We start from the raw sequence: 165,583 nt of genomic DNA on the forward strand, positions 1-165,583 counted from the left end.
CTGCCGCATCGCTGGCAGCCTGTCTCGACCGCCGCCTAAACTCGCTCGTCAAGATGCGTTGGCTGGCCGCTTACGACCGTTCGGCAACGTGAGCTGGAAGGGCGGTTTCCGCGTGCACGTCGTTTGACGCAGCGCTGCACCGTCTGGTCGAACAGAGAGATTCATCGCTGGATGGCCGACCCGTTGACTTACCGCTCTGCCGATGTGGCGGGCGACGTGACGGAGGGCGCGTAATGGCGAATACCGTGGACGTTACGAGCATGCGCGTTGCCGCGCGCGAAACCAAGAAGCAAGCAGATGCGGCCTTTTATGAAAGCGAGTTGGAGCGCCAGCGCGAGCGATTTGCCGAAGCGCACGCGTGCTGCGTGGACGAAGGTCGACGCGAGGCTGCTTGTTGGATCGCGGCGGCGGCCACCGTATTCGAGCGCGACGCCGAACGTATGCCGACGCGTGCCAAGCGCGCGGTCGAACTCCTCAAGCACGCGGTTTTCATGCTCGATCCAAAGGCTCCGGCATGACGTCGTGCCAAAGTCACTTTGCCGTGGTGGCTGGCCCGGTGAGTCGGCCGCGTTACGCCGCTGTGCTGGTCCGTCCCTTCCTCGATTTGCGCATCCTGGCGGTGCGCAGTATCCTGTGCGTGTCGCTGAGACAACAGCGGCCCGGGGTGACAGCCGGAATAGTTCCAAGGCGGACAACCGCCTTCGCGCGGTTTTTTTACGTCCGTACACCTTGTGCCTTCTATGGTCGGGCCTTGGTGGGGGTGCGTTCGCGCACGCCGGTTCCCTTGGACGCCGGTCTGTCAACCCTGCCATGTGCCCGGCCACCCCGATTGACAGCGGGGACCGGGTTCGTCAACCCGTCCAAGGAGGTCGCACCCAATGCGCCAGTCGCCGCACGCCCGTACCGGGCAGCAATCCCACCTCATTCAATCCATCGTTCGCGCAGCACTGCGCGACGCAGCAACCGCCGGCACGTATCAAGACGCGCTCGATGCGACCGGTGCAGCACTGGCCGCGATCGCAGCGCTCGTCCGTGCGGAGGTGCGTCATGGCTGAGCTGCGCTGCAAGATTGGCGATCTGGCGATCGTCACGAAGTGCGACGCTCGCGCTCGCATCGGTATGCTGGTTGAGGTGGCATCGGCTCGTCCGACGCCCGATCACGATTGGCGCGTGCGGATCTTGGGCGGCCCCGTCACGGGACGCAGCGTCTACGACCGGCGATTCGGCGAGTTCACGCATGCAGCCGTCCAGGACTGGAACCTCACGCCGATTCGCGGCGAAGCGGAGCTGGATTGCACGATTGATGTCGGGCAACTCCTCGCGTCGATTCTGGAGGTGCGCCATGTCTAAATTCCGCCTGCCGAACGAAGTCACGATGATCGCAATGTGTGCGGCCCATCAGTTCGCCCAGCTAGAAGCGCTGTTCGATGCTGTCCGCTCGCATCTTCCGGAGGGCACCTACGAGCGCGCGCTCGTCGACATGGGGCAAGGCGTCGCGAGCCGGTACTCGGCCGAAATGCGCCGTACCGCGCAACCGGAGGCGTGCCATGACTGACCAGCGCATCCGAACCGCGGTTATCAATGGCTTCGACAATGCGCCGCCGCTGGATACGGGCGCACCGATCGAGCTGCAATTCGCCGTCGACCTGGGCGCGGTCTGCGCCGACGCATGGCTCGACCTGAAAGGCGACGTGCGGCTGCATGACTATGCGGCGCATCAAGCGGCTGCGTTCGCGCGCGGCATGGAAGCCGCCATGCAGGACGCGGGCGACGTCGACGCGCACCGCGTGACGATCAGCCGCCAAGCATTCGCGGCCGGGCTGATGGGCCGCGTACAACAGCACCTGTTTGCGGCGCTCGGCCTCGTTACGCGCGAACCGCGCACGACGCACTGAGGGGCGGTCATGGCAAAGACGAACAAGAATGCCGTGCAACCGCTCGCGTCGCACTTCGTGGCCGAGGTGAACCGCCCCGATCTCAACCGTATCGGGACGCGGATCAGCGATGCAATGGAGCTGCTCGACAGCCTGCATTGGGCGGCCGATAAGGCCATGTCCGATGACGACTACTGGCTTGTGCTGAGCCTGTTCCGCGCGTCCCTGCCGTCGATCGGCGCGGCACTGGAGGCGGCCAACGACGCCCTTGGCGAGTCGCGGCTCGGCCGCTACGTCTACAGCAACGACGTCACGGCCGGCGGGGCCGTTCTGTCGGTGCCTCGCGCGGCAGGCTGACGGTCCGCCGCTAGGCATCGCATCTTCAATTCTTCGCGCGTCGGGTAGCTGCTTGCCCGATATGGACTACTAATCGGAAGCCGACCGACGCGCGTCCAGTGGGAACCTATGAGTAACGCACCCATGTCCGAATTCGAGCGGGCGAGAGTCGCACTCGGCTATGTTCCGCCCGACGACCGCGACACGTGGAGTCAGGTGGGGATGGCGCTTAAGGCCGAGTTTGGCGAGGAGGGCTTCGCCCTCTGGAACGAATGGAGCCAAGGCGCGCAAAACTACAACGGCAAGGACGCGCGCGATGTGTGGAAGTCGTTCAAGGGCGGCAAGATCACCATCAACACGCTGTTCCACCTTGCCAAACACGGCGGCTTCGATCCGCGTGCGCATCGAGCCAAGCCCGTCGATCCAGCGGAGCGCGAGCGGCAGAAGGCCGAGCGCGCGGCCCGCGAAGCGGCCAAGCTGGCCGAACTGAACGAGAAGCAGCAAGCCGCGTCGACGCTCGCGGAATCGATCTGGTCGGCGGCCGAGCCAGCGCCGGCCGATCACCCGTACCTCGTTCGCAAGCGCATCCCGGTCGACGCGCTGCGCATCTATCGCGGCGGCTTGTGCATCGGCACGGCCGCATGCGACGGCGCCCTCGTCATCCCGGCGCGTGACGCGGACGGCAAGCTGTGGACGCTGGAGTTCGTCCTGACGGACGGCCAGAAACGCTATCTGCCGAACGGCCGCAAGGCGGGCTGCTTTTCGTTGATCGGCGGTCCGCTATCTTCCTCGCCGTCCACGCTGCTGATTGGCGAGGGTTACGCCACGTGCGCGACGCTCGCGGCCGCGACCGGCTATCCGGCCGCCGTCGCGTTTGACGCCGGCAACCTGCACGCGGTCGCGACGGCGCTGCGCGGCCAGTATCCGGACGCCCGCATCGTCGTGTGCGCCGACGACGACCACACGACGAAGGGCAATCCGGGCTTGACGAAGGCTCGCGCGGCGGCCGAGGCCGTCGCCGGCATCGTCGCCGTGCCCGACTTCGGTTCGAACCGCCCGGCGAACGGGACGGACTTCAACGACCTGGCTGCGCACCTCGGCCCGGATTCGGTGGCTGCTGCCGTGCGTGCTGCGCTCGCGCCGGCCGGCTCGTCGGATACCGGCAAGGGCAAGGCCGCACCGCCCGCCGCGAAGCCCGCCAAGCGTCCGAAAACGGCCCGCGCGCAGGACGGCAAGTCGCGGTTCGTCGTCGACGACAAGGGCGTGTGGTTTCACGGCTTCAACAATCAGGGCGATCCGCTCCCGCCGCATTGGGTCAGTACGCGCATTGACGTGATTGCCGAGACCCGGAACGAGATGAACAGCGAGTGGGGCTACCTGCTCGAATTCACTGATCGCGATGGCATCCTGAAACGGTGGGCGGTGCCGGCTGGCCTCTTTGCCGGCGACGGTACGGAGCTGCGTCGCATGCTGCTCGATATGGGCGTGAAGCTCGGCGTGACGCAGATCGCCCGCACGCAGATCGCGAACTATGTGCAGATGGCGCAGCCGGACGAGCGCGTGCGCTGCGTGCCGCGCGTCGGCTGGCATCACGGCGCGTTCGTGCTGCCCGATCGCGTCATCGGCACCGGCAAAGAGGCGTTGATCTATCAGGCCGACACGCCGATCCAGAGCCAGTTCAAGGAGCGCGGCACGCTGGACGACTGGCAACGCGAGGTCGCGGCCTACTGCGTCGGCAATAGCCGCCTGCTGTTCTGCGTCGCTACCGCCTTCGCTGGTCCGCTGCTGCACTTCTCCGGGCTTCAGTCGGGCGGCTTTCACTTGCTCGGCACGACGTCCAAGGGCAAGTCGACGGGCGGCGTCATCGCCGCGTCCGTATTCGGCTCGCCGGACTATGTGCGGAGCTGGAAGGCGACCGACAACGCGCTCGAAGCCGTCGCCACGCAGCATAGCGACGCGCTGCTGATCCTCGATGAAATCGGGCAGGTCGAGCCGCGCTTGGTTGGAGACGTGATCTACATGCTCGCGAACGAGTCGGGCAAGGCCCGCGCCTCGCGTAGCGGCTCGGCCAAACCCGTCCTCACGTGGCGGCTGCTGTTCCTGTCGAATGGGGAAAAGAGCGTGTCCGCGCTGATGGCCGAGGGTAACAAGCCAATGAAAGGCGGTATTGAGGTGCGCTTGCCCGCGATCCCGGCCGAGGTCGGCGAAATGGGCGTCGTGGAGAAGCTGCACGGCTTTCCGACGCCGGCCGCGCTGATCGAGCATCTAGAGCGGCACGCCGGCATGCACTACGGCACGGCCGGCCCCGCGTTCATCGAGTGGGCCTCGTCGCAGGCCGGCGAGCTGGCCGAGCATCTGCGTGTGCGCGTCGACGAGCTGGTCGGGCAATGGGTGCCGGACGGCTCGCATTCGCAGGTCGCTCGCGTCGCGAAGCGGTTCTGCCTCGTTGCGGTGGCCGGCGAGCTGGCCACCGCGCACGGGCTGACTGGCTGGCCGCAGGGCGAAGCGGTCGAGGCCGCGCGTCGCTGCTTCGAAGGCTGGCTCGAACTGCGCGGCGGGACGGGCAATTCGGACGAGGCCGAAGCCGTGCGGCAGGTACAGCATTTCCTCGCCGCACACGGCGACAACCGTTTCGTATGGATGAACCGGGCGCAGGACGACCATCGGCCGAACGTGCCGCATCGAGCGGGCTTCAAGCAGCATGTGAAGCGCGACGAGCGACGCACGCCCATCGCATCCGATCGCGAGTATTACGCCGAGTTCGGTGGCAAGATGAGCGCCGACGATGCCGAAAGCGTCGAGACGGAATACCTGATCGAAGCGGCCGTGTTCCGCAAGGACGTGTGCGCCGGCTTCGATCACAAGATCGTCGCCAAGGCACTGATGAAGCGGGGCGTGCTGATGCCGCGCAGCGACGGCTACCCGTACCGGCAGGAATACATCCCCGGTCACGGCAAGTTCATGGTCTATCGCGTGCTTCCGTCCATCTTCACACTCGAACTGTGAAAGACGCCGCCGCCGTCCGGGAGGGCGGTGGCGGGCATTCGTTTGCGCGGCCATTTTGGCCCGCGCGTCAAAGTTACTTTGAGCGATCCGCTCCAGACGGAACCGGGCCGACGGTTGCCGCGAATCTTTCCGCCACCGTAACAATCCGGGCTGGTTTATCTCCAGTATCTCCAGCGTTCTCCAAATCGTTTGGAGACACGCGAAGCCTTACCCCATAAGGCTTTGCGGCCGATTCAGGCGTTTATCTCCAAATCTCCAACTCGTTTTGCACTGAGTGGACAGGCGTCGACTGTCTGCGTCGACGGCAAAGCCAGACGGGGCGCGGCTCTCCGGGATTCGAAGGGTGTCAACAACGTGTTTTCAAGGGGGTGTCCGCAATGCGCCCCGAACGGGCATTGTTACGGCGGCCGCAAGTGTCGGGGCGGCCGGAAAGCGGGGGACCCTGCGTCTAGGGCAACGACGCGGGGGCTCACACCCGCGTGTTTTTTCTACTCCCAGCGCGCCTAAGGGGGGTCATATTCATACCGAAATGCAGGGGGGGCGGTAGTGCGGAGGCAACTCTGAAAAATCGGTGGGAGGTGCGCGGCAAGGGGGGCATAAGGGGCTGGTAGCGCCAGATCGTCTGACTCATATTGGCGATAAAGTGTCGTTTCACTCGGGCATGGGGCTGACGTTCGGGTATCGGTTTCGTATCAGTCAGCGGCTGCTCGCGTGGCATCATATGAAATGCCGATAACTGCACCAGTGAAGACAGGATCCTGAACGAATGAAATTCATCGCTTGTCACCTTATTGTCGGAGGGGCCGTCAAATGGGAGGACCTCGGTCCTATGGGTGGCGCATATACCGAGGACGGAATAACGATTAGTTTGCCCATTTTTCATAGAGCGACTACCAAGGAAGCAAGCAAAATTATTGCAGAGGTGCTCGCGGAAAATTCGGTCGAGTGGCTTCGTCTCGACAGGGGGGCTTGGTTGTTCCGTTCGGACAAGTTCAAAGACTTCTTCCCCGGTTACGAAACTGAAAGTTGGTTGAGTGGGGATTTCGAGCTCGAAATGGACCACGACATCCGGCGGGAGCGTGTGTTTGATCGAGAAGAGGATCGGACGTACGTTAAGTTCGTGATTACGCCGGAAATTGTGAGGGAAAAAATGGAAAGAAAAATTTTCCTGAGTCACAAGGGTGTCGATAAGCCCGTGATTCGGAGATTCAAGGCAGCATTGGAGGTGGTTGGGTTTGAGCCATGGCTGGACGAGGAGGCCATGGTCGCGGGTGCTGAGCTTGAACGGGCACTGTCGGCAGGTTTCAAGAGTTCCTGCGCTGCGGTTTTCTTCGTAACGCCAAACTATGTGGATAGCGGATATCTTGCTACCGAGGTCAACTATGCAATCCAGGAGAAGCGGCGGAAGGGGGATCGATTCTCTATCGTTACGTTGGTTCTCGCGGACAGTGAGGGAAAGGTCGGTGCGGTGCCGGAGCTCTTGAAGTCGTATGTGTGGAAGTCGCCCGCGACGGAATTGGAAGCGTTTATTGAGATCGTTAAGGCGCTCCCCTTGCAACTGGGGCCGACAGTCTGGAAGAAATGAAGCGACGGCCGCCGTTTAGGGCGTACTTCAATATTACGGCCGAGGGTCGATCACGGCCCTCGATGACGTGACGGCCAAGCGATCTCGGACCTGATCTGACGCTGACTCATACGTGTGGCGGCAAGGCTCTATCTTGCCGCCGCGATCGGGATGATTTCCGCACCGGCTTTGAGTTTGTCGAGGTGATCTCCCCACACTTGCATCATGCGCCTGCGCTCCGGCAGATATTCAGCGTGGACGTACGCCGCCGTCACTTGATTGCGTTCGGCGTGTGCCATCTGGCGCTCTACAACGTCGCGGCCGAAGCCGAACTCGCGCAGAGCCGTAGCTGCCAGCCCGCGAAAGCCGTGTCCCGTCATCCGCGACTTGTAGCCCATGCGATAGAGCGCGTAGAGCATGGTGTTGTTCGAAATGTGGCTCCGGCCTTGCACGCTGTAGAACACGAATCGATGCTGTCCGTTGAGCGCGCGGAGCTGGGCGAGCACGTCGAGTGCCTGCCGCGATAGCGGCACGATGTGCGGATCGCGCATCTTCATGCGTTCAGGAGGCACGCGCCATTCTGCGGCGGCTTCGTCAAACTCTGACCATTCCGCTCGGATCATTTCTGTTGTCCGCACGAAGGTCAGCGCCATCAGGCGGAGCGCGAGCCGGGTGACTAGGTCGCCTTGGTAAGCGTCGATGTCTCGCATGAGCTGCGGAATCTCCGTCGCCTTGACGCGGGCCATGTGCTGCACGCCGGGACCCTTCTTCAAGACCGTCTGCGCATCGATGTCGGCCGCCGGATTCCTGGAGCATCGCCCGGTCATGATCCCGTACTGGAAGACCGCGCGAGAGCGCTGGAGGATCCGCTTCGCCGTCTCGCGCACGCCGCGTGCCTCGACTTCGCGAACGATGCTGAGCATCTGCGGTGAGTCGATCTCCGCGATCGGGCGAGGACCGATCTTCGGGAACACGTCGACCTCAAGCGAATTCAGCACCTTCCCCGCGTAGCCGTCGCTCCAGCCCGGACGCTGGGAGTCGAACCACTCGCGCGCTACCGCTTCGAACGAGTTTGCCGCCGCGATTTCGGCGGCCCGTTTCGCATCCTTCTTCGCCTCGCCCGGATCGACGCCGGCCGCGATCTGCTCGCGGGCCTCGTCGCGTTTTTTCCGTGCCGTCGCGAGCGTGACGGCCGGATAGACGCCGAGGGCGAGCGTCTTCTGCTTGCCAAGGAAGCGGTATGAGAAGCGCCAGTACTTCGCGCCGTTCGGTTGGACGAGCAAGAACATTCCGTTGCCGTCCGTGAGTTTGTACGGAGCCGCGCTGGCCTTCGCGTTCCGTACCTGCACGTCAGTGAGAGGCATTGTTGGTATCTGTGTTGTTGGTATCGGCTGATACCAACAAAAATACCAACACTTTCTCCGGCTGTCACTGAGCAACCTTGGGTAACGATGTGAGCTAGAGGTCCGACAGACGGGCTTGAGCGGGGGATTTCTTGTGAATCTTGGGGATGGTTTGGGGCTTGGCTGGTCCCCCCGACAGGAATCGAACCTGTATCTAGCGCTTAGGAGGCGCTTGTTCTATCCATTGAACTACGGGGAGAGCCATGTCCGCGATTCCGCGTGCAAAAGACGCGATCGGGACGGCGAAGTGGACAGCGCGCAGAGTATAGCAAACGCGCGGCGCATCGGCGGACGGAATGCGCACCGATGCGTGGCGCGCGTGCTCGGTCGTGTCCGGAAACCGGAATCAGAAATCGACGACGACGAAATCTTCCTTGCCCACGTCGCACAGCGGGCAGCGCCAGTCGGCGGGAATGTCGGCGAAACGGGTGCCGGCGGGGATGCCCTCGTCGGGCAGGCCTTCCGCTTCGTTGTAGACCCACCCGCAAATCAGGCAGACCCAGCTCTGGTATTCGATTACTTCGCTCATGTGGCGCTCGGGATGATGAAAGTCGGCAATGTCGCCCGCGGCGTGGCCGGCGGACGAAAGGCGCAATGTTACCGGAATTTCGCCGAACGCCTGCGCAACGTCGTTTTAAATGTACGCATCGCGAACAACGGCCGTCATCGCGCGTGCCGGGCATGCAGTGTATGCTTCGTGGGCCTTTCATCTGAAGGAGAAAACGATGCTCAACAAGAAGTGGATCGCGGGTGCGGTGTGTGTCGCGGCACTGGCCGTGTCGACGCTCGCGCGTGCGGAGGCGCGCGTGTTCTTCGTCGAGCCGAAGGACGGCGCGACGGTATCGAGCCCCGTGCACGTGAAGTTCGGTCTCGAAGGCATGGGCCTCAAGCCAGCCGGCGACATGACGCCGGACACCGGCCACCATCACCTGCTGATCGACGGCAAGCCGGTGCCGAAGAGCGACGTGATCCCCGCCACCGACCATTCGCTGCACTTCGGCAAGGCCCAGACCGAAACCGACGTGAAGCTGCCGCCCGGCCAGCACACGCTGACGCTGCAGCTCGGCGACGGTGCGCACCGTTCGTACGGTCCCGACCTGAACTCGACGATCACGGTCAACGTGAAGTAATCGCTCCTCGCACATGCGGGCGCCCGGCCGGGAAGCTGCGGCCGGATGCCCGTCGCCCCGGCGCTCTGCAACGCCGAAGCACGCCATGCCGGCCCATCCGTCGGGTGCGCGCCGACATGCCGCCACGGCACAAAAAGAACCGCGCATCAGCCTAGTCCATCCGGCCATCCCGGCGCAGGCGTCCGCCACCGGTACAATGGGCGCTTCCGATTTCTCTCTTCGCCGTCTCCCCATGTCGCTTTATTCCATTACCGGCGCGCAACTCGCGTTCGGTCACGTCGCGTTGCTCGATCACGCGGACTTCTCGCTGGAGGCCGGCGAGCGCGTCGGCCTGATCGGCCGCAACGGCGCGGGCAAGTCGTCGCTGCTGAAGATCGTCGCCGCGCTCGCGAAACCCGATGACGGGCTGATCACGCGCCAGCAGGAGCTCGTGACCGTCTACGTGCCGCAGGAGCCCGAATTCGAACCCGGCGCGACCGTGTTCGACGCCGTGGCATCGGGGCTCACGCACACGCGCGAAGTGCTCGAGGAATACGATTCGATCGCGCACCGCCTCGCGGAAACACCGGAAGGCGCCGAGCACGACGCGCTGCTCGCGCGGATGAACGCGCTGCAGTCGTCGCTCGACGCGCACGACGCGTGGAACTGGCGCACGCGCGTGTCGATGACGCTCGCGCAGATCGGCCTGACGGACGGCGACGCGCGCGTCGACGCGCTGTCGGGCGGGATGCAGAAGCGTGTCGCATTGGCGCGTGCGCTGGTTCTGCAGCCCGACGTGCTGCTGCTCGACGAACCGACCAACCACCTCGACTTCGACGGCATCCGCTGGCTGGAAGAACTGCTGGTCGCGCAGCGCGCGGGCCTGCTGTTCATCACCCACGATCGCGCGTTCCTCGACCGCGTCGCGACGCGCATCGTCGAGCTCGATCGCGGCCGGCTGTTGTCGTACCCGGGCAATTTCTCGGCCTACCAGACGCGCAAGGCGCAGCAGCTCGAAGTCGAGCGCGTCGAAAACGAGAAGTTCGACAAGCTGCTCGCGCAGGAAGAGGTCTGGATCCGCAAGGGCGTCGAGGCGCGCCGCACGCGCAGCGTCGGGCGCATCGCGCGGCTCGTGCAGATGCGCAACGAGCGCGCGGAGCGCCGCAATTCGCAGGGCAACGTGAAACTCGACGTCGCGCAGGGCGAGAAGTCGGGCAAGATCGTCGCGGAGCTGACGGACGTGACGAAGCGCTACGGCGATCGCACGGTCGTCGACACCTTCTCGACGACGGTCATGCGCGGCGACAAGATCGGTTTCGTCGGCCCGAACGGCGCCGGCAAGACCACGCTGCTCAAGCTGATCCTGGGCGAGCTGAAGCTCGACGCGGGCACGGTGCGCACCGGCACGAACCTGCAGGTCGCGTATTTCGACCAGATGCGCGCGCAGCTCGACCAGGAAAAGAGCCTGGCCGACACCATCAGCCCCGGTAGCGAATGGGTCGAGATCGGCGGCGTGCGCAAGCACGTGATGAGCTATCTCGGCGACTTCCTGTTCGCGCCGGAACGCGCGCGCTCGCCGGTTAAGTCGCTGTCGGGCGGCGAGCGCAACCGGCTGCTGCTCGCGCGCCTGTTCGCGCGTCCAGCCAACGTGCTGGTGCTCGACGAACCGACCAACGACCTCGACATCCCGACGCTCGAACTGCTCGAAGAGCTGCTGGCCGACTACGACGGCACGGTGCTGCTCGTCAGCCACGATCGCGCGTTCCTCGATAACGTCGTCACGTCGGTGATCGCGGCCGAGGGCGACGGCAAGTGGCGCGAATACGTCGGCGGCTTCACCGACTGGCAGATCCAGAGCGAGCGTTCGCAGCAGCTCGCGCAGCAGGAAGCGGCGAAGCGCGCGGTGAAGGAAGCGGCGCCGGTCAAGGAAGATGCGGCGAAGAGCGCGGCCGGCCGCAACGCGCAGCGCACGGTGAAGCTGTCGTTCAACGAGCAGCGCGAACTCGATGCGCTGCCGGAGAAGATCGCGGCGCTCGAGGACGAACAGAAGACGATCAACGCGCGGCTCGAGGACGGCTCGATCTTTGCGAAGGATCCGCAGGAAGGCACGCGCCTGACCGAGCGGTTCGCGGCGATCGACGACGAGCTCCTTGCCGCGCTCGAGCGGTGGGAGACGCTCGAGGCGAAGCGCAAGCCGGTCTGACGCACCGCGCGTGGTGCGAATGATCTTGCAACGGCGCGTCACGCGGAACCAGTAAAATACCGCGCGTCCCGGGCCGCGCGGCGCATGCCGCGCGCCCGCTTTCGGAGCAGTCCAAGCACACCGTTGTTTCGATTCGCTTTTTTACGGAACTCAACGTTTTGTCCACGACGTTATCCACACGAGGTGTGGACAACGTCCCGATGAATGACGAAATTCAGCGCCTATGTCAACGAAGAAGCCCAGCGCGGCCTATAGCGAAGCATCGATCAAGGTGCTCAAGGGCCTCGAGCCGGTCAAGCAGCGGCCCGGCATGTACACCCGTACCGAAAATCCGCTGCACATCATCCAGGAAGTCATCGACAACGCGTCCGACGAGGCGCTCGGCGGCTACGGCAAGCAGATCACGGTCACGCTGCACGCCGATCAGTCGGTGTCGGTCGAGGACGACGGCCGCGGCATCCCGTTCGGCATGCACCCCGAGGAAGGCGTGCCGGTCGTCGAGATCGTGTTCACGCGCCTGCACGCGGGCGGCAAGTTCGACAAGGCCGCCGGCGGCGCGTACACGTTCTCGGGCGGCCTGCACGGCGTCGGCGTATCGGTGACGAACGCACTCGCGACGCGTCTCGACGTGACGGTCTGGCGCGACGGCAAGATCGCCGAGCTCGGCTTCGCCGACGGTGATGTCGTGAAACCGCTCGCGACGCAGGGCGCGGGCCGCGGCGAGAAGAAGTCCGGCACGCGCGTGCAGGTGTGGCCGAATCCGAAGTATTTCGATTCGCCGAACCTGCCGCTCGGCGAGCTGCAGCGCCTGCTGCGCTCGAAGGCCGTGCTGCTGCCGGGCGTCGAGGTCGTGCTCGTCAACGAGAAGACCGGCGAGCGCCAGGTGTGGAAGTACGAGGACGGCCTGCGCGGCTATCTGCTCGACGAGATGAACGGCAGCGAGCTGCTGATCCCGCTGTTCGAGGGCGAGCGCTTCGCCGATGCGCGTTCGACCGACGAAACCTTCGCCGAGGGCGAGGGCGCGTCGTGGGTTGTCGCATGGAGCGAGGAAGGTTCGCTCGTGCGCGAGTCGTACGTGAACCTGATCCCGACGCCGGCCGGCGGCACGCACGAGTCGGGCCTGCGCGACGGTCTCTACCAGGCGGTGAAGAGCTTCGTCGAACTGCACAACCTGCAGCCGAAGGGCGTGAAGCTCCTCGCGGAAGACGTGTTCGCGCGCGTGTCGTTCGTGCTGTCCGCGAAGGTGCTCGATCCGCAGTTCCAGGGACAGATCAAGGAACGCCTGAACAGCCGCGATGCGGTGAAGCTCGTGTCGTCGTTCTCGCGTCCGGCGCTCGAACTGTGGCTGAACCAGCACGTCGAGCTCGGCAAGAAGCTCGCCGAACTCGTGATCAAGCAGGCGCAGGCGCGCACGCGCGCGGGCCAGAAGGTCGAGAAGCGCAAGAGCTCGGGCGTCGCGGTGCTGCCCGGCAAGCTGACCGATTGCGAGACGGAAGATATCGCGCGCAACGAACTGTTCCTCGTCGAGGGCGATTCGGCGGGCGGTTCCGCGAAGATGGGCCGCGACAAGGAGTACCAGGCGATCCTGCCGCTGCGCGGCAAGGTGCTGAACACGTGGGAAACCGAGCGCGACCGCCTGTTCGCGAACAACGAGGTGCACGACATCTCGGTCGCGATCGGTGTCGATCCGCACAGCCCGGATGAAAGCGTCGACCTGTCGAACCTGCGCTACGGCAAGATCTGCATCCTGTCGGACGCGGACGTCGACGGCTCGCACATCCAGGTGCTGCTGCTCACGCTGTTCTTCAAGCATTTCCCGCAACTGATCGAGCGCGGCCATGTGTGCGTCGCGCGGCCGCCGCTGTTCCGCGTCGACGCGCCGGCGCGCGGCAAGAAGGCCGCGCAGAAGCTCTATGCGCTCGACGACGGCGAGCTGGAAGCGATCCTCGACAAGCTGCGCAAGGACGGCGTGCGCGAGACCCAGTGGAGCATCAGCCGCTTCAAGGGCCTCGGCGAAATGAGCGCGGAGCAGCTGTGGGACACGACGATGAACCCCGACACGCGCCGCCTGATGCCGGTGAAGCTCGGCGAGCTCGACTACGAGGCGACCGTCGCGCGCATGACGATGCTGATGGGCAAGGGCGAGGCAGCCGCGCGGCGCGGCTGGCTCGAGGAAAAGGGCAACGACGTCGAAGCGGACATCTAAGCCGGGAACCCGCGCGGCCGGGCATGACGCCCGGCCCGGCCTCACGCCACTTACGAATACGGAATTCAGATGGACGACAACACTTCCGATCTCTTTGCCAGCCCCGACGCGCCCGAGAGCGACGCGCTGACGCTCGGCAACTACGCGGAGCAGGCGTACCTCAGCTACGCGGTCAGCGTCGTGAAGAGCCGCGCGCTGCCCGACGTGTGCGACGGCCAGAAGCCGGTGCAGCGCCGGATCCTGTTCGCGATGAACGAAATGGGCCTCGGCCCGGACGCGAAGCCGGTGAAGTCGGCGCGCGTGGTCGGCGACGTGCTCGGTAAATACCACCCGCACGGCGACCAGTCGGCGTACGACGCGCTCGTGCGTCTCGCACAGGATTTCTCGTTGCGCTATCCGCTGATCGACGGGCAGGGTAACTTCGGCTCGCGCGACGGCGACGGCGCGGCGGCGATGCGATACACCGAAGCGCGGCTCACGCCGATCTCGAAGCTGCTGCTCGACGAGATCGACCAGGGCACGGTCGACTTCATGCCGAACTACGACGGCTCGTTCGAGGAACCGAAGACGCTGCCGAGCCGCATGCCGTTCGTGCTGCTGAACGGTGCGTCGGGCATCGCGGTCGGTCTCGCCACCGAAATCCCGTCGCACAACCTGCGCGAGGTCGCGGCGGCGGCGGTCGCCTTGATCCGCAATCCGAAGCTCTCGCACGCGGAGCTGGTGAGCCTGATCCCGGGCCCGGACTTCCCCGGCGGCGGCCAGATCATCTCGAGCGACACCGAGATCGCGGCGGCCTATGAGACCGGCCGCGGCAGCCTGAAGGTGCGCGCGCGCTGGAAGATCGAGGATCTCGCGCGCGGCCAGTGGCAACTGGTCGTCACCGAGCTTCCGCCGAACACGTCGGGCCAGAAGGTGCTCGAGGAAATCGAGGAGCTCACCAACCCGAAGCTCAAGCTCGGCAAGAAGACGCTGACGCCCGAACAGCTCAATACCAAGAAGGCGATGCTCGACCTGCTCGACGCGGTGCGCGACGAGTCGGGCAAGGAAGCGGCGGTGCGGCTCGTGTTCGAGCCGAAGTCGCGCACGATCGACCAGACGGAATTCGTGAACACGCTGCTCGCGTACACGAGCCTCGAGTCGAACGCGACGCTGAACCTCGTGATGATCGGCGCCGACGGCCGGCCGGGCCAGAAGGGCCTGCTGACGATCCTCGACGAATGGGTGAAGTTCCGCCAGCTGACGATGACGCGCCGGTGCCGCCATCGCCTCGCGAAGGTCGACGACCGCATCCACATCCTCGAAGGGCGGATGATCGTCTTCCTGAACATCGACGAGGTGATCCGCATCATCCGCGAGGCGGACGAGCCGAAGGCCGCGCTGATGAGCGCGTTCGGCCTCACCGACCGCCAGGCGGAAGACATCCTCGAAATCCGCCTGCGTCAGCTCGCGCGGCTCGAGAAGATCAAGATCGAGAAGGAACTCGACGCGCTGCGCGACGAGAAGGCGAAGCTCGAGGAACTGCTCGCGAACGAAAGCGCGATGAAGCGGCTGATGATCAAGGAGATCGAGGCCGACGCGAAGCAGTACGGCGACGATCGCCGCACGCTGATCCAGCAGGAAAAGCGCGCGACGTTCGAGGCGAAGGTCGTCGACGAGCCGGTGACGGTCGTCGTGTCGCAGAAGGGCTGGGTGCGTGCGCTGAAGGGCCACGGGCTCGACCCGGCCGGCTTCACGTTCAAGGCCGGCGACCACCTGTACGCGGCGTTCCAGTGCCGCACGCCGGATCGCCTGATCGCGTGGGGCAGCAGCGGCCGCGTGTACTCGGTCGACGTGTCGGTGCTGCCGGGCGGGCGCGGCGACGGCGTGCCGGTGACGTCGCTGATCGAGCTCGAATCGGGCTCGCACCTGATGCACTACTACGCGGCGCCGGCCGACCAGCAACTGCTGCTCGCGTCGAGCAACGGCTTCGGCTTCCTCGCGAAGGTCGGCGACATGGTGAGCCGCGTGAAGGCCGGCAAGGCGTTCATGACGATCGATGCGGGCGCAGCTACGGGCGCGGTGCCGCTCGCGCCGATGCCCGTGCTGCCGAACGCGACGCAGGTCGCCTGTCTGTCGAGCGGCGGCCGGCTGCTGGTGTTCGGGATGGACGAGATGAAGACGCTGTCCGGCGGCGGCCGCGGCGTGATCCTGATGGCGCTCGACGACAAGGAAACGCTCGTGCAGGCGCTCGCGATCGATCCGGCCGGCGTCGTGCTGACCGGCACCGGCCGCGGCGGCAAGGTGCAGGACGAGACGCTGTCGTATGCGGGGCTCGCGCCGCACGTCGGCAAGCGCGCACGCAAGGGCCGCGCACCGGAGACGAAGCTCAAGGTCGTCAACGAACTGCGTCCGCTGCTCGGCTGACGTCGCGTCCGGTCGCCGGGGCGACCGCCATCGCAGGCCGCCCCTCCGCTTCGGCGGGAGGGGCGGCCTGTTCTTTTTGGGGCGACGCATTCAGGTAAGCGAGCGTGGCGCCGTCACACGGAACTTGCAAAATATTGTGAAATGCCGCCAGGGGCCTGAACCGAGCGGCGGTCCGCCGGTCGAACGTCGCTCGAGACCGCGCGTGACGCGGCTGTTCGTTGCATTCAACCCATAACAGGATTGCCGCCATGTCCCACGCTGTTGCCGTCGCGCTGTTTCTTCATCTGCTGGCCGTCGCCGTGTGGGTGGGCGGGATGGTCTTCGCGAACTTCTGCCTGCGTCCGGCGCTGTCCGACCTGACGCCGCAGCTCCGGCTGCCGCTGATCGAGGGTGTGTTCGGCCGTTTCTTCAACTGGGTGTCGGGCTCGGTGATCGTGATCCTGCTGTCCGGCGGGTTCCTGCTGATGGAATTCGGCGGCGCGCACGCGACGTGGACGCTGCATGCGATGGCGGGGCTCGGCGTCGTGATGATGCTGATCTTCGGCCATATCCGCTTCGCGCTGTTCCCGCGCATCCGCCGTGCGGTGCAGGCGCAGAACTGGCCCGATGGCGCGCGCGCCGTGAACGCGGTGCGCCTGCTCGTCGTCGTCAACCTCGTGCTCGGCGTCGTGACGATCGGCGCGGCCGTGCTGTCGCGCGGCCTGTGATCACGCATCGCTGACCTTGCGGCGCCGGCCGGCGCCCGCGGCAGGCGCGGTGTCGCGCGCCGCTAGGCGGCCAGCATCGCGTCGAGCAGCCACGCGCCAGCCGGGCCGAGCGGCCGGTTGCGCGACCAGACCGCATCGACCCTGACGCGGCGCGGCCAGCCGCGCGAGCGCAGCTCGCACAGCCGGTCGCGCGCGAAGTGCTCGACCATCCAGCGCGGCAGCTCGGCCCAGCCGAACCCCAGCACGGCCATCTCCAGCAGCATCAGATAGCTCGGCGCGAGCCAGCGCTGCGTGCCGACGACGATCCGGTCGTCGGCGCCGCGATCCTCCGGTTTCACGTACGTGTTGAGCCGCAGCTCGCGCGCGTCGCGCAACGCGGCATGCGGCACGTCGGCGTCGCCGTACGCCGCCAGCGCGTGCGTGCGCCCGACGAACAGACCGATCTCCGATTCCTCCGCCACCGTCGCCGCGCCGATATCGGGCGGGTAGACGGCGCGCGCGGCCATCAACCCGAGCTGGGCGCGGCCCTGCTGGATCAGGTCGAGCACGTCCTCGTGCTCGGCGATCTGGCATTCGAGTTCGAGCGCCGGAAAGCGCCCCTCGAGCGCCATCAACGTTTCCTCGTAACGCTTCGACTGATACGTATCGGACACGACGAGCGTCAGCCGCGCTTCCTCGCCCTGCGCGAGCCGCGCGGCGGTGCGGTCGATCGCCGCGCCGGCCTCCAGCGCGCGCTGCACCTGAGGCAGCAGCGCGCGGCCGGCATCGGTCAGCGTCGGCGTGCGCGTCGAGCGGTCGAACAGCTGCACGCCGAGGTCGATCTCGAGGTTCGCGATCGCTTCGGACACCGTCGACTGGCGTTTGCCGAGCTTGCGCGCGGCGGCCGTGAACGAGCCGAGCAGCGCGGCTTCGGCGAAGGCGAGCAGGGCTTCGGGGGCGTGGCGCACGCGGCGGACCTCATGGTGTTATATCGGTAAAACCGATGATAACAAACTGGATTCGTACGGTCTTGCCGATCAAAATGGCCGGCATGAGCTGGACAAACGCATCGGAGGGAATCATGAAACATACGAACAAAACGGTGGCGGAACGCCTCGTTCACGCGCTGACGTTCGAGCTGGTGGCGATCGCGCTTTGCGCGCCGATCGGCGCGTGGCTGCTCGACATGCCGGTGTCGCACGTCGGCGTGCTGACGGTGATGGTGTCGCTGATCGCGATGGCCTGGAACATGACGTTCAACACGCTGTTCGACCGTTTCGAGCGGCGCGCGGGCCTCACGCGCACGCTCGGCATGCGGATCGCGCATGCGCTCGCGTTCGAGCTCGGCCTCGTCGCGATGGTGGTGCCCGTCGCCGCGTGGTGGCTGGACGTGAGCCTCGTCGAGGCGCTGCTGCTCGACCTCGGCATCGTGCTGTTCTTCCTGCCTTACACGTTCTGCTTCAACCTCGCGTACGACGCGCTGCGGGCACGCTGGGCCGCACGCCGCGTCGCGGTGCAGGCGGGCTGAGCGGCAAGCGGCCGGCGATGGCCGCGATCGGGGCCGGGGCCGGTCGTCAGTGCGCGGCCGCCCACAGCCATACGCCGCACGCGATCGCGACCGCACCGTAGACGGCATACACGGGCACCTTGAAGCGCGCGAAGCACAGCGTCGCAAAGGCGCCCGTGACCCAATAGACGGCATCGGCCGGTTCGCGATGCAGGATCTTCACGACGGCGACGACGAGAAAGCCCGTGGTCGCCGCACGCAGCAGGCGCATTCCGTGCTCGAAGCGCGAATGGCGCTTGAGCCGGAGCAGGTGGTTGTGCGCAAACACGACGAGGCATCCCGACGGAATGAACAGCGCGGCGGTCGCGAGCAGCGCGCCGACCCAGCCGTCGGTCAGGTAGCCGAGAAACGGCACGACGTTCAGCAGCGGTCCGGGCGACACCGGCGACAGCGCGAACGCGAGCGTGAAGTCGTGATCGGAGATGCCGGTTGCCGGCGACACGAACAGCGTCTTGAGCACGGGCAGCGCGGAGAAGCCGCCGCCGAACAGCGTCATGCCGGCGCCGGCGAGCCGCGGCCACAGCAGCGTCATCTGGTAGTCGCCGGGCAGCGGCAACGCGAACAGCGCGACGAGAATCGCCAGCAGCACGAGCAGGTTGCGGTCACGCTTCGATAGCGTGAAATCGACCGTGTCGTCCTGCGGCGGCCCCGTGAGCCAGCCGGCTGCAAACGCAGCGAACAGAATCCCGACGAAAGCGGCCGGACTATGCGCGAAAGCAAGCAGAATCGTCGATAGCGCGGCAATCAGCTGTTCGAGCCGCGTGCGCGCGAGCGTGCGCAGCTGCCTGAGCCACGTGACGCCGATCAGCGCGGCAAGCACCATCCCGAAGTGATTGATCAGCATCGGCGCGGCGAGCGAGCGCACGAGCGGCGTGCGGTAGAAGATCGCGAACAGCGTCATCAGGATGGAGAACGGCAGCACGCTCGCGATGCCGGCAACCCACGCGCCGGTGCGGCCGTGCAGCGTCTGGCCGACCTGTACCGCGACATTGCAGCCGACGGGGCCCGGCACGAGCCACGCGAGTGCGACGAGATCGGCGAAGACGTGCGGTTCGATGCGCTGGAACCGGTCGACGTAATGGCGTTCGAGCTGCGCCATCATCGAGAGCCCGCCCCACGAGACGGCGGAAATGCCGGCGATGACCTTGAACAAGGTCCACAGGGATGCCTGTGCCTGTTCGACACGTTCGGCCGCTTCGACTTCGACGGTGGTCATGATTGTGCAGTTGGTGCTGGGCCTGGTCTCACGCATGGGGGGATGTGCCGGCGGCCCGCCGACGCGATGGCCCTCCCGATTGTCCACCGGGCATCGTGACACTGCCATGCGCGAAAACGCTAGTAAACGAACTAAACAACCGGATTGGAAGCCGAAACAATCGGTGTGCCGCGCAACACGTGCGGTGCGTGTTGCGGGCTCAGGCGCCCGTGCTGCCGGTTGCGCGGTGCGTGAGGACGTTCGGCCGGTCGCCGCGCACGCCGAAGCGCGCGATCAGCGCGGGGATCGCGTCGGCCGGCACGGGGCGCGAGAACAGGAAGCCCTGGGCTTCGATCTCGCCGAGCGCGGACAGCCACGCGACCTGCTCCTCGGTTTCGGTGCCTTCGACGACCACCGTCAGGCCGAGCGAGCGCGCGAGATGCACGATCGACGACACCATCACGCACACGCTGCGATCGTTCGGGATCGCCTGCACGAACGAGCGGTCGACCTTCAGCGTATCGACGGAGAACCGATGCAGGTACGACAGCGACGAATAGCCGGTGCCGAAATCGTCGAGGGCGATCCGGATGCCGAGCTTCTTCAGCGCGACGATCTTCTCGGACACGAGCTCCGGATATTCCATCATCGCGGTCTCGGTGATCTCGAGTTCGAGGCGGTTCGCGTCGATGCCGGTGTCCTGCAGCGCCTGCGAAATCGTCTCGATCAGGTCGCCGCGCCAGAACTGCACCGGCGAGATGTTGATCGCGAGCGTCAGCGTGTCGTGGCCGTCGTCGCGCCAGCGCGCGATCTGCGCGCACGCGGTGCGGATCACGAAGTCGCCGATCGGCACGATCAGGCCCGTCGATTCGGCGATCGAAATGAATTCGTTCGCGGAGATGATCCCGTGCTCGGGGTGGTCCCAGCGTGCGAGCGCCTCGAAGCCGGTGATCGTGCGGTGCGTCAGGTCGATCTTCGGCTGGTACGCGAGAAACAGCTGCCCTTCGGCGAGCGCGACGCGCAATTGCTGTTCCCAGCGCATCAGGTGGTCCGCGCGGTGCGACAGGTGCGGCGCGTAGAACTGATAGCAGTTCTTGCCGGCGTCCTTCGCGCTGTACATCGCGAGGTCGGCCTTCTTCAGCAGATCGATCTCGCTTTCGTTCGCAACGGTGTGCAGCGCGATGCCGATGCTCGCGTGCAGCACGAACGAACTGCCGCGCACGTCGAACGGCGCGCCGAACATCCGGATGATCGCTTCCGCGAGCCGCACCGCGCGCCGTTCCACGTCGTCGCCCTTCATCACGACCACGAACTCGTCGCCGCCGATGCGCGCGAGCGATCCTTCGTCGCCGACGGCATCCGACAGGCGCGACGCGGTCATCTGCAGCACGATGTCGCCCGCGTTGTGGCCGAGCGTGTCGTTGACGGTCTTGAAATTGTCGAGGTCGATGAACAGCAGGCCGAGCCGCGACAGGCTGGCCGGCATCGCCACGTCGTTGCGCAGCCCGCGCAGCGTCGCGTAGCGGTTCGCGAGGCCGGTGAGCAGGTCGTATTCGGCGAGCTGGGTCATCTCGCGCTCGCGGCCGAGCAGCTTGCCGATCAGCCCCGTCGCGACGCTGAAGAACGCGAGCATCGCGAGCGTGATGAAGCTCGTCATCAGCAGGTAGACGTTGCGCGTGTGGTAGTAGTCCGCGAATTCCTCGGTCTGCGACAGCCCGACCATCACCGCGAGCGGGTAGCCGTCGAGGTGGCGGTACGACACGATGCGCGTCACGCCGTCGATCGGGTCGATGATCGTGCCCGTCACGCGCTCGGCGATCGGGTAGACGCCCGATGCGGAGAACGCACCCGGTGCGTTGTTGAGCGAGCCGGTGCGCCGCGCGAGCACGGCACCCGTGTCCGACACGACGGAGATCACGCCTTCCTTGCCGATCGCCGCGTTGTTGTAGAAGTCGTTCGTGAAGTAGCTCGGGTCTTCCGACACGACGACGATGCCCGCGAAGCTGCCGTCCGGGTTGTTCAGGCGCCGCGTCATCTGCAGCGTCCAGTGGCTCGACACGCGGCCGAGCACGGGCTTGCTGATGTACAGGCGGTCGTCGTTGTGCGCGAGGTGGACCTTGAAGTGCTCGCGGTCGGCCAGGTTGATCGGATGCGGATGGCGTTCGGCCGTGTTCGCGAACAGGATGCCCTTCGCGTTGACGAGCGAGACCTGGATCAGCGTGTCGCTCGGCACGACGCCTTTTTCGACCGTGCTCGCGAGGTTGAAGCGCGCAGGCGATTTCTCGAATTCGAACTTGACGAAGCGGGTGATCTGGTCGACCTGGTGGATCGCCTTGACCGTGTGCTGTTCGAGCGCGGACGACAGGATCGCCGCGGATGCCGCCGCTTCCTTGTACGCGCTGTCCTTTTCGACCGACAGCCGCGCGATGATCACCGCCCACAGCAGCGCGAGCGCCAGCATCCCGAGCAGCGGGATCGCGAACAGCGCGCGGCGGCGCGACTTGCGCGGCGCGCGTAGCGGTCGGTTCGGCGGCGTGTGGTTTGACCGGGCGGAGCTCATCGAAGAGGGCGGCGTCCTGCTCGCGTGCGCCACCCTCTCAGGATGGGCGGCTGTGGTTGGGGTCGCACCGGCGTCTGTTCGTTCGCGGGATGCGCAACCATGGACAGACCCGCCGAAGCGACGGATTAGGCCCGATATTACTGGCTGGAACGTTTTTGCGATAGCCGGGGGAACCGTAGGGCGCCGGCCGGGCCGGCGCCATCGCACATGGCGAAACGTCAGACGGGTGCCTGGAACGTGCCGTCCACGATCGTCACGACGTGGCCGCCGATCCAGATCGTGCCGTCGTCGTCATAGCGGACGGCAATGCGGCCGTCGCGGCCGATCGCCGTGCCCTGGCGGGCCGTATAGGACGTGCCGGGGCGGCGCTGCTGGCGGCTCAGCAGCCCGGCCAGCGCGGCGTTCGCGCTGCCGGTGACGGGATCCTCGCCGGTGCCGAAACCGCCGCCCGTCATCAGGCAGCGAATTTCGAACGTCGCGGGGCCGCCGTCGGGGTGGGGCGCGTACGCCGCGAGACCGTGCGCGCCGTAGCGGTGGGTGATGGCCTCGAGCGCGGCCGGATCGGGTGCGAGGCCGAGGCAGGCCTCGGCCGACGCGAGCCGCACGACGAGCCACGGCGCGCCGTTGTCGACCGCGCACGGTTCGGCATCCGGATCGATCGCGTCGCTGCGCAACGCGGCCGCCAGCGCCGGGTAGTCCGAACGGTCGAGCGGCGTGAACCGCGCCGGCGGCGCGGCAAATGCCCAGCCATCGGCCTGATCGCGCAGTTCGACCCGGCCGACCCCGCATTGCTGGATCAGCCGGCCCGGCGTGCGCGGCCGCGCGCCGCTTTCCAGGAACGCGTGCGCGGTGCCGAGCGTCGGGTGGCCGGCGAACGGCAGTTCGCCGCCCGGCGTGAAGATCCGGACGCGGTAATCGGCCTGCGGATCGGTCGGCGTGCACACGAACGTCGTTTCCGACAGGTTCGTCCAGCGGGCGATCGCGAGCATGTCGTCGTCGCCGAGCGAGTCGGCGTCGAACACGACGGCGAGCGGGTTGCCCTTGAACGGCACCGACGTGAAGACGTCGACCTGCTTGAAGCGGACGCGGCGGCGGGTCATCGTGACGGTCGTGTTACGCGACTCACGCGACTTCGGCGATCAGCTCGATCTCGACGCACGCGCCGAGCGGAATCTGCGCGACGCCGAACGCCGAACGCGCGTGCTTGCCTGCGTCGCCGAACACGTCGGCGATCAGTTCCGACGCGCCGTTCGTGACGATGTGCTGTTCCGTGAAGTCGAGCGTCGAGTTGACGAGGCTCATCAGCTTCACGATGCGCGTGACCTTGTTCAGGTCGCCGGTGTGCGCGTGCAGCGTCGCGAGCAGGTCGATCGCGATCGAGCGCGCGGCCGCCTTGCCGTCTTCCGTCTGCAGGTCGGCGCCGAGCTTGCCGGCCCAGACCTTGCCGTCCTTCTTCGCGATGTGGCCCGACAGGTAGACCGTGTTGCCGCTTTGCGCGCTCATCACGTAGGCGGCGGCCGGTGCGCCGGCGGTCGGGAGCTCGATGCCAAGCGACTTCAGCTTGTCGTAGACGTTAGCCATGTGTTCGATTCCTCGTAGAGAGTCGTGACAGGGAAAAAGGGGATCAGAGACGCTCGCGCAGCAGCTTGCCGAGGCGTGCGACGCCTTCCTCGATCTTCTCCGGCGGCACCGTCACGAACGACAGGCGCAGCGTGTTCTGCTGCGGGTCGTTCGCGAAGAACGGCGCGCCCGGCACGAAGGCGACATGGTTGGCGACCGCGGCCTCGAGCAGCTTCATGCTGTCGATCTGCGCGGGCAGGTTCACCCAGATGAACATCCCGCCGTCCGGGCGGTTCCACGTGACGCCTTCCGGCATGTGACGCGCGAGCGACGCGAGCATCGCTTCGCATTGCGCGCCGTACAGCTGGCGGATGGTCGGGATGTGCTCGTCGAGGAAGCCGTCCTTGATCACTTCGTGCGCGATGCGCTGCGTGAGCGTCGGCGTGTGCAGGTCGGTGGCCTGCTTGGCCTGCACGAGCTTGAAATGGAGTTCCTCGGGCGCAATGATGTAGCCGATCCGCAGGCCCGGCGCGAGCACCTTCGAGAACGTGCCAAGGTGCACGACGTGGTCCGGCGCCATCGACAGCATCGTCGGCAGCGGCTCGCCCTGGTAGTTCAGCGCGCCGTACGGGTCGTCTTCCAGCACCGGGAACGGGCTCGTCTGCGCGAACGCGGCGAGTGCGCGGCGGCGCTCGACGGGCAGGCGGCGGCCGGTCGGGTTCTGGAAGTTCGGCTGCGCGTACAGCAGGCGCGCGCCTTGCGTGAGGTCGGGCGTGAGGCCTTCGGGCAGCAGGCCCTGCTCGTCGGTCGGCACCTGCACGTAGCGCGGCTCGTACAGCGAGAACGACTGCAGCGCGCCGAGGTAGGTCGGGGTTTCGACGAGGATCGGGCTGTCCGGGTCGATCAGCGCCTTGCCGAGCAGGTCGAGCGCCTGCTGCGAGCCGGTCGTGATCAGCACCTGCGACACGCGCACGCTGTAGCGCTCGGCGATCCATTCGCGCAGCGGCAGGTAGCCTTCGGTCGCGCTGTACTGGAGTGCGGCGGCGGGCGCATCGCGCAGCACGCGGTCGGCCGCGTCGCGCATGCGTTCGGCCGGGAACGTCGAGGGAGCGGGCAGGCCGCCTGCGAACGAGATGACCTCGGGGCGTTCCGTGACCTTCAGGATCTCGCGGATCGCCGAGCTCGTCAGCTTGCGGGCGCGTTCGGAAAGCTGCCAGTGCGGCGGATGCAGGTCGCTCGGATTCATAGTCTCCTCGTTCGGATATCGTGGTCAGTCAAGAAAGGTCGGTCAGGCAGATCGCGTCGACGCGGCCGGGTGGGCATGCGGGAGCGCGATCGGGCCGTCGCGGCCGGATGGGCAAAACCGTTCAGGCAAGACGATCATTATGGCGCACCTCATCAACCGGCGCGAGCGGGACGCGGGGCCGTGGCCACCGCCGAGCGCCGGCCGAGCATCACGGTCGCGATCACGGCGGCCGCGAACAGCCACGTCGACGGCGTCACCGTTTCGCCGAACAGCAGCGCGGAAAAGGCGATCGTGAAGAAGATCTGCAGCAGCTGCACCTGGCCGACGCGCGCGATGCCGCCCATGGCGAGCCCCGCGTACCACGCGAAAAAGCCGATGAATTGTGAAAAGAGGGTCACGTACCCGAAAGCGAGCCACGTGCGCAGCGCGAGCGGGGCCGGGTGCGCGACGTGCTGTATCCACGCGAGCCAGCCGACCGGCAGCACGAGGAACGGCGCCGACACGACGAGCGCCCAGCAGATCACCTGCCAGCCGCCGATCTGGCGCGCGAGGCGCGCGCCTTCCGCATAGCCGAGCGCGCCGATGCCGACCGCGACGAGCATCAGCGCATCGCCGGCCTGCACGGTGCCGCCGCCGTCGCGCAGCGCGAACGCGATCACGAGCGCGCTGCCCGCCAGCGCGCTGGCCCAGAACGCCTTCGACGGCCGTTCGTGCGACAGCCACGCCGCGTACAGCGCGACGAACAGCGGCTGCAGCCCGTTTACGACCGCGCCGTGCGACGCCGGCACGGTTTTCATCGCCCATGCGGAGAACACCGGGTACGCGATGATCACGCCGGCCGATACGACCGCGAGGCTTTTCAGCTGCGCGCGCGTCGGCAGCCGTTCGCGGCGCCACCACAGCAGCAGGCCGGCCGGCACCGCCGCGGCGAGCGCGCGGCCGAGCCCGTTGAGCAGCGGATTGAGTTCGGAGACGACGATCCGCGTCATCGGCAGCGTCAGGCTGAAGATCATCACGCCGATGAGGCCGAGCAGCATGCCCCGGGTTTCGCGCGAATTCATGGACTGGGTGTCTCCGTATTGCAGGGTTCGTGTAATCGAGGGGGGGCCGGGCGGTCAGCGCAGCGTGCGTGCCCCGTGCGGCGTGTCGAATTCTGCGACGAGCGCGGGCGGGCCGTCGCCGGTTTCGAGGTCGAGCAGATGGCCGGCGCCGAGCCAGTCGAGCTGCTCGCGGACCGTATCCGCACGCGGGTGGATGCCCTTGAGCGTCTTCAGTGCGACGCCGTCATTGCGCAGCGATTCGGCTGGATGGCGCGGGCTGTCCCACTGGATCAGCGACGGCACGAGGCCGTCGCCGGCGCCTTGCCACGCGGGGAACGCGCCGTCGTCGGGCACCGTGAGGCCCCAGCTCAGGTCGCCGCGCCGCATCGCGACGACCGGCGCGATGCGGTTCGGGTACTGGCTCCGCCACAGCGCAAGCTGGCGCGGGCGGTTGACGCGCGCGACCCAGTGTGCGAGGAACGGGCCCTGCGCGAGGCGTGCGTGCATCGCCGGGTCGTCGAGGGCAAACAGCCGCGCGCGCGGCGGTGCGGCATCGTCGCCGGTGGCGGGGGCGTCGGGATCGATCGCGATCACTTCGAGGTACAGGCCGCCCCACGCGCCGAACAGCGCGTTATGGGTGCGCATCAGCGGGTGGCGGCCGCCGCCGGCCGGTTCGATGCCGAGCGCGTCGGCGACATGGCGCACGCCGTCGTCGAGCGTGCGCGCGGCGATCACGAGATGGTCGAGGGTCAGGGAGCGGGCTGGCATGAACGTCGGTCGGGAAGCGCAAGTGTCATGGTGGGCGGGCGAAGCGCCGGGCCGTTGCGCGGCCGGCCGGTGCCCGGGCCGCGATGCACGCCCGGCGGTGCCGCCCCGCGTGCGGCAGGGCCGGAACGGCGGCCGCACGATCGCCATTGCGGTCAACTGTAATCGTCGGCACCGGCACAGTAACGGTACAATCGGCGCGATAGCCTTCGGTACAGTTCGAGCCGCCACCCATGTCCACCGTCCCTCTCGCCCAGATTCCCGCGCCGCACGATACGGCCACGCTCACGCTCGTCGACCAGCTCGTCCAGTGGGCGCGGCGCCGCATCGACGAACGCGTGTTCCGGCCCGGCATGCGGATGCCGTCGATCCGCAAGCTCGCGCTCGACAAGAGCGTGTCCCGCTTCACCGTGGTCGAGGCGTACGAACGGCTCGTCGCGCAGGGCTACCTCGACTCGCGGCGCGGCTCGGGCTTCTACGTGCGCGAGCGCACGGCCGCCGGCCCGCAACCGGCCGACAACGTGGTGCGCGTGGCCGAGGCCGCGCCGGTGCACAACACGATCGACGTCGTCTGGCTGCTGCGCAACATGCTGCACACCGTCAGTCCGGAAAAAGGGCCGGGTCTCGGCTACCTGCCGGGCCGCTGGCTCGACGGCGAGCTGATCACCGGCGCGCTGCGTGCGCTCGGGCGCCAGTCCGGCGCGCAGATGCTCGGTTTCGGCACGGCGCAGGGCTTCCTGCCGCTGCGCCAGCAATTGCAGACGCGGCTCGCGGAAGTCGAGATCGGCGCGAAGCCCGAGCAGCTCGTGCTGGTGTCGGGCATCACGCAGGCGATCGACCTGATCTCGCGGATCTACGTGCAGCCCGGCGATGCGGTGATCGTCGGCGATCCCGCGTGGTTCCAGATGTTCGGCCGCTTCGCGTCGCAGGGCGCGCAGCTCGTCGGCATGCCGTATACGCCCGACGGCCCCGATCTCGACGCGCTGGAAACGCTCGTGCAGATGTGGCGGCCGAAGATGCTCGTGATCAATTCGGTGCTGCAGAACCCGACCGGCACGTCGCTGTCGGCCGCGCAGGCGTTCCGGATCCTGAAGCTCGCGGAGGCGTACGACTTCCTCGTCGTCGAGGACGACGTGTACGGCGACCTGTGCCCGCCGAGCTATCCGGCGACGCGACTCGCGAGCCTCGACCAGTTGAAGCGCGTGATCTACCTCGGCAGCTATTCGAAGACGCTCGCGGCGAATTTGCGGGTCGGCTATGTCGCCTGCGCGCCGGAGATCGCGAAGGCGATCACCGACCAGAAGATGCTGGTCGGGATGACGACGCCGGAGCTCAACGAGCGCGTGCTTTACAAGATCCTGACCGAAGGGCATTACCGGCGCCACGTCGAGCGGCTGCGCGCGCGGCTCGACGGCGTGCGCGACAAGACCGCGCGGATGCTCGAGCGCACCGGGCTGCGGCTCTTCACGATGCCGGCGGCCGGGATGTTCCTGTGGGCCGACACGGGCGTCGATTCGGACGCGCTCGCGGCCGCCGCGCACGAGGAAGGGTTCCTGCTGACGCCGGGGAGCCTGTTCTCGCCGCAACAGTCGTCGTCGACGTGGACGCGCTTCAACGTCGCGAACTGCGGCGATCCGGCGCTGCCGGGCTTTCTCGCGCGCTATATCGAGTCGGCGGCGCGGCGCGCGTCGTGATGGGGCGGCACGCCGCCCCTTGAAATCCGGCCGCCCGTCCCCAGATACCGGCGCAAACCGCTTGCGCCAGGCGGTCGTCCTTGACGGGCCCGCCGGCATCGCGCGCCGGGCGCCCGCGCCACACCATTCAAGTTCAAGTAAGAGGAAACAGCATCCATGGCACACGAAACGATGAGCTTTCAGGCAGAGGTCAAGCAACTCCTCCACCTGATGATTCATTCGCTCTACAGCAACAAGGAAATCTTCCTGCGCGAACTGGTGTCGAACGCGTCCGACGCGGCCGACAAGCTGCGTTTCGAAGGGCTCGCGGACAACGCGCTGTACGAAAGCGATCCGAACCTGCGCATCCGCATCGGCTTCGACAAGGCCGCACGCACGATCACGATCGACGACAACGGCATCGGCATGAGCCGCGACGAGGCGATCGCGAACCTCGGCACGATCGCGCGTTCGGGCACCAAGGAATTCTTCACGAAGCTGTCCGGCGACCAGCAGAAGGATGCGGCGCTGATCGGCCAGTTCGGCGTCGGTTTCTACTCGGGCTTCATCGTCGCCGACAAGATCACCGTCGAGACGCGCCGCGCCGGCTTGCCGGCGAACGAAGCCGTGCGCTGGGAAAGCGCGGGCGAGGGCGATTTCACGATCGACGCGATCGAGCGCGCGCAGCGCGGCACGACGATCACGCTGCACCTGCGCGAAGGCGAGGATGAACTGCTGTCGTCGCATCGCCTGAAGTCGATCATCCAGAAGTATTCCGATCACATCGCGCTGCCGATCCTGATGCAGAAGGAAGAGTGGGATCAGGAAAAGGGCGAGATGGTCCTGAAGGACGAGGACGAGACCGTCAACCAGGCGAGCGCGCTGTGGACGCGTTCGAAGAGCGACGTCACCGACGAGCAGTACACGCAGTTCTACCAGCACATCGCGCACGACCACCAGGATCCGCTCACGTGGACGCACAATCGCGTCGAGGGCCGCAGCGAATACACGCAGCTGCTGTTCGTGCCGGCGCACGCGCCGTTCGACCTGTGGAACCGCGACTACCGCGGCGGCCTGAAGCTGTACGTGAAGCGTGTGTTCATCATGGACGACGCCGAGCAACTGCTGCCGCAATACCTGCGCTTCGTGAAGGGTGTCGTCGATTCGGCCGACCTGCCGCTGAACGTGTCGCGTGAAATCCTGCAGGAAAGCCGCGACGTGAAGGCGATCCGCGAAGGCGTGACGAAGCGCGCGCTGTCGATGCTCGAGGAACTCGCGAACGCGCAAGAGGATGCCGGCAAGGAGAAGTACAAGACGTTCTGGAGCGCGTTCGGCCAGGTGCTGAAGGAAGGCCTCGGCGAGGATCACGCGAACCGCGAGCGCATCGCGAAGCTGCTGCGCTTCGCATCGACGCACGGCGACACCGACGCGCAGGACGTGTCGCTCGCCGACTACGTGTCGCGCATGAAGCCCGAGCAGAGCAAGATCTACTACGTGACCGCCGATACGTGGCAGGCCGCGAAGAACAGCCCGCACCTGGAAGTGTTCCGCAAGAAGGGTGTCGAGGTGCTGCTGCTGACCGATCGCGTCGACGAATGGATGCTGTCGTTCCTGCATGAATTCGACGGCAAGCCGCTCGCGAGCGTCGCCCGCGGCGATCTCGACCTCGGCGAGCTGAACGACGAGGAAAAGAAGGCGCAGGAGCAGGCGGGCGAGGCGATCAAGCCGGTTGTCGAGAAGATGAAGGAAGCGCTTGGCGACAAGGTGAAGGAAGTGCGCGTCACGTTCCGGCTGACCGATTCGCCGTCGTGTCTCGTCGCGGACGATAACGACATGAGCGGCTACCTGCAGCGGATGCTGAAGGCGGCTGGCCAGAACGCGCCGGCGATGCAGCCGATCCTCGAGATCAACCCGGAGCACGCGCTCGTGAAGCAGCTGAACGCCGACGGCGCCAATTTCGGCGACTGGTGCCACCTGCTGTTCGACCAGGCGTTGCTGGCCGAAGGCGGGATGCTGGATGATCCGGCGAGCTTCGTGAAGCGGACCAACGCGCTGCTACTGTCGCGCACCGCGTGAACGCGCGGATGCGATTCGACGGTGCGCAGGCGGGCTGGCGCGAGACGCCCCGGCCCGGCTGCACGCTCGACCAACGCGACTGGCTGACGCGCGGCGGTTCGCTGACCGCGCATCTCGCGCGGCTCGGCAGCGTGAACGTGCGCGTGACGCGCGAGGCCGTCGACTGTCCGTGGTTCGACGAGCCGGACGCGCTCGACACTGCGCCGCGCGCGCCGATGTGGGTGCGCGAGGTGATCCTGTCGGTGGACGGCACGCCGTACGTCACCGCGCACAGCATCGCGCCGCTCGCGGCCAGCAAGGGCGTATGGCAGGCGATGCGGCGGTTGCGCACGCGGCCGCTCGCGGAGCTGCTGTACAGCGATCCGCAGGTCGAGCGCTCGGCGCTCGTCAGCCGGCGCGTGATCGCCGGTCATCCGCTGTATACGCTCGCGAGCCATGCGTTGCAGGGTGCGCGGGCGCCCCATGCGTTCGCCGCGCGGCGCTCGGTGTTCCAGCGGCACGGCAAGCCGCTGATGGTCACCGAGTGCATGCTGCCGGCGCTGTGGCGGCATCTCGATGCGCACGGCGACGGGCCGGGGTCCGCCGTGCCGCGCGGAGCCGTGTGATGCTGCAAGGCTTTCCGCCGGTCGTCGCGCCGCATACGCACACGATGATCCTCGGCAGCTTTCCGGGCGAGGCGTCGCTCGATGCCGCGCAGTACTACGCGCATCCGCGCAATCAGTTCTGGCGGTTGCTCGGCGCGGTGCTCGGCGAGCCCGGGCTGCACGAGCTGGCTTATGAAGTGCGCCTCGAGCGCGTGTTAAAGCACGGCATCGGCATCTGGGATGTCCTCGATGCGTGCCATCGCCAGGGCAGTCTGGATTCGGCAATCCGCAACGCGAAGCCGAACGACTTCGCGTCGTTGCGCGAGCATGCGCCGTTGCTGAAGAAGGTGTGCTTCAACGGCAAGACGGCGGGGCGCTTTGCCGACGTGATCGGCCAGGCCGGGTACGAGACGCTCGTGCTGCCGTCATCGAGCCCGGCGAATGCGATGCTTTCTTTCGATCAGAAGCTCGTCGTTTGGCAGGGAATCCGCCGCTGACCGCGGCGGCGAATCCTCATTCCAGGATCGGTAGCACCGCGATCGACTCGGTTGAATCGCGCGTGGGCAGTGCGGCGCAGCCGCACCGTGCCTGTCTTACTTTTGCAACTCGGGCGCCTTTGCCAGCGCGGATTGCAGTTTGGACACCGCATCGGCCGTGGCAAGCTGCCCGGCAAGGCCGAAGTTGCGTTTGAATTCGCTGAACTCCGCGTGGCCGGTACCGGTCACGTCCGCGGTGACCACGGTCTGACCGCCCGGGTCCGCGACGGTGCAGGCGAGCGAGACCGAGAAATCCGTGGGTGGCCACGTGAACGGGCTGGGGGACGACGACGTCGTCTTGATCGTCGGCGTGATCACGTAATCGAGATGCTTGGCCTGAATCGTTGCTGCGTCGGGCGCACTCTTGAGCTTGGTCACATTCTTGAATACGTGGCCGAGACCGATGTAAATCGGCAATTCAAGGTCGTGGTATGGGCGATAGCTCACCTTGTCACCTCCCCCGCCGGGCGTAATCACTTCCCGCGACAACTGATCATCCGTGATGACAAGACCCACCGTCTTGTCGAGTGGCGGTGCCGACAGGGCCGGAATCTTGTTCGCGTCGCCGGTCAGCGAAATTTCGTGCGCGCAGCCGGATAATGCCGCGACCACGGTTGCGGCTGCAATCATTCGAATCAATGCCATTGTGCTGGGTCTCTCGTAGCGTGGTGGGTAACGTTATTGAATTGCCTCGAGGAAGGCGGGATCGGCGTATAGCTCGCCGAGCAACTTCTGTACGGCGAGCGGATATTCTTCGCGTGCTTTCGGTACGGCAATCATTGCCGCGAACGCCGAATCCCATTGCGTGCGCGCGGATTTGACCTTGTCGTAGCGCACGGCGCCGGCGCGCATCACGATAAAGCGCGCCGACAGTCTCGCGGCGCCGGTTGCCATGCCGACGTCGATGTCGTTTTCCAATAGCGTCGCCTTGATCTCGACATCGCTTTGCGGCGAGAGCTTGCCGGCCAACAGCAATTCCTTCGTCATGGCGTCGGCAAGATAGGCGCCGAACGAATCCCCAACCGGGGATTTCATCAGGTTGGCGCGCAACGGGACCGGGTACCGATTGGTGGTATCCGCATGGGATTCGAACGTGCCGATTTTCGCGTGTGCCGTAGCGGCGTTCTTGAGCGACTGGATATTGTCGACAGCGGGGGAATACGGCGGAGCAACCATCGAGCAAGCGGCCAATAGCACAATTGGCGTGACCAGGCCGACTGTACGGACAACGTTGCGCATATTTGAACTACCTCTGATTATTAAAATCGGCTTACACGGGGACTGTAAAACAATGCGGCCCGATGCGCGATCGGCGGATGGGCACCTGAGGTCTTGTCTGGTGGAATTCGATTTTGGCCTCCGTTCGGGAATATCGGCACGGAACCGCGAATCTTGAATGAACGGAAACGACGCACCGGGTCCGGGGCGCGCAGGCGAGCCGAGGCGGTTCCGGTTCGAAGTCGAATCGGCCGGATCATCAATCCGTTCGGGCGGTTGCTCGGCGCGGTGCTTGGCGAGCCGGGGCTGCACGCGCTCGCGTATGACGCGCGGCTCGCGAGCCCGGCGAATGCGATGCTGTCGTTCGAGCAGAAGCTGGTGCAGTGGCGGGCGATTCGCGATCGACACCCTGCCACGCGACCAGCAACCCCATCCCCATCTGTAGCGCGTCGCCGGAAACCAGACAGTTTTGTCGTTCGGGGCCATGTGGCGCCACGTCGTCAGTGGTAGTCGCTTTCTCGTTGGTGGCGCACTGCGAGGATCGTCACCGTGCGACTGTCATCGATCTCGAACAATGCGACGTAGCCGGATGCCCCGAATGGAATGATCAACGCCCGCAGAAACGGCATGGACGGATGGACTTTACGGCAGGTGAACGGAGACGATTCGAGCGTGGCGATTCCTGAAACGATGGCCGCCAGTGCACGTTCGGCCCGTTCGACCTCCGCATCGTCGCGGTCGACGACGAAAGCATAAAGCCGGTCCAGGTCGTCCGATGCCGCGGACGTAAAGCGAACCGTATAGGTCATCGAGTCTGCCGCTTCCTGTCACGCAGCGTATCGAGTCGTCGACCCAGTCTCTCCAGCACTTCGGCCGACGACACATACTCGCCGGTGCGTCGAGCCTCGTCGCGCGACGCCATACCGCGCGCAATGAATTCGCTTTGGAGACGTCGACGTTCGATGCCTTCGCGAATCGACTGCTCGACGAAGCTCGACAGCGTTTCGCCTTCTTCAAGGACATTCTCGGCGGCATCGCGCAATTCCGGTTCGACCCGGACAGACGGAAAAGTCGCAGTTTTCATCGTGGCCTCTTTTGCATCGCAATTGCGATGCATTATCCCGTATGCCCGAATCGCATGCAAGTCGACCGAATGGCCGGCCGATCTGCCGTGCGCTCGCCCGGCGGCCGCCATCCCCCACCAATGCTATCCTCTCGTCCGCTCATCCAGCATCACCCAGCGAGATTCAACATGACCCGACTGATCAAGCGCGCGTCCGCCGAGGCGCGCGCATTCAAAAAACGCAAGCCGTCCGCCTACAACGGTTCCGAAAAGCTCCAGCCGCCGCGCGTGAAGCGCCGCCCGGAGATCGACGAACACGACGACGTGCCCGTCCTCGATGCGCCGCGCAAGCCGCGCTTCGCGCCCGTCACGTTCTCGGAGGAGCGCGGCGTGCGCTTCCTGCACTTCGGTACCGAATGGGTGCAGGGCGCGATGCGGATTTCCAAGCCGCTTCACATCGAGCTCGAATACGCGCAGCAGATGATGGCGTGGCTGCTGTTCCTCGAAACGCCCGAGCGAATCGTCCAGCTCGGGCTCGGCACCGGCGCGCTGACCAAGTTCTCGCACCGCTTCCTGCCGCACGCGAAGGTCGAGGCGGTCGAACTGAACCCGGCCGTGATCGTCGCGGCGCGCACGATGTTCGCGCTGCCGCCCGACGACACGCGCCTCGTCGTGCACGAAGCCGACGCATGGGATTTCGTGAACGACCCGGCCAATCGCGGCACGACGGGCGCGCTGCAGATCGACCTGTACGATGCAACCGCACGCGGCCCGGTGCTCGACAGCGTCGCGTTCTACCGCGCGGTGCGCGGCTGCCTCGCCGACGCGGGCATCGCGACGATCAACCTGTTCGGCGACCATCCGAGCTTCGTGCGCAACATGAAGCACCTGAACGCGGCGTTCGATCATCGCGTGATCGCGCTGCCGGAAGTGCACGACGGCAACCGGATCGCGATCGCGTTCTCGGGCCCCGCGCTCGACGTGTCGTTCGCGCAGCTGGAAGCACGCGCGAAGCTGATCGAGGACACGCTGAAGCTGCCCGCGCGCAAGTGGGTGAAAGCCTTGAAAGAAACGACGGGCGCACGCGAATCCTCGTTCGCGATCTGACGTGTCATGCACCGGCGGCATGCCGGTGCAACCACGCGACAAGGGGCGGATCACCTCGGGTTCGCCCCCGCTTGACCGCGTGCTCGCGGCTCCTATACTGGCGCGAAGCCAGGGGAGCCGCAGCCTACCCGTTTTGTGCTCCTCTCGGTGCCGTACCCGCTCAACAAGATCGATAACCGGGATAGATGAGGAGACGTCATGGCTCACGATGCCGACGCCAACCGGGCCGCCAAGCGCTGGCTCTGGCTGCTGGTGCTGCCGCTGATCGCGATGGTGTGGGTACCGTCGTACAGCAAGATCGAACCGCAATGGTTCGGATTTCCGTTTTTCTACTGGTACCAGCTGCTTTGGGTCTTCATCAGCGCGGTGATTACCGCGTTTGTATATTTCAAGACCAAGAACGCGTGGAAGGCGAGCGGCCCGCAAGGAGGTGCGCGATGAATCTCGGCGCAACCGTCGTCTTCGTCCTGCTGTTCATCGGTGTCACGATCATCGGTTTCCTGGCCGCGAACTGGCGGCGCGGCGATCTCGCCCACCTCGACGAATGGGGCCTCGGCGGCCGCCGCTTCGGCACGATCGTCACGTGGTTCCTGCTCGGCGGCGACCTCTACACGGCCTATACGTTCGTCGCGGTGCCCGCGCTCGTGTTCGGTGCCGGCGCGATGGGCTTCTTCGCGCTGCCGTACACGATCCTGATCTACCCGTTCGCGTTCATCGTGTTCCCGAAGCTGTGGAGCATCGCGAAGCGCCACGGCTACGTGACGGCCGCCGACTTCGTGAACGCGCGCTACGGCAGCCGCATGCTCGCGCTCGCGATCGCGGTGACGGGCATCCTCGCGACGATGCCGTACATCGCGCTGCAGCTCGTCGGCATCGAAGTGGTGATCGGCGCGCTCGGTTTCGACACGACGGGCTTCGTCGGCGACCTGCCGCTCATCATCGCGTTCGCGATCCTCGCCGCGTACACGTACACATCGGGGCTGCGCGCGCCCGCGATGATCGCGATCGTGAAGGACATCCTGATCTACGTCACGATCGCCGCGGCGGTCATCGTGATCCCCGCGAAGCTCGGCGGCTTCGGCCACATCTTCGCGTCGGTGCCGCCGGCGAAGCTGCTGCTGAAGGCGCCCGACGCGACGAGCCTGAACGGCTACAGCGCGTACGTGACGCTCGCGATCGGCTCGGCGCTCGCGCTGTTCCTGTATCCGCACTCGGTCACGGCGATCCTGTCGTCGTCGTCGGGCAACTCGATCCGCCGCAACATGGCGATGCTGCCCGCGTACTCGTTCGTGCTCGGCCTGCTCGCGCTGCTCGGCTACATGGCGCTCGCGGCGGGCGTGAAGGACATGCCGCAGTACGCGCCGTACTTCAAGGCGTTCGGCCCGAACTTCGCGGTGCCCGCGCTGTTCCTCGAGTATTTCCCGTCGTGGTTCGTCGGCGTCGCGTTCGCGGCGATCGGCATCGGCGCGCTGGTGCCGGCGGCGATTATGTCGATCGCGGCCGCGAACCTCTATACGCGCAACATCCACCGCGAGTTCGTGAACCGCAACATGACGCACGACCAGGAGACGCACGTCGCGAAGCTCACTTCGCTGATCGTGAAGGTCGGCGCGGTCGCGTTCATCCTCGGGCTGCCGCTGACCTATGCAATCCAGCTGCAGCTGCTAGGCGGGATCTGGATCATCCAGACGCTGCCCGCGATCGTGCTCGGCCTGTACACGCGGCTGCTCGACCATCGCGGCCTGCTGATCGGCTGGGCGGCCGGCATCGTGTGCGGCACGTGGATGGCGGTCTCGCTGAAGCTGGCGAGCTCGATCTTCACGATCCACCTGTTCGGATTCGCGATTCCCGGCTACGCGGCCGTGTGGTCGCTGGTCGTGAACCTGGTGGTGGCGGTGGCGGTGAGCGTGCTGGTGCGCGTGATGGGCATGGCGCATGCGGAGGACCGCACGCGGCCGGAGGACTATCTCGACGTCGTCGAGGGGTGATACGGACGGCGCGGCCGCGGGCCGCGCGTCGTGCGGGAAGCGACAACGACGCCCGCCGCTGCGAAGCGGCGGGCGTTGTCGCTGGCGTCAGCCCTGTGCGCGTTTCGCGAGATCCTCGCGCTGCGACAGGTCCTCGACGTTGACCATCCAGTGCACGCCGAAACGATCCTTCGCCATCCCGAAGCCGAGCGCCCAGAACGTCTTGCCGAACGGCATCGTCACTTCGCCGCCGTCGGCGAGCGCATTGAACAGCTTCTGGCCTTCCTCGACCGTCGCCGGATTCAGCGACAGCGAATAGCCGGCGTGCGTGCCGCCGCCCGGCTGGCTGCAGTCGCCGTCCGAGCACATGATCATCGAGTCGCCGATCGTGAAGCTCGCATGCATTACCTTGTCGGCCATCTCCGGTGCCATCGGGTGATCGGGATTCGGCGGCGCATCCTTGAAGTGCATCTTGAACATCGTCTTCGCGCCGAGCGCCTTTTCATAGAACTGCAGGGCTTCTTCCGCGCGGCCGTAGAACGTCAGATACGGTTGGACTTGCATCGTTGTCTCCTGTTGACCGGGCCGGCGTGTCGGTGCCGGCGCGGGTACTGCCAAGATTGACCGGGACGAGCACGCCGGGATGCGGCCGGCGCACTCGTGACGTGGATTGTAGTGCGCGCGCCTGACGATGGAATGAAAATAAAAACGGCCGCGAACACGAGGTTCGCGGCCGTTCGCGGCGCGTGCTGACGGCTGTTGTCAGGCCTGCTGACAGTTCAACTGACCGCGATGACGTGCCGTGCGGCTCAGCGCAGCGCGTCGATCAGCTTCTCGAGCTTCACCGCGTCGGCGGCGAACACGCGGATGCCTTCGGACAGTTTTTCCGTCGCCATCGCTTCGTCGTTCAGCTGGAAGCGGAACGAAGCCTCGTCGATCGCGACGCGCTCGGTCGGCTTGTCGTGCAGCGCGTCCGGCGACAGCTTGCGCTCGACCGTGTCGTTGCTGTCTTGCAGCGTCTGCAGCAAATCGGGGCTGATCGTCAGCAGGTCGCAGCCCGCGAGCTCGGTGATCTGGCTCGTCGTGCGGAAGCTCGCGCCCATCACTTCGGTGTTGTAGCCGAACGTCTTGTAGTACGTGTAGATGCGGCGCACCGACTGCACGCCCGGGTCGTTCGCGCCGCCGTTCTTCGTTTCATCCCAGTCGGCGCCGGCCTGCTTCTTGTACCAGTCGTAGATGCGTCCGACGAACGGCGAGATCAGTTGCGCGCCGGCTTCCGCGCACGCGGCGGCCTGAACCAGCGAGAAAAGCAGGGTCATGTTGCACTTGATCCCTTCCTTCTGCAGCACCTCGGCGGCGCGAATCCCTTCCCACGTCGACGCGAGCTTGATCAGGATGCGCTCGCGGCCGATGCCGGCGGCTTCGTACAGCTTGATCAGTTCGTGTGCCTTGTCGATCGAGCGCGTCGCGTCGAACGACAGGCGCGCATCGACCTCGGTCGACACGCGGCCCGGGATCAGCTTCAGGATCTCGGTGCCGAATGCGATCAGCAGGCGGTCGATGATGAAATCGGTGGGTTCGTTGCGGTGATCGCGGACGGTTTTCTCGAGGATCGGCTTGTAAGCGTCCTTCTGGACGGCCTTCAGGATCAGCGACGGGTTCGTGGTCGCATCCTGCGGCTTGTATTGCGCAAGCTGCTGGAAATCGCCCGTGTCGGCGACGACGGTCGTGTACTGCTTCAGCTGGTCGAGTGCGGTAGTCATGGCGATTCGGGAGGAGGGCGCGGGGCGCCGGGGTTCTCACGGGCCGCGCGAGCGCGGCAGCGAAGCGAGGCGGCGCCGGGCACCGCCTCCGAGCGGCTATTTTAGGCCCGATTCGCGTCGCGCACGTTTTGGCGTGCCGTTTGCAGTGCGCTCCCCGTCACACGGCGCTACGCGGGGCGCCGCGCGTTCAGGATCACCTGCGTGACGATCCCCGCGACGAGTCCCCAGAACGCCGAGCCGATCGACAGCAGCGTGAGGCCCGACGCGGTGACCATGAACGTGACGAGCGCGGCTTCGCGCTGCTTCACGTCCTGCATCGCGTTCGCGAGCCCGCTCATGATCGAGCCGAACAGTGCGAGCGCGGCGACCGACACGACGAGCGCCTTCGGCAGCGCAGCGAACAGCGCGGCGATCGTCGCGCCGAAGATCCCGGCGATCAGGTAGAACACGCCGCACCACACGGCGGCCGTGTAGCGCTTCGCGTGATCCTCGTGCGCTTCGGGGCCCGTGCAGATCGCCGCGGTGATCGCCGCGAGATTCACGCCGTGCGAGCCGAACGGCGCGAGCAGCAGCGAGGCGAGGCCGGTGGTCGCGATCAGCGGCGATGACGGTGTCGGGTAGCCGTCCGCGCGCAGCACCGCGATGCCCGGCACGTTCTGCGACGCCATCGCGACGACGAACAGCGGGATGCCGATGCTGACGATCGATGCGATCGAGAGCGCGGGCATCGTGAACACCGGTTGCGCGAGCGAGATGTGGAAGCGGCTGAAGTCGAGCAGGCCGAGGCCGCCGGCCACCGCGGTGCCGACGATCAGCGTCGTGACGATCGCATAGCGCGGCGCGAGCCGCTTGACGATCAGGTAGGTGAAGAACATCGCGAGCACGAGCGCGGTCTGGAACTGCGCGGCGCGGAAGATCTCGATGCCGATCTCGAACAGGATGCCCGCGAGCAAGGCGGCCGCGATGCCGGCCGGAATGCGCCGCATCAGCGTGTCGAACAGCCCGCTCACGCCGACCGCGGTCAGCAGCAGCGCGCACACGACGAACGCGCCGATCGCCTCCGGATACGGCACGCCGGGCAGCGACGCGATCAGCAGCGCGGCGCCGGGCGTCGACCACGCGACCACGACGGGTGCACGAAAGCGCAGCGACAGGCCGATCGTCGTCAAGGCCATGCCGATCGACAGTGCCCAGATCCACGACGAGATCTGCGCGTCGGTCAGGTGCGCGGCGCGGCCGGCCTGGAACATCAGCACGAGCGAGCTCGTGTAGCCCGTCATCATCGCGACGAAGCCGGCGACGAGCGCGGAGACGGACGTATCGGTGAAAAAGCGGCGGCCGCCGGCGCCGCCAGCGCTCGCGGTGGGCGAAGGGTTCATGCTATCTCCGGGGGGAGGCCGCGCGGACGCGGCCTTCGTGTCTGCAGGGTGGGTGCGTTACTTGCTGAGTGCGCGCATCGCGGTTTCGAGGCCCGCGAGCGTGAGCGGATACATGCGCTGGCCGAGCAGGTCGCGGATCACCGCGACCGATTGCCGGTATTCCCATAGCCGCTCGGGCTCGGGGTTCAGCCATGCATGGTGGGGGAACTGGTCGGCGAGGCGGCGCAGCCAGACGGCGCCGGCTTCCGGGTTGTTGTATTCGACCGAGCCGCCGGGCTGCAGCACTTCGTACGGGCTCATCGTCGCGTCGCCGACGAAGATCAGCTTGTAGTCGGGCGTGAACTTGTGCAGCACGTCCCACGTCGCGGTGCGCTCCGAGTGACGGCGGCGGTTGTTCTTCCACAGGTGGTCGTACACGCAATTGTGGAAGTAGTAGAACTCCAGGTGCTTGAACTCGGCCTTCGCGGCCGAGAACAGTTCCTCGGTGCGCTTGATGTGGTCGTCCATCGAGCCGCCGACGTCGAGCAGCATCAGCACCTTCACGTTGTTGTGGCGCTCGGGCACCATCCGCAGGTCGAGCCAGCCGGCGTTCGCGGCCGTGCTGCGGATCGTGCCGGGCAGGTCGAGTTCCTCGGCCGCGCCTTCGCGCGCGAAGCGGCGCAGGCGCCGCAACGCGACCTTGATGTTGCGCGTGCCGATCTCGACCGAGTCGTCGTAGTCGCGGTACGCGCGCGCCTCCCACACCTTGACCGCGGTGCGGTTGCCGTTCGACGGGCCGCCGATGCGCATGCCCTCGGGGTTGTAGCCGCCGTGCCCGAACGGCGACGTGCCGCCGGTGCCGATCCACTTGTTGCCGCCTTCGTGGCGTTCCTTCTGCTCGTCGAGCAGTGCCTTCAGGCGCTCCATCAGCTTGTCGAGGCCGCCCATCGCCTCGATCTGCGCCTTTTCCTCCGGCGACAGCTCGCGCTCGAGACGCTTCTCGAGCCAGTCGAGCGGAAGGTCGAACGCGTCGGACGGCAGCGCGGACACGCCGTGGAAATACGCGCCGAACGCCTGGTCGAACTTGTCGAAATACTGCTCGTCCTTGACGAGCGTCATGCGTGCGAGGAAGTAGAACGCGTCGATCGACGGCGAGATCAGCCCGGCCCTCAGCGATTCGAGCAGCGTCAGGTATTCCTTCACCGAGACGGGCAGCCTGGCTGCGCGCAGCGCGTAGAAGAAATTGAGCAGCATGGCCGGGCCTTCGCGGGGGGTTACCGGCTGTGCCGGTTCATGTAGACGAGCCGCTCGAGCAGGCTCAGGTCCTGCTCGTTCTTCAGCAGCGCGCCCGCGAGCGGCGGCACGATCTGCTTCGCGTCGGCGCCGCGCAGCGCGTCGGCCGGGATGTTCTCGGCGAGCAGCAGCTTCAGCCAGTCGAGCAGCTCGGACGTCGACGGCTTCTTCTTCAGCCCCGACACGCCGCGCAACTCGAAGAAACCCTGGAGCGCCGCGTGCAGCAGTTCCTCGCGGATGTTCGGGAAGTGGACCGCGACGATCTTCTGCATCGTCGACGCGTCGGGAAACTGGATGTAGTGGAAGAAGCAGCGGCGCAGGAACGCGTCGGGCAGCTCCTTCTCGTTGTTCGACGTGATGATGACGAGCGGGCGGTGCTTCGCGCGCACCGTCTCGCGCGTCTCGTACACGTGGAATTCCATCCGGTCGAGCTCGCGCAGCAGGTCGTTCGGGAATTCGATGTCGGCCTTGTCGATCTCGTCGATCAGCAGCACGCTCGGGTGCTCGGCGTCGAACGCCTGCCACAGCACGCCCTTCACGATGTAGTTCGAGATGTCCTTCACGCGCGCGTCGCCGAGCTGCGAGTCGCGCAGCCGCGATACCGCGTCGTATTCGTAGAGGCCCTGCTGCGCCTTGGTCGTCGACTTGATGTGCCATTGCAGCAGCGGCATGTCGAGCGCGGCGGCCACTTCCTCGGCGAGCATGGTCTTGCCGGTGCCGGGCTCGCCCTTGATCAGCAGCGGGCGTTGCAGGGTCAGCGCGGCGTTGACCGCGAGCTTCAGGTCGTCGGTGGCGACGTAGTGCGAGGATCCATCGAAACGCATGGCGGCGCTCTTTCCTGATCGCAAAAAAACCCAGTATAAGTCAGAAGGGCTGTCCGGTTGGGCCGGGGCCGCGTATCGTTGCGGGGCTGCGGCGGGGCGGGCCGGGGCGCCATATGGACGCGTTCCCCGCCGACGCGGTACAATCTGGCCGTTTTTTTTGGCCTGCGTGGCGATCCGATCAGCAAAACGGCGCGGGCCGTTGCCGCTTCGGCGCCAGTTTCCCCTCAAGCTAGGTTACAAGAGCTATGAACAAATTCGTCGGCAAACACGTCGTTGTCGCAGCGCTCGTGGCGCTCGCGGGCAGCGCGCAGGCGGCCGGTGTGGTCGGCAACCCGAAGGACGGGGCAGGCAAGGCCGCCATGTGCATCGGTTGCCACGGCATCCAGGATTACCGCGCGGCGTACCCGGAGGTCTACCGGGTGCCCGTCATCGGCGGCCAGAACCAGCAATACCTCGAGAACGCGCTGAAGGCCTACCGCAAGAAGGATCGTCACTTCCCGTCGATGAACGCGATCGCCGGTTCGCTGACGGACCAGGACATCGCGGATCTGGCGGCCTACTACGCCGCCCAGAAGGCCGACACGAAGGACAATCCCTACAAGTAAAGCGCGCGCCGCCGATCTGACCGGCGGGACAGGAGCATTCATGAACAACGCATTCAAGACGGCGGCGGTTGCACTGGCGGCCGGCCTCGCGATCGGTACCGCGCATGCGGCGGACACCACGAAGGGCAAGGAGCTGGTCGAGTCGCACAACTGCGCGGCCTGCCACGGCGCGCAGCTGAACAAGCCGATCAACGCCGAGTATCCGCGCCTCGCGGGCCAGCACGCCGACTACCTCGTGTGGGCGATGCGCCAGTACCAGATGGGGCTGACGAACCCGCTGCTCGGTCGCAACAACGCGATCATGCAGGCGCAGGTCCAGAACCTGTCGGTCAGCGACATGAAGGACATCGCGGCCTACATCGAGTCGCTGAAAGAGACCGATCTCGTCTTCAAGAAGTAAGCGCGCCCGGCCTTCCCGGTCCGTGCAGCAAGCATACCCCGCCGCGGCGGGGTATTTTTTTGCCCGCGCCGCTCAGTCGCGCGACGCGCGGCGCAGGATGCGCTGCAGGTACGCGTCCGTATCGGGCGGTGTGCCGGTGCGCTGCGCTTCCCAGATCGTCTCGCCGAGGCACTCCATGATCATGTGCTGCGCCTCGTGGGCCGAGTCGAGCTTCGCGGCCAGCTTGTCGTGCGCGGCGCGGATGCCGGGCGGCTGGTCGATCGACAGCTGCTCGCTGATCGCGAGGTGCATCGACAGGTGCAGGAACGGGTTCGTGCGGCCTTCCTCGGGCGTGTAGTCGCGCGCGGCGGCGCCGTCGGCGTCCGCGAGGTCGTCGTGGTATTCGGGGTGCTCGACGATCCAGTCGGCTGCCATCGCTTCCAGCGGCGTCAGGATCTCGCCGGCGCGCTGCTTGCGCCAGGTCTCGGTGAAAAAGCGACGGACTTCGTCGCGACTCGGATTGAACATGGTGGGGAAACGTCGTGATTCGGGCGGCGTCATGCCGCGTCGCGCATTGTACGCCGGGTCGGCGCACGGTGCTGGCGGCGGGTGGCGCGCGAGCGGGGCAGGCCCCGTGGCGCACCGCGGGCCGCGCCGGCCGGCGCCAGCCGCCGCGGCCGCGGCGCAACGCAACGGGTAAGCGCGGGGCTAGGCTGCCGGCCGGCGCGCCGCTACACTCCGACGATTCCCGTCGTCGCGCTCGCACCGTTCATCATGTCCGCCACCTCCCGCTCATCGTCCGCCGCGCTGCAGGGCGCGCTCTATGTCGCGCTGTCCGCCGCCGCATTCGGCGCGATGGCGATCTTCGGCCGTTATGCGTATGCGGCCGGCGTCGACGTGCTCGGGCTGCTGATCGTGCGTTTCGCGATCGGCGGCGCGATCCTCGCCGCGATCGCCCGGCACCGCCGCGTCGCATGGCCGCGCGGCCGCACGCTCGCGCCGCTCGTGGCGATGGGCGCGCTCGGCTACGTCGGGCAGTCGTTCTGCTATTTCAGCGCGCTCCAGCATGCGCAGGCGAGCCTCGTCGCACTGCTGCTGTACCTGTATCCGGCCTTCGTCACGCTGCTGGCCGCGTGGTGGCTCGGCGAGCGCCTCACGCGCGCGAAGGCGGTCGCGCTCGTGCTCTGTGTCGCCGGCTCCGCGCTGATGGTCGGCGGCGGCCACGGCGAGCCGCTCGGCATCGCGCTCGCGCTGGCCGCGGCGGTGATCTATTCGCTGTACATCGTCGGCGGCACGAAGGCGACGCGCGGCGTCGATCCGCTCGCCACCACCGCGATCATCTGCCTGTCGGCAACCGCGACGCTCGTGGCGATCGCAGTCGTGCGAACCGCGGCGTTCGGCGCGCCGCCGCGCTGGCCGGCAACGGCCGCCGGCTGGGCGTCGATGCTCGCGATCGCGCTGGTGTCGACGGTCGCCGCGATGCTCGCGTTCTTCGCCGGGCTCGAGCGGCTCGGGGCCGCGCGCACGTCGATGCTGTCGACGCTCGAACCGGTCGTGACGGTCGCGCTCGCGGCGCTGCTGTTCGGCGAGGCGCTGTCGCCGCTGCAGTGGGCTGGCGGCGTCGCGATCCTCGCGGCCGTGCTGGCGCTCGTGCGCGCGGGCGGCGCGGCGGCCGACGACGCGACGGCGACGTCCAACGCATAGCAGGGAAGGGGAAAGCCGCCGGCGCCGCAATGGCGCCCATGGGCGGTACCGCACCCGGTTCGGTCGGCCGCGTGCGGTGCGTCAGCCGCAGCCGGCGCTCACTCGTTCGGCGGCGGCGTTTTTGGCCGGAATTCGCACAGCGGCTCGATCGCGCAGTGCCAGCATTCGGGCTTGCGCGCCTTGCACACGTAGCGTCCGTGCAGGATCAGCCAGTGATGCGCATCCTGCAGGAATTCCTTCGGCGTGAACTTCTCGAGTGCGGCCTCGACGGCCCGCACGTCCTTGCCCGGCGCGAGTCCCGTGCGGTTCGCGACGCGGAAGATGTGCGTGTCGACCGCGATCGTCGGCTGGCCGAACGCGGTGTTCAGCACGACGTTCGCGGTCTTGCGGCCGACGCCCGGCAGGCTCTCGAGCGCTTCGCGATCGGCCGGCACCTCGCCGTCGTAGCGCGCGAGCAGGAGGTTGCACGTCGCGATCACGTTCTTCGCCTTGGTGCGGTACAGGCCGATCGTCTTGATGTAGTCGGCGACGCCTTCCTCGCCGAGCGCGACGATTTGTCGCGGGGTGTTCGCGACCGGAAACATCTTCCGCATCGCCTTGTTGACCGACACGTCGGTCGCCTGCGCGGACAGCATCACCGCGATCAGCAACTCGAACGGCGTCGTGTATTCGAGCTCGGTGGTCGGGTGCGGATTGAGGCTTTGCAGCGTTTCGTAGATCGCGCGTCGTTTGGTGGCGTTCATGGACGGTTCTTGTCGGGCGGCGCGCACGGGCCGTTCCGGTCGGCGTTGTTGTCTGGATCGTCGCTGTCGTCACCGGCCGCCGCGGCCTCGGCATCGCGCTGCGCCTGCTGTTCGGCGAGCCGCTTGCGGCGGGCTTCGGCCGCGTCGATCTGCGCCTGCACGGCCGCGCTCACGCCTTCGGTGTTCTTCGGCCCGGCGCCTTGCTCGGAGAGTTCGTCCTTCTTCTTGCGTGCGCGTTCGAGCGCGGCGGCGATGATCGCGCGTTTCTTCGCGTCGGCGTCGTCGGCCGGGGCGGCGCCCGGCGTGCCCGGCTGCGTGCCGGGCTCTCCCGCGGCCGGCGCCGCCTTGGCCGCGCCGGCGCTGGCGCTGGCCGCGCGGCGGGCGGCGGCGCGCGCTTCCGCGGCCTCGCGTTCGCGGCGCTGGCGCGCGAGCCGGCGGTCGTGGCGTTCGCGCGCGGCGTCCGCCTGTTCCTGCGACCACGCGTCCCAGCCGGTGCGCTCGCCGGTCACGGGGACCATCGCGATGCAGTCGACCGGGCAGGGCGGCACGCACAGGTCGCAGCCCGTGCACAGCGATTCGATGATCGTGTGCATCTGTTTCGGCGCGCCGGCGATCGCATCGACCGGGCACGCCTGCATGCACAGCGTGCAGCCGATGCACAGGCTTTCGTCGATGAACGCGACGGCGCGCGGATGCTCGGTGCCGTTGACGGGGTTCAGCGGGATCACGGGCTTGCCGAGCAGGTTCGCGAGGCGTGCGATGCCTTCGGCGCCGCCGGGTGGGCACTGGTTGTAGTTCGCGTTGCCGGCGGCGATCGCGTCGGCGTACGGACGGCAGCCGTTATAGCCGCACTTCGTGCATTGCGTCTGGGGAAGCAGATCTTCGATGCGATCCGCGAGGGTCTTGGAATCGGTCACGGTGACAACGGGCGCAGCAGCGCCGAATGGCTCTCGGCCGCGTCGGGCGCGGCCGGAAAGGTTTGCCAAACCTTGATTATCGCCGATTTCCCGCATTGCGCTGGAGGCCGTCTGTGCGCATAATCGAACCGCTTTTTTGCAGGGGCTCAGCAGGAGGGCGGCCGCATGCGGCGCGCCCGTTCCAGGGCAGCCGGCGCCGAGGCGGTGGGGGTGCCGGTCCGGATCACGCGGCTCACATAGCAAAACGCCACCATGAATCAGCCAAAAATCAAAAGAGATCCTGAAGGTACACGCCGCCGCATCCTGATGGCGGCAGCCGAGGAGTTCGCGAGTGGAGGGCTGTTCGGCGCACGCGTCGATCAGATCGCGCGCCGGGCCGAAACCAACGAGCGCATGCTCTATTACTACTTCGGCAGCAAGGAGCAGCTGTTTACGGCCGTGCTCGAACACGCGTTCTCCGCGCTGACCGAGGCCGAGCGTGTGCTCGATCTCGATGGCGTCGCGCCCGTCGAAGCCGTCACGCGGCTCGCGCATTTCGTGTGGGACTACTACCGCGACCATCCGGAACTGCTGCGGCTCATCAACAACGAGAACCTGCACGAAGCGCGCTACCTGCACAAGTCGACGCGGATCCGCGAGATGATGTCGCCGATCGTCGCGAAGCTCGGCAACGTGCTGATACGCGGCCAGAAGGCCGGGCTGTTCCGCGGCGACGTCGATCCGCTGCACTTCTACGTGACGCTGTCGGGGCTCGGCTACTACATCGTGTCGAACCGCTTCACGCTCGCCGCGACGCTCGGCCGCGACTTCAGCGAAGCCGACGAGCGCGCGGAGATGGTCAGGATGAATACCGAGGTGCTGCTCGCGTATCTGCTGCGACGCTGAGCCGATGCGCCGATAGCGGCCCACCCGCGGCCGCCGGATGGAAAAACGCCGCCGTGCGCAAGCAACGGCGGCGTTTTTGCGTCGGAACGCGGGACGTCAGGCGGCCTTGCGCGCGCGAACGGGCTTGGCGCGCGTGCTGCCCGCGCGCTTCGCGGCCGGTGCGGCCTTCGCGATTGCCGTCTTGGCGGGCGCGACCGTCGCGGCCGGTGCCTTCGCGCGCGTGCGCTTCGCGGTGACGGTGCGCGCCGTCGCTTCAGGCTGCGGCTTGGCGGCAGGCACGGCGCCGATCGTCGTCGCGTCCTGTGCATCGGGGGGCAACTTCGTCGCGCCGTTCTTCGGTTCCGGCGCATGCTCGCGGATGAAGTCGCGCAGTTGCGGGTAGATGATCGTGCGCCAGCGGCGGCCCGAGAAGATCCCGTAGTGACCGCACTTCTCGGCGGTCAGGCTGCGGCGGTCGTCCTGCGGGATGCCCGTGCACAGCTCGTGCGCGACGTGCGTCTGGCCGCTGCCCGAGATGTCGTCGAGTTCGCCCTCGATCGTCATCAGCGCGGTGTGCTTGATGTCCTGCGGACGCACGCGCTCGCCTGCGACATCCCACGTGCCTTCCGCGAGCCGGAATTCCTGGAACACGACGCGGATCGTCTCGAGGTAGTACTCGGCGGCCATGTCGAGCACCGCGTTGTACTCGTCGTAGAAGCGGCGGTGCGCCTCGGCGTCGTCCTCGTCGCCGCGCAGCAGGCTCTGGTAGAAGTCCCAGTGCGATTGCGCGTGGCGTTCCGGGTTCATCGCGACGAAGCCCGTGTGCTGCAGGAAGCCCGGATACACGTGGCGGCCTTCGCCCGGATAGTTCGCGGGCACCGTGTGGATCACGTTGTTCTCGAACCACGCGGTCGAGTGCTGCGTCGCGAGCGAGTTCACCGACGTCGGGCTGCGGCGCGCGTCGATCGGGCCGCCCATCATCGTCATCGTGAGCGGCGTGTCCTCGCCGCGGCTCGCCATCAGCGAGATCGCCGCGAGCACCGGCACCGTCGGCTGGCACACGGAGATCACGTGCAGGTTGCGCGCGCCGATGTGACGGATGAATTCCTGGATGTACGCGATGTAGTCGTGCAGGTGGAACGGGCCGACCTCGACCGGCACCATCCGCGCGTCGATCCAGTCGGTGATGTACACCTTGTGATCCTGCAGCAGCGTGCGCACGGTGTCGCGCAGCAGCGTCGAGTGGTGGCCCGACAGCGGCGCGCAGACCAGCACGACCGGCTCGTCCTTCAGCTGCGTGACGGCGTCGGCGTCGTCCGAATAGCGCTTGAAACGCAGCAGCCGGCAGAACGGCTTCTCGACGATCGTCTGCTCGACGATCGGGATGTTGTGGCCGTCCTTGACGATCTGATGAATGTTGAATTCGGGCTTCTCGTAATCCTTGCCGAGCCGGTACATCAGTTCGTAGGCGGCGGCCATCCGCGTCGCGCCAGGCACCAGCGAGAACGGGCTGGACGGATTGGCGAACGACTTGGAAGCGGCCTGGGCCCAGGCCGTGAGCGGGCTCAGCATGGCCCGCTGGAATTCGTGCAGTTGGTAAAGCATGCAGACTACTCCCGCTTGGGGGACGGTGCTGGGCGGCGTGGGGCGTCGCGGCGTGCCGTGTGGGTCAGCGACCGGCCATGGTGCAGTGCGGCCGGACAATCGAGTCGATCATATCGGACAACGATGAATGTTGCAATGCAACATTTCCTCGATTTTTCATCAAAGTTTTGCGAATTGACGATCTCTGACCAAGCTCGCCCCGCCGCCGGTCAGCGCCCCGTCGCCATGGCCGGCGCGGGCTGGCCCGCCGCGCGCGCCATTGCCTCTTCGTGGTGCATCAGGTTCATCGCGGTATGCACCAGCGCCACGTGCGAGAACGCCTGCGGGAAATTGCCGACGAGCCGGCCTTCCACCGGGTCGTATTCCTCGGCGAGCAGCCCGAGGTCGTTGGACAGCGCGAGCAGCCGGCTGAACAGCCGGTGCGCGTCGTCGATCCGGCCGAGCAGCGCGTAGTTGTCGACCAGCCAGAAGCTGCACGCGAGAAACGTGCCTTCGCCGGGCGGCAAACCGTCGTCGTACTCGGTCGTGCGGTAGCGCATCACGAGCCCGTCGTGCAGCAACTCCCGCTCGACCGCGTCGACCGTGCCGACGATGCGCGGGTCTTCCGGCGGCAGGAAGCCGAGCAGCGGCATCAGCAGCACGCTCGCGTCGAGCTCGTCGCTGCCGTAGCTCTGCGCGAACGCCTGCTTGCCTTCGTGCCAGGCGTTGTCGCACACGTCCGCGTGGATGCGGTCGCGCAGCGCGCGCCAGCGGTCGAGCGACGCGGGCAGCCGGAACATCTCCGCCGACTTGATCGCGCGGTCGAACGCGACCCACGCCATCACCTTCGAGAACGTGAAATGACGGCGGCCGCCGCGCGTCTCCCAGATGCCCTCGTCGGGCTCCTGCCAGATCTTCTCGAGATGGTCGAGCAGCGCGCACTGCACGGACCATACCGTGTCGTCGGCCTGCAGGCCGCCCACGCGCGCGAGGTGCAGCGCGGCCATCACTTCGCCGAACACGTCGAGCTGGAGCTGGTTCGCGGCGCCGTTGCCCACGCGCACCGGTTTCGAATCCTGGTAGCCGGGCAGCCAGTCGAGTTCCATTTCCGGTAGCCGGCGCTCGCCCGCGATCCCGTACATGATCTGGATCTGCTCGGGCGAGCCGGCCATCACGCGGCCGAGCCACGTGCGCCACGCGCGCGCCTCGTCGTAGTAGCCGCCGCGCATCAGCGCGAGCAGCGTGATCGTCGCGTCGCGCAGCCAGCAGTAGCGGTAGTCCCAGTTGCGGTTGCCACCGATCTTCTCGGGCAGCGACGTGGTCGGCGCCGCGACGATGCCGCCGGTCGGCTCGTACGCGAGCGCCTTCAGCGTGATCAGCGAACGGCGCACGGCCGCCGCGTAGCGGCCCTGCACCTGGCAGCGGCCCGACCATTCGAGCCAGTAGTTCTCGGCGCGTGCGAGCAACGACAGCGGATCGCGCGCGGGCGGCAGCCGCAGGTGCGATGCCGCGTAGCTGAGCGAGAACGGCACGCGCTCGTCGGTGCTCACCGTGAATTCCGCGAGCGTATGGAGGTTCTTGCCGGTGAGCGCGACCGGCGTGCGCAGCACGACCGTATCCGGACCGGCGATTGCTTTCACCCCGTCCTCGCGCGACAGCTGCGTGACCCACGGAATCGAGAAACCGTAGTCGAAGCGCAACACCAGCTCCATGCGCATCTTCATCGTGCCGCGCCGGCCGACGACGATCCGCACGAGTTCCGACCAGCCATTGCCCGGCGGCATGAAGTCGATCACGGTGACGGCGCCGCCGGCGCTTTCGTAATCGGTTTCAAGGATCAGCGTGTCGCCGCGGTAGCGGCGTGTCGTGTGCGTGATCGCGGCGTCGGCGGCCGGCGCGAGCAGCCAGCGGCCGTGCTCGGGGGTGCCGACCAGCGCCGCGAAACAGGCGCCCGAATCGAAGCGGGGCCAGCACAGCCAGTCGACGGAGCCGTCTTTCGAGATCAGCGCGGCGGTGTGGCCGTCGCCGACGAGGGCGTAGTCTTCGATCAGGGCAGGCATGGGCAAGCGGTCCTTGGGTTATTCGAGTTCACGATGCAGGCTGCGGCGCCCGGGCTTCACGCGTCGGCGTCGCGCCCCGTATACTCGGCCGGGCGGCGGAGCGCATGAACGGCCGGCGTTTCGTCCTATCTCAACACTTGAAGCGACTCGATGCAAGGAGGATTCAATGCCCAACCGTTTACGCGAGCATGACGCACGCGCTTCGACACGACGGTTCCCGCTTAGGCTCGCTCACTGGATGAAAGGTTTCGCGATCGTGCTTTCCCTGTCCGCGACCCACGCTTTCGCACAACAATCGCCGGCACCGGCCGACGGCGTCTACAACCTGCTCGTCGGCACCTATACGGGGCACGGCAGCGACGGGATCTATGTGTACCGCTTCGATACGAAAACGGGCAGCGTCGCGCCCGTGTCGTCGGCGAAGACCGTGAACCCGTCCTATCTGTTGCCGAGCCGCGACGGTCGCACCGTCTATGCGGTCAACGAACTGCCCGGCGACAATGGGCCGGCGGCGCAGCGCGGCGGCGTCAGCGCGTTCGGCTTCGATCCGAAGACGGGCACGCTCACGTTCATCGACCGCGTATCGTCGGAAGGGAACGATCCTTGCTATCTCGCGCTGTCGCCGGACGGCAAGTACCTTGTCACGGCCAACTACTCGGTCGCGGCCGATCCGGGCGGCAGCTTCGCGGTGTTCCCGGTCCGCGACGGCGGCGCGGTCGGCCCGGCCGTGCTGACGGCGCATCACGAAGGCACGGGGCCCGTGAAGGGGCGCCAGGACGGCGCGCACGTGCACTCGACGGTGTTCTCCCCGGATGGCCGCTACCTGTTCGTGCAGGATCTCGGCGCGGACAAGCTCTACGGCTACCGCTACACGGTGGACGGCAGCCGCGGGCTGATCAGCCCGACCGACACGCGCTACACGCCCGTGAAGGCCGGCTCCGGCCCGCGTCACCTGGTGTTCAGCGCCGACGGCCGGTTCGCGTACGTGACGAGCGAACTCAACGCCTCGGTCGAGGTGTTCGGTTACCACGACGGCAAGCTGACGCCGCTCGAGACGCTGCCGATGACGGTGCCGGGCTTCAAGGGCAAGGTCGGCGGCGGCGCGCTCCACCTGTCGCCGGACGGCCGCTTCCTGTACGCGAGCAACCGCGGCGACGTGAACGACATCGTGATCTACGCGGTGAACAAGGCCGACGGCCGGCTGAAGACCGTCGGCCGCCAGTCGAGCCTCGGCAAGACGCCGCGCGAATTCCTGATCGATCCGACCGGCAAGTGGCTGATCGTCGGCAACCAGGACAGCGACACGTTCTACGTGTTCAGCCGCGATGTCGAAACGGGGCAGCTCGGCCCGAATCCGCAGAAGGTGGCGCTCGGCAGCCCGGTCGACTTCAAGCTGGTGCCGGTCGCGCAGTAAATCGCGGTCCATGCAAGAAGGGCGCTGCCTCGGCAGCGCCCCCTTGGCGTTCGGGCGGCCGCTTGCGCGGCGCGCCCGTATCGGTCGGCGGCCGTGCGGCCGCCATGCTCAGTCGGCCGCGGCCGGCACGAGCACCTCGCGGCTGCCGTTGATGCCCATCGGCGACACGAGGCCGGCCGCTTCCATCTGCTCGACGAGGCGCGCGGCGCGGTTGTAGCCGATGCGCAGCTGGCGCTGCACCGACGAGATCGACGCGCGCCGCGTGCGCACGACGAACGCGACCGCTTCGTCGTACAGCGGATCGGCTTCCGCGTCCGGTGCGTCGCCGAACAGGTCCTGCGTCGCACCGTCGGCCGCCGGGCCGTCGAGAATCCCTTCCTCGTACTGCGGCTCGCCGAACTGCTTCAGGTATTCGACGATCCGGTGCACTTCCTCGTCCGCGACGAACGCGCCGTGCACGCGCTGCGGGTAGCCCGTGCCCGGCGGCAGGAACAGCATGTCGCCCTGGCCGAGCAGCGATTCGGCGCCCATCTGGTCGAGGATCGTGCGCGAGTCGATCTTCGACGACACCTGGAACGCGACGCGCGTCGGGATGTTCGCCTTGATGAGGCCGGTGATGACGTCGACGGACGGGCGCTGCGTCGCGAGGATCAGGTGGATGCCGGCCGCGCGCGCCTTCTGCGCGAGGCGGGCGATCAGCTCCTCGATCTTCTTGCCGGCGACCATCATCAGGTCGGCCAGCTCGTCGATCACGACGACGATCAGCGGCAGCTTCGACAGCGGCTCGGGATCCTCGGGCGTCAGCGAGAACGGGTTGCCGATCTTCTTTTCCTTCGCCTCCGCGTCGCGGAGCTTCTGGTTGAAGCCCGCGAGGTTGCGCACGCCGACGGCCGACATCAGCCGGTAGCGCTTCTCCATTTCGCCGACGCACCAGTTCAGCGCGTTCGCCGCGAGCTTCATGTCGGTGACGACCGGCGCGAGCAGGTGCGGGATGCCTTCGTAGACCGACAGCTCGAGCATCTTCGGGTCGATCATGATCAGGCGCACCTCCTCGGGCGTCGCCTTGTACAGCAGCGACAGGATCATCGCGTTGATCGCGACCGACTTGCCCGAGCCCGTCGTGCCGGCGACCAGCATGTGCGGCGCCTTCGCGAGATCGGTGACGACCGGGTGGCCGGTGATGTCCTTGCCCATCGCGATGGTCAGCTGCGACGCCGAATGCTGGTACTGGCGCGATTCGAGGATTTCCGACAGTCGAATCATCTGGCGTTTCGCGTTCGGCAGCTCGAGGCCCATGCAGGTCTTGCCGGGAATCGTCTCGACGACGCGGATCGACGTGAGGCCCAGGCCGCGCGACAGGTCCTTCATCAGGCCGACGATCTGGCTGCCGCGCACGCCGAGCGCGGGTTCGATCTCGAAGCGCGTGATCACCGGGCCTGCCGATGCGCCGACCACCGTCACCGGCACCTTGAACTCCTGCAGGCGCTGTTCGATCACCTGAGCCGTTTGCGCGAGGTGTTCCTCGGTGATCGTTTCGACGTCGCCGGAGGCGGGCTCGAGAAGATCGAGCGTCGGCAGTTCGACGTTGAATGACGCGGGCGCGTGGAATTCGAACGCGTTCGGGCGCGGCGGGCGCACCGCTGCGGCCGACGTGTCGGGGGCCGGGGCGCTCGATTCCGCGGGCGCGGCGGTATCGGCTGCAGTCGGCAGGGTGGCCGCGGGAAACGTTGTGGCCGGGAGCGGCGCGGTCGGGACGGGCGTGCCGGTCGTCGCGGGCGTTGCGCCGGCGCCGGCGCCGGGCATGGCCCAGCTCGCCGGCGAAGCGGCGGGAGCCAGCGGGGTGGCGAACGGCTGGGCCTGCGCCGGGGCGGACACGACGGCTTGCGACGGTGTCGCCGCGTCGACGGCTGCGCTAGGCGCGGAGAGGGTCGGCAATGCCGGCGCCGACGGGGGCGCCGCGGCCGGGCTCGTCGGGGCGAGTGCGCCGGAAGACGATGCCGGAACGGCGGCGGCAGGCGCGATGCCGGTTGCCGTTAGCGCTGCGCCAGTCGGCATGGACGGTTGACCGATCGCCGAAGGCGTGGCCGATGCGGCCGGCGTTGCGGTAAAGGGGCTACCCGACGCAGCGGAAGACCCGGCGGCAGGCGGCACCGGCGTGCTTGGCGCCGGTTGCGATGCGATTGCGCCGAAGGACGTGCCGGCCGATGCCGGGGCCGGGGTGGCCGCTGCGGTCGGAGCTGTCGCGACAGTCTGCGCGGTGGTCGTGCCTGAGGCGCCTGTCGCAGACGTCGCGGCCGCTGCGAACGGCGCGGATACGGGAGGCAGCGCCGTGATCGGGCTGGACGCGCCCACGGCGGACATCGGGACGGATGCCGCCCCTGCCGCGGTCGGTGTGGACCCGAAAGGCTGCGCGGCGGCCGATCCGGAAGCGCTGGTTGCCGACGCCGGGACGGAAGCCGCAGCCGCGCTTGGCGCGGCGGCGAAAGGCTGTGCGGCGGCCGGACCAGAGGTGCCGGTCACCGGTGTCGGGACAGCCGCCGCCGCGGGGGCGGACGGCTGCGTGGAGGGCAGGGCGGAGGCGCCCGTCGAAGGCTTCTCGGCCAGCGTCGTCGGTGCGGGCACTGGCGTCACCGTGCCGGATGCCGGGCCCGCAGCGCCGATCGCCGACGATGCAGCCGCCGGCGTACGATCGCTGGAAGCGTGGGTGGTGTCCGTCATACCCGCCGGCGTGGACGGCGCAACCGAGGCAACGGGTGCTGCCGATGCGGCCGGTTGCGACAGCGAACCGGACGCCGTGTTCGTTACGCCGGCAAACGAACGTGTGGCGGTGACAGGCGTGCTGTCCGAGATGTTCGCCGGTGCCGGCGCAGCAGAACCGGGCGCGGTGCCGACAGGCGACGACGCGCCAGCTGCCGAGGCCGTCTGCGCTGCCGCGAAGGGTTCCGCGGGCAACGGCTTCGACCACGACACGGGCGCAGTGCCATTCGCGCAAGCCGGTTCAGTGCTCGAGGAGGTCGACGCCGCAGGCGTCGGCGGCGTCGCACGTTGCGTGTCTGCGGGCAACGGCGCGGCTTCGCCGGCCTGCTGTTCCGCTGCGTTCCAGACCGTTCCCGTCACGGCGTCGGCCGGTGCGGGATTCGAAGCGGCCAAGGACGCCGTCGTTGCCGCTGCGACGGGCATCGCGTCGGCCAGCGGACGCGCCGGCGTTGCAGCGCCCGACGACGCGGGGAGGCGCGTGATCGGCGCAACCTGCTGGACGGGCTTCACGCCGTCGGGGGTTGCGGTTGCGTCTTGTTTCGCGTCGACCGCTACGGCGGTATCGGCAGGATGCGCGGATTGCGATTGGAACTGGCCGACGATCCCGGCGGCCGTTGCCGCATCCCTCGCATCGACGGGGTGACCCGTGTCGCTTGCCGTCGGTGCGACGACGGCCGCAGGCGCTTCGACGGCCGCGGGTGCCGTCACCGGCTCGCCCGTGCCCGACAGCGGTGCGGCAACCGGGCTTGGGTGCAACGCGCCGAATCCGGAAACCGGCTGGCTGACGATGTCTTCCCATGGCGCGAAGTCGATCGGCGCATCGAATACCGGCGCGGCAGCGACATCGGCGTCATGCCGATGCTCGCCGTCCGCATGACGCGTCGGCGCATTGGCCTCGCTGCCGAGATCAGACATGGCATGCCGCGCCGTCTCACCGAACGCCGGGGTGCCGGTATCGACTGCATCAACAGCAGGCGCGCGCAGGCTCGACTCGGCCGGCATGAACGCATCCAGCACGATCGGTGGGTCGTCGTCGTATGCCGCCGGCGCGGCGGCGAGCGCGTCCGGACGGCCTGCGTCGTGGGGGGCGACCTGATGCGCATCCGGAACGACCGCGGCCGGTACGGCCGTCGATGCCGACGCGGCCACGCTGCCTGCCGCGGCAACCGAGCCGGCCTCGGTCGCTGCGGCGGCCGGCGCCGGCGACGCATCGGCCGACCGTACACCGTCCAGCGCCGCCCACTGCGCGGTGCTGGCCTCGATGGAGCGTAGCGTGTCGTGAACGCTCGGCGCCGGCGTGATCGGCTCCGCGGGCTGTTGCACCCACGCGTAGAGCGGCGCGCGTGCCGGTGTCGGCGGCGCGGGGCGGCGTCGTGCCGCATCCGGCGACTGGCCGGCGGCGCCGGCTCCCGTTGCCGGGGTGACTGGGCGCGCGGGCGTGCGCGGCGGTGTCGCGCCGACCGGGCGCGGCGTGACCGCGGTGCGCGGCGCGGCCGGCTGCTTCAGCGCGGCCGCGGCCGGTCGCGCGGTGGCCGGTTGCGGCCGAACCGGCTCGAACCCGGCCGGAAGCGGGGCCGGGTTGGGGCGCGCTACCTGTGCGTTCGCGGCGGCGCGCGCGAGGCTGGCGGTGCTGCCGGTCGTCGGGGGCGGCATCGCACTCGTCGTGCCCGGTGCGGGCGGCGCGGGCATGCGACTGGCCGGCGTCGGCTTCAGCCAGCCCGACGGCGCGACCGGCTCCGCGAGCGGACGCGGCGCGGCCTTGCTGCGCGGCGTCGGCCGGGCCTGCGGATCGGGTTTCCAAAGCGTCGGGCGCGAATACCGGCCGTTCTGCCGCGGCGCCATCGAGTTGACGGTATGGGCGGTGGTCGGCTGCACGATGTCGTCGTCGCGGTGCAGCGCGCTGCGCGGCAGGTCGGCGACGCCGCGCACATCGTCGTCGTCGACGTCACGCGCGAGCTTCACGCCGAACGACGTGTCGACCCACGCGGCGAACTGCCGCCAGCCGATGCCGGTCAGCCAGGGCAGGCCCGCGAACAACAGCACGACCATCGCGACCGGCGTGCCGATCGGGCCGAGCAGATGCGCGAAGCCGTTCGAGAACGCGTGGCCGAGCGCATTCGTGTCGGGGCCCGACAACGGGCTCGTCAGCGCGCAGCTTGCGACGAACACGGCCGCGAAGCCGAGCCACAGGCGAATCGAGCCGCGCCCGGCGAGTCCGCCGCCGCCGGGCAGCATCGCCTGAACGAGACGCCAGAAGAGAAGGAGGAACCAGACGGCGGAGATGCCGAACCAGCCGAAGACAACCGTGTGCATGCTTTGATGAAACAGGAAGAGGGCGGGAGCGCGGTGCGCGACCCGCCGAGTTTAACCGGCCGGCGAACAGGACTCTAAGGCAGCATGAAGGCGTCGATGCGCTTTCATGCGGCGGGACGCATGCGTCCGGGATCCGCGCGTGGCGAAGGCGGCCGGGCGGCCTTCGCCCGCGCGCTGCATCAGGGGCTCCGGCGCGTGAAGGTCAGCGTCGCGCCGGCTTCGGTCACGATCTGCAATTGCTGCGGCTCGCGCATCTGCACGCCGGTCTTCCCGATGTGCGCGAGCGCATCGAGGTACGCGTGCTCGAGCTGGCCGCCGAGCGCGTTCGGGCATGCCATGCGCGTGCCGGCGAGCGGCCCGAAGCTCAGCAGGCCGTTCTTGAGCGCATAGGTACCCATGTAGCGGTTGCAGCCCGAAAAGCCGCTGGCGCGCCGGACGCCCGATTCAGTGGACAGCGCGAGCTTGATCGGCTCGCCGTTGTCGCCGTGCGGAATCGTGCGCGGCGTGCCGTCGGCGTTCAGCCAGCTCGTGAGCTCCCAGCTCGTGTCGTCGAGCAGCTGGACGGCGGCGGGGTTGTACGGGTCGGGTGCGGGGGCGGCGGAATCGGGGTGGGTCGGCATCGCGCAGGCGGCGAGAAGCGTGGCAAGCGTCAGCGTGCAGAGCGGCGCGCGCAACGGGCGAAGCAGGCCGGTGCGTGCGCGTGCGGCTGCGGACAGGTGGGACATGAGCCTCGTTCCTCATCGGATTCTGATCAAGGCGTAAGAGTAACGCACCCGCCCCGCGCGAGGCGAGCCGACACTTCGCGCGTGAAAACGTTCGCAGCCCGCCCGCGGGCCGCGCGCGGCGGGGCAGCGGCGCGACGAAACCGGCCGAACCGGTGCGGGTGCGCGTGGGGTGCGCGTGTTAACATCGAAGCCGTTTTCGTCCTCCAACAGAACCAGCGGGAAATCACATGCAGATCGGTCAGCGGCTCGGTACGCCGCTTTCTCCCTCGGCCACGCGCGTCATGCTGCTCGGCGCGGGCGAACTCGGCAAGGAAGTCATCATCGCGTTGCAGCGGCTCGGCGTCGAAGTCATCGCGGTCGACCGCTACCCGGACGCGCCGGGCCACCAGGTCGCGCATCGTGCGCACGTGATTGACATGACCGACGCCGCCGCGCTGCGCGCGGTCGTCGAGGCCGAGCGTCCGCACCTGATCGTGCCGGAGATCGAGGCGATCGCGACCGACGCGCTCGCGGCGATCGAGGCGGCCGGCCTGGCCGAGGTGATCCCGACCGCACGCGCGACGCAGCTCACGATGAACCGCGAAGGCATCCGCCGGCTCGCGGCCGAGGAGCTCGGGCTGGCAACTTCGCCGTACGCGTTCGCGGAGTCGTTCGACGCGTTCAGCGCGGCCGTCGCGCAGATCGGCATGCCGTGCGTCGTGAAGCCGGTGATGTCGTCGTCGGGCAAGGGGCAGTCGGTCGTGCGGACCGAAGCCGACGTGAAGCCCGCGTGGGACTACGCGATGGCGGGTGGCCGCGTGAACCACGGCCGCGTGATCGTCGAGGGCTTCATCGATTTCGACTACGAGATCACGCAGCTGACGGTGCGTGCGATCGACCCGGCGACGCTCGAGACGTGCACCTACTTCTGCGAGCCGGTCGGCCACGTGCAGGTGGCGGGCGACTACGTCGAATCGTGGCAGCCGCAGCCGATGAGCGCGCTCGCGCTGGAAAAGTCGCGCGAGATCGCGCACCGGGTGACCGAGGCGCTCGGCGGGCGCGGGATGTTCGGCGTCGAGCTGTTCGTGCGCGGCGACGACGTCTGGTTCTCCGAGGTGAGCCCGCGGCCGCACGATACCGGCCTCGTCACGCTCGCGTCGCAACGCCAGTCGGAGTTCGAACTGCACGCGCGCGCGATTCTCGGGCTGCCGGTCGATCCGACACTCGGTTCGCCGGCCGCGTCGGCGGTGATCTACGGCGGGCTCGACGAGCGCGGCATCGCGTTCGAGGGCGTGCGCGACGCGCTGGCCGTGCCGGGCGCCGACCTGCGCCTGTTCGGCAAGCCGGAAAGCTTTGCGAAGCGGCGCATGGGCGTCGCGCTCGCGACCGGCGCGACCGTCGACGAAGCCCGCGAACGCGCGAAGCGCGCCGCGGCGGCCGTGCGGCCCGTGTCGGCGTGCTGACCGGACCAGGAGAGAAAGATGGCGTCGGCATTGCGGCGGATCGGACGTATCGGGAAGCTCGGCGCCGCGCTGGCGCTGGTCGCGAGTCTCGCGGGGTGCGGCCTCGCGGCCGCGCCGTGCCGGGTCGTGTCGGCCGGGCTGAAGATCGTGCCGGTCGTCGGCCATGTGGCGGCCGCGCCGACCGACGCGTGCGCCGACGTCATCGATCCCTGAGCGACCAACCATCGACACATGACCAACGATGACAGCGCGCCCCGCGAGGGCGCGCTGTCACCCGTCCCGTGAGAGGACCTGCATGATTCGCCAAACCGTCACCGCGCTCGCGCTGGCCGGCACCGCCGTTTCCGTCGCGCATGCCGCGCAACTGACCGTCGAGGAAATCGACGCCGATGCGCGCCAGCAGACCGTCTATCAGTGCGCGAACCAGAAGCAGCCGGTACGCGTGTCGTACTGGCGCGCGGGCAACGGCCAGAGCTTCGCGCTGGTGCCGGTCAACGGGCAGCAGCTGTTGTTCGTCGACACCGTTTCGGCATCGGGCGTGCGCTACCAGGCCGGACGCTATACATGGTGGACGAAGGGCAAGGAAGGGACGCTGCGCGACGAGATCGCCGACCCGCATGCGGCACCGCTGCTTGGCGACTGCGTGCAGGTCGAGAAGAAGAAAAAGAACCAGGGCTGAGCGCTGCGCGCGATCGGATGCGTCATGCGAGCGTGCCGATCGCCGCAACCGGCGCGGCCAGCCGGGTAGGGTCCCGAACCCGACGGTGGCTCGGGCCGCGTCCCGGACTCGCTGGCCGCCTGGTGATTGTTCGATCGACGTGACCGGGATTTGACCCCGAATACCGGCCGTCGGCCGATGGGGATAGTCCGACTGCCCAACGCATCGCCCGCGCCCAGCCTGCCGGCGCATGCCGCGAACCGCCATCGGGGCTGTTCGCGGTGTTGTCACGGACAGATGGCCGCGCAGTGCTACAATACGCCCCTTTCCGCCGGCATTCGCGCCGAACGGAGTCCGCACGGCCTGTGGCGCCCGCTGTTCGAATCGAACCGGTCCCAAGCGCCAGAGCGGCGCCGCGCGGCGCGCCGCGGCTCCGTCTACTTCCGAAATGAGATGAGCGCAGGCCCGGCCGGCCTGACGCACGATGTCCCCGCCGCGCCTTTTGAGCGAAACGCCACCATGTCCGATTCTGTCGCCAAGCCAGCCGACGCAACCTTCGATCAATTCGGCCTCGCCGCCGATATCCTGAAAGCCATTGCGGAGCAGGGCTATACGACGCCGACGCCGATCCAGGCGCAGGCCATTCCGGTCGTGCTCGCCGGCCGCGACGTCATGGGCGCCGCGCAAACGGGTACCGGCAAGACCGCGAGCTTCTCGCTGCCGATCATCCAGCGGCTGCTGCCGCAGGCCAACACGAGCGCGTCCCCGGCGCGCCACCCGGTGCGCGCGCTGATCCTCACGCCGACCCGCGAACTCGCCGACCAGGTCGCCGCGAACGTGCACGCGTACGCGAAGCACACGCCGCTGCGCAGCGCGGTCGTGTTCGGCGGCGTCGACATGAATCCGCAGATGGCCGAGCTGCGCCGCGGCGTCGAGATCCTGATCGCGACGCCGGGCCGCCTGCTCGACCACGTGCAGCAAAAGACCGCGAACCTCGGCCAGGTCCAGATCCTCGTGCTCGACGAAGCCGACCGGATGCTCGACATGGGCTTCCTGCCCGACCTGCAGCGCATCCTGAACCTGCTGCCGAAGGAGCGCCAGACGTTGCTGTTCTCGGCGACGTTCTCGGGCGAAATCAAGAAGCTCGCGTCGACCTACCTGCGCAGCCCGCAGACGATCGAGGTCGCGCGCAGCAACTCGACCAACGCGAACGTCACGCAGATCGTCTACGACGTCGCCGAAGGCGACAAGCAGGCCGCCGTCGTGCAACTGCTGCGCGATCGCGGGCTCAAGCAGGTGATCGTGTTCTGCAACAGCAAGATCGGCGCGAGCCGGCTGGCCCGCAACCTCGAGCGCGACGGCGTGGTCGCATCGGCGATCCACGGCGACAAGACGCAGATCGAGCGGATGCAGGCACTCGACGCGTTCAAGCGCGGCGAGATCGAGGCGCTGGTCGCGACCGACGTGGCCGCGCGCGGTCTCGACATCGCCGAACTGCCGGCCGTGATCAACTTCGACCTGCCGTTCAACGCGGAAGACTACGTGCACCGGATCGGCCGCACGGGCCGCGCGGGCGCGACGGGCGATGCGCTGTCGCTGTGCAGCCCGAACGAGCGCAAGCAGCTCGCCGATATTGAAAATCTGATCAAGCGTCCGCTCGACGTGCAGACGCTCGCGCTCGACAAGCCGGCGCGTCATCGTCAAGACGACCGTGGCGGCGAGCGCAGTGAGCGCGGTGAGCGTAGCGAGCGCGGTGAGCGTAGCGGCGATCGCGGCGGCCGGCGCGAGCGCGACGAGCATCGCGGTGCGTCGGGGCGTCGTTCGGGCGGTTCCGAGCGCGGCCATCACCGTCGCCACGAGGCGCCGGTCGACGATTTCTTCCTGAAGCCGTACGAACCGTCGGCACCGGCGACGCAGCCGGAAGAGACGAAGTCCGCGCAGCAGCCCGAGAAGAAGGGGCCGAAGCGTCAGGTCGCCGCGCTGCTCGGCGGGTTCGGGATGCCGCGCAAGCCGTCGGCGTAAGCGGGCGGTTCAGGCGGTCGGTGCGGCGCGCGAGCGCTGCCGCACAAGCGGGTGCATGCGATGAGCATGTGCCCGTTTTTCATTGGGCGAGACGATGGCGAAGGGGCGAGAGGCGGCCTGCGGGCGATTCAACCGGCGCGCGGCCCGAAGCGCCGTGCCCACGCATCGGTCGCGGCCGCGTAGAACGCATCCAGCGTATCGCCCGGTGGGTCGCCATCGGCCGCAAGGCCGAGATGCGCGGCGGCCGCCCGCAGCGCCGGCAGCGGATCGTCGCGTTCGAGCGCGATCGCACCCGTCTGCTTGCTGAGCTTTTCGCCGTTCGCATCGACGACGACGGGCACATGCAGGTAGTCGGGCGTCGGCACGCCGAGACAGCGCTGCAGATAGATCTGGCGCGCGGTCGAATCGAGCAGGTCGGCGCCGCGCACGACGTGCGTGATGCCAGCGTCGGCATCGTCGACCACGACCGCGAGCTGATACGCCCATTGGCCGTCCGCACGCTTCAGCACGAAATCGCCGACGTCGGTCGCGAGGTTCTGCGCTTGCATGTGCTGCCAGCGGTCGTCGAACGTGACGATCGCATCGGCGCCGTCCGGCACGCGCAGCCGCCATGCACGCGCGGGCTTGCCGTGCAGGCCGGAGCGGCAGGTGCCCGGGTACGCGAGCGTCGTGTGGCGCTCGTGCGCGGCGCGCAGCGAATCGGCGATTTCCCTGCGCGTGCAGCCGCACGGGTAGACGAGCCCCGCGGCGACGAGCCGTTCGAGCGCGGCCGCATAGGCGGCATCGCGCGTGCTTTGCCAGACGGGCGGCTCGTCGGGCGTCATGCCGAAATGCGCGAGCGTCGCGAGGATGTCGTCGGCGGCACCGGGCACCGTGCGCGGGCCGTCGATGTCCTCGATGCGCACGAGCCACGCGCCGCCGTGTGCACGCGCGTCGAGCCAGCTCGCGAGCGCACCGACCAGCGAGCCGAAATGCAGCGGGCCGGTGGGCGACGGCGCGAAGCGGCCGCGGTAGCCGTTCATCGGGGCGCGGAGCGACGCGCGCTTACGCGGCGGCGCTGGCTGCCTGCGCGCAGGCCGGGCACGACTTGCCGGGCACGTAGCTCGGCGATTGCTGGGCTTCCGGCGTGACGACCGCGCGGCACGCGAAGCACGTGACGTTCTCGGTCGGCTGCAGCTGCGGGTTCAGCGCGGTGCGGTAGTCGAACACGAAGCAGTCGCCGTGATAGTGCGCGCCGCCGACTTCCTCGAAATACTTCAGGATTCCGCCCTCGAGCTGGTACACGTTCTCGATGCCGATTTCCTTCATGTGGATCGCCGCCTTCTCGCAGCGGATCCCGCCGGTGCAGAACGACACGACCGTCTTGCCCTCGAGATCGGCGCGGTTCGTGTCGATCACTTCCGGGAACTCGCTGAACTTGTCGATCCGGTAGTCGAGCGCGTCGTCGAACGTGCCGACGTCCACTTCGAATGCATTGCGCGTGTCGAGCATCACGACCGGGCGGCCGGCATCGTCGTGGCCGCGGTCGAGCCACGCCTTCAGCGTGCGCGCGTCGACCGACGGCGCGCGGCCGAGCTCGGGCTGGATCGCCGGCTTCTTCATCGTGATGATCTCGCGCTTCAGGCGCACGAGCATCCGCCGGAACGGCTGCGAATCGGACAGGCTCTCCTTGAACTGCAGCGTCGCGAACTTGCCTTCGAACAGCGGATCGTGGCGGATGTAGTCGATGAACGCATCGGCCGCTTCGCGCGGGCCGGCGATGAACAGGTTGATGCCTTCCGGCGCGAGCAGGATCGTGCCGCGCAGGCCGAGTTCGTTGCAGCGCGCGGTGACGAGCGGGCGCCATTGCTCGGTCGCGTCGAGCGACACGAAGTGGTAGGCGGCGAGGTTGACGATGGTCATGATGGTCCGACGGAAAACGGCCGCGGCCGTGCGGCGGGCGCACGGCGGCCCCGCAAAAAAGGGTGCGAAGCCGGGGCGATGATTCGAAAACCCGTATTATCCCGCAAACTGCGCATGCGCCGGCACCTGAGCGTTCGGCCGACGTCGCGGGCATCGGCCGAACGGCCGGGCGCGGGGATTTTTTGGGCAGCCTGCGCGACGACGCGGCTACAATAACGCCCATGTCAGATCCCCGCTTCGTCCATCTTCGCGTTCACTCCGAATTCTCGATTGCCGACGGCATCGTGCGTCTCGACGACATCGTCCAGGCGGCGGCCGCAGACGGCCAGGGCGCGCTCGCCCTCACCGATCTTGGCAACGCATTCGGCCTCGTCCGTTTCTACCAGGAAGCCCGCGGCAAGGGCATCAAGCCGATCGCCGGCTGCGACGTCTGGATCACCAATCCGGACGATCGCGACAAACCGTCGCGCCTGCTGCTGCTGGTGAAGGACAAGGTCGGCTACCTGAACCTGTGCGAGCTGCTGTCGAAGGCGTGGCTCACGAACCAGTACCGCGGCCGCGCGGAACTCGACGCGAGCTGGCTCGACGGCGAACTGTCGCAAGGGCTGCTCGCGCTGTCGGGCGCGCAGCAGGGCGATATCGGGCTCGCGTTCGCGGCCGGCAACGAGGAAGCCGCGCGCCGTCATGCCGAGCGCTGGGCGAAGGTGTTCCCGGGCGGTTTCTACATCGAGCTGCAGCGTTACGGCCAGCCGGGCGCCGAGGCGTACATCCAGCAGGCTGCGACGCTCGCCGCGTCGCTGAAGCTGCCGGTCGTCGCGACGCATCCGACGCAGTTCATGACCGACGACGATTTCACCGCGCACGAAGCGCGCGTGTGCATCTCGGAAGGCGACATGCTCGCGAATCCGCGGCGCCAGAAGCGCTTCACGACCGACCAGTACTTCCGCACGCAGGACGACATGGCCGCGCTGTTCGCCGACCTGCCGTCGGCGATCGCGAACACGGTCGAGATCGCGAAGCGCTGCAACCTGAAGCTCGAGCTCGGCAAGCCGAAGCTGCCGCTGTTCCCGACGCCGGACGGCATGTCGCTCGACGACTACCTGGTCCAGCTGTCGAAGGAAGGGCTCGAGAAGCGCCTCGAACAGCTGTATCCGGATGCCGCGGAGCGTGACGCGCAGCGCGACACGTACTACAAGCGGCTCGAATTCGAGTGCGGGACCATCACGAAGATGGGCTTCCCGGGCTACTTCCTGATCGTTGCCGACTTCATCAACTGGGCGAAGAACAACGGCGTGCCGGTCGGCCCGGGCCGCGGCTCGGGTGCCGGTTCGCTGGTCGCGTACGCGCTCGGCATCACCGATCTGGACCCGCTGCGCTACAACCTGCTGTTCGAGCGATTCCTGAATCCGGAGCGCGTGTCGATGCCCGACTTCGACATCGACTTCTGCCAGCACGGCCGCGATCGCGTGATCCAGTACGTGAAGGAGAAATACGGCGCGGACGCCGTGTCGCAGATCGCCACCTTCGGCACGATGGCCGCGAAGGCGGCCGTGCGCGACATCGGCCGCGTGCTCGATCTCGGCTACATGTTCACCGACGGCGTCGCGAAGCTGATCCCGTTCAAGCCGGGCAAGCACGTGACGATCGCCGACGCGATGAAGGAAGAGCCGCAACTGCAGGAGCGCTACGACCACGAGGACGAAGTGCACCAGCTGCTCGACCTCGCGCAGCGCGTCGAGGGCCTGACACGCAACGTCGGGATGCACGCGGGCGGCGTGCTGATCGCGCCCGGCAAGCTGACCGATTTCTGTCCGCTGTACACGCAGGGCGACGACGGCGGCGTCGTCAGCCAGTACGACAAGGACGACGTCGAAGCCGTCGGCCTCGTGAAGTTCGACTTTCTGGGTCTCACGACCCTGACGATCCTCGACTGGGCCGAGCGCTACATCCGGCGCCTCGATGCGTCGAAGGCCGACTGGTCGCTCGCGCAGGTGCCGCTCGACGATCCGGCATCGTTCCAGATCCTGAAGAAGGCCAACACGGTCGCCGTGTTCCAGCTGGAAAGCCGCGGGATGCAGGGCATGCTGAAGGACGCGCAGCCCGACCGCTTCGAGGACATCATCGCGCTCGTGTCGTTGTACCGTCCGGGCCCGATGGACCTGATCCCGAGCTTCTGCGCACGGAAGCACGGCCGCGAGAAGGTCGACTATCCGGATCCGCGCGTCGAACCCGTCCTGAAAGAGACCTACGGCATCATGGTCTATCAGGAGCAGGTGATGCAGATGGCGCAGATCATCGGCGGCTACTCGCTCGGCGGCGCCGACTTGCTGCGTCGCGCGATGGGCAAGAAGAAGCCCGAGGAGATGGCCAAGCACCGCGAGATCTTCGCCGAGGGTGCGGCGAAGAACGGCCTCACGCGCGAGAAGTCCGACGAGATCTTCGACTTGATGGAGAAGTTCGCGGGCTACGGCTTCAACAAGTCGCACGCGGCGGCCTACGCACTGCTCGCGTATTTCACCGCGTGGCTGAAGGCGCACCATCCGGCCGAATTCATGGCGGCCAACATGACGCTCGCGATGGACGACACCGACAAGGTGAAGATCCTGTTCGACGACTGCGTCGTGAACAACCTCGCGGTGCTGCCGCCGGACATCAACCAGTCGCATTACCGGTTCGAGCCGGTCGCCGAAGCCGACGGCAAGCGCTCGCGCACGATCCGCTACGGCCTCGGCGCAGTGAAGGGCAGCGGCCAGAACGCGATCGAGGAAATCCTGCGTGCGCGCGAGGAAAAGCCGTTCAGCGACCTGTTCGACTTCTGTGAGCGGATCGACCGGCGCGTCGTCAACCGCCGCACGGTCGAGGCGCTGATCCGCGCCGGCGCGTTCGATTCGCTGAACGCGAACCGCGCGCAGATGCTCGCGTCGGTGCCGCTCGCGATGGAAGCGGCCGAGCAGGCCGCGGCGAACGCGATGCAGGCTGGCCTGTTCGACATGGGGGCCGAGTCGCCGCACGCGCATGCGCTCGTCGACGAACCCGCGTGGGACGACAAGCGCCGCCTGCAGGAAGAGAAGGGCGCGCTCGGCTTCTACCTGTCAGGCCACCTGTTCGACGCGTATCGCGACGAAGTGCGCCGGTTCGTGCGGCAGAAGGTCGGGGACCTGAAGGAAGGGCGCGACAAGCTCGTCGCGGGCATCATCGCGTCGCTGCGCACGCAGATGACCCAACGCGGCAAGATGCTGATCGCATTGCTCGACGACGGTTCGGGCCAGTGCGAGATCACGATCTTCAACGAGCAGTTCGAGGCGAACAAGGCGCTGTTCAAGGAAGACGAGCTGCTGATCGTGCAGGGGCAGGCGCGCAACGACGCGTTCACCGGCGGCATCCGCTTCACGGCCGACACGGTGATGGATCTCGAGCGCGCGCGCAGCCGCTACGCGCAGGCGGTGCGGCTCACGATGAACGGTAATGCCGATGCGGCGGCGCTGCGCCGCGTGCTCGAGCCGCACGTGTCGAAGGACGATCCGGCGGCCGCGCCCGCGGTCGAGGCGCCCGCGCCGCGCGGCGGCGGGCGCGACGGCGGCCGTCGCCCGCAGGCACCGCTGCCGAACGGGCTCGCGGTCCAGGTTCACTACCGCAATGCGCGCGCGCAGGGCGAAATGCGTCTTGGCGACGCGTGGCGCGTGAAGCCGAGCGACACGCTGCTCGCGGAGCTGCGCGCGACATTCGACGGCAGCGTCGTCGAAATCACGTACTGACCGCGTCCCCACCTGACGGTGTCGCATCCGCGGCCCGTCGCATCGCCATCGTGCGGTGCGGCGGGCCGTTTTCATTTTGGCGGATGCTTGGGACTGTCATCCGGACGCTATACAATCCGTCGCGCACGACGCAGATGCGGCGCCGTCCGCGGGCCAGGCGGCATCGCGCGCTTGAAAACGGGGATGGTTCCACGCGGCGCGCCATGCAGCGCGGTGCCGCGAGCGACCACGCGACATGGCCGGCACGGACGGGGGCGCCAGGATGCCGGTCGGTACGCGACGATAAAAATGCCGATAGCTGGACCAAGACAATGGCCAACGGGAAACCGACGCGGCGGATCCTCGTGATCCGGATTGATTTTCTGGGCGACATGCTGTGCACGACCGCTTTCCTCGGCGCGCTGAAACAGCGCTGGCCGGACGCGGAACTGCACGTGGTCGCGAACCGCTACAACGCGGCCGCGCTGGCCGGCAACCCGGACGTGCACACGGTCCACACGTATGTGTACAGCCGTCAGTGCGAGCGCAACGACCGCCCCGGACGGATGCGCGCATTTTTCGACCGGCTGCGGCTCGTGCGCCGGCTGCGCCGCCTGCGGTTCGATCTCGTGGTCGTGCCGAACGGCGGCATGCATTGCAGCAGCATCCAGTTCGCGCGGCAGCTCGGCGTGAAGGATTGCCGCTGGCACGATGCCGATTCCGAATTCGACGATCGCCAGCCCGAACATGTCGCGTCGCGGCCGATATGCCATGAAGCGCTGTCGGGATTCCGGCTCGTGCCCGAACTCGGCCGCACCGGTCTCGACGGTCTCGCGCTGTCCGTCCACCCGGACCGCGCGCTGCAGGACACGTGGTATCGGCTGCTCGGGCCGCGCACGAAACCGCGCGTCGGGCTGTTCGTCTCGAACAAGGCGGCCGAGCGGCGCTGGCCGGCCGATCGCTGGCGCGACCTCGGCCGGCGGCTCGCGCCGGTCGCCGATGTGATCGTGTTCCGCGACCCCGCCGTGTCGGCCGGTGCCGACACCGACGGCGACGCGTGGCGGGACGTGAACGCCCGGCACGTCACGCCATCGTCGGTGGTCGAACTGGTGGCCGCCGCGAGCCTGCTCGACGCGATCGTGTCGGCCGACAGCGCCCCCGTGCATCTCGCGTCGGCGCTCGGCGTGCCGGTCGCCGGGCTGTTCGAGGACCGTCCCGAGAAATACCTGCGCTGGCATCCGCTCGGCGTGCCGCACGTGATCCTGCGGGCCGGCGCGACGGTCGATGCGATCGGCGTCGACGCGCTCGAGCGCGCGGTGCTGCATCTGTTGACGCCGGCCGGGCAGGCCGGCGACGCGACGAGCGCCGCGATGCCGCTGCCGGGTATCACGCTCGCGGCACCCGGGGTTGGCGCGATCGTTTCGTAGCGGCCCGGAACGCGGGCGGCGCCGGCATTGCCGGCACTGCCATTGGACGGGCAAGCGGGAGCAAACGCGCGCAAGGAGAAGCAGAGGCCGCAGGCCGCGTCGCGAGCGTCGCGTCGTTGCCGCGTTGCCGCAAAGGGCGGCACCGGCTACCGGCCGCCGCCGAGACGTGCCACCCACACCCGAAGCCCGCGCCCCGGCGCCACGCCATCGGCCGCAAAATCCTGTACATTGCGAGCCTTGTCCAGCCAGCTAGACGGAACGATCGCCGTGGCCCTGTTTTCTTCCGCCCGCCCGCCCAGAACCATCCTCGTCGCCGCACCGCGCCGCATCGGCGACGTGCTGCTGACGACGCCGCTCGTGCGTTCGCTGAAGGCGCGCTGGCCCGATGCACAGATCGACATGCTGGTGTTTCGCGGCACCGAGGGCGTGCTGGAGCACAACCCCGACGTGCGGCGCGTGATCGTCGTCGCGCAGCGCGCCGGGTTCCCGGAGCGGCTGCGCGATGCGCTGTCGATGTGGCGCCGCTACGATCTCGCGTGCGCGGCACTGAGCTCCGACCGGCCGCGCTTCTATAGCTGGTTCGCCGGCCGCAAGCGTGTCGGCCTCGTCGATCCGAACCGTGTCACGCTGCTTACGCGGATGATGCTGAACGGCATTGCGATCAATCACCACGAGTCCGCGCATACGGTCGTCAGCACGCTGGCGCTCGCGCCGGTGATCGGCATCGAGCCGGTGTCCGAGGTCGTCGCGCCGGGCATCGGCGACGATCCCGCGCGGCGCGCGCGATTCGACGCGTGGCTCGCGGAGTCGCCGGCCATCCGCGACGGCAAGCCGCTCGTCGTGCTGCATCCGTATCCGATGTTCCGCTACAAGCAATGGCGGCTTGAAGGCTGGGTCGAGATGATCGAATGGCTGCGCGCGCAGGGGTTCGCGATCGCGCTGTCGGGCGGCCCGGCCGATCGCGAGTGCGAGTACGCGGAGCAGGTCGCGGCCGAGGCGGGCGGCGACGTGCTGAACCTGGTCGGCCGTCTGACGTTTGGCGAAAGTGCGGAGCTGGTGCGGCGCGCGCGGCTGTTCATCGGGCCCGATACGGGCGCGACGCACGTCGCGGCCGCGACGGGCACCGACACGATCGCGCTGTTCGGTCCGTCCGACCCGGTGCGCTGGGGGCCGTGGCCGCAGCACTGGCCGCCGACCGAAAACCCGTGGGCGCTGCGCGGCTCCGCGCGGCACGGCAACGTGTGGCTGCTGCAGGGTGAGGGCGATTGCGTGCCGTGCCGGCACGAGGGCTGCGAGCGCCACGTCGACAGCCATAGCGACTGCCTCGTCAATCTTGGCACGCAGCGTGTGAAGGCGGCGGCGGCGGAGATGCTCGGGCTGAATCCGCCGGGCGCCGCCGACACGGTCGTCGACACGTCGCGGCTGCATCGCGCGCGCTCGGACTGACGCGCGAAAGCCGGCGTTTCCTGATTAGACAAGCGGAGCGTGGCGACGCGTCGCGTCGATGGCGCGCGGCCGCGCGTGTGTCGCCATCGAGCCGATCCGGCCGCGCCCCGCGCCGGTCCGGTGCGAGGCGGAGCGGGTTACGCGCTGCGCCGGATCGCCGACGTCTCGCGCGGCAGCGCTTCGCCGCGCTCGGCGCAGCCGAGCAGGATGCCGGCGAGCAGCACCAGCAGGTGACCTTCGGCGAAATCGAGCAGCAGCGAATTCGCAAGGCTGCCGATCGCGAAGATCGCGAGCCACGCGAGCAGCAAGTGCTGCGAACGCGGGTCGAGCGTGCGGCTGCCGCGCGCGATCTGCACGATCAGGTTCAGGAACAGCAGTACGCCGAGCGTGCCGAGCTGTACGGCCATCAGCAGGTATTCGTTATGCGGGTTCGACGTGAGTTGACCTTCGGCGGCCGTCTTGCCCGCCGTGAGCTTCTGGAACTCGAACTCGAGACCGCCCGAGCCGTAGCCGATCACGGGGCGCTGGCGGTACAGCTCGAGCCCCTTCTTGTACCACTCGAGACGCAGCCCGGTCGACGTGGCCGCATCGGTCTGCCGATACTGCTGCACTTCCGTCACGACCTTCACGAGGCGGCCGTCGTGCACCGTGCACGCGGCGACGACGAGCGCGACGCCGGCCAGGACCAGCGCTCCGGCGGCGAGCCCCGCGCGCAATGCCGACCGGCGGCGCAGCAGCAGCACGAAACGCACCGCGACGACGAGGATCAGCAGCAGCGCGATGAGCTGTCCGGTGCGCCCCTGCAGCATCACGAACACGTTGATCAGCGACCACGCGGCGACGGCTGCATACGCGGCGCGCGACAGCGCTGTGCGGGCCGACAGCGCGAGGTCGGCGGCCTGATAGAACAGCAGCGCGCCGAACATGCCGGCCGCGATGTGGTTCTTGAACACCCACGCGCGCGACAGCGGCAGATCGGTCGCATGCGCGGGCCCGATCGCGGTCAGGCCGAGATAGTTGGTGGTCGACAGCAGCAGGATCACGCACAGCGTGCCGAACCACGCGCGCCGCACGATCGGCGCCCAGTTCGAATGGCGGAAGGCGAGTACGGCAAACGGCAGCAGCAGCAGCTTGTCGTACTTGGCGACCCAGTTCCACGCCTTCGGGTGCGGCGCGACCGTATAGGCGACGCTCGCGGCCAGCGCCGCGAGGATCAGCAGCGCGGCGAGCGATGCCGGTTCGGTGACGAACGAGCGCAGGTCGCGCCAGAATTCGGGGGAGATCACGAGCGCGGCCGCGAACAGCCCGCAGAACACGTTGGTCAGCGCGGTCGAGACGGGCACCATGCAGAGCGCGATGACGGCGAAGGCGCGGGCGGCGGTCAGGCGCCGCGTGGCGGGAGCGGAAAACGAAAGCATCGGAACCTGTCGAATGGACGAATGCGGCATGCGGGCACCGTGCTGCGCGCCGCGCGCCCCGCGGCGGCAGTGCCCGGGACGAAGCGCGCAGTATACGCGAAGCGGCGTCCGTTTCCGCGTCGTTTCCGGGGTCTGATCAGCTGAATGCGCGCTTGATCCGCGAGCGCAGCAGCGCGCGCTTCAGGCGCCCTTCGACGGCCGGCGTGTCGAGCGCGACGCGCGAGCCGGCCGGTTCGCCGCGATGCAGGTAATAGCGGTCGAACGTGGCCTGCGTCATGCCCCATTTGTTGAGGAACTGGCGGCGGCCGTCGTTCTTGACGATCTTGCCGGTGCTCTTCTGCTGGAAGTGGTAGACGAGGCTGTCGCCGACGCCAAGGAAGATCCGGCAGCCGGCGTCCCAGAATTTCATCGAGAAGTCGTTGTCGCTGCTCATCCCCGGCGACAGCTCGCTGCTGTAGCCGCCGATGCGGTTCCACCAGTCGCGGTGCACGAGCGTCGGCGGCCAGGTCGAGCCGAGCCAGTCCGCGCGCGCGAGCCGCGGCGTGGCCGCGACGAGGCCGGCCGCGTCGAACTGTTCGGCGTCGCGGCCGAAATTGCTGACGACGACGCAGGGGTTGCGCGTGTCGACCGGCTCGACCATCGTGCCGGACAGCATGAACAGGTCGGTCGGCATCTGCTCGATGCGCCGCGCGAGCGCCGCGTCCCAGCCGGGGCAGCAGTACATGTCGTCGTTCATGTAGACGACGTAGTCGCGCGTCGCGCGCGCGGCGGCCAGGTTCACCGCGTGGCAGATGCCGATGTTGGCCGGCGACGCGGTGTGCTCGATGCCTTCGCTGCGCACCCAGTCGAGCGTGCCGTCCGAGCCGTCGTTCACGTGCACGATGATCTGGTGGTCGTACGCCGAATGACGGCGCAGGCTGTCGACGACGAGCTTGAGGTACGGCAGGTTGTTCCAGGTCGGGATGATGATGGAGAACATGGCGGTCGGATTCGGTGGTCGTCGTGTCGGTGGCGCGTGGCGCGGCGCCGCGCTCGGGCGCGCATGGCACGCGGGCAGCCCGGCATTGTAACGCCGGGCCGGCCGCATGCCGGCGGCGTCAGGGGGGAGGCAGGGCGGGGCGTGCTCAGCGGGCCGCTTCGTGGCCGAGCTTCAGGAACCGGTAGTACACCGTTTCCGCGTTGAACACGGCGATCATGAAGCCCGCCCGGCCGTCGAGAAACCCGCGTCGCAGCACGTAGGTCCTGACGAACGCCCATGCGCCGCGCGCGAGCGCCTTGCCGAAGCCGCCGTGCTGGCCGGCCGCGCGGCGCTGGCGCGCGCCGGCCGTCGAATATGCATCGAGCTTGCGCACGACGGTTTCGAAATCCTCGTACGAATAATGCATCAGCTTGCCCGGCAGCCGCTGCGCGGGCGTGTCGAACACGAGCCGTTCGTGCACCAGGTCGTCGGAAAAGCGCGCGCTGCCGCGCCGGAACAGGCGTGGCACCCAGTCCGGATACCAGCCGCTGTGGCGGATCCACTGGCCGCAGAAGCTCGACAGCCGGTCGAGCGCGTAGACCTGCGCGGCCGGCGTGCGGATGGCCGCGCGGATCGACTGCGCGAGTTCCGGGCTGACCACCTCGTCGGTGTCGAGCGACAGGATCCAGTCGGTGTCGAGCGCGTCGAGCGCGCGGTTCTTCTGCGGGCCGAAGCCGGGCCAGTCGCGCTCGACGATCACGCGGGCGCCGTGCGCGCGGGCGATCGCGACGGTATCGTCGGTGCTGCCGCCGTCGATCACGACGACGTCGTTGGCGAAGGTCAGCGCGTCGAGGCACTGCGCGAGCCGCGCGGCCGCGTTGAGGGCGATGAGGGCGACGCCGAGGGTGGGTTCTGCCATGAAATCGTCGAAAAGGCGGAGAAAACGGTGAGCGGCAGTATACCCGCGCGCCGGCCGGCGGCCGCTTCGGCAACGGCCGTGCCGGCGGGGGCGGTGCAGCTATAATGTTGGGCCTTTTTCGGCACCCGCCGGACGGGGCGCATCCCGGGCAGCCATGCCCCGGGCGCCGCGTCGCGGCTCAAGAAGGATTGCCTTGGAAACCCAGAACACTCTTCGCAAACCGATGGACGGCACCGGTACGTCGCCGGTCACGGTCCTCAAGCGCCTGTGGCCGTATATCCGGCCGCTCATCGGCATCGTGCTGCTCGCCGTGATGACGATGGGCGTCGTCGCGGCCACGGAAGCCGGGATTCCTGCGCTGCTCAAGCCGCTGCTCGACCACGGCTTCGGCTCGCACGGCAGCGACCGCGCGAAATGGTACGTGCCGATCGCGGTGATCGGCCTCGCGCTCGTGCGCGGCGTGTCGCAGTACACGTCCAACTACCTGCTCAACTACGTGTCGAACCGCATCCTGCTGCAGCTGCGGCTCGAGATGTTCCAGCGGATGCTCCACACGGGCGCGTCGTTCTTCCAGCGCGAGACCGCGAGCACCGTGATCAACGCGATCGTGTTCGAGGTCAACCAGATCCTGTCGGTGCTCACGGGCGTGATGGTCACGCTCGTGCGCGACTCGCTGACCGTCGTGTTCCTGCTCGGCTACCTGTTCTACCTGAACTGGCGGCTCACGCTGATCGTCGCGGTGATCCTGCCGGGCATCGGCTGGCTCGTCAGCAAGATCAGCCGCCGCCTGCGCCGCCTGAACCGCGAGCACCAGACGCTGACGAACGAGCTGTCGTACATCGTCGAGGAGACGGTCGGCGGCTACAAGGTCGTCAAGGTGCACAACGGCGAGGCGTACGAGATGGACCGCTTCACGACGATGAGCAAGCGCCTGCGCGGCTACGCGATGCGCATGACGATCTCGGGCGGGCTCGCGCAGCCGCTCACGCAGTTCCTCGCGTCGATCGCGCTCGCGGTCGTGATCACGATCGCGGTCGTGCAGTCGTCCAACGACCAGACGACGGTCGGCGGCTTCGTCGCATTCGTCACGTCGATGCTGCTGGTGATTTCGCCGCTCAAGCACCTGATCGACGTCAACCAGCCGCTGCAGCGCGGGATGACGGCCGCCGAACTGATCTTCGGGCTGATCGACGAGCCGGCCGAGCCGCAGGGCGGCGGCCGCGCGCTGCCGCACGCGCGCGGCGAGATCGAATTCCGCGACGTGTCGTTCGACTACGGCGCATCCGAGCGGCCGACGCTCGACCGCATTTCGTTCAAGGTCGCGCCGGGCGAGATGATCGCGCTCGCGGGGCCGTCGGGCAGCGGCAAGACGACCCTCGTGAACCTCCTGCCGCGCTTCTTCGATCCGACGGGCGGCGCGATCCTGGTCGACGGCGTGCCGGTGGCCGACTACGACATCCACGCGCTGCGCGGCCAGATGGCGATGGTCAGCCAGGACGTCGTGCTGTTCAACGACACGATCGCCGCGAACGTCGCGTACGGCCAGACGCCCGATCGCGCACGCGTGCAGGCGGCGCTCGAGGCCGCGAACCTCGCCGACGCGGTCGCCGCGATGCCAGACGGGCTCGACACGCTGGTCGGCGGCAACGGGATGCGTCTGTCGGGCGGCCAGCGGCAGCGGCTCGCGATCGCGCGCGCGATCTACAAGGACGCGCCGATCCTGATCCTCGACGAGGCGACCTCCGCGCTCGATTCGGAATCCGAGCGCCACGTGCAGGCCGCGCTCGAGCGGCTGATGGAAGGGCGCACGACGCTCGTGATCGCGCACCGGCTGTCGACGATCGAGCGTGCGGACCGGATCCTCGTCCTCGAGGCCGGCAAGATCGTCGAAACGGGCAGCCACGACGAACTGCTGCGCCATGGCGGACTGTACGCGCACCTGCACCGGATCCAGTACCAGCAGCAGGCGGCGTGACGGCGGGTCGTGCGGGTGTGCTAGTCTTGACCGGGCAGGTCCAGTTGTTTCCGATTCGACGTGACGACACGGAGGAAAGAACGATGAGGAAGATGCACGGGATGATGCTGGCCGCGCTGATCGCGGCGGGTGTCGCGGCACCTGCCGCGATGGCGCAGGGGCACGGCAACGACGACAACCACGGCAATCACGGTGACCGCGGCATGCAGCGCGGCCACGGCCCGAAGCACATGCCGCCCGGCCAGGCGATGCATCGCGACGACGACGTACCGTCGCGCTGGGCCGATCAGCCGCGTCGCGACTGGCACAAGGGCGACCGGCTCCCGAACGAATTCCGCGATCGCCAGTACGTGGTCGACGACTGGCGCGGCTATCACCTGAGCCCGCCGCCGCGCGGCTATCACTGGATCGGCGTCGGCGGCGACTATCTGCTCGTGCAGATCGGCTCGGGCATCGTGCTGCGGGTCGGCCCGTAGCGTTTCCCGCCGATCATCGATTCATCCGGCTGCCGGGGCCGTGCGTCCCGGCAGCCGCGTCACTTCTTCTGGTCCGCCGCCCGGCGGAACCAGCGCCGCTCGATCCGCGACATCGCCCAGCACACGGCCAGCGCGCAGACGGTGCCGAGCGCAACTTCCCCGAGCCGCATCAGCGGAATGTCCCATAGCGGGCCGTTGCCCGGAAACAGCAGCACGATCGTCGCGGTCACGCCGCCGAGCCGTGCCGCGCTGCCGACGTTCAGGCACCAGCAGCCGACGATCGTGATCGCGACCGCAAGCGCATAGGCGACGAGGCGGTCGCCGCCGAGCGCTGCGCCCGCGAAGCCGACCAGGCCGCCGATCATCGCGCCGATGAACTGGTCGCGCGACAGCGACATCGTGTCCGAATAGTTGTGCTGCGTGACGGCGATCGCGGTGATCGCCGCCCACACCGCCTGCTCGGTGTGCAGCGCACGGCCGATCGCGTACGCGAGGCACGCGCCGCAGACGGCCTGCAGCGCCATCAACGTGCCTTGCGTGAGCCGTTCACCGAAGGTCAGCCCCTTGAACAGATCGAAGATCGACTGCTGGATCTGCTGGCGGGCCTCGTTGAGTGTCCTGATCGTATCCATCGTGTCGGGCCTGGAATCGGGTGCGGTGCGAGCGCGTCAGTGCGCCTGTTCGGACGATGCGGCGGCCGGCTCGCCGGTGGTCGCATCGCCGTTTTCGACGCGCGTCTCGGGCATCGCGAGCCAGACCAGCAGCGCCGCGAGCGCGCCGGCCGCGGCGAGCCCGAAGAAGCTGATCGCGTTGCCGAAGTGATCGGCGACATAGCCGGCCACGGCCGTGCTGAGTGTCGCGCCGATCCCGGCCGCGAGCCCGAACAGCCCGATGCACAGGTTGTAGCGGCCCTTGCCGCCCGCGACGTCAGCCGCGATCAGCGGCAGCATCACGCCGAACACGGCCGCGCTGATGCCGTCGAGCATCTGCACCGGTACCAGCAGGTACGGGCTGCTCACGCCGGCGAACAGCAGCGCGCGCACCGGCAGCGCGGAGAAGCCGAGCAGCAGGATCGGCCGGCGTCCCCAGCGTTGCGCGGAGCGGCCGACCCACGGCGACAGCATCGCGACGATGGCCTGCGGCACGATGATGCACGCGGCGATCACGAGCTGCACGTTCTCGCCCATCCCGGCCGTCACTTCGCCCGCCGCGAGGTTGAGCATCGCCGCGTTCGACAGGTGGAACAACACCACGCATGCCGCGAAGATCAGCATCCGGCGATCGCGCAGCAGCTCGAGCAGCGTCTCGCGCTCCTCGCCTTCGTCGTGATCGTCGGGCGTCGACGCATGCGGGATCACCTCGTGCGTCGGCTGGATCATCGCGAGCGCGAACAGCGCGGGCAACGCCAGCACCGCGGTCAGCCAGAACACCGCGCGCGCGGAGAAATACTCGCCGGTGAGCCCCATCAGGCCCGCCGCGACCGCGCTGCCGATCGACGCCCAGCGCGCATTGCGGCCGAGCCGGTCGCCGAGGTCGGCGCGGCCGACCAGCGAGAACGAGATCGCGGCCATCGCTGGCACGAGCATGCAGCTCGCGAAGCCGTGGAACACTTCGGCCGCGATCACCGGCACGATCGTCGGGCTCGACGCGAGCAGCACCGCGGACAGGATGATGGCCGCGATCGCCCATGCGGCCGCGCCTTTCTTGTTCTTCAGCGCGTCGACGGCGGCGCCGCCCGGCACCTGGCTGACCATCGCGCTGATCGTGCCGATCGACAGCACCATGCCGATCTCGCCCTGCGTCCATTTGTGCGACGCGAGGTAGGACGCGATGAACGGACCGAACCCGGTTTGAACGTTTGCAACGAAAAAGTTGAGCCAGTCGAGGGCCCGGAGACTGCGAACGCTGACGGAATGCTTGATCGTCATCGGGCGGCACTCGCAGACGAAGCCGGCGCGGCGGCAGTGGCCGGCGGCGAGACCGCGACGATCGGCTTGTCGGCCGCGTAGGGCGGCGACGCCTTGATCTGCGCATCGTTCAGGTCGAGCTGCGGATGCAGCGCCTTGTCGCGCGTGACGAAGCGCAGCGCGCCCCAACTCGCGGCGATCGAGCGGCGGTCGGTGTTCACGAGCCCGCCGAGATCGAGCACGACGGCTTGTGGCTGCGCGGCGCGATCGATCAGCACGTCGACGACGCGCCCGATCTTCGTGCCGTTCGGGCGCTCGACGTCGCTGTCGAGCATCGGCAGCCGCGTGGCGGGCGACGCCGCGGCCGACCCCGACAGCGGCACGGCCTTGGGCCGCGCGGCAGGCGGCAGGTCGCCCGACGGCACGTCGAGCACGATCGGCTCCTGCTTGCCGCCCGGCGTGAAGCGGAACACGCTCCACGGGAAGATGACCTTGCGGTCGCCGACGCCCATGAAGCCCTGCAGGTTGACGATCATCTCGCGCGGCTTGCCGCTCGCGTCGGCCACCATGTCGACCGCGCGGCCGATCACCTTGCCGTTGCGGCGCGCGACTTCGCTGTCGAGCAGTGCATGGATCTGGGTGCGCTCGAGCGTGCGGGTCGCGACGAGCGGGGCCGGCGGCGGAGGCGGCGGCGTCGGCGATTCGGGGCGCTGCACCGGCTTCGGCCGTGTCACCTCGCGGTGCGGCTTTTTCGGCGCTTCCGGTTCCTCCGGCTGCACGAGCGGCGGCACGGGCGGCATCGTCAGCGGTTCGCCGGCGGTTTCCTCGACGGGCTCGACGAGCGCCTCGCTGATCGGTGCGGGCGGATTCTGGGTCGGCAGCAGCCCGCAGCCGGACAGCAGCGCGGCGGCTGCGAGAATGAGGAAGACCGTCGAGGACGGGAACGACATGCGGGATGCGGGAAACGGAAGTCCGCCGCTCATTGACACTCACTCCATGGGTCGGGGGCGGGCCCGGAGGCTCGCGGCTGGCGATGGATGGCGGGTGCGGGCGGCGCACCACGCGAGGTGAGAGTTTAACGTGTCTTCCTTTCAGGACCGATTTCCGCGGAGGGATCGGGAGCGGGATGGCGGGGAAAGTGCGGCGATCGGTCGCGGGGCGGGCGGCATCGGGTGCCGCAACGCGCGCGGCGCCCGACCGTCGACGACGGGACGGGCGCCGCACGGGTGGCCGGCGTGGCGTTACTTGGCCAGCGCGCCGAGCGTCGTCGTCACCGGAGCGAGCAGGCCGCCGCCGGTCTTCGACAGCGCGCCGGTGCCGCTGCCGCCCGTCAGGCCGCCGACCGCCGACGTGAGCGCGCCTGCCGGGTTGCTGCCGCCCGTCGTGCCGCCGAGCGCACCCGTCGACAGGAGCCCCGTCACCGGTGCGAGCGGATTCGTCGCGGCGCCGCCGCCGCCGAGCAGCGCCGTGCCCGCGGTCGCGACCGTGTTGCCGGTCGCGGTCACGACGTTGCCGACGCCGGTCGTGACCGGATTGCCGCCGGTCTTCGCGAGCGTCGTGCCGGCGTTCGCGACGCCGTTGCCGACGGTCGTCACGAGGTTCGTCAGCGGCGCGCCGAGCGGCGTGCTCGCCGCGACCGTCTGCGTGACCGAACCGACCGTCGTCGTGATCGGCGTGATCGCCGAGCTGGCCGCGCCCGTCACCTGGGCGACCGGGCCGGTCGACAGTTGCGTGCCGAGCGTCGCACCGGCGCCCGCGATCGTGTTGCCGAGCGACGTCACGGCGCCGCCGACGGGCGACGTGACGGGCGCGAGCGGCGCCAGCGCCGAACCGCTGGCGCCGAGGCTCGACACGACCTCGCCCGTCGCGGCGACGGCTTCGCCGAGATTCGCAACCACGCCCCCCGTGCTCGCGACCGTCGTGCCGACCGGATTCGACGTCGCGCCGAGCTGGCCGAGGCCCGAGCCGAGGCCGGTGCCGAGCGTCGTGACGGCCGCGCCGACATCCTGCACGACCGCGCCGAGCCCCTGTGTCGTCGCGGGGTTCGTGCCGGGCAGCGACTGCGCCGCGATCGTCGTGCCGACGCCCGATATGGCGCCGCCGCCGGCCGTCACGATGTTGCTCGACGCAGCCGTTGTCTGACCGACGCCATTGGCCGATGTGCCGTCGGCGCCGTTGCCGGTGCCGACGGTCGACGCCGTCGTGTCGCCGGACCCCGATCCGGAGCCGCCGGTGCCCTGGCTCAGCGTGCCCGAGCCGCCGCACGCGGACAGCGACATCAGCGCCGCAACGCCTGCCGCGATCATGATCATTCGGAGTCCTGCCTGATGAAAGGTGGGCGTGTTCATGTCGTCCTCGTCTCGATTATGGAAATGGATCAGGCGGCCTTCGTGTGCGCCGACGTGTCGTCGCTGCGGAAGTGAAGCGGCGGGCGCGTCGTTGTCGTCTCCCTGATTGACCTGTCGCCGTGTCGCGTCTTCGCCTGAGTCGGAACCCGGAGCGCATGCAGGACGAATCGTTTGCATTCTTTCGTCTTGCTTGCCGATCGTGCCGGAAATCACCGGATTCGTGCGATCAGAGTAGGTCCGTCGACGCGAGACGTCTTTTAATGATCGTTAAATTGAAGTAAGCGTCCGATTCACGGCCGGAGTCGGGGTAATCACGATCGACGCGATGCGCGTCGTGTGATTGGTGCGGAAGGGAAGGCGGAAGGGCGGGGGCGTGCAGGGGGCCGGCGGCGTCTGCCTGGCCCGCCATCACGGCGGGCCAGGCGCGGGTGCTGCCCGAGGGGCGGAGCAGTCCGAGCGTCAGGCGTCCGGATACCACGCGTCGCTGAATTCGCTGACCTCGACGTCGGTCAGTTCCGGACGGGCGGCGAGCCATGCGCGCACGTTCTCGCGGTCGGCATCGGTCGTCGTGCCGCGCGGCGCGCCGGAGATCACGTACGCGCCGATCCCTTCGTCGGCGGACGCGACGGTCAGCAGCCCGTTCGCTTCGACGAAATCGATGAACGCATCGATCAGCTGGCCGCGCTCGAGGTCGGACAGTTCGCCGCGGTAGTGCGCGGTCGCGTTGAACGCGAGTTCCTGGAACTCGGCGATGTGGAGTTTCTTGCGCTGACGGCGGTTGTGGCGTTGGCTCATGGTGTGTGACGAGTGAATGAGAGGTGGGACAGGATAGCGCGGCGGCGGGTGCGGGCACGATGTCGACGTGCCGTGCGGCCCGGGCCCGCGCGAAAAAGTGATGCGTTGCGCCGTCGCGATATCGGGTTGTCGCGCGGTCGATCAGGAAACCGTTGTTAAACAATGGATCGACTTGGCTTTCGCGGTGCGGCTTGGCCCGGCGGCTGATTGCACGCATGACCGAATGATACAGGGATGGCGAGCCTCTTCGGCTTTGCCGAGGTCGGCGACTAGTCGAACAACAACGAGGGCCGTAGGTTGGACGAATCGCCATGCGTGCAATGGGCGTGTCGATCTCACGCCGGGAGATCTGGTTTTCCGGGTCCCGGTCGATAAGATTCAGACGCGCATCGAACATCTCCTCCTTGGCATCAGGCTTGACCGCGCTCGTCGGCTTTCCCCGTTTTGAGCGGCGGGATACGAACAAACGAATCGGCGAAATGCAAAAAGCCCGCTTGCTGTCGCAAAGCGGGCTTCGATATTGGTTGCGGGGATAGGATTTGAACCTATGACCTTCGGGTTATGAGCCCGACGAGCTGCCAGACTGCTCCACCCCGCGGCGCGAATTGTACTGGCACTGCTGCGGTGCGTCAAACGGTCAGTGAGCCACGTTGGACTCAAGCGACCGTGCTTCGCCCGCCAAGGGGTGTTCGCTTACGTTGATCGAGCCTTCGAAGATCGGCGCGATGACTGATATTTTTGCGCGACGCCCGCGGCAAGGGTTGGCGGCGATCTCCCTGTTCGGAGATCGCCACGGATTACCCTACATCAGCACGATATCGTACTGCTCCTGGCTCAGGTTCGACTCGACCTGCAGCGACACCGGCTTGCCGATGAAGTCGATCAGCATCGCGAGATGCTGCGACTCCTCGTCGAGGAACAGGTCGATTACCTGCTGCGCGGCGATCACGCGGAATTCGCGCGGGTTGAACTGGCGCGACTCGCGCAGGATCTCGCGCAGGACGTCGTAGCACACGGTGCGCGACGTCTTCACCTGGCCCTTGCCCTGGCAGGTCGGGCACGGTTCGCACAGCACGTGCGCGAGCGATTCGCGCGTGCGCTTGCGCGTCATCTCGACGAGCCCGAGCTGCGAGAAGCCGTTGACCGTCACGCGCGTGCGGTCGCGCGACAGCGCCTTCTTCAGCTCCGACAGCACCGCGTCGCGATGCTCGGCGTTCTCCATGTCGATGAAGTCGATGATGATGATCCCGCCGAGGTTGCGCAGCCGCAGCTGTCGCGCGATCGTATGCGCGGCCTCGAGGTTGGTCTTGAAGATCGTGTCGTCGAAGTTGCGCGCACCGACGTAGCCGCCGGTGTTCACGTCGATCGTCGTCATCGCCTCGGTCTGGTCGATCATCAGGTAGCCGCCCGACTTCAGGTCGACGCGGCGCGACAGCGCGCGCTGGATCTCCGTCTCGATGTTGTACAGGTCGAACAGCGGCCGCTCGCCGGTGTAGTGATGCAGTTTCGGGCTCACCGCCGGCGTGAACTCGGCCGCGAATTCCGCGAGGCGCTGGTACGTCTCGCGCGAATCGACCTGGATGCGCGTCGTGTCGTCGTTCGCGAAATCGCGCAGCACGCGCTGCGCGAGATCGAGATCCTGGTACAGCAGGCTCGTCGCCGGCAGCCGCTGCGCTTGCGCGACGATGGTCGCCCAGGTCTTGCGCAGGTAGGCGACGTCGCCGGCCAGTTCGTCGGAGGTCGCGTCCTCGGCGATCGTGCGCACGATGTAGCCGCCTTTCTCGTCCGGCGGGATCACGGCGGTCAGCCGCGCGCGCACGGCCTCGCGCTCGGCCTCGCTCTCGATCTTCTGCGAGATGCCGATGTGCGGCTCCTGCGGCAGGTAGACCAGCGTGCGGCCCGCAATGCTGACCTGCGTCGACAGCCGCGCGCCCTTCGTGCCGATCGGATCCTTGATCACCTGGACCATCAGCGTCTGGCCTTCGAACACGATCTTCTCGATCGGTTGGTGCGGCGTGCCCGACTGCGGCTCGCCGGCGAGGCGCGGATGCCAGATGTCCGCGACGTGCAGGAACGCCGCGCGCTCGAGACCGATGTCGATGAACGCGGACTGCATGCCGGGCAGCACCCGCACGACCTTGCCGAGGTAGATGTTGCCGACCCGCCCGCGCGACAGCGTGCGCTCGACGTGAAGCTCCTGCACCGCGCCTTGCTGGACGAGTGCGACCCGCGTTTCCTGCGGCGTGAGGTTGATCAGGATTTCTTCGTTCATGGTGGGATTCAGAAGGCGACGCGCGCGGTGCGCAGCAGCGCAGCAGTCTCAAAAAGGGGCAGACCCATGATACCTGAATGGGAACCGTCGATTCGCTCGATGAATTCGGCCGCGCGTCCCTGGATCGCGTATGCGCCCGCCTTGCCGAACGGCTCGCGGGTTTCGATGTAACGCTCGAACGCGTCGCGCGGCGCGGCCGCGAAGCGCACCGACGAACGCGACAGCGCGGGCGGCAGCAGTTCGCCGTCGGCGCCGATCACGGCGACGGCGGTCAGCACCTCGTGTGCGCGGCCTGCGAGGCGGGTCAGCATCGCGAGCGCGTCGTCGGCATCGGCCGGCTTGCCGAGGATCGCACCGTCGATCGTCACGGTGGTGTCCGCAACGAGCACCGGCGCGGCCGGCTTGCCGCTCGCGACGAGGCGCGCACGCGCGGCCTCGGCCTTCGCGACGGTCACGCGCTGCACGTACGCGTCGGCGGCTTCGCCGGGCAGTTCGGCTTCGAGCGCCTCGGCGTCCTCGTCGGCGCGCGGCAGCAGCAATTCGAAGCGCACGCCGATCTGCTGCAGCAGCTCCTGGCGGCGCGGGCTTTGCGAAGCGAGATAAAGGGTCGGGAAAAGGGCGGGGGACGTGCTGGACGGCATGGTGTCGTTATCTCGTTGAGCGCGCGCGGCGCGCGTCCCGAGGACGACACGTCATGCGCGGTGATAGGGATGATTCTGCGTGATGCTCCACGCCCGGTAAAGCTGTTCGGCAAGCAGCACGCGCACCATCCCGTGCGGCAGCGTCATGCTCGAGATGCGCAGCAGCAGGTCGGCGCGCGCCTTGAGTTCCGGATCGAGCCCGTCGGCGCCGCCGATCACGAACGCGACGTCACGGCCGTCCTGCTGCCAGCCCGGCAGCGCCTGCGCGAGCTGCATCGTGGTCCAGTCGCGGCCGCGCTCGTCGAGCGCGACGATGCGCGCGCCCTTCGGCAGCGCGGCCTCGATCTTCTGCCGCTCGGCCGCCATCACGCTTTCCGCGCTGCGGCCGCCCGAACGCAGTTCGGGCTTGATCTCGCGCAGTTCGATGCGCAGTTCCGGCGGCATCCGCTTCGTGTATTCGTCGAAGCCGGACGCGATCCAGCCAGGCATCTTGTGGCCGACCGCGAGGATGAAAAGCTTCATCGGGACGACTCGCCGCGACTCAGCGGCGGCGGGCGGCCGTCTTGCGCGCCGGAGCCGGGCGTGCGGGCGCTTCTTCCTCGTCGTCCTCGTCCTCGCTGGCCGTCGCGAAACCGTTCGGGCCCTTGCTGCCGCCGAGCTTCATCCGCACGGGCTTGTCGCCCCAGATCTCCTCGAGGTTGTAGTACTGGCGCAGCGCCGGTTGCAGGATGTGCACGATTGCGTCGCCGCAGTCGACCAGCACCCATTCGCCGGTGTCTTCGCCCTCGGAGCTGACGATGTCGCCGCCGGCTTCCTTGACCTTGTCGCGCACGCTCGACGCGAGCGCCTTGGTCTGGCGGTTCGACGTGCCGGACGCGACGATCACGCGGTCGAACAGTTCGGTCAGGTGGCTGGTGTTGAACACCTTGATGTCTTGCGCCTTGATGTCTTCGAGAGCGTCGACGATCACGCGCTGCAGTTTGCGGATATCCATGGAATCAGGAATGGTAGAGACGGTGTTGAAGAATATAGGCCCAGACGGCGGCCGGCACATGCTCGGCCGACGCATCGGGCATTTGCGCGTGACGCGCGATGCATTCGCGCAGGTGCGCACGGATGTCGGTTGCGGCGATATCGAACGCCAGCGTCGTGTCGATCAGCAGGCGGCCGGCCGGCGTCGCCTTCAGCACGTCGGCGCCGGCCTGCCGCCGCGCGATTTCCTGCGCGACGTCCGGCGGCGCCGCGCCGAGGTCGAAGCCCGGGCGCGTCGACGCACAGATGTGCGCATGGTCGAACAGCTTGCGCCAGTCGCGCCAGGTGTCGAGCCGCACCAGCTGGTCGGCGCCGATCAGCAGCGACAGCGACGCATCGGGGCCGATCCGCTCGCGCCAGCGCGCGAGCGTCTCGACCGTATAGGTCGGCCCCGCGTGCTCGATCTCGTCGGTCGCGACGGTGACCGTCACGCCGGGCAGCGACAGCGAGCCGGCAGCGGCGCGCGTCATCGCGAGCCGATGCTCGGCGGCCGACACATCGCGCTTCTGGTACGGCTGCCCGGCGGGCAGCAGCGCGAGCTCGGTCAGGCCGAGCACCTCGGCGAACCGGCGCGCGAGCGCGAGGTGGCCGTCGTGGATCGGGTCGAACGTGCCGCCCAGCAGGCCGATGCGACGTAACGGCGGGCGCGGCTGCGGGGTGGGGCGGGCGATGGTGTCCAGAAAAACGTGTCCTGTTCTTGGGGCGGTGGTGCGCGGCGGGTCAGACCCAGTCGCGCGGCACGAGGAAGTCGCTCAGGCGTGCCTCCGGCGAGCCCGGCTCGGGCTGCCAGTTGTAGCGCCAGTTCGCGACCGGCGGCATCGACATCAGGATCGATTCGGTCCGGCCGCCGCTTTGCAGGCCGAACAGCGTGCCGCGGTCGAACACCAGGTTGAATTCGACGTAGCGGCCGCGCCGGTAAGCCTGGAACTCGCGCTCGCGCTCGCCGTACGGCAGCTCGGCACGGCGCTCGACGATCGGCAGGTACGCGTTCAGGAACGCGTCGCCGACGCTCTGCATCATCTCAAACGAGCGTTCGAATCCGGGTTCGGCGAAATCGTCGAAGAAGATCCCGCCGATCCCGCGCGTCTCGTTGCGGTGCTTCAGGAAGAAATACTCGTCGCACCACGTCTTGAAACGCGGGTAGAGCTCGGCGCCGAACGGGGCGAGCGCGTCCTTGCAGGTCTGGTGGAAATGCCGCGCGTCGTCCTCGAACGGATAAAACGGTGTCAGATCCATCCCGCCGCCGAACCAGAAGATCGGCGCCTCGCCCGGCTTCGTCGCGATCAGCATCCGCACGTTCATGTGCACGGTCGGACAGTACGGGTTGCGCGGGTGCAGCACGAGCGACACGCCGAGCGCCTCGAAGCCGCGGCCGGCCAGCTGCGGGCGCGCGGCGCTCGCCGACGGCGGCAGCGCGTCGCCCGCGACGTCGGAAAAACCGATCCCCGCGCGCTCGAACACGCGGCCGCCTTCGAGAATCCGCGTGCAGCCGCCGCCGCGCAGGCGCTCTTCAGGCCCGCGCTGCCATGCGTCGGTCGCAAGCGGCGTGCCGTCGAGCGCGCCGAGCGCGTCGGCGATGCGTGTCTGCAGGCCCTGGAGGTACGTGCGCACGCGCGCCACGTCGTAGGTCGAATCGGTCATGTCTGGACTGGGTGCCCCCGCACGAAGCGGGGGCCTTGAAATAGGCATCTGCCGGGCATTCTATCGAACCCCGGCAGCAGGAACAGGCCCCGCGCGCTGCGCCCGCGCGGGCAGGGCGGCGCTCAGGGCGTCACGCGCTCTTGCGGCTCAGCGCGCGGAAGCCGATGTCGCGGCGGTACTGCATGCCTTCGAAATTGATCTGGTTGATCGTCTCGTATGCATGCTGCTGCGCTTCGCGCACCGAATCGGCGAGGCCGACCACGCACAGCACGCGGCCGCCCGACGTGACGAGCTTGTCGCCTTCGGCGAGCGTCGTGCCCGCATGGAACGTCATGGCCTGTTCGGTCTCGGCCGGGATCCCATTGATGCGGTCGCCCTTGCGCGGCGCGTCCGGATAGCCGTGCGCGGCCAGCACGACGCCGAGCGCGGTGCGGCGGTCCCAGTCGAGCTCGACCGTGTCGAGCGTGCCCGCGATCGCCTGTTCGACGACCTTCGAGAAATCGCTCTTCAGGCGCGCCATGATCGGCTGCGTCTCGGGGTCGCCCATCCGGCAGTTGAACTCGAGCGTGCGCGGATTGCCTTCCTTGTCGATCATCAGGCCCGCATACAGGAAGCCCGTGAAGCGGATGCCGTCCTTCTCCATCCCGCGTACCGTCGGCATGATGATCTCGCGCATCACGCGTGCGTGCATCTGCGGCGTGACGATCGGCGCGGGCGAATAGGCGCCCATGCCGCCCGTGTTCGGGCCGCGGTCCTCGTCGAGCAGGCGCTTGTGGTCCTGGCTCGACGCCAGCGCCAGCGCGTGCTTGCCGTCGACCATCACGATGAAGCTCGCTTCCTCGCCGTCGAGGAATTCCTCGATCACGACGCGCGCGCCGGCGTCTCCCAGCTTGTTGCCCGACAGCATCATGTCGACCGCGGCATGCGCTTCTTCCAGCGTCATCGCGACGACGACGCCCTTGCCGGCCGCGAGGCCGTCGGCCTTCACGACGATCGGCGCACCCTTCGCGTCGATGTAAGCGTGCGCGGCAGCCACGTCGGAGAAGGTTTCGTACTCGGCGGTCGGAATGCCGTGGCGCTTCATGAACGCCTTCGCGAAATCCTTCGAGCTTTCGAGCTGCGCGGCTTCGCGAGTCGGGCCGAACACCTTCAGGCCGCGTGCGCGGAACAGGTTGACGATGCCGGCCGCGAGCGGCGCTTCCGGCCCGACGAGCGTGAACGCGACGCCTTCGCGTTCCGCGAAATCGGCGAGTTCGTCGAGCGCCGTGATGTCGACGTTTTTCAGACGCTCGTCCTGCGCCGTGCCGCCATTGCCGGGCGCGACGTAGACCATCTGGACGCGCGGCGACTGCGCGAGCTTCCACGCGAGCGCATGTTCGCGACCGCCGGAACCGACGACGAGTAATTTCATGGGATTCCCCGCAGACTAGAAAACAGGGCGGCCGGCACGCTCAGGCGCGCCGGCCGCGAAATCGGTCGGGCCGCCGCCGCGACGATGCGCACGGCGGCCGGCATGTCATTCCTCGACAATGACGGCGTTCGTATACACCTCCTGCACGTCGTCGAGGTTCTCGAGCGCGTCCAGGAGCTTCTGCATCTTCGCCGCATCGTCGCCGGTGAATTCGACTTCGTTCTGCGGCTTCATCGTCACTTCGGCGAGTTCGGCCTTGAAGCCCGCGGCTTCGAGCGCGTCCTTCACCGCCGAGAACGCCTGCCAGTCGCACAGCACCTCGATCGAGCCGTCGTCGTTCGTGCTGACGTCGTCCGCGCCGGCTTCCAGCGCCGCTTCCATCAGCGCGTCTTCCGACGTGCCGGGCGCGAACAGGAACTGGCCGACGTGATCGAACATGAACGCGACCGAACCGTCGGTGCCCATGTTGCCGCCGAACTTCGAGAATGCGTGACGGACTTCCGCGACCGTGCGGGTGCGGTTGTCGGTCAGCGTGTCGACGATGATCGCCGCGCCGCTGATGCCATAGCCTTCGTAACGGATTTCCTCGTAGTTCGCGCCGTCCGCGCCGCCGACGCCGCGGTCGATCGCGCGCTTGACGTTGTCCTTCGGCATGTTCGCGTCGGCCGCCTTGTCGACCGCGAGACGCAGGCGCGGGTTCGAGTTCGCGTCGCCGCCGCCGAGGCGCGCCGCGACCTGGATTTCCTTGATCAGGCGGGTCCAGATCTTGCCGCGCTTCGCGTCGGCCGCTGCCTTCTTATGCTTGATGTTGGCCCATTTCGAATGACCAGCCATACCTTTCTCCGTGCCCGGGCGCGCTGCGCGGGCGATTGTGCCAATGTGTCGTTGAATCGGCGGCCGTTCCGGCGGGCGTGATGCCGCGGGGCCGCGCGTGTCGAGTGGAACGTGATTTTATCACGCGGCGACCGTCGCTTCGGGGCCGCCGCGCATGGCCGAACGGCCGGTGCGGCCGTCGCGGCGCGTCAGTTCTTGGTGCCGAACAGGCGGTCGCCCGCGTCGCCGAGGCCCGGCACGATGTACGCGTGCTCGTTCAGGTGCGAGTCGAGCGACGCGACGAACAGCTTCACGTCCGGATGCGCGTCCTGGAATACCTGCACGCCCTCGGGCGCGGCGACCAGCGCGACGAACGTGATGTTCGCGGCCGGCACGTTGCGGCGCTTGAGCACGTCGACCGCGTGCACGGCCGAGTAGCCGGTCGCGACCATCGGGTCGCACAGGATGAAGATGCGATCCTCGAGATCGGGCAGGCGCACCAGGTATTCGACCGGGCGGTGATCTTCGGCGCGGTACACGCCAATGTGGCCGACCCGCGCGGACGGGACCAGGTCGAGCAGGCCGTCCGACATCCCGATGCCGGCACGCAGCACGGGCACGATCGCGAGCTTCTTGCCCGCGATCACCGGTGCGTCGACCGCCACCAGCGGGGTTTCGACCCGCTTGGTCGTGATCGGCAGGTTGCGGGTGATCTCATAGCCCATCAGCAGCGTGATCTCGCGCAGCAGTTCGCGGAAGGTGCGCGTCGACGTGTCCTTGTCGCGCATGTGCGTGAGCTTGTGCTGGATCAGCGGGTGATCGGTGATGAAGAGATTCGGGAAACGGCTGTCCTGTTTCATGACGGGGGCGCCTTGGCGGCAAAAGGGGATCGGACGCGGCGATGGCGCCAAGCCGGCCGCCGCTTATGGCCGCAATTTTACCAAGGCGCGCCGCGCGATCCGGATATTATCGACGTCTCACGACAATCCGCGCGTCGTGTTTGCCTGTCCGTTCGCGACCGTTCGCCGGTCCGGCGACTCGGCCGGGCCGCGCCGGCGCGCGCGCCACCAAGGAATCGACGATGGATCTCGGCATCGCAGGAAAGACCGCGCTCGTGTGCGCGGCGAGCAAGGGGCTCGGGCGCGGCTGCGCGGAAGCGCTGGCCGCCGAGGGCGTGAATCTCGTGATCGTCGCCCGCACGCGCGACACGCTGGAGGAAACCGCGGAGGAGATCCGCGCCGAGTCGAACGTATCGATCACCGCGGTCGCCTGCGACATCACGACGCCCGACGGGCGCGCGGCCGCGCTCGCCGCCTGCCCGCAGCCCGACATTCTCGTGACGAATGCCGGCGGCCCGCCGCCCGGCGACTTCCGCGATTTCTCGCACGACGACTGGATCCGCGCGCTCGAGTCGAACATGCTGACGCCGATCGAGCTGATCCGCGCGACGCTCGACGGGATGATCGGCCGCGGCTTCGGCCGGATCGTCAACATCACGAGTTCGGCCGTGAAGGCGCCGATCGACGTGCTCGCGCTGTCGAATGGCGCGCGCTCGGGGCTGACCGGCTTCGTCGCGGGGCTGTCGCGCAAGGTCGCGGGGCAGGGCGTGACGATCAACAACCTGCTGCCGGGGCTGTTCGACACCGACCGGATCGCGACGACGCTCGCCGCATCGGCGAAGGCGCAGGGCGTGACGGTCGACGAGCTGCGCGCGCGGCGCACGAAGGAGATCCCGGCCGGGCGCCTCGGCACGCGTGCCGAATTCGGCGCGGCGTGCGCGTTCCTCTGCAGCGTGCATGCCGGCTATATCACCGGGCAGAACTGGCTGCTCGACGGCGGCGCGTATCCGGGCACGTTCTGACGCGCGCACCGCCATTCAACGACGACAACCACTGAACGACGAAGGAACCGGAGATGAGCAAACCCCGCATCGCATTGATCGCGCACGACGCGAAGAAGGACGAGATCGTCGCGCTCGCGGGCCAGTACCGCGAGACGCTTGCGCAATGCCGGCTGGTCGCGACGGGCACGACGGGCGGCCGCATCGCCGCCGCGCACGGGCTCGAGGTCGAGCGCAAGCTGTCGGGGCCGCTCGGCGGCGACCTGCAGATCGGGGCGGAACTGGCCGACGGCCGTGTCGACGTCGTCGTGTTCCTGCGCGACCCGATGACCGCGCAGCCGCACGATCCGGACATCACCGCACTGGTGCGCGCGTGCGACGTGCACGACGTGCCGGTCGCGACCAACGTCGCGACCGCGCGAATGCTGCTCGACGATCTGGCGCGGAACATGCAGGACGTCTGCTAGGCGGCGCCGGCCCGATTGCCCCTGCTGCCGGCAGGGCCATGCACGCCCGGCGGCGACGCGCGAGAATCGGGCGTCGTGACGCGCATCGGCCGCCGGCGCCCGCCTGCACCGGTCGGCGTCGGCCGGCGCGTCGGCGACCCGAATATCCCCCTGACCGATTCAGAAACGAGGAGCGAAACGATGCCGAAAGCAATCCGATACGACCAGCCGGGCGGCCCGGACGTGATGAAGTGGGTCGATGTCGAGGTCGGCGAGCCGAAGGCGGGCGAAGTCCGCATTCGCCAGCACGCGGTCGGGCTCAACTACATCGACGTGTATTTCCGCACGGGCCTCTATCCGCAGCCGCTGCCCGGCGGCCTCGGGATGGAGGCGGCGGGCGAGGTGACGGCCGTCGGCGACGGCGTGACCGCGCTCGAGGTCGGCGACCGCGTCGCCTATGTCGGGCAGCCGCCGGGTGCGTATGCGCAGGAGCGCGTGATGCCGGCCGAGCGGCTCGTGAAGCTGCCTGACGGGATCAGCTACGACGACGCGGCATCGGTGATGCTGCAGGGGCTGACCGCGCACTACCTGCTGCGCCGCACGTACCCGGTGAAGGCCGGCGACACGATCCTGATCCACGCGGCGGCCGGCGGCGTCGGGCTGCTCGTGTGCCAGTGGGCGAAGGCGCTCGGCGCGACCGTGATCGGGACGGTCGGATCCGACGAGAAGGCCGCGCTCGCGAAGGCGCACGGCTGCGATCATCCGGTCGTCTATACGCGCGAGAACTTCTCGCAGCGCGTGAAGGAGATCACGAACGGCGCGGGCGTGCCGGTCGTCTACGATTCGATCGGCAAGGACACCTACATCGGTTCGCTGGACTGCCTCGCGCCGCTCGGCTACTTCGTCAGCTTCGGCAGTGCGTCGGGCCCGCTGCCGCCGATCGACTCGAAGGAGTTCTCGTCGCGCGGCTCGCTGTTCTTCACGCGCCCGACGCTGTTCTCGTACATCGCGAAGCGCGCCGATCTCGAATCCGCGGCCGCCGAGCTGTTCGACGTGATCCTGTCGGGCAAGGTGAAGACGAGCATCAACCAGCGCTATCCGCTCGCGGAAGTCGGCCGCGCGCATGCGGACCTCGAGTCGCGCAGGACGACCGGCTCGACGATCCTCGTTCCCTGACGCATTCCCTTCGTGCCGGCACCACGCCGGCACGCGCCCTTGCGGGCGGCGCCGGCCGTCGCCCGTCCTGTCTCCCGTCCCGCCTGCCGTTCCCTGCCGCACGCGTTTACGCGTTTTTTATACCGTCCCGATCACCTTTGACCCGTCCTTTACGTGCGTTCCCATAAGGTTCTAGTCGTCCGATTTCGACGACGGAGAACACAAAAATGGATGGGGTTTTCATCGGCGCACTGGTGCTGTTCACAGCGCTGATCCTCGGTTTGCTTGCCGGTTGCGAGAAGCTCGCGCAATACGGTCGCGGGGGGCGGGCATGACCTGGATGCTTTGGCTGGCGGGCGCCTCGACGGCCCTGCTGTTCGCGTATCTCGTCTTTGCGCTGCTGCGCGCGGAGGACATCGAATGAACGCGAACAATTTCTTTCAGGTGCTGCTCTTCATCGTCGTCCTGCTGGCGGCGGCGGTACCGGTTGCGCGCTACCTGGGCGCCGTGATGGACGGCAGCTCGCGCGTCGTGCGCGTGTTCGGGCCGCTCGAGCGCGCGCTGTACCGCATCGCCGGCGTCGACGCCGGCAGCGAGATGAACTGGAAGCAGTACGCGCTTGCGACGATCGCGTTCAACGCGCTCGGCGCGCTGTTCCTCTACGGCCTGCTGCGCCTGCAGGGCTTCCTGCCCGGCAACCCGCAGCAATTCGGCGCGATGACGGCCGACGGTGCGTTCAACACGGCCGTCAGCTTCGTCACCAACACGAACTGGCAGGACTACGCACCCGAGCAGACGGTCAGCTACCTGACGCAGATGCTCGGCCTGACCGTGCAGAACTTCCTGTCGGCCGCGACCGGCATCGTCGTCGTGATCGCGCTGATCCGCGGCTTCGCGCGTCACACCGCGCAGACGATCGGCAACTTCTGGGTCGATCTCACGCGCGTGACGTTGTACGTGCTCGTGCCGATGGCCGCGATCATCGCCGCGCTGCTGATGAGCCAGGGCGTGATCCAGAACATGAAGGCGTACCAGGACGTGCCGGTGCTGCAGACGAGCACCTACGCCGCGCCGAAGCTCGACGCGCAGGGCAGCCCGGTCAAGGACGACAAGGGCAACCCGGTCACGGTGCCGACCGCGCTCACGAAGCAGACGCTCGCGATGGGCCCGGTCGCGTCGCAGGAAGCGATCAAGATGCTCGGCACCAACGGCGGCGGCTTCTTCAACGCGAACTCCGCGCACCCGTACGAAAACCCGACACCGTTCGCGAACTTCCTGCAGATCTTCTCGATCCTGATCATCCCGGCCGCGCTGTGCCTGGTGTTCGGCCGCGTGATCGGCGACCGCCGGCAGGGAATCGCCGTGCTCGCGGCGATGACGGTCGCGTTCGTGCTCGCGATCGGCGTCGAGGTGAGTGCCGAGCAGGCCGGCAACCCGACGCTCGCGGCGCTACACGTCGACCAGTCGACGAACGCGCTGCAGCCGGGCGGCAACATGGAAGGCAAGGAAACGCGCTTCGGGATCGCGCAGACCGGCATCTTCACGGTCGCGACGACGGCCGCGTCGTGCGGCGCGGTCGACACGATGCACGATTCGCTGACCCCGCTCGGCGGCCTCGTGCCGATGCTGCTGATGCAGCTCGGCGAGGTGGTCTACGGCGGTGTCGGCTCCGGCCTCTACGGGATGCTCGTGTTCGCGCTGCTCGCGGTGTTCGTCGCCGGCCTGATGATCGGCCGCACGCCCGAATACGTCGGCAAGAAGATCGAGTCGTACGAGATGAAGATGGTGTCGATCGTCGTGCTGCTCACGCCGCTGCTGGTGCTGCTCGGCACGTCGATCGCGGTGCTGGCGGACGCGGGCAAGGCCGGCATCGCGAACCCGGGCCCGCACGGCTTCTCGGAAATCCTGTACGCGTTCAGCTCGGCCGCGAACAACAACGGCAGCGCGTTCGCGGGCCTCACGGTCGGCACGCCGTTCTACAACTGGATGACCGCGATCGCGATGTGGTTCGGCCGCTTCGGCACGATCGTGCCGGTGCTGGCGATCGCCGGCTCGCTCGCCGCGAAGAAGCGCATCGCGGTGACGAGCGGCACGCTGCCGACGCACGGTCCGCTGTTCGTCGTGCTGCTGCTCGGCACCGTGCTGCTGGTGGGCGCGCTGACCTATGTGCCGGCGCTCGCGCTCGGCCCGGGCGTCGAGCACCTGATGATGTGGCTGGGCGCGTGACGCGCGCCCGCATGGCGACACATTGAAAAGACTGAAGAGCTTGAAGAGATCGCAATGACTCAACATTCCGCAACACGGTCCATGTTCGATCCGGCGCTGCTGCGTCCGGCGATCGTGGATTCGTTCAAGAAACTCACGCCGCGCACGCAGTTCCGCAACCCGGTGATGTTCTGCGTGTACGTCGGCAGCATCCTGACCACGATCCTGTGGATCGCGGCGCTCGCCGGCCAGGCCGAGGCGCCGGCAGGCTTCATCCTCGCGATCGCGCTGTGGCTGTGGTTCACCGTGCTGTTCGCGAACTTCGCCGAGGCGCTCGCCGAAGGGCGCTCGAAGGCGCAGGCCGCGTCGCTGCGCAGCGCGAAGAAGGACGTGATGGCGAAGAAGCTGAACGAGCCGCATCCGAAGTCGCCGATCCGCATCACGACCGCGTCCGACCTGCGCAAAGGCGACGTCGTGCTGGTCGAGGCCGGCGACGTGATCCCGGCCGACGGCGAAGTCGTCGAAGGTGTCGCATCGGTCGACGAATCGGCGATCACCGGCGAATCCGCACCGGTGATCCGCGAGTCGGGTGGCGACTTCTCGTCGGTGACGGGCGGCACGCGCGTGCTGTCCGACTGGATCGTCGTGACGGTCACCGCGAACCCCGGCGAGGCGTTCCTCGACCGGATGATCGCGATGGTCGAAGGCGCGAAGCGCAAGAAGACGCCGAACGAGGTCGCGCTGACGATCCTGCTCGTCGCGCTGACGATCGTGATGCTGCTCGCGACCGCGACGCTGCTGCCGTTCTCGATGTTCTCGGTCGAAGCGATGAAGGCCGGCCACGTGGTGACGATCACCGTGCTCGTCGCGCTGCTGGTGTGCCTGATCCCGACGACGATCGGCGGCCTGCTGTCCGCGATCGGCGTGGCCGGGATGAGCCGGATGATGCAGGCGAACGTGATCGCGACGTCGGGCCGCGCGGTGGAAGCGGCCGGCGACGTCGACGTGCTGCTGCTCGACAAGACCGGCACGATCACGCTCGGCAATCGCCAGGCGTCGATGTTCGTGCCGGCGCCGGGCGTGACCGAGGAAGCGCTGGCCGACGCCGCGCAACTGTCGTCGCTCGCCGACGAAACGCCGGAAGGGCGCAGCATCGTCGTGCTCGCGAAGGAACGCTTCAACATCCGCCAGCGCGACATGGCGCAACTGCACGCGACGTTCCTCGGCTTTTCCGCGCAGACGCGGATGAGCGGCGTCGATCTATCCCCCAACGGGACTTCCTCCGGGGTGCCCGGTCGCGAGATCCGCAAGGGCGCCGCCGACGCGATTCGCCGCTACGTCGAGAGCCACGGCAGCCGCTTCCCGGAAGAAGTGCGCCGCGCGGTCGACGACGTCGCGCGCCGCGGCAGCACGCCGCTCGTCGTGGCCGACCTGCACGACGGCGTGGCGCGCGTGCTGGGCGTGATCGAACTGAAGGACATCGTGAAGGGCGGCATCAAGGAGCGCTTCGCCGAATTGCGCAAGATGGGCATCAAGACCGTGATGGTGACGGGCGACAACCGGCTGACGGCCGCGGCGATCGCGGCGGAAGCGGGCGTCGACGACTTCCTCGCGGAAGCGACGCCGGAAACCAAGCTCGCGACGATTCGCGAGCACCAGGCGGCCGGCCGGCTCGTCGCGATGACGGGCGACGGCACCAACGACGCGCCGGCGCTCGCCCAGGCCGACGTGGCGGTGGCGATGAACACCGGCACGCAGGCGGCGAAGGAAGCCGGCAACATGGTCGACCTCGACTCGAACCCGACGAAGCTGATCGAGATCGTCGAGATCGGCAAGCAGATGCTGATGACGCGCGGCTCGCTGACGACGTTCTCGATCGCGAACGACATCGCGAAGTATTTCGCGATCATCCCGGCCGCGTTCGTGACGACGTATCCGCAGCTGCGCGTGCTCGACATCATGCATTTGACGTCACCCGCATCCGCGATCCTGTCGGCGGTGATCTTCAACGCGCTGATCATCGTCGCGCTGATCCCGCTCGCGCTGAAGGGCGTCACCTACCGGCCGCTCGGCGCCGCGTCGCTCTTGCGCCGCAACCTGCTGGTGTACGGCCTCGGCGGCGTGCTGCTGCCGTTCCCGTTCATCAAGCTGATCGACATGACGCTCGCCGCGCTCGGCTGGGCCTGATGCGCCGTACCTGAAGGAACCCTCATGAAAACGTTGATTCGCCCGCTCGCCGTGATCTTTGTCGTACTGACCGTCGTGACGGGGCTCGCTTACCCGGCCGTGATGACCGTGTTCGGCCAGGCCGTGTTCCCGTCGCAGGCGAACGGCAGCCTGATCGAGAAGGACGGCCGCGCGGTCGGCTCCGCGCTGATCGGCCAGCCGTTCGACGCGCCGAAGTACTTCTGGGGCCGGCTGTCGGCCACGTCGCCGATGCCGTACAACGCGAGCGGCTCCGGCGGCTCGAACCTCGGTCCGCTGAATCCATCGCTCGCCGACCAGGTGAAGGCGCGCATCGCCGCGCTGCGCGACGCGGGCACCGACATGTCGCAGCCCGTGCCCGTCGACCTCGTGACGGCGTCGGCGAGCGGCCTCGACCCGGAGATCACGCCGGCCGCCGCCGCGTATCAGGTCGAGCGTGTCGCGAAGGCGCGCAACCTGACGGCGGACGCGGTGGCGCAGCTCGTCGCCGCGAACACGACGGGCCGCCAGTTCGGTGTGCTCGGCGAGCCGCGCGTGAACGTGCTGAAGCTGAACCTCGCGCTCGACGCGGCGCAGGCCGCGCACTGAGCGCGGATCCGGACGCCCCGGCGCGACTTGCGGCGCGCCGGGGCAGACTTTTCCGACGGCGCATGCGCCGTCTTTGCCTTTTGCGGCGATTTGGAACAACAATGCCTGTACTCGCGCGCAATCCGGCGCTTCGCCTTCCTCACGCATGAACCGCCCCGATCCCGACCAACTCCTCGACAAGCTGCAGCGCGACGAAGAAAAGCAGCGGCGCGGCCAGCTCAAGATCTTCTTCGGCGCGTCCGCCGGCGTCGGCAAGACCTACGCGATGCTGCAGGCCGCGCGCCAGCGCCGGCAGGACGGTGTCGACGTCGTCGTCGGCATCGTCGAGACCCACGGCCGCGGCGAAACCGCCGCGCTGCTCGACGGCCTCGACGTGCTGCCGCTCGCGCGCCTCGCGTATCGCGGCCGCACGCTTGCCGAATTCGATCTCGACGGCGCGCTCGCGCGTGCACCGCAGCTGATCCTCGTCGACGAACTCGCGCATTCGAACGTGCAGGGCGCGCGCCACCTGAAGCGCTGGCAGGACGTCTACGAACTGCTCGACGCGGGCATCGACGTGTACACCACCGTCAACGTCCAGCACCTCGAAAGCCTGAACGACGTGGTCGGCGCGATCACCGGCATCCGCGTGTGGGAGACCGTGCCCGACCGCGTGTTCGACGCGGCCGACGAGGTCACGCTGGTCGACCTGCCGGCCGAGGAGCTGCTCGAGCGGATGCGCGACGGCAAGGTGTATCTCGCGCAGCAGGCCGAGCGCGCGGTGCGCAACTTCTTCCGCAAGGGCAACCTGATCGCGCTGCGCGAACTGGCGCTGCGCCGCACGGCCGACCGCGTCGACGCGCAGATGCGCGAGTACCGGGCCGACCGTTCGATCCAGCGCATCTGGCAGGCGCGTGAGCGGCTGCTCGTGTGCATCGGGCCCGGCCCCGAGGCGCCGACGCTGGTGCGCGCGGCCGCGCGCCTCGCCGCGAGCGTGAGGGCCGACTGGATCGCCGTGTACGTCGAGACGCCGCGGCTGCAGCGGCTGCCCGACGCGCGGCGGCAGCGCACGCTCGATGCGCTGAAGCTCGCGGCCGAGCTCGGCGCGGAGACGGCGACGCTCGCTGGCGACGACGCGGTCGCCGCGCTGATCGGCTATGCGCAGGTGCGCAACGTGTCGAAGATCGTCGCGGGCGGCTCGCCGAAGGTCGGCCTCGCGCGCCGCTTCGCGCGGCCGTTCGGCGAAAAGCTCGCCGAACGCGCGGGCGACGTCGACCTGATGCTGCTCCGCGCGTCGGCGAGCGACGAAGTGCGCGCGGCGCCGCTCGACGCGCGCGCACGCGACTGGCGCGATGCGTTCGCGCAATTCGGCATGCGGCGTTCGCCGCCGCGTCACTACCTGTTTGCGGCCGCGATCTGCGCGGCGATCACCGGTGTCGCGACCATCGTGTCCGCGCGGCTCGACCTCACGAACCTCGTGATGCTGTACCTGCTCGGCGTCGTGTTCTCGGCCGTGCGGCTCGGACGCGGCCCGGGCGTGCTGCAGTCGTTCCTGTCGGTCGCCGCGTTCGACTTCTTCTTCGTGCCGCCGCGCATGTCGTTCTCGGTCAGCGACACGCAATACCTGCTGACCTTCTTCGGGATGCTGCTCACGTCGCTCGTGATCAGCCACCTGACGTCGACGCTCACGCGCCAGGCAAGCATCGCGCAGCGCCGCGAGCGCCGCACCGGCGCGATCTACGCGATGGCGCGCGAACTCGGCGCGGCGCTGACGACCGAGCAGATCGTCGAGATCGGCAGCCGCCACGTGGGCGAGGTGTTCCGCGCGCGCGTCGCGTTCCTGCTGCCCGACAGCGCGGATCAGGTGCGGCAGAAGATCGAGGAGCCCGACGCGGTCGTCACGCTGACGGGCGCCGATCTCGACTGCGACGTCGGCCAGTGGGTGTACGACCAGCAGAAGCCGGCCGGCCGCGGTACCGACACGCTGCCCGCGACCGCCGCGCTGTACCTGCCGCTGAAGGCGCCGATGCGCACGCGCGGCGTGCTCGCGGTGGCATCGCGCGATCCGCGCGAGCTCGAGGTGCCCGAGCAACTGCGCATGCTCGATGCGTTCGCCGCGCAGATCGCGCTCGCGCTCGAGCGCGTGCACTACGTCGAGATCGCGCGCGACGCGCTCGTCAACATGGAGTCCGAGCGGCTGCGCAACTCGCTGCTGTCGGCAATCTCGCACGACCTGCGCACGCCGCTCACGACGATCGTCGGCTTTTCGTCGATGCTCGCGAACGCGCGCGCGGCCGCGCCGCCCACACCGGCGGCCGAACGGTCCGCGCAGCGCGAAGCCGAGCTCGTCGACGCGATCCACGACGAGGCGCTGCGGATGACGGGCATCGTCACGAACCTGCTCGACATGGCGCGGTTGCAGGCCGGCAGCCTGCAGCTCAAGCGCCAGTGGTCGCTGCTCGAGGAAACCGTCGGCGCCGCGCTCGCCGCGTGCAAGCGCGTGCTCGCGCGCCATCCCGCGCACGTGTCGCTGCCGGCCGACCTGCCGCTGTTGCAGATGGACGCGGTGCTGATGGAGCGGCTGTTCACCAACCTGTTCGAGAATGCGGCGAAGTACACGCCGGCCGACACGTCGATCGAGATCGGTGCGGAACGCGTGACCGACGACGGACACCCGTTCGTGCGCGTGCACGTCGACGACCACGGCCCGGGCCTGCCGGCCGGGATGGAAACGCGGATCTTCGACAAGTTCACGCGCGGCGAGAAGGAATCGGCGACGCCGGGCATCGGGCTCGGCCTCGCGATCTGTCGCGCGATCGTCGAGGCGCATGGCGGTAGAATCGGCGCGCTCAACCGTACCGGGCCCGACGGCCGCGTGACGGGTGCGCGCTTCTGGTTCACGCTGCCGGTCGACACGCCGCCGGCCGTGCCTGTCGTACCCGACGACGAAATCGACGTGCCCGGCGCATCGTCTCCCTCCGAGCCATTGCCAGACCATGAGTGAACCGAGCCTGACCGTCGTCCTGATCGAGGACGAAAAACAGATCCGCCGTTTCGTGCGCGCCGCGCTCGAGGAGGAGGACATCGCCGTGTTCGAGGCTCAGACGGGCAAGCAGGGGCTGATCGACGCGGCGACCCGCAAGCCCGATCTCGTGATCGTCGACCTCGGCCTGCCCGACACCGACGGCCTCGACGTGATCCGCGAGCTGCGCGGCTGGTCCGAGGTGCCGGTGATCGTGCTGTCGGCGCGCACGCAGGAAGAGGAGAAGGTCGCCGCGCTCGACGCGGGCGCCGACGACTACCTGACCAAGCCGTTCGGCGTGTCCGAGCTGCGCGCGCGGATCCGCGCGCAACTGCGCCGGCGCAACCAGGGCGGCGCGAACGAGTCGCCGAAGGTGAGCTTCGGCGGCGTGACCGTCGATCTCGCGCTGCGCCAGGTGTGGCGAGACGGCGAGATCGTGCACCTGACGCCGCTCGAGTACCGGCTGCTCGCGACGCTCGTCCGGCACGCGGGACGCGTGCTCACGCATCGCCAGCTGCTGCGCGACGTGTGGGGGCCGACGCACGTCGAGAGCCATCACTACCTGCGCATCTACATGGCGCACCTGCGCCAGAAGCTCGAGCGCGATCCCGCGCAGCCCGAGCACATCGTCACCGAAACAGGTGTCGGCTACCGGCTCGTCGGCGCCGCTTGATGCCCGCCGCGTGATGCGGCCGGAATGCAAGGCAGCACGCCGGTGAAGTTGCATCGGCGCGACATTGCCGCCGCATGCGCCGGCCGCGCACACCGGCCACGCATTCCCCGCTATGCTGACCGTTCCGCGAACGAAATCGAGGAGCGTGCAATGTCCGTCCGTCTCGTCGTCATCTGTGCGCTGGCGCTCGCTGCGCCCGGCGCGTTCGCGCAGCCGCTGCCGCCCGGGCAGCAGCCTTCGGCGCCGCAAGCGGCGCTCGCCAATCCCGCGTCGGTCAACTGCGAGAAGCTCGGCGGCCGCCACGTGATCCGCAACCTGCCGCGCGGGCAGGTCGGGATGTGCGTGTTCAAGGACGGCCGCGTGTGCGACGAGTGGGCGCTGTATCGCGACGACCGCTGCGTCGGCGACGTGGGCGCCAAGCGCGTGTCGAACTGAGCGCGGCGGGGCGGGCGCGGCCGGACCATGCTCCGGCCCGATGCTCCATGTGCCCCCGGCCGCCCGATTCGGCACACCTGTAAGCATCTTGTTATACTCGGCGCCGCCCGGGGACGACCCCGGGTCATTCGCTTCAACGGGGACGGCCCCATCCGAGACGGAGTACGTCGAGATGGCGTGGGTATGGTTGTCGATCGCCGGCTTGCTGGAGGTGGCCTGGGCGGCCGGCATGAAATCGTCAGAGGGTTTCACGAGACTCGGGCCATCGGTGTTTACGATCGTGACGGCGCTCGCCAGCTTCGGGCTGCTCGCGGCCGCGATGCGCCAGTTGCCGCTCGGCACCGCGTATGCGGTATGGACGGGCATCGGCGCGGTCGGCGCGTTCGTGTTCGGCATCGTGATGATGGGCGAGGCGCTGACCGTCGCCCGCGTCGCGAGTGCGTCGCTGATCGTGCTCGGGCTGATCGGCCTGAAACTGTCGTCGGCTGCCTGAAGCCGGCCCGCCGGGCGCCGGCCCGCGTCCGCGCCCGGCCGTGACGCGCGGCGGAATTGCGCCGGCCCGCCAGCCAGCCTGTCTATAATGGAACGCATTCGGGCCTGAATGCCGTTGCGCCGTTCGCGGCCGGCGGCACCGGTCGCCACGCGCCGCGCGGCCGGTCATACCGGCTCGATCCGATCAATCGGCAAAGCGCACGGAAAGTGCAAGGAGAGGGCCATGATCGAAGCCATTTCGCTCGGCGCGGGGCTCGCGTGGGCGAGCGGGCTGCGCCTTTACCTGACCGTGCTGATCGCCGGCGTGCTCGCGCGGGTCGGCTGGCTCCATCTGCCGGACACGCTGGCGGTCCTGACGTCGCCGTGGGTGATCGGCGCCGCCGCCGTGCTCGCCGTCACCGAATTCCTTGCCGACAAGATTCCCGCGTTCGATTCGCTGTGGGACGCCGTGCACACGTTCATCCGCATCCCGGCCGGCGCGGTGCTGGCCGCCGGTGCGCTCGGCCATGCCGACCCGACCGTGCTCGCGGTCGCCGGGCTGGCCGGCGGTTCGCTTGCCGGTGCCGCGCACGTCGCGAAGGCCGGTACGCGCGCGCTGATCAACCTGTCTCCGGAGCCGATCTCGAACTGGGTCGCATCGTCCACCGAGGACGGGCTCGTGTTCGGCGGCCTCGCGCTCGCATTCTTCGTCCCGCTCGCGTTCCTCGTGCTGCTCGCGGCGTTCATCGCGGCGTCCGCCTGGGCGCTGCCGCGTCTGTGGCGCGGCGTGTCCGGCGGGTTCCGCGGGATGGCGAACCATATGGTGACGCGGCTCAACTCGATCGGGGGCAAGCGCGATTGAAGGCGCCGTCACCCGCCGAGCGGCAGCACGCTGACCCGTCGCAGTCCGGGCGTCCCGGCCATGCCGGCCGCTTCGGCTGGCACGATCTGATCCACCAGGCCGCGCGGATGACCGCGCGCGACTGGCGTGCCGGCGAGCTGACGCTGCTCGTGCTGGCGCTGGTGCTCGCGGTCGCGGCGCTGACGAGCGTCGGTTTTCTCGCCGACCGGCTGCGCCAGGGGCTCGAGCGCGACGCGCGCCAGATGCTCGGCGCCGATTTCGTCGTGCGTGCCGACCGTCCCGTCGATCCGTCGTTCGATCGCGAGGCGCGCGCACTCGGGCTGCGTACCGCGACCACCGCGATTTTCCCGAGCATGATCGCGTCGGCAGCAGGCGGGCAGGCGAGCGGCGCGGCGCCCGCGCGGCTCGCGGCCGTGAAGGCCGTATCGCCCGGCTATCCGCTGCGCGGCGCGGTCGAGATCGTGCCGGCCGGCGCGACCGCCGCGCACAAGGCGGCCGCGATTCCCGCGCCCGGCACCGTGTGGGCCGATCCGGCGCTGCTCGATGCGTTGCATCTGAAGGCGGGAAACACCGTGCGCGTCGGGCTGCGCACGTTCACGGTCGCCGCGTCGATCTCCCGCGAGCTCGATCGCGGCTTCTCGTTCGTCAATTTCTCGCCGCGGCTGATGATGCGCGCGGATGAACTCGCCGCGACCGGGCTCACGGGCTACGGCAGCCGCGTCACGTACCGGCTGCTGGTCGCCGGCGACACGCCGGCCGTCGCGCGCTTCGAGGCCTACGCGCACGGGCGCGTCGATGGCGGCAAGCTGCGCGGCGCCGGCCTCGAGTCGCTGCAGGAAGGCCAGCCGCAGGTGCGCCAGACGCTCGATCGTGCGCGCCATTTCCTGACGCTCGTCGCGCTCCTGACCGCGCTGCTCGCGGCGGTCGCGATTGCGATGGCCGCGCGGCGCTACATGCGGCGCCATCTCGACGGCTGCGCGACGATGCGCTGCCTCGGCGTGAGCCGCCGCACGCTCGGGGCGCTGTTCACGCTCGAATTCGCCGGCATCGGCATCGTAGCGGGCATCGCGGGCGCGGCGCTCGGCTATGGCGGCCACTGGGCGCTGCTGGCCGCGCTCGGCAGCCTGATCGACGTCGTGCTGCCGCCGCCTACGCCTTGGCCCGCGCTCGTCGGGATCGGCACCGCGCTCGTGCTGCTGCTCGGTTTCGCGCTGCCGCCGCTCGTGCCGCTCACCCGCGTGCCGCCGGTGCGCGTGCTGCGGCGCGACTGGGGCGACGCGTCGCGCATCGCGTGGGCTGCATATGCGATCGGCGTCGTGCTGTTCGCGGGGCTGCTCATCGTCGCGGCGGGCGACCTCAAGCTCGGGCTGATCGTCGCGGGCGGGTTTGCCGGCGCCCTGGTCGGTTTCTCGCTGATCGCGCGGCTCGCGCTGTACGCGGCGGCGCGCGCGGTGCGCAATGCGCGCGTGGCCGCGGGCATCGGCTGGCGCTACGCGCTCGCGTCGCTGCACCGGCGGGGCACGGCCAGCGCGCTGCAGATCACCGCGCTCGCGCTGGGCCTGATGTGCCTGCTGCTGATCGCGATCACGCGCAACGACCTCGTCGCCGGCTGGCGGCAGTCGACGCCGCCTGATGCGCCGAACCAGTTCCTGATCGACATCCAGCCCGACCAGCGCGACGACGTCGCGGCGTGGCTCGCCGCGCACGGCGCGCGCGATGCGGTGCCCGCGCCGATGGTGCGCGGCCGGCTCGTCGCGATCAACGGCAAGCCGGTGAATCCCGACGCGTATCCGTCCGACGACGCGCGCCGGCTCGTCGACCGCGAGTTCAACCTGTCGTATACGACCGAGCTGCCGTCCGACAACCGGATCGTCGCGGGCGACTGGTTCGGCACGTCGGCGACGCCGCAGATCTCGATCGAGGCCGGGCTCGCGAAGACGCTGAACGTGAAGCCGGGCGACACGCTGCGCTTCGACGTGACGGGGCTGACGGTCGATGCGCCGATCACCAGCGTGCGCAAGCTCGACTGGGGCTCGTTCCGCGTCAACTTCTTCGTGCTGATGCCGCCGCCCGTGCTGAAGGATTTCCCGGCCGTCTACCTGACGAGCTTCCATCTGCCGGCCGAGCAGGCGGCGCTGCTCGATCCGCTGATCGCGCGCTACCCGAACCTGACCGCGATCGACGTCGCACCGATCCTCGCGCAACTGCAGCGGATGATGCTGCAGGTGGTCGGCGCGGTGCAGTTCCTGTTTGCGTTCACGCTCGCGGCCGGCGTGCTCGTGCTGTACACGGCGCTGGCCGGCTCGCGCGACGAGCGCGTGCGCGAGGCTGCGCTGCTGCGCGCGCTCGGCGCGTCGCGCGCGCAGGTCAATGCGGTGCAGCGCGCGGAATTCATCGTCGTCGGCGCGCTGGCCGGCGCGCTCGCGTCGGCGGGGGCGATCGCGGTCGGCTGGGTGCTCGCGTCGCGCGTGTTCGACTTCCAGCTCGCCGTCGATCCGTGGCTCGTGCCGGCCGGCATCGCGGCCGGCGTCGCGTGCGCCGGTGCGGCCGGCTGGCTGAGCCTGCATAATGTGTTGCGGCGCCCGGCGCTGCAGTCGCTGCGCGACGCATGAGCGTCGCCGGCGGCCCCAAATATCCCGTTTCCGATTATCCGTATGACCGATGTGAATGATGATGCGCCGTCGCAGCCGACGGCGTTCGAACTCGTGGGCGGTGAAGCCCGCGTGCGCGAAATGGTGGACCGTTTCTACGACCTGATGGACCTCGAGCCCGAGTTCGCGGAGATTCGCGCGCTGCATCCGGCATCGCTCGACGGCTCGCGCGACAAGCTGTTCTGGTTCCTGTGCGGCTGGCTCGGCGGCCCCGACCACTACATCAGCCGGTTCGGCCATCCGCGGCTGGGTGCACGGCACCTGCCGTTCCCGATCGCGTCGGTCGAGCGCGATCAGTGGCTGCGCTGCATGGCGTGGTCGATGGAGGACATCGGGATGCCCGAGCCGCTGCGCGAGCGGCTCATGCACTCGTTCTACGACACGGCCGACTGGATGCGCAACCGGCCCGGTTGATCGACCGGTACGCCGCCGTCCGGACGCCGGGCGATCTGCGTCTGGGCGCCGGTCCGGCGCGGCGCGACACTGCCCGTTTCCCTATCGATACGAGGTTCGCGCGATGACGACCCAGGCCCTGTTTCGCGAAGACGCCTATCTGACGCACTGCGAGGCCGTCGTCGCGGCCGTCGGCGCTGACGGCATCCGGCTCGACCGCACCGTGTTCTATCCGCTCGGCGGCGGGCAGGCCAGCGACAGCGGCACGCTGACGCTGCCCGACGGCAGCACGATCGCGATCGCCGACACGCGCAAGGCGAAGTTCGACGGCGCAACGCCCGACGACGTGGTGCACGTGCCCGCGGCGGGCCAGGAAGCGCGCGTCGCGGCGCTCGCGCCCGGCGCGCGCGTGGTCGCGGACATCGACTGGCTGCGCCGCTACCGGCACATGCGGCTGCATACGGCCGCGCACCTGATGTGCGCGGTGCTGCCGTACCCGGTCGACGGCTGCAGCGTGACCGCCGACTACGTGCGGCTCGATTTCGCGACGTCCGACGCGATCGACCGCGTCGACGTCGAGCGCTGTCTCGCGGGGCTGGTCCATGGCGCGCATGCGGTCACGACCGAATGGATCACCGACGCGGAAATGGCCGAGCGCCCCGATCTCGTGCGCACGATGAGCGTGAAACCGCCGATGGGGCTGGGCCGTGTGCGGCTGCTGCGCATCGCCGGCATCGACCTGCAGCCGTGCGGCGGCACGCACGTGCGCAACACGTCGGAAATTGGCGACCTGCGGGTCGCCAGGCTTGAAAAGAAGAGCGCGCGGACACGGCGCCTCGTACTGGAGTTTGCATGACGATCGACAACCTGACGGACAGCGCCGCGGCGCTCGATCCGCAAGCGCGCGAGATTCTCGATTTCTGGTTCGGCGAGCCGGGTTCGGCGGAGTTCGGCCACGCGCGCAAGGCATGGTTCAACGGCGGCGCGGCGTTCGACGACGTGCTGCGCACGCGCTACGGTGCGTTGCTCGACGCCGCGTGCGACGGCGCCTGCGATCGCTGGGCCGGCACGCCGCTCGGCGCGCTTGCGCTGATCGTGGTCCTCGACCAGTTCTCGCGCAACATTCATCGCGGTACGCCGCGTGCCTTCGCGGCCGATCCGAAGGCGCTGGCGCTCGCGCGGCGCGTCGTCGCGGCAGGGTGGGACGCGCAACTGCCGAGCGGCCATCACCGCGCGTTCGCGTACCTGCCGTTCGAACATGACGAGTCGGAAGAGAGCCAGCGCGAGGCCGTGCGGCTGTGCGCAGGCATTCGCGGCGAGGCCGGGTGCGAGAGTTACCACGACTTCGCGTTGCGCCATGCGGCCGTGGTCGGGCGCTTCGGTCGTTTCCCGCACCGGAACGCGATTCTCGGCCGACCGTCGACGGTCGAAGAGGCGGCATTCCTGCGCGAGCCCGGTTCATCGTTTTGAGGTGCGGGGCGGCTGCGCGGCGGGCGTGAAGCCGCGCTCGCGCGCCGCTTGCGCCGCGTGCCGGAGAGGGCGACGGCACGCGGCGCGGCACCGCCTTGCGTCACGGCGCCTGGTGCGCTTGCGGCGTGCGCACGTAGACGCGCAGCAGTTCCTCGTTGTCGCCCGGGCGCGCGCCGGTCCAGAACAGTTTCCATTCGCTGCCGGGCGCCGGATCGACGGCCCGCACGCCCTGGACGATCATCCACGTGCAGCGGGTCGTGTTCGCGTCGTCGATCGGCGTGTGCTGGATCCCGGAGAAGTAGTACAGCATCGGCGCTTCCGATTCGCCGAGCCCGTGCAGGCTCGCCATGCAGTCGCCGTCGCGCCATTCGAGCGCGAGCTGCGCGTTCAGGTCGTCGAACACCGACCGGTAGCTCTTGGCGACGTCGAGCCACGGCAGCAGCAGCGTATACACGAGGCCCCACGCGACCAGCGCGCCCGCGCCCCACGACAGCGCGCCGCGCCACCGGCCGGTCGCGCGCAGCTTCGGCAGCAGCCACAGCCAGCCGACCGTCAGCACCAGCGCGCCGATCACGAGTCCGGGCACGATCGGCATCGTCCAGTCGAGCGGCAGCCAGCGGCCGAGCCGCGCGAGGCTCGCCCGCGATGCGCCCGGATCGGCCATCGTCGCCCAGATCACCCACGCGAGCGCGACGACGGTGCCGAACAGCAGGCGGCTCAGGTAATCCCAGGCGAGATGCAGCCCGCGCGGCAGGCGGTCGATCGCCTGTGCGGCGACCAGCGCGAGCGGCGCGAAGAACGGCAGGATGTAGAGCTGGCGCGAGGTCGCGGACACTTGCAGCACCGCGAGGCCGATGCCGGCGAACAGCACCGGCAGCGCGATGCGCGGCGTGCGCCACTCGCGCCATGCACCGCGCGCCAGCGCGGCGATCGCGAGCGGCGCGACCGGGAAGCCGAGCAGCAGGAACGCACGCACGATGAAGAACGGCTTGTCGTTTTCCGCACCGAGCTCGGGTACCGAGAAGCCGAAGAAGCGGCCGACGTTGTTGTCCCAGAACCAGGTCATGAACAGCGTTTCGGAGCGCAGGAACAGCGCGATCGGCCAGATGAGCGCGAACGGCGCGAACACGAGCGCGGCGACGCCGAGCGCACGCGCGAACGCGCGCGTACGGCAGGCGGGGTAGAGCACCAGCGCCCCCGTGAGCGTGGCCGCGAACACGAGCGGCACGAACAGCCCCTTCGCCATCAGCGCGATGCCGACGCCCGCGCCGAAGATCGGCGCGGCCCAGCGGGCGGACGGCTGCACCGGCAGCCCGTGGCGCATCTGCCGGGCGTGCGCGACGTGCTGCATCACGAGTTCGAGCAGGCCGCAGAAGCCCATCGCGGTGCCGGCGAACAGCGCGACGTCCGTCATCATGTCGTGCACATGCTTGATGACGACGAGCGTGCCTGCGCTCAGCACGACAGGGCCGATCACGCGCAGGTCGAGCCAGCTGTCGGCCCGGTTGGCACTGCGTGCCGCGCGTGCGACGAAGCCGAAGGCCAGCGCCGCGAACAGCGCGCTCGCGAGCCGCGCGGCGTCGTGCAGCGGCATCACGCGCTGCAGCAGCCACGCGAGGCTCGTCGCGACCCACGCGTAGAGCGGCGGCTTTTCCATGAACGGCAGGCCGGCGTTGGTCGGTACGACGAAGTCGCCCGTCTCGAGCATGTGCTGGACGATGCCGAACGTATAGGTTTCGTCCTGCTTCCACGGATCGTGGCCGAGCACGCCCGGCAGCGTATACGCGCAGACCAGCGCGGCGATCAGCAGCCAGACGCGCCAGCCGAGCCGCAGGACCCGGTCACGGGGGGCGTTCGTCGCGGCGGCGCCGGCCACGGCGGACGTGCCGGCGGCATTGAGCGTCGCGCTGAGGTCGGGATCGGCGGCTGATCGGGCGTGCGTGGCCGAAGCGGGCACGGAGGACGTGCGTCGCCGGCCGGGCGCTGCGGTTCCAGGCATGGAAAAGATCTCGGTCGGGTCAAGCCGGTCCGGCGACATGGGCCGGGCCAATAAGGGGCGCATCAAGGCGAAATGACAGCTGGATGACCGGCTGTTTTGGCTTGGCGCTAGTAAAGCACGGAACTGTTACGGATGTTTACTGAAACGGTCACGATATTGTGGAGATTTGTGGTGTCGTGACCGCGGACTGTTTCAGCCTGTCCGTCTTGCCGCCTTCTGGTGCGCGATTAGCGTCCGCCGCCGACGTCGAGCAGGGCGCCCGTCGTGTATGACGCCGCATCGCCGAGCAGCCAGACGATCGCTTCGGCGATCTCCGCCGCTTCGCCAGCGCGGCCGAGCGGCGTTTGAGCGCCGAGGCGCGCTGCGCGACCCGGCTGGCCGCCGCTCGCATGGATTTCCGTCTCGATCAGGCCGGGGCGTACCGCGTTGACGCGCACGCCGTGCGGGCCGAGTTCCTTCGCGAGGCCGATCGTCAGCGAATCGACCGCGCCCTTCGAGCCTGCGTAGTCGACGTATTCGTTCGGCGAGCCGAGCCGAGACGCGATCGACGACACGTTGACGATGGCGCCGCCGCGCCCGCCGCGATCGGTGGACAGCCGGCGCGCCGCTTCGCGCGCGCACAGGTAAGCGCCGAGTACGTTGGTGTCGAACATCCGCCGCAGCCGGTCGAGCGGCATGTCGGCGAGCGGCATCGACGGCGCGACGATCCCCGCATTGTTGACGAGCGCGTCGAGGCGGCCGAACGCTGCCGTGACCGTATCGAACATGGCGATGACGTCCGCCTCGTTCCCGACGTCGCCGGCGACGACGCACGCGCGTGCGCCGGCGTCGCGAACGGCTTGTGCGGTCAGTTCGGCTGCCGCCGCGTCGCGCGCGTAGTTGATGCCGACGTCCCAGCCGCGCTCGGCCGCGAGCACGGCGGTCGCGCGGCCGATGCCGCGGCTCGCGCCGGTGATGAGGACGGCCTTGCGATCGGACGGTGCGGGCATTGCGCGAGGCTCCCGGTGAGCGTTACTTGGCCGCGTCGGGCGCCCACTTGTCGCGGGCGGGCGGCTGGTAGCGGCGCAGCTGGTCGATCAGCGCGACCGGTTCGGAGTCGACGCACAGCGCGTCGAAGTAGGCCGGACGCATGAAGCCTTCCTCGACCGTATGGCGCAGCAGCGCGATCAGCGGATCGTAGAACGAATCGATGTTGTACAGCGCGACGGCCTTGCGGTGATAGCCGAGCTGCGCCCACGTATACACCTCGAACAGCTCTTCGAGCGTGCCGGCGCCGCCGGGCATCGCGACGAACGCGTCGGAGAGGTCGGCCATCATCTTCTTGCGATGGTGCATGTCGGGCACGACGTGCAGTTCGGACAACCCGGTATGGCCGACTTCCTTGTCGACGAGCAGCTCGGGGATCACGCCGACCGCACGGCCGCCGGCGGCCATCACTTCATCGGCGATCACACCCATCAGGCCGACACGGCCGCCGCCGTAGACGAGCGTGAGGCCCGCATCGACGAGTGCGCGGCCGAACGCGCGCGCGGCGTCCGCATAGACGGGCCGCACGCCGGACGACGAGCCGCAGTAAACGCAGACTGCCTTCATTGTTTCGTATCCTTCGCGGCGGGCCTGGCGGCGACCGGGCTGCCCGCGGGCCGCGGCGAACCATCGCGCGGCGGCAGGTAGTCGGTGAACTGGCGCTTGGGCAGCTTGCCGGAGACGAGATCGTCGAACAGCTGGCGCGAACGGCCGCGCAGGTACGGGGCCATCACCGAGATCACGTGCATGCTCACCTGGTGCAGTTCTTCGCGGATCGCGTCCTGGTCGTTGTACTTGCGCGGATGCATCACGTACTGATACGACAGCCAGTAGGTCGAGATCACGGCCATGTTGGTGGCGATCACTTCGATCTCGGCGGGCGTCGCGACCATTTCGGCGTCGGACACGAGCAGTTCGCACATGTCGTGCGCGAAGCGCACCTTGTGGCTGATGATCTGCTTGAAGTGCGTCTCGAGCGTGCGGTTGCGCGCGAGCAGGTCGTTGAGGTCGCGATACAGGAACCGGTAGGTCCACATGAAGTCGGCCATGTACTGCAGGTACGACCAGGTCTCGTCGATCGTCGGACGGTGATCTTCGGGGAAGCGCAGCCGCCGTTCGATCTGCTGCTCGAACTGCGCGAAGATGCTGTTGATGATGTCGTCCTTGTTGCGGAAATGGTAGTACAGGTTGCCTGGACTGATTTCCATTTCCTCGGCGATCGTCGTGGTGGTGACGTTCGGCTCGCCGATCTCGTTGAAGAGTTTCAACGACAACTCGAGAATCCGTTCGCGCGTGCGGCGGGGAGGTTTCGCTTCCATGTCGTCCGGCCCTGTGTGTGCCGGACTGGCGGGCGCTGCAATCGATGCTGCGAGATTCGTCCGGCGCGGGTTGCTGTTCTAAGTCTGGCGGACGATTATAAACCGCTGTTTCCTTACAACGGGCGCATTTCGTGATCGCGATGCGTTCCGCGCATGGTGCGCCGCCGCATGCGGGCGCTGCGGACGGTGCCGCTAGAAGCCGAGCCAGCGCGCGACGACCGGCCCGAGCACGAAGCCCCACGTCGTCACGCACGCGAACAGCGCGACCGTGACCGCCGCGCTGCCGAGGTCCTTCGCGCGCTTCGACAGTTCGTGGCGCTCGAGCGAGATGCGGTCGATCGCGGCCTCGACGCTCGAGTTCAGCAGCTCGACGATCAGCACCAGCAGCACCGACGCGATCAGCAGCGCGCGCGATGCGGCCGGGACCGGTGAGAACGCAGCGATCGGCAGCATCAGCGCGGCGAGCGTGAGCTCCTGGCGGAACGCGCTTTCCTCGCGGATCGCGACGCGAAACCCGTTCAGCGAATGCTTGAGCGCGTACCACGCGCGCGTGATGCCGCGGTGGCGCTTGTACGGGTTCGGCGGCAGCGGCGCCAGACGATCGTCGGGGCCGAGCGGTTCGTGCGGGTGCACGTCCGCGTCGGCGTGCGGCTCTTCTTCGTCGAACGGACGATGCGGTTGCGCCGTCGCGGCAGGGGGCGGGGTCTTGTCGTTCAGGTCTCGTTTCAAACGGCGGCACCTTCGGCGGGCGAGTACGCGGTCTTCGGCAGCGGCTTCAGATGCGACGCGAACTGCTCGGATGCCGCGCGCCACGAAAAGCGTTCGGCCCACGCGCGGGCAGTCTCGCGTTCGATCTTCAGCGCCTCGAGGCAGGCTTCCTGCAGGTCTTCGTGCATCGCGCCGGCATTGCCCCCGCCGAGCACGTCGATCGGGCCCGTCACGGGGTACGCGGCGACCGGCGTGCCGCATGCGAGCGCCTCCAGCAGCACGAGGCCGAACGTGTCGGTGCGACTCGGGAACACGAACACGTCGGCCGCAGCATACACCTTGGCGAGCTCGGCTTGCGACAGTACGCCGAGATAGTTCGCTTCCGGATAGCGCGATTTCAGCTCGGCCAGCGCCGGGCCCTCGCCCGCGACCCACTTCGAGCCGGGCAGGTCGAGGCGCAGGAATGCCTCGACGTTCTTCTCGATCGCGACACGGCCCACGTACAGGAAGATCGGCCGCGCGGTATTGAGCACCTTCGACTCCATCGGCCGGAAGATGTCGAGATCGACGCCGCGCGTCCACAGCACGACGTTCGTGAAGCCGAACTTCTCGAGATCCTGCTTGACGACCGGGGTCGGCGCCATCACCGCGAGCGACGGCCCGTGGAACCAGTGCAGGAACTTGTAGGTCGCCGACAGTGGGATGCCGAAGCGTGCCTGCACGTATTCCGGAAAGCGCGTGTGATACGCGGTCGTGTACGGCAGCTTGCGCGCGCGCGCATAGCGGCGCGCGGCGAGGCCGAGCGGGCCTTCGGTCGCGATGTGCAGCGCGTCCGGTGCGAACGCATCGATGCGGGCGCGCAGCTTGCGGTACGGCAGGATCGACAGGCGGATCTCGGGGTAGGTCGGGCACGGCACCGTGCGGAATTCCAGCGGCGTCAGCATTTCGACCCGGTGGCCGAGCGCGGTGAGTTCGCGGGAGGTGCTCTTCAGCGTGCGCACGACGCCGTTGACCTGCGGTTCCCACGCATCGGTGACGATCATGATCTTCATCGCGGCATGTGTCCTGTAAGTGGAGTTGTGTCAGGCGGTGGCCTTGGCCTTGCGCGACGGGGCTGCTGACGGCGCGGTGCGCATCGCCGTCCAGTAGACGATCTTCAGTTCGCCTTCCATCGTTTCGACGAGCGCGGACAGGCTCTCGACCCAGTCGCCGTCGTTGCAGTACAGCACGCCGTCGATGTCGCGGATCTCCGCCTTGTGGATATGTCCGCACACGACGCCGTCACAGCCGCGGCGGCGCGCTTCGTCGGTCATCACGGTCTCGAACTGCGAGATGAAGTTCACCGCGTTCTTCACCTGGTGCTTCAGGTACTGCGACAGCGACCAGTACTGGAAGCCCAGCCGGCTGCGGATCCGGTTGAACCAGCGGTTCAGCACGAGGATCAGCGTGTAGAGCGTGTCGCCGAGATACGCGAGCCATTTCGCGTGCTGGATCACGCCGTCGAACAGGTCGCCGTGCACGATCCACAAACGTTTGCCCGCGAGCGTCGTGTGAAACGCCTCGCCGCGCACCTGGATGTCGCCGAACGCGAGGTCGCAGAACTGCCGCGCGCCTTCGTCGTGGTTGCCGGGGATGTAGACCACCTGCGTGCCCTTGCGCGCCTTGCGCAGGACCTTCTGCACGACGTCGTTGTGTGCCTGCGGCCAGTACCAGCCCTTCTTCAGCTGCCAGCCGTCGATGATGTCGCCGACGAGGTACAGGTACTCCGAATCGTTGTGACGCAGGAAGTCGAGCAGGTACGGCGCCTGGCAGCCGCTGGAGCCGAGATGGATGTCGGACAGCCAGATCGTGCGGTAGCGATGCGTGGACGGTTCGTGATCGTCATGCTGCGTGGCGTGCGCGGCCGTCGGCTCGTGCGGCGAAAGGGCATCGGTTGCGGCCGAGCCGGACAGGAAGGCGGTGACGGCGCGGGCGCCGAGCGGTTGACGGAACAGGGAGGTCGCGGACGTTTTCTGGCCCATGCATGACTCGCGCCGGTTGACATTACCGGCATTGCGCCATGCGGGCGTGACCATGCCGTGACAGTCACGAGACGTTCTTATTACTGTCGTTGCGGCGTGTTTAGCAGTGAATGCCGGGAGGTTGGGCAACCTGCCGAACCGACTGGTCTGTCACGATCGGGCAGGCCGCGCGGGGCGGCCATGCGGGCGTTTTCGAGGGGTTTCGTCTGACGGATGCGCGGATGTGCGGAGCCGGGGCCGGGGCCGCGGTTGCGGTTGCGCGGACTGCGCGGGCGCGTCAGCGCGGAATCGCGACGACGCGCGTGCGCGCGAGGCGGTCGTGCGGGAACTGGCGATCGGCGTGCAGGCGGGCGGCGCCGGCCCATGCGACGATCCAGGCGGCGCCGAGCGCGAGCGTGACGGGCACCGACAGGCCGAGCAGCGGATGCAGCGCGAGCGGCGGCAGGAACCACAGCCAGCCGAGCGCATAGCGGACGAGCGCATGCGCGGCGTTCAGCGGGCGGCCGCTCGACGATTCGAGCCGCAGCCGCCAGGTTTTCATCGGCAGCGTCTGGCCGCCGTGGGTCCAGAACCAGACGAAGTACGCGCCGACGACGAGCGCGATCCACGCGGCGAGGAGATTGTGATGGACGAGGCCGTTGCGTTGCTGCGTCGCGAGGCTGAAGGCGAGGCCCGCGAAGAACACGACGCCGAACAGCAGCACGGCTTCGTACAGCATCGCCGCGAGGCGCCGCCGCACGGACGGCGCGGCGACGGCCGCGGCCTGGGGGGCGGGGGCGCTCGCCACGGCCGCTCAGGAGCCCTTGAACATCGACGGCGCGTCGGCCGGCGACACGGGCGTGACGGTCGCAGGCGCGGGCGCGGGGCCGGACGTGGATGACGCCGCCACCGGCGGCGCGCCCGCACCGGCCGATGCGGGCAACGGCGCCGGCGCGGGGCTGCTTGCCGGATGCTCGTGCGAATTGACGAGGCGGCGCACGTCGCGGTCGGCGGCGACCGTCGGCGGCGCGCTGACGACGCTCGGCCGGCGGCGGCGCTCGGTCGCGGCGAGGCGCTGCTTCTGTTCTTCGGGCAATTGCTGGTAGGCCTTCCACGCGCGCTCGCGCGCCTGCGCGGACAGTTCCTTCGCGCTCTGGTAGTTTTCGCGCGCGACCCGGCGCTGCTCGGGCGTCATCCGCGCCCACTCGGACATCCTGTCCTGCAGATGTTTCTGCTCGTCAGGCGTCAATTTCGCGAAACGCGATGCGATCTTCAGCCATTTGCGCTTGCGTGCATCGCTGAAGCCGTCCCACTGGTCGGCGAACGGCGCGAGCGCCGCGTGTTGCGCGGGCGTCAAGCGTGCCCACGACAGCGGGCCGTTGGCGGCCGGCAGCGGCAGCGGGGCGAGTTCGGTGGTCAGCCCGGCGGCGGTCGAGGTCGGCGCGGGCGCGCTGCTGGCCGCGGCGGAGACCGCCGCGGGGGGCGGGTTGAATCGGGAATAGGTGGCGACATAGGAAACGGCGATCGCGATCACGCATCCGAAAAATACGGCCAGGCCGCGCTTCTGACTCACCCGTGCGATCCCCTCGTTATTGTCTGTTAGCGTGCGTGCGAAAGATACGCGTTGAACCCGTGATCGAGATACGCGTTGAGCGGCAAGTCGTCGCTGAGCATCGCCGCGTCGATGTCGGCGAGCTCGGCGGTGCGCTGCATGTCTTCCCAGTAGGCGATGCCGACGAGCCCCGCGAGCAGCAGCGCGAGCGGCCAGGCGCGCAGCAGGCGGCGCGCGAACGACGTCTGCGGGCGGCTCGCGGGCGGTGTGCCGTAGGTGCCGGCCGCACCGGCGAAGGCGGGCACGAACACCGGCGCGGTCGCGGCTTCCGGCTTCTTGCGCGCGAGCGCGGCCCGGCGCGCGACGGCCAGGCGATCGGTGGTCGCGGCAGGCAGTGCCGCGGCACGTTCGTCCAGCGCGCGGCGGACCTTCAGCGCGAATTCGTGTTCTCGATTTACGGGAGTGGAGCTCATAGCGTGATTCCTTTGGCCTTGAGCGCTTGCGCCAGGGTGTGGGTGGCTCGCGAGCAGTGCGTCTTGACGCTGCCTTCGGAGCACCCCATTGCGGCGGCAGTCTCGGCGACATCCATATCTTCCCAATAACGCATCAGGAAGGCTTCCCGTTGACGTGTCGGAAGTTTCTGGATTTCTTCGTCGATCAGGGCCAGAACCTGCTCCCGCTCGAGGCGGTGCTCGGTGCTCTCGACACCCGCATTGTCGTCCGCGGATTCGAGCGTTTCCAGCGGATCGAAGTCTTCGTCGTCCGTGTTGTTGAGCGACGAGAAGAGCGTGACCCAGGTATTGCGGACCTTCTGCCGGCGGAACCAGTCGTGGATCGCGTTCTGCAGGATCCGCTGGAACAGCAGCGGCAGCTCGGCCGCCGGCCGGTCGCCGTATTTCTCCGCCAGCTTGATCATCGCGTCCTGCACGATGTCGAGCGACGCATCGTCGTCACGCACGGCGTACGCAGCCTGCTTGAACGCGCGCCTTTCGACGCCCGCCAGAAAGTCGGCGAGTTCCTTGTCTGATGCCATTCCGTAAAGGTATGCGCTGCGGACTGCGGCGTGTGAAAGGTCGAAAAATTTCGTAAAACCCGCGGATGCTAACAAATTTTCGCGCGACTTGGCACCGGTTGCGGCGTGCTACGTTGCGCGCGAGCCGCGTCCGCGGGCCGCCGGGCGGGGGCCATGATGCGCTGCGGGATATTTTGCTTGACGACCCAATCATGACCCGCTATCGTCAGCGATTCGCAACATGAAGTGATGGTCTCATTTGAGGCTGGCCCAAGAAGCCCGCCCTTCAAACTGGACGCGCCGCTTGAACCCGAGCCACAAGCCCGGCAGAGAGCACCCGATCAATTTTTTGCCGAAAATTCGAAAGGTCAAAATGAACATGCCCAGCGCGGAATTCTCCACGTCGGAACCCCTTTCCCCTCCCGATAGCGACTCCATCGGCGCCACCGTGCTCATGAAGGCACTGGCCGACGAGAACGTCGAATTCATCTGGGGCTACCCCGGCGGCTCGGTACTCTACATCTACGACGAGCTTTACAAGCAGGACAAGATTCAGCACGTGCTGGTGCGCCACGAACAGGCGGCCGTGCACGCAGCCGATGCGTATGCGCGTTCCACCGGCAACGTCGGCGTCTGTCTCGTGACGTCCGGCCCCGGTGTCACCAATGCGGTGACCGGCATCGCGACGGCCTACATGGATTCGATCCCGATGGTCGTGATCAGCGGCCAGGTGCCGACTGCCGCGATCGGCCAGGACGCCTTCCAGGAATGCGATACGGTCGGCATCACGCGTCCGTGCGTGAAGCACAACTTCCTCGTGAAGGACGTGCGCGACCTCGCGGAAACCGTCAAGAAGGCGTTCTACATCGCCCGCACCGGCCGTCCGGGCCCGGTGCTGATCGACATCCCGAAGGACATCTCGAAGACGCCGTGCCAGTACGAGCCGGTCAAGAGCGTGTCGCTGCGGTCGTACAACCCCGTCACGAAGGGCCATTCGGGCCAGATCCGCAAGGCCGTGTCGCTGCTGCTGTCGGCGAAGCGTCCCTATATCTACACGGGTGGCGGCATCATCCTCGCCGACGCGGCGCGCGAACTGAACCAGTTCGCCGACCTGCTCGGCTACCCGGTCACGAACACGCTGATGGGCCTCGGCGGCTATCGCGCGTCGGACAGGAAATTCCTCGGCATGCTCGGCATGCACGGCACCTACGAAGCGAACATGGCGATGCAGCACTGTGACGTGCTGATCGCGATCGGCGCCCGCTTCGACGACCGCGTGATCGGCGACCCGGCGCACTTCGCGTCGCGTCCGCGCAAGATCATCCACATCGACATCGACCCGTCGTCGATCTCGAAGCGCGTGAAGGTCGACATCCCGATCGTCGGCGACGTGAAGGAAGTGCTGAAGGAGCTGATCGAACAACTGCAGACGGCCGAGCATGGCCCCGACACCGACGCGCTCGCGCAATGGTGGAAGGACATCGAGGACTGGCGCGCGAAGGACTGCCTGAAGTTCGACCGCGAAAGCGAGATCATCAAGCCGCAGTACGTGGTCGAGAAGGCGTGGGAGCTGACGGACGGCAACGCGTTCGTATGCTCGGACGTCGGCCAGCACCAGATGTGGGCCGCGCAGTTCTACCGTTTCAACAAGCCGCGTCGCTGGATCAACTCCGGCGGCCTCGGCACGATGGGCTTCGGCCTGCCGGCGGCGATGGGCGTCAAGATGGCGCACCCGGACGACGACGTGCTGTGCATCACGGGCGAAGGCTCGATCCAGATGTGCATCCAGGAACTGTCGACCTGCCTGCAGTACGACACGCCCGTGAAGATCATTTCGCTGAACAACCGCTATCTCGGCATGGTCCGCCAGTGGCAGCAGATCGAATACAGCAAGCGCTATTCGCATTCGTACATGGATGCGCTGCCCGACTTCGTGAAGCTTGCCGAAGCGTACGGCCATGTCGGCATGCGGATCGAAAAGACCTCGGATGTGGAGCCGGCGCTGAAGGAAGCGCTGCGCCTGAAGGACCGCACCGTGTTTCTCGACTTCCAGACCGATCCGACCGAAAACGTCTGGCCGATGGTACAGGCCGGCAAGGGCATCACCGAGATGCTGCTCGGATCGGAAGATCTGTAACGGCGCGACGCGCGCCTGGACCGGAAGCGGCCGCCTTCACGAAGGGCGGTGCGGCACCGGGCGGCGCGCGGCGCGAGTGAATCGACACGGCACATTCTGGAAGAAGCGAACATGAGACACATCATTTCCGTCCTGCTGGAGAACGAACCGGGCGCGCTGTCGCGCGTGGTCGGTCTGTTTTCCGCACGCGGCTACAACATCGAAACCTTGACGGTGGCGCCGACCGAAGACCAATCGCTGTCGCGGCTCACCATCGTTTCCATTGGCTCGGACGACGTGATCGAACAGATCACGAAGCATCTGAACCGCCTGATCGAGGTGGTGAAAGTGGTGGACCTGACCGACGGTGCACACATCGAACGCGAGCTGATGCTGATCAAGGTACGTGCAGTGGGCAAGGAGCGCGAAGAAATGAAGCGGATGTCGGACATTTTCCGCGGCCGCATCATCGACGTGACCGAAAAGACCTACACGATCGAATTGACGGGCGCGAGCGACAAGCTCGACGCATTCATCCAGGGGCTGGACGCCAGCGCGATCCTCGAGACCGTGCGTACCGGCAGCTCCGGCATCGGACGCGGCGAGCGCATCCTGAAGGTGTGATGCCAGACAGGCACGCCGGGTGCGCCGTCATGTCCCGGCTCGCAGTACTCCATCTGAACGAATTGTTGAATTTTTGAATTTGAGAAGGAACCATCATGAACGTTTTCTACGACAAAGACGCTGACCTCTCCCTCATCAAGGGCAAGCAAGTCACGATCATCGGCTACGGCTCGCAAGGCCATGCACATGCACTGAACCTGAAGGACAGCGGCGTGAACGTGACGGTCGGCCTTCGCAAGGGCGGCGCGTCGTGGAGCAAGGCCGAGAACGCAGGCCTGACGGTCAAGGAAGTCGCGGAAGCGGTGAAGGGCGCGGACGTCGTCATGATGCTGCTGCCGGACGAGCAGATCGCCGACGTGTACGCGCAGGAAGTGCACGCGAACATCAAGCAGGGCGCCGCGCTGGCATTCGCACACGGCTTCAACGTCCACTACGGCGCGGTGATCCCGCGCGCCGACCTCGACGTGATCATGATCGCGCCGAAGGCACCGGGCCACACCGTGCGCGGCACGTACTCGCAAGGTGGCGGCGTGCCGCACCTGATCGCGGTTGCGCAGAACAAGTCGGGCGCGGCACGCGACATCGCGCTGTCGTACGCGGCAGCGAACGGCGGCGGCCGTGCCGGCATCATCGAGACGAACTTCCGTGAAGAGACCGAAACCGACCTGTTCGGCGAGCAGGCCGTGCTGTGCGGCGGTACGGTCGAGCTGATCAAGGCAGGTTTCGAGACGCTGGTCGAAGCCGGCTACGCGCCCGAAATGGCGTACTTCGAGTGCCTGCACGAGCTGAAGCTGATCGTCGACCTGATCTACGAAGGCGGCATCGCGAACATGAACTACTCGATCTCGAACAACGCCGAGTACGGCGAGTACGTGACGGGCCCGCGCATCGTCACGGAAGAGACGAAGAAGGCGATGAAGCAGTGCCTGACCGACATCCAGACGGGCGAGTACGCGAAGAGCTTCATCCTCGAGAACAAGGCTGGCGCTCCGACGCTGCAGTCGCGCCGCCGCCTGACGGCCGAGCACCAGATCGAGCAGGTCGGCGCGAAGCTGCGCGCGATGATGCCGTGGATCGCGAAGAACAAGCTCGTCGACCAGACGAAGAACTAAGCACGGATCGAGCAAAACGTGCTGTTCCGGCCCTTCGAGTGGAGGGTCGGTATCAAAAAGCCGCCCGAAGGCAGTAGTGCCCCGGGCGGCTTTTGCTATCCTACGGGCTTTGCAATTCACCGAACACAGAACGAATCCATGAACTATCCTCATCCGATCATCGCGCGCGAAGGCTGGCCGTTCATCGCGATTGCAGCCGTCGTCGCGTTGTTGATCCACGCCGTCGGGGGCTTCGGCTTCGCGTGGCCGTTCTGGCTGCTGCTCGTCTTCGTCGTCCAGTTCTTCCGCGATCCGCAGCGCCCCATCCCGGCGCAGCCGAACGCGGTGCTGTGTCCGGCGGACGGCCGCATCGTCGCGGTCGAGACCACGCAGGATCCGTACGCGAACCGCGAAGCGCTGAAGATCAGCGTGTTCATGAATGTCTTCAACGTCCATTCGCAGCGTTCGCCGGTCGACGGTGCGATCTCCAAGGTCGAGTACTTCCCGGGCGCGTTCCTGAACGCGGCGATCGACAAGGCGTCGACCGAGAACGAGCGCAATGCGGTCGTGATCCAGACGGCGAGCGGCAAGACCGTCACCGCCGTGCAGATCGCCGGTCTCGTCGCCCGCCGGATCCTCTGCTACGTGCGCGCCGGCGAGCCGCTGTCGCGCGGCCAGCGCTACGGTTTCATCCGCTTCGGTTCGCGCGTCGACGTGTACCTGCCGCTCGGCAGCCGCGCGAAGGTGTCGATCGGCGAGAAGGTCTACGCGTCGTCGACGATCCTCGCCGAGCTCGAACAGTAAGCGGCGGAACGCACGATGGCCGCATTCAAACCGCGCCGGCCGCGCAACGGCTCCAGCCAGACGCCGCGCCCGTTCCGCCGCAACAAGGGGATGGCGCCCGATCCGGCGCCCATCGAGAGCCGCCGCGCCGCGCGCCAGCGCTTCCTGAAGACGCGCGGCATCTACCTGCTGCCGAACGCGTTCACGACCGCCGCGCTGTTCTGCGGGTTCTTCGCGGTCGTGCAGGCGATGAACGTGCGCTTCGAGATCGCCGCGATCGCGATCTTCGTCGCGATGGTGCTCGACGGGATGGACGGGCGCGTCGCGCGGATGACGCATACGCAAAGCGCGTTCGGCGAACAGTTCGACAGCCTGTCGGACATGGTGTCGTTCGGCGTTGCGCCCGCGCTCGTGATGTACGAGTGGGTGCTGAAGGATCTCGGCCGCTGGGGCTGGCTTGCCGCGTTCGTCTACTGCTCGGGCGCCGCGCTGCGCCTCGCGCGCTTCAACACGAACATCGGCGTCGTCGACAAGCGCTTCTTCCAGGGGCTGCCGAGCCCGGCCGCCGCCGCGCTGATTGCCGGCTTCGTCTGGCTCGCGACCGACAACCGCGTGCCGATGAAGCTCGGCTGGCTGCCGTGGGTCGCGTTCGCGCTGACGATCTACGCGGGCGTGACAATGGTGTCGAACGCGCCGTTCTACAGCGGCAAGGCGCTCGACGTGCGGCACCGCGTGCCGTTCGCGGCGATCCTGCTGGTCGTCGTCGCGTTCGTGCTCGTGTCGTCGGATCCGCCGCTGATGCTGTTCTGCCTGTTCGTCCTGTACGGGCTGTCGGGCTATGTGTTCTGGGCCTACATGGCCGTCCGGGGACGGTCGAATCCCGCACGCTCGTCGCAGCGCGATCACTGAAGCGCAACCTGCCCGGAAACGGCGGCCTCGGATGTGATTCCGGGCCGCCGTTTCCATTTGCCCCTTTTAGCATCGCGCGGCCCCGGCATCCCGGGTGCCGTCCGATTGCGCACCCAGCGGAATGCCGCTATAGTCTTCGGCATGACTGCATTTTCCCGCCTCTCCCTCCTTCTAGCCGGTGCGCCGCTACGCGCGCTAGCTTTGGCGCGCCTGCCGCGCTGACCGTTCTCGCCCTCCGTCAAGCCTCGTCTGTTGTTGAGCGTCGCCAGCGGTGGCGCGATCTCATTACGTTTGATTTCCGTATAAAGAGCCCTGGAGCCCCCCATGACAGACAAGCTGATCATTTTCGATACGACGTTGCGTGACGGTGAACAATCGCCCGGCGCGTCGATGACGAAGGAAGAGAAAATCCGCATCGCGAAGCATCTCGAGCGGATGAAGGTCGACGTGATCGAAGCCGGCTTCGCGGCCAGCTCGAACGGCGACTTCGACGCGATCCACACGATCGCCGGTCTCGTGAAGGACAGCACGATCTGTTCGCTGGCGCGCGCCAACGACAAGGACATCCAGCGCGCCGCCGACGCGCTGAAGCCGGCCAACAGCGCGCGGATCCACACGTTCATCGCGACGTCGCCGCTGCACATGGAGAAGAAGCTGCGGATGACGCCGGACCAGGTGTTCGAGCAGGCGCGCCTCGCGGTGCGCTTCGCACGCCAGTTCACCGACAACGTCGAATTCTCGCCGGAAGACGGCAGCCGTTCGGATCTCGACTTCCTGTGCCGCGTGCTGGAAGCCGTGATCGCCGAAGGGGCGACCACGATCAACATCGCCGACACGGTCGGCTACGGCGTGCCGGAACTCTACGGCAACCTCGTGAAGACGCTGCGCGAACGCATTCCGAACTCGGACAAGGCGATCTTCTCCGTGCATTGCCACAACGACCTCGGGATGGCGGTGGCGAACTCGCTCGCGGGCGTGAAGATCGGCGGTGCGCGGCAGGTCGAGTGCACGATCAACGGTCTCGGCGAGCGCGCGGGCAACACGTCGCTCGAGGAAATCGTGATGGCCGTGAAGACCCGCAAGGACTACTTCGGCCTCGACGTCGGCATCGACACCACGCAGATCGTGCCGACGTCGAAGCTCGTGTCGCAGATCACCGGTTTCGTCGTGCAGCCGAACAAGGCCGTGGTCGGCGCGAACGCATTCGCGCACGCGTCGGGCATCCACCAGGACGGCGTGCTCAAGGCGCGCGATACGTACGAGATCATGCGCGCGGAAGACGTGGGCTGGACCGCGAACAAGATCGTGCTCGGCAAGCTGTCGGGCCGCAATGCGTTCAAGCAGCGCCTGCAGGAGCTCGGCGTGTCGCTCGACAGCGAAGCCGAACTGAACGCCGCGTTCATGCGCTTCAAGGACCTCGCCGACCGCAAGGCCGACATCTTCGACGAAGACATCATCGCGATCGTCTCCGAGGAGTCGGCGTTCGCGCACGAGCAGGAGCACTTCAAGTTCGTGTCGCTGTCGCAGCACTCGGAAACGGGCGAGCAGCCGCAGGCCAAGGTCGTGTTCGCGGTCGAGGGCAAGGAAGTGACCGGCGAGGCGCGGGGCAACGGCCCCGTCGACGCGACGCTGAATGCGATCGAAAGCGAAGTCGGCAGCGGTTCCGAGCTGCTGCTGTACTCGGTGAACGCGATCACGACCGGCACGCAGGCGCAAGGCGAAGTGACGGTCCGGCTGTCGAGGAGCGGGCGGATCGTGAACGGCGTCGGCACCGATCCGGACATCGTCGCGGCGTCCGCGAAGGCGTACATTGCCGCGCTGAACAAGCTGCACTCGAAGGACGACAAGCTCAACCCGCAGCGCGCGTAAGCGCTGCGCGTCGAGCGTTCGACACGCCCCGTGCGGCCTTGTGCCGCCCGGGGCGTTTTTTCATGCGCCGCTCATTCGGCGGCAGGCGCGCGGAACATCCAGCGGCGCGCGGCCGGGCGGGGCGCCGGGCTGCGACGGCGGAATTCGACCGTGATCCCGCGCCGCGGCGCATCGGCGACGAACCCATCGAGCAGTTCGAGCACGTCGTGATCGATGTAGTCGGCGCGCGTCGCGTCGATGATCACGGCCGCACGGTCCGGAATGTGCCGCAGGTGATGCTTGACCTGCACCTTGCCGAGAAACGACACGTCCTTGCGGAACGACAGCAGGAAGTGATCGTCGTGCTGCGCGAGCGTGACGGGGCTCTTCAGGTTCGCCACCGCGACCGCCAGCACGCTGCACGCGAGGCCGATCGCGATGCCGAACAGCAGGTCGACCGCCAGCACGCCCGCGATGGTCGCGGCGAACGGCACGAACGCGGCCGGACCCTGCTTCAGCACCGAGCGGAACAGGGCCGGTTTCGCGAGCTTGAAGCCGGTGTGGATCAGGATCGCCGCGAGGCTCGCGAGCGGGATCAGGTTGATCAGTCCGGTGAGCGCGAACACGCTGGCGAGCAGCAGGATCCCGTGCACGATCGCCGACATCCGGCTTTGCGCACCCGCGTTCACGTTGACCGAGCTGCGCACGATCACCGACGTGATCGGCAGCCCGCCGACCGCGCCCGCGACGAGATTGCCGACGCCCTGCGCCTTCAGCTCGCGGTCCGGCTGGGTCGGCCGGCGTTTCGGATCGATCTGCTCGACCGCCTCCAGGCTCAGCAGCGTCTCGAGGCTCGCGACGACCGCGAGCGTGATCGCGACGCGCCACACGTCCGGATTGACGAGCTGCGCGAAGTTCGGGCCGAGCTCGGCATGCTTGAGCGACGCGGCGAAGGCCGCGAACGACCCGAGCTCGGGCAGCGTGACGCGATGCGCGGCGCCCGGCGCGACCGACGGCACGAGCGCGCCGAGCACCAGCGTTGCACCGATGCCGAACACGACGACCGCGAGCGGCGCGGGTATCGAGCGCACCCAGGCGAAGCGCTTGAGCGCCGGCGCGTCCCAGGCGAGCAGCAGCGCGAGCGAGACGAGCGCGATGGCCGTCGCGGCCCATGCGGTCGGCAGGCCCGGCCATGATGCAAACGATTGCGCCGCCGCGCCGCCGATGCCGAATGCGAACGGAATCTGCTTCACGATCAGCAGCAGGCCGATCGCCGCGAGCATGCCCTTGATGACGGGCGACGGCACGTAGGCGGCGAAGCGGCCGGCGCGCAGCATGCCGAAGCCGAACTGCAGCACGCCGGACAGCAGCACCGCGAGCAGGAACGCGGAGAAGCTGCCGAGTTGCGCGATCCCTTCGACGACGATCACGACCAGGCCGGCGGCCGGCCCGCTGACCGACAGCGACGAGCCGCTCAGCAGCGCGACGACGATGCCGCCGACGATGCCGGACACGAGCCCGGCGAACGGCTCGACGCCGGACGCATTGGCGATGCCGAGACACAGCGGCAGCGCGACGAGGAAAACGACGATGCCGGCGACGATATCGCGCGGCAGGGTGGACAGGCGCTCATTCAGTTTCATGGTTGGCTATTTCATTGGCGTAGGGGAGGGCGAGGGTCAGGCGAGTGCGGCGGCCGTGGCGGCACGCTCCGGTTCGGCTTCGGCCGGCGGCGCCGTGTAGCCGGAGTCGAGTTCCTTCAGGCGGCCGTCGGCGAGCGAAAAGATCCAGCCGTGCACGAGCGGCGGCCGCTGCCGGCCATGCACGATCGGCGACGCCCGCAGCAGCCGTACCTGTTCGAGCACGTTCAGCTCGGCCAGGCGGTCGGCGGCGGCCGTTTCGTCGAGCCCGTCGAGCGTGTCGCGGTGGCGCCGCGCGAGCGCGCAGAGCGGCGCGATGCGGCGCGCGACATGCGGCAGGTCGGCGGGCGGCGGCAGCAGCGACGCGCGCACGCCACCGCACCCGTAGTGGCCGCACACGATCACGTGGTCGACTTCGAGCACGCGCACGGCATACTCGAGCACGCTCGCGGAATTGTCGTCGTCGGGATGGAACAGGTTCGCGATGTTGCGATGGACGAACAGCTCGCCGGGCACGCAGTGCGTGATGGTTTCGGCCGGCACGCGGCTGTCGGCGCAGCCGATCCACAGCACGCGCGGGTTCTGGCCGCGCGCGAGCGCGTCGAAGAAGCCGGGTGTGTGTTCGCGCGTTTCGCGGGCCCAGGCGATGTTGGCAACCAGCATGCTCTTGGGGCGATTCATGAGGACTCCTTTCTGATAAAGGCAAACGGATACCGGACGAAGTGGGGCAATAAGATACTTTCTAAATTGAAAGGTTCAATTTCGACTGATATTAGGGGTATGCCCTAACGGCCGGTGCCACTGATACAAATTGTTTCAACTGGATCTGGCGAGGTGCATCGAATGCACCAATGCAACGCATGACATGCATCGTATCTGCCTGTTTCCTGCAGACGGCCGCGTGGCATGGGTCTCGGCGTAATAGCCTCCGGAGCGTCTTCAATCGGAAAGGATTGCCGCGTCGAAATCGAAATTAATCAATATGACGGAAAAAATGAAATGGCCATTCACGCAGTGATTCGTGAATGGCCATTGCGAAAATTGTGCGTCAAGGCGCAATCGATCCACTCAGAACAGGTTGCGGCGGTCGGGATCGTGCAGCGGGTCCGGCGTTTTCTGCGTGGTGCGCAGGATGCCCTGCGGGTCGAAGTAGAAGCTGTACATCATGTACCAGACGTTGTCCTCGAGATAGCGATAGGTCCACACCTCGCGTTTCATCAGCGGGAAGTAGGACGTCTCGACCGGGCGGCCGAAATTGACGAGCACGTCGGTCTTGGTCCACTTGCCGATTTCCGCGCGATAGAACTCGCTCGGCTGCAGCACCTGGCGTACGTTGACGATCCGGTGGGCCGCGTCGACGTCGGCCGCGACGGTGATCTCGCCCATCGGCTGGGTCGGCCACATCAGGCGCTTGCCGCCGCCGGGCAGGTCGTAGATCTCGCGCGGCGGGCCCATGCGCGCGACGATCGCCGACTCGTCCTGGCCGGCCTGGTATTGCTGCCACGGTTGCGCGCAGCCGGCGAGCAGTGCCGCCGCGCAGGCGGCCAGCACCGGCAGGCGCGCGGGAATGCGAATGCGCATGGGATTCTCCAGAACTCACTGACCGTTCAGTTGTATCACGGACGGCGCGCGCCGGCGTATCGTGCCGAAAAAATCGGTGCGGATCGCCGGCGGTGTGCCGTCGGGGTTCGGTGTCGTGCCGCGCTTGCGGCCAGGCGCGCCCGCGGCCTATGATCCGCGCTTCTCGGGCAGATTGAAGGGCAGGTAGCCGATGCAGCTGTGGAAACGGTGCGCGCTCGCATTGAGCGCCGGGTGGATGCTGGCGTCGTCCGCGTTCGCGGCGGGCGAGCCGGTGCGGATCGCGCTGATCGAAGGGATGTCGGGTCCGTTCGCGAATGCGGGCGCGGCGGTCGAGCGCAACCTGCGCTTCGGCGTCGAACGGGTCAATGCGGCAGGCGGCGTGAAACTGCGCGACGGCGCGCATCCGCTCGAACTCGCCGTGCTCGACAGCAAGGGCAGCCCGGAAGAGGCGCTCGTGCAATTGCGCGCGGCGGCGGACCGGCACATCGGTTTCGTCGCGCAGGGCAACAGTTCGGCGGTCGCGGCCGCGCTCGTCGCGGCGCTCGACAAGCTGAACGCACGCAATCCGGACAGCCGGATGCTGTTCCTCAACTATTCGGCCGACGACCCTGCGCTGACCGGCGCGCGCTGCAGCTTCTGGCATTTCCGCTTCGACGCGCACGCGGGGCTGCGGATGGCCGCGCTGGCGGACGTGATGGCGCGCGACCGCGCGCTGCGCAAGGTCTACCTGCTGAACCAGGACTACAGCTTCGGCCACGACGTCAGTGCGCTGGCAAGGCAGGCGCTGGCCGAGCGGCGCCCCGACATCGCGATCGCCGGCGACGAGTTCCATCCGATCGGCCGTATCAAGGATTTCTCGCCGTACATCGCGAAGATCCGGGCGAGCGGCGCGGACGCCGTCGTGACCGGCAACTGGGGCAACGATCTCACGCTGCTCGTGAAGGCGGCGCGCGAGCAGGGGCTGAACGCGAAGTTCTACACGTTCTACGGCAACAGCCTCGGCGCGCCGGCGGCACTGGGCGACGCGGGCGTCGGGCGGGTGATCGCCGTCGCGGACTGGCATCCGAACGCGGGCGGCGCGAAGTCCGACGCGTTCTATCGTGCGTTCCGAACCCGTTTCCCGGCGGCCCAGGACGACTATCCGGTGCGGCGCATGAGCCTGATGATCGAGATGCTCGCGGCGGCGATGAATCGGGCCGGCTCGGCCGACCCTGTCGCGGTGGCGCGCGCGCTGGAGGGGCTGTCGTTCGACGACGGCTTCCACGCGTCGACGATGCGCGCACAGGATCACCAGTTGATCCAGCCCCTTTACGTGATGGCAATGGACAAGGCCGGCACGCCAAGCGTGCGCTTCGACAACGAGGGCTCGGGCTACGGCTTCCGGACGGTCCTCGCGGTGCCCGCGCAGCGCACGCAGATGCCGTCGACATGCTCGATGACGCGCCCGTGACAGGAGGCGGTAGGAACGGCGTGCAGTTGTGCTACAATGCCCGCCGGTTGTAAGTCACGGCACGGCCTTTCTTCCGTGTCCGCCTGTTCAGTTAGCAAGTAGGAAACCAAGGAAATCACATGTCTGTTGCAGATATCAAGAAGTCGGAAGTCGTTGCTCAGTTCGCCCGCGGTACCAACGACACGGGTTCGCCCGAAGTCCAGGTCGCACTGCTGACCGCACGTATCGTCGAACTGACGGGTCACTTCAAGACCCACGCGAAGGACCACCACAGCCGCCGCGGCCTGCTGCGCATGGTGAGCCGCCGCCGCAAGCTGCTCGACTACCTCAAGGGCAAGGATGCCGACCGTTACCGCGCGCTGATCGAGAAGCTGGGTCTGCGTAAGTAATCGAGGCGATTGCCGCCAGCAAGATGCCTGTGTCAGTCCGCTGATGCAGGCATTTTGTTTTTGCGCGGTGCGTAGCGTCACGCGCACCGCAGGTTGTCCGGCACGTGGATGCCGGGCTGCCGGAACGGCTGATGCCGGGGTCGGGATTTGTGTCATTCCAGCGCGCCGCTCGACGAGCGCCGCGCTGGAATGGCATAAAAAACACACCTTGCTCCGGGTGATTCGGTCGGGACGCCGCCGCGCGGGATGGCCCGGGCGGCGAATGAAATGAATGAGTTCAAAGGAGCAACCATGTCCATGTTCAACAAGGTCGTGAAGGAATTCCAGTGGGGCCAGCACAAGGTGCGCCTCGAAACCGGTGAAGTCGCCCGCCAGGCGAGCGGTGCCGTGATCGTCGACGTGGAAGACACCGTCGTGCTGGCAACCGTCGTCGGCGCGAAGTCGGCGAAGCCGGGCCAGGATTTCTTCCCGCTGACCGTCGACTACCTCGAAAAGACCTACTCGGCCGGCAAGATCCCGGGCGGCTTCTTCCGTCGCGAAGGCCGTCCGTCGGAACACGAGACGCTGACGTCGCGCCTGATCGACCGTCCGCTGCGTCCGCTGTTCCCGGAAGGCTTCTACAACGAAGTGCAGGTCGTGATCCACGTGCTGTCCGTGAACCCGGAAATCCCGGCGGACATCCCCGCGCTGATCGGCGCGTCGGCCGCGCTCGCCGTGTCGGGCCTGCCGTTCAACGGCCCGGTCGGTGCCGCGCGCGTTGCGTACATCGACAATGCCTACGTGCTGAACCCGACGCGTGACCAGATCAAGGCATCGAGCCTCGACCTCGTCGTCGCCGGTACGGAGCGTGCCGTGCTGATGGTCGAGTCGGAAGCCGACCAGCTGACGGAAGACGTGATGCTGGGCGCCGTGGTGTTCGGCCACGAGCAGATGCAGACGGCGATCGACGCGATCCACGAACTCGTGCGCGAAGGCGGCAAGCCCGAGTGGGACTGGCAGCCGGCGCCGAAGAACGAAGCGCTGATCGCGCGCGTGACCGAACTGGCACAGAACGAACTGCTCGCTGCTTACCAGCTCCGCGACAAGCAGGCGCGCTCGACGAAGCTGAAGGAAGTCTACGCGGCGACCTCGGCGAAGCTCGAGGAAGACGCGCTGGCGGCCGGCACGGTCGCGGCCGACAAGGCCACCGTCGGCAACGTCCTGTTCGACATCGAAGCGAAGATCGTCCGTTCGCAGATCCTGAACGGCGAGCCGCGCATCGACGGTCGCGACACGCGCACCGTGCGTCCGATCGAGATCCGTACCGGCGTGCTGCCGCGCACCCACGGTTCGGCGCTGTTCACGCGTGGCGAAACGCAGGCGCTCGTCGTCGCGACGCTCGGCACGAAGGGTGACGAGCAGATCATCGACGCGCTCGAAGGCGAATACCGCGAGCGCTTCATGCTCCACTACAACATGCCCCCGTTCGCGACGGGCGAAACGGGCCGCGTCGGCTCGCCGAAGCGCCGCGAAATCGGTCACGGCCGCCTCGCGAAGCGTGCACTGGTCAAGTGCCTGCCGAGCGCCGACGAATTCGGCTACTCGATCCGCGTCGTGTCGGAAATCACCGAATCGAACGGTTCGTCGTCGATGGCATCGGTGTGCGGCGGCTGCCTCGCGCTGATGGACGCCGGCGTGCCGATGAAGGCGCACGTCGCGGGCATCGCGATGGGCCTGATCCTCGAAGGCAACAAGTTCGCGGTGCTGACCGACATCCTCGGCGACGAGGATCACCTCGGCGACATGGACTTCAAGGTGGCCGGCACGGAGCAAGGCGTGACGGCGCTGCAGATGGACATCAAGATCCAGGGCATCACGAAGGAAATCATGCAGGTCGCGCTCGCGCAGGCGAAGGAAGGCCGCATGCACATCCTCGGCAAGATGACGTCGGCGGTCTCGGGTGCGAACACGCAGCTGTCGGAATTCGCGCCGCGCATGATCACGATCAAGATCAACCCGGAAAAGATCCGCGACGTGATCGGCAAGGGCGGTTCGGTGATCCGCGCGCTGACGGAAGAAACCGGCACGACCATCGACATCTCGGATGACGGCGTCGTGACGATCGCGAGCACGAGCAGCGAAGGCATGGCCGAAGCGAAGAAGCGCATCGAGAACATCACGGCCGAGATCGAAGTCGGCCAGGTGTACGAAGGCACGGTTCTGAAGCTGCTCGATTTCGGCGCGATCGTGAACCTGCTGCCGGGCAAGGACGGCCTGCTGCACATCTCGGAAATCGTCAACGAGCGTGTGAAGGACATCAACGACTACCTGAAGGAAGGCCAGCAAGTGAAGGTCAAGGTCATCCAGACGGACGAAAAGGGTCGCGTGCGTCTGTCGGCGAAGGCGCTGCTGAATGAAGCAGCGGCGGCGTCGCAGTCGGATACGCCGCCGCAGCAGTAAGCGGGCAGGTGTGAGAACGGCCGGCAGTGCGAAAGCGCGCCGGCCGTTTTTTCTGTAGCATCGTTGTGCGGCGCAGCAGCGCCGGCGAGGCGCCCGTGCCGCATCAGGGCGCGTCCCCGATTCCGATCCTGGAGCGACCACCATGAAAGCCATCGAAATCACCGAATTCGGCGCCCCTGACGTGCTGAAGCTCGCGGAGCGTCCGCGCCCCGACCCGAAGCGCGGCGAAGTGCTGATCAAGGTGGCGGCTTCCGGCGTGAACCGGCCGGACGTCTTCCAGCGCAAGGGCGCGTATGCGCCGCCGCCGGGCGCGTCGGATCTGCCGGGCCTCGAGGTCGCGGGCGAGATCGTCGGCGGCGACCTGTCGGATGCCGCGCTGAACCCGTTCGGCCTGAAGCTCGGCGATCGCGTCTGCGCGCTGCTCGCGGGCGGTGGCTACGCCGAGTATGCGGTTGCGCCGCTGCCGCAATGCCTGCCGGTGCCCGACGGGCTGACCGACATCGAAGCCGCGTCGTTGCCCGAAACGTTCTTCACCGTGTGGAGCAACGTGTTCGACCGCGCGCTGCTCGGTGCGGGCGAGGGCGGCGAGCAGGAAACCCTGCTCGTGCAGGGCGGCTCGAGCGGGATCGGCGTGACGGCGATCCAGATCGCGCACGCACTCGGCTTTCGCGTGTTCGCGACGGCCGGGAACGCCGACAAATGCCGCGCATGCGAGGCACTCGGTGCCGAGCGTGCGATCAACTACAAGACCGAGGACTTCGTCGAGGTCGTCAAGTCGCTGACGCACGATCGCGGCGTCGACGTGATCCTCGACATGGTCGCGGGCGCGTACGTGCCGCGCGAACTGTCCGCCCTCGCGGATGGCGGCCGCCTCGTGCTGATCGCGCTGCTCGGCGGCGCGAAGGCCGAGGTCAACCTGAACGAGATCCTGCGCCGCCGGCTGACGGTGACGGGCTCGACGCTGCGTCCGCGTCCGGTCGAGTTCAAGGCGCGCATCGCCGCGCAGCTGAAGGCGCGCGTGTGGCCGCTGCTCGCGGAAGGCCGCATCAAGCCCGTCATCTACCGCGTGCTGCCGGCCGGCGACGCCGCTCAGGCGCATGCGCTGATGGAAAGCGGCGAGCACATCGGCAAGATCGTGCTCGATTGGGGTACGACCGCCTGACGGTCCGTGCGGCCGGACTTGACATGTGTGGTTTGACCGGTTCAAGCCGTGCGCAGTAAAATCGCGGGTTTGCTTCGCCAGATCCAACCTGACGGCCGGTTTCCGGCACGTCGATGACGAGACAGACACGATGTCGAAACAACGAACAAAGCGAGTGATCGGCAACTGGAAGATGCACGGCCGGCTGGCCGGCAACCAGGCGTTGCTGAACGAAGTGGTGCAGGGCGCGGGCGCGGTGCCGGCCGAAACGTCGGTCGGCGTGTGCGTGCCGTTCCCGTACCTCGCGCAGGTTCAGGCGCAGCTCGCCGGCGGCCGCGTCGCGTTCGGCGCGCAGGACGTGTCCGCGCACGAGCAGGGCGCGTTCACCGGTGAGGTCGCGGCCGCGATGGTGGCGGAGTTCGGCGCGCATTATACGATCGTCGGTCACTCGGAGCGTCGCGCGTATCACGGCGAACGCAACGAGACCGTCGCTGCGAAGACGCAGCGCGCGCTCGCGGCAGGCCTCACGCCCGTCGTGTGCGTCGGCGAAACGCTCGACGAGCGTGAAGCGGGCTCGACCGAGCAGGTGGTCGGTGCGCAGCTCGACGCCGTGCTGGCCGTGCTGACGGTTGACGAAGCGGCGCGCATCGTCGTCGCGTACGAGCCGGTCTGGGCGATCGGCACGGGCAAGAGCGCGACGTCGGCGCAGGCGCAGGATGTCCATGCGTTCCTGCGTGCGCGTCTCGCGGCGAAGGGGGCGGCGGACGTGTCGGTGCTGTACGGCGGCAGCGTGAAGCCGGACAACGCGGAAGAGCTGTTCGCGCAGCCGGACATCGACGGCGGCCTGATTGGCGGCGCGTCGCTGAAGGCGGAAGATTTCCTGGCGATCTGCCGGGCCGCGCGTTGAGCGGTCCGGGATCGAATTGAACCATGACGGCGGCCGGTCGGTCCGGTCGCCTGATCCAATCGGGTGGGTGTGATGCTGTTATTCAAGACGCTGATTATTGTCGTGCAGGTGCTGTCTGCACTCGGTGTGATCGGGCTCGTGCTGCTGCAGCACGGCAAGGGTGCCGACATGGGCGCCGCCTTCGGCAGCGGCGCGTCGGGCAGCCTGTTCGGCGCGACGGGCTCGGCGAACTTCCTGTCGCGCACGACGGGCATTCTCGCGACGATCTTCTTCGTCGCGACGCTCGCGCTGACGTACCTCGGCTCGTACAAGTCGACGCCGTCGGCAGGCGTGCTCGGCGCGGCAGCGACCGCGCCGGCATCGGCGCCCGCGGCGTCGGCTCCGGCCGTCGCGGCGTCCGCTGCCGCGGGTTCGGCCGCGAGTGCGCCGGGCCAGGATGTCCCGAAATAAAAAGCCCAATTTTTTGCGTTTGTGCGTTGAACAAATCTGGAACTCGGGTTAGAATTTAATTCTTGAAGCGATTCGCGGGAAACGAGCAGTACAACCCGAGTTGCATGCAGTGCCGACGTGGTGAAATTGGTAGACACGCTATCTTGAGGGGGTAGTGGCGAAAGCTGTGCGAGTTCGAGTCTCGCCGTCGGCACCAAAGTTACTCAATGCCAGCCGCTTCTAGTGGCTGGCATTTTTCATTTGTGGGGTCCGCTTGCGATTGTCTTGCGATCGCCTGCACTCCGAAATGATTCCTTCCGCCGGAAGTGGTATTCTCCGGACGCTCAGAACCAACCGATAGAGGATTGCCTTGAACCTCGCAGCCTATTACCCCGTCTTGTTGTTCCTCCTCGTGGGCACTGGTTTAGGTATAGCGCTGGTCAGCATCGGCAAGCTCCTTGGTCCCAACAAGCCGGACGTCGAGAAGAATGCACCGTACGAGTGCGGCTTCGAAGCCTTTGAAGACGCCCGGATGAAATTCGACGTCCGGTACTACCTCGTCGCCATCCTGTTCATCATCTTCGATCTCGAGACCGCATTCCTGTTTCCGTGGGGCGTCGCGCTCCGGGACATCGGCTGGCCGGGTTTCATCGCAATGATGATTTTTCTGCTCGAATTCCTGCTGGGCTTTGCCTATATCTGGAAGAAAGGCGGCCTCGACTGGGAGTGATGGGTTAATCGCCGGTTTGCATGGGCGGCCACGCTGGGCCGCTCGTCTGGAGTGGAAAGCAAATGAGTATCGAAGGGGTCTTGAAGGAAGGGTTTGTCACCACGACGGCTGACAAGCTGATCAACTGGACGCGTACCGGCTCGCTGTGGCCGATGACGTTCGGGCTCGCGTGTTGCGCCGTCGAGATGATGCATGCGGGCGCGGCCCGTTATGACCTGGACCGGTTCGGGGTCGTGTTCCGTCCGAGCCCGCGTCAATCGGACGTGATGATCGTCGCCGGCACGCTGTGCAACAAGATGGCGCCCGCGCTGCGCCGCGTGTACGACCAGATGGCCGAGCCGCGCTGGGTGATCTCGATGGGGTCGTGCGCGAACGGTGGTGGCTACTACCATTACTCGTACTCGGTGGTCCGCGGTTGCGACCGGATCGTGCCGGTCGACGTCTACGTGCCGGGCTGTCCGCCCACGGCCGAGGCGCTGGTCTACGGCGTGATCCAGCTTCAGGCGAAGATCCGCCGCACCAATACCATCGCCCGTCAATAAAGCCCCCGAGCGTCCCCTCAATATGGCAAGCAAAATCGAGACCCTCAAGGCAAACCTCGAAGCCGCGCTCGGCGCGCGCGTGGTGAGCCTCACCGAAGCGATCGGTGAACTGACGCTCGTCGTGAAGGCGAGCGATTACCTCGAAGTCGCAAAGACGCTGCGCGACGATCCGAAGCTCCGTTTCGAGCAGCTGATCGACCTCTGCGGCGTCGACTACCAGACCTACGGCGACGGTGCCTACGACGGCCCGCGTTTCGCGGCCGTGTCGCAGCTGCTGTCGGTCACGAACAACTGGCGCCTGCGCCTGCGCGTGTTCGCGCCGGACGACGATCTGCCGATCGTGGCGTCGCTCGTCGACATCTGGACTTCCGCAAACTGGTACGAGCGCGAAGCGTTCGACCTGTACGGCCTCGTGTTCGAGGGTCACCCCGACCTGCGCCGCATCCTCACCGACTACGGCTTCATCGGCCACCCGTTCCGCAAGGACTTCCCGGTGTCGGGCTATGTCGAAATGCGTTACGACCCGGAAGAGAAGCGGGTCGTCTACCAGCCGGTGACGATCGAGCCGCGCGAAATCACGCCGCGCGTGATCCGCGAGGATCGCTATGGCGGTCTGAAACATTAAGGGGGCGTCATGGCAGAAATCAAGAACTACACCCTCAACTTCGGCCCGCAGCACCCGGCAGCGCACGGCGTGCTGCGCCTGGTGCTCGAGCTCGACGGCGAAGTCATCCAGCGCGCCGATCCGCACATCGGCCTGCTGCACCGCGCGACTGAAAAGCTCGCGGAAAGCAAGACCTTCATCCAGTCCGTGCCGTACATGGACCGTCTCGACTACGTGTCGATGATGGTCAACGAGCACGGCTACGTGCTTGCGATCGAGCGTCTGCTCGGCGTCGACGTGCCCGAGCGCGCGCAGTACATCCGCGTGCTGTTCGACGAGATCACGCGCGTGCTGAACCACCTGATGTGGATCGGCGCGCACGCACTCGACGTCGGCGCGATGGCGGTGTTCCTGTACGCATTCCGCGAGCGCGAAGACCTGATGGACGTGTACGAAGCGGTGTCCGGCGCCCGGATGCACGCGGCGTACTATCGCCCGGGCGGCGTCTATCGCGACCTGCCTGACGCAATGCCGCAATACAAGGCGTCGAAGATTCGCAACGAGAAGGCGCTCGCGAAGATGAACGAAGCGCGCAGCGGCTCGGTGCTCGACTTCATCGACGACTTCTTCACGCGTTTCCCGAAGTGCGTCGACGAATACGAAACGCTGCTGACCGACAACCGGATCTGGAAGCAGCGTCTGGTCGGGATCGGCGTCGTCAGCCCGGAACGTGCGCTGCAGATGGGCCTGACGGGCCCGATGCTGCGCGGCTCGGGTATCGCCTGGGACTTGCGCAAGAAGCAGCCGTACGAAGTGTACGACCGCATGGATTTCGACGTGCCGGTCGGCGTGAACGGCGATTGCTACGACCGCTATCTGGTGCGCGTCGAAGAAATGCGCCAGTCGGTCCGTATCGCGAAACAGTGTATTGAGTGGCTCCGCAAGAATCAGGGCCCGGTGATGACCGACAATCACAAGGTTGCGCCGCCGTCGCGCGTCGGCATGAAGACCAACATGGAAGACTTGATTCACCACTTCAAGCTCTTCACCGAAGGTTTTCACGTGCCGGAAGGCGAAGCGTACGCGGCAGTCGAGCATCCGAAGGGCGAATTCGGCATCTATCTCGTGTCCGATGGTGCCAACAAGCCGTATCGCCTCAAGATCCGCGCACCGGGCTTCGCGCACCTCGCGTCGCTCGATGAAATGGCGCGCGGTCACATGATTGCCGACGCCGTCACGATCATTGGTACGCAGGACATCGTGTTCGGCGAAATCGATCGCTAATGGTTGCGCCGCCTGCGCGAGCGGGCGGCGAGCAGTCAGTCACACGCGAGGCGCGCTGAACCGGCGCGGCTTCGCAAGCTGTCAACAGTGAGCGCCAGGTCTGCCGTCCATGCACTGCAGTGCGGCAGGTTGTTCGTTCGGTAGGAATTGAAAGAGTCGTGTCTGAAAATGATCTCAGCTGAAGGCCTGAAGGAAATCGATCGAGCGTTGACGAAGTATCCCGCCGATCAGAAACAGTCCGCCGTGATGTCGGCGTTGGCCGTCGCTCAGGAAGAGCACGGCTGGCTGTCGCCCGAACTGATGCAGTTCGTCGCGGACTATCTCGGCATGCCGGCCGTCGCCGTGCAGGAAGTCGCGACGTTCTACACGATGTACGAGCTCAACCCGGTCGGCAAGCACAAGATCACGCTCTGCACGAACCTCCCGTGCCAGCTCGGTCCGCACGGCGGCGCCGAGGCGACGGCCGACTACCTGAAACAGAAGCTGGGCATCGGCTTCGGCGAGACCACGCCCGACGGCAAGTTCACGCTGAAGGAAGGCGAATGCATGGGCTCGTGCGGCGATGCGCCGGTGCTGCTGGTGAACAATCACAGAATGTGCAGCTTCATGAGCCGCGAGAAGATCGACCAGCTGCTTGAGGAGCTTTCGAAATGACGTCCCTCCACGACCGTCACATCAAACCGCTGATCCTCGCTGGTCTGAACGGCGAGAACTGGCATCTCGAAGATTACGTTGCGCGCGGCGGCTACAAGCAGCTGCGCCGCATTCTCGAAGAAAAGATTCCGCCGGAGCAGGTGATCGCCGACGTGAAGGCGTCGGGCCTGCGTGGCCGTGGCGGTGCGGGCTTCCCGACCGGCCTGAAGTGGAGCTTCATGCCGCGCCAGTTCCCGGGGCAGAAGTACCTCGTCTGCAACTCGGACGAAGGCGAGCCCGGCACGTTCAAGGATCGCGACATCCTGCGCTGGAACCCGCATGCGCTGATCGAAGGCATGGCCATCGGCGCGTACGCGATGGGCATCACCGTCGGCTACAACTACATCCACGGCGAAATCTTCGAAGTGTATCGACGCTTCGAGGCCGCGCTCGATGAGGCGCGTGCCGCGGGTTTCCTCGGCGACAACATCATGGGCTCGGAATTCTCGTTCCAGCTGCACGCGCACCACGGTTACGGCGCGTACATCTGCGGCGAGGAAACGGCGCTGCTCGAGTCGCTCGAAGGCAAGAAGGGCCAGCCGCGCTTCAAGCCGCCGTTCCCGGCGAGCTTCGGCGTGTACGGCAAGCCGACCACGATCAACAACACCGAGACGTTCGCCGCGGTGCCGTTCCTGCTGTCCATCGGGCCGCAGAATTACCTCGAGATCGGCAAGCCGAACAACGGCGGCACGAAGATCTTCTCCGTGTCGGGCGACGTCGAGCGTCCGGGCAACTACGAAGTGCCGCTCGGCACGCCGTTCGCGACGCTGATGGAGCTCGCCGGCGGGATGCGCGGCGGCCGCAAGATCAAGGCCGTGATTCCGGGCGGTTCGTCGGCACCGGTGATCCCGGGCGACATCATGATGCAGACCGATCTCGATTACGACTCGATCGCGAAGGCGGGCTCGATGCTCGGCTCCGGCGCGGTGATCGTGATGGACGAGACGCGCTGCATGGTGCGTTCGCTGCTGCGCCTGTCGTACTTCTACTACGAGGAATCGTGCGGCCAGTGCACGCCGTGCCGTGAGGGCACCGGCTGGCTGTATCGCGTCGTGAATCGTATCGAGCACGGCGAAGGCCGCCAGGAAGATCTGGACCTGCTGAATTCGGTTGCCGAGAACATCATGGGCCGCACGATCTGCGCGCTCGGCGATGCGGCGGCGATGCCGGTTCGCGGGATGCTCAAGCATTACTGGGACGAATTCGCGTACCACGTCGAGCACAAGCACTGCATGGTCGGCGGCCACGCGCACGCGGCGGCAGCCTGAAGCGAAGCACCGGTTGCGGAATTTGAGCGCACGGTCGGGCGAAGGCGCGAACGGGCGGAAATAGGTTAAGGACCATTCACCATCATGGTTGAACTTGAAATAGACGGCAAGAAGGTCGAGGTGCCCGAAGGCAGCATGGTGATCCAGGCTGCGCACAAGGCGGATACGTACATTCCTCACTTCTGCTATCACAAGAAACTGTCGGTTGCGGCCAACTGCCGGATGTGTCTCGTCGAAGTCGAGAAGATGCCGAAGGCCGTACCTGCCTGCGCGACGCCCGTGTCGGCCGGCATGATCGTGCGCACGCAGTCCGACAAGGCCGTGAAGGCGCAGCAGTCGGTGATGGAATTCCTCCTCATCAACCACCCGCTCGACTGCCCGATCTGCGATCAGGGCGGCGAATGCCAGCTGCAGGATCTGGCGGTCGGCTACGGCAAGTCGTCGTCGCGCTACTCGGAAGAAAAGCGCGTGGTGTTCCACAAGAACGTGGGCCCGCTGATCTCGATGGAAGAGATGTCGCGCTGCATCCACTGCACGCGCTGCGTCCGCTTCGGCCAGGAAATCGCCGGCGTGATGGAACTCGGCATGCTGGGCCGCGGCGAGCACTCGGAAATCACGACGTTCGTCGGCAAGACGGTCGACTCCGAGCTGTCGGGCAACATGATCGACCTGTGCCCGGTCGGCGCGCTGACCAGCAAGCCGTTCCGCTACAGCGCCCGTACGTGGGAGCTGTCGCGTCGCAAGTCGGTGAGCCCGCACGATTCCGTCGGCGCGAACCTCGTCGTGCAGGTGAAGAACAACCGCGTGATGCGCGTGCTGCCGTTCGAGAACGAAGCGATCAACGAATGCTGGATCTCGGACAAGGATCGTTTCTCGTACGAAGGCCTGAACAGCGAAGAGCGCCTGACGAAGCCGATGCTGAAGCAGGGCGGCCAGTGGATCGAAACCGACTGGCAGACCGCGCTCGAGTATGTCGCGAAGGGCCTGAAGGGTATCGCCGCGGATCACGGCGCGAACGCGCTGGCGATGCTCGCGAGCGCGCACAGCACCGCTGAGGAGCTGTTCCTCGTGAAGCAGCTCGCCCACGAACTGAAGACGCCGAACGTCGACTTCCGTCTGCGTCAGCAGGACTTCTCGGCGCCGGTCCAGGGCGCACCGTGGCTCGGCATGCCGATCGCCGACCTGTCGAACGTGGATGCCGCGTTCGTCGTCGGTTCGTTCCTGCGCCGCGATCACCCGCTGTTCGCCGCACGCCTGCGTCAGGCCGCGAAGAACGGCGCGAAGCTGCACTTCCTGCACGCGACCGCCGACGACTCGCTGATCCCGAGCGCGAAGCGCATCGTCGCCGCGCCGTCGGCATGGCTCGACGAACTGGCCGGCGTCGCCGCGGCCGTCGCGCAACTGCGCGGCGTCGCGCTGCCGGACATGCTTGCAGGCGTCACCGCATCGCCGGCCGCGCAAGCGGTCGCCCAGTCGCTCGCGAACGGCGAGCGCCGCGCGGTACTGCTCGGCAACGCGGCCGTCCGTCATCCGCAATTCGCGAAGCTGCACGCCGTCGCGCAGTGGATCGCCGACAATACCGGCGCCACGTTCGGCTTCCTGACGGAAGCGGCGAACACGGTCGGCGCGCACGTCGTCGGCGCACTGCCGGGCGAAGGCGGCCTGAACGCACGCGAAGCGTTCGCGCAGCCGCGCAAGGGCTACGTGCTGCTGAACGTCGAACCGGAATTCGACACGGCCGATCCGGCGCAGGCGCTTGCCGCGCTGAACCAGGCCGAAATGGTCGTCGTGATGTCGCCGTTCAAGCATGGCCTCGATTACGCCGACGTGCTGCTGCCGATCGCGCCGTTCACGGAAACGGCCGGTACGTACGTGAACGCGGAAGGCTCGGTGCAGAGCTTCAACGGCGTCGTGCGTCCGCTCGGCGACACGCGTCCGGCATGGAAGGTGTTGCGCGTGCTCGGCAGCCTGCTCGGTCTGCCGAACTTCGAATACGAAACGGCGGAAGAAGTGCGCGTCGCGGCGCTCGGCGACGCAGGCGTCGCGAGCCGTCTGTCGAACCAGGCGTCGGTCGCGCCGGCTCGCGTCGCGGCAGTTGCCGCGAACGGCGGCTTCGAGCGCCTCGCCGACGTGCCGATCTATCATGCCGACGCACTCGTGCGCCGTGCAGGTGCGCTGCACCTGACGGCCGCCGCGAAGGTGGCGAACGCCGCAGCCCTGCCGGCCGCGCTGTTCGACAAGCTGGGCTTGAAGGAAGGCGACGCGGTGCGCGTGCGCCAGGGCGAGCGTGCGGTGCAGTTGCCGGCCGTGCGCGACGCGAATCTTGCGGAGACGGTCGTTCGCGTGTCGGCGGCAACGCCTGCCGGCGCAGCGCTCGGCAGCCTGTCCGGTGAACTGGTGGTGGAGAAGGCGTAAATGAGCTTGTTCGATACGATCAACGCGGGCGGCGCCCAGCTTCTCGGCATCGCGTGGCCGACGGTGTGGGCCATCGTGCGCATCCTCGTCGTCGCCGTCGTCATCCTGCTGTGCGTCGCGTACCTGATTCTGTGGGAACGCAAGCTGATCGGCTGGATGCACGTGCGTCTTGGCCCGAACCGCGTCGGCCCCGGCGGCCTGCTGCAGCCGATCGCCGACGTGCTGAAGCTGCTGCTGAAGGAAGTGATTCAGCCGAGCGCCGCCAGCCGCTGGCTGTACCTGATCGCGCCGGTCATGACCGTCGTGCCGGCGTTCGCCGTGTGGGCCGTGATCCCGTTCCAGGCCCAGGCCGTGCTCGCAAACATCAACGCGGGCCTGCTGTACGCGATGGCGATCTCGTCGATCGGCGTGTACGCGGTGATCCTCGCGGGCTGGGCGTCGAACTCGAAGTACGCGTTCCTCGGCGCGATGCGCGCCGCGGCGCAGATGGTCTCGTACGAAATCTCGATGGGCTTCGCGCTGGTGCTCGTGCTGATGACGGCCGGCAGCCTGAACATGTCGGAAATCGTCAACTCGCAGCAGCATGGCTTCTTCGCGGGCCACGGCGTGAACTTCCTGTCGTGGAACTGGTTGCCGCTTCTGCCGGCGTTCGTCGTCTACTTCATCTCGGGTATCGCCGAAACGAACCGTCACCCGTTCGACGTGGTGGAAGGGGAGTCGGAAATCGTTGCCGGTCACATGATCGATTACTCGGGCATGGCGTTCGCGCTGTTCTTCCTCGCCGAGTACATCAACATGATCGTGATCTCGGCGCTGGCCGCGACGCTGTTCCTCGGCGGCTGGGATGCACCGTTCGAATTCCTGTCGTTCATTCCGGGCATCTTCTGGCTGGTGCTGAAGGTATTCGCGCTGCTGTCGGTGTTCATCTGGGTGCGCGCGACGTTCCCGCGCTACCGTTACGACCAGATCATGCGTCTGGGCTGGAAGGTGTTCCTGCCCGTCACGGTGATCTGGGTGGTCGTGGTCGGCTTCTGGATGATGTCGCCGCTCAACATCTGGGTGAAGTAAAGATCGGACGAAATCATGACGGCAATCCAACACTTCTTTAAGACCTTCTTCCTGACGGAGCTGCTGAAGGGGCTCGCGCTGACCGGTCGTTACACGTTCCGGCGCAAGTTCACCGTGCAGTTCCCGGAAGAGAAGACCCCGATCTCGCCGCGTTTCCGCGGGCTGCATGCGCTGCGCCGCTACGAAAACGGCGAAGAGCGCTGCATCGCGTGCAAGCTCTGCGAGGCCGTGTGCCCGGCAATGGCGATCACGATCGAATCGGAAACGCGCGCGGACAACACGCGCCGCACGACGCGCTACGACATCGACCTGACGAAGTGCATCTTCTGCGGTTTCTGCGAAGAAAGCTGCCCGGTCGATTCGATCGTCGAGACGCAGATTCTCGAGTACCACGGCGAAAAGCGCGGCGACCTGTATTTCACGAAGGAAATGCTGCTCGCGGTGGGCGATCGCTACGAGAAGGACATCGCCGCGGCGAAGGCCGCCGACGCGCCGTATCGTTGATTGTGTTTGCAGTGCCGGCCCGGCATGAACGGGCCGAGCCGCCGCGACGGGTGCGGCACGCGAGAGCGTCCCGCAAGCCGCGCCTGACTATGGCCTAACGATGAACCGGTAATCATGGAATTCACGACCGTACTGTTCTACATCTTCGCGCTGCTCCTGGTGGTATCAGGGCTGAAGGTGATCACTTCGCGCAACCCGGTGGCGTCTGCGCTTTTCCTTGTGCTGGCGTTCTTCAACGCCGCCGCGATCTGGATGCTGCTGGAAGCGGAGTTCCTCGCGATCCTGCTGGTGCTGGTGTACGTGGGCGCCGTGATGGTGCTGTTCCTGTTCGTCGTGATGATGCTGGACATCAACATCGATTACCTGCGCCGCGACTTCAAGCGCTTCGTGCCGATGGCAACGGTCGTCGGCGCGATCATCGTGGTCGAGACCGCGCTGATCCTGTGGCGCGGCTACGGCGACACGCACACGGTGCACGCCATGGCGACGGGCGCGATGGCCGACTGGTCGAACACGCGCCTGATCGGCAAGGTGATCTACACCGACTATATCTTCGCGTTTGAAATCGCCGGCCTGGTGCTGCTGGTCGCGATCATCGCCGCGATCGGGCTGACCGAGCGCAAGGGCAAGGACAGCAAGCGCCAGCGCGTGTCGGATCAGGTCAAGGTGCGCCGCGACGACCGCGTGCGCCTCGTGAAGATGGAAGCGGAAAAGCCGCAGCCGGAAACGGCGCAGAGCGAAGCCGGTTCGAGCACCAACGGCTAAGCGGAGGAAAAGAAAACCATGCTGACTCTTGCTCATTACCTCGTGCTCGGCGCGATCCTCTTTGCGATCGCGATCGTCGGGATCTTCCTGAACCGCCGCAACATCATCATCATCCTGATGGCGATCGAACTGATGCTGCTGGCGGTGAACACCAACTTCGTCGCGTTCTCGCACTACCTCGGCGACGTGCACGGCCAGATCTTCGTGTTCTTCGTGCTGACCGTCGCCGCAGCGGAAGCCGCGATCGGTCTCGCGATTCTGGTGACCCTGTTCCGTAAGCTCGACACGATCAATGTCGAGGATCTCGATCAGCTCAAAGGTTAATTTCAGGCAACGCTGTTATGTCAACGACACTCAATGAAAACCTGCTGCTGGCGATTCCGCTCGCTCCGCTGGCCGGCTCGCTGATTGCGGGGCTGTTCGGGAACGCAGTCGGGCGCAAGGGCGCACACCGGATCACGATCCTCGGCGTAATGATCGCGTTCCTCCTGTCGGCGAAAGTCTTCTTCGACGTGATGGGCGGCGCAAGCTTCAACGCGACCGTCTACGAATGGATGAACGTCGGCTCGCTGAAGCTCGAAGTCGGCTTCCTCGTCGATTCGCTGACCGCGATGATGATGGTCGTCGTGACCTTCGTCTCGCTGATGGTGCATATCTACACGATCGGCTACATGGCGGAAGAAGACGGCTACCAGCGCTTCTTCTCGTACATCTCGCTGTTCACGTTCTCGATGCTGATGCTCGTGATGAGCAACAACTTCCTGCAGCTGTTCTTCGGCTGGGAAGCGGTGGGTCTGGTGTCGTACCTGCTGATCGGCTTCTACTTCACGCGTGAGAGCGCGATCTACGCGAACATGAAGGCGTTCCTCGTGAACCGCGTGGGCGACTTCGGCTTCCTGCTCGGCATCGGCCTGCTGCTCGCGTTCGCCGGCTCGATGAACTACGGCGAAGTGTTCGCAAAGCGCGCGGAGCTCGCGAGCCTGCACTTCCCGGGCACCGACTGGGGCCTGCTGACCGTTGCCTGTATCTGCCTGTTCATCGGCGCGATGGGTAAATCGGCACAGTTCCCGCTGCACGTGTGGCTGCCGGATTCGATGGAAGGCCCGACCCCGATCTCGGCGCTGATTCACGCGGCGACGATGGTGACGGCCGGCATCTTCATGGTGTCGCGCATGTCGCCGCTGTTCGAACTGTCCGACACCGCGCTGTCGTTCGTCACGGTGATCGGCGCGATCACGGCGCTGTTCATGGGCTTCCTCGGCATCATCCAGAACGATATCAAGCGCGTGGTCGCGTATTCGACGCTGTCGCAGCTCGGCTACATGACGGTCGCGCTCGGCGTGTCCGCGTACCCGGTCGCGTTGTTCCACCTGATGACGCACGCGTTCTTCAAGGCGCTGCTGTTCCTCGGCGCGGGCTCGGTGATCATGGGCATGCATCACGACCAGGACATCCGCAACATGGGCGGCCTGCGCAAGTACATGCCGATCACGTGGATCACGTCGCTCGTCGGTTCGCTCGCGCTGATCGGCACACCGTTCTTCTCGGGCTTCTACTCGAAGGACTCGATCATCGATGCGGTGAAGCTGTCGCACCTGCCGGGTTCGGGCTTCGCATACTTCGCGGTCGTCGCGAGCGTGTTCGTCACGGCGCTGTACTCGTTCCGCATGTACTTCCTGGTGTTCCACGGCGAAGAGCGCTTCCGCAAGCCGAAGCATCCGGAATCGCCGATGGGCATGGCGGCCGCGCACGGCCACGACGACCACGGCCATGGCCACGGTCATGACGACCACGCGCACGAGCCGCACGAGACCCCGTGGGTCGTGTGGGTGCCGCTGGTCCTGCTGGCGATCCCGTCGGTGATCATCGGTGCGATCGCGGTCAGCCCGATGCTGTTCGGCGACTTCTTCCTGCACGGCGTCGCATTCGACAAGGTGATCTTCATCGGCGAAAACCATCCGGCACTGGCCGAGATGGCCGAAGAGTTCCACGGCTGGGTGGGCATGGGCCTGCACTCGGTGTCGGGCCTGCCGGTCTGGCTCGCGCTCGCCGGTGTCGTCGTCGCATGGTTCCTGTACCTGAAGCGTCCGGCGCTGCCGGCGTCGATCCGCCGCGCGTTCGGTCCGATCTACACGCTGCTGGACAACAAGTACTACATGGACAAGATCAACGAAGTGGTGTTCGCCCGTGGTTCGGTGGCGATCGGCCGCGGCCTGTGGAAGGAAGGCGACGTCGTCGTGATCGACGGCCTCGTCAACGGCAGCGCCCGGTTCATCGGCTGGTTCGCCGGCGTGATCCGCTTCCTCCAATCCGGTTACATCTATCACTACGCGTTCGCCATGATCATCGGCATGCTGGGGCTCCTGACCCTGTTTGTAACGCTCGGCGGCAAATAAGGCGGGGGACAATAAATGCACGCTTTTCCGATTCTCAGTACCGCGATCTGGTTGCCGATCGTCTTCGGCCTCCTCGTGCTTGCGGTGGGTAACGACAAAAATCCGGGGGCGGCCCGCTGGGTCGCGCTGATCGGTTCGCTGCTCGGTCTCGCGGTCACGATCCCGCTGATCACGGGCTTCGACTCGAGCACGGCTGCGCTGCAGTTCGTCGAGAAGTCGACCTGGATCGAACGCTTCCACATCGCGTATCACCTCGGCGTCGACGGCATCTCGATGTGGTTCGTCGTGCTGACCGCGCTGATCACGGTGATCGTCGTGATCAGCGCGTGGGAAGTGATCACCGAGAACGTCGCGCAGTACTTCGCGGCCTTCCTGATCCTGTCCGGGATCATGATCGGCGTGTTCTCGGCGGCCGACGGCCTGCTGTTCTACGTGTTCTTCGAGGCGACCCTGATTCCGATGTACATCATCATCGGCGTGTGGGGCGGCCCGAACCGCGTGTATGCGGCATTCAAGTTCTTCCTGTACACGCTGGCCGGCTCGCTGCTGATGCTGGTCGCGCTGATCTACCTGTACACGCAGACGCATTCGTTCGACCTCGCGACGTGGCAGGACGCCAAGATTGCGATGACGCCGCAGATCCTGCTGTTCATTGCATTCTTCCTCGCGTTCGCGGTGAAGGTGCCGATGTGGCCGGTCCACACCTGGCTGCCGGATGCGCACGTGGAAGCGCCGACGGGCGGCTCGGTCGTGCTGGCGGCGATCATGCTGAAGCTCGGCGCGTACGGTTTCCTGCGCTTCTCGCTGCCGATCACGCCTGACGCCAGCCACTTCCTGGCACCGGTCGTGATCACGCTGTCGCTGATCGCGGTGATCTACATCGGCCTCGTCGCGATGGTGCAGTCCGACATGAAGAAGCTGGTCGCGTATTCGTCGATCGCGCACATGGGCTTCGTCACGCTCGGCTTCTTCATCTTCAACCAGCTGGGCGTCGAAGGCGCGATCATCCAGATGATCTCGCACGGCTTCGTGTCGGGCGCGATGTTCCTGTGCATCGGCGTGCTGTACGACCGCGTGCACTCGCGCCAGATCGCCGACTACGGCGGCGTCGTGAACGTGATGCCGAAGTTCGCGGCATTCGCGATGCTGTTCTCGATGGCCAACTGCGGCCTGCCGGGTACCTCGGGTTTCGTCGGCGAGTTCATGGTGATTCTCGCGGCCGTCCAGTACAACTTCTGGATCGCATTCGGCGCGGCATTCACGCTGATCCTGGGTGCTGCCTACACGCTGTGGATGTACAAGCGCGTGTACTTCGGCGCGGTGGCGAACGATCACGTTGCCAAGCTGAAGGACATCGGCCGTCGCGAATTCGTGATGCTGGCCGTGCTCGCCGCGTTCACGATGCTGATGGGCCTGTATCCGAAGCCTTTCACCGACGTGATGCACGTTTCCGTGGAAAACCTCCTCTCCCACGTCGCGCAGTCGAAGCTGCCGCTGGCCCAGTAATCGCGAGCGGAGGAAATCAAGATCATGAACGCTCCTATGAATGTCCTGTCGCCTGACGCGCTGGTGATGGTCGCCATCGTCGTCGCATGGCTGAATGACACCTTTACCGGTGCCGCTGGCCGCCGCCTGACCTATCTGATCGCGGTGGTTTCGTCGGTCGTCGCCGGCGTGTGGTTCGCGGTGCAGGCGCTCGACCCGCAGCAGTATTACTTCTTCTCGCGGATGGTCGTCGTCGACTCGTTCGCGAGCATGATGAAGGCCGTCGTGTCGATCGGCTTCGCGGTCTCGCTCGTCTATTCGCGCAAGTACCTCGAAGACCGCGACATGTTCCGCGGCGACGTGTTCCTGCTGGGCATGTTCTCGCTGCTCGGGCAGCTGGTGATGGTGTCGGGCAACAACTTCCTGACGCTGTACCTCGGCCTCGAACTGATGTCGCTTTCGCTGTACGCGGTCATCGCGCTGCGCCGCGATGCCCCGCAGTCGAGCGAAGCCGCGATGAAGTACTACGTGCTGGGCGCGCTCGCGTCGGGCTTCGTGCTGTACGGCATCTCGATGCTCTACGGCGCGACCGGCTCGCTCGAGCTGGGCGAGGTGTACAAGGCGGTCGGCGGCAACACCGACGCAGCCGTGCTGATGTTCGGCGTGGTCTTCATCGTCGCCGGTATCGCGTTCAAGCTCGGCGCCGTGCCGTTCCACATGTGGGTGCCGGACGTCTACCAGGGCGCACCGACCGCGATGACGCTGTTCGTCGGCGGCGGCCCGAAGGTTGCCGCGTTCGCGTGGGGCCTGCGCTTCCTGGTGATGGGCCTGCTGCCGCTCGCACAGAACTGGCAGACCGCGCTCGTGATCCTCGCCGCGCTGTCGCTGATCGTCGGTAACATCACCGGTATCGTCCAGCGCAACATCAAGCGGATGCTCGCGTACTCGGCGATCTCGAACATGGGCTTCGTGCTGCTCGGCCTGCTCGCCGGCATCGTGAAGGGCGACGCGGCCGCGCCGGCGAACGCGTACAGCTCGGCGATGTTCTACGCGATCGTCTACCTGATCACGACGCTCGGCTCGTTCGGCGTGGTGATGCTGCTCGCACGCCGCGATTTCGAAGCGGAAACGATCGACGACTTCAAGGGCCTCAACAAGCGCAGCCCGGTGTTCGCGTTCGTGATGATGGTCATGATGTTCTCGCTGGCCGGTATCCCGCCGACCGTCGGCTTCTATGCGAAGCTCGCGGTGCTCGAGGCGACCGTCAACGCGGGTCTCACGTGGCTGGCGGTGCTGGCCGTGATCACGTCGCTGTTCGGCGCGTTCTACTACCTGCGCATCGTCAAGCTGATGTACTTCGATGCACCGCAGGATACGGCTCCGGTCACCGGCGATTTCTGCAAGCGCACGATCCTCGTGCTGAACGGCCTCGCGGTCGTCGTGCTCGGCCTGATCCCGAGCCCGCTGCTGACGGCCTGCCTGCAGGCGATCCGTCACACGCTGCCGCTGTAATGTCGGCAGCCGGCTGGTTCATCGTGCTGTTGGCGCTCGTGTGCGCCAACGTGCCGTTCCTGAACCAACGCCTCTTCGCCGTCGTGCCGATCGGCGCGACGAAGAAGAACGCGTGGGTTCGGATCGGCGAGCTGATCGTGCTGTATTTCGTCGTCGGCGCGCTCGGCTTCTGGCTCGAGTCGCGCGCCGGCAACCGCTTCGAACAAGGCTGGCAGTTTTACGCGATCACGTTCAGTCTCTTCGTCGTGTTCGCTTTTCCCGGCTTCACGTTCCAGTATCTCGTCAAACGACGCTGACGGCTTCGGCCGTCACGTGCTCATTCCCCGGAGCCCGCCGATGGCCGAACTTCCCAATCACGACGCCGCACTGACCGAAACCTGCCTCGAGAGCGAGGCGATTTTCGAAGGCTCGTTCCTCAAGCTCAAGCGCGATACCGTCCGTTTGCCGGATGGCAAGCAGGCCACGCGCGAATACGTCCAGCACCCGGGCGCGGTGATGGTGATCCCGCTGTTCGACGACGGCCGCGTGCTGATGGAAAGCCAGTATCGCTATCCGATCGGCAAGGTCATGGCCGAATTCCCGGCCGGCAAGCTCGACCCGAACGAAGGCGCGCTCGCCTGCGCGATGCGCGAGTTGCGCGAGGAAACCGGCTACACGGCACGCGAATACGTGTTCCTGGCCCGGATTCACCCGATCATCTCCTATTCGACCGAATTCATCGACCTGTATCTCGCGCGCGGGCTGACGGCCGGCGAGCGCAAGCTCGATGAAGGCGAATTCCTCGAAACCTTCACGGCGACGCTGCCCGACCTGCAGGAATGGGTGCGCACGGGCCAGATCACCGACGTGAAGACGATCATCGGCACAATGTGGCTCGACAAGGTACTGTCCGGCACCTGGCCGCTCGGCCCGGTCGAGATGCCCTGACGGCGTGTCAGCGGCGGGTGGGGCGTCGCGTTACAATCCTGTGACGCGGCCGCTGTCCGGCCGCGCGATCCTGATTTAGCACGATCGTTCACAAAAGCGCGATTTGCGCTACACTCGTCACACGCCCTGATTCAGCATGAAGGTCCTCGATTTACAGTGCCCGCACGGTCATCGGTTCGAAGGCTGGTTCGCTTCCGCCGATGAGTTTGAAGCGCAGTTGTCCCGCAAGCTGGTCGAATGTCCGGTGTGCGGGACGACCGAGATCAACCGGATGCCGTCTGCGCCGCGCCTGAACCTGTCGGGTGCGACGCAGGCGCAGCCGGCCGATCCGCGCGCGCTGCAGGCGCAGGTGATGCGCGCGCTGCGCGAGGTGCTGGAGAAGACCGAGAATGTGGGCGAGCGCTTCGCCGAGGAAGCGCGGCGCATCCATTACAACGAAGCGCCGGCACGCAGCATTCGTGGCGTCACGACGCCGGAGGATGCGCAATCCTTGGTCGAAGAAGGCATCGACGTGATGCCGCTGCCGATTCCTGCCGCGCTGAAAGAACCGCTGCAATGACGTAAGCAGTGTGTCCTTGCCGGGCCGGACGGCCGCGGTGAGCCTTGCATGGGACCCGAGTAAAGCGCTAATAAAGCGCTAACTCTGGTCGACCGCGAAGCATGGGACCAGAGTAAAGCGCTAAAGCGCTAACTCTGGTCGACAGGAGACACTGCGCATGGATCTGGATTATTCCCCCGCCGACGACGCGTTCCGCGTCGACGTCCGCGCCTGGCTCGAGGCCAATCTGCCTCACGCACTGCGCGCCAAAGTACTCGATCACAAACGACTCGACCGCGAGGATTACGCGAGCTGGCACCGGATTCTCGGCCAGCGCGGCTGGTCCGCTCCCGCATGGCCGGCCGAATACGGCGGCCCGGACTGGAACGCGACGCAGCGCCACATCTGGGACGAGGAGTGCGCACGCATCGGCGCGCCGACCGTGCTGCCGTTCGGCGTATCGATGGTCGCGCCGGTGCTGATGAAATACGGCAGCGAAGCGCAGAAGCGCCACTATCTGCCGCGCATCCTCGACGGCACCGACTGGTGGTGCCAGGGCTATTCCGAGCCGGGTTCCGGATCGGACCTCGCATCGCTGCGCACGCGCGCCGAACGCCGCGGCGACCACTACGTCGTCAACGGCCAGAAGACGTGGACGACGCTCGGCCAGTACGCGGACATGATGTTCTGCCTCGTGCGCACCGATCCGGCGGCGAAGAAGCAGGAGGGCATCTCGTTCCTGCTGATCGACATGAAGACGCCCGGCATCACGGTGCGTCCGATCATCACGCTCGACGAGGACCACGAGGTCAACGAGGTGTTCTTCGAGGACGTGCAGGTGCCCGCCGGGAATCTCGTCGGCGATGAAAACCGCGGCTGGACTTACGCGAAATACCTGTTGGGCCACGAACGCACCGGCATCGCGCGCGTCGGCGGGTCGAAGCGCGAGCTCGCGTTCCTGAAGCGGGTGGCGTCGAACCAGCGCAAGAACGGCAAGCCGCTGCTCGCCGATCCCGTGTTTGCCGCGAAGGTCGCGGCGCTCGAAGTCGAGCTGATGGCGCTCGAGGTGACGGTGTTGCGCGTCGTGAGCCGCGAGACGAGCGGCAAGGGGCCGGGCCCGGAGGCGTCGATGCTGAAGATCAAGGGTACCGAGGTCCAGCAGGCGCTCACCGAGCTGATGTTCGAGGCGATCGGGCCGCTGGCCGCGCCGTTCGACGTCCCGTTCCTCGAGGGCGAGCGCGAACACAGCATCGCGGGCGACGACGATGCTGCGCCGCTCGCCGCGTACTACTTCAATTATCGGAAGACGTCGATCTACGGCGGCTCGAACGAGATTCAGAAAAACATCATCGCGCAGATGATTCTCGGGCTGTGATCAGGGAACGGAGACAACCATGGATTTCAGCTTTACCGATGAACAGCAGCAGTTCGCCGACGCACTGCGCCGTTATCTCGGCGAGCAATACGGTTTCGACGCGCGCCAGGCGATCGTGCGCAGCGATGCCGGCGTGTCGGACGCGCAATGGAGCGCATTCGCGGAGCTGGGCCTGACCGCGCTGCCCGTGCCGGACGCGCAGGGCGGCATCGGCGGCGGCTCGGTCGACATGCTGGTTGCGATGCAGGCGCTCGGCCGCGCACTCGTGGTCGAGCCATACTGGGCGACGGCGGTCGGCGTCGAGGCACTGCGCGTCGCCGGGTCCGGCACGGGCGACGATGCGGCACTGCTGGAAGCGGTCGCGCAAGGGCAGAAGCGCCTGGCCGTTGCATTCCACGAACCGCGGGCGCGCTACGACCTGTACGAACTCGACACGCATGCGCGCGAGCAGGGCGGCACGTACCGGCTGACCGGCACCAAGTCGGTCGTGCAGCACGGCGCACAGGCGCACGCGTGGATCGTGCCGGCGCGTGTCGCCGGTGGCGGCATCGGCCTGTTCGTCGTCGAGCGCGACGCCGCGGGAGTGACGCTCGTCGACTACCGGACGATCGACGGCCAGCGCGCCGCGACGATCGAGCTGCATGAAACGCCTGCGCGGCAACTGACGGGCGGCGCACGCGACGCGGCTGCACTCGAGCAGATTGCCGATTACGCGACCTTCCTGTTGTGCGCGGAAGCGGTCGGCGCACTCGACGAACTGAACCGCGCGACGGTCGAATACACGAAGACGCGCGAACAGTTCGGCGTACCGATCGCGCGTTTCCAGGCACTGCAGCACCGGATGGTCGACATGCTGATTCACGCGGAGCAGGCGCGCTCGCTGACCTATCTGGCCGCGGTGCGTTACGCGAGCGGCGATGCCGATGCGCGGCGCAAGGCGGTTTCCGCCGCGAAGGCGCGGGTCGGCGCGGCCGCACGCTTCGTCGGCCAGCAGGCCGTGCAACTGCACGGCGGCATGGGCGTGACCAACGAGGTCGCCGCCGCGCATCTGTTCAAGCGGCTGTCGATCATCGAGACGACACTCGGCGACACCGATCACCACCTTGCGCGCATCGCGGCCCTGCCGGATTTCGCGCAGGCCGACGCGGCGTGACGGCGACGCGAGAGCGCGCCGAAGGAGATAGACAGTGGGTATCAGTTACGAAGATCTGGAAGTCGACAGTACGACCGAAATCGGCCGCTACACGTTCGAGGCGGACGACATCAAGGCGTTCGCGCAACGCTACGATCCGCAACCGTTCCACCTCGACGAGGAAGCCGGCAAGGCATCGCCGTTCGGCGGACTGGTGGCGAGCGGCTGGCATACGTGTTCGGTGTTCATGAGCCTGCTCATCAAGAAGCTGGGGCCGGATTCGACCAGCATGGGTTCGCCCGGCATCGACGCGATCCGCTGGCTCAAGCCCGTGCGTGCCGGCGACACGATCACGATGTACCAGAAAGTCCACGACAAGCGCGTGTCGGCGAGCAAGCCCGATCGCGGCATCGTGTCGACCGAGTGGATCGGCATCAACGGCGCCGGCGACACGGTGATCACCGTGCATACCAAGGTGATCTTCGGGCTGCGCCATCCGCAAGGAGCGGGCGCATGACGGACGTGACATTGCCGCTGATCGCGTCGGCTCGGGCGCTGCATGCGCTGGCCGGTGCGGAACCGCTTGCGAGCGGCTGGGTCGAGATCGACCAGCGTCGCGTCGACGGTTTCGCCGACGCGACCGGCGATCACCAGTGGATTCACGTCGATCCCGAGCGCGCGCGGCGCGAGTCGCCGTTCGGCGGCCCGATCGCGCACGGGTTCCTGACGCTGTCGCTGATTCCCGCGCTGATGAGCGATGCGATGCGCTTCGAGCAGAAGATGGGCGTGAACTACGGACTGAACCGCGTGCGGTTCCTGAAGCCGGTGCCGGTCGGCGCGCGCGTGCGCGCGCTGTTCGCGGTGAAGGAAACCGTGGAAGTCGCGCGGGGCGGCGTGCAGGTGACGTGGTCGGTATCGATGCAGGTCGAGCGTCCCGACGCGCCGTTACTTGTTTGCGCGGCGGAATTCATTACGCTGCACTACTTCTGATGCGCGCGGCGGTATCGATGGATGTCGCCGCGTTGCACGTCGTGTGCTGCTTCAGTGCTTCGCGTATTGCGTCGCGCCGAACAGCATCTCGCGTGCCTTGTCGTCCTGCAGCGGCTTGCGCAGCGATGCGAGCACCTCGACGCCGCGCTGCACGGCCGGACGCGCGGCAATCGCTTCGTGCCAGCGCTTCACGTTCGGCAGTTCGTCGAGCACGATGCCCTGGTTCTGCCACGAACGTGTCCACGGGAACGTCGCAATGTCCGCGATCGTGTACGTGTCGCCGGCGAGATAGGCGGATTCGCCGAGGCGCTTTTCCATCACGTTGTACAGGCGCTTCGCTTCGTTCGTGTAGCGATTGACCGCGTATTCGATCTTCTCCGGCGCATACAGCCGGAAGTGATGCGCCTGCCCGAGCATCGGGCCGACGCCGCCCATCTGGAACATCAGCCATTCGAGCGTCGCGTAGCGCGCGGCCGGCTCGGTCGGCAGGAACTTGCCGGTCTTTTCCGCCAGGTACACGAGGATCGCGCCCGATTCGAACAGCGAGATCGGCTTGCCGCCGGGGCCTTCCGCGTCGACGATCGCGGGGATCTTGTTGTTCGGGCTGATCTTCAGGAATTCGGGCGTGAACTGGTCGCCCGCACCGATATCGACCGGATGCACACGATACGCGAGGCCCGTTTCCTCGAGCATGATGTGTACCTTGTGGCCGTTCGGGGTCGCCCAGCTGTAGACGTCGATCATCGTCAACTCCTTCATTGCATGCGCGAAAACGGCGCCGACAGGGCGCCGCGACAGGCGGTCATTAGAGCATGGATCAATGCGGGCTGCAGGCGACGGAGACGTGCGGCCGCGCGCGTGTCGCCGTGACGGCGGAAACGCCGCTGGAACGGCGGGAGCGCGCCGGATCAGCGCTTGTAGCGCGGCTCGCGTTTCTCGAGAAAAGCGGTAATGCCTTCGAACGCGTCCGCGTGATGCAGCGATGCGACGAAGTGATCGCGCTCGGTGCCGAGATGTGCATCGAGCGGCTGCGCGGTCGCATCGTCGAGCAATGACTTGATACGCGTGAGCGCGTTCGGCGAGATGCCGGCAAGCGAGTCGGCCCACGCGAGCGCATCGGACAAGGCGGCACCGGGCACGGCGAGCCGATTGACGACGCCGAGCGCATGCAGGCGTTCGGCCGCGACGGGCTTGCCCTCGAACAGGATTTCGGCGGCGAGCGCACGCGGCAGCGCACGCGCGAGGAACCACGAACCGCCGCCGTCGGGCGTGAGGCCGACGCGTGCGTACGACATCACGAACTTTGCATCGTGCGCGGCAACGATCAGGTCGCACGCGAGCGCGAGCGAGAAGCCCGCGCCGGCCGCCGCACCTTCGACCGCCGCGATCACGGGTTTCGTCGATGCACGGATCGCCGTGATCCACGCGCCGAGCTGGTCGATACTGTCGGCCTGATAGGACGGATCCTTCGAACGGTTGTCGAGCAACCGGTTCAGGTTGCCGCCCGCGCAAAAGAAACGATCGGCCCCCGTGAGCACGACGGCACGAATCGCGGGGTCGCGCTCGGCGGTGGCGAGCGCTTCGACGCCGGCCGCATACATGTCGGGATGCAGCGCGTTGCGCGCGCCGGGATTGGATAGTGTGAGGACGAGCGTCGATTCGCTCTCGGGCGGACGCGAGGCCAGCAGTTCAGCACTCATGCGAGTGTGTCTCCATTGGATGGCGGGGCTGCGGCGCCGCGCGTTGCGCGGGCGCTTGCGCATCCCTGTGAGGATGCTGCCGCAGCGGATGTATTGTTGTCGTGACGGACGCGAAACTGCTTTAGACTAGCACGAACGTGCTTTTCAGCGCGACGCATCCCGATGCGGCCGGCGTCGCTGCGGCCGCGCTTCAGCAAGGAAGGAGACTCTGATGCTACAGCTGTGTGGTATTCCGTTGTCCAACTACTACAACAAGGTGAAGTTCGTCCTGCTTGAGCATGACATTCCGTTCGAGGAATTGGCATGCAGCTTGCCGATCAGCGATCCGGCACTGCTTGCCGATTCGCCGCTCGGCAAGATTCCGTTCGTGAAGACCGAAGAGGGCGCGCTGTTCGAGTCGCAGGTGATCATCGAGTATCTGGCGGCGCGTTATCCCGACAAAGCCATTTTCCCGTCGGCGCCGTTCGCGGCCGCGAAGGTGCGCGAACTCGTCGAGACGCTCGAGCTGTATCTCGAATGGACCGCGCGCGAGGTCTATACGGAAGCGTTTTTCGGCGGAAAGGTCAGCGACGGGATGAAGGCGCACGTCGAGAAGCGCCTGCCGCGCGCGATCGATGCATTCAGGCGGATGGCGCAGTTCTCGCCCTACGTGCTCGGCGACGCATTCAGTCTTGCGGACATCGCTGCATCGATCCATCTGCCGGTGATCGGCATGGCGACGAAGGCCATCTTCGGCCGCGATTTCCTGGTCGACGCAGGCATTGACTGGAAGGCGCACGCGAAGCTCGTCGGCGAGCGGCCGGCCGCGCAGCGCGTGGCGGCCGATCGCAAGGCCTATATCGAGGCGACGGGCACCGCGCGTCCGTAAGCGCGACCCGGGCACGGCACCGGGCAGCGCCTGGCTGCCCGTGCAGGACTTACAGGCGCGCGAGCCGTTCGAGTGCGGACGCGAGCGTGCTCTCCTGTTTCGCGAAGCAGAAGCGCACGACGCCCGATTCGTGCGGCTCGTGATAGAACGCGGACACTGGAATCGCCGCCACGCCGACCTCCGACGTGAGCCACTTCGAGAATTCCGCTTCGGACAGGTCGCTGATCGCCGAATAGTCGACGCACTGGAAGTACGTGCCCGGGCACGGCAGCAGCTTGAAGCGCGTGCGTTCGAGGCCGGCGCGGAAGAAGTCGCGCTTCTTCTGGTAGAAGTCGGGCAGCGTCAGGTACGGTGCCGGATCGCGCAGGTAGGCGGCGAGCCCGATCTGCATCGGCGTGTTCACCGTGAACACGTTGAACTGGTGGACCTTGCGGAACTCCGCGGTGAGCGCCGCCGGCGCCGCGACATAGCCGACCTTCCAGCCCGTCACGTGGTAGGTCTTCCCGAAGCTCGACACGATGAAGCTGCGCGCGGCCAGTTCCGGGTAGCGCGCGACGCTCTCGTGCCGCGCGCCGTCGTAGACCATGTGTTCGTACACTTCATCCGACAGGATCAGCACGTTGGTGCCGCGCACGATCTCCTCGAGCTTGCGCATGTCGGCCTCGCGCCACACGGTGCCGGTCGGGTTGTGCGGCGTGTTGATCATGATCATCCGTGTCTTCGGCGTGAGCGCGGCAGCGAGCCGGTCGAACGGGATCGCATAGTCGGGCGCTTCCAGCGTGACGAACACGGGCTTGCCGCCGGCGAGTTCGATCGACGGCAGGTAGCTGTCGTAGGTCGGCTCGACGACGATTACCTCGTCGCCCGGATGCACCGCGCACAGGATCGCCGTCAGCAGTGCCTGCGTCGCGCCGGCCGTCACCGTGATCTCGGCGGCCGGATCGTAGCGCCGGCCGTAGACCTGCGCGATCTTGTCGGCGATCGCGTCGCGCAGGGGCGCGACACCCGCCATCGGCGGATACTGGTTGTGACCGTTGCGCATTGCGGTCGTGACCGCGTCGACGATGTGTGGGTCGCAGTCGAAATCGGGGAAGCCCTGGCCGAGGTTGACGGCGCCTTTCTCGGCGGCGAGTGCGCTCATGACCGTGAAGATCGTCGTGCCGACGTTCGGCAGGCGCGAGGGGAAAACGGGAGTCGTAGGCATGTCGGAAGGAGCGTTCATCGATACGGTCGCAAGCGGGTGGCGCCGGGCCCGTCAGGCTGGCGCAGTGGTAGTGGTGGCCGACGCGGCATCGAGCGCGCAGGCTTCGGTAAACGGCGCGGGCTGCGCGATCCGGAAGCCGAAGTCGCGTGCGGTGCGTTTCGCGAGCTTGAGCAGTGCGCGGTCCTTCGACACTAGCCATTCGGCCTGCGCGGCGCGTGCGAGCTCGAGAAACTTCTGATCGTCGCGGTCCTTGCACTTCGGCAGCGGCGGCGCGTCGGCGTCGACAGGCGGCGGCTCGACGAGGCTCGTCAGGCGGGCGACGGTCGCGAGCGCTGCGGCCTTGTCGATTGCGCGCGCCTGGAACTGCGGATAGTCGAGCACGAGCTCGAGTTCGGTCAGGCAGCGGCCGTCGATCACGGCGGCGAGCGTGCCGCGCTCGAGCGCGGCGCGGATCGGGCGTGTGGCAGGGTCGTCGAATACGAGTATGTCGATCCAGACGTTCGAGTCGAGCACGACGCGAAGTGCGGCGTGCGGGGCGAGGGAGCGGGTCATTCGTTACAATCGGTGGTTTTCGTCTGACCGCAAGGCACGGCGTGCCAGCGAGCCTCTATGATAATCGTTCTCTCTCCCGCCAAATCTCTCGACTACGATACGCCCGCCCACGTCCCGTCTTACACGAAGCCTGCATTCGTCGACGATGCGTCGGAGCTGATCGACGGCCTGCGCAAGCTGTCGCCGCAGGACATCGCGACGCTGATGGACATTTCCGACCCGCTCGCGCGCCTGAACTTCCAGCGCTACGCAGACTGGTCGCCGACCTTCACGCCGGCCAATGCGAAGCAGGCGGTGCTCGCGTTCAACGGCGACGTGTACGAAGGGTTCGATGCCAAATCGCTGTCGGCCACCGATCTCGACTACGCGCAGCAGCACGTGCGCGTGCTGTCGGGCCTGTACGGGCTGCTGCGCCCGCTCGACCTGCTGCAGCCGTACCGGCTCGAGATGGGCACCCGTTTCGCGAACGCGCGCGGCAAGGATCTGTATGCGTTCTGGGGCGAGCGGATCACGCGTGCGCTGAACGAGCAGCTCGAGACGCGCAGCGGAGCGGCGCGCGTGCTGATCAACTGCGCGTCGACCGAGTACTTCAAGTCGGTCAAGCCGAAACTGCTGGCCGCGCCGGTCGTCACGCCGGTGTTCGAGGACTGGAAGGGCGGCCGCTACAAGATCATCAGCTTCCACGCGAAGCGTGCCCGTGGCCTGATGGCACGCTATATCGTCGAGAACCGCATCGCCGAACCGGCGGCGCTGAAGGACTTCGCGATGGAAGACTACGCGTTCGACGCCGCTGTATCGAACGATTCGACTTACGTATATCGCCGGCGAATCGGCGAGTGACCCTGCCGGCCGTTCACGAGACGGCCGGCGCATGCAGGAGGTCGGGCAGGCGGCAAACCGCCCGTTCCGGTCGACAGAGGAGAGACAGATGACCCTTTCGATCACCAGCAATTTCGACGCGGGCGCAATCGACGTCGTGTCGTGCGACCGCCCGGACTCGATCCGGCTGCGTGTGCGTGGCGACAACCGTTCGGAATTCGCGCAATGGTTTTACTTCCGCCTGACGGGCGCGCGCGGTGAGCGATGCGTGATGTCGTTCGAGAATGCGGCCGAATGCGCGTATCCGTCGGGATGGCGCAACTACAGCGCGGTCGCAAGCTACGACCGCGTCGACTGGTTCCGCGTGCCGACGACGTTCGACGGCAAGACGATGACCATCGACCATACGCCCGAGTTCGACAGCATCTACTACGCGTATTTCGAGCCGTATTCCGAAGAGCGCCATGCGGCGTTCCTCGGTGCGGTCCAGCAACTGCCGCAGTCGAGCGTCGTCGAGCTCGGCCGCACCGTCGAAGGCCGTCCGATGTCGTTGCTGACGCTCGGTACGCCGGAAGTCGACGGCGCACCGAAGAAGAAGGTGTGGATCATCGCCCGCCAGCACCCCGGCGAGACGATGGCTGAATGGTTCATCGAAGGGCTCGTCAAGCGGCTGGCCGGATGGGGCGATTGGGCCGGTGATCCGGTGGCGCGCAAGCTCTACGACCGCGCGACGTTCCATATCGTCCCGAACATGAACCCGGACGGCAGTGTGCACGGTAACCTGCGCACCAACGCGGCGGGCGCGAACCTGAACCGCGAGTGGATGGAGCCCGATGCCGAGCACAGTCCCGAAGTGCTGGCCGTTCGCGATGCGATCCATGCGATCGGCTGCGACATGTTCTTCGACATTCACGGCGACGAGGATCTGCCGTACGTGTTCGTCGCGGGTTCGGAGATGCTGCCGAGCTTCACCGAGCAGCAGGGCAAGGAGCAGGCCGCGTTCATCGATGCGTTCAAGGTCGCGAGCCCGGATTTCCAGACTGAGCACGGTTATGCGGCGAGCAAGTACAAGGAAGACGCGCTCAAGCTCGCATCGAAGTACATCGGCCATCGGTTCGGCTGCCTGTCGCTGACGCTCGAGATGCCGTTCAAGGACAACGCGAACCTGCCCGACGAGCGGGTCGGCTGGAACGGCGAACGCAGCGCGGCGCTTGGTGCCGCGATGCTGGCGGCAATCCTGGTGCACGTCGAGACGTTCGCGTAAGCGTAACGCCGCCGATATGAAAAAAGCCGGCGCATCATGCGATGTGCCGGCTTTTTGCTTCTGTCGTTGCCGCTCCGTCGTATCAGGACTTCTTCGCGGTTTTCTTCTTTACGGCTTTCTTCTGGCCGCTTGATTTCTTCGTTGCGACGGCTTTCTTGCCGGTGCGGCCGGATGCCTTGACCTTGCCGCGGTGCGACTTGCCATTGAACTTCTTCGGCGACGACGACGGGCGCTCGACGCGTGGCTTCAGCGGCGGCACCGGATCGTTCCAGCTGAACGCGAGCATTTGCTGACCGACGTAGCCGCAGCGGAATTTCAGCGGCGTCGGGTCGCTGCCGTCGCTGTGTATGCCGAGGCCGTCCACAGTGACGATGTTGTCGACCTTTACGCGCTGCTTGCCCTGATCGAACGAGTCGTTCCACGGCGTGATCGTCGCGTTGCCGCTTTCGAACGCATTCGGTGCGAAGTCGACGCGGTCGAAGGCCGACGATGTGCTGGCGATGAAGCTGCCGTGCGCCGCACAATCGGCGACGATCGGATCGGCATGCATCTCGTTGACGAATTTGTTGATCAGTTCGGAACGCTGGTCGAGGAGGTCGGCGAATACCGGTGCCGGAAGCGCAAGCGACAGGCCCGCGACACAGGCTGCCAGCTTGCCGAGCGCCCGGAAAATCCGGAGCGAGGCAGGTGAGCTGTCCATCTGGTTATTGGTGAGGAGCGAATGAGGCATCGGGCACGTATAGATGCCCGATGAAGAACAGGAGTTCAATCTTAGCGTAAAAAAGTTGTGCGGCAGTAGACGTCGCACCCTCCCGCACTGTGCAAGCGGATTGCCGTGCGCGCCGATCGCTTCGAGATGGCGCGTTCAGGCGCGCGGGCCGCCGAGACGATAGCGCCGCACGTCGAACGTCGTGACCCACGCCGGACGATAGACGGCGATGAGCGCGGTGGCCATGCCGGTGAACCACGCTTCGCCAAGCGCGAGCAGCGCCGTGTTGAGCAGATAGCCGGCGGGAATCACGACGGGAACGCCGTCCGCGAGTGCGAGCTGGACGCCTGCCGCGGCCGCGGCGACCGCGACGATCGCGATGGCCGGCGACAGGAATCCCTGGCCGGTGATGAACGACGCGAGGTTGTGCGGGAGCCACGCGATCGCGGCGCGCTGCAGCAACGCGGACACGGCGACCGGTAGCGCGCCATAGATCAGATAGGTGAGGCCGATGCCTTGCCACGGCGCGTCGAAGACGATCGCGGCCACGGCCGTGACGGCCCCCATCGCGATCAGTGCAAGCGTCCAGTCGAACAGCGTGACGAGCAGCGTCGCGCCGAGCAGGTGCATGACGATGCCGTCCTCGAGCCATGCATTCGAGGCCCACAGAACCGTGATCGCAGTGACGAGCGCGAGCCACACGTGCTGGAGCGTTGCGTCCTGCAGACGGACGAAGGGACGATTCCAGAGCGCGAGCGCGAGCAGCGCCGCGGCGGCGATCCAGCCACCGACGCCAACCCAGAGCGGAAGCGGTGTGAAAAGAAAACCCATGCGTCCATATTACTCGTTGAGCATCAAAGGTGGGAATCCGCACATGCCGACCGTCGCAATATCGATACTGTCCGGTTAGCGCTCGCGCCGAAACCGCGCTGGCGGCTCGGCCGCGAGCGGCAGGTCCCGGGTGCCGGTGTTCGCGGCCGGCAGCGGGTACGGACGGTCGTTCCTTTGTGTGCGCAGTGGAACCGGGCCGCGTTCGCCGATGACCGGCTTGCTTGCCCGTTCACGGTTCGCCAGCAGCACCTCGAGATGCGGCGACAGCCAGCCGTTGTAGATTGCGACGGCGGCGGCGCGGTTTGCCGCGCCAAGCTGCTGGAAGATGCTGGCGAGGTGGATCTTCACGGTGCCTTCGCTGATGCCGAGCGTGCGGGCAATCATCTTGTTGGTGCTGCCCATGTGGACGAAGCGCATGATCTGCGCCTGTCTCGGCGACAGGAGACCGCTTGGCGGGCGGCGCGGCAGCGATCCGGCGAGCGTCTGGAAGTGGGTGTCGTGGCGTGCCGCGGCGGCGGAGGGCAGCAGACTGAGGGCGATGGGCGGGATGTAGTGGCCGCCCAGCAGAACCATTTCGAGTGCCCGCACGATCAGATGCGGCCGCATGGAGTGTGGGATTACCCCTGCGACGCCATAGTTGTAGAAGCGCTGGATGGCTTCCGGCGTGGATTCGTCGATCAGCACCGCGGCGGGCGTCGGCGAGCAGGCGCTGCAGAGCGCCTGGAGTTCGCTGAGACGACCGACGTCCAGCCAGTCGATCGCAACGAGGTCGAAACGCTGGGTGCGCAGCAGTCGGCGCGCCTGGAAACCGTCGGGCGCATCGTTGATGCTAGCGTGACGGTCGATCTGCCGAAGCAGGGCCTTCAGTCCGTCACGCCGTTCGGCGTCTGAGTTCAGCACCAGGAACCGCATATTCAACCTCCGTAAGGTGAGTCATTGAGCTGCCGTCGGCATGCGTTGGATCCGATAATGACAAAAACCTTACACGATGTCTGCTTGGCTGAACGGCTTAGGAAAAGTCCGAAAATTCGAGTGGGGAGGAATACGGGCGAGAAAAAAGCCGCTCCGGCAGGAACCGGGAGCGGCTTCGTCGGGCAGGCTTGGCGAGCCCGCGGCGCGCGATCAGTGAAAGTGCGGCTGGGCGGGCGATGCGTCTTCCGGCATTTCCGCATGGACGATCTCGCCGAGCGGGTCCGCATAGAGCGGCACGCCGCAGTCGTCGCAGTACTCGGGTTCGAAGCGGCCTGCGTGCCTGCGGACGTCGGTTACGCCGCATTCTTTCAGCAGACTCACGATTTCCTCGAGCGGCCCTTCGATCGGTGCTTCGCCTTCGAGGGTCGCGCTGTCGATCGACACGTCGCCGTTCTCGCGGCCGTAGAGCGGCCACACGACGCCATAGATCACGTCGTTGCTGGCACGCCGCGTGAAGCCGACGCGGTACTCGTCGATCCGGCGCTCGCCGAAGCCCGCGACCACGGCGCGCAGTTCCTGCGGTGCCGCACCAAGTGTGTCGAAAAGATAACGGATGGCCGTTCGGACCGTGTGCGGACGGATGCGCTCGTCCGCGTCGCGGCAGGCCGAATAGTACGCGTCCGGAAGCAGGCATTCGAACTCGCAGCCGGGGAGGGCAACCGACAGGTTCGGGCCGCCCTGGGCGGTCCACTGCTCGAGACACTGGCCGCGTTCGATCCGGTTGCCGTGCTCTTCTTCCTGCCAGCGGAACAGCGGCGCGCCGGCCGGCGCGGCAACCACGGCGAGCAGGAAGCGCGGGTCGGCCAGGATCGGCGAGGTTTCGGGCAGGTCGCCGAGGCTCAGCCTGGCGGCGTGCTGGCCGATTGCCGCATGCGCAAGCTGCTGGGCGAGCCGGTACGTCTCGACGTGGTGGCGCGGTAGCTGGTCGATGCTGTACAGGAACGGGGCCAGTCCGACGAGCGTGCCGGTTGCGAGCACATGCGCCTGCAGTTGCGTGCGCAGTGCGTCGGCGACATCGCCTTTCAGCGGACCCGACGGAATCATGTAGCGCGTCCAGGCGAGAACGGGAACGGCGACCAGCAGCGCATCGTACGGTTGGCCTTCATGCTCGATCACCATCGATTCACTGTGCGTCTCGGCCATGTCGGCGAGCGCGCCATAGGCATCGGGGTGGTTCTGCTGCAGATGGTCGAGTGCTGCGTCGAGCGTGGTCTGGTTGCCGTTGCGAACGATCTTGGCGAGCAGAGCATCGAGCTTCGCTTCCCAGAAGCGATCCTCTATGCGGCTGCCCGATGCGAAGAGCGCAAGCGACAGGCCGACCAGTTTGTCGGCGTCGGGGGGGAGGCGTTTGGCGATTCGCTGGCGCATATTAAATACGTATAGAAAGGGGCGAAGAACCTCACATTCTAGTCCGTTCTTTGCACGATAAGCGGTCTCGTGCGCCAGCATGTCCGGAAGGCCGAATCGAGAGGGGCGAAGAAAAATCCATCAAACCCCTTGCGCGATCGGCAAACGGTGCATAGAATCACGCCTCTTTCGCGCTAACGGAAACGCGGCGCGGGGGAAGAAGGGAAGTGGTGCGGTCGGGTTG

155 protein-coding genes, 3 tRNA genes and 1 pseudogene are annotated in these 165,583 nt (G+C 67.2%); 90 read left to right on the forward strand and 69 right to left on the reverse strand.

Translation table 11 applies throughout. From position 1 onward, the window contains the following. The first annotated feature begins 93 nt into the window (after positions 1 to 93). The 9 genes from DIE21_RS12775 to DIE21_RS37505 all read left to right on the forward strand — a co-directional run bounded on the left by DIE21_RS12775 (position 94) and on the right by DIE21_RS37505 (position 6,801). Entirely contained in the window at positions 94 to 234 is a 141-nt protein-coding gene (locus tag DIE21_RS12775; protein WP_124498187.1) for an AlpA family phage regulatory protein, read from the forward strand. Continuing rightward, a complete protein-coding gene (locus tag DIE21_RS12780) occupies positions 234 to 518 on the forward strand; it encodes a hypothetical protein (protein WP_124498061.1) in 285 nt (94 codons plus the stop codon). The genes DIE21_RS12775 and DIE21_RS12780 overlap by 1 nt, the downstream gene beginning before the upstream one ends. A gap of 360 nt (positions 519 to 878) precedes the next feature. Beyond that, complete coding sequence (locus tag DIE21_RS12790) at positions 879 to 1,055, forward strand: hypothetical protein (RefSeq protein WP_124498062.1); 177 nt, start codon at positions 879 to 881, stop codon at positions 1,053 to 1,055. Continuing rightward, the gene (locus DIE21_RS12795) at positions 1,048 to 1,350 is read left to right on the forward strand and encodes a hypothetical protein (RefSeq protein WP_124498188.1); all 303 of its coding nucleotides are present in this window, start codon (positions 1,048 to 1,050) and stop codon (positions 1,348 to 1,350) included. Before DIE21_RS12790 ends, DIE21_RS12795 begins: the two co-directional genes overlap by 8 nt. Beyond that, entirely contained in the window at positions 1,343 to 1,555 is a 213-nt protein-coding gene (locus DIE21_RS12800) for a hypothetical protein (RefSeq protein WP_124498063.1), read from the forward strand. The genes DIE21_RS12795 and DIE21_RS12800 overlap by 8 nt, the downstream gene beginning before the upstream one ends. After that, positions 1,548 to 1,895, forward strand: coding sequence for a hypothetical protein (locus DIE21_RS12805; protein WP_124498064.1), 348 nt, complete (start codon positions 1,548 to 1,550; stop codon positions 1,893 to 1,895). The genes DIE21_RS12800 and DIE21_RS12805 overlap by 8 nt, the downstream gene beginning before the upstream one ends. Before the next feature lie 9 nt (positions 1,896 to 1,904). Beyond that, on the forward strand, positions 1,905 to 2,231 hold the full coding sequence (locus tag DIE21_RS12810) for a hypothetical protein (RefSeq protein ID WP_124498065.1): 327 nt from the start codon (positions 1,905 to 1,907) through the stop codon (positions 2,229 to 2,231). A gap of 123 nt (positions 2,232 to 2,354) precedes the next feature. Continuing rightward, positions 2,355 to 5,216: a DUF927 domain-containing protein gene (locus DIE21_RS12815; RefSeq protein ID WP_185642766.1), complete on the forward strand. Its 2,862-nt coding sequence runs from the start codon at positions 2,355 to 2,357 to the stop codon at positions 5,214 to 5,216. A 766-nt stretch (positions 5,217 to 5,982) separates the two neighbouring features. Continuing rightward, complete coding sequence (locus tag DIE21_RS37505; RefSeq protein WP_221622372.1) at positions 5,983 to 6,801, forward strand: toll/interleukin-1 receptor domain-containing protein; 819 nt, start codon at positions 5,983 to 5,985, stop codon at positions 6,799 to 6,801. Positions 6,802 to 6,929: 128 nt separating this feature from the next. On the opposite strand, the gene DIE21_RS12825 is transcribed toward DIE21_RS37505, so the two are convergent. The 3 genes from DIE21_RS12825 to DIE21_RS12835 all read right to left on the reverse strand — a co-directional run bounded on the left by DIE21_RS12825 (position 6,930) and on the right by DIE21_RS12835 (position 8,712). Then, a complete protein-coding gene (locus tag DIE21_RS12825; protein WP_124498067.1) occupies positions 6,930 to 8,144 on the reverse strand; it encodes a phage integrase central domain-containing protein in 1,215 nt (404 codons plus the stop codon). 163 nt (positions 8,145 to 8,307) lie between these two features. Continuing rightward, positions 8,308 to 8,382: transfer RNA gene (locus DIE21_RS12830), tRNA-Arg, on the reverse strand. A 147-nt stretch (positions 8,383 to 8,529) separates the two neighbouring features. Further along, positions 8,530 to 8,712, reverse strand: coding sequence for a rubredoxin (locus DIE21_RS12835; RefSeq protein ID WP_012364402.1), 183 nt, complete (start codon positions 8,710 to 8,712; stop codon positions 8,530 to 8,532). A gap of 196 nt (positions 8,713 to 8,908) precedes the next feature. On the opposite strand from DIE21_RS12835, the gene DIE21_RS12840 reads away from it, so the two are divergent. The 5 genes from DIE21_RS12840 (at position 8,909) to DIE21_RS12865 (ending at position 16,811) form a co-directional block, all read left to right on the forward strand. Further along, on the forward strand, positions 8,909 to 9,313 hold the full coding sequence (locus DIE21_RS12840) for a DUF4399 domain-containing protein (RefSeq protein WP_124498068.1): 405 nt from the start codon (positions 8,909 to 8,911) through the stop codon (positions 9,311 to 9,313). A 196-nt stretch (positions 9,314 to 9,509) separates the two neighbouring features. After that, positions 9,510 to 11,495 (forward strand): ATP-binding cassette domain-containing protein, encoded by a 1,986-nt coding sequence (locus DIE21_RS12850; protein WP_185642767.1) that lies wholly within the window; start codon positions 9,510 to 9,512, stop codon positions 11,493 to 11,495. Positions 11,496 to 11,718: 223 nt separating this feature from the next. After that, entirely contained in the window at positions 11,719 to 13,701 is a 1,983-nt protein-coding gene (locus tag DIE21_RS12855; protein WP_124498070.1) for a DNA topoisomerase IV subunit B, read from the forward strand. Positions 13,702 to 13,770: 69 nt separating this feature from the next. Next, positions 13,771 to 16,104: a DNA topoisomerase IV subunit A gene (gene parC, locus DIE21_RS12860; RefSeq protein ID WP_124498071.1), complete on the forward strand. Its 2,334-nt coding sequence runs from the start codon at positions 13,771 to 13,773 to the stop codon at positions 16,102 to 16,104. A 248-nt stretch (positions 16,105 to 16,352) separates the two neighbouring features. Continuing rightward, positions 16,353 to 16,811, forward strand: coding sequence for a CopD family protein (locus DIE21_RS12865; RefSeq protein WP_124498072.1), 459 nt, complete (start codon positions 16,353 to 16,355; stop codon positions 16,809 to 16,811). 62 nt (positions 16,812 to 16,873) lie between these two features. Here the strand turns inward: DIE21_RS12865 and DIE21_RS12870 are convergent, their stop codons facing one another. Then, positions 16,874 to 17,758: a LysR family transcriptional regulator gene (locus tag DIE21_RS12870; RefSeq protein WP_124498073.1), complete on the reverse strand. Its 885-nt coding sequence runs from the start codon at positions 17,756 to 17,758 to the stop codon at positions 16,874 to 16,876. A gap of 113 nt (positions 17,759 to 17,871) precedes the next feature. On the opposite strand from DIE21_RS12870, the gene DIE21_RS12875 reads away from it, so the two are divergent. Next, positions 17,872 to 18,318 (forward strand): multidrug/biocide efflux PACE transporter, encoded by a 447-nt coding sequence (locus tag DIE21_RS12875; RefSeq protein ID WP_124498074.1) that lies wholly within the window; start codon positions 17,872 to 17,874, stop codon positions 18,316 to 18,318. Between the two features lie 46 nt (positions 18,319 to 18,364). Here the strand turns inward: DIE21_RS12875 and DIE21_RS12880 are convergent, their stop codons facing one another. From DIE21_RS12880 to DIE21_RS12910, 7 genes are all read right to left on the reverse strand, one after another. After that, positions 18,365 to 19,573, reverse strand: coding sequence for a chromate transporter (locus tag DIE21_RS12880; protein WP_124498075.1), 1,209 nt, complete (start codon positions 19,571 to 19,573; stop codon positions 18,365 to 18,367). Positions 19,574 to 19,772: 199 nt separating this feature from the next. Continuing rightward, positions 19,773 to 22,112, reverse strand: a complete 2,340-nt coding sequence (locus tag DIE21_RS12885; RefSeq protein ID WP_124498076.1) for an EAL domain-containing protein — start codon at positions 22,110 to 22,112, stop codon at positions 19,773 to 19,775. Between the two features lie 218 nt (positions 22,113 to 22,330). Beyond that, a complete protein-coding gene (locus tag DIE21_RS12890) occupies positions 22,331 to 23,212 on the reverse strand; it encodes a PhzF family phenazine biosynthesis protein (protein WP_124498077.1) in 882 nt (293 codons plus the stop codon). Positions 23,213 to 23,234: 22 nt separating this feature from the next. After that, a complete protein-coding gene (locus DIE21_RS12895) occupies positions 23,235 to 23,702 on the reverse strand; it encodes a RidA family protein (protein ID WP_409364633.1) in 468 nt (155 codons plus the stop codon). 34 nt (positions 23,703 to 23,736) lie between these two features. Further along, a complete protein-coding gene (locus DIE21_RS12900; RefSeq protein ID WP_124498079.1) occupies positions 23,737 to 24,918 on the reverse strand; it encodes a PLP-dependent aminotransferase family protein in 1,182 nt (393 codons plus the stop codon). Between the two features lie 152 nt (positions 24,919 to 25,070). Further along, positions 25,071 to 25,979 carry a DMT family transporter gene (locus DIE21_RS12905; protein ID WP_124498080.1) on the reverse strand — a complete coding sequence of 303 codons (909 nt, stop codon included), beginning with the start codon at positions 25,977 to 25,979 and terminating at the stop codon, positions 25,071 to 25,073. A gap of 54 nt (positions 25,980 to 26,033) precedes the next feature. Then, entirely contained in the window at positions 26,034 to 26,726 is a 693-nt protein-coding gene (locus DIE21_RS12910; protein WP_124498081.1) for a VOC family protein, read from the reverse strand. A 230-nt stretch (positions 26,727 to 26,956) separates the two neighbouring features. On the opposite strand from DIE21_RS12910, the gene DIE21_RS12915 reads away from it, so the two are divergent. The 4 genes from DIE21_RS12915 to DIE21_RS12930 all read left to right on the forward strand — a co-directional run bounded on the left by DIE21_RS12915 (position 26,957) and on the right by DIE21_RS12930 (position 31,553). Next, the gene (locus DIE21_RS12915; RefSeq protein ID WP_124498082.1) at positions 26,957 to 28,417 is read left to right on the forward strand and encodes a PLP-dependent aminotransferase family protein; all 1,461 of its coding nucleotides are present in this window, start codon (positions 26,957 to 26,959) and stop codon (positions 28,415 to 28,417) included. A gap of 156 nt (positions 28,418 to 28,573) precedes the next feature. After that, positions 28,574 to 30,472 carry a molecular chaperone HtpG gene (gene htpG, locus DIE21_RS12920; RefSeq protein WP_124498083.1) on the forward strand — a complete coding sequence of 633 codons (1,899 nt, stop codon included), beginning with the start codon at positions 28,574 to 28,576 and terminating at the stop codon, positions 30,470 to 30,472. An 8-nt stretch (positions 30,473 to 30,480) separates the two neighbouring features. Continuing rightward, the gene (locus DIE21_RS12925; RefSeq protein ID WP_124498084.1) at positions 30,481 to 31,077 is read left to right on the forward strand and encodes a chorismate lyase; all 597 of its coding nucleotides are present in this window, start codon (positions 30,481 to 30,483) and stop codon (positions 31,075 to 31,077) included. After that, positions 31,077 to 31,553 (forward strand): DNA-deoxyinosine glycosylase, encoded by a 477-nt coding sequence (locus tag DIE21_RS12930; RefSeq protein ID WP_124498085.1) that lies wholly within the window; start codon positions 31,077 to 31,079, stop codon positions 31,551 to 31,553. The genes DIE21_RS12925 and DIE21_RS12930 overlap by 1 nt, the downstream gene beginning before the upstream one ends. 96 nt (positions 31,554 to 31,649) lie before the next feature. On the opposite strand, the gene DIE21_RS12935 is transcribed toward DIE21_RS12930, so the two are convergent. Beyond that, the gene (locus DIE21_RS12935; protein WP_124498086.1) at positions 31,650 to 32,237 is read right to left on the reverse strand and encodes a hypothetical protein; all 588 of its coding nucleotides are present in this window, start codon (positions 32,235 to 32,237) and stop codon (positions 31,650 to 31,652) included. Positions 32,238 to 32,270: 33 nt separating this feature from the next. Next, complete coding sequence (locus tag DIE21_RS12940) at positions 32,271 to 32,831, reverse strand: hypothetical protein (RefSeq protein WP_124498087.1); 561 nt, start codon at positions 32,829 to 32,831, stop codon at positions 32,271 to 32,273. Positions 32,832 to 33,071: 240 nt separating this feature from the next. On the opposite strand from DIE21_RS12940, the pseudogene DIE21_RS12945 reads away from it, so the two are divergent. Next, positions 33,072 to 33,149 (forward strand): annotated as a pseudogene (locus DIE21_RS12945) (DNA-deoxyinosine glycosylase); the annotation flags it as partial. 161 nt (positions 33,150 to 33,310) lie between these two features. Here the strand turns inward: DIE21_RS12945 and DIE21_RS12950 are convergent. After that, complete coding sequence (locus DIE21_RS12950; RefSeq protein WP_124498088.1) at positions 33,311 to 33,619, reverse strand: type II toxin-antitoxin system RelE/ParE family toxin; 309 nt, start codon at positions 33,617 to 33,619, stop codon at positions 33,311 to 33,313. Continuing rightward, a complete protein-coding gene (locus DIE21_RS12955) occupies positions 33,616 to 33,894 on the reverse strand; it encodes a YlcI/YnfO family protein (protein WP_124498089.1) in 279 nt (92 codons plus the stop codon). The genes DIE21_RS12950 and DIE21_RS12955 overlap by 4 nt, the downstream gene beginning before the upstream one ends. A gap of 168 nt (positions 33,895 to 34,062) precedes the next feature. Here DIE21_RS12955 and DIE21_RS12960 point away from each other — a divergent pair, with 168 nt between their 5' ends. The 3 genes from DIE21_RS12960 to mctP all read left to right on the forward strand — a co-directional run bounded on the left by DIE21_RS12960 (position 34,063) and on the right by mctP (position 36,968). Further along, positions 34,063 to 34,980, forward strand: a complete 918-nt coding sequence (locus DIE21_RS12960) for a spermidine synthase (RefSeq protein ID WP_124498090.1) — start codon at positions 34,063 to 34,065, stop codon at positions 34,978 to 34,980. Between the two features lie 198 nt (positions 34,981 to 35,178). After that, the gene (locus tag DIE21_RS12965; protein ID WP_011657556.1) at positions 35,179 to 35,421 is read left to right on the forward strand and encodes a DUF3311 domain-containing protein; all 243 of its coding nucleotides are present in this window, start codon (positions 35,179 to 35,181) and stop codon (positions 35,419 to 35,421) included. After that, the gene (gene mctP, locus DIE21_RS12970) at positions 35,418 to 36,968 is read left to right on the forward strand and encodes a monocarboxylate uptake permease MctP (protein ID WP_124498091.1); all 1,551 of its coding nucleotides are present in this window, start codon (positions 35,418 to 35,420) and stop codon (positions 36,966 to 36,968) included. The genes DIE21_RS12965 and mctP overlap by 4 nt, the downstream gene beginning before the upstream one ends. Before the next feature lie 87 nt (positions 36,969 to 37,055). On the opposite strand, the gene DIE21_RS12975 is transcribed toward mctP, so the two are convergent. The 5 genes from DIE21_RS12975 to DIE21_RS12995 form a co-directional block, all read right to left on the reverse strand. Further along, positions 37,056 to 37,511 (reverse strand): VOC family protein, encoded by a 456-nt coding sequence (locus DIE21_RS12975; protein ID WP_124498092.1) that lies wholly within the window; start codon positions 37,509 to 37,511, stop codon positions 37,056 to 37,058. A gap of 245 nt (positions 37,512 to 37,756) precedes the next feature. Further along, positions 37,757 to 38,710: a transaldolase gene (gene tal, locus DIE21_RS12980; RefSeq protein WP_124498093.1), complete on the reverse strand. Its 954-nt coding sequence runs from the start codon at positions 38,708 to 38,710 to the stop codon at positions 37,757 to 37,759. 167 nt (positions 38,711 to 38,877) lie between these two features. Beyond that, on the reverse strand, positions 38,878 to 40,089 hold the full coding sequence (locus DIE21_RS12985) for a benzoate/H(+) symporter BenE family transporter (RefSeq protein WP_124498094.1): 1,212 nt from the start codon (positions 40,087 to 40,089) through the stop codon (positions 38,878 to 38,880). A gap of 57 nt (positions 40,090 to 40,146) precedes the next feature. Next, positions 40,147 to 41,322 carry a VWA domain-containing protein gene (locus tag DIE21_RS12990; RefSeq protein ID WP_124498095.1) on the reverse strand — a complete coding sequence of 392 codons (1,176 nt, stop codon included), beginning with the start codon at positions 41,320 to 41,322 and terminating at the stop codon, positions 40,147 to 40,149. 20 nt (positions 41,323 to 41,342) lie between these two features. Then, positions 41,343 to 42,185, reverse strand: coding sequence for a MoxR family ATPase (locus DIE21_RS12995; protein ID WP_124498096.1), 843 nt, complete (start codon positions 42,183 to 42,185; stop codon positions 41,343 to 41,345). A gap of 245 nt (positions 42,186 to 42,430) precedes the next feature. Between DIE21_RS12995 and DIE21_RS13000 the strand changes: the two genes are divergently transcribed. Both DIE21_RS13000 and DIE21_RS13005 read left to right on the forward strand, forming a co-directional pair. Beyond that, positions 42,431 to 42,790 (forward strand): c-type cytochrome, encoded by a 360-nt coding sequence (locus DIE21_RS13000; RefSeq protein WP_124498097.1) that lies wholly within the window; start codon positions 42,431 to 42,433, stop codon positions 42,788 to 42,790. Between the two features lie 40 nt (positions 42,791 to 42,830). Beyond that, a complete protein-coding gene (locus DIE21_RS13005) occupies positions 42,831 to 43,190 on the forward strand; it encodes a cytochrome c (RefSeq protein WP_011885615.1) in 360 nt (119 codons plus the stop codon). A 72-nt stretch (positions 43,191 to 43,262) separates the two neighbouring features. On the opposite strand, the gene DIE21_RS13010 is transcribed toward DIE21_RS13005, so the two are convergent. Then, a complete protein-coding gene (locus DIE21_RS13010) occupies positions 43,263 to 43,730 on the reverse strand; it encodes a DUF1841 family protein (protein ID WP_409364632.1) in 468 nt (155 codons plus the stop codon). Positions 43,731 to 43,943: 213 nt separating this feature from the next. Between DIE21_RS13010 and DIE21_RS13015 the strand changes: the two genes are divergently transcribed. After that, positions 43,944 to 44,873, forward strand: coding sequence for a DMT family transporter (locus DIE21_RS13015; protein WP_124498099.1), 930 nt, complete (start codon positions 43,944 to 43,946; stop codon positions 44,871 to 44,873). A gap of 98 nt (positions 44,874 to 44,971) precedes the next feature. On the opposite strand, the gene nth is transcribed toward DIE21_RS13015, so the two are convergent. Together nth and rsxB are read right to left on the reverse strand one after the other, a co-directional pair. After that, positions 44,972 to 45,616 (reverse strand): endonuclease III, encoded by a 645-nt coding sequence (gene nth, locus DIE21_RS13020; RefSeq protein WP_124498100.1) that lies wholly within the window; start codon positions 45,614 to 45,616, stop codon positions 44,972 to 44,974. Next, a complete protein-coding gene (rsxB, locus tag DIE21_RS13025; protein WP_124498101.1) occupies positions 45,613 to 46,629 on the reverse strand; it encodes an electron transport complex subunit RsxB in 1,017 nt (338 codons plus the stop codon). Before rsxB ends, nth begins: the two co-directional genes overlap by 4 nt. Positions 46,630 to 46,785: 156 nt before the next feature. Between rsxB and DIE21_RS13030 the strand changes: the two genes are divergently transcribed. Beyond that, positions 46,786 to 47,418: a TetR family transcriptional regulator gene (locus DIE21_RS13030; protein ID WP_124498102.1), complete on the forward strand. Its 633-nt coding sequence runs from the start codon at positions 46,786 to 46,788 to the stop codon at positions 47,416 to 47,418. A 96-nt stretch (positions 47,419 to 47,514) separates the two neighbouring features. Here the strand turns inward: DIE21_RS13030 and DIE21_RS13035 are convergent, their stop codons facing one another. Together DIE21_RS13035 and DIE21_RS13040 are read right to left on the reverse strand one after the other, a co-directional pair. Beyond that, the gene (locus DIE21_RS13035) at positions 47,515 to 49,002 is read right to left on the reverse strand and encodes a polyhydroxyalkanoate depolymerase (protein WP_124498103.1); all 1,488 of its coding nucleotides are present in this window, start codon (positions 49,000 to 49,002) and stop codon (positions 47,515 to 47,517) included. A gap of 209 nt (positions 49,003 to 49,211) precedes the next feature. Further along, positions 49,212 to 51,041, reverse strand: a complete 1,830-nt coding sequence (locus DIE21_RS13040) for a glycoside hydrolase family 15 protein (protein ID WP_124498104.1) — start codon at positions 51,039 to 51,041, stop codon at positions 49,212 to 49,214. Between the two features lie 166 nt (positions 51,042 to 51,207). Between DIE21_RS13040 and DIE21_RS13050 the strand changes: the two genes are divergently transcribed. Next, positions 51,208 to 52,455, forward strand: a complete 1,248-nt coding sequence (locus DIE21_RS13050; RefSeq protein WP_124498105.1) for a lactonase family protein — start codon at positions 51,208 to 51,210, stop codon at positions 52,453 to 52,455. A gap of 108 nt (positions 52,456 to 52,563) precedes the next feature. On the opposite strand, the gene DIE21_RS37760 is transcribed toward DIE21_RS13050, so the two are convergent. Both DIE21_RS37760 and DIE21_RS13060 read right to left on the reverse strand, forming a co-directional pair. Further along, positions 52,564 to 57,525, reverse strand: coding sequence for a DNA translocase FtsK (locus DIE21_RS37760; protein ID WP_124498106.1), 4,962 nt, complete (start codon positions 57,523 to 57,525; stop codon positions 52,564 to 52,566). A gap of 179 nt (positions 57,526 to 57,704) precedes the next feature. Continuing rightward, a complete protein-coding gene (locus tag DIE21_RS13060) occupies positions 57,705 to 58,250 on the reverse strand; it encodes an META domain-containing protein (RefSeq protein ID WP_124498107.1) in 546 nt (181 codons plus the stop codon). 227 nt (positions 58,251 to 58,477) lie between these two features. On the opposite strand from DIE21_RS13060, the gene purT reads away from it, so the two are divergent. The 4 genes from purT to DIE21_RS13085 all read left to right on the forward strand — a co-directional run bounded on the left by purT (position 58,478) and on the right by DIE21_RS13085 (position 62,372). After that, positions 58,478 to 59,692, forward strand: coding sequence for a formate-dependent phosphoribosylglycinamide formyltransferase (gene purT, locus DIE21_RS13065; protein ID WP_124498108.1), 1,215 nt, complete (start codon positions 58,478 to 58,480; stop codon positions 59,690 to 59,692). Between the two features lie 18 nt (positions 59,693 to 59,710). Further along, on the forward strand, positions 59,711 to 59,905 hold the full coding sequence (locus DIE21_RS13070) for a DUF6726 family protein (RefSeq protein ID WP_124498109.1): 195 nt from the start codon (positions 59,711 to 59,713) through the stop codon (positions 59,903 to 59,905). Between the two features lie 82 nt (positions 59,906 to 59,987). Beyond that, a complete protein-coding gene (locus DIE21_RS13075; protein WP_124498110.1) occupies positions 59,988 to 60,371 on the forward strand; it encodes an MliC family protein in 384 nt (127 codons plus the stop codon). 432 nt (positions 60,372 to 60,803) lie between these two features. Continuing rightward, on the forward strand, positions 60,804 to 62,372 hold the full coding sequence (locus tag DIE21_RS13085) for a DEAD/DEAH box helicase (RefSeq protein WP_124498111.1): 1,569 nt from the start codon (positions 60,804 to 60,806) through the stop codon (positions 62,370 to 62,372). A gap of 128 nt (positions 62,373 to 62,500) precedes the next feature. Here the strand turns inward: DIE21_RS13085 and gluQRS are convergent, their stop codons facing one another. Next, entirely contained in the window at positions 62,501 to 63,394 is an 894-nt protein-coding gene (gene gluQRS / locus DIE21_RS13090) for a tRNA glutamyl-Q(34) synthetase GluQRS (protein ID WP_124498112.1), read from the reverse strand. Positions 63,395 to 63,416: 22 nt separating this feature from the next. Beyond that, a complete protein-coding gene (locus DIE21_RS13095) occupies positions 63,417 to 64,274 on the reverse strand; it encodes a sulfurtransferase (RefSeq protein WP_124498113.1) in 858 nt (285 codons plus the stop codon). Between the two features lie 221 nt (positions 64,275 to 64,495). Between DIE21_RS13095 and dnaE the strand changes: the two genes are divergently transcribed. From dnaE to DIE21_RS13110, 3 genes are all read left to right on the forward strand, one after another. Beyond that, the gene (gene dnaE, locus DIE21_RS13100; protein ID WP_124498114.1) at positions 64,496 to 68,029 is read left to right on the forward strand and encodes a DNA polymerase III subunit alpha; all 3,534 of its coding nucleotides are present in this window, start codon (positions 64,496 to 64,498) and stop codon (positions 68,027 to 68,029) included. A 311-nt stretch (positions 68,030 to 68,340) separates the two neighbouring features. Further along, a complete protein-coding gene (locus DIE21_RS13105; RefSeq protein ID WP_124498115.1) occupies positions 68,341 to 69,435 on the forward strand; it encodes a glycosyltransferase family 9 protein in 1,095 nt (364 codons plus the stop codon). 267 nt (positions 69,436 to 69,702) lie between these two features. Beyond that, a complete protein-coding gene (locus DIE21_RS13110) occupies positions 69,703 to 70,881 on the forward strand; it encodes a glycosyltransferase family 9 protein (RefSeq protein WP_124498116.1) in 1,179 nt (392 codons plus the stop codon). Positions 70,882 to 71,018: 137 nt separating this feature from the next. Here the strand turns inward: DIE21_RS13110 and DIE21_RS13115 are convergent, their stop codons facing one another. From DIE21_RS13115 to DIE21_RS13125, 3 genes are all read right to left on the reverse strand, one after another. Continuing rightward, positions 71,019 to 72,299, reverse strand: coding sequence for an O-antigen ligase (locus DIE21_RS13115; RefSeq protein ID WP_124498117.1), 1,281 nt, complete (start codon positions 72,297 to 72,299; stop codon positions 71,019 to 71,021). A gap of 136 nt (positions 72,300 to 72,435) precedes the next feature. After that, positions 72,436 to 73,278, reverse strand: coding sequence for a glycosyltransferase family 2 protein (locus DIE21_RS13120; protein ID WP_124498118.1), 843 nt, complete (start codon positions 73,276 to 73,278; stop codon positions 72,436 to 72,438). 145 nt (positions 73,279 to 73,423) lie between these two features. Further along, positions 73,424 to 74,176 carry a glycosyltransferase family 2 protein gene (locus tag DIE21_RS13125; protein ID WP_124498119.1) on the reverse strand — a complete coding sequence of 251 codons (753 nt, stop codon included), beginning with the start codon at positions 74,174 to 74,176 and terminating at the stop codon, positions 73,424 to 73,426. Between the two features lie 223 nt (positions 74,177 to 74,399). On the opposite strand from DIE21_RS13125, the gene msbA reads away from it, so the two are divergent. Together msbA and DIE21_RS13135 are read left to right on the forward strand one after the other, a co-directional pair. Then, entirely contained in the window at positions 74,400 to 76,151 is a 1,752-nt protein-coding gene (gene msbA, locus DIE21_RS13130; RefSeq protein ID WP_260426649.1) for a lipid A export permease/ATP-binding protein MsbA, read from the forward strand. Positions 76,152 to 76,234: 83 nt separating this feature from the next. Continuing rightward, a complete protein-coding gene (locus DIE21_RS13135; RefSeq protein WP_124498121.1) occupies positions 76,235 to 76,627 on the forward strand; it encodes an RcnB family protein in 393 nt (130 codons plus the stop codon). A gap of 59 nt (positions 76,628 to 76,686) precedes the next feature. Here the strand turns inward: DIE21_RS13135 and DIE21_RS13140 are convergent, their stop codons facing one another. The 15 genes from DIE21_RS13140 to upp form a co-directional block, all read right to left on the reverse strand. Next, positions 76,687 to 77,259: an aromatic acid exporter family protein gene (locus DIE21_RS13140; protein WP_124498122.1), complete on the reverse strand. Its 573-nt coding sequence runs from the start codon at positions 77,257 to 77,259 to the stop codon at positions 76,687 to 76,689. A 36-nt stretch (positions 77,260 to 77,295) separates the two neighbouring features. Next, entirely contained in the window at positions 77,296 to 78,555 is a 1,260-nt protein-coding gene (locus tag DIE21_RS13145; protein ID WP_124498123.1) for an MFS transporter, read from the reverse strand. Beyond that, positions 78,552 to 79,517 (reverse strand): PRC-barrel domain-containing protein, encoded by a 966-nt coding sequence (locus DIE21_RS13150; RefSeq protein ID WP_124498124.1) that lies wholly within the window; start codon positions 79,515 to 79,517, stop codon positions 78,552 to 78,554. The genes DIE21_RS13145 and DIE21_RS13150 overlap by 4 nt, the downstream gene beginning before the upstream one ends. Before the next feature lie 258 nt (positions 79,518 to 79,775). Next, complete coding sequence (locus DIE21_RS13155) at positions 79,776 to 80,882, reverse strand: collagen-like triple helix repeat-containing protein (protein WP_124498125.1); 1,107 nt, start codon at positions 80,880 to 80,882, stop codon at positions 79,776 to 79,778. Positions 80,883 to 81,341: 459 nt separating this feature from the next. Then, positions 81,342 to 81,677, reverse strand: a complete 336-nt coding sequence (locus DIE21_RS13160; protein WP_124498126.1) for a YggL family protein — start codon at positions 81,675 to 81,677, stop codon at positions 81,342 to 81,344. A 521-nt stretch (positions 81,678 to 82,198) separates the two neighbouring features. Further along, positions 82,199 to 82,275: transfer RNA gene (locus DIE21_RS13165), tRNA-Met, on the reverse strand. 204 nt (positions 82,276 to 82,479) lie between these two features. Then, on the reverse strand, positions 82,480 to 83,949 hold the full coding sequence (rng, locus tag DIE21_RS13170; RefSeq protein WP_124498127.1) for a ribonuclease G: 1,470 nt from the start codon (positions 83,947 to 83,949) through the stop codon (positions 82,480 to 82,482). Positions 83,950 to 83,957: 8 nt separating this feature from the next. Beyond that, complete coding sequence (locus tag DIE21_RS13175) at positions 83,958 to 84,590, reverse strand: nucleoside triphosphate pyrophosphatase (protein WP_124498128.1); 633 nt, start codon at positions 84,588 to 84,590, stop codon at positions 83,958 to 83,960. 51 nt (positions 84,591 to 84,641) lie between these two features. Continuing rightward, positions 84,642 to 85,112: a 23S rRNA (pseudouridine(1915)-N(3))-methyltransferase RlmH gene (gene rlmH, locus DIE21_RS13180; RefSeq protein ID WP_044844705.1), complete on the reverse strand. Its 471-nt coding sequence runs from the start codon at positions 85,110 to 85,112 to the stop codon at positions 84,642 to 84,644. Between the two features lie 19 nt (positions 85,113 to 85,131). After that, the gene (rsfS, locus tag DIE21_RS13185) at positions 85,132 to 85,584 is read right to left on the reverse strand and encodes a ribosome silencing factor (RefSeq protein WP_124498129.1); all 453 of its coding nucleotides are present in this window, start codon (positions 85,582 to 85,584) and stop codon (positions 85,132 to 85,134) included. Between the two features lie 4 nt (positions 85,585 to 85,588). Then, positions 85,589 to 86,302 carry a nicotinate-nucleotide adenylyltransferase gene (locus DIE21_RS13190; protein WP_124498130.1) on the reverse strand — a complete coding sequence of 238 codons (714 nt, stop codon included), beginning with the start codon at positions 86,300 to 86,302 and terminating at the stop codon, positions 85,589 to 85,591. A gap of 40 nt (positions 86,303 to 86,342) precedes the next feature. Further along, entirely contained in the window at positions 86,343 to 87,263 is a 921-nt protein-coding gene (hemF, locus tag DIE21_RS13195) for an oxygen-dependent coproporphyrinogen oxidase (protein ID WP_124498131.1), read from the reverse strand. Between the two features lie 130 nt (positions 87,264 to 87,393). Continuing rightward, complete coding sequence (gene purD, locus DIE21_RS13200) at positions 87,394 to 88,674, reverse strand: phosphoribosylamine--glycine ligase (protein WP_124498132.1); 1,281 nt, start codon at positions 88,672 to 88,674, stop codon at positions 87,394 to 87,396. A 105-nt stretch (positions 88,675 to 88,779) separates the two neighbouring features. Further along, complete coding sequence (locus DIE21_RS13205) at positions 88,780 to 89,508, reverse strand: YebC/PmpR family DNA-binding transcriptional regulator (RefSeq protein WP_006752214.1); 729 nt, start codon at positions 89,506 to 89,508, stop codon at positions 88,780 to 88,782. Between the two features lie 188 nt (positions 89,509 to 89,696). Next, a complete protein-coding gene (gene upp, locus DIE21_RS13210) occupies positions 89,697 to 90,347 on the reverse strand; it encodes a uracil phosphoribosyltransferase (protein WP_011657517.1) in 651 nt (216 codons plus the stop codon). 221 nt (positions 90,348 to 90,568) lie between these two features. Between upp and DIE21_RS13215 the strand changes: the two genes are divergently transcribed. From DIE21_RS13215 to DIE21_RS13290, 16 genes are all read left to right on the forward strand, one after another. Beyond that, positions 90,569 to 91,348 carry an SDR family oxidoreductase gene (locus DIE21_RS13215; RefSeq protein WP_124498133.1) on the forward strand — a complete coding sequence of 260 codons (780 nt, stop codon included), beginning with the start codon at positions 90,569 to 90,571 and terminating at the stop codon, positions 91,346 to 91,348. A gap of 53 nt (positions 91,349 to 91,401) precedes the next feature. Then, on the forward strand, positions 91,402 to 91,794 hold the full coding sequence (locus DIE21_RS13220) for a methylglyoxal synthase (protein ID WP_027785024.1): 393 nt from the start codon (positions 91,402 to 91,404) through the stop codon (positions 91,792 to 91,794). Positions 91,795 to 91,974: 180 nt separating this feature from the next. After that, positions 91,975 to 92,949, forward strand: a complete 975-nt coding sequence (locus DIE21_RS13225) for a quinone oxidoreductase (RefSeq protein WP_124498134.1) — start codon at positions 91,975 to 91,977, stop codon at positions 92,947 to 92,949. A gap of 310 nt (positions 92,950 to 93,259) precedes the next feature. Next, a complete protein-coding gene (gene kdpF, locus DIE21_RS13230; protein ID WP_006752209.1) occupies positions 93,260 to 93,352 on the forward strand; it encodes a K(+)-transporting ATPase subunit F in 93 nt (30 codons plus the stop codon). Beyond that, entirely contained in the window at positions 93,349 to 95,154 is a 1,806-nt protein-coding gene (gene kdpA / locus DIE21_RS13235; protein ID WP_124498135.1) for a potassium-transporting ATPase subunit KdpA, read from the forward strand. The genes kdpF and kdpA overlap by 4 nt, the downstream gene beginning before the upstream one ends. Positions 95,155 to 95,208: 54 nt before the next feature. Beyond that, on the forward strand, positions 95,209 to 97,320 hold the full coding sequence (gene kdpB / locus DIE21_RS13240) for a potassium-transporting ATPase subunit KdpB (protein ID WP_124498136.1): 2,112 nt from the start codon (positions 95,209 to 95,211) through the stop codon (positions 97,318 to 97,320). 24 nt (positions 97,321 to 97,344) lie between these two features. Beyond that, positions 97,345 to 97,926 carry a potassium-transporting ATPase subunit KdpC gene (gene kdpC / locus DIE21_RS13245; protein WP_124498137.1) on the forward strand — a complete coding sequence of 194 codons (582 nt, stop codon included), beginning with the start codon at positions 97,345 to 97,347 and terminating at the stop codon, positions 97,924 to 97,926. A gap of 145 nt (positions 97,927 to 98,071) precedes the next feature. Continuing rightward, entirely contained in the window at positions 98,072 to 100,909 is a 2,838-nt protein-coding gene (locus DIE21_RS13250) for a sensor histidine kinase KdpD (RefSeq protein WP_124498138.1), read from the forward strand. Further along, a complete protein-coding gene (gene kdpE / locus DIE21_RS13255) occupies positions 100,902 to 101,600 on the forward strand; it encodes a two-component system response regulator KdpE (protein ID WP_124498139.1) in 699 nt (232 codons plus the stop codon). Before DIE21_RS13250 ends, kdpE begins: the two co-directional genes overlap by 8 nt. A gap of 150 nt (positions 101,601 to 101,750) precedes the next feature. Beyond that, complete coding sequence (locus tag DIE21_RS13260) at positions 101,751 to 102,035, forward strand: DUF333 domain-containing protein (RefSeq protein ID WP_124498140.1); 285 nt, start codon at positions 101,751 to 101,753, stop codon at positions 102,033 to 102,035. Positions 102,036 to 102,207: 172 nt separating this feature from the next. Continuing rightward, positions 102,208 to 102,528, forward strand: coding sequence for a quaternary ammonium compound efflux SMR transporter SugE (gene sugE, locus DIE21_RS13265; protein WP_124498141.1), 321 nt, complete (start codon positions 102,208 to 102,210; stop codon positions 102,526 to 102,528). 222 nt (positions 102,529 to 102,750) lie between these two features. After that, the gene (locus tag DIE21_RS13270; RefSeq protein ID WP_012364337.1) at positions 102,751 to 103,368 is read left to right on the forward strand and encodes a DUF4126 domain-containing protein; all 618 of its coding nucleotides are present in this window, start codon (positions 102,751 to 102,753) and stop codon (positions 103,366 to 103,368) included. A 107-nt stretch (positions 103,369 to 103,475) separates the two neighbouring features. Next, positions 103,476 to 105,980, forward strand: coding sequence for an ABC transporter permease (locus DIE21_RS13275; RefSeq protein ID WP_124498190.1), 2,505 nt, complete (start codon positions 103,476 to 103,478; stop codon positions 105,978 to 105,980). A gap of 42 nt (positions 105,981 to 106,022) precedes the next feature. Next, on the forward strand, positions 106,023 to 106,433 hold the full coding sequence (locus DIE21_RS13280; protein WP_124498142.1) for a group II truncated hemoglobin: 411 nt from the start codon (positions 106,023 to 106,025) through the stop codon (positions 106,431 to 106,433). A 103-nt stretch (positions 106,434 to 106,536) separates the two neighbouring features. Then, a complete protein-coding gene (locus DIE21_RS13285; RefSeq protein WP_124498143.1) occupies positions 106,537 to 107,268 on the forward strand; it encodes an alanyl-tRNA editing protein in 732 nt (243 codons plus the stop codon). Next, positions 107,265 to 107,882, forward strand: coding sequence for a DUF924 family protein (locus DIE21_RS13290; protein ID WP_124498144.1), 618 nt, complete (start codon positions 107,265 to 107,267; stop codon positions 107,880 to 107,882). The genes DIE21_RS13285 and DIE21_RS13290 overlap by 4 nt, the downstream gene beginning before the upstream one ends. A 100-nt stretch (positions 107,883 to 107,982) precedes the next feature. Here DIE21_RS13290 and DIE21_RS13295 read toward each other — a convergent pair whose 3' ends face one another. The 11 genes from DIE21_RS13295 to DIE21_RS13345 all read right to left on the reverse strand — a co-directional run bounded on the left by DIE21_RS13295 (position 107,983) and on the right by DIE21_RS13345 (position 117,519). Beyond that, positions 107,983 to 109,881 (reverse strand): glycosyltransferase family 39 protein, encoded by a 1,899-nt coding sequence (locus tag DIE21_RS13295; RefSeq protein WP_124498145.1) that lies wholly within the window; start codon positions 109,879 to 109,881, stop codon positions 107,983 to 107,985. A gap of 227 nt (positions 109,882 to 110,108) precedes the next feature. Beyond that, positions 110,109 to 110,870: an SDR family oxidoreductase gene (locus DIE21_RS13300; protein ID WP_124498146.1), complete on the reverse strand. Its 762-nt coding sequence runs from the start codon at positions 110,868 to 110,870 to the stop codon at positions 110,109 to 110,111. Positions 110,871 to 110,892: 22 nt separating this feature from the next. Beyond that, positions 110,893 to 111,474 carry a TIGR00730 family Rossman fold protein gene (locus DIE21_RS13305; protein WP_124498147.1) on the reverse strand — a complete coding sequence of 194 codons (582 nt, stop codon included), beginning with the start codon at positions 111,472 to 111,474 and terminating at the stop codon, positions 110,893 to 110,895. Then, entirely contained in the window at positions 111,471 to 112,226 is a 756-nt protein-coding gene (locus DIE21_RS13310) for a TetR/AcrR family transcriptional regulator (RefSeq protein ID WP_124498148.1), read from the reverse strand. The genes DIE21_RS13305 and DIE21_RS13310 overlap by 4 nt, the downstream gene beginning before the upstream one ends. Positions 112,227 to 112,418: 192 nt before the next feature. After that, the gene (locus DIE21_RS13315; RefSeq protein WP_124498149.1) at positions 112,419 to 112,955 is read right to left on the reverse strand and encodes a diacylglycerol kinase; all 537 of its coding nucleotides are present in this window, start codon (positions 112,953 to 112,955) and stop codon (positions 112,419 to 112,421) included. Beyond that, positions 112,952 to 113,986: a glycosyltransferase family 1 protein gene (locus tag DIE21_RS13320; protein WP_124498150.1), complete on the reverse strand. Its 1,035-nt coding sequence runs from the start codon at positions 113,984 to 113,986 to the stop codon at positions 112,952 to 112,954. The genes DIE21_RS13315 and DIE21_RS13320 overlap by 4 nt, the downstream gene beginning before the upstream one ends. 30 nt (positions 113,987 to 114,016) lie before the next feature. Further along, on the reverse strand, positions 114,017 to 114,955 hold the full coding sequence (locus DIE21_RS13325; RefSeq protein ID WP_124498151.1) for a UDP-2,3-diacylglucosamine diphosphatase: 939 nt from the start codon (positions 114,953 to 114,955) through the stop codon (positions 114,017 to 114,019). Positions 114,956 to 115,232: 277 nt separating this feature from the next. Then, positions 115,233 to 115,742 carry an RDD family protein gene (locus DIE21_RS13330; RefSeq protein WP_124498152.1) on the reverse strand — a complete coding sequence of 170 codons (510 nt, stop codon included), beginning with the start codon at positions 115,740 to 115,742 and terminating at the stop codon, positions 115,233 to 115,235. Positions 115,743 to 115,748: 6 nt separating this feature from the next. Next, complete coding sequence (locus DIE21_RS13335) at positions 115,749 to 116,507, reverse strand: DUF3106 domain-containing protein (protein WP_124498153.1); 759 nt, start codon at positions 116,505 to 116,507, stop codon at positions 115,749 to 115,751. Between the two features lie 26 nt (positions 116,508 to 116,533). After that, positions 116,534 to 116,959, reverse strand: a complete 426-nt coding sequence (locus DIE21_RS13340; RefSeq protein ID WP_124498154.1) for a DUF3619 family protein — start codon at positions 116,957 to 116,959, stop codon at positions 116,534 to 116,536. Continuing rightward, the gene (locus DIE21_RS13345) at positions 116,956 to 117,519 is read right to left on the reverse strand and encodes an RNA polymerase sigma factor (RefSeq protein ID WP_059468121.1); all 564 of its coding nucleotides are present in this window, start codon (positions 117,517 to 117,519) and stop codon (positions 116,956 to 116,958) included. Before DIE21_RS13345 ends, DIE21_RS13340 begins: the two co-directional genes overlap by 4 nt. Before the next feature lie 352 nt (positions 117,520 to 117,871). Here DIE21_RS13345 and DIE21_RS13350 point away from each other — a divergent pair, with 352 nt between their 5' ends. The 6 genes from DIE21_RS13350 (at position 117,872) to DIE21_RS13380 (ending at position 124,890) form a co-directional block, all read left to right on the forward strand. Continuing rightward, positions 117,872 to 119,635 (forward strand): acetolactate synthase 3 catalytic subunit, encoded by a 1,764-nt coding sequence (locus tag DIE21_RS13350; RefSeq protein ID WP_124498155.1) that lies wholly within the window; start codon positions 117,872 to 117,874, stop codon positions 119,633 to 119,635. Between the two features lie 111 nt (positions 119,636 to 119,746). Beyond that, positions 119,747 to 120,238 carry an acetolactate synthase small subunit gene (ilvN, locus tag DIE21_RS13355; protein WP_006750445.1) on the forward strand — a complete coding sequence of 164 codons (492 nt, stop codon included), beginning with the start codon at positions 119,747 to 119,749 and terminating at the stop codon, positions 120,236 to 120,238. Positions 120,239 to 120,333: 95 nt separating this feature from the next. Beyond that, positions 120,334 to 121,350, forward strand: a complete 1,017-nt coding sequence (gene ilvC, locus DIE21_RS13360; RefSeq protein ID WP_124498156.1) for a ketol-acid reductoisomerase — start codon at positions 120,334 to 120,336, stop codon at positions 121,348 to 121,350. Between the two features lie 138 nt (positions 121,351 to 121,488). After that, positions 121,489 to 122,133 (forward strand): phosphatidylserine decarboxylase, encoded by a 645-nt coding sequence (locus DIE21_RS13365; RefSeq protein ID WP_089440671.1) that lies wholly within the window; start codon positions 121,489 to 121,491, stop codon positions 122,131 to 122,133. Between the two features lie 15 nt (positions 122,134 to 122,148). Beyond that, positions 122,149 to 123,021 (forward strand): CDP-diacylglycerol--serine O-phosphatidyltransferase, encoded by an 873-nt coding sequence (gene pssA, locus DIE21_RS13370; RefSeq protein WP_124498157.1) that lies wholly within the window; start codon positions 122,149 to 122,151, stop codon positions 123,019 to 123,021. A 324-nt stretch (positions 123,022 to 123,345) separates the two neighbouring features. Continuing rightward, complete coding sequence (locus tag DIE21_RS13380) at positions 123,346 to 124,890, forward strand: 2-isopropylmalate synthase (RefSeq protein WP_124498158.1); 1,545 nt, start codon at positions 123,346 to 123,348, stop codon at positions 124,888 to 124,890. 71 nt (positions 124,891 to 124,961) lie between these two features. Here the strand turns inward: DIE21_RS13380 and DIE21_RS13385 are convergent, their stop codons facing one another. From DIE21_RS13385 to DIE21_RS13395, 3 genes are all read right to left on the reverse strand, one after another. Beyond that, positions 124,962 to 126,512, reverse strand: a complete 1,551-nt coding sequence (locus tag DIE21_RS13385; RefSeq protein WP_124498159.1) for a SulP family inorganic anion transporter — start codon at positions 126,510 to 126,512, stop codon at positions 124,962 to 124,964. 36 nt (positions 126,513 to 126,548) lie between these two features. Further along, the gene (locus tag DIE21_RS13390) at positions 126,549 to 127,190 is read right to left on the reverse strand and encodes a carbonic anhydrase (protein ID WP_124498160.1); all 642 of its coding nucleotides are present in this window, start codon (positions 127,188 to 127,190) and stop codon (positions 126,549 to 126,551) included. A gap of 387 nt (positions 127,191 to 127,577) precedes the next feature. Continuing rightward, entirely contained in the window at positions 127,578 to 128,090 is a 513-nt protein-coding gene (locus DIE21_RS13395) for a hypothetical protein (RefSeq protein WP_027784990.1), read from the reverse strand. A 190-nt stretch (positions 128,091 to 128,280) separates the two neighbouring features. Here DIE21_RS13395 and DIE21_RS13400 point away from each other — a divergent pair, with 190 nt between their 5' ends. From DIE21_RS13400 to DIE21_RS13540, 28 genes are all read left to right on the forward strand, one after another. Continuing rightward, on the forward strand, positions 128,281 to 129,540 hold the full coding sequence (locus DIE21_RS13400; protein WP_124498161.1) for a branched-chain amino acid ABC transporter substrate-binding protein: 1,260 nt from the start codon (positions 128,281 to 128,283) through the stop codon (positions 129,538 to 129,540). Positions 129,541 to 129,659: 119 nt separating this feature from the next. Beyond that, positions 129,660 to 129,929 (forward strand): 30S ribosomal protein S15, encoded by a 270-nt coding sequence (gene rpsO / locus DIE21_RS13405; RefSeq protein ID WP_006398792.1) that lies wholly within the window; start codon positions 129,660 to 129,662, stop codon positions 129,927 to 129,929. A gap of 291 nt (positions 129,930 to 130,220) precedes the next feature. Beyond that, a complete protein-coding gene (gene pnp, locus DIE21_RS13415; RefSeq protein WP_124498162.1) occupies positions 130,221 to 132,368 on the forward strand; it encodes a polyribonucleotide nucleotidyltransferase in 2,148 nt (715 codons plus the stop codon). A gap of 142 nt (positions 132,369 to 132,510) precedes the next feature. After that, positions 132,511 to 133,530, forward strand: a complete 1,020-nt coding sequence (locus DIE21_RS13420; protein ID WP_124498163.1) for an NAD(P)H-quinone oxidoreductase — start codon at positions 132,511 to 132,513, stop codon at positions 133,528 to 133,530. A gap of 130 nt (positions 133,531 to 133,660) precedes the next feature. Then, a complete protein-coding gene (tpiA, locus tag DIE21_RS13425) occupies positions 133,661 to 134,416 on the forward strand; it encodes a triose-phosphate isomerase (protein ID WP_124498164.1) in 756 nt (251 codons plus the stop codon). Between the two features lie 72 nt (positions 134,417 to 134,488). Next, on the forward strand, positions 134,489 to 134,866 hold the full coding sequence (gene secG / locus DIE21_RS13430; RefSeq protein WP_047898610.1) for a preprotein translocase subunit SecG: 378 nt from the start codon (positions 134,489 to 134,491) through the stop codon (positions 134,864 to 134,866). A gap of 111 nt (positions 134,867 to 134,977) precedes the next feature. Beyond that, positions 134,978 to 135,062: transfer RNA gene (locus DIE21_RS13435), tRNA-Leu, on the forward strand. Between the two features lie 153 nt (positions 135,063 to 135,215). Further along, positions 135,216 to 135,575 (forward strand): NADH-quinone oxidoreductase subunit A, encoded by a 360-nt coding sequence (locus DIE21_RS13440; protein ID WP_006398798.1) that lies wholly within the window; start codon positions 135,216 to 135,218, stop codon positions 135,573 to 135,575. 62 nt (positions 135,576 to 135,637) lie between these two features. Continuing rightward, positions 135,638 to 136,117 (forward strand): NADH-quinone oxidoreductase subunit B family protein, encoded by a 480-nt coding sequence (locus tag DIE21_RS13445; RefSeq protein ID WP_006398799.1) that lies wholly within the window; start codon positions 135,638 to 135,640, stop codon positions 136,115 to 136,117. Between the two features lie 22 nt (positions 136,118 to 136,139). Then, positions 136,140 to 136,742 (forward strand): NADH-quinone oxidoreductase subunit C, encoded by a 603-nt coding sequence (locus tag DIE21_RS13450; RefSeq protein WP_124498165.1) that lies wholly within the window; start codon positions 136,140 to 136,142, stop codon positions 136,740 to 136,742. A 9-nt stretch (positions 136,743 to 136,751) separates the two neighbouring features. After that, positions 136,752 to 138,005 (forward strand): NADH-quinone oxidoreductase subunit D, encoded by a 1,254-nt coding sequence (locus DIE21_RS13455; RefSeq protein ID WP_124498166.1) that lies wholly within the window; start codon positions 136,752 to 136,754, stop codon positions 138,003 to 138,005. A gap of 168 nt (positions 138,006 to 138,173) precedes the next feature. Beyond that, a complete protein-coding gene (nuoE, locus tag DIE21_RS13460; RefSeq protein ID WP_006756903.1) occupies positions 138,174 to 138,659 on the forward strand; it encodes an NADH-quinone oxidoreductase subunit NuoE in 486 nt (161 codons plus the stop codon). Continuing rightward, positions 138,656 to 139,966, forward strand: coding sequence for an NADH-quinone oxidoreductase subunit NuoF (gene nuoF / locus DIE21_RS13465; RefSeq protein WP_006756904.1), 1,311 nt, complete (start codon positions 138,656 to 138,658; stop codon positions 139,964 to 139,966). Before nuoE ends, nuoF begins: the two co-directional genes overlap by 4 nt. An 84-nt stretch (positions 139,967 to 140,050) precedes the next feature. Further along, on the forward strand, positions 140,051 to 142,381 hold the full coding sequence (gene nuoG, locus DIE21_RS13470) for an NADH-quinone oxidoreductase subunit NuoG (protein WP_124498167.1): 2,331 nt from the start codon (positions 140,051 to 140,053) through the stop codon (positions 142,379 to 142,381). After that, the gene (gene nuoH, locus DIE21_RS13475) at positions 142,382 to 143,449 is read left to right on the forward strand and encodes an NADH-quinone oxidoreductase subunit NuoH (protein WP_124498168.1); all 1,068 of its coding nucleotides are present in this window, start codon (positions 142,382 to 142,384) and stop codon (positions 143,447 to 143,449) included. A 15-nt stretch (positions 143,450 to 143,464) separates the two neighbouring features. Next, positions 143,465 to 143,953 (forward strand): NADH-quinone oxidoreductase subunit NuoI, encoded by a 489-nt coding sequence (gene nuoI, locus DIE21_RS13480; RefSeq protein WP_011885529.1) that lies wholly within the window; start codon positions 143,465 to 143,467, stop codon positions 143,951 to 143,953. 114 nt (positions 143,954 to 144,067) lie between these two features. Further along, a complete protein-coding gene (locus tag DIE21_RS13485) occupies positions 144,068 to 144,718 on the forward strand; it encodes an NADH-quinone oxidoreductase subunit J (RefSeq protein WP_014896509.1) in 651 nt (216 codons plus the stop codon). A gap of 18 nt (positions 144,719 to 144,736) precedes the next feature. Continuing rightward, positions 144,737 to 145,042: an NADH-quinone oxidoreductase subunit NuoK gene (gene nuoK / locus DIE21_RS13490; RefSeq protein ID WP_004185739.1), complete on the forward strand. Its 306-nt coding sequence runs from the start codon at positions 144,737 to 144,739 to the stop codon at positions 145,040 to 145,042. 17 nt (positions 145,043 to 145,059) lie between these two features. Further along, positions 145,060 to 147,114, forward strand: a complete 2,055-nt coding sequence (gene nuoL / locus DIE21_RS13495) for an NADH-quinone oxidoreductase subunit L (RefSeq protein WP_124498169.1) — start codon at positions 145,060 to 145,062, stop codon at positions 147,112 to 147,114. A 15-nt stretch (positions 147,115 to 147,129) separates the two neighbouring features. Then, complete coding sequence (locus tag DIE21_RS13500; RefSeq protein ID WP_124498170.1) at positions 147,130 to 148,620, forward strand: NADH-quinone oxidoreductase subunit M; 1,491 nt, start codon at positions 147,130 to 147,132, stop codon at positions 148,618 to 148,620. A gap of 36 nt (positions 148,621 to 148,656) precedes the next feature. Next, entirely contained in the window at positions 148,657 to 150,111 is a 1,455-nt protein-coding gene (gene nuoN, locus DIE21_RS13505) for an NADH-quinone oxidoreductase subunit NuoN (RefSeq protein WP_185640595.1), read from the forward strand. Next, positions 150,111 to 150,407 carry a DUF2818 family protein gene (locus DIE21_RS13510; protein WP_059533192.1) on the forward strand — a complete coding sequence of 99 codons (297 nt, stop codon included), beginning with the start codon at positions 150,111 to 150,113 and terminating at the stop codon, positions 150,405 to 150,407. The genes nuoN and DIE21_RS13510 overlap by 1 nt, the downstream gene beginning before the upstream one ends. 40 nt (positions 150,408 to 150,447) lie before the next feature. After that, positions 150,448 to 151,038, forward strand: coding sequence for an NUDIX domain-containing protein (locus tag DIE21_RS13515; RefSeq protein ID WP_124498172.1), 591 nt, complete (start codon positions 150,448 to 150,450; stop codon positions 151,036 to 151,038). 136 nt (positions 151,039 to 151,174) lie between these two features. Beyond that, positions 151,175 to 151,597 (forward strand): DUF1178 family protein, encoded by a 423-nt coding sequence (locus DIE21_RS13520; RefSeq protein ID WP_006750470.1) that lies wholly within the window; start codon positions 151,175 to 151,177, stop codon positions 151,595 to 151,597. 157 nt (positions 151,598 to 151,754) lie between these two features. Continuing rightward, positions 151,755 to 152,951, forward strand: a complete 1,197-nt coding sequence (locus DIE21_RS13525) for an acyl-CoA dehydrogenase family protein (protein WP_124498173.1) — start codon at positions 151,755 to 151,757, stop codon at positions 152,949 to 152,951. A gap of 19 nt (positions 152,952 to 152,970) precedes the next feature. Beyond that, entirely contained in the window at positions 152,971 to 154,104 is a 1,134-nt protein-coding gene (locus DIE21_RS13530; protein ID WP_124498174.1) for an acyl-CoA dehydrogenase family protein, read from the forward strand. A 34-nt stretch (positions 154,105 to 154,138) separates the two neighbouring features. Continuing rightward, positions 154,139 to 154,600 carry a MaoC family dehydratase gene (locus tag DIE21_RS13535; protein WP_124498175.1) on the forward strand — a complete coding sequence of 154 codons (462 nt, stop codon included), beginning with the start codon at positions 154,139 to 154,141 and terminating at the stop codon, positions 154,598 to 154,600. Beyond that, on the forward strand, positions 154,597 to 155,073 hold the full coding sequence (locus DIE21_RS13540) for a MaoC family dehydratase (protein ID WP_124498176.1): 477 nt from the start codon (positions 154,597 to 154,599) through the stop codon (positions 155,071 to 155,073). The genes DIE21_RS13535 and DIE21_RS13540 overlap by 4 nt, the downstream gene beginning before the upstream one ends. 51 nt (positions 155,074 to 155,124) lie before the next feature. Here the strand turns inward: DIE21_RS13540 and DIE21_RS13545 are convergent, their stop codons facing one another. Both DIE21_RS13545 and DIE21_RS13550 read right to left on the reverse strand, forming a co-directional pair. Next, positions 155,125 to 155,817, reverse strand: coding sequence for a glutathione binding-like protein (locus DIE21_RS13545; protein ID WP_124498177.1), 693 nt, complete (start codon positions 155,815 to 155,817; stop codon positions 155,125 to 155,127). 164 nt (positions 155,818 to 155,981) lie between these two features. After that, on the reverse strand, positions 155,982 to 156,773 hold the full coding sequence (locus DIE21_RS13550; protein WP_124498178.1) for an oxepin-CoA hydrolase, alternative type: 792 nt from the start codon (positions 156,771 to 156,773) through the stop codon (positions 155,982 to 155,984). A gap of 211 nt (positions 156,774 to 156,984) precedes the next feature. Here DIE21_RS13550 and DIE21_RS13555 point away from each other — a divergent pair, with 211 nt between their 5' ends. Further along, on the forward strand, positions 156,985 to 157,641 hold the full coding sequence (locus DIE21_RS13555) for a glutathione S-transferase (protein WP_124498179.1): 657 nt from the start codon (positions 156,985 to 156,987) through the stop codon (positions 157,639 to 157,641). 49 nt (positions 157,642 to 157,690) lie between these two features. On the opposite strand, the gene DIE21_RS13560 is transcribed toward DIE21_RS13555, so the two are convergent. Both DIE21_RS13560 and DIE21_RS13565 read right to left on the reverse strand, forming a co-directional pair. Further along, the gene (locus tag DIE21_RS13560) at positions 157,691 to 158,863 is read right to left on the reverse strand and encodes a pyridoxal phosphate-dependent aminotransferase (RefSeq protein ID WP_124498180.1); all 1,173 of its coding nucleotides are present in this window, start codon (positions 158,861 to 158,863) and stop codon (positions 157,691 to 157,693) included. A gap of 33 nt (positions 158,864 to 158,896) precedes the next feature. Continuing rightward, positions 158,897 to 159,397 carry a putative toxin-antitoxin system toxin component, PIN family gene (locus DIE21_RS13565; RefSeq protein ID WP_124498181.1) on the reverse strand — a complete coding sequence of 167 codons (501 nt, stop codon included), beginning with the start codon at positions 159,395 to 159,397 and terminating at the stop codon, positions 158,897 to 158,899. Between the two features lie 57 nt (positions 159,398 to 159,454). On the opposite strand from DIE21_RS13565, the gene yaaA reads away from it, so the two are divergent. Next, positions 159,455 to 160,237, forward strand: coding sequence for a peroxide stress protein YaaA (gene yaaA / locus DIE21_RS13570; protein ID WP_124498182.1), 783 nt, complete (start codon positions 159,455 to 159,457; stop codon positions 160,235 to 160,237). An 88-nt stretch (positions 160,238 to 160,325) separates the two neighbouring features. Next, positions 160,326 to 161,480 (forward strand): M14-type cytosolic carboxypeptidase, encoded by a 1,155-nt coding sequence (locus tag DIE21_RS13575; RefSeq protein WP_124498183.1) that lies wholly within the window; start codon positions 160,326 to 160,328, stop codon positions 161,478 to 161,480. A gap of 82 nt (positions 161,481 to 161,562) precedes the next feature. Here DIE21_RS13575 and DIE21_RS13580 read toward each other — a convergent pair whose 3' ends face one another. The 4 genes from DIE21_RS13580 to DIE21_RS13595 form a co-directional block, all read right to left on the reverse strand. Continuing rightward, entirely contained in the window at positions 161,563 to 162,210 is a 648-nt protein-coding gene (locus DIE21_RS13580) for a BspC domain-containing protein (RefSeq protein ID WP_124498191.1), read from the reverse strand. Positions 162,211 to 162,345: 135 nt separating this feature from the next. Next, positions 162,346 to 163,020 carry an energy-coupling factor ABC transporter permease gene (locus tag DIE21_RS13585; RefSeq protein ID WP_124498184.1) on the reverse strand — a complete coding sequence of 225 codons (675 nt, stop codon included), beginning with the start codon at positions 163,018 to 163,020 and terminating at the stop codon, positions 162,346 to 162,348. Between the two features lie 75 nt (positions 163,021 to 163,095). Next, on the reverse strand, positions 163,096 to 163,932 hold the full coding sequence (locus DIE21_RS13590; RefSeq protein ID WP_124498185.1) for a response regulator transcription factor: 837 nt from the start codon (positions 163,930 to 163,932) through the stop codon (positions 163,096 to 163,098). A 210-nt stretch (positions 163,933 to 164,142) separates the two neighbouring features. Continuing rightward, a complete protein-coding gene (locus DIE21_RS13595; protein ID WP_124498186.1) occupies positions 164,143 to 165,360 on the reverse strand; it encodes a DUF2863 family protein in 1,218 nt (405 codons plus the stop codon). Between the last annotated feature and the right edge of the window lie 223 nt (positions 165,361 to 165,583).

This window comes from Burkholderia sp. Bp9140 (assembly GCF_003853425.1).
Taxonomy (GTDB): Bacteria; Pseudomonadota; Gammaproteobacteria; order Burkholderiales; family Burkholderiaceae; genus Burkholderia.

What these genes read in the sequence shown, in the direction of transcription:
- DIE21_RS12780 (WP_124498061.1), top strand. Translation starts at nt 234, where the DNA reads ATGGCGAATACCGTGGACGTTACGAGCATGCGCGTTGCCGCGCGCGAA.
- DIE21_RS12790 (WP_124498062.1), top strand. Translation starts at nt 879, where the DNA reads ATGCGCCAGTCGCCGCACGCCCGTACCGGGCAGCAATCCCACCTCATT.
- DIE21_RS12795 (WP_124498188.1), top strand. Translation starts at nt 1,048, where the DNA reads ATGGCTGAGCTGCGCTGCAAGATTGGCGATCTGGCGATCGTCACGAAG.
- DIE21_RS12800 (WP_124498063.1), top strand. Translation starts at nt 1,343, where the DNA reads ATGTCTAAATTCCGCCTGCCGAACGAAGTCACGATGATCGCAATGTGT.
- DIE21_RS12805 (WP_124498064.1), top strand. Translation starts at nt 1,548, where the DNA reads ATGACTGACCAGCGCATCCGAACCGCGGTTATCAATGGCTTCGACAAT.
- DIE21_RS12810 (WP_124498065.1), top strand. Translation starts at nt 1,905, where the DNA reads ATGGCAAAGACGAACAAGAATGCCGTGCAACCGCTCGCGTCGCACTTC.
- DIE21_RS12815 (WP_185642766.1), top strand. Translation starts at nt 2,355, where the DNA reads ATGTCCGAATTCGAGCGGGCGAGAGTCGCACTCGGCTATGTTCCGCCC.
- DIE21_RS37505 (WP_221622372.1), top strand. Translation starts at nt 5,983, where the DNA reads ATGAAATTCATCGCTTGTCACCTTATTGTCGGAGGGGCCGTCAAATGG.
- DIE21_RS12825 (WP_124498067.1), bottom strand. Translation starts at nt 8,144, where the DNA reads ATGCCTCTCACTGACGTGCAGGTACGGAACGCGAAGGCCAGCGCGGCT.
- DIE21_RS12835 (WP_012364402.1), bottom strand. Translation starts at nt 8,712, where the DNA reads ATGAGCGAAGTAATCGAATACCAGAGCTGGGTCTGCCTGATTTGCGGG.
- DIE21_RS12840 (WP_124498068.1), top strand. Translation starts at nt 8,909, where the DNA reads ATGCTCAACAAGAAGTGGATCGCGGGTGCGGTGTGTGTCGCGGCACTG.
- DIE21_RS12850 (WP_185642767.1), top strand. Translation starts at nt 9,510, where the DNA reads ATGGGCGCTTCCGATTTCTCTCTTCGCCGTCTCCCCATGTCGCTTTAT.
- DIE21_RS12855 (WP_124498070.1), top strand. Translation starts at nt 11,719, where the DNA reads ATGTCAACGAAGAAGCCCAGCGCGGCCTATAGCGAAGCATCGATCAAG.
- parC (WP_124498071.1), top strand. Translation starts at nt 13,771, where the DNA reads ATGGACGACAACACTTCCGATCTCTTTGCCAGCCCCGACGCGCCCGAG.
- DIE21_RS12865 (WP_124498072.1), top strand. Translation starts at nt 16,353, where the DNA reads ATGTCCCACGCTGTTGCCGTCGCGCTGTTTCTTCATCTGCTGGCCGTC.
- DIE21_RS12875 (WP_124498074.1), top strand. Translation starts at nt 17,872, where the DNA reads ATGAAACATACGAACAAAACGGTGGCGGAACGCCTCGTTCACGCGCTG.
- DIE21_RS12880 (WP_124498075.1), bottom strand. Translation starts at nt 19,573, where the DNA reads ATGACCACCGTCGAAGTCGAAGCGGCCGAACGTGTCGAACAGGCACAG.
- DIE21_RS12885 (WP_124498076.1), bottom strand. Translation starts at nt 22,112, where the DNA reads ATGAGCTCCGCCCGGTCAAACCACACGCCGCCGAACCGACCGCTACGC.
- DIE21_RS12890 (WP_124498077.1), bottom strand. Translation starts at nt 23,212, where the DNA reads ATGACCCGCCGCCGCGTCCGCTTCAAGCAGGTCGACGTCTTCACGTCG.
- DIE21_RS12900 (WP_124498079.1), bottom strand. Translation starts at nt 24,918, where the DNA reads ATGAATCCGAGCGACCTGCATCCGCCGCACTGGCAGCTTTCCGAACGC.
- DIE21_RS12905 (WP_124498080.1), bottom strand. Translation starts at nt 25,979, where the DNA reads ATGAATTCGCGCGAAACCCGGGGCATGCTGCTCGGCCTCATCGGCGTG.
- DIE21_RS12910 (WP_124498081.1), bottom strand. Translation starts at nt 26,726, where the DNA reads ATGCCAGCCCGCTCCCTGACCCTCGACCATCTCGTGATCGCCGCGCGC.
- DIE21_RS12915 (WP_124498082.1), top strand. Translation starts at nt 26,957, where the DNA reads ATGTCCACCGTCCCTCTCGCCCAGATTCCCGCGCCGCACGATACGGCC.
- htpG (WP_124498083.1), top strand. Translation starts at nt 28,574, where the DNA reads ATGGCACACGAAACGATGAGCTTTCAGGCAGAGGTCAAGCAACTCCTC.
- DIE21_RS12925 (WP_124498084.1), top strand. Translation starts at nt 30,481, where the DNA reads ATGCGATTCGACGGTGCGCAGGCGGGCTGGCGCGAGACGCCCCGGCCC.
- DIE21_RS12930 (WP_124498085.1), top strand. Translation starts at nt 31,077, where the DNA reads ATGCTGCAAGGCTTTCCGCCGGTCGTCGCGCCGCATACGCACACGATG.
- DIE21_RS12935 (WP_124498086.1), bottom strand. Translation starts at nt 32,237, where the DNA reads ATGGCATTGATTCGAATGATTGCAGCCGCAACCGTGGTCGCGGCATTA.
- DIE21_RS12940 (WP_124498087.1), bottom strand. Translation starts at nt 32,831, where the DNA reads ATGCGCAACGTTGTCCGTACAGTCGGCCTGGTCACGCCAATTGTGCTA.
- DIE21_RS12950 (WP_124498088.1), bottom strand. Translation starts at nt 33,619, where the DNA reads ATGACCTATACGGTTCGCTTTACGTCCGCGGCATCGGACGACCTGGAC.
- DIE21_RS12955 (WP_124498089.1), bottom strand. Translation starts at nt 33,894, where the DNA reads ATGAAAACTGCGACTTTTCCGTCTGTCCGGGTCGAACCGGAATTGCGC.
- DIE21_RS12960 (WP_124498090.1), top strand. Translation starts at nt 34,063, where the DNA reads ATGACCCGACTGATCAAGCGCGCGTCCGCCGAGGCGCGCGCATTCAAA.
- DIE21_RS12965 (WP_011657556.1), top strand. Translation starts at nt 35,179, where the DNA reads ATGGCTCACGATGCCGACGCCAACCGGGCCGCCAAGCGCTGGCTCTGG.
- mctP (WP_124498091.1), top strand. Translation starts at nt 35,418, where the DNA reads ATGAATCTCGGCGCAACCGTCGTCTTCGTCCTGCTGTTCATCGGTGTC.
- DIE21_RS12975 (WP_124498092.1), bottom strand. Translation starts at nt 37,511, where the DNA reads ATGCAAGTCCAACCGTATCTGACGTTCTACGGCCGCGCGGAAGAAGCC.
- tal (WP_124498093.1), bottom strand. Translation starts at nt 38,710, where the DNA reads ATGACTACCGCACTCGACCAGCTGAAGCAGTACACGACCGTCGTCGCC.
- DIE21_RS12985 (WP_124498094.1), bottom strand. Translation starts at nt 40,089, where the DNA reads ATGAACCCTTCGCCCACCGCGAGCGCTGGCGGCGCCGGCGGCCGCCGC.
- DIE21_RS12990 (WP_124498095.1), bottom strand. Translation starts at nt 41,322, where the DNA reads ATGCTGCTCAATTTCTTCTACGCGCTGCGCGCAGCCAGGCTGCCCGTC.
- DIE21_RS12995 (WP_124498096.1), bottom strand. Translation starts at nt 42,185, where the DNA reads ATGCGTTTCGATGGATCCTCGCACTACGTCGCCACCGACGACCTGAAG.
- DIE21_RS13000 (WP_124498097.1), top strand. Translation starts at nt 42,431, where the DNA reads ATGAACAAATTCGTCGGCAAACACGTCGTTGTCGCAGCGCTCGTGGCG.
- DIE21_RS13005 (WP_011885615.1), top strand. Translation starts at nt 42,831, where the DNA reads ATGAACAACGCATTCAAGACGGCGGCGGTTGCACTGGCGGCCGGCCTC.
- DIE21_RS13010 (WP_409364632.1), bottom strand. Translation starts at nt 43,730, where the DNA reads ATGACGCCGCCCGAATCACGACGTTTCCCCACCATGTTCAATCCGAGT.
- DIE21_RS13015 (WP_124498099.1), top strand. Translation starts at nt 43,944, where the DNA reads ATGTCCGCCACCTCCCGCTCATCGTCCGCCGCGCTGCAGGGCGCGCTC.
- nth (WP_124498100.1), bottom strand. Translation starts at nt 45,616, where the DNA reads ATGAACGCCACCAAACGACGCGCGATCTACGAAACGCTGCAAAGCCTC.
- rsxB (WP_124498101.1), bottom strand. Translation starts at nt 46,629, where the DNA reads ATGCGGGAAATCGGCGATAATCAAGGTTTGGCAAACCTTTCCGGCCGC.
- DIE21_RS13030 (WP_124498102.1), top strand. Translation starts at nt 46,786, where the DNA reads ATGAATCAGCCAAAAATCAAAAGAGATCCTGAAGGTACACGCCGCCGC.
- DIE21_RS13035 (WP_124498103.1), bottom strand. Translation starts at nt 49,002, where the DNA reads ATGCTTTACCAACTGCACGAATTCCAGCGGGCCATGCTGAGCCCGCTC.
- DIE21_RS13040 (WP_124498104.1), bottom strand. Translation starts at nt 51,041, where the DNA reads ATGCCTGCCCTGATCGAAGACTACGCCCTCGTCGGCGACGGCCACACC.
- DIE21_RS13050 (WP_124498105.1), top strand. Translation starts at nt 51,208, where the DNA reads ATGCCCAACCGTTTACGCGAGCATGACGCACGCGCTTCGACACGACGG.
- DIE21_RS37760 (WP_124498106.1), bottom strand. Translation starts at nt 57,525, where the DNA reads ATGCACACGGTTGTCTTCGGCTGGTTCGGCATCTCCGCCGTCTGGTTC.
- DIE21_RS13060 (WP_124498107.1), bottom strand. Translation starts at nt 58,250, where the DNA reads ATGTCCCACCTGTCCGCAGCCGCACGCGCACGCACCGGCCTGCTTCGC.
- purT (WP_124498108.1), top strand. Translation starts at nt 58,478, where the DNA reads ATGCAGATCGGTCAGCGGCTCGGTACGCCGCTTTCTCCCTCGGCCACG.
- DIE21_RS13070 (WP_124498109.1), top strand. Translation starts at nt 59,711, where the DNA reads ATGGCGTCGGCATTGCGGCGGATCGGACGTATCGGGAAGCTCGGCGCC.
- DIE21_RS13075 (WP_124498110.1), top strand. Translation starts at nt 59,988, where the DNA reads ATGATTCGCCAAACCGTCACCGCGCTCGCGCTGGCCGGCACCGCCGTT.
- DIE21_RS13085 (WP_124498111.1), top strand. Translation starts at nt 60,804, where the DNA reads ATGAGCGCAGGCCCGGCCGGCCTGACGCACGATGTCCCCGCCGCGCCT.
- gluQRS (WP_124498112.1), bottom strand. Translation starts at nt 63,394, where the DNA reads ATGAACGGCTACCGCGGCCGCTTCGCGCCGTCGCCCACCGGCCCGCTG.
- DIE21_RS13095 (WP_124498113.1), bottom strand. Translation starts at nt 64,274, where the DNA reads ATGACCATCGTCAACCTCGCCGCCTACCACTTCGTGTCGCTCGACGCG.
- dnaE (WP_124498114.1), top strand. Translation starts at nt 64,496, where the DNA reads ATGTCAGATCCCCGCTTCGTCCATCTTCGCGTTCACTCCGAATTCTCG.
- DIE21_RS13105 (WP_124498115.1), top strand. Translation starts at nt 68,341, where the DNA reads ATGGCCAACGGGAAACCGACGCGGCGGATCCTCGTGATCCGGATTGAT.
- DIE21_RS13115 (WP_124498117.1), bottom strand. Translation starts at nt 72,299, where the DNA reads ATGCTTTCGTTTTCCGCTCCCGCCACGCGGCGCCTGACCGCCGCCCGC.
- DIE21_RS13120 (WP_124498118.1), bottom strand. Translation starts at nt 73,278, where the DNA reads ATGTTCTCCATCATCATCCCGACCTGGAACAACCTGCCGTACCTCAAG.
- DIE21_RS13125 (WP_124498119.1), bottom strand. Translation starts at nt 74,176, where the DNA reads ATGGCAGAACCCACCCTCGGCGTCGCCCTCATCGCCCTCAACGCGGCC.
- msbA (WP_260426649.1), top strand. Translation starts at nt 74,400, where the DNA reads ATGGACGGCACCGGTACGTCGCCGGTCACGGTCCTCAAGCGCCTGTGG.
- DIE21_RS13135 (WP_124498121.1), top strand. Translation starts at nt 76,235, where the DNA reads ATGAGGAAGATGCACGGGATGATGCTGGCCGCGCTGATCGCGGCGGGT.
- DIE21_RS13140 (WP_124498122.1), bottom strand. Translation starts at nt 77,259, where the DNA reads ATGGATACGATCAGGACACTCAACGAGGCCCGCCAGCAGATCCAGCAG.
- DIE21_RS13145 (WP_124498123.1), bottom strand. Translation starts at nt 78,555, where the DNA reads ATGACGATCAAGCATTCCGTCAGCGTTCGCAGTCTCCGGGCCCTCGAC.
- DIE21_RS13150 (WP_124498124.1), bottom strand. Translation starts at nt 79,517, where the DNA reads ATGAGCGGCGGACTTCCGTTTCCCGCATCCCGCATGTCGTTCCCGTCC.
- DIE21_RS13155 (WP_124498125.1), bottom strand. Translation starts at nt 80,882, where the DNA reads ATGAACACGCCCACCTTTCATCAGGCAGGACTCCGAATGATCATGATC.
- DIE21_RS13160 (WP_124498126.1), bottom strand. Translation starts at nt 81,677, where the DNA reads ATGAGCCAACGCCACAACCGCCGTCAGCGCAAGAAACTCCACATCGCC.
- rng (WP_124498127.1), bottom strand. Translation starts at nt 83,949, where the DNA reads ATGAACGAAGAAATCCTGATCAACCTCACGCCGCAGGAAACGCGGGTC.
- DIE21_RS13175 (WP_124498128.1), bottom strand. Translation starts at nt 84,590, where the DNA reads ATGCCGTCCAGCACGTCCCCCGCCCTTTTCCCGACCCTTTATCTCGCT.
- rlmH (WP_044844705.1), bottom strand. Translation starts at nt 85,112, where the DNA reads ATGAAGCTTTTCATCCTCGCGGTCGGCCACAAGATGCCTGGCTGGATC.
- rsfS (WP_124498129.1), bottom strand. Translation starts at nt 85,584, where the DNA reads ATGGATATCCGCAAACTGCAGCGCGTGATCGTCGACGCTCTCGAAGAC.
- hemF (WP_124498131.1), bottom strand. Translation starts at nt 87,263, where the DNA reads ATGACCGATTCGACCTACGACGTGGCGCGCGTGCGCACGTACCTCCAG.
- purD (WP_124498132.1), bottom strand. Translation starts at nt 88,674, where the DNA reads ATGAAATTACTCGTCGTCGGTTCCGGCGGTCGCGAACATGCGCTCGCG.
- DIE21_RS13205 (WP_006752214.1), bottom strand. Translation starts at nt 89,508, where the DNA reads ATGGCTGGTCATTCGAAATGGGCCAACATCAAGCATAAGAAGGCAGCG.
- upp (WP_011657517.1), bottom strand. Translation starts at nt 90,347, where the DNA reads ATGAAACAGGACAGCCGTTTCCCGAATCTCTTCATCACCGATCACCCG.
- DIE21_RS13215 (WP_124498133.1), top strand. Translation starts at nt 90,569, where the DNA reads ATGGATCTCGGCATCGCAGGAAAGACCGCGCTCGTGTGCGCGGCGAGC.
- DIE21_RS13220 (WP_027785024.1), top strand. Translation starts at nt 91,402, where the DNA reads ATGAGCAAACCCCGCATCGCATTGATCGCGCACGACGCGAAGAAGGAC.
- DIE21_RS13225 (WP_124498134.1), top strand. Translation starts at nt 91,975, where the DNA reads ATGCCGAAAGCAATCCGATACGACCAGCCGGGCGGCCCGGACGTGATG.
- kdpF (WP_006752209.1), top strand. Translation starts at nt 93,260, where the DNA reads ATGACCTGGATGCTTTGGCTGGCGGGCGCCTCGACGGCCCTGCTGTTC.
- kdpA (WP_124498135.1), top strand. Translation starts at nt 93,349, where the DNA reads ATGAACGCGAACAATTTCTTTCAGGTGCTGCTCTTCATCGTCGTCCTG.
- kdpB (WP_124498136.1), top strand. Translation starts at nt 95,209, where the DNA reads ATGACTCAACATTCCGCAACACGGTCCATGTTCGATCCGGCGCTGCTG.
- kdpC (WP_124498137.1), top strand. Translation starts at nt 97,345, where the DNA reads ATGAAAACGTTGATTCGCCCGCTCGCCGTGATCTTTGTCGTACTGACC.
- DIE21_RS13250 (WP_124498138.1), top strand. Translation starts at nt 98,072, where the DNA reads ATGAACCGCCCCGATCCCGACCAACTCCTCGACAAGCTGCAGCGCGAC.
- kdpE (WP_124498139.1), top strand. Translation starts at nt 100,902, where the DNA reads ATGAGTGAACCGAGCCTGACCGTCGTCCTGATCGAGGACGAAAAACAG.
- DIE21_RS13260 (WP_124498140.1), top strand. Translation starts at nt 101,751, where the DNA reads ATGTCCGTCCGTCTCGTCGTCATCTGTGCGCTGGCGCTCGCTGCGCCC.
- sugE (WP_124498141.1), top strand. Translation starts at nt 102,208, where the DNA reads ATGGCGTGGGTATGGTTGTCGATCGCCGGCTTGCTGGAGGTGGCCTGG.
- DIE21_RS13270 (WP_012364337.1), top strand. Translation starts at nt 102,751, where the DNA reads ATGATCGAAGCCATTTCGCTCGGCGCGGGGCTCGCGTGGGCGAGCGGG.
- DIE21_RS13275 (WP_124498190.1), top strand. Translation starts at nt 103,476, where the DNA reads ATGACCGCGCGCGACTGGCGTGCCGGCGAGCTGACGCTGCTCGTGCTG.
- DIE21_RS13280 (WP_124498142.1), top strand. Translation starts at nt 106,023, where the DNA reads ATGACCGATGTGAATGATGATGCGCCGTCGCAGCCGACGGCGTTCGAA.
- DIE21_RS13285 (WP_124498143.1), top strand. Translation starts at nt 106,537, where the DNA reads ATGACGACCCAGGCCCTGTTTCGCGAAGACGCCTATCTGACGCACTGC.
- DIE21_RS13290 (WP_124498144.1), top strand. Translation starts at nt 107,265, where the DNA reads ATGACGATCGACAACCTGACGGACAGCGCCGCGGCGCTCGATCCGCAA.
- DIE21_RS13295 (WP_124498145.1), bottom strand. Translation starts at nt 109,881, where the DNA reads ATGCCTGGAACCGCAGCGCCCGGCCGGCGACGCACGTCCTCCGTGCCC.
- DIE21_RS13300 (WP_124498146.1), bottom strand. Translation starts at nt 110,870, where the DNA reads ATGCCCGCACCGTCCGATCGCAAGGCCGTCCTCATCACCGGCGCGAGC.
- DIE21_RS13305 (WP_124498147.1), bottom strand. Translation starts at nt 111,474, where the DNA reads ATGAAGGCAGTCTGCGTTTACTGCGGCTCGTCGTCCGGCGTGCGGCCC.
- DIE21_RS13310 (WP_124498148.1), bottom strand. Translation starts at nt 112,226, where the DNA reads ATGGAAGCGAAACCTCCCCGCCGCACGCGCGAACGGATTCTCGAGTTG.
- DIE21_RS13320 (WP_124498150.1), bottom strand. Translation starts at nt 113,986, where the DNA reads ATGAAGATCATGATCGTCACCGATGCGTGGGAACCGCAGGTCAACGGC.
- DIE21_RS13325 (WP_124498151.1), bottom strand. Translation starts at nt 114,955, where the DNA reads ATGGGCCAGAAAACGTCCGCGACCTCCCTGTTCCGTCAACCGCTCGGC.
- DIE21_RS13340 (WP_124498154.1), bottom strand. Translation starts at nt 116,959, where the DNA reads ATGAGCTCCACTCCCGTAAATCGAGAACACGAATTCGCGCTGAAGGTC.
- DIE21_RS13345 (WP_059468121.1), bottom strand. Translation starts at nt 117,519, where the DNA reads ATGGCATCAGACAAGGAACTCGCCGACTTTCTGGCGGGCGTCGAAAGG.
- DIE21_RS13350 (WP_124498155.1), top strand. Translation starts at nt 117,872, where the DNA reads ATGAACATGCCCAGCGCGGAATTCTCCACGTCGGAACCCCTTTCCCCT.
- ilvN (WP_006750445.1), top strand. Translation starts at nt 119,747, where the DNA reads ATGAGACACATCATTTCCGTCCTGCTGGAGAACGAACCGGGCGCGCTG.
- ilvC (WP_124498156.1), top strand. Translation starts at nt 120,334, where the DNA reads ATGAACGTTTTCTACGACAAAGACGCTGACCTCTCCCTCATCAAGGGC.
- DIE21_RS13365 (WP_089440671.1), top strand. Translation starts at nt 121,489, where the DNA reads ATGAACTATCCTCATCCGATCATCGCGCGCGAAGGCTGGCCGTTCATC.
- pssA (WP_124498157.1), top strand. Translation starts at nt 122,149, where the DNA reads ATGGCCGCATTCAAACCGCGCCGGCCGCGCAACGGCTCCAGCCAGACG.
- DIE21_RS13380 (WP_124498158.1), top strand. Translation starts at nt 123,346, where the DNA reads ATGACAGACAAGCTGATCATTTTCGATACGACGTTGCGTGACGGTGAA.
- DIE21_RS13385 (WP_124498159.1), bottom strand. Translation starts at nt 126,512, where the DNA reads ATGAAACTGAATGAGCGCCTGTCCACCCTGCCGCGCGATATCGTCGCC.
- DIE21_RS13390 (WP_124498160.1), bottom strand. Translation starts at nt 127,190, where the DNA reads ATGAATCGCCCCAAGAGCATGCTGGTTGCCAACATCGCCTGGGCCCGC.
- DIE21_RS13395 (WP_027784990.1), bottom strand. Translation starts at nt 128,090, where the DNA reads ATGCGCATTCGCATTCCCGCGCGCCTGCCGGTGCTGGCCGCCTGCGCG.
- DIE21_RS13400 (WP_124498161.1), top strand. Translation starts at nt 128,281, where the DNA reads ATGCAGCTGTGGAAACGGTGCGCGCTCGCATTGAGCGCCGGGTGGATG.
- rpsO (WP_006398792.1), top strand. Translation starts at nt 129,660, where the DNA reads ATGTCTGTTGCAGATATCAAGAAGTCGGAAGTCGTTGCTCAGTTCGCC.
- pnp (WP_124498162.1), top strand. Translation starts at nt 130,221, where the DNA reads ATGTCCATGTTCAACAAGGTCGTGAAGGAATTCCAGTGGGGCCAGCAC.
- DIE21_RS13420 (WP_124498163.1), top strand. Translation starts at nt 132,511, where the DNA reads ATGAAAGCCATCGAAATCACCGAATTCGGCGCCCCTGACGTGCTGAAG.
- tpiA (WP_124498164.1), top strand. Translation starts at nt 133,661, where the DNA reads ATGTCGAAACAACGAACAAAGCGAGTGATCGGCAACTGGAAGATGCAC.
- secG (WP_047898610.1), top strand. Translation starts at nt 134,489, where the DNA reads ATGCTGTTATTCAAGACGCTGATTATTGTCGTGCAGGTGCTGTCTGCA.
- DIE21_RS13445 (WP_006398799.1), top strand. Translation starts at nt 135,638, where the DNA reads ATGAGTATCGAAGGGGTCTTGAAGGAAGGGTTTGTCACCACGACGGCT.
- DIE21_RS13450 (WP_124498165.1), top strand. Translation starts at nt 136,140, where the DNA reads ATGGCAAGCAAAATCGAGACCCTCAAGGCAAACCTCGAAGCCGCGCTC.
- DIE21_RS13455 (WP_124498166.1), top strand. Translation starts at nt 136,752, where the DNA reads ATGGCAGAAATCAAGAACTACACCCTCAACTTCGGCCCGCAGCACCCG.
- nuoE (WP_006756903.1), top strand. Translation starts at nt 138,174, where the DNA reads ATGATCTCAGCTGAAGGCCTGAAGGAAATCGATCGAGCGTTGACGAAG.
- nuoF (WP_006756904.1), top strand. Translation starts at nt 138,656, where the DNA reads ATGACGTCCCTCCACGACCGTCACATCAAACCGCTGATCCTCGCTGGT.
- nuoG (WP_124498167.1), top strand. Translation starts at nt 140,051, where the DNA reads ATGGTTGAACTTGAAATAGACGGCAAGAAGGTCGAGGTGCCCGAAGGC.
- nuoH (WP_124498168.1), top strand. Translation starts at nt 142,382, where the DNA reads ATGAGCTTGTTCGATACGATCAACGCGGGCGGCGCCCAGCTTCTCGGC.
- nuoI (WP_011885529.1), top strand. Translation starts at nt 143,465, where the DNA reads ATGACGGCAATCCAACACTTCTTTAAGACCTTCTTCCTGACGGAGCTG.
- DIE21_RS13485 (WP_014896509.1), top strand. Translation starts at nt 144,068, where the DNA reads ATGGAATTCACGACCGTACTGTTCTACATCTTCGCGCTGCTCCTGGTG.
- nuoK (WP_004185739.1), top strand. Translation starts at nt 144,737, where the DNA reads ATGCTGACTCTTGCTCATTACCTCGTGCTCGGCGCGATCCTCTTTGCG.
- nuoL (WP_124498169.1), top strand. Translation starts at nt 145,060, where the DNA reads ATGTCAACGACACTCAATGAAAACCTGCTGCTGGCGATTCCGCTCGCT.
- DIE21_RS13500 (WP_124498170.1), top strand. Translation starts at nt 147,130, where the DNA reads ATGCACGCTTTTCCGATTCTCAGTACCGCGATCTGGTTGCCGATCGTC.
- nuoN (WP_185640595.1), top strand. Translation starts at nt 148,657, where the DNA reads ATGAATGTCCTGTCGCCTGACGCGCTGGTGATGGTCGCCATCGTCGTC.
- DIE21_RS13510 (WP_059533192.1), top strand. Translation starts at nt 150,111, where the DNA reads ATGTCGGCAGCCGGCTGGTTCATCGTGCTGTTGGCGCTCGTGTGCGCC.
- DIE21_RS13515 (WP_124498172.1), top strand. Translation starts at nt 150,448, where the DNA reads ATGGCCGAACTTCCCAATCACGACGCCGCACTGACCGAAACCTGCCTC.
- DIE21_RS13520 (WP_006750470.1), top strand. Translation starts at nt 151,175, where the DNA reads ATGAAGGTCCTCGATTTACAGTGCCCGCACGGTCATCGGTTCGAAGGC.
- DIE21_RS13525 (WP_124498173.1), top strand. Translation starts at nt 151,755, where the DNA reads ATGGATCTGGATTATTCCCCCGCCGACGACGCGTTCCGCGTCGACGTC.
- DIE21_RS13530 (WP_124498174.1), top strand. Translation starts at nt 152,971, where the DNA reads ATGGATTTCAGCTTTACCGATGAACAGCAGCAGTTCGCCGACGCACTG.
- DIE21_RS13540 (WP_124498176.1), top strand. Translation starts at nt 154,597, where the DNA reads ATGACGGACGTGACATTGCCGCTGATCGCGTCGGCTCGGGCGCTGCAT.
- DIE21_RS13545 (WP_124498177.1), bottom strand. Translation starts at nt 155,817, where the DNA reads ATGATCGACGTCTACAGCTGGGCGACCCCGAACGGCCACAAGGTACAC.
- DIE21_RS13550 (WP_124498178.1), bottom strand. Translation starts at nt 156,773, where the DNA reads ATGAGTGCTGAACTGCTGGCCTCGCGTCCGCCCGAGAGCGAATCGACG.
- DIE21_RS13555 (WP_124498179.1), top strand. Translation starts at nt 156,985, where the DNA reads ATGCTACAGCTGTGTGGTATTCCGTTGTCCAACTACTACAACAAGGTG.
- DIE21_RS13560 (WP_124498180.1), bottom strand. Translation starts at nt 158,863, where the DNA reads ATGAACGCTCCTTCCGACATGCCTACGACTCCCGTTTTCCCCTCGCGC.
- DIE21_RS13565 (WP_124498181.1), bottom strand. Translation starts at nt 159,397, where the DNA reads ATGACCCGCTCCCTCGCCCCGCACGCCGCACTTCGCGTCGTGCTCGAC.
- yaaA (WP_124498182.1), top strand. Translation starts at nt 159,455, where the DNA reads ATGATAATCGTTCTCTCTCCCGCCAAATCTCTCGACTACGATACGCCC.
- DIE21_RS13575 (WP_124498183.1), top strand. Translation starts at nt 160,326, where the DNA reads ATGACCCTTTCGATCACCAGCAATTTCGACGCGGGCGCAATCGACGTC.
- DIE21_RS13580 (WP_124498191.1), bottom strand. Translation starts at nt 162,210, where the DNA reads ATGCCTCATTCGCTCCTCACCAATAACCAGATGGACAGCTCACCTGCC.
- DIE21_RS13585 (WP_124498184.1), bottom strand. Translation starts at nt 163,020, where the DNA reads ATGGGTTTTCTTTTCACACCGCTTCCGCTCTGGGTTGGCGTCGGTGGC.
- DIE21_RS13590 (WP_124498185.1), bottom strand. Translation starts at nt 163,932, where the DNA reads ATGCGGTTCCTGGTGCTGAACTCAGACGCCGAACGGCGTGACGGACTG.
- DIE21_RS13595 (WP_124498186.1), bottom strand. Translation starts at nt 165,360, where the DNA reads ATGCGCCAGCGAATCGCCAAACGCCTCCCCCCCGACGCCGACAAACTG.